The organism is Flavobacterium araucananum (assembly GCF_002222055.1).
GTDB lineage: Bacteria > Bacteroidota > Bacteroidia > Flavobacteriales > Flavobacteriaceae > Flavobacterium > Flavobacterium araucananum.
Genome location: NZ_MUGS01000007.1, coordinates 1 through 171723, shown reverse-complemented (window position 1 = coordinate 171723; position 171723 = coordinate 1). Strand labels below are relative to the sequence as shown.

The 171723-nt window shown below is 34.7% G+C and carries 134 protein-coding genes, 1 tRNA gene and 1 pseudogene; 77 read left to right on the top strand and 59 right to left on the bottom strand.

The window, feature by feature from the left end; genetic code table 11:
• The 3 genes from B0A64_RS07540 to B0A64_RS07530 all read left to right on the top strand — a co-directional run.
• Window positions 1-709 (top strand): hypothetical protein (locus B0A64_RS07540; protein WP_208863519.1); only part of this gene is annotated, 709 nt, incomplete at its 5' end.
• Between the two features lie 104 nt (window positions 710-813).
• Window positions 814-1527 carry a DUF6882 domain-containing protein gene (locus tag B0A64_RS07535; protein WP_394338337.1) on the top strand — a complete coding sequence of 238 codons (714 nt, stop codon included), beginning with the start codon at window positions 814-816 and terminating at the stop codon, window positions 1525-1527.
• Window positions 1528-1813: 286 nt separating this feature from the next.
• The gene (locus B0A64_RS07530; protein WP_089478901.1) at window positions 1814-2296 is read left to right on the top strand and encodes a hypothetical protein; all 483 of its coding nucleotides are present in this window, start codon (window positions 1814-1816) and stop codon (window positions 2294-2296) included.
• A gap of 701 nt (window positions 2297-2997) precedes the next feature.
• Here B0A64_RS07530 and bioB read toward each other — a convergent pair.
• The 3 genes from bioB to B0A64_RS07510 all read right to left on the bottom strand — a co-directional run bounded on the left by bioB (window position 2998) and on the right by B0A64_RS07510 (window position 6613).
• The gene (gene bioB, locus B0A64_RS07520; RefSeq protein WP_089478899.1) at window positions 2998-4086 is read right to left on the bottom strand and encodes a biotin synthase BioB; all 1089 of its coding nucleotides are present in this window, start codon (window positions 4084-4086) and stop codon (window positions 2998-3000) included.
• 171 nt (window positions 4087-4257) lie between these two features.
• The gene (locus B0A64_RS07515; RefSeq protein WP_089478898.1) at window positions 4258-4695 is read right to left on the bottom strand and encodes a hypothetical protein; all 438 of its coding nucleotides are present in this window, start codon (window positions 4693-4695) and stop codon (window positions 4258-4260) included.
• Window positions 4696-5683: 988 nt separating this feature from the next.
• Window positions 5684-6613 (bottom strand): bifunctional riboflavin kinase/FAD synthetase, encoded by a 930-nt coding sequence (locus B0A64_RS07510; RefSeq protein WP_089478897.1) that lies wholly within the window; start codon window positions 6611-6613, stop codon window positions 5684-5686.
• 195 nt (window positions 6614-6808) lie between these two features.
• Between B0A64_RS07510 and B0A64_RS07505 the strand changes: the two genes are divergently transcribed.
• Complete coding sequence (locus B0A64_RS07505) at window positions 6809-9496, top strand: zinc-dependent metalloprotease (RefSeq protein WP_089478896.1); 2688 nt, start codon at window positions 6809-6811, stop codon at window positions 9494-9496.
• Window positions 9497-9514: 18 nt separating this feature from the next.
• Here B0A64_RS07505 and B0A64_RS07500 read toward each other — a convergent pair whose 3' ends face one another.
• On the bottom strand, window positions 9515-10198 hold the full coding sequence (locus B0A64_RS07500) for a ComF family protein (RefSeq protein WP_244285372.1): 684 nt from the start codon (window positions 10196-10198) through the stop codon (window positions 9515-9517).
• 98 nt (window positions 10199-10296) lie between these two features.
• Here B0A64_RS07500 and B0A64_RS07495 point away from each other — a divergent pair, with 98 nt between their 5' ends.
• The 5 genes from B0A64_RS07495 (at window position 10297) to B0A64_RS07475 (ending at window position 16196) form a co-directional block, all read left to right on the top strand.
• Complete coding sequence (locus B0A64_RS07495; protein WP_089478894.1) at window positions 10297-11835, top strand: glycine--tRNA ligase; 1539 nt, start codon at window positions 10297-10299, stop codon at window positions 11833-11835.
• Window positions 11836-12106: 271 nt separating this feature from the next.
• Window positions 12107-12916 (top strand): LytR/AlgR family response regulator transcription factor, encoded by an 810-nt coding sequence (locus tag B0A64_RS07490; RefSeq protein ID WP_089478893.1) that lies wholly within the window; start codon window positions 12107-12109, stop codon window positions 12914-12916.
• 174 nt (window positions 12917-13090) lie between these two features.
• A complete protein-coding gene (locus B0A64_RS07485; RefSeq protein WP_089478892.1) occupies window positions 13091-13351 on the top strand; it encodes a hypothetical protein in 261 nt (86 codons plus the stop codon).
• A 98-nt stretch (window positions 13352-13449) separates the two neighbouring features.
• Window positions 13450-15501, top strand: coding sequence for a tetratricopeptide repeat-containing sensor histidine kinase (locus tag B0A64_RS07480; protein WP_089478891.1), 2052 nt, complete (start codon window positions 13450-13452; stop codon window positions 15499-15501).
• Window positions 15498-16196, top strand: coding sequence for a response regulator (locus B0A64_RS07475; protein ID WP_089478890.1), 699 nt, complete (start codon window positions 15498-15500; stop codon window positions 16194-16196). Before B0A64_RS07480 ends, B0A64_RS07475 begins: the two co-directional genes overlap by 4 nt.
• 111 nt (window positions 16197-16307) lie before the next feature.
• Here B0A64_RS07475 and thiL read toward each other — a convergent pair whose 3' ends face one another.
• The gene (thiL, locus tag B0A64_RS07470) at window positions 16308-17354 is read right to left on the bottom strand and encodes a thiamine-phosphate kinase (RefSeq protein WP_089478889.1); all 1047 of its coding nucleotides are present in this window, start codon (window positions 17352-17354) and stop codon (window positions 16308-16310) included.
• Between the two features lie 161 nt (window positions 17355-17515).
• Here thiL and B0A64_RS07465 point away from each other — a divergent pair, with 161 nt between their 5' ends.
• The gene (locus B0A64_RS07465) at window positions 17516-17995 is read left to right on the top strand and encodes a DinB family protein (protein ID WP_089478888.1); all 480 of its coding nucleotides are present in this window, start codon (window positions 17516-17518) and stop codon (window positions 17993-17995) included.
• Between the two features lie 62 nt (window positions 17996-18057).
• On the opposite strand, the gene B0A64_RS07460 is transcribed toward B0A64_RS07465, so the two are convergent.
• The 5 genes from B0A64_RS07460 to B0A64_RS07440 all read right to left on the bottom strand — a co-directional run bounded on the left by B0A64_RS07460 (window position 18058) and on the right by B0A64_RS07440 (window position 24088).
• Window positions 18058-19014, bottom strand: coding sequence for a helix-turn-helix transcriptional regulator (locus tag B0A64_RS07460; RefSeq protein ID WP_089478887.1), 957 nt, complete (start codon window positions 19012-19014; stop codon window positions 18058-18060).
• 846 nt (window positions 19015-19860) lie between these two features.
• Window positions 19861-20487 carry an outer membrane beta-barrel protein gene (locus tag B0A64_RS07455; protein WP_089478886.1) on the bottom strand — a complete coding sequence of 209 codons (627 nt, stop codon included), beginning with the start codon at window positions 20485-20487 and terminating at the stop codon, window positions 19861-19863.
• 190 nt (window positions 20488-20677) lie between these two features.
• On the bottom strand, window positions 20678-22474 hold the full coding sequence (lepA, locus tag B0A64_RS07450; RefSeq protein ID WP_089478885.1) for a translation elongation factor 4: 1797 nt from the start codon (window positions 22472-22474) through the stop codon (window positions 20678-20680).
• 163 nt (window positions 22475-22637) lie between these two features.
• A complete protein-coding gene (locus B0A64_RS07445) occupies window positions 22638-23372 on the bottom strand; it encodes an NUDIX hydrolase (protein WP_089478884.1) in 735 nt (244 codons plus the stop codon).
• Entirely contained in the window at window positions 23372-24088 is a 717-nt protein-coding gene (locus B0A64_RS07440; RefSeq protein WP_089478883.1) for an NUDIX hydrolase, read from the bottom strand. Before B0A64_RS07440 ends, B0A64_RS07445 begins: the two co-directional genes overlap by 1 nt.
• Window positions 24089-24477: 389 nt before the next feature.
• On the opposite strand from B0A64_RS07440, the gene B0A64_RS07435 reads away from it, so the two are divergent.
• From B0A64_RS07435 to B0A64_RS07375, 13 genes are all read left to right on the top strand, one after another.
• Entirely contained in the window at window positions 24478-25971 is a 1494-nt protein-coding gene (locus B0A64_RS07435; protein WP_089478882.1) for a xylulokinase, read from the top strand.
• Window positions 25972-25973: 2 nt separating this feature from the next.
• Window positions 25974-27293, top strand: coding sequence for a xylose isomerase (gene xylA, locus B0A64_RS07430; protein ID WP_089478881.1), 1320 nt, complete (start codon window positions 25974-25976; stop codon window positions 27291-27293).
• Between the two features lie 49 nt (window positions 27294-27342).
• On the top strand, window positions 27343-30429 hold the full coding sequence (locus B0A64_RS07425) for a SusC/RagA family TonB-linked outer membrane protein (protein WP_089478909.1): 3087 nt from the start codon (window positions 27343-27345) through the stop codon (window positions 30427-30429).
• 12 nt (window positions 30430-30441) lie between these two features.
• A complete protein-coding gene (locus B0A64_RS07420; protein ID WP_089478908.1) occupies window positions 30442-32019 on the top strand; it encodes a RagB/SusD family nutrient uptake outer membrane protein in 1578 nt (525 codons plus the stop codon).
• Between the two features lie 20 nt (window positions 32020-32039).
• On the top strand, window positions 32040-32900 hold the full coding sequence (locus B0A64_RS07415; RefSeq protein WP_089478880.1) for a hypothetical protein: 861 nt from the start codon (window positions 32040-32042) through the stop codon (window positions 32898-32900).
• A 93-nt stretch (window positions 32901-32993) separates the two neighbouring features.
• A complete protein-coding gene (locus tag B0A64_RS07410; protein WP_089478879.1) occupies window positions 32994-35483 on the top strand; it encodes a glycoside hydrolase family 2 TIM barrel-domain containing protein in 2490 nt (829 codons plus the stop codon).
• 231 nt (window positions 35484-35714) lie between these two features.
• Window positions 35715-38114 carry a glycoside hydrolase family 31 protein gene (locus B0A64_RS07405; protein ID WP_089478878.1) on the top strand — a complete coding sequence of 800 codons (2400 nt, stop codon included), beginning with the start codon at window positions 35715-35717 and terminating at the stop codon, window positions 38112-38114.
• A 589-nt stretch (window positions 38115-38703) separates the two neighbouring features.
• Window positions 38704-40707, top strand: a complete 2004-nt coding sequence (locus B0A64_RS07400) for a glycoside hydrolase family 97 protein (RefSeq protein WP_089478877.1) — start codon at window positions 38704-38706, stop codon at window positions 40705-40707.
• A 258-nt stretch (window positions 40708-40965) separates the two neighbouring features.
• Window positions 40966-42546 carry a GH39 family glycosyl hydrolase gene (locus tag B0A64_RS07395; RefSeq protein WP_089478876.1) on the top strand — a complete coding sequence of 527 codons (1581 nt, stop codon included), beginning with the start codon at window positions 40966-40968 and terminating at the stop codon, window positions 42544-42546.
• A gap of 47 nt (window positions 42547-42593) precedes the next feature.
• Window positions 42594-44831, top strand: a complete 2238-nt coding sequence (locus B0A64_RS07390) for a glycoside hydrolase family 3 C-terminal domain-containing protein (RefSeq protein ID WP_089478875.1) — start codon at window positions 42594-42596, stop codon at window positions 44829-44831.
• A 145-nt stretch (window positions 44832-44976) separates the two neighbouring features.
• A complete protein-coding gene (locus B0A64_RS07385) occupies window positions 44977-46236 on the top strand; it encodes a glycoside hydrolase family 5 protein (RefSeq protein ID WP_208863518.1) in 1260 nt (419 codons plus the stop codon).
• 104 nt (window positions 46237-46340) lie between these two features.
• Entirely contained in the window at window positions 46341-48290 is a 1950-nt protein-coding gene (locus B0A64_RS07380; RefSeq protein WP_089478874.1) for a sialate O-acetylesterase, read from the top strand.
• 465 nt (window positions 48291-48755) lie between these two features.
• Entirely contained in the window at window positions 48756-51101 is a 2346-nt protein-coding gene (locus B0A64_RS07375; protein WP_244285371.1) for a glycoside hydrolase family 95 protein, read from the top strand.
• 288 nt (window positions 51102-51389) lie between these two features.
• Here the strand turns inward: B0A64_RS07375 and B0A64_RS07370 are convergent, their stop codons facing one another.
• The gene (locus B0A64_RS07370) at window positions 51390-51947 is read right to left on the bottom strand and encodes a CvpA family protein (RefSeq protein WP_089478872.1); all 558 of its coding nucleotides are present in this window, start codon (window positions 51945-51947) and stop codon (window positions 51390-51392) included.
• A 388-nt stretch (window positions 51948-52335) separates the two neighbouring features.
• Here B0A64_RS07370 and B0A64_RS07360 point away from each other — a divergent pair, with 388 nt between their 5' ends.
• The 3 genes from B0A64_RS07360 (at window position 52336) to B0A64_RS07350 (ending at window position 54559) form a co-directional block, all read left to right on the top strand.
• Entirely contained in the window at window positions 52336-52692 is a 357-nt protein-coding gene (locus B0A64_RS07360) for a hypothetical protein (protein ID WP_089478870.1), read from the top strand.
• Between the two features lie 276 nt (window positions 52693-52968).
• A complete protein-coding gene (gene pheS, locus B0A64_RS07355) occupies window positions 52969-53988 on the top strand; it encodes a phenylalanine--tRNA ligase subunit alpha (RefSeq protein ID WP_089478869.1) in 1020 nt (339 codons plus the stop codon).
• 163 nt (window positions 53989-54151) lie between these two features.
• Window positions 54152-54559: a hypothetical protein gene (locus B0A64_RS07350; protein ID WP_089478868.1), complete on the top strand. Its 408-nt coding sequence runs from the start codon at window positions 54152-54154 to the stop codon at window positions 54557-54559.
• Window positions 54560-54726: 167 nt separating this feature from the next.
• On the opposite strand, the gene B0A64_RS07345 is transcribed toward B0A64_RS07350, so the two are convergent.
• From B0A64_RS07345 to B0A64_RS07335, 3 genes are all read right to left on the bottom strand, one after another.
• Window positions 54727-55722 (bottom strand): NAD(P)H-dependent glycerol-3-phosphate dehydrogenase, encoded by a 996-nt coding sequence (locus B0A64_RS07345; RefSeq protein WP_089478867.1) that lies wholly within the window; start codon window positions 55720-55722, stop codon window positions 54727-54729.
• Window positions 55723-56060: 338 nt separating this feature from the next.
• Window positions 56061-57218 (bottom strand): iron-containing alcohol dehydrogenase, encoded by a 1158-nt coding sequence (locus tag B0A64_RS07340; protein ID WP_089478866.1) that lies wholly within the window; start codon window positions 57216-57218, stop codon window positions 56061-56063.
• Window positions 57219-57319: 101 nt separating this feature from the next.
• Window positions 57320-58084: a type 1 glutamine amidotransferase domain-containing protein gene (locus tag B0A64_RS07335; RefSeq protein ID WP_165769773.1), complete on the bottom strand. Its 765-nt coding sequence runs from the start codon at window positions 58082-58084 to the stop codon at window positions 57320-57322.
• 85 nt (window positions 58085-58169) lie between these two features.
• On the opposite strand from B0A64_RS07335, the gene B0A64_RS07330 reads away from it, so the two are divergent.
• The 10 genes and pseudogenes from B0A64_RS07330 to B0A64_RS07285 all read left to right on the top strand — a co-directional run bounded on the left by B0A64_RS07330 (window position 58170) and on the right by B0A64_RS07285 (window position 66862).
• Window positions 58170-59075, top strand: a complete 906-nt coding sequence (locus B0A64_RS07330) for a LysR family transcriptional regulator (protein ID WP_089478906.1) — start codon at window positions 58170-58172, stop codon at window positions 59073-59075.
• A 125-nt stretch (window positions 59076-59200) separates the two neighbouring features.
• Complete coding sequence (locus tag B0A64_RS07325) at window positions 59201-59893, top strand: NUDIX hydrolase (RefSeq protein WP_089478865.1); 693 nt, start codon at window positions 59201-59203, stop codon at window positions 59891-59893.
• A gap of 74 nt (window positions 59894-59967) precedes the next feature.
• Entirely contained in the window at window positions 59968-60801 is an 834-nt protein-coding gene (gene prs, locus B0A64_RS07320) for a ribose-phosphate diphosphokinase (RefSeq protein ID WP_089478864.1), read from the top strand.
• A gap of 102 nt (window positions 60802-60903) precedes the next feature.
• Window positions 60904-61239: a hypothetical protein gene (locus tag B0A64_RS07315; RefSeq protein ID WP_089478863.1), complete on the top strand. Its 336-nt coding sequence runs from the start codon at window positions 60904-60906 to the stop codon at window positions 61237-61239.
• 2 nt (window positions 61240-61241) lie between these two features.
• Window positions 61242-62117: a hypothetical protein gene (locus tag B0A64_RS07310; protein ID WP_089478862.1), complete on the top strand. Its 876-nt coding sequence runs from the start codon at window positions 61242-61244 to the stop codon at window positions 62115-62117.
• 132 nt (window positions 62118-62249) lie between these two features.
• On the top strand, window positions 62250-63332 hold the full coding sequence (locus B0A64_RS07305; RefSeq protein WP_089478861.1) for an adenylosuccinate synthetase: 1083 nt from the start codon (window positions 62250-62252) through the stop codon (window positions 63330-63332).
• 8 nt (window positions 63333-63340) lie between these two features.
• Window positions 63341-63868: an NADAR family protein gene (locus tag B0A64_RS07300; RefSeq protein WP_089478860.1), complete on the top strand. Its 528-nt coding sequence runs from the start codon at window positions 63341-63343 to the stop codon at window positions 63866-63868.
• A gap of 223 nt (window positions 63869-64091) precedes the next feature.
• Window positions 64092-64640: pseudogene (locus tag B0A64_RS07295) on the top strand (RNA 2'-phosphotransferase).
• Window positions 64637-65368: a metallophosphoesterase family protein gene (locus B0A64_RS07290; RefSeq protein WP_089478859.1), complete on the top strand. Its 732-nt coding sequence runs from the start codon at window positions 64637-64639 to the stop codon at window positions 65366-65368. Before B0A64_RS07295 ends, B0A64_RS07290 begins: the two are co-directional and overlap by 4 nt.
• A 24-nt stretch (window positions 65369-65392) precedes the next feature.
• Window positions 65393-66862 (top strand): nicotinate phosphoribosyltransferase, encoded by a 1470-nt coding sequence (locus tag B0A64_RS07285; RefSeq protein WP_089478858.1) that lies wholly within the window; start codon window positions 65393-65395, stop codon window positions 66860-66862.
• Window positions 66863-66954: 92 nt separating this feature from the next.
• Here B0A64_RS07285 and nadD read toward each other — a convergent pair whose 3' ends face one another.
• The 4 genes from nadD to B0A64_RS07265 form a co-directional block, all read right to left on the bottom strand.
• Window positions 66955-67560 (bottom strand): nicotinate (nicotinamide) nucleotide adenylyltransferase, encoded by a 606-nt coding sequence (nadD, locus tag B0A64_RS07280; protein WP_089478857.1) that lies wholly within the window; start codon window positions 67558-67560, stop codon window positions 66955-66957.
• A gap of 89 nt (window positions 67561-67649) precedes the next feature.
• Window positions 67650-68222, bottom strand: a complete 573-nt coding sequence (gene gmk / locus B0A64_RS07275; protein ID WP_089478856.1) for a guanylate kinase — start codon at window positions 68220-68222, stop codon at window positions 67650-67652.
• A 76-nt stretch (window positions 68223-68298) separates the two neighbouring features.
• On the bottom strand, window positions 68299-69159 hold the full coding sequence (locus B0A64_RS07270) for a YicC/YloC family endoribonuclease (RefSeq protein ID WP_089478855.1): 861 nt from the start codon (window positions 69157-69159) through the stop codon (window positions 68299-68301).
• 286 nt (window positions 69160-69445) lie between these two features.
• Window positions 69446-69799, bottom strand: coding sequence for an arsenate reductase family protein (locus B0A64_RS07265; protein ID WP_089478854.1), 354 nt, complete (start codon window positions 69797-69799; stop codon window positions 69446-69448).
• Window positions 69800-69876: 77 nt separating this feature from the next.
• On the opposite strand from B0A64_RS07265, the gene B0A64_RS07260 reads away from it, so the two are divergent.
• A complete protein-coding gene (locus B0A64_RS07260; protein WP_089478853.1) occupies window positions 69877-70332 on the top strand; it encodes a DinB family protein in 456 nt (151 codons plus the stop codon).
• A 42-nt stretch (window positions 70333-70374) separates the two neighbouring features.
• Here the strand turns inward: B0A64_RS07260 and B0A64_RS07255 are convergent, their stop codons facing one another.
• The 12 genes from B0A64_RS07255 to uvrC form a co-directional block, all read right to left on the bottom strand.
• Window positions 70375-70866 carry a septal ring lytic transglycosylase RlpA family protein gene (locus tag B0A64_RS07255; protein WP_089478852.1) on the bottom strand — a complete coding sequence of 164 codons (492 nt, stop codon included), beginning with the start codon at window positions 70864-70866 and terminating at the stop codon, window positions 70375-70377.
• 88 nt (window positions 70867-70954) lie between these two features.
• Window positions 70955-71377 carry a hypothetical protein gene (locus tag B0A64_RS07250; RefSeq protein WP_089478851.1) on the bottom strand — a complete coding sequence of 141 codons (423 nt, stop codon included), beginning with the start codon at window positions 71375-71377 and terminating at the stop codon, window positions 70955-70957.
• Window positions 71378-71481: 104 nt separating this feature from the next.
• Window positions 71482-74298 (bottom strand): TonB-dependent receptor, encoded by a 2817-nt coding sequence (locus tag B0A64_RS07245; protein ID WP_089478850.1) that lies wholly within the window; start codon window positions 74296-74298, stop codon window positions 71482-71484.
• A 320-nt stretch (window positions 74299-74618) separates the two neighbouring features.
• Window positions 74619-76262 (bottom strand): glucose-6-phosphate isomerase, encoded by a 1644-nt coding sequence (gene pgi, locus B0A64_RS07240; RefSeq protein WP_089478849.1) that lies wholly within the window; start codon window positions 76260-76262, stop codon window positions 74619-74621.
• Window positions 76263-76411: 149 nt separating this feature from the next.
• Window positions 76412-77008: a hypothetical protein gene (locus B0A64_RS07235; RefSeq protein WP_244285370.1), complete on the bottom strand. Its 597-nt coding sequence runs from the start codon at window positions 77006-77008 to the stop codon at window positions 76412-76414.
• Window positions 77009-77029: 21 nt separating this feature from the next.
• Window positions 77030-78250: a M23 family metallopeptidase gene (locus B0A64_RS07230; protein WP_089478848.1), complete on the bottom strand. Its 1221-nt coding sequence runs from the start codon at window positions 78248-78250 to the stop codon at window positions 77030-77032.
• A gap of 23 nt (window positions 78251-78273) precedes the next feature.
• Window positions 78274-79215 carry a tryptophan 2,3-dioxygenase family protein gene (locus B0A64_RS07225; protein WP_089478847.1) on the bottom strand — a complete coding sequence of 314 codons (942 nt, stop codon included), beginning with the start codon at window positions 79213-79215 and terminating at the stop codon, window positions 78274-78276.
• Window positions 79215-79985, bottom strand: coding sequence for a DUF3108 domain-containing protein (locus B0A64_RS07220; protein ID WP_089478846.1), 771 nt, complete (start codon window positions 79983-79985; stop codon window positions 79215-79217). Before B0A64_RS07220 ends, B0A64_RS07225 begins: the two co-directional genes overlap by 1 nt.
• 299 nt (window positions 79986-80284) lie before the next feature.
• Window positions 80285-81445, bottom strand: coding sequence for a 4-hydroxyphenylpyruvate dioxygenase (gene hppD / locus B0A64_RS07215; protein WP_089478845.1), 1161 nt, complete (start codon window positions 81443-81445; stop codon window positions 80285-80287).
• A gap of 167 nt (window positions 81446-81612) precedes the next feature.
• Complete coding sequence (locus tag B0A64_RS07210) at window positions 81613-82770, bottom strand: homogentisate 1,2-dioxygenase (RefSeq protein ID WP_089478844.1); 1158 nt, start codon at window positions 82768-82770, stop codon at window positions 81613-81615.
• 258 nt (window positions 82771-83028) lie between these two features.
• Window positions 83029-85401 (bottom strand): patatin-like phospholipase family protein, encoded by a 2373-nt coding sequence (locus B0A64_RS07205; protein ID WP_244285369.1) that lies wholly within the window; start codon window positions 85399-85401, stop codon window positions 83029-83031.
• A 9-nt stretch (window positions 85402-85410) separates the two neighbouring features.
• The gene (gene uvrC, locus B0A64_RS07200; RefSeq protein ID WP_089478843.1) at window positions 85411-87204 is read right to left on the bottom strand and encodes an excinuclease ABC subunit UvrC; all 1794 of its coding nucleotides are present in this window, start codon (window positions 87202-87204) and stop codon (window positions 85411-85413) included.
• A gap of 138 nt (window positions 87205-87342) precedes the next feature.
• Between uvrC and B0A64_RS07195 the strand changes: the two genes are divergently transcribed.
• From B0A64_RS07195 to B0A64_RS07185, 3 genes are read left to right on the top strand one after another with little or no spacing between them, the layout of a single operon-like run.
• A complete protein-coding gene (locus B0A64_RS07195) occupies window positions 87343-88323 on the top strand; it encodes a succinylglutamate desuccinylase/aspartoacylase family protein (protein ID WP_089478842.1) in 981 nt (326 codons plus the stop codon).
• Window positions 88310-88879, top strand: coding sequence for a 5-formyltetrahydrofolate cyclo-ligase (locus tag B0A64_RS07190; RefSeq protein WP_089478841.1), 570 nt, complete (start codon window positions 88310-88312; stop codon window positions 88877-88879). The genes B0A64_RS07195 and B0A64_RS07190 overlap by 14 nt, the downstream gene beginning before the upstream one ends.
• A gap of 31 nt (window positions 88880-88910) precedes the next feature.
• On the top strand, window positions 88911-89243 hold the full coding sequence (locus B0A64_RS07185) for a hypothetical protein (protein WP_089478840.1): 333 nt from the start codon (window positions 88911-88913) through the stop codon (window positions 89241-89243).
• 111 nt (window positions 89244-89354) lie between these two features.
• On the opposite strand, the gene B0A64_RS07180 is transcribed toward B0A64_RS07185, so the two are convergent.
• The 8 genes from B0A64_RS07180 to B0A64_RS07145 form a co-directional block, all read right to left on the bottom strand.
• The gene (locus B0A64_RS07180; protein WP_089478839.1) at window positions 89355-90104 is read right to left on the bottom strand and encodes a tetratricopeptide repeat protein; all 750 of its coding nucleotides are present in this window, start codon (window positions 90102-90104) and stop codon (window positions 89355-89357) included.
• 37 nt (window positions 90105-90141) lie between these two features.
• Window positions 90142-91896, bottom strand: a complete 1755-nt coding sequence (locus B0A64_RS07175; RefSeq protein ID WP_089478838.1) for a BatD family protein — start codon at window positions 91894-91896, stop codon at window positions 90142-90144.
• 131 nt (window positions 91897-92027) lie between these two features.
• Window positions 92028-92804, bottom strand: a complete 777-nt coding sequence (locus B0A64_RS07170; protein ID WP_089478837.1) for a tetratricopeptide repeat protein — start codon at window positions 92802-92804, stop codon at window positions 92028-92030.
• 130 nt (window positions 92805-92934) lie between these two features.
• Window positions 92935-93969, bottom strand: a complete 1035-nt coding sequence (locus B0A64_RS07165) for a VWA domain-containing protein (protein ID WP_089478836.1) — start codon at window positions 93967-93969, stop codon at window positions 92935-92937.
• A gap of 79 nt (window positions 93970-94048) precedes the next feature.
• Complete coding sequence (locus B0A64_RS07160) at window positions 94049-95050, bottom strand: vWA domain-containing protein (RefSeq protein WP_089478835.1); 1002 nt, start codon at window positions 95048-95050, stop codon at window positions 94049-94051.
• Window positions 95050-96684: a hypothetical protein gene (locus B0A64_RS07155; protein WP_089478834.1), complete on the bottom strand. Its 1635-nt coding sequence runs from the start codon at window positions 96682-96684 to the stop codon at window positions 95050-95052. The genes B0A64_RS07160 and B0A64_RS07155 overlap by 1 nt, the downstream gene beginning before the upstream one ends.
• Window positions 96685-96853: 169 nt before the next feature.
• Window positions 96854-97717, bottom strand: coding sequence for a DUF58 domain-containing protein (locus B0A64_RS07150; protein WP_089478833.1), 864 nt, complete (start codon window positions 97715-97717; stop codon window positions 96854-96856).
• A gap of 80 nt (window positions 97718-97797) precedes the next feature.
• Window positions 97798-98802 (bottom strand): AAA family ATPase, encoded by a 1005-nt coding sequence (locus B0A64_RS07145; protein ID WP_072964260.1) that lies wholly within the window; start codon window positions 98800-98802, stop codon window positions 97798-97800.
• A gap of 223 nt (window positions 98803-99025) precedes the next feature.
• On the opposite strand from B0A64_RS07145, the gene B0A64_RS07140 reads away from it, so the two are divergent.
• The 3 genes from B0A64_RS07140 (at window position 99026) to B0A64_RS07130 (ending at window position 102365) form a co-directional block, all read left to right on the top strand.
• On the top strand, window positions 99026-99898 hold the full coding sequence (locus tag B0A64_RS07140; RefSeq protein WP_089478832.1) for an aldo/keto reductase: 873 nt from the start codon (window positions 99026-99028) through the stop codon (window positions 99896-99898).
• Window positions 99899-100174: 276 nt separating this feature from the next.
• Window positions 100175-100927, top strand: coding sequence for an SDR family NAD(P)-dependent oxidoreductase (locus tag B0A64_RS07135; RefSeq protein WP_089478831.1), 753 nt, complete (start codon window positions 100175-100177; stop codon window positions 100925-100927).
• Window positions 100928-101213: 286 nt separating this feature from the next.
• Complete coding sequence (locus tag B0A64_RS07130; RefSeq protein ID WP_089478830.1) at window positions 101214-102365, top strand: ATP-binding protein; 1152 nt, start codon at window positions 101214-101216, stop codon at window positions 102363-102365.
• Between the two features lie 142 nt (window positions 102366-102507).
• Here the strand turns inward: B0A64_RS07130 and B0A64_RS07125 are convergent, their stop codons facing one another.
• Window positions 102508-103251: a DUF3298 and DUF4163 domain-containing protein gene (locus tag B0A64_RS07125; RefSeq protein ID WP_089478829.1), complete on the bottom strand. Its 744-nt coding sequence runs from the start codon at window positions 103249-103251 to the stop codon at window positions 102508-102510.
• A 105-nt stretch (window positions 103252-103356) separates the two neighbouring features.
• Here B0A64_RS07125 and B0A64_RS07120 point away from each other — a divergent pair, with 105 nt between their 5' ends.
• Window positions 103357-104499 (top strand): cystathionine gamma-synthase, encoded by a 1143-nt coding sequence (locus B0A64_RS07120; RefSeq protein ID WP_089478828.1) that lies wholly within the window; start codon window positions 103357-103359, stop codon window positions 104497-104499.
• Window positions 104500-104555: 56 nt separating this feature from the next.
• Here the strand turns inward: B0A64_RS07120 and B0A64_RS07115 are convergent, their stop codons facing one another.
• A complete protein-coding gene (locus B0A64_RS07115) occupies window positions 104556-105350 on the bottom strand; it encodes a THC0290_0291 family protein (RefSeq protein WP_089478827.1) in 795 nt (264 codons plus the stop codon).
• Window positions 105351-105676: 326 nt separating this feature from the next.
• On the opposite strand from B0A64_RS07115, the gene gdhA reads away from it, so the two are divergent.
• From gdhA to B0A64_RS07070, 8 genes are all read left to right on the top strand, one after another.
• A complete protein-coding gene (gene gdhA, locus B0A64_RS07110) occupies window positions 105677-107020 on the top strand; it encodes an NADP-specific glutamate dehydrogenase (protein ID WP_089478826.1) in 1344 nt (447 codons plus the stop codon).
• Window positions 107021-107153: 133 nt separating this feature from the next.
• The gene (gene porZ / locus B0A64_RS07105) at window positions 107154-109424 is read left to right on the top strand and encodes a type IX secretion system anionic LPS delivery protein PorZ (protein ID WP_089478825.1); all 2271 of its coding nucleotides are present in this window, start codon (window positions 107154-107156) and stop codon (window positions 109422-109424) included.
• A 13-nt stretch (window positions 109425-109437) separates the two neighbouring features.
• A complete protein-coding gene (locus B0A64_RS07100) occupies window positions 109438-110472 on the top strand; it encodes an acyltransferase family protein (protein ID WP_089478824.1) in 1035 nt (344 codons plus the stop codon).
• Window positions 110466-111179, top strand: coding sequence for a DNA repair protein RecO (gene recO, locus B0A64_RS07095; RefSeq protein WP_089478823.1), 714 nt, complete (start codon window positions 110466-110468; stop codon window positions 111177-111179). The genes B0A64_RS07100 and recO overlap by 7 nt, the downstream gene beginning before the upstream one ends.
• Before the next feature lie 131 nt (window positions 111180-111310).
• Window positions 111311-113203, top strand: a complete 1893-nt coding sequence (locus tag B0A64_RS07090) for an outer membrane protein assembly factor BamB family protein (RefSeq protein WP_089478822.1) — start codon at window positions 111311-111313, stop codon at window positions 113201-113203.
• Window positions 113204-113259: 56 nt separating this feature from the next.
• Window positions 113260-115179, top strand: a complete 1920-nt coding sequence (locus B0A64_RS07085) for a hypothetical protein (RefSeq protein WP_089478821.1) — start codon at window positions 113260-113262, stop codon at window positions 115177-115179.
• A 204-nt stretch (window positions 115180-115383) separates the two neighbouring features.
• Window positions 115384-118974, top strand: coding sequence for an isoleucine--tRNA ligase (ileS, locus tag B0A64_RS07075; RefSeq protein WP_244285368.1), 3591 nt, complete (start codon window positions 115384-115386; stop codon window positions 118972-118974).
• 7 nt (window positions 118975-118981) lie between these two features.
• Window positions 118982-119362 carry a TraR/DksA family transcriptional regulator gene (locus tag B0A64_RS07070; protein ID WP_007807070.1) on the top strand — a complete coding sequence of 127 codons (381 nt, stop codon included), beginning with the start codon at window positions 118982-118984 and terminating at the stop codon, window positions 119360-119362.
• Between the two features lie 248 nt (window positions 119363-119610).
• Here the strand turns inward: B0A64_RS07070 and B0A64_RS07065 are convergent, their stop codons facing one another.
• Together B0A64_RS07065 and B0A64_RS07060 are read right to left on the bottom strand one after the other, a co-directional pair.
• The gene (locus tag B0A64_RS07065) at window positions 119611-119991 is read right to left on the bottom strand and encodes a hypothetical protein (protein ID WP_089478820.1); all 381 of its coding nucleotides are present in this window, start codon (window positions 119989-119991) and stop codon (window positions 119611-119613) included.
• A 34-nt stretch (window positions 119992-120025) separates the two neighbouring features.
• Window positions 120026-120382, bottom strand: coding sequence for a roadblock/LC7 domain-containing protein (locus B0A64_RS07060; protein ID WP_089478819.1), 357 nt, complete (start codon window positions 120380-120382; stop codon window positions 120026-120028).
• Window positions 120383-120560: 178 nt separating this feature from the next.
• Here B0A64_RS07060 and B0A64_RS07055 point away from each other — a divergent pair, with 178 nt between their 5' ends.
• The 7 genes from B0A64_RS07055 (at window position 120561) to B0A64_RS07025 (ending at window position 131389) form a co-directional block, all read left to right on the top strand.
• Window positions 120561-120776, top strand: coding sequence for a hypothetical protein (locus B0A64_RS07055; protein ID WP_089478818.1), 216 nt, complete (start codon window positions 120561-120563; stop codon window positions 120774-120776).
• A gap of 124 nt (window positions 120777-120900) precedes the next feature.
• The gene (locus tag B0A64_RS07050; protein WP_089478817.1) at window positions 120901-121497 is read left to right on the top strand and encodes a lipoprotein signal peptidase; all 597 of its coding nucleotides are present in this window, start codon (window positions 120901-120903) and stop codon (window positions 121495-121497) included.
• Between the two features lie 84 nt (window positions 121498-121581).
• A complete protein-coding gene (locus tag B0A64_RS07045; protein ID WP_089478816.1) occupies window positions 121582-124740 on the top strand; it encodes a UvrD-helicase domain-containing protein in 3159 nt (1052 codons plus the stop codon).
• An 81-nt stretch (window positions 124741-124821) separates the two neighbouring features.
• The gene (gene kbl / locus B0A64_RS07040; RefSeq protein ID WP_089478815.1) at window positions 124822-126015 is read left to right on the top strand and encodes a glycine C-acetyltransferase; all 1194 of its coding nucleotides are present in this window, start codon (window positions 124822-124824) and stop codon (window positions 126013-126015) included.
• Between the two features lie 113 nt (window positions 126016-126128).
• Window positions 126129-127592, top strand: coding sequence for an OmpA family protein (locus B0A64_RS07035; protein ID WP_089478814.1), 1464 nt, complete (start codon window positions 126129-126131; stop codon window positions 127590-127592).
• Window positions 127593-127655: 63 nt separating this feature from the next.
• Complete coding sequence (locus B0A64_RS07030; RefSeq protein ID WP_089478813.1) at window positions 127656-130421, top strand: PD-(D/E)XK nuclease family protein; 2766 nt, start codon at window positions 127656-127658, stop codon at window positions 130419-130421.
• 293 nt (window positions 130422-130714) lie between these two features.
• Window positions 130715-131389: an ATP-binding cassette domain-containing protein gene (locus tag B0A64_RS07025; RefSeq protein WP_089478812.1), complete on the top strand. Its 675-nt coding sequence runs from the start codon at window positions 130715-130717 to the stop codon at window positions 131387-131389.
• 8 nt (window positions 131390-131397) lie between these two features.
• Here B0A64_RS07025 and B0A64_RS25095 read toward each other — a convergent pair whose 3' ends face one another.
• Window positions 131398-131550: a hypothetical protein gene (locus B0A64_RS25095; RefSeq protein WP_165769772.1), complete on the bottom strand. Its 153-nt coding sequence runs from the start codon at window positions 131548-131550 to the stop codon at window positions 131398-131400.
• Window positions 131551-131832: 282 nt separating this feature from the next.
• Here B0A64_RS25095 and B0A64_RS07020 point away from each other — a divergent pair, with 282 nt between their 5' ends.
• Both B0A64_RS07020 and B0A64_RS07015 read left to right on the top strand, forming a co-directional pair.
• Window positions 131833-132153, top strand: coding sequence for a roadblock/LC7 domain-containing protein (locus tag B0A64_RS07020; protein ID WP_089478811.1), 321 nt, complete (start codon window positions 131833-131835; stop codon window positions 132151-132153).
• Between the two features lie 18 nt (window positions 132154-132171).
• Window positions 132172-132546 (top strand): hypothetical protein, encoded by a 375-nt coding sequence (locus B0A64_RS07015; protein WP_089478810.1) that lies wholly within the window; start codon window positions 132172-132174, stop codon window positions 132544-132546.
• Window positions 132547-132621: 75 nt separating this feature from the next.
• On the opposite strand, the gene B0A64_RS07010 is transcribed toward B0A64_RS07015, so the two are convergent.
• The 4 genes from B0A64_RS07010 to B0A64_RS06995 all read right to left on the bottom strand — a co-directional run bounded on the left by B0A64_RS07010 (window position 132622) and on the right by B0A64_RS06995 (window position 137244).
• Window positions 132622-133398 carry an alpha/beta fold hydrolase gene (locus tag B0A64_RS07010; RefSeq protein WP_089478809.1) on the bottom strand — a complete coding sequence of 259 codons (777 nt, stop codon included), beginning with the start codon at window positions 133396-133398 and terminating at the stop codon, window positions 132622-132624.
• A gap of 259 nt (window positions 133399-133657) precedes the next feature.
• The gene (locus tag B0A64_RS07005; RefSeq protein WP_089478808.1) at window positions 133658-134950 is read right to left on the bottom strand and encodes an aminopeptidase P family protein; all 1293 of its coding nucleotides are present in this window, start codon (window positions 134948-134950) and stop codon (window positions 133658-133660) included.
• A gap of 594 nt (window positions 134951-135544) precedes the next feature.
• Window positions 135545-135952 (bottom strand): helix-turn-helix domain-containing protein, encoded by a 408-nt coding sequence (locus tag B0A64_RS07000; RefSeq protein WP_089478807.1) that lies wholly within the window; start codon window positions 135950-135952, stop codon window positions 135545-135547.
• 875 nt (window positions 135953-136827) lie between these two features.
• Window positions 136828-137244, bottom strand: coding sequence for a helix-turn-helix domain-containing protein (locus B0A64_RS06995; protein WP_089478806.1), 417 nt, complete (start codon window positions 137242-137244; stop codon window positions 136828-136830).
• A 192-nt stretch (window positions 137245-137436) separates the two neighbouring features.
• On the opposite strand from B0A64_RS06995, the gene B0A64_RS06990 reads away from it, so the two are divergent.
• The 4 genes from B0A64_RS06990 (at window position 137437) to B0A64_RS06975 (ending at window position 140807) form a co-directional block, all read left to right on the top strand.
• Window positions 137437-137886: a GNAT family N-acetyltransferase gene (locus B0A64_RS06990; protein WP_089478805.1), complete on the top strand. Its 450-nt coding sequence runs from the start codon at window positions 137437-137439 to the stop codon at window positions 137884-137886.
• A gap of 73 nt (window positions 137887-137959) precedes the next feature.
• On the top strand, window positions 137960-139306 hold the full coding sequence (locus B0A64_RS06985; protein WP_089478804.1) for a hypothetical protein: 1347 nt from the start codon (window positions 137960-137962) through the stop codon (window positions 139304-139306).
• A 111-nt stretch (window positions 139307-139417) separates the two neighbouring features.
• On the top strand, window positions 139418-140158 hold the full coding sequence (locus B0A64_RS06980) for a LytTR family transcriptional regulator DNA-binding domain-containing protein (RefSeq protein WP_089478803.1): 741 nt from the start codon (window positions 139418-139420) through the stop codon (window positions 140156-140158).
• Window positions 140159-140258: 100 nt separating this feature from the next.
• Window positions 140259-140807, top strand: coding sequence for a hypothetical protein (locus B0A64_RS06975; protein ID WP_089478802.1), 549 nt, complete (start codon window positions 140259-140261; stop codon window positions 140805-140807).
• Between the two features lie 270 nt (window positions 140808-141077).
• Here the strand turns inward: B0A64_RS06975 and B0A64_RS06970 are convergent, their stop codons facing one another.
• A complete protein-coding gene (locus tag B0A64_RS06970; RefSeq protein ID WP_089478903.1) occupies window positions 141078-142439 on the bottom strand; it encodes a hydroxymethylglutaryl-CoA synthase family protein in 1362 nt (453 codons plus the stop codon).
• 320 nt (window positions 142440-142759) lie between these two features.
• On the opposite strand from B0A64_RS06970, the gene B0A64_RS06965 reads away from it, so the two are divergent.
• From B0A64_RS06965 to B0A64_RS06950, 4 genes are all read left to right on the top strand, one after another.
• Complete coding sequence (locus tag B0A64_RS06965; protein WP_089478801.1) at window positions 142760-143431, top strand: succinate dehydrogenase cytochrome b subunit; 672 nt, start codon at window positions 142760-142762, stop codon at window positions 143429-143431.
• Between the two features lie 11 nt (window positions 143432-143442).
• Window positions 143443-145443 carry a fumarate reductase/succinate dehydrogenase flavoprotein subunit gene (locus tag B0A64_RS06960; protein ID WP_089478800.1) on the top strand — a complete coding sequence of 667 codons (2001 nt, stop codon included), beginning with the start codon at window positions 143443-143445 and terminating at the stop codon, window positions 145441-145443.
• 46 nt (window positions 145444-145489) lie between these two features.
• Window positions 145490-146236 carry a succinate dehydrogenase/fumarate reductase iron-sulfur subunit gene (locus tag B0A64_RS06955; protein ID WP_089478799.1) on the top strand — a complete coding sequence of 249 codons (747 nt, stop codon included), beginning with the start codon at window positions 145490-145492 and terminating at the stop codon, window positions 146234-146236.
• Between the two features lie 114 nt (window positions 146237-146350).
• Window positions 146351-147367 (top strand): hypothetical protein, encoded by a 1017-nt coding sequence (locus B0A64_RS06950; RefSeq protein ID WP_123875881.1) that lies wholly within the window; start codon window positions 146351-146353, stop codon window positions 147365-147367.
• Between the two features lie 53 nt (window positions 147368-147420).
• Here the strand turns inward: B0A64_RS06950 and B0A64_RS06945 are convergent, their stop codons facing one another.
• Window positions 147421-149724 (bottom strand): family 20 glycosylhydrolase, encoded by a 2304-nt coding sequence (locus B0A64_RS06945; protein WP_089478797.1) that lies wholly within the window; start codon window positions 149722-149724, stop codon window positions 147421-147423.
• A 204-nt stretch (window positions 149725-149928) separates the two neighbouring features.
• On the opposite strand from B0A64_RS06945, the gene B0A64_RS06940 reads away from it, so the two are divergent.
• Window positions 149929-150708 (top strand): DeoR/GlpR family DNA-binding transcription regulator, encoded by a 780-nt coding sequence (locus tag B0A64_RS06940; protein ID WP_089478796.1) that lies wholly within the window; start codon window positions 149929-149931, stop codon window positions 150706-150708.
• A 342-nt stretch (window positions 150709-151050) separates the two neighbouring features.
• On the opposite strand, the gene B0A64_RS06935 is transcribed toward B0A64_RS06940, so the two are convergent.
• From B0A64_RS06935 to B0A64_RS06900, 8 genes are all read right to left on the bottom strand, one after another.
• Window positions 151051-152121, bottom strand: a complete 1071-nt coding sequence (locus B0A64_RS06935) for a dipeptidase (protein WP_089478795.1) — start codon at window positions 152119-152121, stop codon at window positions 151051-151053.
• Between the two features lie 106 nt (window positions 152122-152227).
• The gene (locus B0A64_RS06930) at window positions 152228-153343 is read right to left on the bottom strand and encodes a D-TA family PLP-dependent enzyme (protein WP_089478794.1); all 1116 of its coding nucleotides are present in this window, start codon (window positions 153341-153343) and stop codon (window positions 152228-152230) included.
• A 4-nt stretch (window positions 153344-153347) separates the two neighbouring features.
• On the bottom strand, window positions 153348-153995 hold the full coding sequence (locus tag B0A64_RS06925) for a bifunctional 4-hydroxy-2-oxoglutarate aldolase/2-dehydro-3-deoxy-phosphogluconate aldolase (RefSeq protein WP_089478793.1): 648 nt from the start codon (window positions 153993-153995) through the stop codon (window positions 153348-153350).
• A 9-nt stretch (window positions 153996-154004) separates the two neighbouring features.
• Window positions 154005-155036 carry a sugar kinase gene (locus B0A64_RS06920; protein WP_089478792.1) on the bottom strand — a complete coding sequence of 344 codons (1032 nt, stop codon included), beginning with the start codon at window positions 155034-155036 and terminating at the stop codon, window positions 154005-154007.
• A 352-nt stretch (window positions 155037-155388) separates the two neighbouring features.
• A complete protein-coding gene (locus tag B0A64_RS06915) occupies window positions 155389-155856 on the bottom strand; it encodes a RidA family protein (protein ID WP_089478791.1) in 468 nt (155 codons plus the stop codon).
• Window positions 155857-155860: 4 nt separating this feature from the next.
• Complete coding sequence (locus B0A64_RS06910; RefSeq protein ID WP_089478790.1) at window positions 155861-157180, bottom strand: GntP family permease; 1320 nt, start codon at window positions 157178-157180, stop codon at window positions 155861-155863.
• A gap of 336 nt (window positions 157181-157516) precedes the next feature.
• Window positions 157517-159046 (bottom strand): SusD/RagB family nutrient-binding outer membrane lipoprotein, encoded by a 1530-nt coding sequence (locus tag B0A64_RS06905; RefSeq protein WP_089478789.1) that lies wholly within the window; start codon window positions 159044-159046, stop codon window positions 157517-157519.
• A 34-nt stretch (window positions 159047-159080) separates the two neighbouring features.
• Complete coding sequence (locus B0A64_RS06900) at window positions 159081-162236, bottom strand: SusC/RagA family TonB-linked outer membrane protein (protein WP_089478788.1); 3156 nt, start codon at window positions 162234-162236, stop codon at window positions 159081-159083.
• A gap of 231 nt (window positions 162237-162467) precedes the next feature.
• On the opposite strand from B0A64_RS06900, the gene B0A64_RS06895 reads away from it, so the two are divergent.
• The gene (locus B0A64_RS06895; protein WP_089478787.1) at window positions 162468-163235 is read left to right on the top strand and encodes a nitrilase family protein; all 768 of its coding nucleotides are present in this window, start codon (window positions 162468-162470) and stop codon (window positions 163233-163235) included.
• On the opposite strand, the gene B0A64_RS06890 is transcribed toward B0A64_RS06895, so the two are convergent.
• Window positions 163232-164920 (bottom strand): Ig-like domain-containing protein, encoded by a 1689-nt coding sequence (locus B0A64_RS06890; RefSeq protein WP_089478786.1) that lies wholly within the window; start codon window positions 164918-164920, stop codon window positions 163232-163234. The two genes, B0A64_RS06895 and B0A64_RS06890, sit on opposite strands and share 4 nt — an antisense overlap.
• Window positions 164921-165091: 171 nt before the next feature.
• Between B0A64_RS06890 and B0A64_RS06885 the strand changes: the two genes are divergently transcribed.
• From B0A64_RS06885 to B0A64_RS06860, 6 genes are all read left to right on the top strand, one after another.
• The gene (locus tag B0A64_RS06885) at window positions 165092-166096 is read left to right on the top strand and encodes a hypothetical protein (protein WP_089478785.1); all 1005 of its coding nucleotides are present in this window, start codon (window positions 165092-165094) and stop codon (window positions 166094-166096) included.
• A complete protein-coding gene (locus B0A64_RS06880) occupies window positions 166056-168428 on the top strand; it encodes a hypothetical protein (protein ID WP_089478784.1) in 2373 nt (790 codons plus the stop codon). The genes B0A64_RS06885 and B0A64_RS06880 overlap by 41 nt, the downstream gene beginning before the upstream one ends.
• Before the next feature lie 34 nt (window positions 168429-168462).
• The gene (gene mce / locus B0A64_RS06875; protein ID WP_089478783.1) at window positions 168463-168867 is read left to right on the top strand and encodes a methylmalonyl-CoA epimerase; all 405 of its coding nucleotides are present in this window, start codon (window positions 168463-168465) and stop codon (window positions 168865-168867) included.
• Between the two features lie 146 nt (window positions 168868-169013).
• Window positions 169014-169087 (top strand) — tRNA-Ile (locus B0A64_RS06870).
• Between the two features lie 356 nt (window positions 169088-169443).
• On the top strand, window positions 169444-169728 hold the full coding sequence (locus tag B0A64_RS06865) for a hypothetical protein (RefSeq protein ID WP_089478782.1): 285 nt from the start codon (window positions 169444-169446) through the stop codon (window positions 169726-169728).
• Between the two features lies 1 nt (window position 169729).
• Complete coding sequence (locus B0A64_RS06860; RefSeq protein WP_089478781.1) at window positions 169730-170740, top strand: type II toxin-antitoxin system antitoxin SocA domain-containing protein; 1011 nt, start codon at window positions 169730-169732, stop codon at window positions 170738-170740.
• A gap of 353 nt (window positions 170741-171093) precedes the next feature.
• Here B0A64_RS06860 and B0A64_RS25090 read toward each other — a convergent pair.
• Window positions 171094-171723 (bottom strand): hypothetical protein (locus B0A64_RS25090; protein ID WP_165769771.1); only part of this gene is annotated, 630 nt, incomplete at its 5' end.

Sequence of the window (171723 nt, the reverse complement as noted above, 5' to 3'; positions counted from 1 at the left end):
TAAACCTAAAAATTATAAAGTGATAATTAAGGATCACTTTAATTCACTGATTGAAGCAAATAAATTTGAAATAGAATTTGAAAAAAAAGTAGACAACTTTGATGAAGTTAAAAAATATATTGGTGTAAGATTATATAACGAAGAATACGTTGATTATACTGGAAAAGAATTTACAATTGGAAAAGAATTTGAAGGAGATATTTATTCTATGATTATATTTGATTTTCCTCATAGTATTTCAAGTATAAAGCCAGAGCAAATAAAAAAATGGGGAAAATCTATAGACGAACTTTTCGAAATTGGAATACAAAATATTAGAAAAAAATATCCACTTACAATAACAAAAGAAGATTTTAATACATTCGACATTTGGTTTGTAAATTCTGATCATTTTTTTACACCAAACATACTATTTGATATAGAAAACCTCAAAAAACTTAGTGGCAGTAATGGTTTATTGATAGGAATTCCTCATAGACATTCAGCAATAATATATCCGATTGAGAATTTAGAAATCGTAAAAGCTATGAATGGAATTTTTCCAGCAATTCATAATATGAACATTGAAGGGCCTGGTTCTCTTAGTAATAAAGTTTTTTGGTATAAGGATGAAATTTTTACTGAAATTCCGTATAAAATTCAAGATGGGAAATTGCAATTTTTTCCTCCAGAAAACTTTCTAAAAATGCTAAACGAACTAAATACTTAAATAAAATTGATGACTTAGGCACGTCTGTAGTCTTACTTTACGGCAGACTTAAGAACAAAGCTACACAAAACTTATATTATGGACTACACAGATTTTTTAACAAATTGTTTTGCGAATTAGAAAAATTGCAAGATAATTTAAATATGTCTTATGATATTAATTCTTATACGAGATGGGATTATGACCAGCCAAGTGGTATTATAACTCTTTCTAAAGCTGATAAAATTATTAATTTTAGATATTATGAAGTTGGAACTTTTTCAACAGAATTAAAAACTTGGAAATGGTCTTGGGACAATGAAAGCACATCAAAAAATGTAGTCGTTGATATTGAAAAAATTAAAGGTTTTGGAATTGCAAATGAGTATGAGAATTTAATTAATGGAGAATTTACTTCGTACGAAGAAATAGGATGGGAATTATCGTCTATTTGCTGTAATTTAATTGGAGGCATTGGTGTATATAGACCTGTTATTGATCATTTAAAAATTCACCTTGTACTAACCGAAGTAATTGATAATGATATAGCAGAAAGGGAAAAGACTAAATATGTTGATTGTGAAAATCATAACAGAAGAAGATGGGCATTTATCTGTCAGCATCTAAAAGAAGGAAGTAAAAATGGATTTGAAGAATCTTTTGAAACGTATGAAGACATGGAATTTGAGTATGAAGATGATGATTTTGTAGCTTGGTGTAACGACTGTGAAAAAGTAAGAGATGAAGAAGATAGTTTATCAGGAAAATGTAGGGAAGAAGGCAAATTTAAAATTGTTTGTGAAAAATGTTATTTCAAAATTAAAGAAAGTAACATCTAAAAAGAAATACATCTATCAATTAGTTTTAAAACTGGTGTAGAATATGGAGGAATTACATTACTGCCAGACTTTTTAGGATACGATAGTAAGACAAGATATACATTAACATAGTCATCCAAATGGTTATTCGTTAACACCTTCAGGTTTAGATGGAAAAGATAATCCTTGGAAAGGAAATGACATTAAGATGAAAACTTGGCTTAATAAGGAGTATCCTGGTCGTGTTTCAACATATATTTTTAATATGGGCAAACTGCAAAATTTTAATATTTAATAAATTCAAAAAATGGTAAAAATAATGAAGGTTCTTATATTGCTAATTATAATATTAGCAGGTAGTTGTCAATCTTATGATAAGGATGTTTCTTATAATGAGTTGTTAAAATTACAAAGCACACATAAAATTACAAATTCTAATTTAGAGAAATCTCTTCATGAAGTTTTGAATGATACTATAAACTACAGTAAATATGATTTTACAATTTTGATACTAATTAGTAACAAGACACATGCTAAAAATGAAGTATGTATTTCAAAAACTGATTATAATATTTTTAAAGGGAATAGACCTGATGGATTTAACAAATTGATTGGGTATTTTAATTATGAAGGTATTCCAGTACTTTTATTTGGGGATAATAATAAAGCTATTATTAGATTAGAAAAAATTGATTTCTATAATATATTAGGTAAAATGCCAGAATATGGTCCCGATAATCCTCCAATAATTTTTGAACCAAGGATGAAATGTCATGAAGAGCAACAATAATCCACAAAGAACCCAAAACATAAAACCTCGCCTCACAATGAGGCTTTTTGCGTTTATAAAGCTTGAGTTATCGAGCTTTTTTTTCTGCATAAATGCCAACCTTAAAGTTGAATTAAAAATAAAAAAATCCCTGGCATTTATGCAGGCAAAACAAGCATACCCGCCGCGGATTGAACAAATAAAAAAAGGTTCGTATTGCGATGGCAAATGAAAAGGTGTTGAAGAAACGAGATATTGTACATAATGACTCGTTATGTAATATAACTCTGGTGTCAAAATTGTCTTATTTTAGTATAACAATGGCTTTAAGCAAACATTGTATTCTGTTAAACTTAATAAGTTTGAAAAAAATACAAGCATGAAAGCATATCCTATTAATTTTAGCGTCATCGAAAGATTAGTTGAGCAAGATGTACAACGAAAAAAAATACTCAAACAAAAAAACAAAAATAGTGTCGTATTGTGGGTTTTAATAACTCTTGTGATAATTAGTTTTATATAATCTACAAAGTGAAAACCCTCGCGAGTTGCGAGGGTTTTTATTGTTTTTAAGTATTGAATGTTTACTTTCGGATTTTAGTTTTTATTCGAAAACATTCCTTAAAAGATCGTCTTTCAAAAAGTTTTATGCCAATTTTGATGCGTGTTTTAGATTTGTGATAAAACCGTTGACATTTTAAATCAAAAATCACTTTATTTCATTAATTTTTTGATTTGATCGAAGCTTCAAGGTTTCTCTCAATAGTATGTCCGGGTCTTGACCACTTGGGTTTTTCGCCTAGAGGAGCAAACTGCGAATCTGCAGCTTCTACCGTTTGAGGTTGCGAAACTTTAACAAATGGTTTTTGCGGAATTAATCCTAATAAGTCAAACATTTTCATGTCTTCCTGTACATCAGGGTTTGGCGTTGTAAGCAATTTGTCTCCTGCAAAAATAGAATTTGCACCGGCAAAAAAGCACATTGCCTGCCCTTCGCGGCTCATATTTGTTCTTCCGGCAGATAGACGTACCTGAGTATCCGGCATTATGATTCTGGTAGTAGCAACCATACGGATCATTTCCCAAATTTCTACCGGTTTTTCTTCTTCCATCGGAGTTCCTTCAACAGCTACCAAAGCATTAATAGGCACTGATTCCGGCTGAGGGTTTAATGTCGAAAGTGCTACAAGCATTCCTGCTCTGTCTTCGATGCTTTCACCCATTCCTATAATTCCTCCGCTACAAACCGTAACATTGGTTTTGCGAACATTTTCGATAGTCTGTAAACGATCTTCGAAACCACGAGTAGAAATTACATCTTTATAATACTCCTCAGAAGTGTCTAAGTTATGATTGTAAGCATATAAACCAGCTTCTGCCAAACGTTGTGCCTGATTTTCTGTAATCATACCCAACGTACAGCATACCTCCATGTCAAGTTTATTAATAGTACGAACCATTTCTAAAACCTGATCAAATTCTTCACCATCTTTTACATTTCTCCAGGCAGCACCCATACAAACGCGCGATGATCCGCTGGATTTTGCACGCAAAGCCTGTGCTTTTACCTGACTTACACTCATTAAATCATTTCCTTCGACTCCTGTGTTATAACGTGCAGCTTGCGGACAATACCCACAATCTTCAGGGCAACCTCCCGTTTTTATAGAAAGTAAAGTAGATACCTGAACTACGTTAGGATCGTGCTTTTGTCTATGTATTGTTGCTGCTTCATACAGCAAGTCCATCATAGGTTTATTGTATATGGCGATTATTTCGTCTTTGGTCCAATTGTGTTTTGTAATGCTCATTGATACATTGTTTTTGATGCTTCAAAAGTAGTTAAATAGTTCTAATCACCAAATGTTGAATTATCTAAATGAATGTGTATCGAATTTTTCTAAAAAAAGAAAACTCTAAAAGCATAGAATTGTGTTTCGTATGATTTTAGAGTTTTAAAAGGTTTTGGTCTATTTTAGAAATTAATCGGCGACATATTTGTTGTTCCAGTATAACATCATCATTAAAGTAACAATGACAGAGGAGGCAACTCCTTCAAATAACAAGCAAATGCAATAAGTAGGTACCGAAGGATTTCCTCCAAACATAAAAGTTTCGGATAATGTTTTTACATAAGCATCACCACCTCTTGCATAACTATACACCAATAATCCAAAAACGCTCAGCGCTACACCAACCACAGAAGTTGCCATAGCCGAAACGGCATTGGATACAAAATTGGTTTCTCCTTCGTGCAGGTTCATTTTCATTGTTTTATTTACCCCATAAAATATAAAAAATACATTCAGAGTACGCAAATAGAATAAATGAGCTAAACCTAAAACGTTCATCAATAAAAAATAAATTCCTATCCCGAGGAATATCAAAAAACCGTTGGTAATTTCTTTAGGTAATTTCATAGTGGTTATTTTTAAAGAAGTTAATAGTAAATATTTGATAAACAGAGTTCTATATCAAATTTACTAAAAAAACAACTACGATGATTTAAAAATGTTAAAAACTATTGGGAGCATTATTTTAAAAAACGTATTCAATCTAAAAAGAGTAATCTCTACGGGCAATGTCATTAAGTTAAGAGATTTTAGATTGAAGATTAACGATTTCTGATTGGTGTTGTTAAATACTAATATCACCTATTTTTCTGGGCTCTAAAGATCTGAAATCAAAGATCGTTACTCAAAAATCAGCAATCATTTTATCTGTTTTTTTCTTAACTTAATGACATTTGCTTCTATCCCTCACGCGAAACCGTTAAACGAGATATTTTGGATGTTTGGATATTTGGATCATTTTGAACGGATTAAAATCCGTCCCTACAAAATAATCCGAGCCGAATGCTCTCAAAAAATTCCGTAGTAATGAACTATCTTGTAGCAACGGATTTTAATCCGTTGATTGAAAAAGAAAATCAAGATAAAGTTCCATAGGAACGCCATATAGTAAGCGTTACAAAATGAATAAAAACTTCACAAAAATATTTTTAATTTTTCTTTTCGCTTCTTTCTATAGCAATCCTCACGCGAAACCTTAAAACGAGATATTTGGATGTTTGGATCATTTTCAACAGATTAAAATCCGTCCCTACAAAATAATCCTAGCCGAATGCTCTCAAAAAATTCCGTAGTAATGAACTATCTTGTAGCAACGGATTTTAATCCGTTGATTGGAAATGAAAATCAACATAAAGTTCCATAGGAACGCCATATAGTAAGCGTTACAAAATGAATGAAAACTTGACAAAAGTATTTTTAATTTTTCTTTTCGCTTCTTTCTATAACAATATGACCGCACAAGCTCGTCCTGTTTTAGGAAACGAAAAAATGGGCTCAACCGCTTTGTCTAAAATCTCTTAATTTAATGACATAGCCCATAGGGACTAGACATTCTTTAAAGTTGTTTTAAAAAAGCCAAAGCATTTGTTTTATCCTGATGCAATTGCTCTTTTAATAAATCAACCGAGCCAAATTTTTGCTCTTCGCGAAGATATTGCAATAGCGAAACCTCCATTTTCTGACCGTAAATATCAGCATCAAAATCAAATAAATTGACCTCGATTGTTTGGCTTTGCCCATTCACAGTAGGATTAAAACCAATATTCATCATGCCAAAAACTTCTTCTTTGCCTATTAAAACTTTTACCACATAAACACCAATTTTTGGAATGAGCTTGTAGTCTTCTTCAATTTTAATGTTGGCGGTCGGGAAGCCAATTGTTCGTCCTAATTGTTTGCCTTTTACAACTTCGCCCGATAAAAAATAAGCGTAACCCAAATATTCATTGGCCAGGGTCATATTTCCTTCATTTAGGGCTTTTCTAATTTTGGTTGAGCTTACAGATACATCCTGAATTTCCTGAGCCGAAATTTGTTCAACTTCAAAACCATATTCAGCACCAAAAGAAATCAGATCATCGATATTAGCCGTTCTGTTTCTTCCAAATCGGTGATCGTGACCAATAATTATTTTTTGAATATGAAACTGATCTACCAGGATAGAATGCACAAACTCTTCGGCAGTTAATCTGGAGAAACTTTCGTTGAACGGATGAATAACAAGATTCTCAATTCCTGTTGCTTCCAGTAGTTTTGTTTTTTCAGAAATAGTATTCAAAAGTTTTATTTCTGACTTTTCTTGTAAAACCATTCTTGGATGTGGAAAAAAAGTAAGTACTAAACTTTCATATTTTCCGTTTTCTGTATTTTGAGTTATTCGTTCAAGAATTTTTTTGTGACCAATATGTACGCCGTCAAAGGTACCAAGAGTTAAAATTGTTTTCTTGGTTGACTGAAAATCGTTTATAGAATGAAAGAGCTTCAAAACAAATAATTTAGGATGGTGCAAATTTATGCTTCTATTTTAAATTTAATACTAAGCCCAATTGATTTTTTGTGGTCAATTTGTTTCTTTTTGTGAAAATGAACCAACTCGTCGGCAAAAAAGCATTAATTGTCGTATATATGTAAGAATTTAATTTAATTCACTTAATTTTGATTATTCAAACCCAATTCGAGTATGAAAAAAAAGCTACTTTTCCTGTTTTTTATCTTTTGTTGTGCAACAGTTCAGGCTCAAAGCGATGATTTGTGGCAAAAAGTGAACACTGTTTCCGTAGGCAAAAGAGCAAATGTATCGGACTCTAAAAGATTTTATTACAAGCTAAATACAGATTTTTTAAAGTCAAAATTATCAGCAACTACAAGCAAATTTTCAAAGAGTAGTGCTACAGTAATTACGTTTCCAAATTCTAATGGAGTTTTAGAGCGGTTTACAGTTTGGGAATCTTCTAATTTTGATCCCGAATTGCAGGCAAAATACCCAGAAATCAGAGCGTATGAAGGAAGTGGTGTAGACGACAAAACAGCAAAAATTCATTTTAGCTTAGCGCCAATTGGTGTTCAGACAATGGTACTTCGTGGAGATAAACCATCAGAATACATAGAACAAAATCCGGAGGATAAATCAGAATATGTCTTGTTTACTAAAAATGATGATGTGGCCAAAAGTTTATCATGCAAAACTATAGCATTAGATTTTGATAAAAACACCTCCTCAAAAACAGCAAAAACAACAGCCAATAATAAGGTTTTCAAAACTTTGCGACTGGCATTGTCTTGTACAGGCGAATATGCGGCCTATTTTGGCGGTACAAAAGTGGGCGCACTGGCAGGAATGAATGCTACTTTGACAAGGGTAAACGGACTTTTTAACAGAGATCTTGCAGTACGATTAATTTTGATTGCCAATACAGATGCTGTAATTTATACCAATGCAGCAACCGATCCGTACTCTAATGCAACTGACGGCACAAAAAATTATCCCGGAACCAGTGATTATCAGGTGTGGAATGTAGAAGCGCAAAATAATATAACAAGTGTAATTGGCGAAGCAAATTATGACATTGGGCATTTGTTTGGTGGTTCTGGCGGAGGAGGTAATGCGGGTTGTATAGGTTGTATTTGCGACAGTCCTACGGGACCCAATCAACCGGCCAAAGGAAGTGCTTATACATCGCCTTCAGACGGGAAACCGGAAGGAGACACTTTTGATATTGATTTTGTAGCGCATGAAATTGGGCATCAATTAGGAGCAACCCATACTTTTTCGTATGCGATAGAAGGAACCGGAACAAATGTAGAGCCCGGAAGTGGTTCTACCGTTATGGGTTATGCCGGAATTACAGATTATGATGTTCAGGATAACTCAGATGACTATTTTGCTTACGCCAGTATATGGCAAATTCAAAATAATTTTACTTCAAAAACCTGTCCCGTTAGCACAGCTATAACCAATAATCCGCCAGTGATTAATGCCGGAGCAGATTATACGATTCCAATCAGTACCCCATTTATTTTGACCGGTACAGGTTCAGATACTGAGGGAAACACCATTACCTATACCTGGGAGCAATACGATAGTGCAACAACAACTTCTACATCCAATAGTATTGCTTATCCAACAAAACCGGACGGACCTTTGTTTAGGTCCATACGTCCTGCAAATTCACCCGTTCGTTATATGCCAAGCCTGAGCAGCGTATTAGATAATAAACTGACAACAACATGGGAGTCTGTTTCGTCTATTGCAAGAACATTGCATTTTACTTTAACCGGCAGGGACAATGCAGCGCAGGAAACGGCACAAACCAATACAGATGCTATGGTGGTAAATGTAGTTTCGAATGCAGGACCCTTTAGCATTACTTCTCAAAATACCAACGATGTAGGCTGGATACAGGGATCGTTTCAAACCGTAACCTGGAATATTAATAATACCAACACTTTGCAAGGATCTTCGAATGTCAATATTAAATTATCTACAGACGGAGGTTTAACCTATCCTATCATTTTAGCAGCAAATACTCTTAATGATGGTACCGAAGTTGTACAGATTCCGATTAGTGTAGTAGCCTCAAAAAATTGCAGAGTTATGGTACAACCTGCGGCCAATATTTTTTATGCCATAAACAGTAAACCATTTGCAGTAGGATATACATCGACTACAACTTGTGATTCGTATAGTTTTGGAAATTCTTTTGCAATTCCTTACGGACCCGCTTTTACAACCAGAACAGTAAATGTTCCGGCATCTACAGGAACCGTTTCTGATGTAAATGTTATGGTAAATGTAACCCACGACAGACTATCAGATCTCGAAATTCAAATGATTAGCCCAAAAGGAACAATCGTTAACTTATATGATAAAAGCTGTTTGGGCGTAAAATCGACACTGATACTTCAGTTTGATGATGCCGGAGTTAATTTAGATTGTTCCAAAACAACCAGCCAGATTGTTCTTCCGGTCGATTTATTGGCTGCTTTCAACGGTGAGGATCCGCAAGGAACCTGGACTTTTAGAGTTCGCGATAATGTAAGTGGTAATTTTGGAACCATAAATTCAGCATCACTAAATGTTTGCAATCAAACTTTTACACTAGGAACACCAGATCTCAAAACATTAGACTTTGCTTTGTATCCAAATCCAAATAAAGGAAGTTTTACCATACAATTCGAAAGCGATTCCTTAAACCGTGTTGAGGTATTTGTACATGATATATTAGGCAAAAAAATATATTCGAATTCGTATGATAACACAAAGTTTTTTAATCAAAACATACAATTATCAAATGTATCTTCAGGAATGTACATCGTTACCGTTATTGATGGCGACCGAAGAACGATTAAGAAAATAATCGTCAATTAAAATTGGTAGCTCCTGTCTCTAAGAGTTCGCAATCGCCATACAGGCAATACTGATTTTTGCTCCCGGATTTTTTAATAAAGCCCGGGAACAGGCTTCAAGAGTTGCTCCTGTTGTTAGAACATCGTCGACAATCAAAAAATGTTTGTTCTCATTTTCTGTGGTAACAAAAGCATCAAATATGTTTTCGATATTGTCAGATCTTCCCGAGAGATTTTTTTTAGATTGCGTTTTAGAATATTTCGTACGATATAAAATAGTCGCATCGTACTTAATGTTTAAACCTTTGGCTAGAGCCTCGCCAAAAGTAGTTACCTGATTATAGCCGCGTTCCTTAAATTTTTTAGGATGCAAGGGTACAGGAATTACAACATCAAAAGGAACATTTAAAATCAGTTCTTTTAAATCCTCTACATACCAATTGCCTAAAACAGTACCAATTTCGGTATGCCCCTTATATTTTAGGTTGTGAATAAGTTCCTGAACAATTCCTTTTTTGTTAAAATACAAAAGTGCCGATGCGTGTTCGATAGCAATCTTGCCGTAAAATTTCTTGACCGCTTCGTTTTTTGAATCCAAATGATATTGAGTCAGAGGCATTTCGTGACGACAATTGGTGCATAGAACAGTTTCGTTCGTGATCAAAATAGTATGGCAACCTGCGCAAACCTTAGGAAAAAAGAGGCTAATAAGATAATTAAACACAAATAGAGAGAATTTAGTTACAAAAATAACGAAATCAATCCTGCAATCTTTGTTATTTTTCTTTTTTTTAAACGTACTTTTTATATTTTTGCATCACTATGGCAAAACAAGAAGATATATTTAAGAATGTGGTTTCGCACGCAAAAGAGTACGGATTTATTTTTCCGTCAAGCGAAGTATACGATGGATTGAGTGCAGTGTATGACTATGCACAAAATGGTGTCGAGTTAAAAAAGAATATCCGTGAATATTGGTGGAAATCAATGGTTCAGATGAATGAGAATATTGTGGGCCTTGATGCTGCAATATTAATGCATCCAACGACTTGGAAAGCTTCAGGCCACGTAGATGCTTTTAATGATCCGTTGATTGACAATAAAGATTCGAAAAAAAGATATAGAGCAGACGTTCTGGTTGAAGATTATGCCGAAAAGCTCAATCAAAAAGCAGTAAAAGAAATTGAAAAAGCGAGAACTCGTTTTGGAGATGCTTTTAATGAACAGGAATTTGTTACCACAAATGCTCGTGTTATGGAATATAAAGCCAAAGAAAGAGAAATTCTTGAAAGGCTTGCAAAAGGTATGACTGATGATCTTCAGGATGTAAAAGCGCTTATCGACGAATTGGAAATTGCAGATCCGGAAACCGGTTCAAGAAACTGGACAGACGTAAAGCAATTTAACCTGATGTTTGGTACTAAGCTTGGAGCATCTGCAGACTCTGCAATGGATTTGTACTTACGTCCGGAAACAGCACAGGGTATTTTTGTGAATTTCCTGAATGTTCAAAAATCAGGACGTATGAAGATTCCGTTTGGAATCGCTCAAACCGGTAAAGCGTTTAGAAACGAAATTGTTGCAAGACAATTTATTTTCCGTATGCGTGAATTTGAACAAATGGAAATGCAGTTTTTTGTACGTCCGGGTGAAGAAATGAAATGGTACCACCACTGGAAAGAAGCCCGTTTAAACTGGCATTTATCTTTAGGGTTAGGAAAAGAAAATTACCGTTTTCACGATCACGAAAAATTAGCACATTATGCAAATGCAGCGGCTGATATCGAGTTTAATTTTCCTTTTGGATTCAAAGAATTAGAAGGAATTCACTCCCGTACTGATTTTGACTTAAAAGCACACGAAGAACATTCCGGTAGAAAATTACAATATTTTGATGCCGAACTGAATCAAAACTATGTGCCTTATGTCGTAGAAACATCAGTAGGTTTAGACCGTATGTTCCTGGCTGTTTTTGCAACATCATTGCAGGAAGAAGTTCTGGAAGACGGTTCGACAAGAACAGTTTTAAAATTACCATCAGTTTTGGCGCCAACAAAAGCAGCCGTTCTGCCATTGGTTAAAAAAGACGGATTGCCGGAAATTTCTAAAAAAATCATCGAAGATTTAAAATGGGATTTCAATGTTGCTTATGATGAAAAAGATGCAGTAGGACGTCGTTACAGAAGACAAGATGCTCTTGGAACCCCGTTTTGTATTACAGTAGATCATCAAACAATCGAAGATCAGACCGTAACCATTCGTCATAGAGACACCATGAAACAGGATCGTGTAAAAATAGCTGAATTAAAAGATATTATTGAAAACGAAGTTTCGATGAAAAACTGGTTAATGAAAATGTAATATCTTCAAAATAAGATCATATAAAAATCCCAAATTCCGTATAGGAGTTTGGGATTTTTTTAATTCTAAATTTTGTATTTTGTCGATGAAAATTGCACTTTATCCTTATATATCAACATTTGTTTGTAATGTATTAACAATGAAACCGTAAGCGAATAGAAAGTCGTAATTTAATTGCGCATAAAATAGTAAAAATAATTTTTTTCAAAAGTATTGATGAAACTAAAAGGATAGTTGTCGGGGATTCATTAAAAATCAACAAAGGCTAATATTGAAAAAGTATTCGTATATTATAATTGATGATCACGCTGAAAGTATTTTGAGAACCAGAACTATTGCAGAAGGGTTTTCAGGATTAACTTTTGTGGCATCGGCTGCGAACTATTACGAGGGATTAAATTTGGTTTTAGAACACAGACCTTCGATCGTTTTTTTAGAAATTGATCCCAACGATTTGTCCAGTAATTTATCACTTGCTTTTATAAATGAACTCTACAGGTATTTAACCCTTATTCCTAAAATAATAGTTACGACCACAAAAAAAGAACTGGCTTTTGAGTCTATTCAGTATGGAGTTTTTGATTACCTCTTAAAACCGGTTTTGTCTTCAGATTTGCTTAAGTCTGTTTTAAAGCTTGAAAAAAGCAACCTAAGTACAGATTTTCTCGAAATAAGAGACGAAATCACTTCGTCGGTACTTCCGTTCGTTCACTCTTCAAAAGAAGCAAATAAGCCGCTTATTATTTGTATCAAATCCTATGGTGATTATCGCTACATAAATGCTGCTGATATTTGCTACCTTCAGGCAGATAATAATTCGACCGATATTTACTTAAATTCAGGCGAAATGATAACTGCTTTCAAAACATTAAAGCATTTTGAGAGTATTTTGCCCCATCCATTTATCCGAATTCATAACAGCTATATTGTCAATCAAAATTATATTTCAAGAATTCATAGCGGGAACTCAGTTTGTTATATAAAAAACTCTTCAAAAAAGATTCCTTTTTCTAAAACCTACAAATCAAATGTAGATTTTATTATTGCTGATTTTTCGATAGGAAACTACTTAGAGCTCTAATAATAAAGGATTTACATTAATTTGGTGCGCATTGACTATCAATTGGGTACGTTCTACCACAAACCTGTTTTTTTTTACAATATTTTTAGTTTGTAATGTTAGTTTTACACCCTGATTCGCACAAAAGCGGTCAGCTCCCTAAACAATAAATCAAACAATTAATACCCCCAAATCATGAAAAAAGCAGCCTTAACAATCGCATTATTCTCTACAGTAATAGTAGCAACTTCATTTTCTACACCAGAAACCACATCATATTTAGCAGTTTCAGATTCTATCAAAATTTGGCCTGCAGGCGGTACTGATGGCGGCGCTACCGGAAAACAAAAGAAAGGTGATTATCACCAGGGAAATGAGGAGTCATTAAATAGTGGTAAACATTTAAATTTTGCCAGTGTGAATCAATCTGTCAGAACAGATAAAAAAGTAGATTAAGCTACAATTTTAATAAATAATATTTAGGCTGCTAATTTTTTAGCAGCTTTTTTTGTATCTATAGTTTTACTATTTTTGGTAAAATTCAAAGACACAAATTGAAAAAAAAATGTAAAATACTATCACTTTTATTCTTTGTTTTATTGGCATGTACCAAGAAAGCAGAAGTAAATAAAAGTACAATTTCCTCAATAGATAGTCTTCCTGCGTATCTTTCATTAGCAAACGAAAATAATCTGCCTTTAGCGATTAAACAAAACTACAGTCGAAAAGCGCTGGCTATAATCCTGAGCCAAAAAGATGACTCTCTTAATAAAGTAAATCTTTTTAAAGTTGCGAATCGTTACTACAACATGAGCGATTGGAAATCATACCTTCAAACCACTAAATTGGTTTTGCAAAGGGCAAAAAAATCCAAAGATTCTGTTCATATCGCCAAAGCTTATATGTATTTGGGGGATTATTATGAATCTCAATCTATTTCTGACAGCGCTTTTAGGAATTACTTCAAAGCCGAAAAGCTTTATTTGAAAATAAATGATCAGTATAATTTAGCAAAAACGTTCTTAAACAAAGCAAGTCTGCAATATAATGAAGGTGATTTTTTTGAAAGCGAAATTGCCGTTTTTAAAGCTTTAAGCAGTTTAAAGAAACAAAAAAAAGTTAATGATCTCTATTACGAAAGCTATAATCTTCTGGGAATATTATACAACGAAAGAGATGAATATACAAAAGCATTAGAATTTCAAAACAAGGCTTTGTCTATTCTAGAAGACAAATCGATACAATTGTTTTATCAGTATAAAGCGGCTTCGCTCAATAATATTGGCTTTATCTATATGAATATGGGTAATTATAAAAAGGCCAAATTGTTTTTTGAAAAGGGATTAGCACAAAAAAATCTATTTGAAGATCGGGCCAGTTTATATGCAATACTACTGGATAACTTAGGATATGCAAAATTCAAATTGAAAGAATCAGATCAACTGCCGGATTTGTTTTATAAATCATTAAAAATAAGGGACAGTCTTGATCTTAATTCAGGAGTTGTTTCCAGTAAAATACACCTCTCAGAATATTTTGCTTTTAAGAAAGATACTTTCAAAGCCTTTCAGCTTTCAAAACAAGCTTTGGCTTTATCGCGTACGTCAAATAAATTCGTTAACACATTAGAAGCGCTCAAGCAAATTGCACTTGTTGATCCTGAAAATGCTTCAGTATATTCTAAAGAGTATATCCGGTTAAATGATAAGATGGTAAAAGCAGAAAGAAAGATGGGAGAAAAATTCTCCAGAATCGAATATGAAACCAGCGAAATAAAAGATCAAAATTCAAGTTTGCAGGAAAAGAATAAAACCCTGATATACGTTTTTAGTATTTGTACCCTGATAGGATTGTTTTTCTATGTTTATAAAACCCAACAGGCAAAACACAGGGAATTAATTTTTAAACAACAACAACAAATTGCAAACGAAGACATCTATAATTTGATGATTTCGCAGCAAAACGATATTGAGCTTACGCGTATTAGAGAAAAGAAAAAAGTAGCGCAGGATTTGCATGATGGTGTTTTAGGCCGAATGTTTGGTATAAGGATCAGTTTAGACAGCTTAGATAAAGTAGATGAGGCGGAAGCCGGACCTAAAAGAAAAAAATATCTAAGAGAGTTAAAGAATATTGAAGAAGATATTCGCGAAATCTCACACGACTTAAACAGAGAAAAATCAGAATTAATTAATAATTTCATTGCAATCTTAAACAAACTATTTGAAGATCAGCAAAACACCTACAAATCAAAATTGATCACTTCTTTTGACTCCAATATCAAATGGGAATTGGTTAGTAATGCCGTTAAAATTAATTTGTACCGAATTGTGCAGGAAGCACTTCAAAATTGTAATAAATATGCAAAGGCAAGTACAATAACAGTTGAGTTTAAAAGTGAAATAGATCATCTGGTTGTCTCCATTTCTGACGATGGAGTAGGTTTTAATACTCAAAAAACAAAAAACGGAATAGGTTTGCATAATATTAAATACAGAGCTGCAGAATGCAAAGGCACCGTTGCTTTACATTCGGCCAAAGACCAAGGAACCCATCTTATAATTAAAATCCCCATAGATCAAAAAATTAACCTGCAAAATACATGACAGTTGACCCAAATACCCCAGATCCCCAATTAATAACAAAAAATATATTAATTGTCGACGATCATCCTTTTATTATCGAAGGCTATAAAAATGCGATAACACGTTACAATCCCAAACAATATAAATTTTTAATTTCGCAGGCACACGATTGCAAATCAGGATATGATTTAATTCAGGACCCGGAAACCCCGGATTTTGATGTCGCTTTTTTAGATATTAGTATGCCCGCTTATGAAGAAAAAGATATTTTTTCAGGAGAAGACCTTGCCAAGCTCATTTTGAAAAAAATGCCAAACTGCAAAGTTATTTTATTAACGATGTACACCGAATTACTAAAAATTAAAACCATTATAAGAACCATAAGTCCAAATGGTTTAATTATTAAAAATGATCTGACTTTTGATGAATTGCTTTTTGCATTCGATAAGGTGATGAAAAATGATAAATACTACAGTCAGTCCGTTCAGAAAATACTCAATCGATCTCCGCATAATTCAATCGAAATTGATGAGTTCGACAAGCAAATTCTGTTTCATTTATCAAAAGGAACACGAGTAGAAGATATGCCGCAATACATTCCGATATCCTTAAATGCAATCGAAAAACGTAAAGTAAGCCTGAAAGAATTACTTAAAGTAAAATCAGGTTTAGACGAAGACTTGCTAAAAGAAGCCAAAAGCAAAGGACTTTTTTAGACTACTTGTTTAAAAAAAGTTTGCCACGAATTTCACAAATTTACACGAATTTTTATCTATTAGGATGCTAAAAATAATTGATGCTAATTTGTGAAATTCGTGGCAAAAAAACTATTCGCTTAAAGCATCCCAACCACGGGCTTTTAAAGCAATTTGAGTATTAGCGCGGGTTACCAGATGTATGCCTTCGCTTTCGTCTGCCATGTGACCAATAACAGAGAAATTAGGGTTTCCTTTTATCTTGTCAAAATCATTGATGTCAATTGTAAAAAGCAGTTCATAATCTTCGCCTCCATTTATGGCAACCGTTGTGCTGTCGATATTAAACTCTTCGCAAGTCGAAATAAATTGCGGATCCAACGGAAGTTTATCTTCGTATAAATTGCAACCCACTTTTGACTGTTTACACAAATGAATAATCTCAGACGATAACCCGTCTGAAATATCGATCATCGAAGTTGGTTTAATTTCAAGAGCGTGCAATAAAGTACGTACATCTTTTCTGGCTTCAGGTTTTAACTGGCGTTCGATTAAGTAGCTGTACATATCCAGATCCGGTTGGCTATTTGGGTTAACCTGAAAAACCTGTTTCTCACGTTCTAAAACCTGTAATCCCATATAAGCAGCGCCAATATCACCTGTTACAACCAACAAGTCTGTTTTTTTGGCACCATTTCTATAAACAAGCTCGTCCTCATTTGCCTCGCCAATCGCGGTAATGCTAATAATTAATCCCTTTTGCGATGAGGTAGTGTCGCCACCAATGACATCAACCTTATATTCTTTTGCAGCATGCGTAATTCCTTCAAACAACTCTTCCAGAGCTTCTAGAGGAAAACGATTAGAAACGGCTACAGAAACGGTAATTTGCGTTGGTCTTGCATTCATGGCACAAATATCAGACACGTTTACAACGACTGCTTTATACCCTAAATGTTTTAGTGGCATGTAAGCCAAATCAAAATGTACACCTTCAATCAGTAAATCAGTAGAAACAACTACTTTTTTATCCTTAAAATCAAGTACAGCCGCATCATCGCCTATACTTTTTAAAGTAGATTCCTGAGTAACATCAAAATTCTTTGTTAAGTGTTCAATTAAGCCAAACTCGCCTAATTGGGCTATACTGGTACGTTGCGGATTTTTATCTTCGATCATTTTTTCTGAGTTCCAAAGTTTTTAAGGTGCAAAGGTACAAAGGCTTTGTCTCTAATTTACAGTAACAAAAAAAATATTTAAAAAACATAAATCCTGTTGACAAACTGTTGTCACCACCCCTCGATACTTTTGAAGTATTAAAAACAAAAACACTTTAAAAGATGAAAACATTAGCTGCACAAGTAATTACTCCGGAAGATTTGTTGAAACACTGGCAAGGACATCGCGCCCTGACACGTCGCATAATCGAAGTATTTCCTGAAAAAGATTTCTTCGAATTCTCAATAGGAGGAATGAGAACTTTCTCTAAATTAGTCGATGAGCTTTTAGCAATTGCCGCTCCGGGCTTAAAAGGAATTGTCAATAAAGAGGCAAAACCATTCGCAGAAGAATCTGAGAAACTGATTTTTAAAGCCCAATACCTTGAAAAATGGGACGAAGCAACATTAGAAATTAATCAATATTGGGAAAAACTGACGATTGAGGATTTTAATGAAACCTTTAATCTTTTTGGGCAGTACGAATTTCCGGTTATTCAGAATATTTTATATTTTGTAGATAACGAAGTACATCACCGCGGACAGGGATATGTTTATCTAAGAGCATTAGGGGTAGAACCTCCTTTTTTCTGGGAAAGATAGATTGCTGTAAATGCTAAAAAAAACTCCTGATGATGAAATTAAATTTCAGCTTAGGAGTTTTTTTATGATAGTCTTTTGATATAAGTTTCAAGTAATTCCAGCGTTCTGTTTTTGAGTTTTTCGGGTTCTACAATCGTAGCATAATCGCCAAACATTAGAAACCAACGCGGAAAACTTTCCTGGATATCCCGTGACATAAACGTCATTTCGATTTGGTCTTCAACTTCTTTTTCAGAAACATAACCGTGATATTTTTGTTCGTATCGAAGATAATTGATGATTTTTTTAGAAACTAAAATCCGGACTTTTGTTGTTGGGATTGTTTCATTTTTTTTTAAATACGTTTCGAGTGAATCGTGTTCGATAGTAAAATTGCATTCTGTTTTTTGAATAGCCTGAATTCTGTCTGTTCTAAATTGTCTGTAATCTTGTCGCAAATGGCAATAACCCAAAAAATACCAACTGTTATTGTCATGAAAAACACCAACAGGTTCAATGTTTCTGCTGCTTGCTTCAGGAGCTTCGAGTGTTTTGTAAGATAAAACGATTTGTTTTTTCTCGGCAATACTATCAAATAACACAGCCAGTGTATTGGGTATTTTATCATGAAACAACGGTTCTGCCGTTTGCATTATAACTCTTGATTCGATGTTTGAAAGCCAGTCTTTATCACTACTTCTTAAAACCGACTTTAATTTATACATCGCAGATGTATAATGAGTTCCTAAAGTAGGATCAGTAAATTTTTGCATTAGTTTTTCGGCAGCAATAAAACTGCTTACCTCTTCGCGCGTAAACATAACAGGAGGCAATCTATAACCGTCCATTAAAGCATAACCCACTCCGGCTTCGCTATAAATAGGAACACCCGAAGCTTCAAGAGTTCGGATATCACGATAAATAGTTCTTAAACTAACTTCAAAACGATTGGCTAATTCCTGTGCTTTTACAATTTTTTTAGATTGCAATTGGATAAGAATAGCGACAATACGGTCAAATCGTTTTGGGGTTTCGTCCATTTTTTTCTTTAATAAGTACAGAGGTTCTGAGTTGCTGGGGTTCTAAGGATCAAAGGATCAAAGATACAAAGGTTCAGAGTTTAAAGAACCAATAAAGCTGTCCCAAATTAGGACAGATTCAAAGTAAAAAAATATCGAAATCTGTATCTGTAAGGCGTATTACACAGTAGAGTTACGCTCTGAAAGAGCATTTGCAATAGGATGGTGCTGAGGCTCAAAGGATCAAAGATACAAAGGTTCAGAGTTTAAAGAACCAATAAAGCTATCCCAAATTAGGACAGATTCACGGTAAAAAAAATCATCAAAATCTGTATATGTAAGGCGCATTACACAGTAGAGATACGCTCTGAAAGAGCATTGGCTATAGCATGGTGCTGAGGCTCAAAGGTTCAAAGATACAAAGGTTCAGAGTTTAAAGAACGAATAAATCTGTCTCAAATTAGGATAGATTCACGGTAAAAAAAATCATCAAAATCTGTATCTGTAAGGCGCATTACACAGTATAGATACGCTCTGAAAGAGCATTGGCAATAGCATGGTGCTGAGGCTCAAAGGATCAAATATACAAAGGTTCAGAGTTTAAAGAACCAATAAAGCTATCCCAAATTAGGACAGATTCAGGGTGAAAAAATTATCAAAATCTGTATCTGTAAGGCGCATTACACAGTAGAGATACGCTCTGAAAGAGCATTGGCAATAGCATGGTGCGGAGCACCATGAAATAAGCCCAGTAAGGGCGAAAGAATATCCCCGAAGCAAACGTTTATTATATTATTTATTTAAGAAAAACAAAAAACCCGATAGCGAAAGTTATCGGGTTTTTCTCTATTCTATTTTAAGCAATTTTTAGAATTTGTATAATAAACCAAATTTAGGTTGCGCAAAAATATTATTAAACAAATTGATATTTAGTTCAAAAGTATCAGAAGAGGAACCATTTTCAGGTTTTGAATTGTTGTATGTTAAAATATCAGCAAGAGCAAATGTAGCAGCCCATTTCTTGGTAAAGAAATAGTTTAATCCGACAGTAACATTTGCTTTAATTCCGTTTGAAGTATTCTCTACATGTGATATTTCCGTTTTAGTATGATTGTATCCTAAACCTGCTTCTCCAAATACTTTAAGGCGTTTGGCATCGAGTTCTAAGAAATAGTATCTCGCAAATGCACCAATACCAAATGCATTGTTCTTTGTTTCTAAGAGAGTTCCTTTGAATGCTGTAGATCCGGATATATTAGCGTCTAATCCTATAGCCAGTTTATCAGATAGTAGATATCCAAATTTAGGATTGATCCCAAATGAGTTAGAATCATCTTTTACGGTAGTTACGGATATACCTCCCTCAACAAACATATCTCCTTTTTGAAAAGTGATACCTTTTGCTGAATGTAATTCTTGTTCAACTTCTTTTTGTTGTGCGTTGGCAAACGAAAAAGTAAATAATGCTATAATAGCAGCGATTTTTGATTTCATAATAAATAAAGTTTAAATAGTTAATGTATGTTTGTGTGTTTTTCACGATGTAAAAATAAATCAAAAAACTTACAAAATATTATATTTTTGTAAGTTTTTATTTAATATAAATTATTTTAACACAAAATAAAACCCGATACCATAAGTTATCGGGTTCAATCTATATCTATTCTCTTTATTCTAAGAAAGTCTAATCATTCAATTTTAAAACCGCCATAAATGCTTCTTGCGGAATCTCTACGTTTCCTACCTGACGCATACGTTTTTTACCTTTTTTCTGTTTTTCCAGCAATTTACGTTTACGGGAGATATCTCCACCATAACATTTTGCGGTAACGTCTTTACGAAGTGCTTTAATCGTTTCACGAGCAATAATCTTAGCCCCAATTGCAGCCTGGATCGGAATGTCAAATTGTTGTCTTGGGATTAATTCACGTAATTTCTCGGTCATTTTTTTACCAATATTGTATGCATTGTCTTCGTGAATCAAAGCCGAAAGGGCATCAACTGTTTGGGCATTCAAAAGAACATCCAGTTTTACTAATTTTGAAGTCCTCATTCCAATCGGAGAGTAGTCAAATGAAGCATAACCTTTAGAAACTGTTTTTAGACGATCATAAAAATCGAATACAATTTCTGCCAATGGCATATCAAAATTCAGTTCAACACGTTCTGTAGTCAAATAGGTTTGGTTGGTAATCACACCACGTTTTTCGATACACAAACTCATTACGTTTCCAACAAAGTCAGATTTTGTAATGATTGTTGCTTTAATATAAGGTTCTTCGACTCTGTCTAAACGAGAAGGTTCAGGTAAGTCAGAAGGATTGTTTACAACGAAAGGAACGTCGGGTTCTTTTTTGGTATAAGCCAAATACGAAACGTTAGGTACAGTAGTAATTACTGTCATGTCGAACTCACGCTCTAAACGTTCCTGGATGATTTCCATGTGAAGCATTCCTAAGAATCCGCAACGGAAACCAAATCCTAAAGCAGCAGAACTTTCAGGAGTAAAAACTAACGAAGCATCATTTAGTTGCAGTTTTTCCATCGAAGAACGCAAATCTTCATAATCCTCTGTATCGACAGGATAAATTCCGGCAAATACCATAGGTTTTACATCCTCAAAACCAGTAATCATATTAGTGGTAGGCGTTTTGGCATCTGTTAGCGTATCTCCAACTTTTACATCTTTGGCTTCTTTAATTCCTGAAATTAAATAACCAACATCACCTGCAGAAATTACATTTTTAGGAACCTGATTTAATTTTAAAGTTCCAATTTCGTCAGCAAAATATTCATTTCCGGTGGCCATGAATTTAATTTTTTGCCCTTTTTTAATTTGTCCGTTTTTCACACGAAAAATTACCTCGATTCCACGAAACGGATTGTAATGCGAATCAAAGATCAAAGCCTGTAATGGCTCATCTACGTTTCCTGACGGAGGTGGGATTTTTTCGATAATGGCAGCCAAAATATTTTCGACACCAAAACCTGTTTTTCCTGAGGCATGAATAATATCTTCCAGTTTACATCCTAATAAATCGATAATATCATCGCTAACTTCTTCAGGATTAGCACTTGGTAAATCTACTTTGTTCAAAACCGGAATAATTTCCAGGTCATTCTCTAAAGCCAGATATAAGTTTGAAATCGTTTGTGCCTGAATACTTTGAGCAGCATCAACAATCAAAAGCGCACCCTCGCAGGCAGCAATAGATCGGGAAACTTCGTATGAAAAGTCAACGTGACCGGGAGTATCAATTAAATTTAAAATATATTCTTCTCCTTTATAAGTATATTCCATCTGAATGGCGTGACTCTTAATGGTAATTCCACGCTCGCGTTCCAGATCCATGTTGTCAAGCAATTGAGCTTTTTCTTCACGAGCTGTAACGGTTTGTGTAGCGCCCAATAAGCGGTCTGCCAGTGTACTTTTACCGTGGTCAATGTGTGCAATAATGCAAAAGTTACGTATCTTCTTCATTTTAATAGATCAATTCTCGTAGCGAGTTTTAAGTATTTCAGGATATAAATTTGCGCTATAGCAATTGCTTTAGAGCTTGTTATTAAGGCGCAAAGATAGCGCAAAGTTTTGGATTCTGGAATGTAGTTGTTCGATAGTTGAATTCTAAGATTTAAAACAATGCTTAAAATTCAAAATTAAATCCTTTTTCTGTAAGTTTTTTGTAAATATCAGCATCAAATTTGTATAATTTGGCGGCACGATGCGACACCTCTTGCTGTTTCTCATCAAGAGGTACTAATAATTTCATGTGCAAAATCTTTCTTCGAAAATTTGATTTGTCTAATTCGATCCCTAATATTTCTTCATACAAATGCATGAGTTGTAATAAGGTGAATTTATCCGGCAAAAGATTAAAACCTATTGGTGCCTGACGCACGCGATTGCGCAATTGCATCAGGCTAAATTCGAGGATTTCGTTATGGTCAAAAATTAAATTTGGAATATCCTGAATCTTATGCCATTTTGCTTCAATTACAGAAACGCTGGCTTTAATATTATAGTCTTCGCGATTTAGCAAAGTATAATAGCCAACTGTGATTACTCTGGTACTTTTTACACGATCAGGATCCGTAAAAGCTTTTAGCTGTTCCAGATAAATGTTGTCAAGACCGGTAAGCTCATATAAAATTCGAAGTGCAGCATTATCAACACTTTCTTCCAGATATAAGTTTCCACCCAGGAGCCCCCATTTTCCTATACTTGCTCCTTCGGCGTGTTGCACCAGGAGAACTTCAAGATTTTTTTTGTCAAAAGAAAAAATAACGCAGTCAATCGAAATGCCGTCTATAACCAATTGTGCCTTTGCATTTAAAACAGTATTAGTTTCCGGAATGTTTTTAGAAGATAAAAATGTCATTAAAATTCAAAATTAAATCCTTTTTCTGTAAGTTTCTTATAAATCGCAGGATCAAATTGATACAATTTTGCGGCTCTGTGCGAAACGTCTTGTTGTTTTTCATCTAAAGCAACTAATAATTTCATGTGTAGAATTTTTCTGCGAAAATTAGATTTATCCATTTCAACCCCTAAAACCTCCTCATATAAATGCATTAATTGCAATAAAGTAAATTTTTCCGGTAACAAATTAAACCCAATCGGGGCCTGACGAACCCTGTTTTGAAGGTGTTTTAGACTATAGGCTAAAATTTCGTTATGGTCATAAATCAAATCCGGAATGTTATTGATCTTATACCATTTTGCATCAGCAGCAGTAAAACCGGCCTTAATATTATAATCTTCTCTTTTTACCAAAGCATAATAACCAATCGTAATAACACGTCGAAGCGGGAAACGGTCCGGATCTCCAAAGGCTTTCAATTGCTCTAAGTAGATGTTGTCAAGACCCGTAAGTTCGTTCAATAATCGATGTGCGGCATCGTCAGTACTTTCTTTTTTATAGATCCAGCCTCCCGGAAGTCCCCATTTTCCTTTACTAATCCCTTCTCCATGTTGAACCAAAAGTACTTCTAAACTTCCTTTATCAAACCCAAATATCACACAGTCAATCGTGATCGCGTTCATTGCGGTTTGCTCGCCTTTTAGAGCAGAATCGTCGGATACATTCTTAACCATAGACTATCTAAATTTTGACAAATTAAATAAATAAATGAATACTTGCCTTCATTAAAGCTTTATATTTTTTTTAACGAAATAATTTTCTGACAATCAGTTGTTTGTAATTATCATAAAAATGCCATTTTAAACTATTTATTCTTAAATGGCTGATTGTCAAAATGCTAATTCGTTATTTTTTTTATATTTTTTTCTTCCTTTTAAACCTATAATTTATTGTATTCATAAAAATCAAGTTATAATAATCAGAAATGAAAAAAATTAACCCTAATATTTTGTTAATATAGAAAAAATGTTTTACACTTGTAGTCAAAATAACCATAAGATAAGTTCGATTTGACTATAAGTTTAAAAAGGACAAATCTATAACTAACTTAAAATACCACCAAATGTTTTTTTTAGGAATTGATTTAGGAAGCTCTTCGATAAAATTATCAGTTTTCGATCCTGAAAAGGGTTCGACTATTGGCGCAGTTAGCGTTCCTGATTTTGAAATGCCAATTGTAGCCCCAAAATTTGGTTGGGCAGAACAAGATCCGGAATCCTGGTGGCAATTTGTACAAGACGGAATCAAACAATTAGGTTCAAAAGGGGATATTGATTTAAAAAAAATTGTCGGAATCGGAATTGCCTATCAAATGCATGGTTTGGTTTTGACAGATGAGAATTTAAATCCCGTTCGTTCTTCGATTATCTGGTGCGACAGTCGTGCTGCGAGTATTGGAGACGAAATTTATGATAAAATGGGTGCCACAAATTGTCAGCAACAAATTTTAGGAAGTCCCGGAAATTTTACCGCTTCAAAACTAAAATGGGTAAAAGACAATGAGCCGGAAGTTTTTGCAAAAGCAAAATATATGATGCTTCCGGGAGATTTTATCGCAGCCAAATTATCAAAAACAGCACAAATAAGCACTTCAGGATTGTCTGAAGCGGCTTTATGGAATTTCTCGGAAGGAAAACTTGCAACCGAAATCCTTTCTCAAATGGGATTATCAGCAGATATTGTTCCTGAAATTGTTTCAAATTTTGGCATTCAGGCAACTATTCACTCCCGGATTGCACAAGAACTAGGATTAAATCCTGATGTAAAAATCACGTACAGAGCCGGAGACCAACCTAACAATGCTTTGTCATTGAATGTTCTAAAACCCGGAGAAATTGCTACAACAGCCGGAACATCGGCAGTAGTTTATGCCGTAAGCGATCAGGATGCTTACGACAAACAAAACAGAATCAATACTTTTTTACACGTCAATAATACGGAAGTCGAAAAACGAAATGGCGTAATGCTGTGCATTAATGGTTCTGGGATTTTATACCAATGGTTGCGAAAAATCATGTCGGTTGACAGAGCTCAATTAATTGCGTACGAAAAACTAAACGCCGAAGCTGCAAAAGTAGAAGCAGGAAGCAACGGACTTCGTTTTTATCCTTTCGGAAATGGTGTAGAAAGAATTTTTAACAATAAAAATGCAACTTCAGGCATTCAGAATTTAAACTTCAATATTCATCAATCCTCACATTTGGTACGTGCAGCCTGCGAGGGAATCGTGTTTGCCATGAACTACGGTTTTGATGTTATGAAAGAAGTTGGGGTTTCAGGAACCGTTGTCAGAGCCGGAAATTCGAACCTGTTTTTAAGTCCGGTTTTTAGAGAAATCTTTACCAACACCACACAAACAACTTTAGAATTATACAATACATCCGGAGCCGATGGTGCTGCAAGAGGTGCTGCTTATGGTTATGGATTTTACAATTCACTGGACGAAGCATTCCGTGGATTACAGTGTTTAGATCGAATAGAACCTACTAAAATCCTGACCGGTCAATATCAGGATTTATATCAAGAATGGAAAAATCAAATTAAAATAGAACTATAATAATGAGCACAACTAATCAATATTTTAAAAACATCGATACAATTAAGTTCGAAGGCAGAGAGAGTGATAATCCGTTAGCGTTTAAATGGTACGATGAAAATCGTGTTGTTGCGGGAAAAACATTAAAAGAGCATTTGCGCTTTTCGATGGCATACTGGCACACGCTATGCAACACCGGAGGAGATCCGTTTGGAGCTTCGACTGAAACTTTTTCGTGGAATAAAAATGAAAATGCAATTTTAAGAGCCAAAGACAAAATGGATGCGGCTTTTGAATTCATGACCAAATTAGGTTTGCCATATTATTGTTTTCATGATGTTGATGTGGTCGATGATGCGCCAACATTAGCTGAGTTTGAAACTCGTATTCAGACTATGGTCGAATATGCGAAACAAAAACAACAAGAATCAGGAATTAAATTGTTGTGGGGAACCTCAAATTTATTCAGTAATCCCCGTTACATGAATGGTGCTGCAACAAACCCAAACTTTGATGTTTTGGCATACGCAGGAGCTCAGGCAAAAATTGCAATCGATGCAACAATTGCATTGGGTGGTGAGAATTATGTTTTCTGGGGAGGACGTGAAGGATATATGAGTTTGTTGAATACGGACATGAAAAGAGAATTAGACCATTTAGGCAGATTCCTGAACACTTGTAAAGATTATGCCCGTAAAGAAGGTTTTAAAGGAAACTTCCTGATCGAACCAAAACCTATGGAACCTACCAAACATCAATATGATTATGATGCAGCGACTTCATTAGGATTTATTAATAAATACGGACTTCAAAACGATTTCAAATTAAACCTTGAAGTAAACCACGCAACTCTTGCCGGACATTCTTTTGAGCACGAATTGCAAGTTGCTGTCGATGCCGGAATGTTAGGAAGCATTGATGCCAATCGTGGAGATTACCAAAATGGTTGGGATACAGACCAGTTTCCTATCAATTTGCAAGAAGTAACACAAGCCATGTTGGTAATCCTTGAAGGTGGAGGAATTCAGGGTGGAGGAGTAAACTTTGATGCAAAAGTGAGAAGAAATTCAATCGATTTAGAAGACAAATTTATCGCACATATTTCAGGAATGGATGTTTTTGCCAGAGGATTAATCTGTGCAGATCAAATACTACAAAATACAGATTACAAAAAATTACGCACACAACGTTACAGTTCATTTGACAGTGGTAACGGAGCAAAGTTCGAAAACGGAGAATTATCTCTTGAAGATCTAAGCAAAATTGCCCGTGCAAGTGGAGAACCACAACCATTAAGTGGAAGACAAGAATTATTCGAACAAATTATTTCGAATGCATACTAAATTAAATTATAAGGTAACTAACTATAAATTTAACCAATTCTTAATTATTATGAAAAGCAAATATTGTATAAAAACAACAATGCTTCCGTTTTGTATAGCGCTGTTGCTAAGCGTTTTTACGATACAATCTGGTTTTGCTCAGGAATCCAAATTTGTTAGCGGAACAGTAAAATCGGCTACAGATGGTATGGGAGTTCCGGGTGCAAGTATTGCAGTCGAAGGAACCAAATCGGCTACAGTTACTGATTTTGATGGAAATTACAAATTAGAAGCAAAAACGGGAGACGTATTATTAATTAGTTTTATTGGATACAAAACTCAAAAAGTAACGGTTGGAACTCAAAAAACAATCAATATTTCATTGAAAGAAGAAACATCTGAACTTAAAGAAATTGTTGTTATCGGTTACGGTACACAAAAGAAAAAAGTAAATACAGCAGCAACGTCATTAGTATCCGGAAAAGACATCCAGAATGTAGCAAGTCTTGATGTTGTAAATGCTTTGCAAGGTCAGGCTTCAGGAGTAAATGTTACATCATCTTCAGGACAACCTGGTGCAGGAATGGTCGTAAACATTCGTGGAGTAGGTACAGCAGGAAACAGTACACCGCTTTATGTAGTAGATGGTGTTGTTGTAGATAACGGTATTGGGTATCTTGACCCTTCGGCTATAGAAAGAATCGATGTACTTAAAGATGCTTCGGCTGGATCTATTTATGGTGCAAGAGCAGCAAACGGTGTTATTTTGGTAACAACCAAAAAAGGTAAAGAAGGTAAAATAAATGTAGCGTTCAATACCTACACCGGTTTTCAGCAAGTAGCAAAAAAACTGGATTTATTAAACACGCAGGAATATACGACTATCATGAACGAAGCTCGTGTAAATTCTGGTTTAACACCTTTGTACTCACAAGCACAAATTGCAGCTTTCCCAAATCACGATTGGCAGAAAGACTTATTTAATAATGGCGCAATGAAACAAAATCACTCCCTTACAATTAGCGGAGGAGATAAAAAATCAACCATTTCTACCGGATTATCCTATTACGGACAAGAAGGTTTAATTGGCGGAGTAACCAACCAATCTGATTATAATCGTGTTACATTCAATGTAAACTCAACCTCAGAAGTGATTGAAAATCATTTAAAAATTGGAGAAAATTTCTCATTTGCCAATATCAAAAGTTCAGGAGTTGCAGATCAGGGAATTTACAGCAACGGAATCAGAAGCTTCCTGAATGCTGCGCCAATTGATGCTGCTTACGATGCAAATGGTGGTTTTGCCCATTCGGCTATTTCGGCTGATATCAGCAATCCGTTAGGATCATTGTATTACAATAACTTCAACGAAACGAAATCGAACCGTTATGTTGGAAATATTTTTGCGGAATTAAAATTCTTAAAAAACTTTACCTACAGAACCAGTTTTGGTGTGGATATGACAGATGGTAACTACCGTTCGTTCAGACCGGTTTATTCACTGTCTTCAAACGATAATAATACCGTTTCGAGTGTTACTCAAAACGCAACTAAATCATTAGGCTGGATTTTCGAAAACACAATACAATACAAAGCTACAGTTGCCGGAGCACATAATTTTGATGTATTAGTAGGTACTTCTGCCAAGAAGAATACATCAGATTATATGGAAGCAACAGGTAAAAACTTAACTTTTGATGATTTTGCACATGCTTACTTAAGCAATGCTACAGATCAAACCTCAAATACAGTAAAAGGAAACCGTGCAGATTATGCGATTCAATCTTATTTTGGACGTTTGTTGTACGATTACAATAATAAATACCTGTTTACAGCAACCATAAGAAGAGACGGTTCATCGAACTTTGCAGACTCAAACAGATACGGAAATTTCCCATCGGTTTCTGCAGGTTGGAACGTTGATAAAGAAAGTTTCTTCCCGGAAAACAAAGTAGTAAGCAACCTTAAACTTAGAGCAAGTTGGGGACAAAATGGTAACGACCAGATTCCTGCCTTCTCTTATATGTCAACCATTAGTTCTTACAATAAAAACTACCATTTTGGTACAACAGACGAAACATTGCAAACAGGAGCAAGCCCGGATCAACTTTCTAACCGTAACCTAAAATGGGAAACATCAGAACAATTAGATTTTGGTTTGGATGCTACCTTGTTTACCAATTTTACCTTAACGTTTGATTATTACGATAAAAAAACAAAAGACTGGTTGGTTTTGGCCTCTATCCCAACTTATGCAGGAGCAACTGCACCCTATATTAACGGTGGAGATATTCAAAATAAAGGGATCGAGTTAGCACTTGCTTATCATACTAAAATTGGTAAAGACTGGAACTTCTCTGTAAACGGAAATATTTCGCATAACGAAAACAAAGTCATTAGAGTTGCCAACAGCGAAGGAATTATTCACGGAGACACAAATTTATTGTTTCAGGGATCAGATGAGATCAACCGTGTCGAGGTAGGACAGCCAATAGGATATTTCTACGGATTAAAAACAGCCGGAGTTTTCCAGAATGCTGCCGAAGTTGCTGCAGGTGTACAACCAGGAGCACAACCGGGAGATGTTCGTTTTGTAGATTTAAATGGCGACGGAAAAATTGATGCCAATGATAAAACAAAAATCGGAAATCCAAATCCTGATTTTACGTATGGTTTAAATTTTGACCTTTCCTACAAAGCATTTGATCTTTCTGTTTATACCTATGGAGTTGCAGGTAGTCAGAACGTATTTGCGGTTCATGATCCTACACGTGCTTACACCAATAACACCACTGATATTTTGAACAGATGGACTACAGAAGGAAGTTCTGACAGAATACCTAGAGTTACCTACGGAGCAGATACAAACGGAAACTATACTAAATTTTCTGATTTGTATGTTCAAAATGCAGATTTCTACAGAATTAAAAGTGCTACTGTTGGATGTGATCTGACAAAATTGACGGAGAAATTAAAATTCTTTAGCAAGTTCAGATTGTATGTTGCAGCAAACAACCTATTCACTTTTACAAAATATCAGGGAATGGATCCGGAAATTGGTTTCGGAAACACCAATCAAACCTGGGCAAAAGGAATCGACGTTGGTTTTTATCCACAGCCAAGAACCTACATGATGGGTCTTAATGTTAACTTTTAAATTATGAAAACGATGAAAACATATATAAAATTATTTGCTGTATCAAGCTTGTTGGTTTTAGGAGCTTGTTCGACTGATTTTTTAGACACAGAGCCGTCTACAACCAAGGTTGAAGAAAATTTTTATAAAACCCCAAACGATGCTTACCAAGGATTAATTGCCATTTATGATGTCTTGCAAAGGGAGGCTTACGGAGGACCTTTGTTGATTAGTGAGCAGGCATCTGATGATTGTTTTGGAGGATATGGTGTCGCAGATGCACAGGCAGATATCGAATGGGACCGTTTTTTATACGTGACCAATAAAGATATGAATGCTGATGTCTGGAAAAATTCTTACTTAGGAATTTACAGAGCCAATATTCTATTAGAAAATCTAAGCAAAGTAAACTGGGGAGCAGATATTGCGCTAAAAACAAGATACGAAGCCGAAGCTCGTTTTTTAAGAGCACACTTTCATTTTCAGGCAGCAAAAATGTTTGGAGACATAGTGCCATTAGATCATACGATCACGGCTAGCGAGTTTCAATTGCCAAGACAAGCGGCAGAAGTTACGTATGCTTTGATTGCGAATGACCTGAAATTTGCTGCTGATAATTTAAGCAATGACAATTATTCTCAAAAAGGAAATGCCAATTACGGACGTATTACAAAATGGGCTGCCGAAGCTTATTTGGCAAGAACCTTTTTATTCTACACAGATTATTATAAAAAAGCAGATATGGCTGGTGTCGTAACAAAAGCACAAGCGACAACTTATATCAATGATGTGGTTAGCAATAGCGGACATGGCTTGGTTACTGACTTTGCGAATCTTTGGCTGGCAGCTTCTTTCGAAAATTTTGCCGGAGAAGACAATACAGAGATGGTTTGGGCAGTACGTTTTAATGGTTCAGGAAAAGGAGATTGGAACCTAAACGAAGGAAACCGTTTTCAGGTAAATATTGCGCCTCGTGGCGGATCAATAGGCAGATATGCAACAGGTTGGGGTGGAGCAACAGTAAACCCAAAACTATACAATGCGTATGAAACCGGAGATACCCGTAGAGATGCAACTATTATAAATTATGCAGGCGAAGGTTTAAATTTTAATGCCGAAGCCAGAGAGCAACGTCAGTACACCGGATATTCATGGAAAAAATATTGCCCGATTACAAATGCAGCAGGAACAGCAATTGTAGAAGCAAACGGAGGAAATTTTCAAATCGATAACTATCAGGATTATGCTATTATTCGTTATGCCGATGTATTATTAATGGCAGCCGAATTGAATTTAGGTACCAACGATGCACTCGCACAAACAGATTTAGATCAGGTTCGCGATCGTGCCTTCAAAAGTGCAACACATAGAGTAACAGTTTCAAAAACAGTTATTATGAATGAGCGTCGTTTAGAATTAGCACTTGAAGGACAACGTTATTTTGACTTAATCAGACAAGGTGTTGATGTTGCAAAAGCAGCTATCGATAACACTGCAACTGATTCTCAGTTTAATATAACTTTTAGAACAGAAACTTTGGGTTGGTTGCCATTACCACAATCTCAAATTGTGCTTTCTAATGGTACGATCAAACAAAATCCAGGTTGGTAATTAACTAAAAACAATTGATTATGAAACGAATATTATACATAATACTAGCTGCAATAACCATAGGTTCAGGATTATTTTCATGCGAGCCTGCAGAAGATCGTGATAGCTTGCCAGCTGTAAGTTTGACACCGGAAACCCTTAAGTTCTCAGTAACACAAAGCACAACCAATACAAACGAAGTAATTTTAAAAAACGAAGACCCAAGCGTAATTGCGTATTGGAGATATGTTGACGCCGGTGGCAATGAATTAGGACATTCGAATAAAAGTGATGATCAGGTTACCTTTCCGTTTGCGGGAAAATATACGGTTTACTTTACCGCTTATGCAAGAGGAGGTTCTGTAGCAGCTGCTCCCGTAGTAGTTAACGTAACCAAAAATGATGAAACCTATTTTAGAGATCCAAAATGGTCTATGCTTTCTAATGGTGTAGCTGGAAAAACCTGGGTATTAGACTTTGTTGACCCTATTGGCTGGGCTGGTTTAGATTATCCAAACAATCCAAAAGGTACTGATTATTGGAACTGGTTTCCGGATTATGCAAGTAATTCATGGGTAATGCCAAGCAAAAACTGGGGCGAAATGACGTTTGATTTAAACGGAGGTTACAATACAAAAGTAACCCAAACCGCTATTGCTACTGATACTCAAACGGCAAAAACAGGAACCTACACTCTTGACATAGCAAACAATAAACTAGCTTTTAATGGTGGAGTAGAATTGCTTTACGGAGGAGATTATCATGGTGATGTCAGTAACTGGAATAGTGTAAAAGTTGTAGAACTTACAGAAACATCTTTGCGATTGGCAGTTATTAGAGATCAAAGCAGAAAAGGAGAAGGTGTAGCTTTGATCGTATTTCATTACAAACCAAAACCATAAATACTTAAAAGTATAAAACAACCGGTAGGGGATTTACAAAGTCACCTATCGGTATGTTTATATTTGTTTTTTAAATCATAAAATCCTTTCCAAATGAACAATAAAAGAGAAAAATTAAACAAAGCATTAGCACTATTTATGCTAATGGGAATTATCTTATTGGGCTCTTGCAGCAAAAAAGAAGATGCTTTCGAGAATAGAAAAGTTTCTTTTAATTCAGATTGGAGTTTTCATTTAAATGATAGTATAACAGACAAAGATACTATTGGAGTTTCGACCAAATGGAGAACCTTAAATGTTCCGCATGATTGGAGTATCGAAGGAAAGTTTGACGAAAAAAGTCCTGCCGGATATGGAGGTGGAGCCCTGAATGGAGGTTTAGGATGGTATAAGAAAACTTTTAAAATAAATACTGCTGATAGTAGTAAAGTAATATCAGTAATCTTTGATGGCGTTTACAAAAACAGCGAAGTTTGGGTAAACGGTCATTATCTGGGTATACGTCCCAACGGATATATAGGTTTTCAATATGAAATTTCCTCCTACTTAAATTACGGAGATAAAAACAACGAAATTATTGTAAAGGTTGACAATTCAAAACAACCCAATTCACGTTGGTATTCAGGATCAGGAATTTTTAGAAATGTCTGGATCGAAACCACCAATAAATTGCATGTTGCACAATGGGGAACTTATGTGACAACGCCAAAAGTTACTACTGAAAAAGCTTCTGTTAATTTTGAAACTACTATTCAAAATCAAAATACAGCTTCAAAAAAAGCAACCGTAACAACTACTATTTTTAAAGAAGATACCAAAGTAACATCGGTTACCCAAAATATAACCATTGGTGCAAACGCAAATCAAATCATCAAACAAGAAACTCAGGTCGAAACGCCAATTTTATGGTCAGTTGAAAAACCGGAATTGTATACAGCAGTTACAGAAATTTCGCTTGACGATAAAATTGTAGATCAATACAAAACCAATTTCGGAATCAGAGATTTTAAATTTGATGTTGATAAAGGTTTTATCCTTAACGGAAAACAAGTCAAAATAAAAGGAGTTTGCATGCATCATGATTTAGGACCATTAGGCTCAGCAATCAATACCCGTGCTATCGAACGTCAGCTTGAAATCCTGAAAGAAATGGGCGTAAACGGAATCAGAACTTCACATAATCCTCCCGCTCCGGAACTTTTAGATTTATGTGATAAAATGGGTTTCATTGTCATGGATGAAGCATTTGATATGTGGAAACAAAACAAAACCAAATATGATTATGCTAACGACTGGGACAAATGGCACAAAAAAGATCTAACAGATCAATTGCTTCGCGACCGTAATCACCCAAGTATTTTTATATGGAGTATTGGAAACGAAATTCCGGAACAATGGAACGAAACTGGTGTTGAAATTGCGAAAGAATTGGCAGCAATTGTACGTCTGAACGATAAAACACGACCGATAACAGCAGCCATGAACCCACCGGTGAACATGAATATTGATGCGGTAACTTTGCAATTTGAGAAAAAGAATGTACAGTTTAATGCCATTGCAAAATCTGGCATATTAGATATAATTGGGTATAATTATGCACATCAGACTTATGCACATCATAAAGAAAATTTCCCTGGAATTCCTTTCATCGCAACCGAAACTACTTCGGGATTACAAACCCGCGGTTATTATGATCAAGTTTCAGATACTATAAAAAAATGGCCGGTAAGTTGGGATAAAAAATTTGATGGAGGTAATCCTGGGAATACTGTTTCGGCTTACGATCAGGTACAAACGCCTTGGGGTTCTACACACGAAGCAACCTGGAAAGTAATTAAAAAGTACGATTTCCTTTCCGGAATGTATATCTGGACAGGTTTCGATTATATTGGAGAACCAACACCTTATGAATGGCCATCAATCAGTTCGTATTTTGGAATTGTAGATCTGGCCGGTTTTCCAAAAGACGTTTATTATATGTACCAAAGCGAATGGACCGATAAAACCGTTTTGCACATTTTCCCGCATTGGAACTGGAAAGCAGGACAAACTGTCGATGTTTGGGCGTACTATAATAATGCTGATGAGGTTGAACTTTTCCTTAACGGAAAATCAGTAGGAGTTCGCAGCAAAAAAGGAGATGATTTGCATGTAATGTGGAGAATTCCTTTTCAATCTGGAACACTAAAAGCAATCTCCCGTAAAAACGGAAAAACAGTTCTGGAAACCGAAATTAAAACAGCCGGAAATCCGAATAACTTAAAGCTTACAGCAGACAGAAGCAACATAAAAGCCGATGGAAATGATTTGTCATTTGTAACTGTAGATATTATGGATGCAAAAGGAACTTTGGCTCCAAATGCCAATAACGAAATCAATTTCTCCCTAAAAGGAAACGGAAAAATTGTAGGCGTTTGCAGCGGAGATCCCGTAAGTCACGAATCCTACAAAGGTTCTAAACATACGGCTCTTACCGGAAAATGTTTAGTGATAGTCCAATCGGATAATAAAACAGGAAGATTAGAATTGACCGCTAAAGCGAATGGATTAAAACCAGCCACAATTGTAATAACAGCAGAATAAATGACCATTGAGGCGAATGTTTTAACACATAGGAACATAGATTTAGTTCGTTCGTAAATAGGCGTTTCACTAATTTAAACACACATAGCTATGTGAAAGAAATGTGTTTCTTTTTGTATTCTTTTAAAGTTAACAAAATCCTATGTTTCTATGTGTTAAATGTTTTTCGCTAATCAGGGGCAACGTATTAAAAATATTATTTTGAATAAAAGTCAACAATAAATTAAACCAATGAAAAACTCACAACTAACATCATTGCTTTCGATCTTTATGTTTGGATTTCTTCTGATGCCAAAAGCATCAGCACAAATTCAGAATGCAGATGTGCTAAATGCCCCAATAGACATTAGCAAGGATTTTCAGAATTATCTGAACACCTTTTATTTTGCCGATGAATTAACAAATTTTGATCCTGCAACAGGAAAAGGAACCATAAAATATCTGAGATACAATTACAAAACACGTCAGGCTTTCAACAACATGATGATGAAACCGGATACCGTTGCAGCAAACGAATTCCCTACAACAGAATATCAGGCTTCACCAGAATTACCGTTTCAAATTCAGTTTGTTTCAGATCGTACGATTAGAATCAAAACCACTTCAGGACCACAATTTCATCCTGAAAAAGAATCCCTAATGTTGATAAATGGCGTTGCACCAAATCATCCTGAATTATGGAAATATTCTAAAATCGAAGGCGGTCACAGTTATACCAGCAAACACGGAAGAGTAGAAATTTTGACCAAACCGTGGCACGTAAAAATCTACGATGAAACCGGAAAATTACTGACAAGTACACTTCACGATTCCGATTTTAAAAATACTTATACACCAACACTTCCGTTTTCGTATGTGCGCAGAAACAGCGATTATTCAAGAAGTATGGGAGCCGCTTTTAGCTTAGAACCGGACGAAAAAATATTTGGTTGCGGAGAATCCTTCACACAATTCAACAAACGCGGACAAAAAGTAGTGTTATGGACCGATGATGCCAACGGAATTCAGAATGAAACAATGTACAAACCAGTTCCGTTTTATATGAGCAGCCGTGGTTACGGAGTTTTTATGCACCATTCGACACCCATAACAGTCGATTTTGGAAGATATTATTCAAGTGCCAACGAAATGTATATTGGCGATGACGAAGCCGATTTGTTTTTCTTTATCGGAGAACCAAAAGACGTTTTAGACCAATACACAGATTTGACCGGAAAAGCTGCAATGCCACCACTTTGGTCATTTGGTTTCTGGATGAGCAGGATCACTTATTTCTCTGAAAAAGAAGGACGACAAGTAGCCAAAGATTTACGTAAATATAAAATCCCAACAGATGTTATTCACTTTGATACCGGTTGGTTTGATGTAGACTGGAGAAACAATTATGAGTTTTCTAAAGATCGTTTTCCAGATGCTCAAAAAATGATGTCAGATCTTAAAGACGATGGATTTCATGTGTGTTTATGGCAATTGCCGTATTTCTCGCCAAAGAATACTTTGTTTAACGAAATCATGGACAAAAATTTAGCCGTAAGAGACCGCAAAGGAAATCTTCCGTACGAAGATGCTGTTCTGGATTTCTCAAATCCGGAAACTGTAAGCTGGTATCAGGCAAAACTAAAACATTTATTCGATCAGGGCGTTTCGGTCTTCAAAGTAGATTTTGGAGAAGCAGCACCACCAGACGGAATTTACCATTCAGGAAGAACAGGATTTTATGAACACAATTTATATCCGTTACGATACAATAAGGCTGTTGCGGAAATTACCCAAAAAGAAAAAGGATACACCTTAATCTGGGCAAGAAGTACCTGGGCAGGATCGCAACGTTACCCATTGCATTGGGGCGGAGACGCAGAAACTACAAACGGAGCAATGTCAGCAGAATTACGTGGCGGACTTTCATTAGGATTAAGCGGATTCAGTTTCTGGAGTCATGACGTAGGAGGATTTGCCACAAAATCGCCAGAGAATTTATACAGAAGATGGGCGCCTTTCGGGATGTTTACCTCACACGTAAGAAGCCACGGAGAACCTCCGCGTGAACCTTGGTTGTACAGCAAAGATTTCCTTGAAGGCTTTAGAAAAGCCGATAATATGCGTTACGAACTAATGCCATACATCTATGCTCAGGCAAAAGAAAGCTCACAAAAAGGATTGCCAATGATGCGTGCATTATTTGTAGAATATCCAAATGATCCCGGAGCCTGGTTAGTAGACAATGAATATTTATTTGGATCAAGTATGTTGGTTGCACCACTTTTTGAAGAAGTGACAGAAAGAGACGTTTACCTTCCCGAAGGAACCTGGATCGATTATCAAACAAAAAAAGTATACCAATCCGGTTGGCATAAAATCAAAGCAGGCGAAGTACCAATTGTAGTTTTAGTAAAAGACGGAACAGCATTGCCACATATCGCTCTGGCACAATCTACAAAAGATATGGATTGGAGCAAATTGACGCTAAAAGTATATGCAAGTGATAAAACTACTACGGCTACAGCCAAAGTATTTTTACCGGACGGTGATGCAGTACAAGAAATAAAAGTTACAAAATCCGGAAACAATTTTGAAGTAACTTCAAATCCGTTGCAAGGAAAAACTACTTTAAAAACCGAGTGGGTAAAATAAAAAAGATAGCCACAAATTGCACTAATTTGCAAAAATTAAATTCGAGATAATTTGTGCAATTCGTGGCAAAAAAACAGCCATAGATTGGAGCGTTTTTGGTCTCGCAGATTTGGCAGATTGAGCAGATTTTTTTAACTTTTAAGATTAGTAAAAAATATAGCTATAGATTAAAATCTGCTAAATCTGCGAGAAAACATACACACAGAAAACAAAGAAATCATTTTAATCTGTGTAATCTGTGGCAAAAAACAGACCTATATTGCACAAATTAAATTCGAGTTAATTCGTGCAATTCGTGGCAAAAAAACAGCCATAGATTGGAGCGTTTTTGGTCTCGCAGATTTGGCAGATTGAGCAGATTTTTTTAATTTTTAAGATTAGTAAAAAATATAGCTATAGATTAAAATCTGCTCAATCTGCGAGAAAACATACACACAGAAAATAAAGAAATCATTTAGAATCCTTTTAATCTGTGGCAAAAAAAATAAATCCAATTTAGGATAAAAATAAGTTTTTGTTGAGTTTTTAAATCGGGTGAAGACATCATAAGCAACACCCGATTTATTAAAAATGAATTAAGAAAAATATCATGAAAAATTACCTCATTCTTCCCGCTTTAGTTCTTTCAATTTCGATTGGATACAGTCAGAAAAATAAAAATGCTTACGAATTGGCTTCGCCGGACGGGCAAAACAAAATCAAATTCGAGTTAGTCAAAAACGCTCCCAAATATGCAGTATCACATGGTAAAACCGAAGTGATTACACCATCAGACATGGGCTTTTTACTAAAAGGAAATGAAAACCTAAGCACCGATTTTGAAATCAAAAGTGTAAAAAACTCCACTTTTGATGAAACCTGGGAACAAGTTTGGGGAGAAAAGAAAAATATTAGAAATCACTACAATCAGTTATCGGTTCAATTACAACAAAAAACGGGAAACAAACGTAAACTTGAAATTCAGTTTCGTGCGTTTGATGACGGAATCGCTTTTAGATATGTTTATCCAAAACAAAGTGTAAAAGACAGTATTTTTATTATGGATGAAAAAACGACTTTTAACCTAAAAGAAGATGGAAAAGCATGGTGGATTCCGGCAAACAGAGAAAACCGTGACGAATATCTATTTAAAGAAGCAGCAGTAAGTACCCTTGATACCGTTTTGACACCGCTTACAATAGAAAGTAAAAGCGGATTGGCCTTGAGTTTTCACGAAGCAAACTTAGTTGATTTTGCCAGTATGACTTTGGTAAACACAACCGGAACACAACTAAAATCTGATTTGGTGCCGTGGGCAGATGGCGTAAAAGTTCGAGTAAAAGACACTTTTACCTCTTCTTGGCGAACACTTCAAATAGGCGAAAAACCAGCAGATTTAATTACGTCTTATCTGATCCTGAATCTAAACGAACCAAACAAAATAAAAAACATCAGCTACTTTAAACCCTACAAATACTTTGGGATTTGGTGGGGAATGCACATTGGGAAATATACCTTTTGGGAAAGCGAAAAACAAGGAGCAACAACCAAACATGCCGAAGAATATATTGATTTTACCGCAAAAGAAGGATTTCATCACCTATTGATCGAAGGCTGGAACAAAGGCTGGACACCACAATGGTACGAAAATCACATGCACATGTTTAGCTTTACCAAAAGTGCAGACAATTTTGACCTGGAAAAAGTAGTCGAATACGGAAACAAAAAAGGCGTAGAACTTATTGGATATCACGAAACAGGATCTAACTTAATTAATTATTTAAAAGAAGTTGATGCAGGTTTTGCCCTATACAAAAAACTTGGAATTCACTCCGTAAAAATTGGTCATGTAGGTTCTAAACTGAACATGAAAGAAAATCACTTTGGACAATTTGGAGTAAATTATTTCAGATATATTTTAGAAAAAGCAGCACAATATGATTTAGCCGTTTTATACCACGAATCCATAAAAGATACCGGAGAACGTCGTACATTTCCAAATATGGTTTCGAGAGAAGCAGCACGCGGACAAGAATACAACGCCTGGAGCGAAGGAAATCCGCCAAACCACTTAACCATTATTCCGTTTACCAGATTACTATCAGGGCCAATGGATTTTACACCGGGGATTTTTGATGTTGAGGTAAAACAAGGATATCCGGGCAAAAGAGTACACGGAACAACAGCACAACAATTAGCATTGTACGTTACAATTTATGCACCAATCCAGATGATGGCAGATCTTCCTGAAAATTATGAAGGAAAACCGGCATTGCAATTCTTAAAAGATGTTCCAACAGATTGGGAAGACACAAAAGTATTAGACGGAAAAATTGGAGAATACATTACAACAGTTCGTAAAGACAGAAACAGCGCCGATTGGTATTTAGGAACCATTACAAACGAAAACGCAAGAGATGTAAATGTTTCTCTTTCATTCTTAGATCCAAGCGCCACTTACGAAGCACAAATTTATGCGGATGCAGAAGGAACAGATGAAACACATAACCCATCAGCAGTAGCGATTTCTAAGAAAACTGTAAAAGCTTCAGATGCATTAAAATTGCATTTAGGAGGAGCAGGCGGAACAGCAATTAGATTTAAAAAATTGTAATAAAACCCGTTAGTTGTAATTCTAAATATTTTATTTAAACACATAGAAACATAGATTTTATAGTAAAAAAGAATGCAAAAAGAAACACATTTCCTTCACATAGCGATACTCTGTGTATTTTAATTAGTGAAACGTCCTTTGTTAAAAGGCCACAGTCTATGTTTCTATGTGCTAAAATTAAGTAAACCCAACGAGTTATAATAAATATTGTTAATACGAAACAGGATTTTAAAACCTGTCAGAATATAAAAAAATCAAATGAAAAAATATTCAGCAATACTATTTCTTTCATTACTTCTAATCAATGTCAAATTGATTGGACAAAATACTACTGCTGATAACAGAATCATAAAAGTTGATTATACCAAAACCGCAGGAAAGCTGAACACTATGTTCAAAGAATGTATTGGAGCCGGAAGAGCAAACGAAGGCTTGCGTGCCGATTGGCAACAACAATTGGCAATGACCAAAAAAGAATGTGACTTTAAATACATCAGAATGCATGGTTTATTATCTGATGATATGGCAGTTTACCATGAAGACTCAAAAGGAAATCCCGAATATAATTATCAATATATCGATGTTTTATATGATTTTCTAATAAGCATTAAAATGAAACCTTTTGTAGAATTGGGTTTTATGCCATCAGCTTTAGCAAGTGGAAGTCAGACTATTTTCTGGTGGAAAGGAAATGTTACACCACCAAAAGATTATAAAAAATGGGAAGATTTAATTCGAAATTTAACCCAACACTTTACAGAACGTTACGGAGCCGAAGAAGTAAAAACCTGGTATTTTGAAGTTTGGAACGAGCCCAATTTATCTCCGGGTTTCTGGACAGGGACTCAGGCAGAATATTTCAAATTATATGAATATGCAGCACGCGGAATAAAAAGCGTAAATCCGGCTTACAAAGTGGGTGGTCCCGCAACAGCAGGAGCAGCGTGGGTTCCGGAAACAATCGATTTTTGTACGAAGAACAATGTTCCGTTAGATTTTATTTCGACACATACTTATGGCGTAAAACAAGGATTTCTGGACGAATTTGGAACCACAGGAACGGTTCTTAATAAAGACGAATCAAGTGTGAGCGGTGATGTCATAAATTCCCGCAAACAAATTTCGAATTCGGCTAAGCCAAATCTCGAATTACATTACACAGAATGGAGTTCCTCCTATACTCCCGCAGATCCTGTTCATGACAGTTACCATTCTGCAGCCTATATTCTTCAAAAGTTAAAACAAGTTGGGAATGCGGCAAACTCGATGTCATATTGGGTTTTTACAGATATATTTGAAGAAGCAGGCCCAAGATTTACCCCTTTTCACGGCGGTTTCGGATTATTGAATACACAGGGAATCAAAAAACCGGCTTATTTCTCGTATTTTTTCCTGAACAAATTAGGACAAACAGAACTTCAAAACAAAGACACCTCTTCTTGGGCAACTAAAAATACAAAAGGAGATGTTCAATTGTTATTTTGGGATTTTACCAATACACATCCCGGCGATTCCATGAACAATCAGACCTATTATATCAAAGATTTACCATCAAAACCCAAAGGAAGTGTAAAAATTGAAGTCGACGGTTTGCAACAAGGCAATTATACGTTAGAAATCTATAAAACAGGGTATAATATAAACGACGCTTACGCCGATTATCTGGCCATGGGAAAACCAGGTCAATTGACACGAGAACAAGTAAAAAGTATAAAAGAAAAAAATAACGGTGCTTTGATTGCAACAGAAAAAGTGACCATTAATGCAAAAGGAACTTATAGTACAGCTTATAAAATGAATGAAAACGATGTCGTTTTATTCAATTTTGTAAAACGATAGTTTCTTAAAATAACGAATTCCAAAAAACTAAACTAAATTTATTAAGCATGAAAAATAAAATAATCTGCCTCTCAGCCGCATTTGCATTTCTGGCATTTGTTTCTTGCAAAAACGATGCAAAAAGTACAGATTCTGATACCGCACAAAAAGAAGAATATAAAGGAAAAGAAATAGGATCAGAATTCGACGCAGAAATCGATAAGCTGGTTTCTCAAATGACATTGGAAGAAAAAATTGGAATGTTGCACGGTAACAGTATGTTTACTTCCGGAGGTGTAAAACGTTTAGGCATTCCGGAACTAAAAATGGCAGATGGACCGCTAGGTGTTCGTGAAGAAATCTCACGTGACAATTGGGCTCCGGCAGGATTAAAAGATGATTTTGCAACCTATTATCCCGCAGGTGGCGGATTGGCTGCAACCTGGAATACAGAGATGGCCTATACATTTGGTAATAGTGTAGGACAGGAATTGCGCGCCAGAGATAAAGATATGTTGCTTTCGCCAGCCATAAATATTGTGAGAACGCCACTTGGAGGAAGAACGTATGAATATATGTCTGAAGATCCGTTTTTGAACAAAAAAATTGCAGTGCCGTTAATTGTTGGTTTACAAGACAACGATGTTATGGCTTGTGTAAAGCATTTTGCAGCCAACAATCAGGAAACAAATCGTGATTTTGTCGATGTACAAATTGACGAACGTACACTGCGCGAAATTTATCTTCCCGCATTCGAAGCTTCTATAAAAGAAGGTCATGCATATAGCGTGATGGGCGCTTACAATAAATTTAGAGGCGAATATTTATGTGAAAACGATTATATGCTGAACAAAATCCTTCGTGACGAATGGGGATTCAAAGGCGTTGTCGTGTCAGATTGGGCAGCCGTACATTCTACAGTAAAATCGTTAAACAGCGGATTAGATATCGAAATGGGAACACCAAAACCATTCAACGAATTTTTTCTTGCCGATAAACTAATTGCTGCTGCAAAAAACAAAGAAATATCAGAAGCAGAATTAGACAAACATGTAAAAAGAATTTTGCGAGTATTATTTCAGGTAAAAGCAATGGGCGGAAAAGACCGTGTAAAAGGAAGCATTGCAACCGAAGCACATTATCAGGACGCTTATAAAATTGCAGCAGAAGACATCGTTTTATTAAAAAACGACAACAATGCCTTACCGCTTAAACTCGACGGAGTAAAATCTATCGCCGTAATTGGAAACAATGCAACCAAGAAAAATGCGCTTGGCGGATTTGGGGCAGGAGTAAAAACCAAAAGAGAAATTACACCGCTTGAAGGTTTAAAAAACAGATTGCCATCATCGATTAAAATTAATTATGCCGAAGGATATTTAGAACGTTACGACGAGAAAAACAAAGGGAATTTAGGAAATATTACATCAAATGGTCCCGTAACAATCGATCAGTTAGATCCGGCAAAAGTGCTGGAAGCAGTAGAAGCGGCTAAAAAATCTGATGTTGCGATTATTTTTGCAGGTTCAAACCGTGATTACGAAACAGAAGCCTCTGACCGTAGAAACTTAAAATTACCATTTGGGCAAGAAGAATTAATTCAGAAAGTATTGGCTGTAAACCCAAAAACAATTGTAGTTATGGTTGCCGGAGCACCGTTTGATATTGATGCCGTAAGCAAAAAAACATCCGCATTAGTATGGAGTTGGTTTAATGGTTCTGAAGGAGGAAATGCTTTGGCAGATGTGATTTTAGGAAAAGTAAATCCGTCTGGAAAATTGCCATGGACAATGCCAAAACAAATTATGGATTCTCCGGCACACGCCACAAACAGTTTCCCCGGAGGAAAAACCGTAAACTATGCCGAAGGAATTTTGGTAGGATACCGCTGGTTTGATACCAAAAATATTGCACCATTGTATCCTTTCGGATACGGATTATCGTATACCACTTTTGCTTTCGATAATGCAAAAACAGATAAGACATCGTACACACAAGACGAAACAATCTCCGTTTCTGTAGACGTAAAAAATACAGGGAAAGTAGAGGGTAAAGAAGTAGTTCAATTGTACACCTCTAAATCCGATTCGAAAATAAGCCGTGCAGCACAAGAGTTAAAAGGTTTCCAGAAAACACTGGTAAAATCAGGAAGCTCAAATACGGTAACCATAAAAGTTCCTGTAAAAGAATTGGCTTACTATGACGTAACCGCTAAAAAATGGACTGTTGAGCCCGGAAAATATACTTTAAAATTAGGAAACTCTTCAAGAGATATCAAGAAAGAAGTTGTCATAACCATAAAGTAATAAGGCGTTTTACATTAATTGTGTGAGTCTTTAATAGTTTTATACAAAACAAGAAAAGCTTGATAAAACTATTTTTTTCAAATGCATTTAATGTTATTTAAGTTAGAAAGAGAATCACACAATTAATAGTAAAAATCAAAATAAAATGAAAAAAAATGTAAAAAGTTATTTGTTTAGTGCCATTTTATCTTTGTCTTTTTTAAGCATTTTGGCATGCAGTTCTGATAAAGAAAATGCAGAAGTTGTAGCACAAGCACAAGTACAAACCGAAAAGGTTGCTGCTGCAGGATTATATCCAAGTTACAATACCAACCCAATTGCCGCTGATGCAAACGGTATGTCGAGCAATGCTGTACAGCTGGCGGCCAAAATAAAATTAGGCTGGAATATAGGGAACACGCTCGAAGCAACCGGAGGAGAAACCGCCTGGGGAAATCCAAAAGTGACAAAAGCCTTAATAGATGCCGTAAAAGCAAATGGTTTTAATGCCATTAGAATTCCATGTTCATGGAATCAGTACTTAGAAAATTCGGCAACAGCCAAATTAAAAACAGATTGGCTAAACCGCGTAAAAGAAGTCGTGCAATATTGTGTCGACAATAATATGTATGTTGTAGTCAACATTCACTGGGATGGTGGTTGGCTGGAAAACAACATTACCGAAGCCAAAAAAGTAGAAACCAACGCAAAACAAAAAGCTTTTTGGGAACAGATTGCAACAAGTTTAAGAGGTTTCGATGAGCATTTGCTTTTTGCAAGTGCCAATGAACCAGCAGTTGAAGATGCCACACAAATGGCAGTTTTAACTTCGTATCATCAAACATTTATCGATGCCGTTCGTTCTACCGGAGGTAAAAATACCTATCGTACCTTAGTCATTCAGGGACCAACAACAGATATTGAAAAAACAAATAAATTAATGACCACTTTGCCAACAGATAAAACGGCAAGTCGATTGATGGTCGAAGTGCATTATTATGCTCCATGGAATTTTGGCGGATTAACCAAAGACGAATCCTGGGGTAAAATGTTCTACTATTGGGGAGCAGGATTTCATTCAGCAACAGATACAGAACGAAATGCAAGTTTTGGAGAAGAAGCAGATTTACAGAAAAACTTTAAACTCATGAAAACCCAATTTGTAGACAAAGGAATTCCGGTTTTGTTAGGAGAGTTTGGCGCCATTCGCCGCACAACCCTAACCGGAAGTGCTTTGACTTTGCATTTAAATTCAAGAGCCTATTATTTAAAAACAGTTGTAAAAACCGCCAAAGCCAACGGTTTATTACCTTTTTATTGGGATGAAGGAAGTTTAGGAAATAACGGTTTCGGACTCATCAATCGATCGAATAATACTGTTTTTGATACTCAGGCGTTAACTGCTTTAAAAGAAGGATTACAATAAAAACATAAATTCATCCTGTAAGTGATATAAGTTAATTTAAGCCTCATATATAGTTTGTGCTTATGTTTCCTTATATCACTTAATTGATTTAAATAACAAATAAAATGAAGAAAAAAATAATCTTTCTTTTTTTACTATTCGGTACCATTGCAAACGCAAATGTTAGAATGCCATTATTGTTTTCTGACGGAATGGTTTTGCAGCGCAACAAAGAAATTCCGGTTTGGGGTTGGGCAGAAGCCAATGAAAAAGTAGAAGTTCATTTTAACAAACAAACCAAAACAATCCAAGCCGATAAAAACGGTAAATGGATGATCAAACTATCAGCCGAAAAAGCTGGTGGACCTTTTGAATTAACCATTACAGGAAAAAATAAAATCGTTATTAAAGATGTTTTGGTTGGCGAAGTCTGGATTTGCAGCGGTCAGTCGAATATGGAATTTCAGATGTATAAAACGCTGAATGCCGAAAAAGAAATGGCAGATTCTAATTATCCTTTGATTCGTCATTTTGGCGTAGCGCAGGATTTAAGCGGAAATCCAAAAGAAGATTTAAAACAAGGAAAATGGCTGGTAGCCAACAAAGAAAATATTCGTGATTTTACAGCAGCAGGTTTCTTTTTTGCTAAGAAATTATATGCCGAATTAAAAATCCCAATCGGTATCATAAATACTTCTTGGGGCGGTACCAATGTAGAAACCTGGACAAGCCGTGAAGCTTTTGAAAAAAGTGATGATTTCAAAGCCATGATTGCCAATGTTCCGCAAGTTGATATGGATGCCGTTTTTGAAGTCTATAAAAAGTCTATTTTAGACCACATAAAGAAAATTCAGGGTTTTGATGTTTCTATAGAAAATGAAAACCAGTTTGCAGCATTTGGTTTTGAAGATAAAAACTGGCCGGAAATAAAAGTACCCTCATTGTGGGAAAACCAGCAAATAGGCAATATTGATGGCGTAGTCTGGATGCGAAAAACAATTGTTTTAACAGCAGAACAAGCCAAAAGCGAAGCCATTTTGCATTTGTCTAAAGTAGACGATGAAGATATAACCTATGTAAACGGCGTTCAGGTAGGGACCAATAAAATTTGGGAAGCACTACGGGTTTACAAAATTCCTGCGGGAGTTTTAAAAGAAGGCAAAAATGTAATTGCAGTCCGTATTGCAGATTATTCTGGCGGTGGCGGAATCTATGGTGATCCTGCTGATTTGCACCTTCAGTTCAAAGACACCAATCTACCACTCGAAGGACTTTGGAAATTTAATGTAGTACAAGTAAAAGTTGCACTTGCACCCAATAGTTACCCTTCGTTATTGTACAATGCCATGATAAATCCTTTAGTTCCGTATGCAATTCAAGGCGTTTTATGGTATCAGGGCGAAGCCAATGTATGGAGAGCAAACCAATACAAAAAAGCATTTCCGCTTATGATCTCAGACTGGAGAACAAAATGGGAACAAGGTGATTTTCCTTTTTATTTCGTACAATTGTCCACCTTCAATGAGTTTAACGGAAACAGCAAAGTGGGCAGTCGTTGGGCAGAACTTCGTGAAGCACAACTCGAAACCTTAAAATTACCCAATACCGGAATGGTCGTGACTACAGATATTGGTAATGCAAAAGATATTCATCCCACAAACAAACAAGATGTAGGTTTGCGTTTGGCGGCAATTGCATTAAACAACGTTTACGGCAAAAAGCAAGTGTATAGCGGACCAACTTTTAAGTCGCAGGAAATAAAAGGAAACGAAATTATCCTTACTTTCGGCAATACAGGAAGCGGATTATCAACGGCAGATAATTCAGAAAACCTAAAAGGATTTGAAATTGCAGGAACAGACAAAGTTTTTCATTCTGCACAAGCAATTATAAAAAATAATAAAGTCGTAGTTTCGAGCGAAAACGTAAAAAATCCCGTTGCCATTCGTTACGGTTGGGCAGATGATGATACCGAAATTAATCTTTACAACAAAGAAAAATTCCCTGCGTCGCCTTTCAGAACGGATAATTGGGAAATGATTACGGAAAACGAAATTTATAAAGTTAGTAAGTAATATTTGGGCGTGACCACATTTACAAAAGGCGCTATTTAACAAACCGCTTATGTGCGCCTTTCGCAAATACGGTCGGGCTATCCGCATTACTTCGGTAATTTGCTACTATCCCTCACGCGCAAACTAGGTTTCGATATCCTAACAGGTTTCCAAAACCTGTTAGGTATAAAAATTCCGGATGTCAAAGTGAAAATAATAATACCTAACAGGTTTTGGAAACCTGTTAGGATAAAAAAACATATATTAGAACGGATTAAAATCCATTTCTATAAAATAATTCGAGCCGAAGGCTCTTAAAAGTTCCGGAGGAACGAACCATATTGTAGCAACGGATTTTAATCCGTTGATTGAAAATGAAAATCAACATAAAGTTCCGTAGGAACGACACCTATTAAACGTTGCAAAATGAATCAAAACCTCATAAAAACAGCTGCCATTTTTCTTTTCACCTCTTTCTGTCTAAACATGACAGCACAATCCAATCATGTTTTAGGATACAATAAGGCAGCAGAATTTTTTGAAGAAAGCTTAGTTTTAGGAAACGGAAAAATGGGTGCAACCGTTTTTGGTGGTGCAAATTCAGATAAAATTTATTTGAACGATGCAACACTTTGGTCGGGTGAACCCGTAAATGCGAATATGAATCCGGAAGCCTACAAAAATATTCCTGCAATTCGCGAAGCCCTAAAAAACGAAAACTATAAACTAGCCGAAGAACTAAACAAAAAGATCGAAGGCAAAAACTCTGAATCGTATGCACCACTTGGAACATTAGAAATCAATAATTCTGATAAGGGAAAAGCAGTCAATTACCATCGGGAACTTGATATTTCGAATGCAGTATCAAAGGTGAGTTATGAAATGAACGGAATAAAATTTACCCGTGAATATTTTGTTTCGGCGCCGGACCAAATCATGGTAATTAAATTGACGAGCAGCGAAAAAGGAGGTTTGAATTTTGATATTGATTTAAGGAGTTTATTAAAATCAACTGTTGAAGTAAAAGGTAATATTCTGGTGATGACCGGATCTGCTCCAATTCATGAAAATCCGGGATATTCAGTTTTACCAAAATACGAACAGGAAAAAGAAAGAGGAACAACATTTACAACTTTAGTTCAAATCAAAAAAGCAGACGGAAAAATCACAAGTTCCAGGTCTACATTAACCTTAAAAGAGGCAACTGAAGCTTATATTTATGTCTCGGTTGCTACAAGTTTTAATGGTTTTAACAAAAATCCGGTAACAGAAGGACTGGATGATATATCAATTGCATTGCAAAACCTGAATAAAGCTTTTGCAAAATCTTTCGATGAAGTAAAACAAGCACACATTGCCGATTATCAAAAATTCTATAATCGTGTTACGTTAGATTTAGGCAAAACAACTGCACCGGATTTACCAACAGACGAACGTTTACTGAGATATGCAGACGGTAAAGAAGATAAAAACCTGGAAATTCTCTATTTCAATTTCGGGCGTTATTTATTAATTAGCTCCTCAAGAACTTTAGGAGTGCCAGCCAATTTACAAGGTATTTGGAATCCGCATTTAAACCCGCCCTGGAGTAGTAATTATACCATGAATATCAATCTCGAAGAAAATTATTGGCTTGCCGAAAATACCAATCTTTCAGAGATGCATTTGCCTCTTTTAAGCTTTATCAAAAATCTTTCGGTAACCGGAAAAGTTACCGCAAAGACTTTTTATGGTGTAAACGAAGGTTGGGCAGCAGCACATAATTCTGATATATGGGCAATGACTAATCCGGTTGGGAATTTTGGAAAAGAAGACCCTAGTTGGGCGTGTTGGCCATTGTCTGGCGCTTGGCTAAGTACCCATATTTGGGAACATTATACTTTTACAAAAGATAAAAATTACCTCAAAAACGAAGGTTATCCCATTATGAAAGGGGCAGCACAATTTTTTTTAGGATGGATGGTTACCGATAAAAACGGAAATCTAATTACATCGCCGTCAACATCTCCGGAAAACAAATACATTGCACCCGATGGTTTTATTGGCGCCACAATGTACGGCGGAACGGCTGATTTGGCCATGATAAGAGAATGTTTTGACAAAACCATAAAAGCCTCAAAAGTATTAAATAACGATGCTGATTTCAGAGCAAAACTAGAATTGGCACTTTCTAAATTTCATCCGTATCAAATAGGTAAAAAAGGAAATTTGCAGGAATGGTATTTTGATTGGAATGACGAAGATCCCAAACACCGCCACCAATCGCAATTGTTCGGACTTTTTCCCGGCGATCATATCACACCCGAGAAAACACCGGATTTAGCCGAAGCTTCAAAAAAGACTTTAGAAATTAAAGGCGACGAAACAACCGGTTGGTCAAAAGGTTGGCGTATTAACCTTTGGGCTAGACTTTGGGACGGAAATCGTGCGTATAAAATGTTCCGCGAATTATTAAAATATGTAGACCCTGACGGAAAGAAAACTGATAAACCAAGAAGAGGAGGAGGGACGTACCCGAATTTATTCGACGCACATCCGCCATTTCAAATTGATGGAAATTTTGGAGGAGCCGCAGCCGTTGCAGAAATGCTGATTCAATCTGACGAAAACGAAATTAGATTATTACCTGCTCTGCCAGACGCATGGGAAACCGGATCCGTAAAAGGAATTTGTGCCCGTGGCGGATTCGAAATCGAAATGAATTGGGAGAATAAAATTCTAAAAAAAGTCACGATTTCTTCGAAAACAGGAGGGAAAACAACTTTAATAAACGGAGACAAAAAACAAACTATTACCTTGAAAAAAGGAGAAAGTTTAGAAATAAACTGGTAATTCTTTTGAAAACTAATGTCATCCTGAGCGATCCCGAAGCTTCGGGAGAAGGCTCGATTTGTATAAAGGGCTCGACTTTGCTCAGCCTGACAAATCAAATCCGTTTTTACCCGCGTTTTTACGAAGTAAATCTGTTTTATCCGCGTCAAAATTATCCGCTGATTTTACTGATTCGCTAAAGCGAAAACGCTGATAAAAACGGATTTTTCTAATTACTTTCTGAATTAAACTGTTAAGTAATTTTATAGTTTTCCCCTTAACTTATTGATATTGCCCGCTAGGACTTAATTATTCACTTTCTGTAGTTTCTTCCTTTTTAGTTTCCTCTTTAGGTTTATCTGCTTGGCTTTCTTTAAATTCCTCGTACCACTTTTCGATAGAAGGATAAATAAAAGCAGCTACTTTTTTTACAGGATTATAAAAAATAGATTTATCTAAAGTTTCTTTTTTTGCAAAAGTTTCATTGAAGTTTATTTTTTCGAAGAGAGCGATAAAAACACTTAAAATCAAAATTGTTTTTAAGATTCTGAAAAAACCTCCGCCTAGTTTATTTGCCCAGCCTAAGAAAGCAAAATCAGCAATTCCGGTAAGTATTTTTGCTAAAAAGTAGACCCCAATCACCACTAAAATAAAAGTAAGGATAAAAGCCGTGACCTGTATGGTATTTGGATTCCATGAAACATGTTTCATGATTAGTTCCTTCATTAAAAATGAAAATTTAATCGCAAGATAAATTCCCAACAATAAAGAAACAAAAGAAGCGATTTCTACAAAAAGTCCATTTTTAATGCCTTTGTATAAACTAAAAGCCAAAAGTGCTCCAAAAAGCATGTCTAAAAAACTCATATTTCCGGTGGTTTTACTGAGGCGCAAATATATATCTTTTTTAGGTTCAGAGTTGCAAAGGTTCAAAGGTTCAAAGGTTTTTTTAGCCCGCGGATTATACGGATTTAGCGGATTCACGCAGATTTTATTTTTTTGTTATGTAATCATTGACTGTAAATCACAGAAAACTTTAAATCTTAAATCAGCCAAATAATTTTAATCGGCGTTAATGGGTTAGATCCGCGTCATCTGCGTGCCATTTCAATACTACAAAACGGAAGTTTTCGTTTTTTAAGGTCTTTGGGTTTGAAGTCCGTATCTTTGCAAATCTAATTTTAGAATTCAGATTGCAGATTTTAGATTTTTAAGTCAGCAATCTAAAATCTAGAATCTAAAATCACAAATATATATGTCCAGAGATACACAACTAAAAGAGCGTTGGGAAAAGCTCGTCGATATACTATCTAATCAGTTTTCGCAAGGAGAAGACTTAGATTTAGATGCCATAATTTACCTCATTGGAGTTCAGGAACTCGGAAAAGTACACCGTGAATTCAAAAAAGATGAAAAATTAAACCTGATGCACATCGCCATTTGTCGATTATTGGAGCCTTATGGGTTTTATGAATTCGATTTTTTTGACGCTGATGGATGGCCACATTACAAAGTAAAAGAAGAATTGCCGGCATTAAAAGCCGGAGAACAATCGGTTTTAATGAAGGAAGCTATCGTCAATTATTTCCTGGAAAGACAGGTTATTGAATAGGTTTGTTAGTATTCAGTCTCAGTCTCAGTTTACACGCTACAGTTACTGAAAACTGAAAACTGCGACTGAATACTGAAAACCGCGACTGTAAACTGGCACTGTGACTGTAAACTGAAAAAAAAATGTGTAGATATGAAATGGTTTCTTATAAACCACATTATGCTTGTTTTAGTTGTCGAAAGACATTTAAGAGAAGATTGATGAATAACATAATTTAAATTTTAGACACTATACTTAGAACAAAATCCTTAAATTTGCACCTTCAAAGTAAGATCGATGATAGACAAGATAAAACAACATATAGAGGAAGCGAAAGCTTTTAATGATAAAAATAAAGAATCGTTAGAGCAATTCCGTGTAAAATATTTAGGTAGTAAAGGATTGTTAAAAGAGCTTTTTACAGAGTTCAAAAATATTCCAAACGACCAGAAAAAAGACTTCGGACAAGTTATAAATACTTTAAAAGCTGTTGCTGAAGAAAAAGTAAGAGTTATTCAGGAAGAACTTGAAAGTAAAGAAGAGGTAAAAGGAATGTTTGGCGATTTAACGCGTGCTGCAGAACCGGTAATTATTGGATCTCGTCACCCGATTTCGATTGTTAAAAATCAAATTATAGATATTTTTGCGAATATCGGTTTCAACGTTTCCGAAGGTCCGGAAATCGAAGACGATTGGCATAATTTTACCGCATTAAACTTGCCAGAATACCATCCGGCACGTGATATGCAGGATACATTTTTTATTCAGACCAATCCTGACGTGTTGTTGCGTACTCATACATCATCAGTTCAGGTGCGTTATATGGAAAATCACAAACCACCAATTCGTACGATCTCTCCCGGACGTGTGTTTCGTAACGAAGCCGTTTCGTCACGCTCACACTGTATTTTTCATCAGGTAGAAGGATTGTATATTGACAAAGAGGTATCGTTTGCCGATTTAAAACAAACGTTACTTTATTTTACGAAAGAAATGTTCGGAAAATCGAAGATTCGTTTACGTCCTTCCTACTTTCCGTTTACAGAACCAAGTGCCGAAATTGATATCTATTGGGGTTTAAAAACCGAAACAGATTACCGTATTACTAAAGGAACAGGTTGGTTAGAAATTGGAGGTTGCGGAATGGTTGATCCAAACGTTCTTAAAAATTGTGACATTAATCCGGACGAATTCAATGGATTTGCTTTCGGAATGGGAGTAGAACGTATTGCAATGTTGTTATACCAAATTGGTGATATTCGTATGTTTTACGAAAACGACGTTCGTTTCTTAGAGCAATTCAAAGCAAATATTTAGGAGCTATTTCCTGCTGTGCGCTGTATCTTTTATTTTTTAAAGAAAAAACAAAAGGATGCCGCTTCCATCAGGGCTAGGGCTTTACGTTATAAATTACCTTTACAATAAACAAACCTTTGTTGAAGCTTCAGGCTTTGATAAAGGTTTTTAAAATTTAATAAAAATGAAAGCAGATATAACAATCCCCGAAGTAGAAAACGTATTTCTGGCCGCTGTTCAGGAATGGAGCGACGATTTTATGGAAAAAGTCTGGTACGCTTATCTTGTAAACGACAGCGATTTTAATTTAGACGGCGTTATGGTCGTTTCAAAAGCATTTGGAACTATAGACGGCGAAATGAAAAAAACATCTGTTTTACGTCACGCCTTTGTAGAAGTTCCAGCCGTTTCAGTAGTAAAAATCGAAATGGTCGAAAAGAGTTTGTTAGTTTTAAACAACGAATTTATGGTTACTTTTTTCATCGACAATAAACTATACGACAAGAAATTTATCTTTAAATCAAACCTAATCAACGAAAACAATACAGAAGAAGTGCCTATTTTGTTTGTTGAAGGAGTGATGGTGAAGTAGTTTTTTCGAGAATAGAATAAAGAGAATAGAATAAAGAGAATAGAATAAAGAGAATAGAATAAAGAAGAAAGAGTCAAGACCAATTAAATTTCGTCCTGACTCTTTTTTTATTCTCAAAGTATAGAAATCTATTTTCTTTACTCTATACTCTATTTTCTAAAAAAAAACTAATCCAAAGACTCAGTCAGTTTCTTAAATACAGATTTAGCGTCTTTTCCTTCGTATAAAATGGCATAAACTGCATCAATAATTGGCGTTTTTGCCCCGTAACCCTGATTTAGTTTATAAGCACTTTTGGTAGCATAATAACCTTCGGCAACCATACTCATTTCCATCATCGCACTTTTTACCGTGTAACCTTTTCCAATCATGTTCCCGAACATTCGGTTTCTCGAGAATACAGAATATCCTGTAACTAATAAATCGCCCAGATAAGCCGAATCATTGATGTTACGTTTCATTTTATGTACTTTTCTGATGAATTTTTTCATCTCACGGATTCCGTTACTCATCATAACCGATTGAAAGTTATCACCATAACCTAAGCCATGTGCGATTCCGGCTGCGATTGCATAAATGTTTTTTAGCATTGCGGCGTATTCTGTACCAATAATGTCATCAGAAATTTTTGCTTTGATATAGTTTCCGGACAATGTTTTGGCAACAATGCTCGCTTTGTCAGGATCACCACAAGCAATCGTTAAGTACGAAAGTCTTTCTAATGCCACTTCTTCGGCATGACAAGGACCTGTAATAACACCAATATTGTAATATGGAATATCGTATTGAATATGAAAATGTTCTCCAACGATTAAACTCGTCTCCGGAACAATCCCCTTAATGGCCGAAAATATGATTTTATCTGCCAAAGAAACCGTCAGGTGCTTTAGTTCAGCATCCAGGAAAGCAGACGGAATAGCAAAGATTACATAATCTGCATATTCAATTGCTTCGTTGATATTGTTTGTTAATTTAAGTTTTTGGGTATCAAATTCTACCGAACTTAAATAATTAGGATTGTGTTTGTATTTCTGAATGTGCTCGATCGCAGCATCATTACGCATGTACCAAGCAATTTCTGAAAGATTTACGCATAACATCTTTGCAATTGCTGTAGCCCAGCTTCCTCCTCCAATTACTGCAAATTTTAAATTTTCGCTCATTATTTTAATAATTTAAAACAAAAGTACTTAATAATGTAGTAATAATACAAAATCTGATTTAAGAAATTTAAAAGCCAGTCTTAAATACAATGGTTTTCAGGTATTTTCAAAAATTTCAAAATATTTTTTCTAACCTATAATAAAACGAGAACATTTTCGTTGTAACTAATTATAAATTAGAATTTTAATGAGTTTAGCAAAAATTGAGTTAGTTAGTTTTGTTTTTAGTATTGTAAAAAGGCGTTCCTAAATAACTTTAAGAACGCCTTTTTTTTTAGTTTTCAGTTTACGGTGTCAATTTACAGTTTTTAACTGCGACTGAGTACTGCGACTGTGTACTAGTAACTCATCTCAACAATCGACTTCACTTTATCAAGCGTAATCAATTGTTTCTCTCCTAAACCTTTCCAGCCTCTTTCGTCAAAACGGTTTACAATGAATTCTGCCGTTTTGCTGTAATCATCCGTATATTGAGAAAGTTTAGTATCCATTCCCATCGTGTGAAAGAACGCAACTGTTTTGTTGATCGCTTCTTTAGCCACAACATCATCAGAGCCTGTTAAACCAAAGATTCTTCTTCCGTATTGCGCTAATTTTTCTTTTTTGGTATCAAACATCACCTCATACAAACTTGGGCCAATAATCGCCAAAGTTCTGGCGTGATCAATTCCGTAAAGCGCTGTTAATTCGTGACCAATCATGTGTGTAGTCCAATCAGAAGGAACACCTTTCTGGATCAGTCCGTTTAAGGCCATCGTACAGCTCCACATAAAGTTAGAAGCCAATGCATAATCCGTTGGATTTTCTACAACATTTGGTCCAACTTCGATAAGTGTTTGCAGGATTCCCTCCGCAATTCTGTCCTGCAAATAACCTTCATGCGGATATGTTAAATATTGTTCCATTACATGCGTATAGGCATCAACAACACCATTTTGCAATTGTCTTTTTGGCAAAGATGCAATTACGGTAGGATCGCAAATAGAGAATTTCGGGAACATAGCACTTCCGCCAAAAGCAAGTTTTTCCTGTGTTGCTTTAATTGTAACTACAGCGCCGGAATTCATTTCACTTCCTGTTGCCGGCAAAGTCAAAACAGTTCCAAAAGGCACGGCATTTTCTTTAATCAACAAACGTTTTTGCAAAATATCAATCGGGTTTCCGTCAAAATTTACGGCAGCCGAGATGAATTTTACACCATCAATAACAGATCCTCCGCCAACAGCCAGAATAAAATCTATTTTCTCTGCTTTAATAACTTCAACAGCCTTCATTAAAGTTTCGAAATGAGGATTTGGTTCAATTCCGCCAAATTCTACAATCTCAAAACCTTTTAGATTATTGATCACTTGTTCGTGTATACCGTTTTTAAAGATACTTCCGCCTCCATAAGCCAAAAGAATTTTAGCCTCTTTAGGTACTAATGTCGAAAGTTTTTCTATTTGTCCTTTTCCGAAGATTAAATTCGTCGGATTATATAATTCAAAGTTTAGCATTTTTTTTAAGTTTCTAAGTTCCTAAGATACTAAGGTGCTGAGTTTTTTTTAAGATATGTATAATCTTAGAAAATCAGAGCCTTAGCAACTTAGTACCTTTGTTATTTAATCAATTTTTCTAATAATTTTCCAGCCACCAATTTAGACGAAGCAGGATTTTGCCCTGTAATCAATAGACCGTCTTCTACAGCATAAGGCTGCCAGTTGGCACCTTTAGAGAATTTAGCACCATTTTTTATTAAAGCATCTTCTAATAAAAACGGAACAACTTTGGTCAAGCCTACAGCTTCTTCCTCTTCATTTGTAAAACCGGTTACTTTTTTACCTTTTACCAAAAATTCGCCATTTACTTTTACATTTTTCAAAACAGCCGGAGCATGACAAACAAAAGCTACCGGTTTTTTATGAGTATAAAAAGATTCGATTAAAGCGATAGAGTTTTTATCTTCGACTAAATCCCAAAGTGGCCCGTGACCTCCCGGATAAAAAACGGCGTCGTAATCTTTTTGATTAATAGTCGAAAGTTTATGCGTGTGTTTTAATTTTTCCTGCAATGTTTTATCTGCATCAAAACGTTTTGTGTCTTCAGTGGCAGATGCCGGATCAGCACTTTTAGGATCAACAGGCGGTTGACCACCAAGCGGTGTAGCGATCGTGATTTCGACACCCTGATCCAGTAATTCATAATAAGGTGCAGCAAATTCTTCTGACCAAAATCCTGTTTTTTCTCCTGTATTGCCCAGTTTATCGTTACTGGTCACAACAAATAATACTTTTTTCATACTTTTTTTATTTGTTTTTTGAGCTATAGCCGTTGTGCTAAAAGCTGTTAATGTTATAATCGCGAGTAAAGCTATTCTTTTCATAAGTTTAAATTTTGATCAAATTTACGGCTTAAGTGATATCAGTAAAAATAAAATAAACTATGTTTGTTATAAAAATAGTTATACCATGGTAAATCTTGAATGGTACAGAACTTTTAAATCTGTATATAAAAATGGAAATTTTTCGATTGCAGCAAAAGAGTTATTCATAAGTCAACCAGCTGTAAGCCAACAGATATCAATGTTGGAAGCACATGTGGGATATAAATTATTCAACAGAAAGTCTAAAGGTGTCGAACCAACCGAATACGCTAAGTTACTTAATAATTTAATTATTGATGCACTGGATCGTCTTGAAAACGTCGAAAGCGGATTTAGGGCAAAAGCGCACGATTCAGTCCGATTGATTTCTGTAGGAGTTTCAAAAGATTTATTCAACAGTTGTGGAAGTATTTTAATTTCCAAATTCGATTTTATTGATTTTACTTTTGCAGACGATGATGCTCTTTTTGCCCTTGTCGATGCTAAAAAGCTCGATTTTGCAATCACAACCAAAAGATTTGATACGTTTGATACCATTTATGAAATCGTAGGAAAGATTAAGCTAATTATGGTTGCGCCAATACAGCTGGACGCGACAGACTTTCGTCAGAAATTAAAATCAGATAATTTTGTAGCAATCGAGCAATGGCTGAACGAGCAAAAATGGTATTCTCATGATGCCAGAATTTCGCATATAAAGATATTTTGGCTCCATGCATTTAGCAAAAAGAGACCCTCGATGGTTCCTAACTATATTATTCCGTCAGAATCTGAAATGCTCGAACTGCTTTCAAGAAATTCAGGAGTAGCCATAACCTGGAATTGTAATGCGAGAAAGTATATTAAGGAAAACAAATTGCAATTGCTCTGGAATAGTTTTCATGTGCCGGAGGAATATGTATATTTATTGACCAGTAAAAACAATATTTCAAGTTCTTTTTTTGAAAGTATTGCTAAAGAATTAAAGTTGTTTTTAGGGAATAGATTGTAGTTTATCGCAAAGGATTTATTTTTTTCGCCACAAATTGCACGAATTTCCGCGAATTATTATTTCAATCGTTTTGTACATAAAAAATTAGTGAAAATTAGTGAAATTCGTGGCAGACCTTTTTAAGTATGGAAAATTTTCAAAATATTAGAATTGCTGTTGATGCCATAGTATTTGGATATAAAAACAACAACTTATATGTACTCTTAATTGAGCAAAAGTTTGGTTCTGCCGATAAATATTGGGCATTACCCGGCGGATTGGTAAAACAGGATGAATCTTTGAGCGATGCAGTCATTAGAGAATTGCATGAAGAGACCAACGTCAAGTTGACTTTTATGGAGCAACTTTACACCTTTGGTGATGATATTTACAGAGATTCCAGAAACCGTGTAATTTCGGTTGCCTATTATGCTTTGGTCGATGCTTCGAATCTTGAAATAAAAGCGGATACAGATGCCGAGAAAGTGCAATGGTTTAAAATAGATCAAATACCGTCTTTGGCATTTGATCATAACTTAATACTGGAAACCGCAATTTCGAGGTTAAAATCTAAACTTACCTATGAACCCATTGGTTTTGATTTACTTCCCGAAGAATTTTTATTCTCGGATCTTGAAAACCTTTATTGTACCATTCTTGAAAAAGAAATTGATAGGCGAAACTTTAGAAAAAAGATTCTCAGTTATGGCTTTTTAGATCAAACAGAACATTTTTCGCCTATAAAAAGCGGAAGGCCGGCCAAACTTTTCAAGTTTAATAAGTTAAATTACAGTGATTTAATTAAGAATGGCTTTCACTTTGAAATAAAGTTTGCGTAATTTTTACACAAAATAAATTGTTTAATAAAAATATTAATCTATATTTGCGTATAATTAACGCAAACTTAAAAACTATGATACTTAACCTAGACCCAAAATTCGCTCCGTTTCTTAATCAGGAAGAAATCAAATTTCAAAGTTTTACATTTTCAGGAGGAGAACCACACATTAAAATCAATCCTGATTTTGATCACAATCAGAAAGTAACAATCACACACCGATTAAATTCATTCAATGATTTAGGATTATTGTGTATTACTGTTGATGCTTTACGCAGAATGGATGTTAAAATTATCGATTTGTTTATTCCGTATTTCCCGGCAGCAAGACAAGATCGTGTCATGATAAAAGGAGAATCTTTGTCTGTCAAAGTATATGCAGATATTATTAATACGCTTCAATTAAATAAGGTTTCTGTATTTGATGCACATTCTGAAGTAACTCCGGCATTGGTAAACAATTGCGAAGTGATCCCCAATCATACTTTTATTCAGGAAGTTCTAAAAGTAATTGGTGAAAACGTAAAATTAATTTCTCCTGATGGTGGTGCTTTGAAGAAAATCTACAAAGTTTCTGAATTTTTAGGTGGTGTTGATGTGGTGGAATGCAGCAAAAGCCGTGACGTAAAAACCGGAAAATTGTCTGGTTTTAAAGTCTATGAAGACGACCTAAACGGAATAGATTGTTTAATCGTGGACGATATTTGCGATGGTGGCGGAACTTTTGTGGGACTGGCAGAAGAATTGAAAAAGAAAAATTCAGGAAAATTATACCTGGCAGTAAGCCACGGAATCTTCAACAAAGGTTTTGAAGTTTTAAATTGTTTCGACAAAATATTCACAACCAATTCAGTAAAAGATTTCGAAGGACAAAGTGTCGAAGTAATCAAATTAGATCAATTGGTCTAAAACAGGATTCAGGTTATTGCTAAGAACTTTAAACCTGACTGGAGGCTGAGCAGCGCAGACGAAGTAAACAAAAGCAGACTATTAACAATAAACCAAAAAACAATGAGTGATGATTTAAAGCCAAGATTTATTGAGTCTTTAAAAAGAAACAATGATCAGATTAGAGAAGACAGAGCCAAAACAATTGGCGAAGATTCGGAGTTAATTTACAGACGCCGTGTTGAAGATATTGAGTTAAAAATAAAAAGATTAGAAAGAGAGCAGGAAGGGCTTATTGATATTAGCCCGCTGGATAAAAACAGTTTGACTTTTGTTGATTTTCAACCGGAATCATTTGTGCAAAGAGATATGGAGTTGTCGCTAACGATAAGAAATTTAAACATTCAGTTTGAAGTGACAAAAAAGAGATTTGAATATTTATTTGGTAAAACATTTTAGTTATGGGAGGTACAAGATATGACTTAGGCGCTCGCGATGACAGAGCAAAAAAAGCAGGATACGCATCGAAATCTGCAAGTGACATTTTTATTCAAAATAGAATAGGAGCGGCACATGAATCTATGAACCCAAACGGCATTACGTTTAGAGAAGCAAGAGATTCAGCGGTTCACCCAAATACAGTTCCAATTATTCTGGGATTGGATGTTACCGGAAGTATGGGACACATACCGCATGAATTAATCAAAGAAGGATTGCCTAAATTAATGGGAGGAATTATTCAGGGTGGAGTTCCTGATCCTGCTCTTTTATTTTTAGGGATTGGTGATCATGAATGTGACAGATTTCCGTTGCAGGTAGGTCAATTTGAATCCGGAGATCAGGAGCTTGATATGTGGCTCACCAGAACTTATATAGAATCTGGCGGAGGAGGAAATGCAGGCGAGAGTTATCTTCTGGCGTGGTATTTTGCCGCTTTTCATACCAAAACAGATGCTTTCGAAAAAAGAAATCAGAAAGGATTATTGTTTACCGTAGGCGATGAGCCTAATCTGGAAACACTTCCGGCATCTGCCATAAAAGAAATTATGGGTTCAGGACAGCAAACCTATACCCATCTTGAATTATTAAAAGAAGCACAAAAACGTTATGAAGTATATCATATTAGCGTATTGCATTCTGATCAGGCAGTACGGGCAAATGTTGCCTGGAAAGAATTGCTTGGAGAAAATTGTTTGTCTATAGAAGATCACAGAGAAATCCCCAATGTAATCAAGAAAATAATTTGTAATAAACATAAAAATTCTGGTACAGGATTAGGAACAATACCAGTTTCTAATACAAATGATACAGGTTTAGATAATATACAAATGCTTTAGGTTAAACACATAGAAACATAGTTTTTGTTTGTGAATAAAAGAAAATAAAAAGAAACTAGTGAAACGCCTTTTTTAAGTTTTTGAAAGTCTATGATTCTATGTGTTTAAAATAATTGCACAACATTTTATAAAATGAAAACAGCTCAAATAGTTATAGGTTTAGGATTTGGTGATGAAGGAAAAGGAATTACGACAGATTTTCTGGCAAAGCAAAATCCTGAATCTATAGTTATTCGGTTTTCAGGAGGACAACAAGCCGCACACACGGTCATGATTGGCGATAAAAAGCACGTTCATTCGAGTTTTGCCAGTGGTGCACTTCGAGGTTTGCCTTCTTACTATAGTGAGCATTGCACGATTCATCCTGTTTTTTTATACAATGAAAAAAAAGAACTCGAAGAAATAGGCGGAAATACAGACCTTCATATTCATCCTTTGGCAAAGGTTACAACACCTTTTGATGTTTGGCAAAACAGAAACAATGTTAGAAACCTGGATCACGGAACTTGCGGTAAAGGAGTGGGTGCCACAATGAAACGAAATGAAGGCCCGTACAAATTATTTGCCATAGATTTGATTGCACCTCGCCAAATGCTTCTCGAGAAACTAGAAAAGATAGCCTATTATTATGGTTTTCTAAATGAAAGTGAAATCGACGATCAGGTTAATCATTTCCTTGAAGTTGTAGAGGAGATGAAGTGGAACATTAGCGATTACAGCTTTTTAAAAAAGTATTCGAACCTTATTTTCGAAGGTAGTCAGGGTATCTTACTCGACATGGATCACGGCGTTTTCCCAAATGTTACGTATGCGAATACAACATCAAAAAATGCATACGAAATTTGCGAAAAATTGCAAATAGAAAATATCGAAATGTATTATGTTACCAGAAGTTATGCAACAAGACACGGCAGCGGATGGATGAGTAACGAAAGAGAACTACAATTAAAAAATAACGAAGAAGAGACTTGTGTCTATAATGATTTTCAAAGAGAATTTAGAACAGGAGATCTCGATTATGATCTTTTAAATTATAGTCTAAAACTAGATGCAGCTTACAGTTTGAACGCCAAAAGAAATCTGGTCGTAACCTGTATGGATCAGATCGATAAGGATTATGAATTGGAGAATCTAACAACGGAGTTTGCTGAAATCTACGGATCATTTTCACCCGATTCTAAAGATTTTAAACAGATAACTTCTTTGTTTCAATAACACAAAAAATGAAATATAATATAGAAAATATAACTCCCGAAAGTAAATTTTTATTTTTCTGGGGACACCAACCCAATAAAGACGGCAGCATCTCTAAAACCTGTTTTAGCCAGTGGTGGTTAAGTTCTTTTGAAGTCGATAAAGTGACTTACAAAACCGCTGAACACTGGATGATGGCGAAGAAGGCTGAATTGTTTAACGATGATGTTGTTTGGGCAAAAATCATTAAAGCAAATTCTCCTGCCGATGTCAAAAAGTTAGGACGTGAAGTCAAAAATTATGATGATAAACTTTGGTCAGCCGCCAGATACGAAATTGTAAAACAAGGCAATTATCATAAATTCAGTCAAAACGCAGATTTAAAAACATTTTTGCTCAATACCAGCGACAGAGTTATAGTCGAAGCAAGCCCCGTTGACCCAATTTGGGGAATAGGAATGGCTGGTGATCACAAAGATGTTTTGAATCCGACCAAATGGAAAGGCTTGAATTTGTTAGGTTTTGCTTTAATGGAGGTTAGGGACGAATTGAAATAAATGAAATTTTCTATAAATTGTTATCCCTTTGGGATTAGCAAAATAAAATCTAACTCAGATACAATTAAAATTAAATAACACAATGAAGATATTGTGTACAAAATACAATGAAAATAGAATTAAAAAAATACGATGAGCAAATAGCAGTATGGCCAAAATCAGGTTATCACTTTATGGCTCAATATGAAGAACGGAATAAGAAATTGAAAATCTCAGAGAAATCATGAATGAGAAAATAGCAAAAGACGTAAGCAAATTTTTGAGTTTGATCCTCAGACATTCGCCGGAAAAAATAGGATTAAAATTAGACGAAAACGGTTGGGCAGATGTAGAAGAACTGATGCAAAAATGCTCCAAAAGAGGGAATACATTAAATGCAGAACTTCTGGATTATGTGGTAGAAAACAACGATAAAAAACGTTTTGCCTTTAATGAAGATAAAACTAAAATCAGGGCGAGCCAGGGGCATTCAATTTCGGTAGAGTTAAACCTGAATGAAACAGAGCCTTTGGAGTTTTTATATCACGGTACTGTTGCAAAATTTTTAGAAAATATTAAAAAATAAGGACTTCAAAAAATGAGTCGTCAGCATGTGCATCTTTCCAAAGATCTTGAAACGGCTACAAAAGTAGGAGGCAGAAGAGGAGTTCCTCAAATCCTGACCGTTAGGAGCGGACAAATGTTTAAAGACGGATTCAAGTTTTATTTGTCAGAAAACAATGTTTGGTTAACAGATGAGGTTCCGTCAAAATACATCGAATTTAAATCATGAAACGAACATTAGTCATTGGAGATATCCACGGAGGTTTAAAAGCTTTAGTTCAGTTGTTGGAGAAAGTACAAGCAACAGAAAAGGACAGGCTTATTTTTCTTGGAGATTATGTCGATGGCTGGGGAGAATCAGCTCAGGTTATTGATTTTTTGATCGGATTATCACAAAGTCAAGAATGCGTTTTTATAAGAGGAAATCATGATGTTTGGTGTCACGAATGGCTGACGAATGGTGTCATTAATGATGTTTGGTTTTTGCATGGAGGAAAATCAACGATAGAAAGTTATCAGAATCTGGATGAATTGCACAAAGAGAAACATCTTGATTTTTTTGCCAATATGAAAGATTATTTTGTAGATGAACATAATAATTTGTTTATTCACGCTGGTTTTTCGTCAATGCATGGTCCGGCAAAGGAGCATTATGTAAGTAATTTTTCCTGGGACAGGACTTTGTGGGAAATGGCTTTGACAATGGACAACAGGATTAAAAAAGATTCGCTTTTATATCCTAAAAGATTATTGCTCTTTAATGAAATTTATATTGGTCATACACCAACGCTTCATTATGATAGCGATAGCCCAATGCAGGGTTGCAATGTCTGGAATATAGATACCGGAGCAGGTTTTTACGGCAAGCTAACTTGTCTGGATATAACAACAAAAGCATTTTGGCAAAGTGATGTAGTACAGTCCTTGTATCCAACTGAAAAAGGAAGAAATAAATAATTTATAAATTAACTAATAAAAAATATGAACCCACTATTATTAACAGACGGTTACAAAGTTGACCACAGAAGACAATACCCAGACAAAACTACCTTAGTATATTCTAACTGGACACCTAGAAAATCAAGAATTGAAGGACTTGATGAAATCGTATTTTTTGGACTGCAATATTTTATCAAGAAATATATCATTCATGATTTTGATGCTGATTTCTTCAAGCAGCCAAAAGCAGAAGTGGTTAAAAAATACGCACGCAGAATCAATAATTACTTAGGCGAAAATCAGGTTGGAACAAAACATATCGAAGATTTACATGATTTAGGCTATATTCCGATGGTTTTTAAAGCCTTGCCGGAAGGGGCAAGTGTACCTTTGAGAGTACCTATGTTTACGATGTACAATACGATTCCGGAATTTTTCTGGTTGACCAATTATTTCGAAACATTGCTTTCTGCCGTAGTTTGGTTGCCTTGTAACTCTGCAACTCTTGCAAAAGAATATAGAAAAGTATTAGACAAATATGCTGATCAGACTTCGTCTGTACCTGAATTTGTTGATTGGCAGGCGCATGATTTCTCGATGAGAGGAATGGGCGGAATCGAAGCTGCGATAACATCTGCTGCGGGTCATCTATTAAGTTTTACAGGTTCTGATACGATTCCGGTTATTGATTTTTTCGAAGATTATTACAAGGCAAATTCTGATACAGAATTAATTGCGGGTTCTGTGGCTGCAACAGAGCATTCTGTAATGTGTATGGGAACTACCGAAGGCGAATGCGAAACTTTTAAAAGATTGGTTACAGAAGTTTATCCTAAAGGAATTGTATCGATCGTTTCTGATACCTGGGATTTATGGAAAGTTCTAACAGATTATTTACCACGATTAAAAGAGGATATTGTTGCCAGAGAAGGCAAAGTCGTAATTCGTCCGGATAGTGGTGATCCGGTTGATATTATCTGCGGAAATCCAAACGGAAAAACCAATGAAGAAAAGAAAGGTGTAATAGAACTTCTTTGGGATGTTTTTGGAGGATCAACGAATGCAAAAGGATATAAAGAGCTAATACCTCAAATTGGGGCTATTTACGGTGATAGTATTACAGTGGCCAGAGCAACGCAAATTTGCGAAAGATTAAAAGAAAAAGGATTTGCGTCTACAAATGTTGTTCTGGGAATTGGTTCTTTTACCTATCAATACAATACCAGAGATACTTTTGGTTTTGCGATGAAAGCGACTTACGGAGAAGTTGATGGCGAAGGAAGAGCTATTTTTAAAGATCCGATTACAGATGACGGAACTAAAAAATCAGCCAAAGGATTAATGAAAATTGACTTGGTTGATGGTTTGTATCATTTGACCGATAATGTTTCGTGGGAAGAGGAAAAACAAGGCGAATTGAAAGAGGTTTTCAGAGACGGAAAACTTTTAGTTGATCAGTCTTTAAGTGAGATAAGATCTCGGGTAAAAAGTGATATTAAGGTTGAAGCATAATTATCTATACATATTGCGCTCCGCCGTAGTTGTTTATAAAACGTAATTAGCATTAAAAACGAAAGCCTGAATTTTTTAAATTCAGGCTTTTTTTATTTCTTATAAAAATTATTGTGATCAATATAGTCCCATACTTTTGGCGGTAACAACGGTTGAATGTTTTTTCCCTGTTTGATGCTGTTTCGAATAAAAGTAGCCGAAATCTCTACAATTGGAGCATCAATGATATGAACTTTTGGATAAGATTTTAAGGTGTTAGGTGCTTCTTCTAAAAGGTCTGTAGTTTGTGTTTTATCCTCTAATCTTGGATATACATAAATGTCATAGTGATCTAAAATAACCTCATAGTTTTTCCATTTATGAAGCGTTTTCAAGTTGTCTTCGCCCATAATCAGGGAGAAATCATGAGTAGGATATTTTTCCTGCAAATGCACCAGCGTATTTACGGTATAATTAGGCTGAGGTAACTTGAACTCAATATCCGAAGGTTTGATTTTTGGATAATCTTCAGTAGCCAAATGCACCATTTGCAAACGGTGATGATCGTCTAATAATGTCGATTTTTTCTTTAACGGATTATGAGGCGTTACAACCATCCAAATTTGATCTAAGTCTGCAAACTCAGCCATGTGATTGGCAATGATTAAATGGCCAACATGAATGGGATTATACGTTCCGAAATAAAGGCCTATTTTCATTTATTTTTATTGAATGATTTAAAAATTAAATGATTTAAAGATGCCTAAATGATATTTTTTAATCTTTAAATCATGCAATCTTTCAATTCTTATTTATTCACAAAATCCTTCACCAATTGATAGGCCTCTTCTTTGGCAGTATCTAAATCGTAATTTTTTATAATCGTATCAAATTGTGGAGCAGTAGCCAATTCAACAGATGCTTTTGCAATTCGCATATTGATTTTGTCATCAGTTTCTGTAGAACGCTCTTTTAATCGACGTTTAAGTTCGTCTACACTTGGAGGTTTTACAAAAACAGCCAGTGTTTGATCCGGAAATTTATGTTTAATACGCAATCCGCCGGCAACATCAATATCAAAAATCACGTTTTTGCCCAGAGCCCAGATGCGCTCAATTTCGGCTTTCAGAGTACCGTAAAAGTTATCTCGATATACTTCTTCCCATTCCAGGAAATTTTCGGCTTTAATGTGTTTTTTAAATTCTTCTAACGAAATAAAATAATAATCTTTTCCGTGTTCTTCCTCTCCGCGTGGGTCGCGAGAAGCCGCCGAGATCGAAAATTCTAAATTTAAATCCTCTTTCCCAAGTAAATGTCTTACTATAGTTGTTTTTCCTGATCCTGAAGGTGCAGAGAAAACAATTAACTTTCCTTTATTCATTCTTTATGCTTTAGGCTTTAAGCACTATGCTTTGAGCTCTCTTACTTTATGTTTTTTTGCTTAAAACCTATGGTTTTTAAAGTACATTCAAAACCTGTTCTTTAATCTTTTCCAATTCATCTTTCATCATTACCACCAATTTCTGCATTTGGGCATGATTCGATTTAGACCCCATTGTATTGATCTCGCGACCCATTTCCTGAGTAATAAAACCTAATTTACGACCATTAGCTTCGGTACCTTTTATGGTTTCTAAGAAATAATCTAAATGATTTGTTAAACGAACTTTTTCCTCAGTAATATCCAGTTTTTCCAGATAATAAATCAATTCCTGTTCGAAACGATTTTCATCAACATTTACTTTCAATTCAGAAATAGCAGTTTGCAAACGATCTTTGATGGCCTGAACACGTTCCGGATCAAGAGCCAAAGCATCGTTCATATATTGACGAATATTCCCGATTCTAAGATTAAATTCTTTTTCAAGAGATTCGCCTTCGTCTTTTCTAAAAGTTAAGATATTTTGTAGCGCCTCTTCAATGATAACCTGAATTTGTTCCCAGTCGTTTTCGTCGATTTCCTCACGTTCCGTTTTTAGCGTATCAGGCATACGAACCGCCATTTTCATTAATTCAGTAACATCAGCATCAGGATAAACCTCTTTAAGTTGAGCGATGTAGTTTTTTACAACAGGAACATTTACTTTAGTCGAAGTTTGTTCAGAAGTACTTTCGATGTAAATTCCAAAATCAATTTTACCTCTCTCCAGTTTTGTTGAGATCTGAGTCCTTAAACCTAATTCCATTTCGCGATAAAGCGACGGCATTCTTACGTTTAAATCTAAACCTTTACTATTTAAGGATTTTACTTCAACGGTAATTTTTTTTGTAGGCAATTGCAAAGAAGCTTTGCCAAACCCTGTCATAGATTGTATCATATAATTGAGTATAAAGGCGCAAAGATAAATAAAAGTTTGCAGTGTTGCGCCGTAATTCACTAATCTGTTTTATGCTGAAGAACTTAAAGTTTTTTTGCCATGAATTTTACGAATTTGCACTAATTTAACCGGTGCGAATTCCTTGTTTTTCTTTTGCCACTCCCGAAGCTATCGGGATAAAATGATTTTATAGATTTTACCAATCTGTGAGAATCTTTTTAATCTGTGGCAACTTTTAAGCTCAGCAAATAATTGGTGAAAATTCGTGAAATTTGTGGCTAACTTTTTATTTCTCTAAAGCTTTCTGAACCTGTAAGGTTACCGGCTGTGTATTACCAATATAAATTTTTTCATCAATAATAAAAACCGGACGGCTTATGAATGTATAATGCTCCAGAATGTATTTTTTATAATCCTCCTCAGTCAAAGATTTGTTTTTTAAATCCATCGATTTGTATAGCTGTGCTTTTTTGCTAAACAATGCTTCGTAGCTACCTGCAAGCTGATACATTTCTTCCAGTTCAGCCTCGGTAATTGAATTTTGTTTGATGTCGTGAAAAACCAAATTATTGTCTTTCGGTAAGCTTTTGATAATTTTTCGACATGTATCGCAAGAAGCCAAGTAGTATATTTTGTTCATGTTTTTTTAATTTAAGAGACTACAAAGAAAATTCATTTAAAACTGAAAAATGCCTAATTTTAGAAAAAAAAATAATTATGAATTCAGTTTTTGAAGTACAGAAAACCATAAGAGAAATTCTTTTAAAGGTTTTAGACCATCATTCCTTGGAACAATTGAATAAAATTCCGCACGGATTTAATAATAACCTAATCTGGAATATTGCGCATTGTGTATCATCACAGCAAGTTTTGGTTTATAAATTATCAGGCTTGCCAACCATGGTTTCAGAAGAGTTTATTGCCAAATACAAAAAAGGAACCAAGCCGGAAGGTGATGTTTCGCAAGCCGAGGTTGACGAAATAAGAACGTTGCTTTCTACAACGTTGCAACAAACAGAAAAAGATTTTGAAAACAATATTTTTGTTCATTATACGGAATATACCACAAGCCTGGGCTATACCTTAAAAAATGTTGGGGATGCGTTAAGCTTTAACAACTATCATGAAGGAATTCATACGGGGATTATTATGAGTCTTAGAAAGTTTGTTTAAAAAACAATCCCGTCCTGCAACCAATTGCGAGACGGGATTTTTTTATTCTATTATAGTTTCTATTGTCACTTTCATAGCTCCGGCACCTTTGTTTTTGGTGATTTCCATAAAAGCTCTTTTAGAGAGGTCTAGTTCTCTTGTTTTTACAAACGGACCACGATCTGTAACTTTTACAATGACAAATTTTCCATTTGCTTCATTTGTTACTTTTATTCGGGTTCCAAAGGGTAGTTTTTTGTGTGCTGCTGTATATTTGCTGTTGTTGAATCTGGCTCCGCTAGCTGTTTTTTTTCCGTTAAACCGGTCAGCATAATAAGAGGCGTGAGCATTTTTTTTGTAAGGTTTTAACTTTAAACCTTTGTCTGTAAAAACAGAATCAGTTGGTAAGGCAAGTATATCCGGTCTTACAACTTTTACAGTGTCCTGAGTGATTTTAGGTTCTGTTACTGGTTTTGTTTGACTTATTATATAAGTAAAACAGCTTAAAAAAGTTATTGTAAGTGTAGTAAGTATAATATGTTTTTTACTTCTCATGGGTTATTTTTTTTCAGACTTGGGGAGTTTGTACAAATAATATGCCGAGATAAAAAAAGCCCTATTGTTTTAGGGCTTTAGTTGGTTTTTAGAACCAAAGGTTCCATGGAATTCTACTTAAAATAAGCAATAATCCGATTCCGTAATAAATAGCAAAAGTTTTAAATTTAGCTTCGCTATTGATTAATTTTTTATGTTTTGACCATCCAATCGTTATCAAAGCGATAGCAATAAGGTTGATTAGCGGGTGTTCTAACGAAGTTAGTCTAAGTGCTGCATTCGACATTTGTCCAAACGCTGCTTTCCCAAGAGGAGAAACAAAATAAAGTAGTATTCCGATCAATAATTGAGTGTGGGTTCCTATTAAGGCAAATAAGGCAATTTTGCGGTCTTTAGCGGTAAACTCTTTTTTAGAAGTAAGTCCAATGATAGCATTCACGACTGCAATTAGTAAAACTAACAGTGCTAAATAAGCCCAGCCAGAATGGAATTTTTGTAGAAAATTGTACATAAATTAATTTTTTTGTTAAAACAAATATAGCAAAAAAGGGTATAAAAAAAACGGCATTAGACTAAAAGTCAATGCCGTTTTATTATTTATTTAGATTCTAAATTTTAGAAATCGTAACGTAGAGCAAAGTTCCAAGTTCTTCCAAAACCAAAGAATACCTGGTTAGCATCTGCTACCCCTTTGTAAAGTCTGTTATTAGTTGTATAAGTTCCTAATGCAGCATTTGTTGAGCTTACGTTGTCATCAGCAAAAATGTTTGTTCTGGACTCAGCAATGTAGATTCTGTCGAATACGTTATTAACGTTTAATCTAAAGTTTACAGATTTGTCTTTGTCTTTACCTACTAACATTTTGTATGAGAAACCAGCATCCATTAAACCATAAGAAGGTAATTCTAATGCTCCTTTGTTGGTTGGAGAAGAGAAGTTAATAGGGCTTAATCCAGCATATAATTTATCGTTAAAGTTGTAGTTAGCATCAACAGTTACTCTTGTTAAAACTTCGTAAGAAGCTCCTAAAGAAGCCGTCATTTGAGCAGCATCACCTACTTTTACTTTGTCCATGTATACAGGAGTTGCGATATATCCTGCAACCGGAGTGTTGTCTGCCTGGTAATAAGCATTAACAGTTGCGTTTCCTTTATATTCCCAAATTCCGTAAGAGAACATACCTGTTACTTTAAATTTTTCTGTAATGTTTGAACTTCCTTCAAATTCAATTCCAGAGTGAACTTCGTTAAGACCTACATATTCTGTATAAGTACTTGCATCACTTGGTAATGCGTTCCCTTTTAAGTATCTGTCGTTCCAGGTTGTATTGTAAACGTTTACAGTAGCGTTGAAAAATTTTGAACGGAAACCATATCCAGCTTCAAATCCAATGATTTTTTCATTAGTAAGGTTAGGGTTTACAGTTGATCTGTTGTTTGGATAAACTGAATTGAAGAATGGTTGTCTTGAATAATAACCAGCATTTACGTAAACATTGTTTTTCTCGTTAAGGTTGTAGTTAGCACCACCTTTTACGTTTCCACCTAAGATGTTTTTGTAATCTGTAGAGGATAATGGGTCAGTTGTAGCGTAAACAAAGTTATCTTCTCTTTTAAATCCTTGTTGAGAGATTGCTCCCTGAACAAATGCAGTTAAGTCATTTTTAGAATATTCTAATTGAGTAAAAGCACCGTACCATCTTACTTTTCCAGTACTGTTAAAAGATATTTTGTCGTAAGTTTTTTTGTCGAAAACATTCCATTGAACATCTGTAGCATAAGTTGATGTCACGTGTCTTCCGGCTGGTTTTAAATCTGCAACAGTGTTATCGTAGAATTCACCACCACCTAATAAATCATTTACTACTGTAAAGTGATATCCTGTGTAAGTTCTGGCATCGATACCAAAATCTAAAGTCAATGTGTTTGTTAATTTTTTGTTTAAATTAACTACTGCTCCAAACCAGTCATGAGAGTTGATAGAAGAAGTTTGTGAGATACCTGATGTAGTATTGTAAACATAAGGAGATGCAGTAGTTCCTGCTCCGGTTCTACCTGTTGAAGAACTATTTTGGTAAACACCACCAATTTGTGTTCTTGTTCTGTTAGCTCCGTTAAAGTTTACTTGACCCTGACCAGAGTTCCAAGCCTGAATTTTGTTGTAATCAACAGAACCGTCTCCTGTTAAGAAGTTAGGGCTGTTGTATACTAGTCCACCGATACCACCTGTAGCACTTGCACCAGCTCCACGGCCCATAGACGCGTAAAGAACAGAAGAAAGTTTTGTAGTTTCGTTTATTTTATAATCCCAGTTGAAAGAGGCAATTGGTTTATGGTAATAGTTTTTTCTGATGTTGTATGCTTCACCATTTAAGTATCCTGCATCAGCATTATATCTAATGTTTGGATCGCTAAGTGAACCATATTTTTGGTAAGTAGCAATTGTAGATACAGTAGATCTTTGGTTGTGCCATTGTGGAGCACCTGTTACTGTAAATTGAAAATCATGTGTACCACTTTTGTTTCCATATCCTAAGGCAACATAATAGTTAGAACCTTCAAAACTAGTTCCGTTTACATAACCATCTCCCATTGTTTGAGATAATAAGATAGAAGCCGAAAGACCATTATCTAATTTACCGGTATTGTAAGAACCTTGAATTTTAAAGTTTCTTCCGTTTCCAAAACCTGAAGAGAAAGATCCACCTTCTTTTTTATCTGAAGATTTAGTTACAATGTTAATTGTTCCTCCTACAGAAGGAGTAGCAAGTTTAGACGAACCTAAACCTCTTTGAACCTGCATTGCAGATGTAACATCTGATAATCCAGCCCAGTTACTCCAAAAAACAGAACCATTTTCCATGTCGTTTATTGGCATACCGTTAATCATAACAGCAATATTATTTTGGTTAAAACCACGAATGTTAATTCTGGAATCTCCAAATCCACCACCAGATTTAGTAACATATACTGAAGGAGTGTTTCTTAAGATCTCCGGAAATTCCTGAGTTCCTAATTTTTCCTGAATTTCAGCAGCTTTGATTGTAGAAACAGCAACCGGAGTTTTTCTGTCTTTAGCAATGTCAACGATTGTGCTTTTTACAACAATCTCGCTTAATTCGTTTGAATTAGAAGTCAAAACGATTGTTCCAAGATTTGTAGTAGCACCATTTGCTACTGAAAATCTTACAGTTTGATTTTGGTAACCTAAAAAAGAAATAACGATTTCTCCTGTACTAGTTGTTGCATTAAGAGTAAATTTACCATCAAAATCTGTAGAAGTAGCAGTTGTAGATCCTTTGATAACTACGTTTGCCCCTGGTAATGAGCCCACGCCGTCAGTAATCATACCTGAAATCTTTCCTTGAGAAAATGCGGTTGAAACTATCATGAACAATAGTCCAGTGAGTAACCAATTTTTCATTGTCTTCATTTGTTATTAGTTTATTGTTTTTGGCAAAATTATAACATTTAAATCAGATAGTGTTATCAAAATGTTAAGAAAGATCAGTTTTATTTAATCTGTTAAGAATTAAAGTGATTTTTCCTTTTTTTATTAAATAAAATAACGTTTTTTTGATTTTAAGACCCTGTATTTTGTTAAAATGATAATAATTTTGATGGTCTTGTAGCGTAAAACCTTCAATAATAGACGTTTTTTGGCATTTTGCGCGTTCATTTATACGAAAAAGCGCCTTAATTTTTGCTAAATTAAGGCGCTTCAGTTTGTTGCGAATCTGGAGTGTAGAGACGCTATTTATTCTTTAAAAAATAATTTAATAAAAACGAAGTAGAGCTGTCATGAGTTTTTACGGTTTTGGTATTAATTTCGTCCAAAATAGAATTTGCCAGCTGTTTGCCTAGTTCTACTCCCCATTGATCAAAGCTAAAAATGTTCCAGATCACACCCTGAACAAAAATTTTGTGTTCGTACAAAGCAATTAGAGAACCCAGACTTTTTGGCGTTAATTTTTGAATTAAGATCGTATTAGTTGGTTTGTTTCCGGTAAAAACTTTAAAAGGTAATAAATAAGAAGCTTTTTCTGCCGATAGCCCTTGCTTGTCAAATTCAGCCTGAACTTGTTTTGCCGTTTTTCCGTGTAGCAAAGCTTCTGTTTGTGCAAAAAAGTTAGACATTAATTTATCATGATGATCTTCATTACCATATAATGGTTTTACAAATCCAATAAAATCCGTTGGAATTAATTTGGTTCCCTGATGAATTAATTGAAAAAAGGCATGTTGCGAATTGGTTCCCGGTTCTCCCCAAATAATAGTTCCGGTTTGATAGTTGACAGGTTTTGCGTCACGACCAACACTTTTTCCGTTACTTTCCATAGTTGCTTGTTGCAAATACGGAGCAAGTTTTTGTAAATACTGTGTGTACGGAATCAAAGCTTCACTCTCTGCTCCAAAGAAATTGTTGTACCAAACACCTATCAAAGCCAAAATTACCGGAATGTTTTCGTCGAATTCTGCCGCTTTAAAGTGATCGTCCATTTCCTTCGCTCCTGATAATAAATCATTATAATGATCAAAACCAATTGCTAAACTAATGCTTAAACCAACGGCGCTCCACAAAGAGAATCTTCCTCCAACCCAATCCCACATCGGGAAAACGTTGTCAGGGTTAATTCCAAATTCAGTTACTTTCTGTATATTAGTAGAAACTGCCACAAAATGTTTTGCAATATCTTCCTGCGATGCCGATTTTAAAAACCACTCTTTAATGGTTTCAGAATTAGATAATGTTTCTTGTGTGGTAAAAGTTTTAGAAACAATCAAAAACAATGTTGTTTCCGGATTTAATTTTTTGATGATTTCATTTACATGATCACCATCAACATTGGAAACAAAGTGCAGATTTAAATGATTTTTGTAAAACTGCAAAGCTTCAACCGCCATAACCGGACCAAGGTCAGAACCTCCAATACCAATATTTACAACATCAGTAAATGCTTTTCCTGTAAAACCTTTTCTTTCTCCGGAAATAACTTCGTGACTAAATTTTTTGATTTTATTTTTTACTTCGTAAACTTCCGGAATCACATTTTCTCCATCAACTTTTATAACTGCTGATTCCGGAGCACGCAAAGCAGTGTGTAAAACAGCTCTGTTTTCGGTCTGGTTGATGATTTCGCCACCAAAATATTGTGAGATGGCATCTTTTAATCCAATAGAATTTGCTAATTCTAATAAAAGAGAAAGCGTTTCCTGACTAATATTGTTTTTAGAATAATCGACCAAAAAGTCATTCCATTGCAAATTAAATTTTTCAACACGGGTACTGTCTTGTTGAAACAATTCTTGTAGTGTAGTTTCGTGAATTGCGTTATAGTGATTTTGCAGATTTTTCCACGCTTCAGTCCCGGTTGGGTTTGTTGTGTTTAAAGCCATTTGTATTTTATATTGAAGATTTTTATTTATTTTTTTAGAAAAACAAAAATACTGAAATAACTTTTAATAGCTTAAAGCTTTGCAATTATATAACAATTAGTTGCGAAAACGTTTTATGAGGTTACTACCAAATTCTCCACCACGGCTTTTTATTGACTTCGATAGTTTTTTTTGGCAGCATCAATTTCGATTCTTTTCGGGGATTCAATTTTGATTTTAGAATCGTCAAAAAACAGTTCTCCATTATCATTTATTCCAAGAGGAGATTTTGTTCTTTCTTTCCAGGTTTCAGTTTGTAATTCCGGAACTAAAGTGGAATTGATTTTATCGCTAAATTTTTTCCGTGCTTTTTCTATAATCTCTTCTTCGAGATTTGAAGATGAGTTTTTGAAAAGTGTAATCGAATTATCGGGAATATTCAAAAGAAAAACCTGAGTTTTATTGTCAATTTTCTGAATGTCCAATACTTTAAAATAGGCGATAGTGTCTAATAAAAAGTGACCAATTTTTGCTGAGTCAGGATTAAATTTCGATAAATCTTTTGGGTGGGCACTGGCAATTAAATATCTTAAATTACCGGAAAGTCCGCCTCCCATAGAACTCATATCAGTAAAGCCTTTTTCCTGAATTATTTGCCCAACTTTATAATTTGAAATTAAATTTTCCGGAAGATTGGTGTCTCTGTAATATAGTTTTAAGCCTGAAAAAGTTTCATTATAAATTGCTTTAAGACGTTCGTTTTTCATTTTTCTTTCTATATAATAGATTTACAAATTCCCAATACTGTCCAGTTCTCTTTTTAGAGGTTCCATTTGTTTCATGAAACGTGTTTTGTCATTTCCTGTCAGAGATTCTCCTGTTGGTAAATTAAGTAGCAGCGCATCTACCTGAACCCCGTTTTTCCAGAAACGGTAACAAACGTGTGGTCCGGTCGCCAATCCTGTGCTCCCTACTAAGCCAATGGTTTGTCCTTGGGTAACACGTTGTCCGCGGCGAACCAAAATTCTGGACATGTGCAAATATTGAGTAGAGTAGGTCCCGTTATGTTTTACTTTTACAAAGTTTCCGTTTCCTGCTGTATATCCCGTTGCTTCTACAATTCCGGATGCAGTTGTTGAAATTGGCGTTCCGGTTGGAGCCGCATAATCGGTTCCTTTATGTGCTTTCCAGGTATGTTGTACCGGGTGAAATCTGTTTGCAGTAAATCGCGAAGTGATTCGGCTAAATTTGATTGGTGTTTTTAAGAAAAAGTTTTTCAATGTTTTTCCCTGATCATCATAATACTCAATTTTCCCTGAAGTGGTATCCCTTTCAAACGGAAATGCATAGACGATTTTACCTTTATATTCAAAAAACGCAGCCTCAAGGTCTTCAACACCGTCATAGGTTTTGCCATTTATAAAACGTTCTGTAAAAATTAATCCGTAACGATCTCCTTTTTTAAGTTTAAAAAAGTCAATAGACCACGAGAATATTTTTGTAATTCTGCCGGCAAGAGCTGTTTCTACACTTTCGTTTCCTAAGGTTTCGGATAAAGAACTTTTTAAAACACCACCAATAATTTTACGTTTTAAGGTAACCGGTTTTACTTTTTTATAAGCTTTGGCAATACTATCGCGAAAATCGACTACATAATAAGTCAATGCATCCGGCTGATATATAAAAACCTGTAGTTTGTTGGTTTTATTTTTTGATCGAAGAATTGTGTATGGTTTGTTGTAGCGAATAGTGCGCACATCAAAAGAATCTTTTACCTGCTCAACAATGTCGAATACTTTTTTGTCACCAATATTTTGCTTTTGAAAAATAGATCCAAAAGAATCTCCCTTTTTTATGGTATCCTGAAGAACATTAAAATCAGCATAATTAAAACCAAATTCTACTTTTTTAGTTTTGGGTTTAGTAATTTTATTTTCAACTTTTTCAGCGGTTTTATTACAAGAAAATATCGAAAATGCTAAGATTATAAGTACAAATGCTTTTTTCAAACTTTTAAATTTTTTTTAGGAAATTAAGTGGTTGTTTCATTTCCCCAATTGGACAATTCTTCTTCGGTCCACAATTTAGGAAAAAAGATGCGTCTTTGGTATTTTGGATGCATATATTTTTGCCAGTCACTTCCTCCTGTAGCTTCCCCATTACCTTTTCCGCTTTCCAAAATGTATTTTCTGGCGGTGTTCAAATGTTGCATTACCCAAGTGATATTCACGGTTTTATCGTAGTGACGCATCGCTTGAATTAATTCTTGGTTTTGCTGATCTTCTATCGGTAATTGTGTGAATTTTTGCCAAATATTTTTTGTTTTAAACGTCGTTATTTGTCTTAAAAATTGTTCTTTGTACTTATTTTCGAATTCTTTAAGCAAATATGATTTTTCGCCGGTGTGATAATCTTTTCCTGCGGCTTGCCAATACAAGTGTTCAAAGCTGGTTTCTAAGTCCGTGTTTTCGTCAAAGTTTTCTTTGTACCTGCGATCTGTTAGATTGATAACATCTGTCGATGCAAATTCTATCAATCTGTATTGTGCACTCTGAAAACCGCTTGCAGGAGTTAGAGTATTTCTAAATTTCATATACTGGTCGATCTCCATTCCGTTTTCCATAATACTGAATGAGTTCGTAAGCATGTCAAAATAACGGGTAACACGGGATAATCGCTCACTAAAAAAAGCTGCCTGAATGTTTTGTGTATCAGCAATTTGATCAATTTCCCACAAAATCATTTTAAAAATTAATTCGTTTACCTGATGATACATGATAAAAACCATTTCGTCAGGAAGTGTTGTACGTTGTGTTTGTAAACTTAAAAGAGCGTCAGTCTGAATGTAATCCCAATAAGTAATTGGTTTGGACCAAAGTAATCCTTCTAACTGAACCTCAGTTTTTTGATTTATGGCTTGAAATTTAAGGTCAATTTCTTTTAGAATTGATTCAGAATTATCTGTGGTATTCATTATTTTTTTACTTTAAATGGATTTTTTAATCCTTTATATTCGTCGAGATCTGCTTTAAGTGATCCAACGGCAAGGTCTGCTTTTATTCTAATTGGGAGTTTGTTGTCGTCGTCTGTGATCCAGAGCGTTACGCTTTCTTTTTCTTTAAAAACTCGTCCTGTTTGTACCAATGGTTTAAACATCATGGTAGAAACGGTTCCAAATTTAGTTGTAATATCTTGACGGCCTACATATTTTAACTTAAATTTTGTGATTTCTTCATCAAAAAACATGTCGATTGTTATAGCCTCGCCAGCTTTCAGTTTGTCGATATTAGGATGATTTCTTAAGTAGTAAAAAGAGGAAATAATATCCTGAACATTATCTGTTATGATAATTGTTTTTTCGGTTTTGCGTTTGTAGTCTTTTACTAAAACTCTGTTTTCGTTTTGGTTAAAAAGCCCTTCCTGATCTTTTGTATAACCGCCTTCGTCAATTTTTCGAACATAACGATAAGGGTTTCCTGTTTGTTTGTCAAAGTAACTTTCGTATAAATCTTCGACCTTAAAGAAAAGTTTCGACATTCCGGTTGTGTAACCTTTACCCACAGCATGAAACACTTTTTTGTTGTTGATGGTGGCGTCTTTTATTTCGAGAGTGGCATAACCTGCGTTTATGATTCCGTAGTGAATTCGGAATTTGAAATATTCTCCAGTATCGAATGCATCTTCTTTTGCAGAGTCGAAACTTAGTGTGGTGAGAACTAACAGGAGTAGGATTATCTTTTTCATAGTACAATTTTTACATTTCATTATAAAGATAAAGAAATGCAAATTCTATTCCAAATGTACCAAAACAAAAAAACTCAGTCAAGAAATGACTGAGTTTTTATGCTATTAACTAACCAAAAAACTATAAATTATGAAATTTATATCAATTCAGAAGGAAACCACCCCTTCTTGATTTGCGAGTGCAAAGATATGCAGAAAGTTCAAAAAAGAAATAGCAAAAGGCAAGTTTAACATAACATTTGCATAAAAAGCATCACTTTACAGAGAATTATTCTGTTTTATGCAAAAATATTCTGTTTTTACAAAGTTCCTCTCAATTCTTGCTCTCTCTCAATTGACTCAAAAAGGGCTTTAAAGTTCCCTGCGCCAAATCCTTTTGCCCCCATTCTTTGAATAATTTCGAAAAAAAGCGTTGGTCTGTCCTGAACCGGCTTTGTAAATATTTGTAATAAGTAGCCATCTTCATCGGCATCGACCATGATCGCTAGTTTTTCAATTTCGTTAATGTCTTCTTTCATCATATCCATATGAACACCCAGTCTTTCAGGAATTGCCTGGTAGTACGTGTGCGGAGGAGCAGATAAAAATTCAACTCCGCGTGCTTTCAATTGCGATACTGTTTTTATAATATCATCAGTTGCAATAGCAATATGCTGAATTCCGGGTCCGCCATAAAAATCTAAATATTCTTCGATCTGAGATTTTTTCTTTCCTTCAGCCGGTTCGTTGATTGGAAATTTAATTCTTCCGTTTCCGTTAGACATTACTTTACTCATTAATGCCGAATATTCTGTGGTAATTTGTTTGTCATCAAAAGACAGGAAATTCACAAATCCCATAACGTCTTCATAGAATTTTACCCAGGTATTCATTTCGTTCCAGCCTACGTTGCCCACCATGTGGTCAATATATTTTAGACCTGTTGGTTCCGGATTGTAATCTGATTTCCATTCTTTGTATCCTGGCAAGAAAACACCAGTATAGTTTTTTCTTTCTACAAAGATGTGTACCGTTTCTCCGTAGGTATAAATTCCGGAACGCACCACCTCTCCAAATTCATCTTTTTCGACTGTTGGTTCCATAAACGAACGAGCGCCGCGTTTTATGGTTTCTTCATAAGCACTTCTGGCATCTTCGACCCAAAGAGCAGCAACTTTTACACCATCGCCGTGTTTTTGAAGGTGTGCATGAATGGGTGAATCTTGTGTTAATGGCGTTGTCAGAACAATTCTGATTTTATCTTGTTTTAAAACATAAGAGGCTTTGTCTCTTACTCCGGTTTCTAATCCTGCATATGCTAATGACTGATATCCAAAAGCTGTTTTATAATAATGTGCAGATTGTTTTGCATTTCCTACATAGAATTCTACATAATCTGTTCCTAATAACGGAAGGAAATCTTGTGCTCCTTCGAAGATTTTTTCTAATCCGTATTCTACTGATTTTACTTCTTTTGACATAATGTTTATTTGTTTAATCGGTTAACCGTTTATTTGGAAAAACCGAAGTGTTGTTTTTAAGATTTGTTTTTTAGCCCTGATAGAAGGGAAAATCCTTTTTTATTGCTTTTTCTGCAATAAAAAAGATTGGAATGATAGCAGGAAATAGCTCCTAAATTATCTAATTATTACTCCGTCCAGGATTTATAATACTGACCATCATCAAGTCCCATCGCTTCTTCCGTTACCATAAGTGGGCGGAAAGTATCGACCATAACGGCTAACTCATGGGTTTCTTTATGACCAATGCTACGCTCCATTGCTCCTGGTGCAGGACCATGCGGAATTCCTTTTGGGTGCAGAGTAATATGACCTTGCTCGATATTATTACGGCTCATAAAATCACCATCGACATAATACAGCACTTCGTCTGAATCTATATTGCTATGATTGTACGGCGCAGGAACTGCTTTTGGGTGATAATCATAAAGTCTTGGGCAGAAGGAACAAACAACAAAAGTTGCTGTTTCGAAAGTTTGATGTACTGGTGGTGGTTGGTGTACACGTCCGGTGATGGGTTCGAAATTATGAATCGAAAATCCGTATGGAAAATTGTAACCGTCCCAGCCCACCACATCAAAAGGATGAGTAGCATAAACCACTTCATGAAGTATTCCTTCTTTTTTGATCTTGATCAGGAAGTCGCCTTTTTCGTCGTGTGTTTCCAGCTCATTTGGCAAAATAAAATCACGTTCGCAAAATGGTGAATGTTCCAGATGTTGCCCGGATTGGTTTTTATAACGTTTTGGGGTATAAAAAGGAGCAAAAGATTCGACATAAAAAAGTCGGTTTTCTGTGGTCTCGAATTCTATCTGGTAAATAATACCACGCGGAATTATGAGGTAATCACCATATTCAAAAGGAATATTACCCAACATGGTTCTTAATTTTCCTTTTCCTTTATGGATGAAAAGCATTTCATCGGCATCGGCATTTTTATAGAAATAATTGCGAAGTGATTCTTTGGGAGCAGCCAGACCTATAATACAGTCTTTGTTGACTAACATTGCTTTGCGGCTGTCCAGAAAATCATTTTCAGGTTTTAATTCAAAACCTTTAAAAAGTAATGATTTTATGTTTTTTCCAATTGCAATTTTTGGCTCAACAGAGTAGGAGTTTAAAATTTCTTTTACCTGAGTTGGTCTGTGAACATGGTAAGATAAAGAAGAATGTCCGTGAAAACCTTCGGTGCCAAATAATTGTTCGTAATAAAAACCTCCGTTAGGTTTTTCGAATTGGGTGTGTCTTTTTTGAGGGAAATTTCCAAGTTTATGATATAATGGCATGGCTTTTCTATTAGATAATTTGTAGATTAGATAATTCGAAAAAATAAGAATTGCGAACAGTTACCAGTCTAATTTTTCAATTGACTATTATGATCTTAATTCGATTAGCCTTTTATTCCGGATTTCTCTTAATAAGGAATTGAAGATACTCTAATAAACCTGTCCATTTTGTTTTCATTATAACAAATGTCGTAATTTTTATTGATCAAAATTACATATTATATTATTTATAACATAAAATATTTATAAAAAATCAGCTTAAAACGTAAATCCTATACTGAACCATGTAAAGCTTTTTGATGTTTCCGGAGACCATGATTGTTTGATCTCGATGGGACCAATAATAGTTTCTAATCCGTAACCAACGGCATATCCCGAATATTTGGGCATTGAAACCCAGTCTACAGTAGTAAAAATGTCATCGCCTAAATTGGCAAAATTTGCCGAAACGTTGACGTGGTTCTTTTTAAAAAGTTCATAATCTAAAGTTATGTCTGTTTTTATAAAGCTATTTCCGGCAATACTTAAGAAATCGTATCCATAAAAATAATTGAAATTATTGATTTTGTTGTAACCATAGCCTCCAAATATAAAGTCAAAATAGGGAACGCTGTCACTGCCAATATTAAATCCGGCATCTGCCCCAATTTTAATAGTAGCTTTTCTAAATAAAGTTCGGGCAAAGGCAATTTCTGCTTTTGCTATCGAGAATGGTTTAAACAGTTTGGTGTAATCTGATGAAGCTAAATAAGTCTGTAAATCTCCGGAAAAATAAACCCCTCTGTGTGGGAAACTTTTATTATCGAACGAGTCATATTTTAAATAACCAAAAAGACTAAAATAGCTGCTCTTGTCAATAATGTTTTCTGTATTAGAAAGGGTTGGGGAGTTTATTTTCAGGTACTTATATTCAATACCTCCGCCCATTAAAAATTTTTGAACAAATATGGTTTGAAAATACGCCTGATTGGTAACATCCATAAAGTCAACATTGATCAGGTTTACATTTGGATTATTCGTATAGATGTTGCTAATACTGGTGGTTACATTTCGATTAAACTGATTGAGCCTGGAACGAAATCCAAAACTAATATTAAAACCATTTTCGACATAATAATTAAGGTCATATCTAAAATTATCGCCTAAAATTATATCCAGTGATGTAATATCATTTTTCAGGAATGTTTTTTTATGAGTAAGATTCAATAAAATAGCACTCTTGTACAATCCGTCGTAGTGCAATCCAAGTTTTAGATAAGTTTGCGTTGGGTTTTCTTTCAGTACAAGATCCAGATCATCTTCTTTGCCATCCGGTTGCAGGCAATAAGAGATCGTACTAAAGTTTTGAGTAGCGTTTAGATTATTGATTCCTGTTTTAAGATCATCATACGTAATAGTGCTTCCGGGTTTGAAACGGAGTTTTCCGCGAATGTATTCTTTTGTGTAATTGTCTAATCTATCGTTGTTTATTTTGTTTATCTCGATAGTATCAGTTGCAATTTTTAATTTTGGTTTTTTATAAAAAGTCTCTTCATTCGTCAATGTTTTAATTTTTTCATAAACGGCAAAAGCAGCTTCTTCTCCTTTTCTAATAATCTCTTCTCCTTTGTCGAACGAAATAACACCATAATCGCGAATGTCCGGTTTAATGTAGACATCTGTATCTTTTATTTTGCTTTTCATCTTATCAATGGATTGCAAATTGGTAATCTGAACTAATATTCGGGTTGCATTTTTTAAGTTTTTTCGGTTCATTAGATCATCCTGTACATCCACACCAATAATAATGTCGGCGCCAAGATTACGAACTTCTTTTATGGGATAATTGTTTACAACACCGCCATCGACCAACAAATTGCCGTCGATTTCTACAGGCGTAAACAACGAAGGAAATGCCGCACTTGCCATCATTGCCTGAACCAGATTTCCTTTGTTCAGTAAAACTTCTTCGCCGGTTTCGATATTGGTACCAATACACAAAAATGGGGTTGGGAGTTTATTAAAGTCTCTTATATGACGCACATTTCTGGTAAGACTGCTCAATAAGTTGTAATTGTACATTCCTTTTGAGAGTGCTTCGGGAATGCCGACTTTAAAATTGCTAAAGGGTAAAACGATGGCGTATAATTCGTCATTTTTTTTACCGTAAAAGTTTTTGGATGAACGCGGAATATAATCATTGATCAGTTCATCAAAATTGGTTCTTTTAAAAATAGAGTCAATTTGAGAGGCGTTGTAGCCGGAAGCATAAAGACCCCCAATTATAGACCCCATACTGGTCCCGCCAATATAATCGATTTTGATTCCTGCTTCTTCCAGCACTTTTAGAACACCAATATGTGCAAATCCTTTTGCGCCTCCGCCACTTAATACCAATCCTATCTTAGGTCTTTTTATACTATCCTGTTTTTTTTCCTGCGAAAAGGTCTTTTGCAAACTGAATATCAAAAATGCAAATAGCAAAACTGTCCCGCTCGAGATCGTCCCGATAGGTACCGGAATCGAAAACAAGGAGTGACAAATCGATATTTTTTCTTTAAAAAAAGGAGTAATTTTAGAAGTCTCTTTTTTTAGGGTAGAAAAAAAACGTTTGGACCGTGTATTTAAAATGGACAGCAGATTTAAGTGCATAAAAAATAACTAGTTGGTTCTGTAAAAGTCGACAATTTTTTTGGCTTTTGATACTCCTATGACATCAGATATTTCTTTTTCGGTCGCCAATTTTAATCTTTTAACACTTTTGAAATGTTGTATTAACGTAAGCATCGTTTTTTCGCCAATACCCGGAATACTTTCTACGGAGGAATTAAGCGCTGCTTTGCTTCGTTTGTCCCGATGAAAGGTGATCCCGAATCGATGCGCTTCATTTCGCAATTGCTGAATTACCTTTAGCGTTTCTGATTTTTTATCGAGATATAACGGAATTGAATCTCCGGGATAAAATAATTCTTCGAGACGTTTTGCAATCCCTATAATGGCAATTTTACCGCGCAATTCCAGTGCGTCTATACTCTTTAGGGCAGCAGATAATTGTCCTTTTCCACCATCGATAATAATAAGCTGAGGCAAAGGTTCATTCTCGTCTAATAATCTTTTGTAGCGGCGATAGACAATTTCTGTCATCGAAGCAAAATCGTCAGGACCTTCGACCGTTTTTACATTAAAATGGCGGTAATCTTTTTTGCTGGCTTTTCCGTCTTTAAAAACGACGCAGGCAGCAACGGGATTTGTTCCCTGAATATTCGAGTTATCAAAACATTCGATATGACGCGGTTCAACAGGCAATCGCAAATCTTTTTGCATTTGCGCCATGATACGGTTCGTGTGTCGGTCCGGATCTACAATTTGCAATTGTTTTAATTGTTCGATTCGGTAAAACTTAGCATTACGAATCGATAAATCTAAAATTTGTTTTTTGTCGCCAAGTTGCGGTACGGTTGTTTTTATATTTTCGCCCAAATCAATTTCAAACGGAACAATGATTTCTTTTGATAATAACTGAAAACGTTCCCGAAGTTCAATTATAGCTAGTTCCAGTAATTCTTCGTCTGTTTCGTCCAGCTTTTTTTTCATTTCTAAAGTATGCGAACGAATAATCGATCCATGCGAAATCTGTAAAAAGTTTACAAAAGCCGCACTTTCATCAGATACAATCGAAAAGACATCGATATTGGTGATTTTTGGGTTTACAATCGTAGATCTTGACTGATAGTTTTCGAGAACTTCGATTTTTTCTTTAATTTTCTGCGCTTCCTCAAAATGCAGATCTTGTGCATATTGGTTCATCAATCGCTTAAAATCTTTCATACTCTCTTTAAAATTCCCTTTCAGGATTTCGCGGATCGCATCAACCTGTCTTTGGTATTCTTCCAGCGGTTCGTAGCCTTCGCAAGGACCTTTGCAATTACCAATATGATATTCGAGGCAAACTTTGAACTTGCCGGAATCAATATTCGATTTGCTTAAATCATAATTGCAGGTACGTAACGGATATAATTCTTTGATTAAATCAAGAATAGTGTGTACGGTTTTGAAACTTGTATAAGGACCAAAATATTCAGAACCATCTTTGACCATACGTCGGGTCGAAAATATTCTCGAAAATGGTTCTTTCTTAATACAAATCCACGGATAACTTTTGTCATCGCGAAGCAGTACATTATAGCGTGGCTGTAAGGTTTTGATCAAATTGTTTTCTAACAAAAGCGCATCAGTTTCAGTAGGAACTACGATGTGTTTTATGGTTACAATTTTTCGAACCAATACATTTGTTTTGGCAGTATCGTGAATTTTATTGAAGTAAGAGGAAACCCTTTTTTTTAAATTTTTGGCTTTCCCTACATACAAGATCTTCCCATCTTTATCATAATACTGATAAACACCGGGATTATCCGGTAAAGTTTGAATTTGAAGATCTAAGGATGGTTTTTGCATTCTGTTTTATTTCTGAAGATAATCGATCAGTGTTTTCAAAAATCATTCTGATTTGAGAAAAAAAAGCTTAACACTGATTTAGTTTCAAATTTACGAAATCAAAAGAATAATTTCTATATTTAGATTTTATAATTCTACATGAAAAATAGTAAACCCTTGGTTATTTTTGGCGAATCGATTTTGCCGGGAGAAAACAAAACAATAAACGTTGAAATTGCCAGGCTGCACACGACCACAAAGCTTAATATTCCGGTAATTGTACGTCGATCAAAAATTGAAGGTCCGGTAGTTTTATTCTCAGCCGGCATTCATGGTGACGAAATAAACGGTGTTGAAATTGTTCGACAGCTTATTAGCAAAAAAATTAATCGTCCCTCAAAAGGTACCATTATTTGCATCCCGATTATCAATATGTATGGTTTTGTAAATAAATCGCGTGAATTTCCGGACGGCAGAGATTTAAACCGTGTTTTTCCGGGAAGTAAAAAAGGTTCTCTGGCGAGTCGTTTTGCCTATCATATAGTTGCCGAAGTTTTGCCGATTATTGATTATGCGGTCGATTTTCATGCCGGCGGAGCAAGTCGCTTTAATGCACCACAAATTAGGGTTACAGAAAATAATACCGAACTGAAAGTTTTGGCAGATGTTTTTAATGCGCCTTTTACTTTATATTCTAAAAATATAAATGGCTCCTTTAGGAATACTTGCGAAAAAGCCAATATAAAAATGTTGCTTTTTGAAGGCGGAAAATCATTAGATATCAATAATGTTATTGCAAACGAAGGTGTAATGGGAGTAAAGCGCTTGTTGCATTATCTGGATATGCTTGATCCCAAACAAGTGGTTGAACATGCAAAAGAACCTTCGATTTACATCAAATATTCGGTTTGGCTGCGTGCAAAATGTTCCGGTTTGTTGCACGATTATAATTTAATAGGCAAATTTGTGACCAAAGGAACTATTTTGGCAATCATTACAGATCCGTTTGGTAAATTTGAACAGAAAGTAAAAGCACCACATGACGGATTTGTCATCAATGCCAATCATTCGCCAATTGTTTATGAAGGCGATGCCATCTACCACATGTCTAAAAATAGCCCTGAAAATGCCGACGAATAAAAAAGAATTACGCTTACATTATAAAAATCTCCGCAAAGAACTTACTCTCGATGATCTCGAAGAAAAAAGTTTGGCTATAGCCAATAATTTAATTCAATTGCCTATTTGGAGTAAAACTTATTATCATGTTTTTTTGCCTATCGAAGAGCAAAAAGAGGTCAATACAGAATATATTTTGCATTTGCTTTCCGGAAAAGATAAAGAAATTGTGGTTTCGAAAAGTGATTTTGATACTCGCGGAATGAGTCATTTTTTATTGACGGATAATACTAAAATCAAAAAAAACGAATATAATATTCCGGAACCTGTAAACGGTTTGCCCGTTCCTTCAGCAACTATTGAGGTTGTTTTTGTACCGCTTTTGGCTTTTGATGTTTCAGGAAACAGAGTAGGTTACGGAAAAGGTTTCTATGATAAATTCCTGGCAGAATGCAAACTGGAAACTATTAAAATAGGACTTTCTTTCTTTGAGGCCGAGAACCAAATTGAAGATGTTTTTGAATCAGATGTAAAATTAGATTATTGCGTTACGCCTGAGAAAGTTTATGGGTTTTAGAAATTATATCTCTAATTTAAACTAAAATTATATGGTAAATAAACTTCTTTTTAAGTTAATATTGCTTTTTTTATTATTTATAAGCTGTAAATCAGATCATAAAGAGGACTCTGTGAAAGATAAAGATTTAGAGAATATACTATTGAAATCTGCTTTGAAAACAGGTGATAATAATATTAAGGAAGTGTTTGTTGTTTTTTATGAAGGGAAAAATGGGGCAAAGTTTCAAACAAAAGATAATTTCATGTTCAGTCTTGAAAAAGACAACTCATACATTAGATATACAAATTTTTCTGAGGAGAATATTTCAAAAGAGGAGATGAAGGATAGTATTTCATTTTATAAGCAGGCAGATAACTTATAATTATTTATTATCGCTTATATGATTATAAACTCAAGTTGATATGAAAAATCCCAAATTTCAATTGTTGTTAAGTTGGAATTTGGGATTTTTTTATTTTCTATTTTAGAAATTTCATTTTACTTCTTTAATTGTCGAACCATCAATCCAGCCTTCGTTTCCGTCTGTTAGTTCAATTTTCTTCCATTTGCCTACACTTTCTATTACGTAAACTTTTGCTCCTTCGTGCAGTAATATAATAGCAGCACCTGCTTTTTGAGGTTCGCTGCGAACTTCACTTAATTCAGCAAAAACAATTGCAGGGCGATCATTATTAAAATGATTTTTTTCGGTTATTGCGGCAGAAATACTTAAAATTAAAGCTACTAAAAGTACAAACATTCCAATAAAATAGATTCTTTTCGTAAGCGTAAGTTGCGAGAAATAATACCCAATAAAGCTTAGTAAAAAAGCAAATGCAATACCTATTGAAATTTTTGCCCAGATATTATAGTCAAAAATTCCGGTGAAACTCTGAATCAGTTTTGCAAAACCAACTTTCGGGATTTCTTTAATCTCATCAATAGTTAGTTTTTTTGCAAATTTTAAATTGTTTAAAGTCTCAGGATCGTGAGGTTTTAAAACGAGGGCTTTCTCATAATTATAGATCGAAGGCGCTACTTTGTTAAGTTTATAATAAGAGTTTCCTAAGTTAAAGTATAACTCTGCAGATTGTTGTTTGTCTTCTTTAATAATGCTTTCATAAATATCAACAGCTTGCTGGTATTGTCCCTTTTGGTACAAAGCATTTCCTTTTTCGAAGCTGCTCTGAGCAAAGAAAACCTGAGTGATTAATAAAAAAAGATATACTACTATGTTTTTCATTTTATTTTCTTTAAACCTGTCAGGTTTGATTCTGTATTTAAACGATCTGTTTTTCTAGTTCTGAAATAATCAAAACAGCTTTGTCATAATCCTGCTGAATCGATGCGCTTGATGCCGGCGCATAACGGGCAAATTCACAGTTTTCTGTCAGGTTAATAAAACTTTGAACAGATTCCGGATTTGCATTTCTCGATAACAATAGTTCCTGTATGTTGTCTTTGCTCATTTCTGAGGTTTCGATGTGCAGTTTTGCTTTCAGGAAATTATGCATCGCTTTTTCTAAGGCAATATAAAATGCTTCTTTATTATTCAGTTGTTTTTTAGCTTCAGATAAATATTTCTTTGCTAACTTATTGTTCATTCTAATTCGGTTTCCGGTCACATCGCCGTCAAGAGCTTCTTTTCTTTTCTTCCCTAAAACAATAATTGGTACTATTAAGAATGGCATGAACAACAGAATATAATACAAATTCGAACCGTAAAAATCGTTTTTAGCTATTGCGACTAATATTGTTTTTGATTTTATATACTTAAACTGATCTGTTTTCGAAATTACATTTTTAGACGCATTTGCCGTTGCATTGGCTTCTGCCTGCATTGGCCCGTCTAAAACATCGACCATAATTTCTGGTGAAGTTATCGTTTTATAAGAACCGGTATTCAAATCAAAATAAGAAAATTGCATTGGTTTTATCGCATACTTTCCTTTGTATTGCGGAATTATAGAATATTTGTCTGTGATTTTTCCTGACATTCCGGAAAGTGACGTTGTCACTTGTTCGTCATGAACCGGATCGTACATTTCTAATGCATTAGGTACAACAGGTTTTGGTAAAGTAAACAATTTCATGTTCCCATTTCCTGAAGCGCTCACAATCAAGTCGAGACTTTCTCCGCTTTTCAGCTTGGTTTTTGAAGGCGTTACAGTAAAATTAAATCTACCTACAGCACCACCAAAACCTTCCGGTTTTGTTGCTTCCGGAAGCGCCCGCACGTTGATAGCTTTGGCTCCGGCAGAAACAACCCTGTTGTCGTCTGTCAAGAGCATTTGTCCATACATATCGCGACGATTTGTAGGCAGTTGTACACCAATGTCTAATGAAAGAGGTTCAATAGTAAGTCTTCCTGATTTTTGAGGATATAAAATGGTCTTTTTCAGAATTACAAAATAGCATCTTTGTCCTTGAAAAGTCCCTTCTTCGATCGACAATTGTTTGATGTCTATATTCTGATTCCAGAAATCATTGTATTTAGGTTTAGCCAGTTCTTTAAAACCGGTAACGTTAATGTTGTTAAAGTATAATTTGTAAACTACCGTTATAGGCTCATTTAGATACGGATTTGTTTTCGAAATTTCAGCAACAAGATTCAACGTTTCATTTCCTGCGCCTTGTGGTCTGCTGTTGTCGTTAGGATCTCTTTCCTGAGCAACGGCATTGGTTACAACAACTTTTATAGGTTGTGTTTTATAAACCTGACCGTTGTATTCTATGGCAGCTTGCTTGATATAAACAGTCCCTTTTTGGTTGGGTTGCAATATATAGGAGTATATTTTCTGGAAAGAACTTCTACCGTTGACCCAGGACTGACTTACTTGCTGGCTTGGTCCGCCTACAATTTTAAAACCATCAAATGTGGGTTGGTCAAAGTTGTCGCCATCAACATTCATGATGAAGTCAATACGTAATCTTTCGTTTACTCCAAGGGTGTTTTTGCTTACTCTGGCTTCAAATTGAACCTGAGCCATAAGCCCCTGAAAAGTGAATAGTAATAGAATTAAATATCTTTTCATTAATTGTTTATCAGTTTTTGTTTAACTGTTTAATTGTTAACTTGTTTAATCGGTTTTTTTGCAGTTTTATTGTTTATTCGTTTTTTTGAGCTCAAATTAACGGTCAAACGAATAAACGGTTAACCCATAACCTACCAGTCTTTTTCTGTTTTTCTAGGATTTCCTTTTACTTTTTGCGCATTTACTTTATCCTGAACTTTCTTTTCTTCGTTGTTTACAGCATCTAATAAATTCTGAACACGATCTTTAGAAATTCCTCCTGGTTGCGGTTTTGGCTCTCCTTTATTGTCAGACTTGTCCTCTTTCTTAGGATCGTTTTTGCCGTCTTTTTTATCCTTGTCTTTGTCGCCTTTATCGTCTTTTTTGTCTTTGTCCTTATCCTTGTCTTTATTCTTGTCCTTGTCTTTGTTTTTATCTTTATTTTTATCCTTGTCCTTATCTTTATCCTTGTTCTTGTCTTTGTTTTTATCGTTTTTAGGAGGGTTCTCTTTTAGTTTTTGTTTTGCGTATGCATAATTATAACGCGTTTCATCATCCGTAGGATCATTGCGTAACGCTTCTTTATAAGCTTCGACAGCTTGCGTATAATCTTTCTCCTTCATTAAAACGTTTCCTAAATTGTGAAAAGCTTTATGTTTTTCAGGTCTTGTTCTGGCATTTTTTATGGCTTTTGCATAGGCAAATTTGGCTTCAGAAACCTGATTTTGTCTGTATATTGTATTTCCTAAGTTATAAGGAGCCGTAGCACGTTTTGCAAATTTTGATTCCGAAATTCTGTAATTAGCTTCAGCATCAATAAATTTATTCTGCTTATATTCTTCATTGGCATCCGGCAATGTCTTGTCTTTCTCCTGAGCAGAAACCGCCAAAGAAAACGTTAGTAAAATATAAAGAAGTAAATTTTTCATTCTAATTTTTTATGTTTTTAGTTTGCCACCAATTGCACCAATTTTTACGAAGTAAATTGTTTTTTATTTTTGAATTTCAAAAGGACATTTTTTCTTTTGTGTAAATTCGGGTAATTAGGGGCTAACTTTATTATTTCTTTTCGTTAAATAAATTCAACTCTTTTATCCAATTTGTTTTTCTTTCTAAAAGAAAAATATCAACAAACAATAATAAGAAAGCAAAGCCAATGAACCATTGAAATTGCGATTGAAAATCGGCCATTTGCGTAGCTTCAAATTCGGTTTTCTGTATATTGTTTAAGGCATTTTTGATATATTCTAAAACTTCCTTCGTATTGCCTCCATATACATAACCGCCTTTTGTAGCTTTTGCAATGGTTTTTAATCCTTCCTGGTTTAGTTTTGTAATAACAGTTTCGCCATTTTGATCTTTCTGATAGCTTTTGACTACGCCATTTTCTTTTAATGGTATTGTGCCTCCTTTTTCTGTACCAACACCAATGGTGATAATTTTCATTCCCATTTTGTTCGCTTCTTCAGCAGCAGCAGATGCTCCTTCAGAATGGTCTTCTCCATCAGAAATTAAAATCAACAACTTGCTTGTTTTACTTTTCTCATCAAAATAAGTCGATGATAATTTGATGGCTTCATCAAGCGAAGTTCCTTGCGACGAAACCATATCCGGCGTCATACTTTGCAGGAACATCTTGGCAACACTATAATCTGATGTAATAGGCAAAACCGGGAAAGCACTTCCGGCATAGGCTACGATTCCAATCCTGTCGCTTCCTAAATTATTGATGATTTGCGAAACCAGTTGTTTACTTTTTTCTAAACGACTTGGAGCCACATCTTCGGCAAGCATACTTTTAGACACATCGACAGCAAAAACAATGTCTATACCTTCGCGTTTTACCGTTTCCATTTTGGTTCCAATTTTCGGGTTTACCAGCCCAATAATCAAACAGGCAAGTGCCAAAAGTAATACGGATAATTTTAATACCGGTTTAAAAACAGATCTTTCCGGGCTCAGTCTTTTTACCATTTCGAGATCACCAAATTCGCGTTGTTTTTTTCTTTTCCAATACATATTAAAAAGAAAAATACACACCACAATTGGGAGTAATAATAAAAGGTATAAATATTTTTTTTCGTCTAATTCCATTTTTAGTTCTAGTTTTCAGTCGCAGTTTTCAGTCGTAGTTTTCAGCTGTAAACTGTAAACCGTGACTGCGACTAAAATATTATATAAAGCTTCTGTAAACTGTATTTCTTAAACCTACTTCTAACAATAACAAAAATGCTGCGAGTAAAACAAAGGCTCTGTATTTCTCGTCGTAATCGTAGAACTTTAATTCTTGAATTTCAGTAGTTTCTAATTTATTAATCGAATTGTATATTTCGGCTAATTTATCATTACTGGTTGCTCTAAAATAAGTTCCATCGGTTTTACGGGCAATATTTTTCATTAATTGTTCGTCGATTTCTACTTTTTGCATTTTATACAAAAATCCTCCGTTTGGTGCATAAGCGTATGGCGATGCTGCCATTCCGTTGGTACCAATTCCAATCGTATATACTTTTATTCCGTATTGTTTTGCAATGTCAGATGCTGTTTCCGGTTCGATAAAACCGGCATTGTTTACACCATCAGTCATCAAAATAATAATTCGGCTTTTGGCTTTACTGTCTTTCAGACGGTTTACGGCAGTTGCCAATCCCATCCCAATTCCGGTTCCGTCTTGTAAAACAGTATCGTATTTAATACCTTTTATAGCTTCAAGAATAATGGCCTTATCGCTTGTAACGGGTGTTTTAGTATAGGCTTCAGAAGCGTATAAAACCAATCCCACTCTGTCATTTGGTCTTTCGACAACAAAATCAGAAGCAACTCTTTTTAAAGCTTCCATTCGGTTTGGCTTTAAATCTTTTGCCAGCATACTCCCGGAAACGTCTATTGCAAGAACAATATCGATTCCTTTTGTTGTTTTAGTCTGGCTGCTAATGTCAACAGTTCTGGGTCTTGCCAATGCAATAATTAAAGAACTTAAAGCAATAATTCTAAAAACGTACAAACAAGGTTTTAATTTTGTTAAAAGCGATTCGCTGTTTTTGAAACCCTGAGTCGAACTCATTTTTAAGGTAGCCGATTGCTGATTGCGTTTCCAGAAAAACCAGCCAATTGCAATAGGAATTAGTAGAAACAACCAAAAAAATTCCGGATTTAAAAAAGTTATATTTCCCATTAGTTGCTCGCTTTTCTAAGTTCAACAGAATTTAAAATTCTAGTTGTAATATCATTGGCGTATGTATCACCTTCTTCGTGTAAAATCATAATTTGTTGTAATCCCTGATCTTGTTTAAAAAGCAAAAGTTCATAATAAGCTTTTGTGCTTGATTTATCGATAGGGTTTAAAACGGTCATTGTTCCGTATCCTTTTACGCCCTGAATGCCCGAGTTGGTTTGAAAATCTTCTTGTTTTACAATAATATTCTGACCACCCTGAGCTTCAATTATTTTTAAAGAACCTTCAAGTGCTTTTGCTAAATCTATATCAGTTGGGGTTTTAAACTTACTGGTAGAAACTGTGATGAAAAAATTATCTGTCATACTTCCATACGCAAAAAGTTGCATTTCCTTAATCAGGGCCATTGCTTCTTTAGGCAATACTTTTTGAGTATCCATTCGTTTTAAAACCTTTGGAGTTTCGATTAATACACCTGGATTTCCGTATTCACTTTTTACCCATTCTCCTTCTAATAATTCTTTTGATGCATTGCCCAAAACATTATCTTTTACATATGTAAAACCTTTTGTAGCGATAAAGAATGTTGTGGTAGCGATCAATAAAAACACAACTGTTCCTGCTGCTATAGCGATACGTTTGTTCCGTTTTTTAAGCAGTTGAAGTTTGATTTGCTTTTGCTTTTGCGCTTCATTCAATAACTGGTCTTCTTCTTCAGCCGGAACTTCGGTTGGGATTGCATTGTCAAGCGTCAAAATTACCCTTTGTATTTTATTTCTGTCTTCGGTAATTTCAAAATCAAGCGGTTTAGATTTGGCAAATTTCACCAAATCTGCCTGACGTAAAACACGTTCTAAATTCTCGACCGTTTCCGGTGTTAACGTCATTTTCTTTTTGGTAGAAGCCGTTCTTATTGCCTGAATCAATTCAGAAGTTGTGCTTTCCATCGCCGGGATATGAATGGCTTCTTCAATATAGTTACGGGCAATATCCGTTAGTTCGCTATAATATTCTTTGATTTCACCTTTTTGAACCAGTTCTTTTTGCTCCAGATTATTCAGTAAACTTGTCGCTTTTTCGATCGGAGTTTTATAAACTTCTTCTTCGATTTTTTTCTTTTGGTGTTTTTTAACGTACCAATAAACAAAAGCTCCAATACCAAGAATTACAACCAAAATTAAAAGGTAAAGCCACCATTCGCTAAAACCGTTGTCTGCAGCAGTAATATCCTTGATATCGTACATTTTTTGTTGCAAAGTATCGACTTTTATACTTGCCACTTCAACACGAATCGAATCTGTTGAAAAAGGCTTTTTGTCGATCAGGATTTTAATACTCGGAATGGTATATTTTCCGGAATCAAATTGCGTTAAGCCATATTTTTTGATTAACTCGTACGTGTCATTTTTCTTAACGGTGTCAACAGGATACGATTGAATTACTTCAAGAGCACCAATGTTTTTTAGTTTAGGAAAAACAACTTTTGATTTTGAGCTGACCACTGTTTTAAGGGTTAGCTTAAATTCAGCACCAATTTTATTTTTTGTAGTATCAATGCTCGTCTCTACTTGTTTTTGCTGGGCAAAAATAGCTGAGGAAAGTAAAAATAAAAATATGTAAAACTTTAATTTCATTTGATTTTTGATTTCAGATTTTATTCTAAAATGAATGCTTAATTATGGCACGCGGATGACGCGGATGGCACAGATTTAAACGGATTTTTTTATGTATAATTTTTGATAAGAAATATAATTTATGAATTTTCAAAAAATCTAAAATCTAATATCTGCACTCTAAAATTATTTACCTTGATTTGAAATAACCTAATAGTTTCGTTACGTAATTTTCGTCGACTCTGGTGTTTACAACTCCTGCGCCTGATTTACTAAAAATATCCTTGAAATAATTTACTCTTTCCTGATAGTGTTTTTCGTAATTCATTCGCACTGTTTTGGAGCCCGTATCGACTAGTTGAATTTTTCCCGTTTCGGCATCAAGCATACTTACCATTCCTAAATTCGGGATTTTTTCTTCACGGATATCATAAACCCTAACGCCTGTAATATCGTGTTTTTTAGAAGCAATTTTTAAAGTCTGCTCATAATTTTCAGACATAAAATCTGAAATAACAAAAACAATCGCTTTCTTTTTCTGAGTTCCTGATAAAAATTTTAAGGCAGCTCCAACATCGGTTTTTTGACTTTTAGGTTCAAATTCGATCAATTCACGGATAATTCTCAAAACGTGCGAACGCCCTTTTTTTGGCGGAATATACAATTCGACATTGTCAGAAAATAATATTAAGCCAATTTTATCATTGTTTTGTGTAGCCGAAAAAGCCATCGTTGCTGCAATTTCAGTGACGATGTCTTTTTTAAACTGACTTTTTGAACCAAAACCCTCAGATCCCGAAATATCAACCATTAAAACCATGGTCAATTCGCGTTCTTCTTCAAAAACTTTTACGTGGGCTTCGTTATAGCGCGCAGTTACATTCCAATCGATGTTACGAATGTCATCGCCATATTGGTATTGACGTACTTCACTAAAAGTCATCCCTCGTCCTTTAAAAGAAGAGTGATATTCTCCCGAAAAGATATGATTGCTCAGTCTTTTGGTTTTGATTTCTATTTTCCGTACTTTTTTTAAAAGCTCTTTTGTATCCATTTCTTTAGTTTTCAGTCGCAGTTTTCAGTCGCAGTTTACTTAATATGAGGTTCACTGTGACTGAAAACTGAAAACTATTTTTAAGGTACTTCAATCTCGTTTACGATTTTGTTGATAATGTCTACAGAAGTAATGTTTTCGGCTTCGGCCTCATACGTTATTCCAACTCTGTGACGTAAAACATCATGTACAACTGCACGAACATCTTCTGGAATTACATATCCACGACGTTTGATAAAAGCATAACATTTTGCTGCAACGGCTAAATTGATACTTCCACGTGGCGATGCTCCAAAACTAATAAGAGGTTTTAAGTCTGCAAGTTTGTACTTCTCTGGATAACGAGTAGCAAATATGATATCTAAAATATATTTTTCGATTTTTTCGTCCATGTACACTTCACGAACTGCTTCCTGAGCACGTAAAATTTGCTCTACAGAAACTACGGCGTTTACTTTTTCGTAAGAACCTTTTAAGTTTTGACGAATTACAAAACGCTCTTCATCAATTTTTGGGTAATCAATTACAGTTTTTAGCATAAAACGATCGACTTGTGCTTCCGGAAGCTGATATGTTCCTTCCTGCTCTACCGGGTTTTGTGTGGCAAGTACTAAAAACGGACGATCAAGTTTGAAAGTCGTGTCGCCAATAGTAACTTGTTTTTCCTGCATCGCCTCCAAAAGTGCTGACTGAACCTTTGCCGGAGCACGGTTAATCTCATCGGCAAGAACGAAATTAGCGAAGATTGGCCCTTTTTTAATAGAAAATTCGTTTGCTTTGATGTTATAAATCATCGTACCAACGACATCGGCAGGTAATAAGTCAGGAGTAAACTGTATACGACTGAACGAACCTTGTACTGCTTGCGACAAAGTATTTATCGCCAAAGTCTTGGCCAATCCCGGAACACCTTCAAGCAAAATATGCCCCTGTCCCAGAAGTCCAATTAATAAACGCTCGACCATATGTTTCTGGCCCACAATGACTTTGTTCATTTCCATTGTAAGAAGGTCTATAAAAGCACTTTCTCTTTCAATTTTTTCATTTATCGCTCTAATGTCTAAAGTCGTTGTATTTTCTTCCATATAAATATTTTTAAAACCTTTTTAAAACGTTGATTTTTATGCCTAACTTTTGAGAGTGCAAATTGAATATTTTTTGAGAAGTAAGATGTTAAAGAATGGTTAAAACTTCGACCAATGACCTAATTTTAAGGACTAATTGTGAATCTATTTTTATATTTTTAAGAACTTTGATGATTATGCTTCAGAAAAGCATATTTATTACCAAAAATAACGCAATAAAACCATGAGTAAAACAGCATTATCGCCCATAATTTCGGGCACTATGAATTGGGGAGTTTGGGATAAAAACCTTACAACTAAAGAAATGGAAAACCTGATACAACTTTGTATCGAAAACAAAATTACAACTTTTGATCACGCAGACATTTACGGATCTTATACCACAGAAGCTGATTTTGGAAAAGCATTTCACGACAGCAAAATTTCAAGAGAGAAATTACAATTGATTACCAAATGCGGAATTCAGATGATCGCCGAAAACCGCCCGAACAAAATTAAACATTATGATTACTCCAGGGATTATATTGTTTGGTCTCTTGAAGAATCACTAAAAAAATTGAAAACAGATTATGTGGATGTTTTTTTATTACACAGACCAAGTCCGCTAATGCAAGCCGATGAAATTGCAGAAGCGGTAGAGAAATTAAAAGCAGAAGGGAAAATTATTGATTTTGGACTTTCGAATTTTACGAGTTCTCAAACCGAATTAATCCGTCAGAAAACAGAAGTAAGTTATAATCAGGTGCAATTTTCGGCAACGAATTTTGAACCAATGATTGATGGAAGTTTTGATTATATGCAAACACACCGTATTCGTCCGTTGTCATGGAATCCGCTTGGAACCGTTTTTAGAGAAGACACTAAAAAAACACGTCGTTTGAAAAAATTACTGGCAGATTTAGTTCAAAAATATGGTTTTGGTTCTGATACACTTTTATTATCCTGGATTTTAAAACATCCCGCTGGAGTGATTCCAATTGCCGGAACGGTAAATATTGCCAGAATTCAGTCCCTGATGAAAGCAGTTGAACTGGAAATGGATAAAGAAGACTGGTTTGCCATCTGGACAGAAAGCAGAGGCGAAGAAGTTGCCTGAAAAAAGTGTTCAGTTTACAGTTTTTAGTATTCAGCTAAATGCTATTTAAAAAAATATTTGCCACAGATTAAAGTGATTAAAATGATTTTTCAATCTGTGAGAATCTTTTTAATCTGTGGATAAAAAATAAACACATAGATACATAGATTTTTATTGTTTTAAATGAGGTAAAAATAAATGACAAATCATTTTCACATAGCTATGTGAATTCATGTGAAGTGAAACGTCTTTTTTAAGCTTTAAATCTATGTCTCTATGTGTTAAAAAAAAAATTACATGAAAAAAACAGTCTTAATAACTGGAGCGACAAGCGGAATTGGTAAAGCAACCGCAAAAATATTGGCTAGAAATAACTATAAGGTGATCCTTTGCGGAAGACGCATTGAGAGACTAACAGAACTTGAAAAAGAACTTTCGGTTTTTACCGAAGTACATTCCCTGTCTTTTGATGTCAGGGATAAAAATGCTGCTTTTGATAGTATTAATAATTTGCCGAAAGAATTTGCAGATATTGATATTTTAATTAATAATGCCGGAAATGCACATGGTTTAGATCCAATACAAACGGGAGATGTAGACGATTGGGATGCGATGATCGATATAAATGTAAAAGGACTTTTGTATGTTTCGAAAGCCGTAATCCCGAAAATGACGGCTAAAAATTCCGGACATATTATTAATATTGGTTCAACGGCAGCAAAAGAAGTTTACCCAAACGGAAATGTGTATTGCGGAACAAAACACGCCGTAGATGCCATTACAGCCGGAATGCGAATTGATTTAAATCCATTTGGGATCAGAGTAGGAGGAATTCATCCGGGAATGGTGGCAACGGAGTTTAGCGAAGTACGTTTTAAAGGGGATCTCGAACGAGCTTCAAACGTATACAAAGGTTTCGATCCGTTGCAGGCAGAAGATATTGCAGATATCATTCATTTTGTGGTTTCAAGACCATATCATGTAAATATTGCTGATCTGGTGGTTATGAGTACAGCGCAAGCGTCGTCGACAATTGTGAAGAAAAATTAAGTTGTTTTTTTATAATCATCATAGTCCCAGCGGGACGGTATATTTATAGAGATTTTTAAATATATTAAAAATCAACCCCATCGGGGGTGAAATATTCTATAAATAAGTTCAGATATCGCTCCGCTGGAGCTTTGCTTCTTGTTAGATGCGTAATTAGCTATAAATATAATGCTCCGCTGGAGCTTTTTTTGAGGTTTAAAATTTGGAGTAACACAAATTTTAAAGTGTTTCAGATAAATAAAATTAGTGTAAATTAGTGCAATTCGTGGCAGAAAAAAACTAAACTATGATCAATAAACGCCTTTTAATAAAAAATCTCCTTGCACATAATGACGAGAGCAGTTTTTATGACAAAAAAAGGCAATTGAATTTGCATTCGCGGGAAGGAAAAGGAAAGTTTCTAAAACACATTTGCGCCTTGTCTAATTCTAATCCGACCAATAATTCTTATATCGTCGTTGGTGTCGAAGATCATGACAATGAAATCGTAGGCGATGACTTTTTTGACGATAGCCGAATTCAGAATCTTGTAAATGCTTTTCTGGAAAATCCTCCTAAAATTCAGTATGAAAATGTACCTTTTCCTAATCTTCCCAAAGACAAAGTTGTGGGATTAGTTACGATTAAACCCAAAAGTAAAATTTCATATTTTAAAAAAGGAATTCATACAACTCCAGCCAATAGTGTTTTTATAAGACGCGGCAGCAATTCCGTCCCGGTTGAAGGGGAAATCGAAAAGAATTATCAGAATACTGAAACCGTTATTGGTATCGAAAATAGTTCCCGTAACAGTATTCAGTATACACTTGACGGCGTTATCGATTTTATGAATTTCAGGCATAAAGACATGTCGCCTAAATATCATGTTTTTAAAGAATTGTTTGTGATTTGCTGGGCAGGAGTTCCTAAACAATCCCGTGATAAAACCTTTTTGTCCCGCGTTGATATTGAACTGATCAACGAACAGATCAAGCTTTTTTATTCGGCTCAGGATGTGGTTACGATTGTTTTTGATGATGATAGTTTTACGATAACAGAGTATGTTCCGCTAGGCTTAAATGACAAAACAAGTTATTATCCTTTAGAGCAACAAACGATTCATTTTTTTGACAACGGTTATTACAAAATAGACCGAAAAATGCTTTTTCAGCCTCCGGAGTTTAACAGAAAGATGTTGTATCATATCTACAATGCAAATACGGCATTGCTTCAAAAATTGCAAAAAGGAATTGCATTATCAGAGCGTGAATTAAAAGATCTCGAAAATCTGCCATCGACTTTTATGATTTGTTACCTGAATAGTTTCGATGATGCCAAGCAAAAACTAATTGATGCAAAATTGCTTTTAAAGCCTTTTGTCCATATCTATTTATCGTTTAAGGAAGCTTTAAGGATTTTAAGGAAGATGAAATATGATTTTCAGGAAGGTTCAAAATAGGGTTGCAGAGGTTCAGAGGTGCAAAGCGACAAAGGTTTTTTGTAGGGGCACACAGTAGTACATCTAAAATAAGGTTCAGAGGTGCAAAGCGACAAAGGTTTTCGTAGAGACGCACTGCCGTGCGTCTAACATAAGATTGCAGTTATCGATATTTCAAATACTGACGAACTTTTTCATAAGGAAACAAAATCTCTTTTGGTCCATCTGCATAAGAAGCGGCTTCATAAGAGTTGTAATATAAAAGCAAACCTTCATTGGTATAAAAAATATTTTGTGGTAATTGAAATTTGTCATTTTCGAACATTAACCCTGTAGCATTAATATTTGATTTTGCCGGAATTTTATATTTTGACCTGAATTCTTTTTCGGCGAAAGCCATAAACTCTTTTTCGTTTTTGAAAATACTATTGGTAAAAATAGTTTTTCCGGTTTTGGGATTAAACAATAAAGATCGGAAACCCTGATAACCATGTGCGCCACCGGTAAAAGTATAATGGTCAATTTTTATATTAATGATCTGTTCCGATTCAAACTCAATGTTTCCTTTTATTTTTGCTTCCCACCCAAAAGTTTCTGAGGGAAATTTTTTATGCATTCCTTCATAAGAAGCAATAAATGAGGCTGCGAGTGTTTTGTAGTCATTTGCTTTTGATGCATCTTCTTCAAAATACACGATGTCTTTTATGACCAAAAAAACTTTTTTATTAATGCTGTCTGCGACAATGGGAATATTTTTAGCAATAGGAATATTAATTGTAATTTTAGGACAATCTTTTTTGCAGGCAATAGTAGATTCTTTTTCAAATGTCTCATTGTCAAATGAAAGCTCTTTATTGCAACTGGTAAGTATTACGAACAAAAAGACTAGAAAAGTATACTGTTTCATGTCAAAAAGTGTTAATTATATACAAAGGTAATAAGTTGTTTCAGGATTAAAATAAATTAAACGGTAAATTTGTAGCACATTTAAGCATTTAAAATTTGTAACTATATGAAATTCAATACTAAAGTAATACATGGGGGTCAACATCATGATCCAAGTACAGGAGCAGTTATGCCTCCGGTGTATCAAACTTCAACTTTTATACAAACAAGTCCGGGAAAACCTTTGGCGGATTATGAGTATAGCAGAGCGTCGAACCCAACTCGTACGGCTTTAGAAAATGCTTTGGCAAGTATAGAAAATGGTACTCGCGGTTTGGCATTTTCGTCCGGTTTAGCAGCTACAGATTGTGTTTTAAGATCTTTTAAAGCAGGAGATGAAATTATTGCAATGGATGATTTATACGGAGGAACTTATAGAATGTTTTCTCGTATTTATAAAGATTCGGGAATTAAATTTCATTTTGTAGATATGACTGATATCGAGAAGCTGAAAGCCTTAATCAATGAAAATACAAAACTGATTTGGGTAGAAACACCAACAAATCCGTTAATGAAATTAGCCGACATCGAAGAAGTGGCAAAAATTACAAAAGCACATAAAATTTTATTTGCAGTAGACAATACTTTTGCAACACCATATTTGCAAAAACCTCTTGATTTAGGGGCTGATATCGTCATGCACTCTGCTACAAAATATTTAGGCGGACACTCTGATGTTATTGCCGGAGCTTTGATTGTAAAAGATGAGGCTTTAGGAGAGCAATTGCATTTTCAGCAATTTGCTACGGGAGCAACACTTGGGCCAATGGATAGTTTTTTAGTTCTAAGAGGAATTAAAACACTTTCGTTAAGAGTACAAAGACATTGCGAAAATGGAGAAAAAGTGGTTGAATATCTAAGCAATCATCCTAAAATTGATACGGTTTATTATCCGGGTTTAAAAAGCCATCCGTTTCATGAAATTGCTAAAAAACAAATGAAAGCTTTTGGCGGAATGGTTTCTTTTACATTTAAATCAGGTAAAAAAGAAGATTCGATTTCGTTTTTAGAGAAGCTAAAAGTATTTACTCTGGCAGAATCTCTTGGAGGTGTTGAGTCATTGGCCAATCATCCGGCTTTGATGACGCATGCTTCTATTCCGGCAGATAAAAGAGCAGAAGTTGGTATTACTGACGACTTGGTTCGATTGAGTGTTGGTATTGAAGATGCCGAAGATTTAATCGCAGATATTGAACAAGCATTAGCATAAAAATAAAAACCCCCAACTCGAAAGAATTGGGGGTTTTGTTTCTGTTTTTTATATCCTTAAAATTCCAGATAATAAATATATCCTGCATTAAACCAAACCTGAGAATCATTTGATTTGTTTTCTTTATAAAGGTCTTTATTTGGATTTAAACCATCTACCCAGTCAGAACTATATCCCTGATAACGAACTTCGAACATCAAATCGCTCATTGTTGTTAACTTATAATGTACACCTACTCCGGCAGTAGCAGATAGTACAACGCCGTTTTCATTAGAGAAACCAAATTGTCGACCATCAGAAGGGGTTAAGTATTTGGGGTAAGTTGTAGAAGCCAGTCCTAATTGTCCTAATCTGGATCCTGTTTTTGCAGAGTAATAACTCACCTGAAATCCTAAACTTAAATAGGGACTAAAACTACCTATTGTATTTTCGAAGTCATGGATTTTCATAAACGGAGAATACTCTAATTGAGCTCCAAGGTTTACTAAGGTTGAGCTACCGTGCATAGCTCTAAGGTGTTGCACCAATCCTTTGCTTTTTTCTATATCTACCCATTTACCAAAATGTTCCAGATTGGTTTTGTTGAAAGATAATTCGGATCTGACTTTAAAATGTTCTGTAAAAAAACTTTCTCTGTTGTTGTTGGCAGAGAAGTTTATAAAGTGAACAATTCCAATACCAAATCCAGTATTTCCAATGTTAGTGTCAAAATTATTTCTTTGACCATAATCAGATTGAAAAGATAAAGGACCGAATATTATTCCTACTTCTTGGGCAAGATCAGATTGTGCAGTCGCTATCGTGGTTATGCCAAAAAAGGCAAATAACGTCATTATTATAGGTTTGAGCATGTTTTTGGGCTTTCAAATCTTGGCAAATATATAAAAAACATGCATTAATCAAAATATAAAATACGTGTATTAAAAAATTAGTAACAAAAGACTTAATTTCTTGACTTTAAGTACAGTGATTCGATGCAAACTTCGAAGTCTAAAATCGTATTTTTAGGATTGTTTAGAAATTACACAATTCTGTTTCAAAAACGAAAAAAAATAACAAACCATGATAGATTTGTTCTACCTTTGCGTGTTGTTACGAAAACGTTTTCTTAAAACGTATTTTCTTGTTTAAATGATTTTAAAGTTTACAAACTATTTATTGAATAATTTATTTAAAAATGGAACAAAAAATAAATGAATTTATGGCTCTTGTGGAGTCAAAAAATCCAAACGAGCCAGAATTTCTTCAAGCCGTTAGAGAATTTGCAGAAACGGTAATTCCATTTATCGCCGATCGAAAAAAATATGATGGAAAAAATTTACTGCTAAGAATTGCTGAGCCGGAAAGGTCGATTATTTTTAGAGTTCCCTGGGTTGATGACAAAGGGGAGATAATTGTAAACAGAGGTTTCAGAATTCAGATGAACTCTGCAATTGGACCATACAAAGGTGGAATCAGATTTCACCATACCGTTAATTTATCGGTGTTAAAATTCCTGGCTTTCGAGCAGGTATTCAAAAACAGCCTTACAACTCTTCCAATGGGTGGAGGAAAAGGAGGATCTGATTTTGATCCGGAAGGAAAATCTGATGGAGAAATCATGCGTTTCTGTCAATCGTTTATGACTGAATTATGTCGTCATATTGGTCCAGATCTTGATGTTCCTGCTGGAGACATTGGTGTAGGTGCCAGAGAAATTGGTTACTTGTTTGGGCAATATAAAAGAATTAGAAATGAATTTACAGGAGTGCTAACCGGAAAAGGATTGGCTTACGGTGGTTCATTAATCAGACCGGAAGCTACTGGTTATGGTGTTGTTTATTTTACAGATCAAATGCTTCGTACTATCGGGCATGAAATAAAAGGAAAAAGAGTTGCAATTTCAGGATTTGGAAATGTAGCTTGGGGAGTGGCGCTAAAAATAAATGAATTAGGAGGGAAAGTAGTTACTATTTCCGGACCTGATGGTTATATTTATGATGAAGAAGGAATCTCTGGAGAAAAAATCGAACACATGGTCGAAATGAGAGCGACCGGAGATAACAGAGCAGAACTTTATACACACAAATATCCAAATGCTGTTTTTCATAAAGGAAAAAGCCCTTGGGAAGTAAAAGTAGATATTGCTATACCATGTGCTACTCAAAACGAATTAACAGGAGAAGATGCTAAAAAACTAATTGATAATGGTGTTTTATGTGTTACTGAAGCTGCAAATATGCCTTCGACACTGGACGCAATTAAATTATTTTTGGATAATAAAGTACTTTTTGCTCCAGGAAAAGCTGCAAATGCAGGTGGAGTAGCTGCATCTGGATTAGAAATGACACAAAACTCAATTCGTCTAAACTGGACAAGTGAAGAAGTAGATTTGAGATTAAAAGATATTATGATTGGAATTCATAACCAATGTAAAAAATATGGTACAGGCGAAGACGGTTATGTAAACTACGTAAAAGGAGCTAACATTGCCGGATTTGTTAAAGTTGCCGATGCTATGCTTGCTCAGGGTGTAGTATAAGTTTTATTTACAATTTTAAGATGCCTTCATTTTTCTTTTTTTAAAGAGAATTGAAGGCATTTTTTTATTTCTAAAGAACAAAAAACTAATACTTTCGTTTGTAGTATATTTGTCTATTCGAATATATCAAATAATGAAGAAAAGCTTTCTGTATATTTTGTTTTTAATGCTGTTTCAATTTAGTTTCGCTCAGAATAAATTGTCCTGGCAGGGTTATTTTTCGTTTAACGAAATAAAAGATATTTCACAGACTTCAACAACTGTTTTTGCTGCGTCAGAGAATGCCTTGTTTTCTAAAAATGCAGCAACAAACACCATCAAAACTACTACAACGGTCGAAGGGCTTTCCGGTCAGACAATTTCTGCCTTATATCATAGCGAAGGATTCAAAAAAACTATAATTGGTTACGAAAACGGACTTATGATTGTGGTCAATGATACAGATGGCAGTATTTTGAAAGTGGTAGATATTCTAAACAAACAATTACCGGCAAACCTAAAAAAAGTCAATCACTTTATGGAACATAACGGTTTGGTTTATGTTTCTTGTGATTTTGGAATTGTACAGTTTAATTTGACAACCTTACAATTTGGAGACACCTATTTTATTGGAGATAATGGTGCGCAAATCAATGTGAGGCAAACGGCTTATTTTAACGGATTTATTTTTGCAGCCACGGCAAGCGGAGTTAGAAGAGCAAATAGTACCAATGCAAATCTGATCGATTTTAATCAATGGGTCGTAGTCAATTCAGGAGATTGGTCCAGTGTAGAAACATTAGACACAGAACTTATTGCAATAAATTCGAGCGGATATATCAACAGGTATAATTCGAATACATTTGTTGGTTTTTTGCAACTACCGCAAGCAGCAAAAGATATGCGTGCCGTCAATCATAACTTATTTATTACAACATCAAATACGGTTTTTGTTTATAATAATCAAATGATTTTAAACCGTCAGATTACCAATACTCAGGTCAAGGATAATTCTGTAAACTTTAGCTGTGCAACAGCTATTGGTGATTTGCTTTATATTGGTACAAAAGATAACGGTTTGTTTTCTTCGACGTTATCAAGTTCTTCGACTTTTGAAAATAATACCCCAAGCGGCCCTTCCAGAAATAATGTTTTTGCGCTTCAGGCTACGGCAACTTCATTATGGACCGTTTATGGAGATTATTCAGGGGTTTATAATCCATATCCTAAAAAGAGTTACGGGATAAGTAAGTTTAGCAACAATAAATGGCTCAATGTTCCTTACGAGAAAGTTTTGGGTGCAAAATCTTTAATACGAATTGCTGTTGATCCTGCAAATGAGAAAAAAGTTTATATAGGTTCGTTTGATACCGGTTTGTTAAAAGTAGAAAACGATGTACCCACTTATCTTTACGGAACAGCAAATAGTTCATTGCAGGCAGTGCCTAAAACGCAGGATGTATGGGTCAATGGGATGGTGTTTGATAAATCAGGTAATTTATGGATGAACAATAGTCTGGTCGATAACGGGATAAAAATGCTGAAGCCTAATGGAGACTGGCAGGTTTTTTCGACAGAGTCAATCATAGTCGATATTCCGAGTTGTCCTTTTGGAAGAATGTCGATCGATAAAAATGGAACAAAATGGATTGCTACATTTAATAATGGTATTGTAGGGTTTAATGAAAAAGGAAATGTTTTTAAAAAAATTACAATAGGAGCAGATGCAGGAAATCTTCCTGTAGTTGATGCACGTGTGGCTACTCCGGATAATAATAATCAGCTCTGGATAGGAACTACAAAAGGATTAAGAGTTTTGTCTAATGTAAATAGTTTTCAAACAGACAATCAATTAGCTACAAAACCAATTATTATTGTCGAAGACGGTTTGGCTCAGGAACTATTGTACGAACAATTTATTACAGATATCGTGGTCGATGGTTCAAACAATAAATGGATTGCAACAGCAGATTCCGGAGTATTTCTGGTTTCGCCTAACGGGCAGGAAACAAAATATCATTTTACCATAAACAATTCGCCGCTGCCTAGCAATACGATAAATGATATTGATATTGACAGCACAACAGGAGAAGTTTTTATTGCTACAGACAAAGGATTAATTTCTTTTAAAGGAACCTCTACAAGTGCAAATGAAGATTTGAATAATGTATATGTTTACCCAAATCCGGTTCGTCCTGGATTTACCGGAACCGTAAAAGTTGCCGGTTTATTAAACAAAGCAAATATTAAAATTACGGATATAGAAGGGAATCTTGTTTATGAAACTACTTCAGAAGGAGGGACAATAGAATGGGATACAACTGCATTTGGAAGATATAAAGTGGCATCAGGAGTATACATGATTTTTATTTCGGCACAGGATGGTGGCGAAACCAAAGTAAAAAAAGTAATGATTATACGGTAAGTTTAACGCAAGTATGAATAATAAAAATTGTTTCGATTTTTTACGGTTTTTCTTTGCTGCAAATATTCTGTTGGCACATCTTTGCGAACTTTCTCAAAACAAAAACCTGGCATTCTTATCTTATTTTTCTAATGCAATTATAGGCATAAAAGGTTTCTTTGTTATAAGTGGTTTTTTGGTGGCTAAAAGTTATGTAAATACACCTTCTTTAAAAGAGTATTTTATAAAAAGAGCCAAAAGAATTTTGCCTGCTTATGTTGTGGTCATTTTGTTATCGACCCTTATTTTTGCTTTTTTTAGCAGTTATAGTTTTTTGGCATATTTTTCGGATAGTAGCGTTTATCAATATTTAGGATGGAATTTAATCTTTATGAATTTTATGCATCCTTGTTTGCCCGGACTTTTTGATAATAATCTTCATTGTGCTGTAAATGGTGCATTGTGGACTCTAAAAGTCGAAGAAGGTTTTTATATGGTCTTGCCTTTGATTTTTTATGTAATTAGAAAATCCCGAAAACCCTTGTTGATACTTGCAAGTCTCTATGTTTTATCATTATTATATTGGTTTGTTATGGAGTCGCATTTTAATCAACCCTTATTAGCGAAGCAATTACCCGGTTACTTGTCTTATTTTGCAACAGGGATCTTTTTATTCCTGAATTTTGATTTTATAATGAAAAACAAAACAAGACTTTTGTTCTTGTCCGTTTTAGTATTGCTGATGTGTTATTTTTCAAGTTTTGAGATAGATTTTCTATATCCCGCAGCATTTGGACTTATAGTTATAATTGCAGCCTACAATCTTTCCTTTTTAAATAATTTTGGCAAGTATGGTGACTTTACCTATGGATTGTACATTTACCATTTTCCTATAATTCAGCTTTTCAGACACTATAATTTATTCGAAAAATACAACCCCTTTCTAATGGCAATTGCCGTAATTTTGATTACACTATTCTTCGCCCTGCTTTCTTGGTTTTTTATTGAGAAAAGATTTTTAGACAGGTTTAAAAAAAATAATCAAAAGCAAATTCCGACGCTATGTTAGTCAAAACAAAAGCAATCGTAATCTCGACATTAAAATTTCAGGAAAAAAGTCTGATCGTAAAATGTTTTACACTTTCAAACGGCTTGAAATCTTATTTTGTACGAGATGCTTTTTCAAGCCGCAAAGCCAGTCAAAAGATTGCTTACTTTCAACCCTTATCGATTCTCGAAATCGAAGCGGTACATAAAAACAAAGGGACTTTAGAAAACTTTAAAGAAATAAAAACTGCCGTACCGTTTCAAAGTATCCATACAGATATTATAAAAAGTACAATGGTAATGTTCTTGTCTGAAATGTTGCATCATTCTATACAAGAAGAAGAAAAAAACGAATCGCTGTTTGTTTTTTTAGAAACTGCTTTGACCTGGCTCGATCATCACGACGAAATTTCTAATTTTCATCTGATTTTGCTTTTAGAAATTACAAAGTATTTGGGCTTTTATCCGGATGTATCAGAAATTGACCTGCCTTACTTCGAAATGAATGATGGTGTTTTTACGCTTTTTCATGGTATGAGCGCATTAACAGAACATGAAACGAATTTGTTTAAAAAGCTTATAGATTTAAAATTTGATAATGCCCAAAAAGTATTCCATGTTATTGAAAGACAGATTTTATTGAAGATTTTAATTGATTATTATAGTTTTCATTTAGATGGATTTAAAAAGCCAAAATCACTAGATGTATTGAAAGAAATATTTTCTTAAACTGAATGCTATTTTTATATATTTGCGCAGTGAATTTTTATTAAAATTTTGATAATTAAATTTTTAATAAGTTAATTCACTAACAAACCCCCCAGCCCAATTATTAATATTTTTTAAAGAAAAAAATGACTATGAAGAAAATTACTTTTTTGATTGTTTTGCTTTTCGTAGTTGCCTTTTCGGTAACTGCTCAAAGAAAATACGACGAAATAATCACTACCGAGAACAGTGTAAAAGACATGGTTCAGAACGAAATAACAGGAATTGTTGTTTTTAAAGAAGGCGGAACTGTAAAAGGTTTAGATCCGGAGACAAAAAAAATTGTTTGGACCCTGACAAAAGATGATTTTGGATCAACATCAGCAGGTGATATTTTGACAGATCCTGATTTTGGAAAACTTTTTAAAGAAAAAAGTGATTTATCAAGTGTTGCCGGAAGTCCTTATGTAGAGGCTTATATCAATAGTAAATATATTATCATTAATACGGATACAGGTAAAGTTGTATATAATTCGTCTAAAGAATCTTTCTTTGTAATGCAATCAGACTTTATTCCTGAAACAGATGAGTATTTGCTTACCTTAAAAAAGGACGGAGATATGGCAATTGCTTTATTAGATATGAAAACGGGAGAATTAAAATGGAATACTATTGTAGATAAAGCAAAGTCACTGTTTAGTTTCTCATTAAAAGAATCTGCAAATACCAATAAAGCTACAGTACACGGGGCAGTGATTTATTACTTATTGTATGGAAAATTATATTCTTTTGACAGAAATTCAGGAAAATTAAACTGGAAAGCCGAAGAAGATTATTCAAGGTTCTTTTTGACTCAAAATGATAAAAATATTGTAGTAGTAAACAGTAAAGGTTTGTTTGCTGCCAAAGAATATTTAAATGTTTTGAATACAGAAAATGGAAAAAGTATCTGGAAAGAATCTATTAAAACAAAACGTGTTGTTTATTTAGAAGATTGGGGTACAAAATTATTAATTGCGCATTATAGTGGTTTTAACTTTTTTGACTTAAATACTGGAGAAAAAGTTTGGAAAAAAGATGCGCGTGGAGATGGTTTAAAAAGAGTTATTCCAATCGATGAAGATTTCTTGTATGTTGCAGAGAATGAAATGATGTTGATCAATAAAGACGGAGAGAAACTTTGGAAAAAATTCATCGAAATTTCAGATGACAAAGAAGATCCAATTTACTACTTAGGAAAAGTAGGCGAAAAAGTAATGTACCTTACCGGAACTTACGGAAATATGGTTGATTATAAAACCGGAGTTAAGCTTTGGAAACGTAATATTTCGTTTGATAAAAACCGTCCTGTTTTACCAACTTACGACGAAGCTACAAATTCTTACTTAGTTTATAATGATGAGAAATTATACAAATTCGATCCAAGTATTAAGGACAAACCAGAGCCTTTTGCTAAAGTAAACATCAAAAAAGAAAAAGAATTAAACAGTATCGAATTGTTTCCTTGGGGTGTAGTGCTTTCAGGACCAGTTGAGGTAATGGGGGTTAATATGGATGGAACTGTAAAATATCATCTTACTTATACACAACCTGGTGAAGGAACAAGACGTTTGATCAAAAGTGCTGCAATTGCAGGAAGTATTGGTTTAAGTGTTGGTTCATCAGTAAGTGCAGCACAAGGTTCTGAGTTAACAATGACCTATCGTGATTCTAGCGGAAACATGAGATCTACCGTTATTAGAGAAGAAGATAAATCAAAATTGAATCAGGCTAAAAATATGGCAGGGGCTTCAGCTGCTCTTGGTATTGTAGCGGCTAAATTTAATTCTCGTTTTAATGCAATGAAACAAAACAGAGATTTTTCTTATATTTTTGCAAAAGCAGATAGTGGAGAAAAAATTTTAGTAAAAGTTAGTAAAGTCGATGGAGTTGAAGTTGATAAAATCATTTTCAACAACAACAAACCAGTTTACGAAGTAGATCCTGCGACACAAAATATTTTTTATGTTTCGGATAAATCTATTCAAATCTTTAATAAAAAATAAGAAAATTAAAACCCCAAGGCCATCAGAATTTATTTCTGGTGGCTTTTTTTTTGCCTATGAAAAAAACATTACTCTTAATTGCTTTGCTTGTAATTGGTTCAATTCAGGCACAAGAAAAAATAAGCTCGAAAACAAAGAAATTTAAAATTCCGGTAATTAGATATTCAGAATTTGCAGTTCTTGACAACGCATTAACGCAAACCGCTTTTTACCAAATGGATAAATCGCTGCAAGAAGAAGAATCTAATTTAAAGAAAGATTTTTTTAACATTGATGGATTTATAAAAGATCCGGTAAACGGGAAGCTTAAAATTTATTTAACTTTTGCGATGCCCAGATATACCGATACGCAAATAGATAGTGTGTATGATAAGAAAGAAAATCATTGGACTTATAATGCGCATTCTAACTATATAAATAATGTGAAACTGGATGTTAAATACGGAGATAAAATTTTATTGACTAAGGATTTTGGAGGTTCAGATTCCTATTCGGTAAGTGTAGGGAATAGTCTGGGCGCTATGAAAATTGCAGCCTCAGAAAATGATAAAAAAATAAGAGCCGCTGTCAAGGATTCCGATTATAGTAGTGTAGGGCTCGGGTTTGATAATGTTGTTTACAAAGCAGTAATCAGGATCCAGGATTTTTTAAATTATAAATTTGGATATACAACCAGTATATCTAAAGAAAAATTTGAATTTGTAACCACAAAAGGACATTCAGAATACAAACAAATGTTGGCATTCGAGACTGAAATTACGTCTCAGATGGAGAAAGTGACGCTTGAGAAAGGGCTGGACGAGAAATTATTAACGCCGCATTTGCAGTATTTAGAAAGTTTATTAGTCAAATACCCGCTTTCTCCGGCAAATGAAGACATTCGTTTTATTGTAACCAACAACTTGGCACAAACGTATCTTTTACTTGAAAATAAAGAAAAAGCCTTGCAATATGCTAATTTATTAATCGAAAATGACAAACAAGATTCCAGAGGATCTACAATTGTCGAAAGAGTGAATAAAGGCTATTTTGCTGATAAAAAGATGCGTAACCATACCAATCGTTTTGCAGAGCTTAAAAAATTAGGCGCTAAAATTGCCGAAGAAAAAGAAGAAATGAGATTGGCTTTTTTTGAGAAAATCGATCGTCAGGAAGCCGATTGGAATATTGAAAAAGAAAATAGAGCAGCAGCCTTAGAAAAAAGCAAAATACAGCGAGACAACATGCTTGACTCTATTGCATATCAGTCTAATCCCGATTTGTTAGCGAAGATCATTGCTAATTTGGGAGGAAGTGATGTTTTGAAAAAAGTAGAGAAAACGCATTTATTATCCAAGCTTACCCTGGAAGACAGCAAGGTGCCGCAAACAGAAGAGAGATGGGCGACAACCACAAATTATCTTCTAAAAAAGAAAATGCCTGAAACGTATTATGAAATTGTAAACGGACCGGAAGCATGGAGTCATAGTGATCGCGAAAGTGGAGTGGAAGCGAAATGGGCAAAATTACCTGTCTATACTTACAACAGTCTGTCTGCAAATCTTGATCCTGTAAATTTCCTGACCGCTTTTAGACTTGATCTCTGGAATAAATTAGACCTTTTAGGTGATGAAGTGGTTGACGGAAGATTGTGTTATCATTTTAACTATCTTGAAAAAACATTAAATTCAGGTAACAGGACAATTCCTAAAACAGATTACCATCTTTTTGTAGACAAAGAAAATTTCTCGATTGTTGCAACAGAAAGAACAGAATTTGATGATGGAAATAAAAGTTTCTTTGAACGAAAGCTTTTTAAAGATTATCGTCCGGTAGCAGCTTTAAATTCAGGAAAGATTCCGCATAAGATTAATTATGAAATCGAAGATTTTTACGGTGATACGTTCTATCAGGAAAGCCGTGAAAAAGTCGAGGTAAATGCAGTTTTTGGAAATCGAATTTTCATGAAAGAAGTTTATTTCGGAGCTTTTAAATAGTCTTTTAAACGTTGTACAAACGAATAGTAAGAATTGATTGGTTTTTGGTTTATTAACTCATTTTTCTGAGATTAGTACCGGAAACTAATCAATTTTTTTGTTTTTGTAACTATTGTCTCAACAAATGTTTGTGAAATTTCAAGAAAGTGGTGGTCAATAATCCAAAATTCCTTACTTTCGCACCTCGATTAAGAAAAGGATAAAATGAGCACAAAATTTACTGAATACAAAGGACTTGACTTGCCAACAGTAGCGTCAGAAGTACTTGATTTTTGGAAGAAAGAAAATATATTTGAAAAGAGTGTAACTACTCGCGAAGGTGCAGAGCCTTACGTGTTTTTTGAAGGTCCGCCTTCAGCAAATGGTTTACCGGGAATTCACCACGTGATGGCACGTGCGATTAAAGATATTTTTTGTCGTTATAAAACTCAAAAAGGTTTTCAGGTAAAAAGAAAAGCCGGTTGGGATACGCACGGATTACCTGTAGAATTAGGTACCGAAAAAGAACTAGGAATTACAAAAGAAGATATTGGTAAAACAATTTCTATCGAAGAATATAACGAAGCGTGTAAAAAAACCGTAATGCGTTATACGGACGTATGGAATGACCTGACCGAAAAAATGGGATATTGGGTAGATATGGAAGATCCGTATGTGACTTACAAACCCAAATATATGGAGTCTGTTTGGTGGCTTTTGAAACAAATCTATGATAAAGGTTTGTTGTACAAAGGATACACGATTCAGCCCTATTCTCCAAAAGCAGGAACAGGATTGTCTTCTCACGAAGTAAACCAGCCCGGAGCTTACAGAGATGTTACAGATACTACAATTGTAGCGCAATTCAAAACATTGCCGGAAACACTGCCAGCCTTTTTACAAGGTTTTGGAGATATTCATATCCTGGCATGGACAACTACCCCTTGGACATTGCCATCGAACACCGCTTTGACAGTGGGTCCAAAAATTGACTACGTTTTAGTAAAAACTTTCAATGAGTATACAGGAGAACAAGTTAATGTCATTCTGGCTAAAAATTTGGTTGGAAAACATTTTAAAGGTAAATTTTTCGAAGTACCTGTATCTGTTGATTTTTCTAATTTAAAGAATGAATATGACGGACTAGGAAGAGTTGAAGCAATAACAGGACAAAAGCTTACTGATATTGATTTTCGTAATTTATTTGATATTAAGGTCGGTAAAAAAACACAAGGTTACGATAATTCAAAATATAAAGAGATTGGATATGGTTATGATGAAGAAATAATAAATTTTATTGAAGCTTCTGATATTCAAGTTGTAAATAAAAAAGTGCCTTTTCAGGTTGTTGCAGAAGCAAAAGGAGCTGATTTAGTTGAGATTCGTTACGAACAATTATTGCCTTACGTATTACCCTATCAAAATGCCGAAAATGCTTTTAGAGTAATCGCAGGAGATTTTGTAACGACAGAGGATGGAACAGGAGTTGTGCATACCGCTCCAACTTTTGGTGCAGATGATGCTAAAGTAGCAAAAGAAGCAAAACCTGAAGTTCCGCCAATGTTGGTTCTTGACGAAACCGGAACCGCAGTTCCTTTGGTAGATTTACAAGGGAAGTTTACTTCGCATTTAGGAGATCTTGCCGGTAAATATGTTAAAAACGAATATTATGATGCAGGACAAGCGCCAGAGCGTTCTGTTGATGTAGAAATTGCTATTCGATTAAAAGAAGAAAATAAAGCCTTTAAGGTTGAAAAATACGTACATAGTTATCCACACAGTTGGAGAACAGATGAGCCGTTATTATATTATCCACTAGACTCTTGGTTCATAAAAGTAACCGATGTAAAAGATAGAATGTTCGACCTGAACGAAACTATCAATTGGAAGCCTAAGTCTACTGGTGAAGGACGTTTTGGGAATTGGTTGAAAAATGCCAACGACTGGAATTTATCTCGTTCTAGATATTGGGGTATTCCGTTGCCAATTTGGAGAACTGAAGACAAAAAAGAAGAAGTTCTTATTGGTTCTGTAGAAGAATTGTACAATGCGATCGAAAAATCTATCGAAGCAGGTTTTCAAAAAGAAAATCCGTTTAAAGGTTTTGAAATCGGAAACATGGCTGAATCAAATTATGATTTAATCGATTTGCATAAAAATGTAGTCGATCAAATTACTTTGGTTTCGGCTTCAGGCCAGCCAATGAAACGCGAAAGTGATCTTATTGATGTTTGGTTCGATTCTGGAGCAATGCCTTATGCACAATGGCATTATCCTTTTGAGAATAAAGATAAAATTGACGAGAATAAAGATTTTCCTGCAAACTTTATCGCCGAAGGTGTCGATCAGACTCGTGGATGGTTTTATACCTTACACGCTATTGGAACTTTGGTTTTTGATAAAGTAGCGTATAAAAATGTAGTTTCGAATGGTTTGGTTCTCGATAAAGACGGAATAAAAATGTCTAAGAGTAAAGGGAACACGATAGATCCTTTTAAAACCATTGCAGAATATGGTCCTGATGCCACACGTTGGTATATGATCATGAACGCGAATCCGTGGGATAACCTAAAATTTGACCTTGAAGGAATTGCTGAGGTTCGTCGTAAATTCTTCGGGACATTATACAACACCTATTCCTTCTTTTCATTATATGCGAATATCGATGGATTTAAATATGAAGAAGTGGAAATTCCGTTAAACGAAAGACCGGAAATCGATCAATGGATTATATCTGAATTACATACTTTAATAAAATTTGTTGATGAATGTTATGATGATTATGAGCCAACAAAAGCAGCAAGGGCTATTTCTGACTTCGTGCAGGAAAACCTGAGCAACTGGTACGTTCGTTTATGTCGTCGTCGTTTCTGGAAAGGTGAATATGCTCACGATAAAATTGCAGCTTACCAAACGCTTTATACTTGTTTGTTAACGATCAGTAAACTAAGCGCTCCGATCGCTCCTTTTTTCATGGATAAATTGTACCGAGATTTGACAAGTTCAACAGGAACCGAGCAATATAGCAGTGTTCACTTGGCTGAGTTTCCAAAATTTGTCGAAAACTTTGTTAATAAAACGTTAGAAAGCAAAATGCAGAAGGCGCAAACTATTTCCTCTTTGGTTTTATCGCTTCGTAAAAAAGAAATGATCAAGGTGCGTCAACCTTTGCAAAAGGTAATGATTCCGGTACTTGACGAGAATCAGAGAGCCGAAATTCAGGCTATTTCTGAGCTGGTAAAAGCCGAAGTAAACGTTAAGGAAATCTTGCTTTTAGAGGATGATTCAGATATATTGGTAAAACAAATTAAGCCTAATTTTAAAGCGTTAGGACCCCGTTTCGGTAAGGATATGGGTCTGATTTCTAAGGAAATACAGTCTTTTTCGGCAGATCAGATCAATCAATTAGATAAGCAAGGCACGCTGGATATTGTTATTGCTGGAAATAATGTAACTTTATCATTAGAAGATGTCGAAATAACATCTCAGGATATCGAAGGATGGTTGGTTGCAAACTCAAACGGAATAACAGTTGCGCTTGATATTACAATCTCGGAAGAATTGAAAAACGAAGGAATCGCCAGAGAACTGGTAAACAGGATTCAGAATATCCGTAAAGATTCCGGATTTGAAGTTACCGATAAAATTAAAGTTCAAATAAAACGTAGCGGTATTTTAGAAGAAGCTATCCTAAAAAATGAAGACTATATAAAGTCTGAGACACTAACAGATAGTTTGGTTTTTGTAGATGTTTTAGAAAACGGCACAGAAATTGAATTTGATGATATTAAAACAATGATATTAATTTCAAAATAATATAAAGATGATAGATGAAATTACAAGATACTCTGATGCTGATTTAGCAGAGTTTAAAGAGATTATCCAAAATAAAATACAAAAAGCACAAGCCGATCTGGATTTAATAAAAAGTGCTTATATGAATGATTTGAATAACGGAACAGATGATACTTCTCCAACTTTTAAAGCATTTGAAGAAGGAAGCGAAACAATGTCTAAAGAAGCAAACTCACAGTTGGCTATCAGACAGGAAAAGTTTATACGCGATCTAAAAAACGCATTATTCCGTGTTGAAAACAAAACATATGGTATTTGTAAAGTAACAGGTAAATTAATTGGCAAAGAAAGGCTAAAAATCGTTCCTCATGCTACAATGAGTATCGAAGCTAAGAACTTGCAACGATAATAAATACTGAATGATATAAGCGCTCCTTTTAGGGGCGTTTTTTTTTGTTTAATGTTTTGTAGAAAGGGCGGTAAAGTACAGGTTGTTGTTTTTGAAAGAAATTAATTATAATACAAAAAGAGACAACCAAAATAGGACTTTGCTTTTTGTAAGAAGAAAAAAGCACTGGGTTTTGGGTGAGATAAAAGTATTTTTTAATTAGAACCATCTTGATTGAGGATAGTTCTAATTAAAAAATAAATTAAAAGTTAAGCTAAGTTTTTTTCAAGCTCTAATTTGTGTTTTCTTAAAACGGCTCTTGTCATTCCTAAATTTGCCTTACTGGCATCTGCTGCAAGATAAATCATGAATTTTTTGTTTGGAGAAATATCGATAATGTGAATTTGATTCGAAAGAGTAATCAAAATATCTTCAATATCCTGGTTTAAATTTAAAGCTTTTACGGCGCTTAATTTTGCTTTCACAACTTCAAGATTGTAAGCGGCTGCAAGTTCAGGGTCAAAATTTGGATCGATTGTTAAATTCCCAAAGCTTAGTCCTGTTTCAATTTCGGTTACAGCCACAGCTATAAAACCATTTACGTTGGTTTTCATTTCATTTAAAAACACATTTAAAAAATCGTTGCTCATAATTTAGTGGGTTTGTTGGGTTAATAGATTTATGTTATTTTAATAAGGAATTTTTACTTAATTCTGAAGCTACTTCATCTGTTGATCGCATTAATAAACCGAGATTACTCCCGTCTTTTGAAAATGCTATTATAAAGTTAGTGCCACTTATTTTATTGCCAATGACAACGCCTTCTGAGGTTTTTAGGAACAGTTGTTTCAGGGCACCTTTGTCCAGGTCGATTAAGAATTTTTCGCTCATTGATAAGATAGCCGCGCTCATTGCTGCAACGCTATCTCCATAATCTAAGTGTAGTGATGTGATTAATTTTCCTTTTCCATTTAAAATTAATGCAGCAGAAGATTTAGTATTAACCAGGAAGTCATTTAGGGTAGAAGTAATTTCATTCATATTTGTAGGATTTGGGGGAATTGTTAAAATTAATTCATTTTGATTCTAATTCAGGAAAAAAGTTGCTGTTCAATCTAAACAAGTGTTAATTTTTACTAACAAATATAAATTAAATTATGTATCATTGTAATACCAAATCATTAATAATTTTATTTATTTAACATAAAAAACTTACACAATGGCTAAAGTACTGAAATTTAAGGAAATAAACTCTGATGTTGAGAGTAGAATGAAAGATTTTGAAAGACTTCGTATTAAATTTAAAGCTGATGTAAAAAAGGCAGAAGCTAAAAAGGCAGCTGCCGGAAAAGAAGGGAAAGGTTTGCTTAAATCTATTTCTGAGTTTTTTGCAGATTCGCCAAAGAAGCCGGTTCCGTCAAGTGTTAAAAAATAGTTCTCGTAATAACCCATAAAAATAATCTGGTATAGCTTTGTTTATACCAGAAAAGAATTAACGCTCCATTAGGAGCGTTTTTTTTGATTAAATTGTTACTTTTGCCCCATCAAAATTTAATAAAATGTCATTACCAAAAGCATATATCCTTATATTTTTAGTTTTAATTGTTGATCAGCTTTCAAAAATCTATGTAAAAACAAACTTTGCTTTAGGAGATGAAGTGGTTATTTTTGACTGGTTTAGAATTCATTTTATAGAAAATGAAGGAATGGCGTGGGGGACAAAAATTCCCGGACAATATGGAAAATTAATTTTGACCGTTTTCAGGATTTTTGCAGTATTTGGTATTGCTTATTGGTTATCTGACGCAATCAAAAAACGTCATTCTACTTATCTTGTAGTTGCCATTGCATTAATTTTTGCAGGAGCGGCCGGAAATATATTAGACTCTGTTTTTTACGGAGTTATTTTCGATGATAGCCATGGTAACCTGGCAACAATTTTTTCTCCACAACCTTATGGTACTTGGTTTCATGGTTTAGTAGTTGATATGTTTTATTTTCCTATCTGGAAAGGTACGTTACCAAGCTGGTTTCCAATTTGGGGAGGTGAACAAGTTTCCTTTTTTAATGCCATCTTTAATGTTGCAGATATGGCAATTTCTACAGGTGTTGGAATCTTACTTGTTTTTAACAGAAGAGCATTTCCTAAACATTAGACCCCGTTTTAGATTATTGAATTTTTAGGTTTTGTAATTATTAGTGCTTAAGAAACACTATTTTTACAGGATAAAATGAAACCTATGCCAAGTCCGTCTTTTTCTATTTATGATGCATCTGCCGGTTCAGGAAAGACTTATACTTTGGTGAAAGAATATCTTAAAATTATTCTTTCTTCCCCTAAAAACGATGCTTATCGCAATATTCTCGCAATAACTTTTACCAATAAAGCAGTTCATGAAATGAAAAGCCGTATTGTGGGAAGTCTTTCTGAGTTTGCCAAAGACGAGCCTTCTGCAAAAGCACTTGATTTAATCGACGATTTGTCTCGCGATACAGGGCTTTCTGCTATTAAAATTAAAACAAAATCTCAAAGCATAATTAAGCATCTTATTCATAATTATGCTGCTTTTGATATTTCGACAATCGATAAATTTACGCATAAAGTGATTCGTGCCTTTGCACATGACCTAAATTTGCCAATGACTTTTGAGGTAACTTTAGATACTGAAAATTTATTGATAGAAGCTGTCGATGCAATTATTGCTCAAGCCGGTCAGGATGAAACCCTGACGAAACTGTTGATTGATTTTACGATGGAAAAAACCGACGATGATAAAAGTTGGGATGTTTCTCGTGAAATACTGGAAACCGGCAGATTGGTTCTGAATGAAAATAACCGAAACGAAATTTCTCACTTTCAGGATAAATCTATTGAGGAATTTGTTGCGATAAAAAAGAAAATGCTCACGCTTTGCAAAGAGCTGGAATCCGAAAATGAAAATTTTGCTGTTGAAGCTCTTTCTCTTATAGATAAAAATGGAATAGATTTAAAGTCATTTTCGAGAGGAACGTTTCCAAATCATTTAGAAAGTATTCGGGATGGGAAATTCAATCCCCGAAATAAAACCTTTCATGAATTCGATGACATTGCGATTAATAAAACAGCAAAAGACAAAGCGTTAATCGAAAATATAATTCCGGAACTACTTCAGGTCCTGGAAAAGATTTATAAGAATTTCGAAAAAAGAGATTTTTATAAAGCGTTTTTAAAAAATATAACACCACTTTCTCTTTTAAATACGGTGAGTAACGAACTGGCTAAAATTCAATCTGAGCAGAATGTTTTGTCAATTTCTGAATTTAATGCGATTATTCATCGTGAAATCCAAAATCAACCCGCGCCTTTTATTTATGAGCGTTTGGGAGAGCGATATCGCCATTTTTTTATCGATGAATTTCAGGATACTTCAGAGATGCAATGGCAGAATTTGATTCCGCTTATACATAACTCGCTTTCTGGCGAAGATGATTTTGGAAACAAAGGTACTTTAATGATTGTTGGGGATCCCAAGCAATCTATTTACCGATGGAGAGGTGGTAAGGCTGAGCAGTTTATTGAGTTAGGAAAAGAGGAAGCATCTTTTTTTAATCACGAAAAAGTAGTCAGGCATCTGGATACAAATTATAGAAGTTATAGCGAAGTTATTGATTTTAATAATGCTTTTTTTAAATTAATTGCAGCCGAATTCTCAAACGAAGATTATAAGGATTTATATGAAAATCATAGTTTTCAGAATTCAAATTCAAAAAAAGGGGGCTATGTTAATATTTCTTTCCTTCCGATAATCGAAAAATCAGATTTTGCAGACGACGAAGAAGTGGTCGAAAAATCAGATTTATATGTTTTAGCGACTTTAAATACCATTCAGAAAGTAGTTAGGGAGGGATTTTTGTATAAAGATATCGTAATTCTGACTCGAAAAAGAGATCAGGGAATTGCAATTGCCAATTATCTGACAGAACAGAATATTCCGCTTTTGTCTTCAGAAACTCTGATGATTCAAAATGCGACCGAAGTTAGATTGATTGTTCATTTGTTGAAATATTTAAATAATAGTGCCGATTTAGAATCAAAAGCTAATTTCTTGCATTTTTTGGCTTCCAATAAAGAAATTGAAATGCCAATACATGATTTCATTGCTCAGGGAATGTCGCAAAAGCTTGAAGTTGATTTTGAAAAATGGCTGTTAACCTTTGATGTTTCTTTATCTTTTGAAAATATTCGGAAAAAATCATTGTATGAGGCGGTAGAAATCATTATTTCTAAGTTTGTTTCTCTTTCAGGAGGAAATGCCTATGTGCAATTTTTTCTGGACATTGTTTTAGAACGGGATATTAGAAACCAAGCCGGTATTGCTGATTTTTTGGGTTATTGGGATAAAAATGCAGAGAAATTTAGTATTCCGTCTCCCGAAGGAAATAATGCAGTACGAATTATGACCATTCATAAATCAAAAGGATTAGAGTTTCCTGTTGTAATTATGCCTTTTGCAGAAGAGGATTACAATCGAAAGCCAAAAGATAAATTATGGCTCGATACAGAAAACGTAGATTTAGACGTGCCAAAAGCTTTGATTGATAATAGTAGTGCTGTTGAAGGTTTTGGCGAAAGTGCTTCGGCAGTTTTTAATTTAAAAAAACAAGAAGAATTGCTCGACAATATAAATGTTTTGTATGTAGCCTTAACACGTGCAGAAGAACAATTGTATGTTATTTCGCAATGCTTGAAAGAGAGGAAAGATGGAGAATTCCCAAATAATATGGCAGCTTTTTTTATTAAATATTTAATGCACAAAGGCGTTTATGATTCTGAAAAATTGGAATATGAATTTGGCAATAAAATTAAGCTTTCGGCGCCAACAAAATCAATAGATTTAGTTAAGACAATACCTGTTGTCCCAGAGGTTTTAAATCCAAAAAATATCAGAATTGCCCAGCGAGAATCTTTAATGTGGGGAACGCATCAGCAAGAAGCAATCGCTTACGGAAATATAATTCATGAAATATTAGCTTTTGTTAAAGACAAATCAGATGTTGATTTGGCAATTACCAAAGCAATCGAAAACGGATTGATTACAGTTGATCAGGTAGATATGGTTTTAAAATCGCTTCAGGAAATTGTCAATCATCCTGAATTAAGTATTTGTTTCGATGGAAATTATAATATCTTGAATGAGCAAACTATTGTTCAAAAAGAAGGACGTATTTTAAAACCAGATCGAATTGTTCTGACTCCAAATAAAGAAGCTTATCTTTTAGATTATAAAACTGGTGCAATAAATTCAAAATATATACAACAAATTCAAGAATATCAAGATGCTATTGAGGATTTAGGATACAAAGTGTTAAAAAAGGCATTGGTGTATATAGGAACAGAAATCGATGTAGTAAATTTGTGAAAAAATTAATCAGATGTTAAAAGCCTGACTGGGATTTGAGGAGTCTAAGTTGTTAATTTTTAACGTTTAAAATAAATAGAAATGTACGGTAAAATTAAAGAGCATTTGCAAAGTGAGTTGCAAACTATTGAAGAAAACGGAATTTTTAAAAAGGAGAGAATTATAACTTCGGCACAAGATGCAGAAATTACAATTTCGACAGGAGAGAAGGTTTTGAACTTTTGTGCAAACAATTATTTAGGTCTTTCTTCTCATCCTGAAGTGGTTCAGGCAGCCAAAGATGCTATGGATACGCATGGTTTTGGGATGTCTTCGGTACGTTTTATTTGTGGAACTCAGGATATTCATAAAACTTTAGAAAAAAAGATTGCTGATTTTTATGGTACAGAAGATACGATTCTTTATGCAGCAGCTTTTGATGCAAATGGAGGTGTTTTTGAGCCTTTGTTAGGAGAAAACGATGCAATTATTTCAGATAGTTTAAACCATGCTTCTATTATTGATGGAGTTCGTTTGTGTAAAGCAGCACGTTATCGCTATGAAAATAGCAACATGGAAGATTTAGAGCAGCAGTTAATCAAAGCCAATGAAGCTGGTGCCCGCTTTAAACTAATTGTTACTGATGGTGTTTTTTCTATGGATGGAGTAGTAGCCCCTTTAGATAAAATTTGCGATCTGGCTGATAAGTACGATGCAATGGTTATGGTTGATGAATGTCATGCTGCAGGATTTATTGGTGCTACTGGTAAAGGTACACTTGAAGCAAAAGGCGTTATGGGCAGGGTAGATATTATAACAGGAACTCTTGGTAAAGCTCTTGGTGGAGCAATGGGAGGTTATACAACTGCCAAAAAAGAAATAATCGAATTGTTGCGTCAGCGCTCAAGACCATATTTGTTTTCGAATTCATTAGCGCCTGCCATTGTGGGAGCTTCTATCAAAGTTTTTGAATTATTGGAAAAAGATACCTCTTTGAGAGATAAATTAGAGTGGAATACTAATTATTTTAAAGATGGAATGAAAAAAGCAGGTTTCGATATCATTGATGGAGATTCTGCAATTGTTCCTGTTATGTTGTATGATGCTAAATTATCGCAAACAATGGCCAATGAGCTTTTAAAACAAGGGATTTATGTAATCGGATTCTTCTTTCCGGTTGTGCCTAAGGAGAAAGCGAGAATCAGGGTTCAATTATCGGCTGCGCATACCAAAGAGCACTTAGATAGAGCGATAGCAGCATTCATAGTTGTCGGACAAATGTTAAAAGTTATATAATTCCCACTTTGGTCAAATTTTTGTAGGTTTTTTTTAACATTTCATTTTGTATTTAAAAAATTTGGTGTTACTTTTGCTTGTAATTAACTAAATTGTAATTAAAAAAATTAAGTATGAAACATCTTAACAAACTTTTAGTTGCTGTGATGATGGTGATGGGTTTAAGTTCTCACGCACAAGACAGTAACAATCCATGGGCTATCTCTTTTGGAGTTAATGCCGTTGACACTAGAACCAGTTCTAATGCAGGAAGTGGATTCTTTAATCAACACTTTTCTCAGCCATTCGCTGTAAAAGACAACTGGAATATTCTTCCTTCTTTATCATACATTGGTGTGACTAGATATGTAGGTAGTGGTTTCTCTGTTGGTTTACAAGGATCTGTAAATAAAATTGATAAATACGTTACTTTTGCTCCAACTGCTGTTGGACATGATTCAAGAGGTAATGTTGTAACTAATCCTGGTGATTTGATGTATTATGGAATTGATGCTACTATTAAATATAGCTTCCAGGAATTAATCAAATCTAAAGTAGTTGATCCTTCGTTATCTGTTGGTGGAGGTTACACTTTCTTTGGTGATAGCAGCTTTGGTACAGTTAATCCAGGTGCTGGAGTAACTTTCTGGTTTACAGATGCTATTGGTCTTGAACTTGCTACAAAATACAAATGGTCAGTTAGTGGAGACAGACAAGATGTATCTGGAACTCCAGATGCTGTATCTCATTTCCAACATACTGCTGGTCTAATCTTCAAATTTGGAGGTAAAGATACTGACGGAGACGGAATCTACGATAAAGATGACGCTTGTCCAGATGTTGCTGGTTTAAAACAATTCAATGGATGTCCTGATACTGACGGAGACGGAATCGTTGACGCTAGTGATGCTTGTCCTACTGAATTTGGTTTAGCTGCTTTAAACGGTTGTCCTGATAAAGACGGAGACGGAATCGCTGATAAAGATGATGCTTGTCCAGATGTTGCAGGTCCAAAACAATTTAACGGTTGTCCTGATACTGACGGAGATGGTGTTCCAGACAAAGATGACAAATGTCCTACTGTTGCTGGTCCTAAAGAAAATGGTGGTTGTCCTGTATTAGACGCTGACAAAGATGGTGTTGCTGATAAAGATGATGATTGTCCTACAGTTTACGGTCCTGCTAGTAATAGAGGTTGTCCTGAAGTAACTAACGAAGCTTTAGAAGATCTTAAAGTTCAAGCAAGAGCAGTTTACTTTAACTCAGGTAAAGCTACTTTCAAAACAGGAGACAAAGAAACTCCAGCTAGATTAGATGCAATTAAAGAAATCCTTAAAAACTATCCAAACGCTAAATTTAGTGTAGAAGGACATACAGATAGTACAGGTTCTGCTAAAATCAACCAGAAACTTTCTGAAGATAGAGCTGCTGCTGTAATGAATGCTTTAATTGAAAGAGGTGTTAATCCAGAAAACTTAGTTTCTAAAGGATTTGGATCTACTCAACCAGTTGCAAGTAACAAAACTGCTGCAGGTAAAGCACAAAACAGAAGAACAGAAATTAGACACATTGGTTCTAAATACCAAGGTAAAATCTAATTTACTTTCTAAATAAATACTAAAAGCCATTCTTAATTGAATGGCTTTTTTTATTTTTATCAAATGATAAATACTTCTTTTCTTAGAAAAATAGCAACCGTTGTAATTCAGGATTATTCAGCTAAACTTGCTGAGACTACTATTATTTTGCCTAATAAAAGAGCCAAGGTTTTTTTAATCGAAGCTTTAAAAAATGAAACAACAAGTACTATTCTTTCACCTGAAATTATTAGTATTGAGGATTTTGTACAAGATGTAGCGTCAATACGATCAGTAGATTCAATTGAGCTTTTGTTTGAGTTTTATGAAGTTTATTTGTCTGTAACCGAAAAGCAGAACCAGCAATCATTTGAGTTGTTTGCCAATTGGGCAAAAACGCTTTTGCAGGATTTTAATGAGATTGATCGCTATTTATTAGACCCCAATCATGTATTGTCTTATCTGAAAGATATTGAAGACATAAAAAAATGGGGAATCGAAGTAGAAAATAAAACCAAACTGCTGGAAAACTATATTGATTTCTGGAAACTTCTACCGCTGTATTATGATTCGTTATATACGCATTTATTGAATAAATCTATTGGATATCAAGGTTTAATTTATAGAGAAGCAGTAAATAATCTAAATCATTTTTCGAATACGATTTCAAACAGAACTTTTATTTTTGCAGGTTTTAATGCTCTAAATGCTGCTGAAGAAAAAATTGTACAACATCTTTTAGCACTGGATCGAGCTAAAATTTATTGGGACGTTGATCAAACCTTTCTCAATGATCCTTATCATGACGCAGGACTTTTTGTACGTCGTTTTAAAGAAAACTGGAAACATTATAAAACAAATATTTTTGAGTGGATTGTAGATGATTTTTCGCAATCTAAAAATATTCAGGTAATAGGAACTCCTAAAACTATTGGTCAGGCTAAATTAGCCGGAAGTATTATCGAAAATATAATCACTGAAAACCCAGAGACATCTCTCGATAAAGTTGCTATTGTGCTTGGTGAGGAAAACTTATTAATGCCCATTTTATACTCTTTGCCCTCTACAGTTGGAAGTTTAAATATTACGATGGGATATTCCGGAAAGAATAATCCGTCGCAAATTTTGATCGCAAAATTGTTTAAAATGCATACTAACGCACTCTCCCGTAAAGGAGAAAGTTATGTTTTTTATTATAAAGATATTCTGGATATTCTAACGCACCCATTAGTAGAGCCTTATGCAAATGCCGGTAATCTGGTCAGGATTATCAAAGAGAATAATTATACTTTTATTACCCATAACCGTATTATTGAGCTCAATTCCAATCCATCGCAATTGTTTAGCCTGTTGTTCCGGAAATGGGACAACGGATCAATTGCTGTACTTGAAAATGTGTCTGAACTTTTGCTCTTAATAAAAGAGAATTTTAATAATGATAATGAAGAAGAAAAAATTGCAAAGGCCTTTGTATATGCTGTTTTTAAAGTAATAAATAAGTTAATTAATTATTATTCGCAGCACAATCATATTGATAATATTGACACTTTGCATGCTATCTACAAGCAAATTATCGATGTTGCCGAAGTTTCGTTTGAAGGAGAGCCATTGCATGGTTTGCAAATTATGGGAGTTCTGGAAAGCCGTGTTCTGGATTTTGATACCGTAATTGTAACTTCTATGAACGAAGGGAAATTTCCTGCCGGAAAATCGCAAAATTCATTTATTCCTTATGATGTCAAAAGAGAGCTGGGTTTGCCAACTTTTAAAGAAAAAGACGCTATTTATACCTATCACTTTTATCATCTATTGCAACGGGCCAAAAATATTTATCTAATCTACAATACAGAAAATGACGGATTGGACGCAGGTGAACGCAGTCGTTTTATCACGCAATTAGAAGTTGAGAAACAAGCAAAGCACAACCTTACATTTGATATTTATAACCCTGTATTGCCAACATCAGCATATCAGCCAATGATCGTTTCAAAATCTGAAGCTGTAATCGAACGCCTGAAAGAAATTGCAATTGCAGGCTTTTCGCCATCGGCGCTAACCAGTTATATTCGAAATCCTATTGAGTTTTATTTTCAAAAAATTCTTCGTATTCGTGAGGTCGAAGAAGTCGAAGAGAATATCGCCCTAAATACTTTGGGAACCATAATTCATGAAACTCTAAAAGCGTTGTATGATCCTTTTGTTGGTAGATTTATTTCGGAGACTGATATTGAAAATTGTTTTAAATTGCTGGATGATGAAGTTTTGAGGCAATTTAAAGTAGTTTATAAAGAAGGTGAAATTAAAAAAGGGCGCAATCTACTGGCTTTTGAAGTTGCAAAGCGTAATGTTTCCAATTTTTTGAAAATGGAATTAGAATCTATTAAAAATGGTGATGCAGTCAAGATCATAGCCTTAGAGAAAACGTATGAGCGCGAGTTGAAACATCCTGATTTGCCATTTCCGGTTCTTATTAAAGGAAATGTCGACAGAATTGAGTTGCGCAACGGCAAGATCAGAATTATTGATTACAAGACCGGTAAAGTCGAAAAAACAAACGTTATCCTTAAGTCCTGGAACGGATTGACACAAGAGCTTAAAAACGATAAAATCATTCAGGTTTTGGCGTATGCATTTATGTTTGAAAATGAAGCTGCTGGTTTACCTGTTGAAGTAGGGATTATTTCGTTTAAAAATTTGAAGTCCGGGTTTCTCCCTTTTGGATTTAAAGAAGATAAAGAGTTGGATTCTGCGGTGACAAATGAAATATTGAAAAATTATTTAGAGGAAATAGTAGTTTTGCTAAGTGAAATTTTTAATGCCAACATTCCTTTTGAGGAAAAAATAAATTAAGATATCAGAAAGCTAAATAATATTTACGAATTTTTTAAAACAACTTTAGTTGTAAACTTATCGGTATGTGCTGTTGCCGTTTTATTAGGTGGTTTTGATTATTTTTTTATAATGTTTTTAAGTTTTGGTTTCCTGATGAGTATTGGTTTTAAAGAATTATATCGTAAAAATGAGTACTTGTTTTATTCGAATAACGGAATTTCAAAATTACAACTTTTAGTCTCCAGCTACCTTTTGACTTTCTGTGCGACACTTTTAATGGGTAGTATCACTTTTTTAATAAAGTACATATTTTGAAAAACGATATATTAGAGATTGACGGCATACAGAAGAAGTTTAATGAGAGAGTGATTCTTTCAGATGTGTACTTAAAGTGTGAAACCGCTCAAATTGTAGGTTTATTAGGCAGAAATGGCTCTGGAAAATCGACATTGCTAAAAATTATTTTCGGCACAGTATCAGCTCCAAATAAATGTATACGCATAAATGGTGTTTCAAAAAACAATGAAAATAACTTGCTGAAAGAAATTAGTTATTTGTCGCAAGAGCAATTCATCCCGAATCATTTATCAGTAAAAAAAGCAATAGAATTATCGGTCGATAAACAAAAGATAAAATTTTTCTATGAAGATGAATTTATTCAGTCGATTTTAAATAAAAGAATAAATCATTTGTCTGGAGGAGAATTGCGCTATCTCGAAATTAAAATAGTTCTCTTTAATCCTTCAAAATTTGTTTTACTCGACGAACCTTACAACGGATTGTCTCCAATTATGGCAGATGTGGTGAATGAATTGATAAAAGTAAATTCCGACAAAAAAGGAATTATCATTACCGATCATAATTATCAAAACGTAATCAGGATTTCGACACAATTAATTTTGATAAAAGAGGGTAGAACCCACCATATCAAAGATAAAGCTGAACTTGTTGATAAAGGTTACCTCACTAGTTCAGCTTTTTTATAGGTACTTTTCTAGCTAAAGATCTTTTTGAAAAAACCTTTTTTTGCACGCTCCTCTAAATTTGGATTATTTATGCTTCCGTTTTCAAAACGAAATCTTCTAAATTTCATCAATTTTACATTTAAGTCAAAGCGTACTTCGTCAACAGTTTTCATTTCGTTCATTTTTTTTTGCAAAGCTATGAAAAACTTCTTGTAAATGAACTTTGTACAAGATGTTAAGATAATAATTGACGTATCTGAATTAGAATCTGGTTTTTTTAGAAAAATCCGCTTTTTTTATTAATTTTTTTTTAGAAAGTTTACTTTAAAAATAAAGAAACATTATAGTATAAATAAAAGTGTTTCAAATGGTTACGCGTGTGTTTTTTTTAACAAGTGTTTACCAAAAAAATCTGTTTATTAAAAATATCTTTGACCCCTTGTTATAAATGATAGAAGAATATTATGGTCGATTTAAATACACTTGTGGAAGAAACCGGAGCTGAATCCGGATTGAGTTTTAATATAGATGGCATCTTGCTGGAATCGGTAAATTTAGAGTATGATGGTAATGTAGCGGCAATGATTGGGATGATATTAAAAATGTGTTTAGAAATGTCTGAAGATGTTAATAATGGAGATCTTAAGCAAGTCATGATTAAGAATAAAGACGGTATTGTGGTTGCCAATAAAGATGAATTCGATAACTGCGTTGCACTGCTTTCTAAAGATATAAGTAAAATGGGACTTTTGCTGCGCAAAATGGATACCGTTTTCAATAATTAATTTAAATACAATTAAAACATGTCAGATTTTTTACAAAATTTTCAAAACGATCTAAAAGAGAATGTTAATGGATTTATTGCTGTCTCAGTAACTGAAGTTGAAACAGGAATGTCTTACTGCTCACTTTCTTTAAATCCAAATTTTGACCCTGAATTAGCATCTGCTTACAACTTAGAAGTTGTAAAAGCAAAATTAAACGCTATTAAGGCTCTGGGATTAGATCAAAAAATCAATGATATCTTAATTACATTAACAGATCAGATACATATTATAGACGTTTCTGAAGATGGTAAATATTTTATTTATTTAGCAGTTGATGCTACAAAAGCAAATCTTGGAATGACAAGAGCGACTTTGGCTAAATTCAAGAGAGACATTATATCAAAACTATAATTTGTTTCAAATAATCAGAAAAAGGCTGTTCAAAGATTTTGAGCAGCCTTTTTTTGTGTTTTAAGGATATTGAACTTATTCAAAAAACGCTGACAAAATAGTCTGGAGCTCTTCTTTGTTTTCTATCTGGCTCATGTGTCCATCTTCAAAAGAGACAAGTTTTGCAGTTGTATTTTCGATTTGAGAAATACTTTCTTCATAATTCAATACAGGATCTTTTTTGCCCAATATTAATAAAACAGGAAAATGATTTTTTTGCAATATCGATTCCCTGTCTTTTCTAATTTTCATTCCTTCAAGCGATGCTACAATTCCTTGCAGGGGCGTTTTTAGAGCTTGATCTTTTACTTTTTCAATTTCATCGGCCAATCTCGTTCGGTTGTTTTCGCTGAACAAATTACCAATAGCCAGACTTACAAAGTTTACATAATTTTGTTTTACTGCTTTTATAGCCCGATTTCGGTTTATTTTTTTCTCGTGACTATCTGCTTTTGAGGTAGAGTTCAAGAGAACCAATTTATCGATGTTGTTTGGAAATAATTCGGCAAAAGCCAAACCTACATAACCACCCATAGAATGACCTAGAATAGTCGCTTTTTCGATGTTTAAATGTTTTAAAACTTCGTGAACAACATTTGCATTATCCTCCATAGAATGTACATATCCTAAAGAATCTGATTTGCCGTGACCTAATAAATCAATCGTAATAACGCGGTGTTTTTCTGAAAACAAATCAACGTAAGAAGTCCACATTTTTTTGTTTTCCAGAAAGCCATGAAGCAGCACAATTGCGGTTCCGTTACCCGAATCAGTATAAGAGATTGTGGAGTTTTTATATAAAAGAGTTTTCAAAATGTTGTTTTAAGTAGTTTGTTAGCAAAGATTTTTTTTGCCACGAATTGCACAAATTTACACGAATCAAAGGAACTTCGAAAATTGAACTGCACGAATTTTAATTGTATTTTTTATAAATGAAATAAAAATGAATATTAATTAGTGAAAATTTGAGAAATCCGTGGCGAATTTTTTAAATCTTAATTCAAAAAAAACGGCCAACATTTCTGTCAGCCGTAGTCTTTTCTCTATACTCTTTCTTCTATATTCTTCCTTTTTAAGAATTCATCAAACTTTCGATTTCATCTACTTCAACCGGAATATTGCGCATTAGGTTAAAAGGTTCTCCTTTTTCCTGAACCACAACGTTGTCTTCCAGACGAATCCCGAAACCTTCTGCCGGAATATAAATTCCAGGTTCAACCGTAAAGACCATATTTGCTTTCATAGGTTCGTGAAGCAATCCGTAATCGTGCGTGTCAAGTCCCATGTGGTGAGATGTTCCGTGCATGAAATATTTTTTGTAAGCAGGCCATTCCGGGTTTTCGTTCTGAACATCGGCTTTATCGATTAATCCTAAACCAAGTAATTCCGAAGTCATGATTTTACCCACCTCGATATGATATTGTTTCCAAAGAGTTCCTGGAGCCAACATTTTTGTAGCTTCATTTTTTACTCTCAAAACAGCATTGTAAACCGCTTTCTGGCGGTCTGAGAATTTTCCCGAAACCGGAATCGTTCTCGTCATATCGCTGGAATAATTAGCATATTCAGCCGCAACATCCAGCAAAATTAAATCTCCGGCTTTACATTGCTGATTGTTTTCGATATAATGCAAAACATTTGCGTTGTTTCCCGAAGCAATAATTGGGGTATAAGCAAAACCTTTAGAGCGGTTACGGATAAATTCGTGAACCAATTCGGCTTCGATTTCATATTCGGTAACATTTGGCTTTACAAACGGCAATAATCTACGGAAACCTTTCTCGGTAATATCACAAGCTTGCTGAATCAAATCAATCTCTTCGCTTTCCTTAATCGAGCGAATGCGCTGCAAGATTGGGTTGCTTTTTGCAACTTGGTGAGCAGGATAACGTTCTTTCCACCATTTTACAAAACGAGCTTCGCGGGTTTCAGTTTCGACTGTTGCACGGTAATGTTCGTTGGTGTTTATGTACATCGTATCTGCATACGTCATCATTTCGTTCAAAACTTTATGAAAATCCTGTAACCAGTAAACCGTTCTAATTCCCGAAACCTGATAAGCACGGTCTTTGCTTAGTTTTTCACCTTCCCAAACGGCAATATGATCGTTGGTTTCTTTCAGGAAAAGCATTTCTTTTTGGTTTTCATAAGGTGCATCCGGAAACAAAAGCAAAATACTTTCTTCCTGATCAACACCGCTTAGATAAAAAATATCTCTGTGTTGCGCAAATGGCAAAGTACTATCTGCACTAACAGGGTAAATGTCATTTGAGTTGAAAACGGCAACAGAGTTAGGTTTCATTTCTGCCGTAAATTTTCTGCGATTTTTTACAAAAAGAGCGCTGTTTATTTGATGATATTTCATAATAATGTGAGTTTTGAACTTCGAATTTCAAAATTACTAATTTTTAGAGAACATGATATAATTGCTTTATTAAAGTTTTCTTATTTGTTTGAGATTTTTTCTCTCGCAGATTTGGCAGATTAAGCAGATTTTTTAGTTGTATAATCTTGTCATTCTGAGGAACGAAGAATCTCCGTAAAGTAAACCTAACAGGTTTTTAAAACCTGTTAGGTTTGTCGAATCCATTTTTTGCTCAATCTTGTCATTTCGAGGGACGAGAAATCTTCGTAAGTAGCTCGACAAAGATTAACGATTCTGATAATGGAGCTTCTCGTGAAGATTTCTCCTTCGTCGAAATGACAGATTATGTCGGAAATTTGGACTGTAAAATAAAACGAAACATTTTCTTGGGGAGTAGGCTTTTGCCCTTGCAGGGCTTAAATGACAATCGTTATTCAGCATAGTGCTTCGCACCATGCTATTGCTTAGGCTCTTTCAGAGAATGTTTAGAACTTTTATAGTTTGTAATCTGCGCTTGGGACAACAAATAAGGCCATAAAAAAAACCGAAGTCTCTAAAACTTCGGTTTTTCTATAAAAATATCTTTCTAAAAAATTATTTCTCGTTCAACAACTTCTCTAAAAGTGCCACTTTCTCTTTTTCAGCCTGAACTAATCTTTCATAAAGTTTTTCATTCTTATCAAAAGCTTCGAGAAGTTTATCAAGGGGATTAAATGTGCAATTATTATGATTTATTGTAGAAGAACCGTTATCATAAGTGTTCCCCATAATATTAAAAACGGCTTCTTCAGAAAAGTTTCTTATTACATCAGCAGGAACACCCAGAGCTTCGGCAATTGCTTTTAGTTTTTCGTCGTCAACACTTTCGCTTCCTTCAATATTAGAGATGGTTTGCTGACTTACGCCAATTGCAAAAGCAAGCGCTTCTTGTTTCATGTTTTTAAGCTCTCTAATTCGGCTTATGTTGCGCCCAATATGTTTTGGTTTTATTTCTGTGCTCATAGATCAAAGATATTTAAAATTCTGTTACCATTTTGGTTTTGGTAGAAAACAAGTCTTGGTTTGTGAGATACATTTTGTAAATTGTTTTCCAGATTACAAAAATACAATTTTTCTGACTATTCTTGATTTTGAATCCGGAATTGTCAGAGTACAAAATAATCGATGAGCGAATATAATATTTAGATAATATTTCCTCTTTACCAGCATTTGTTTCACCTACTCTATATTATTTAACAGAGCATATACAAGGAGAAGAAAATGACTTTGGCGACTTTATTGATGTGAATACTATTTATGAGCTTTTTGAGCTATAGCATTAATAGAAATAAATAGATTATTTGAAAGAGTAAATGAGGAAAATTTATTTGAAAAACTAAACTTGAAAAGACCATTTTATTTAACTGTTGCAGAACATGATGCCGGTACGCCAAAATTAATTTACGTAATTAAGTAAAACATGATCATGTAGATTTAAGATCTGGAATGGTTGAGATCTTAAGAAATGGGCTGTAAGCCCAAAAGCATTAACATGGTGCGAAGCACTATGAACTAAATTAACCACAAATATTGCCCCGAAGGGGCAAAAGTAAACATAATATAAGGTATATAAAAGACAGTGTGTTTTTTAAGAAAATTGGAATTGAAAAAAAAGGACAAAACATTTTCTTGAGGAGTAGGTTTTTGCCCTTGCAGGGCTTAAATGACAATCGTTATTCAAGCATAGTGCTTCGCACCATGCTATTGCTTAGGCTCTTTCAGAGCATGTTTAGAACTCTTATAGTTTGTAATCTGCGCTTGGGACAACAAATAAGGCCATAAAAAAAACCGAAGTCTCTAAAACTTCGGTTTTTCTATAAATATATCTTTCTAAAAAATTATTTCTCGTTCAACAACTTCTCTAAAAGCGCCACTTTCTCTTTTTCAGCTTCAACTAATCTTTCATAAAGCTTTTCATTTTTATCAAGAACTTCCAAAAGTTTGTCAAATGGATTAAATGTACATCCATAACTAATCACAGAAGAACCATTGTTGTTTTCAATGTCGAAAGTATTTCCAATAATATTAAAAACCGCGTCTTCAGAAAAGTTTTTTATTGCTTCAGGCGTAGCTCCTAAAGCTTGTGCAATTGCGTTTAGTTTTTCCTCATCAACGCTTTCGCTTCCTTCAATATTAGAAATAGTTTGCTGACTTACGCCAATTGCAAAAGCAAGTGCTTCTTGTTTCATATTTCTAAGCTCCCTAATTCGGCTTATGTTGCGCCCAATATGTTTTGGTTTTATTTCTGTGCTCATAGATCAAAGATATTTAAAATTCTGTTACCATTTTGGTTTTGGTAGAAAACAAGTCTTGGTTTGTGAGATACATTTTGTAAATTGTTTCCTAGATTATAAAAATACAATTTTTCTGACTATTCTTGATTTCGAAAAGAATTGTTATTTGTCTCATTTTTGTAATATTGTTGTATCAATAAGTAACCAAAAGTTATGATTATAGAAAAAGCCACTATAAAGGACCACGAAATCCTGACCCAAATAACCAAAAAGTCAAAAGCATATTGGGGATATTCGAACGAGCAAATCGAAAATTGGTCTGAATTTTTGACGGTTACCAAAGAATATATCGAAACTAAATGTGTCTATAATTTATTTGTTGAAGATAAAATTGTTGGCTATTATTCGTTTTTTTACAAAAGTGAAAAGACTATAATATTGGATAACTTATTTGTTTTGCCTGATTTTATTGGTAAAGGCTTTGGGAAAGTATTAATGGATGATTTTCTGGTTCGGATAAAAAGCAGTGACATTCAAAAAGTGATTCTGGATTCGGAACCAAATGCAGAAGAATTTTATTCTAAATTTGGATTTATAAAAACAGGTCAGATACAAACTGCGATTAAAGATCGATATATGCCAATAATGGAGTTGCAAATTTAGTTTGTAATTGATAAATCCTTTATAATCCATATAATCTGTGGCATAAAAAATAACAGCCCAATAAAAAAATATAATGCACCATTCAAGTTTTAAATTAATCACAATAAAAGAAGTCAAATCGCAATATTCATTTCTATTAGATCACGAAGGATTTGATTATTTTGACGAATGGAACGACGAAGATTTCTTTCTTTTAGTAAACGAAAATATAAGTTTTGAAGGCAATTTTTATTTGGATCTTTATGAGGATAAAGAAAAAAAATGGCTTTCGAATATCTTAAATCTACCCTTAAAAGAAATTGAAAAAATACGCATCGAAGGAATTTTAATAAACGGAAGTTTCTCGACAAGCGGAGCAATTATAAATGCCGAAGGAGATTACGGACCTTACGTTTATATTGGCGGAAATGTTACTTGTCAAAGTTTGTTATTAGGAGGTTCGTATGTCGAAATAAACGGAAATGTAAAAGCCCAGGAAGTGGTAATGACTTCGTATAATCACGGAAATTTTAAATGTTCCGGCGTTATCGAAGCCCCGGTTTTTATAGTAGACGATCATTATGCCACTTTTGCAGAGCGAAAAAATGATTTGTTTTATTACAATGACAGAGCAAATGATTTTGATGCCAAAAATGATTGTGAATACGACGAAGATTCTGATCAGGATATTATCTCAATCGAATTGCGTAAACATCTTGATAATCCTTTAATAGAAACTCTGGAAGAATTAAAAAGGGAACTAGAATTTGGAGAATTAGTTTTAAAACAAAGTAATCCCGCTGGAAAAACTTATGAATATTGGCAAAATAGAGTTGCATCAAATTATAGAGATTTAAAGTTAGTACCTTATCAATATAGAACTAAAGAATTGTGCGAGTTGGCTTTGAATATTACTTTTCATGCTTTGCCGTTTATCAATCAGGAATTTATTACGCCGGAACTTTGCGAAAGATTGGTAAAAAAAGACGGTTTTGCGATTCAGAAAATACCGGATGAATTTTTGACACAGCAACTTTGCTTAATCGCAGCTCAGAGCGGTACGTTGATTTCGCTTCTTCCAAAGGAATTTTATTCGGAAGAATTGATTTTGACAACATTCAAAAACGGAAAGCATGAGCCAAATATAAATGATGTTCCTTCAGAATTTATTACAGAAACCTTGCTCGAAGAATATGTAAAAATGAGCAAAGGATTATGGCTCGATAAAGTTTGCAAAGAAAATGGAGTTGATAAACTAATGATCTTAAAGTATGTTATTGATTCTGGAATAGAAAATCTCGACGCCGTTTTTGGAAATCATTTTAGTAAAGAAGTTGTTGAATACGCTTCTCTTCTTTACAATAAGGAACAATATAAAGAGGAGTTTAAGAAGTATGTTCAAAAGTATAAAGTTAAATTTGAACGTCTTGGTTTGCAATAGTTATTCTCGATAATGATAGAATTCAATCCTGAAAGGAACTATAGCCAAACCTAACAGGTTTTTAAAACCTGTTAGGTCTCTTAAAAGAAAATAAATAAGGTTTTCGTAAAAATGAAAGAACTAAACATATCCATAAAACACAATCTGATAATAGGTTTACTTATCGCATTATGGATATTTATTTTTGCTTTTATCATAAGACCTTTTGATGACGGGACTTTAGATTTTCAAGCCTGGCTCTTTATGAGTATTGGGTTTAGTTCGATGGCATTTTTGTGTTATGGAATTCTTGCTTTTGCTCAAAAACGAGTTTATGAAAAAACTTCAAAATGGAATGTAAAGTTTGAAGTAGTTAGTATGTTGTTTTTTTATGCAATCTATTTATTTGGTATTTATGGGTATTATAAAAGCCCCATTTTAAAAGGAGGATATGGTTTTGCAGAGTTCTTTATTATAATATTTATTAAAGTGGCGTTGATTTTAACTCCTGTAATTATTCTGGCGAGAAGATATTTAATTAAACTGATCCCGATAAAAGAAGATGTTTTAATCATTAGAGGAGAAAATAAATTAGATGTTTTAAAAATTAAAAAAGCTAGTTTGGTTTGTATTTCGAACGCGCAAAACTATATTGAGATTTTTTATATAGAAAATGATAAACTTAACTCAAAACTCATTCGTTCTTCGCTTAAAAAAGTTCAGGGAGATTTTACTTTTTTAGTTCAAATACACCGATCTCATTTAATAAATCCTATGCATTTTAAGTCGTGGAGAAATCAAAACACGATTATTCTAACTCAAATAGAACTTCCTGTTGCTAAAAGTTATAAAGAAAGTTTGTTGTCTTTATAATTTCGTCCCTAAAACCGATAGTTTTATACCAAATCCAATAAAATAGGTGTTCAGACTGGTTTATCATTTTAGTTTTGTATCATCAATTTTAAAAATAATTATGAAAACAAAACATCTTTGTCTCCTTGGATTGCTATTTTTCGTTACCAGTTATTTATTATTTTCTAAACTTTTGCCAGACTTTCAAAAGCCAATCGATTTTGCGCATTGGTTTAACTTAATAGGAGCTTGTTTATTATTATCGTTTAATAATGTGTTTCCTAAAAACAGATTAAATGCTATAGCTTCAGTTCTCACAACTTTTGGAGTTATTGCTCATATTGGTCTTTGTACAATCGATTTTATAATGTCGGGTTTTGGTAATGATGATGTTGGTAAAGAGGCATTAAGTATGCAAATTAGTAATACGCCCTCTGTTCTTTATCCTTTTGTTATTGTAGGTCCTTCTTTATTGTTTGTAGGCTTGGCTGCTCATGCTTTAAATTTTATTAAAAGTCATTTTGCAATTACTTCTATGGTTGTCCTTAGCGCGCCTGCAATAGGTTTCTCCTTTTTTGTTTTAAAAAATGGAACTTTTATGTTTTTAAGTTGCGTGATTTTTACTCTGGGATTAGGTTTGTTGCTTTACAGAAAAGAAATCGAAAAGTAACCAATAAACAAAGTCAGTTCTGAAATTGTAGGTTTTATATTAATTCGTGTTTTCGCTTAACCTTTGTCAAAGTTTAAAACTTTGACAAAGGTAATCAGTTGCTAAGTCTTGGCGAGGAACGAAGCAATCTCATTTTGGATATTACTTTGCTTCTTTTTGTTAGTGTAGTTGCTTCGTTCCTCGCAATGACAGGATTGCGCTTAATAAAAAAACCGAAGCAATTTGCTTCGGTTTCTATTTGGAATTTGAAATTTTTTTATTGGAATTTACTTAATCAATCCATTTATAATATCTCGCTCCAATTAAATTAGGAATTTCTTTTTCGATTCGATCCAGAATCCACTCATTTTTAGGAGTTCTGATACTTTGTTTTTGTTCTTTTTTATGAAGGTTTTCATAAGTTTCAAAACCAATTTCTACACTTTCTTCTAAGTTTTCAAAAAGTTTGGTTTTGGCTAAAGCCAATTGCCAGTTAGGTTGAATAGTTCCTTCGAAAACCTTAGATTTAGATCCGCTTCCATACGCTAAGAATCCAAATTTAGTTCCCGCAACTTCTTGCTTCGTGTCATAATAATGGGCCAAAGTCGACAATAATCCCATAAAAACAGATCCTGTATAAAGATTTCCAATTAGCGATGAAGCCAATTCTGCCGGTTGCAATTTCCCGGTTACAAACTTTTTATATTCGTCAGATTTCCCCACTTCTTTAATCTTATTTTGATAATCTGTTGGTTCAATATTATCTGCAATGATTTTATCAGCATGATCTAAAGCATAAATTTCAGACAACATTCGGCGTCCCTGAAAAGAGTAGGGAAGATGCATGATTATGCTATTCCAGGAATTGTATAAAGTTTCGGTTGTGTTTTTTAATTTCTTAAACGAAAAATAAGCATTTCGGGTACGATCCATATAACATTGATTCGAATATTGACCATCAAAAACCGGTTGATCTTTATGGATTTCGATTTCGGCTTCCAGATTGTCAAACCACGGATCGTTGTTTTCGTTTTGAGTAATCGCTTCTTTAGAGATAGTTCTGTAGGGTTTAAAAAAATCAAAAACACCTTTTGTACTTGTTGCCCAATTTTCATCAAAAGAAATAATTCTAGGGTTCGAAGTTACCAGCATTGCCAGCGCTCCGGCACCTTGTGTATATTCTCCGGTTGAGTTTAAGTCATATTTGGCAAAATCTGTCGTAACAACAATTGCTTTTTTGGCTGGATTTAGTTTTACAAAATCAATACAGTTTTGCAAAGCATCAACACCGCCAATACAGGCAAAAGTAAAATCGACTACATCACATTCAGCCAAAACATCTTCGCCAAATTTTTGTTCCATTAAACTAATTAAGAAAGAACTGATAGGTTTCGAGCTGTCGATTCCGCTTTCTGTACCCACATAAATCCGGCTAATTTCGCTTAAGTTTATATTGTTTTCAAGGATAAGTTTGGTTAAGGCATTCGCTCCAAAAACAACTACATCCTGATGAACGTCAGGCAGAGTCATTTTTATTAATCCAAGTCCTTTTTCTAATTTTTCGGGTTCAATATTTCTGGCAATTGCCAAAGTTTTTATGGGTAAATGTATGTTGGCTACGTCAAAAGAGATAGCGTCAATTCCTGTTTTCATTCTCATTTTTTTTGAAGCCGATAAAGGTAAAATTATGCTATTAAAATTCACTTGTTTTCGATCAATAAAATTCAGGAAGCCTTTATTTTTGTGGAAAAGAAGTAAAATTGGTGTAAAAAATAGCAATTTGGTAATTATATAAAAGTCAGGAAATAGTTAAAACCCTGTCTTAATTTGGTTTATTTTGTTGTTTTCTAATAATTTGTATAATTGTTTGCAAAGCTCTTTAAAACCATTATAAATAACAACGAAATGGTTGTAGTTAATAGGTATTTGGTTTAAATTTGTGTAATTTTTTAATACAAACTACTTAAACACTTATGGCACAATCTGCACTATTGAATGCTTCCATCTTAAAGAAAGTGGCTATGGCCCTTTCGGGAATATTCTTAATCACGTTTTTAGCGCTGCATGTTTCCTTAAATTTTATTTCTATTATTAGTGAAAACGTTTTTAACGAAGCTTCTCACTTTATGGGGTACAATCCGCTGATTCAATATGTAATGCAACCAGTTTTGGCAATCGGAGTTATCTTCCATTTCGTTATGGGATTCGTATTGACAGCTCAAAATACTGCTGCAAGACCAATTGCTTATGCAAAATACAACGGAGCAGCTAATGCTTCCTGGAGTTCTAGAAATATGATTATTTCTGGATTGGTTATTTTGGCTTTCTTAGGATTGCACTTTTATGATTTTTGGTTTCCTGAAGTTACCTATAAATACATTGCAGGTACGGCGCCAGATGCTACAAGGTATTATGGCGAATTAGTTCATAAGTTTCATGATCCTATTCGTACAGGTATTTATTGTGTTTCTTTTATGTTATTAGGATTTCACCTATGGCACGGATTCGGTTCTTCTCTGCAATCAGTTGGGATGAACAATAAATATTCTCGTTTTTTAAACAAAATCGGTTATGCTTTTGCGGTTGTAGTACCAGCACTTTTCATCATAATCGCATTATTTCATCATTTCAATCAACATAATTAATATAAATTATAATGGCATTAGATTCAAAAATTCCACATGGCCCAATATCGGACAAATGGACAGATTATAAAGATCATATTAATTTAGTAAACCCTGCTAACAAGCGTAATTTAGATATTATCATTGTTGGTACAGGTTTGGCTGGAGGTTCAGCTGCGGCTACTTTGGCTGAGCAGGGATATAACGTAAAAGCATTTTGTTTTCAGGATTCACCTCGTCGTGCGCACTCTATTGCAGCACAAGGTGGTATCAATGCAGCAAAAAATTATAAAGGTGACGGTGACTCTGTTTACAGATTATTTTATGATACTGTAAAAGGGGGTGATTATCGTGCACGTGAGGCAAACGTTCACCGTTTAGCCGAAGTTTCTGCTAATATTATTGACCAGTGTGTGGCCCAAGGGGTGCCATTGGCTCGTGAATATGGCGGATTATTGGATAACCGTTCTTTTGGAGGAACTTTGGTTTCCCGTACTTTTTATGCACAAGGACAAACCGGACAACAATTATTGCTTGGAGCTTACTCTGCAATGAACCGTCAGATTGGTCGTGGAAAAGTAAAAATGTACAACCGTCACGAAATGCTTGACATTGTAATCGTAAACGGAAAAGCGAGAGGTATTATCGCTCGTAACCTTGTTACCGGAGAAATAGAAAGACATTCTGCTCACGCAGTAGTAGTAGGTTCCGGAGGATACGGAAACGTATTTTTCCTGTCAACAAATGCTATGGGAAGTAACGCAACAGCAGCTTGGAAAATTCATAAAAAAGGAGCGTTTTTTGCAAATCCTTGTTACACACAAATTCACCCAACTTGTATCCCGGTTTCCGGAGATCATCAGTCAAAACTGACTTTGATGTCAGAATCGTTACGTAATGACGGTCGTATTTGGGTTCCTGCAAAACAAGAAGATGCAAAAGCAATTCGCGAAGGAAAGAAAAAAGCAACAGATTTATCTGAAGCCGAAAGAGATTATTTCTTAGAAAGAAGATATCCTGCTTTTGGTAACTTGGTACCACGTGACGTAGCGTCTCGTGCTGCAAAAGAAAGATGTGATGCTGGTTTTGGAGTTAACAAAACCGGAGAAGCTGTTTACTTAGATTTCGCAGCAGCAATTAGCCGTTACGGAACTGAAGAAGCTTTTGTAAAAGGTTTAGATGCTAATGATAAAGCATTGGTAACTAAATTAGGAGCTGAAATCGTGAAAAGTAAATACGGAAACTTATTCCAGATGTATTACAAAATCGTTGACGAAGATCCTTATACAACACCAATGATGATTTACCCGGCGGTTCACTACACAATGGGTGGAACTTGGGTTGATTATAACTTAATGACTACAATTCCGGGATGTTTCTCTATTGGAGAATCTAACTTCTCTGATCACGGAGCAAACAGACTTGGAGCTTCTGCTTTGATGCAAGGTTTAGCCGATGGATATTTTGTATTGCCTTATACTATTGGAGATTATCTTGCTCCGGATATTAAAATGGGAGAAATTTCTACAGATTTACCAGAATTCGTAGCAGCAGAAAAAGAAGTAAAAGATCAAATCGACAGATTTATCAATAATAAAGGAACTCATTCTGTAGATTATTTCCATAAGAAATTAGGAAAAATCATGTGGGATAAAGTAGGTATGGCTCGTAATGCTAAAGGTTTGACTGAAGCTATCGAAGAAATTGCTGCTTTACGTGAGGAGTTTTATAAAGATGTAAAAGTGCCGGGAAGCGCTAACGAATTTAATCAGGAATTAGAGAAAGCGACACGTGTTGCCGATTTCTTAGAGTTAGGAGAATTGTTCGCAAAAGATGCATTGCACCGTAATGAATCTTGTGGAGGTCACTTCCGTGAAGAATACCAGACTGAAGAAGGAGAAGCACTTCGTGACGATGAAAACTTTGCATACGTTGCAGCTTGGGAATATAAAGGAAAACCAAGTGATGCAGTATTGCACAAGGAACCTCTGGTTTACGAAAACATTAAATTAGTTCAAAGAAGCTACAAATAGTATCTAAAAAGGTTATATACTTTTTACTACTTAAAACTTATACAAAATGAAACTTACATTAAAAATATGGCGTCAGAAAAACGCCCAAGATAAAGGAGGAATCGTTGATTACCCAATTGACGGAATCGAACCAGATATGTCTTTCCTTGAAATGCTTGACGTTCTTAACGAACAATTGATCAATAAAGGTGAAGAGCCTGTAGCATTTGACCACGATTGTCGTGAAGGAATTTGCGGAATGTGTTCTTTATTTATCAATGGAGAAGCGCACGGACCAGACAGAGGAGTAACAACTTGCCAGTTGCACATGCGTATGTTTAAAGATGGTGATACCATTTTTATCGAACCATTTAGAGCAAAAGCTTTCCCGGTAATTAAGGATTTAGTGGTAGACAGAAGTTCTTTTGACAGAATTCAACATGCAGGAGGATTTATCTCTGTAAATACTTCAGGAAATACAATTGATGCAAATACAATTCCGGTAAACAAACACGATGCAGATAAATCATTTGATGCTGCTGCTTGTATTGGTTGTGGAGCTTGTGTTGCAACTTGTAAAAACTCATCGGCAATGTTGTTCGTTGCTGCAAAAGTATCTCAATATGCATTATTACCTCAAGGTAAAATTGAAGCAGTTGATCGTGTTTTAAACATGGTACACCAAATGGATCACGAAGGTTTTGGTAACTGTACCAACACCGGAGCTTGCGAAGTAGAATGCCCTAAAGGAATTTCTCTTGAAAATATTGCACGTATGAATCGTGAGTATTTATCTGCAAGTTTAAAAGGATAATTTAAACATACATTTAGTTTATATAAAAACGCATTCATTAAGTTGGATGCGTTTTTTTTTGTACTATTTTTACCGCACCTAAAAATAATATACACCAAAAACAAATCCTATTAAATGAAAAGAATTTTACTTATTGTAATGCTTGCCTTGAGCATTCAGAATTATGCTCAAGTAGCGGTAACTGCTTCTGATCGTGGCGCAAATGACCCATTTGAAAAAGGGGAGTTAGAGAAATTTAAGGCTACAACTACTGTTTTTGTATTACCTCAGTTAAATAAAAAAGAAGATTATGAAAAAATCCTGAAAGAAGTCTGGACTGTAACCCCTTATAAAGTGGTTGAGCCTAAGGATTTTAAAATGTTGGATTTTGCTGATGGAAACTATTCAATTGCAAATCTTGACGGAGATATAAAGGTAACTTCAAAAGGAACTACGTTTGTTCATACCAATCTTGTGATACGAATTTTGGATAAGGAAAAGTTTGACAAGGGCTTTAAAAAATTAAAAGTAGACGATAAGAGGTACGAAGGGAAATTGAAAGATCTTTTCAGAGAGAATTTAATTAATATCGCAAGAGCTCCTCTTTGTGTGAATAATGCGTTCCTGGTGGATGCCATGAAAACAAGATCAGATGAAAAAGCCGATATTCTTTTTGCCCGAATGTATACCGAAAATAGTTTTACAAATACCAATTTAGGAATGTTGAAAAATTACTTTCAACAAATGAATCAAATCATTAGCAAGGGAGAACACTGCGGACTTTATGATGATTTTGCTAAACCGGAAATTAAAAATTTAAAAGATGCTACACTTTATATTCCAGAAGCTTACATGATGGAATATAATCCTTGGAGAATATCTGAAAAACTTAGAGACGAGAAGGATCTTAAAGATCTTTTAGAAGATTATAAATATAAGTTTCAGTTTATAAAAGATGAGGATTTGCAAAAGAAGATTCTAAATAATGAGGAGATCTATTATTTAAGATATGTAAGTATGAATGCAAATAAATACCTGCAAGTTGTAAATGCAAAAACAGGAGATCCTGCTTATTATTTTTATGGCGCAGGATCCTACAATCTAAAGGATAATGATTTTGAAAAAATTAGTAAAGCTGTTATAGCGAAGTAATTTTTAAAGAAAAAAAACCGCATTCAATCTTAGGTAGAATGCGGTTTTTATTTTTATTCATAATACAATTGCGAAGCGCTTATTTCTTGTTTTTCTTTGCCTTCTTGCTGAATGAAGCACGTTAAAGTCGTTCCACCAATCTGATCAAAATAACCAATGTTTATTTTATGGAAACCTTTTTCAAGTTTTACTGCTCCATACGCTTCATTGAGCCAATGAATACCATCGTTATTAACCACTAATTCATTATCGATAAAAAGGTTCGATCCGTCGTCTGAAAGGGTCGAAATCGTGTAATTTGCCGTTTCCGGAATAAAGATGTATCCGTCAAATTTTAAGCCGATATAACGCTCTGTTTTCGATTTCCATTTTTCGCTGCTTATAGTGCCTTCAAAAATACCTGAATTAACAGGTTTTGCTAATTCCAGATCCTGAACTTGCTGGAATAGGGTTCCGGTATAATAATCAAATTTTAAACCTTTCTTAGTTGGTTTTATAGCTAAAGCCGATTTTAATTCCGGATTTCTAACTAATATTTTACTAATAGAACTTCTTCTTCCGCCTGGACTAATTTGAACGGTTTTTATAATTCTAAATTCTCCTTTTGGGATATTTATGGTTACTGGTTTGGTATATAGTTCAGCCGTTTCATCTGGATTATATCCATCAATGGTATAAAAGATTTGTCCGTTTTTGATGGTTGGTTTTAAATCCAGAACATATTTTGAGGCAATTAATGCCGTTTCATTAGAACCAAAAGGACTCGGAACTTTATACAATCTTTTCTGTGCTTCCAATTTTTCTAGATGATGCGGAATCTGATTTAGAATAAAATTGGTGTAGTTTTTATTTTTAGGTTCTGTCCAGGCAATTTCGGCTAAAGCAAATACACGCGGATAAATCATGTAGTTTAACTTCGCCGGACTTGTCAGGTATTCAGACCAAAGATTAGATTGCACACCCATAATATATTTTTGTTCGGCAACGGTTAAACTATCAACAGGAGTGGGATTGTAGTTGTATATTTTTTCAACTGTTGTTAATCTCCCAATTGTCAATGGTTCTTGCGGCGAATATCCTTGGTTATAATCCAGATAGAGAACTTGTTCCGGATTCATGATTACATTATGCTTCTGTCTTGCAGCGCTAATTCCGCCAGCTTCGCCTCGCCATGACATTACAGCCGCATTTGGTGCCAATCCGCCTTCCAGCATTTCGTCCCAACCCAGAATTTGTCTTCCGTTTGCATTCAGGAATTTTTCGATTCGGGTGGTGAGGTAACTTTGTAATTCATGTTCGTTTTTCAAACCTAATTCTTTGATCCTCTTTTGGCAATTTGGGCATTCTTTCCATTTTGTTTTAGGGCATTCGTCTCCACCAATATGAATGTACTTGCTTGGGAATAATGCCATAACTTCGGTCAAAACATCTTCCAGGAAAGTAAAAGTTTCCTCTTTTCCGGCGCAGAAAATATCATCAAAAACGCCCCAATATTCGATCACTTTATATTGACGATCCGGAAAACAAGACAAATTAGGATAAGCCGTAACGGCTGCCGTTGCATGACCGGGCATTTCGATTTCCGGAATAATATTGACGTAATGGTCTTCGGCAAATTTTACTACATCTTTGATTTCTTCCTGTGTGTAAAATCCTCCGTAAGGATTTCCGTCAAAAAAATACGGTGCTCTTTCGAACTTATTTCCAACCAAAGTCTGTGCTCTTTTGGAACCGACTTCTGTTAATTTTGGATATTTTTTTATCTCAATTCTCCAGCCCTGATCGTCCGTTAAGTGCCAGTGAAAGTTATTTAGCTTATAACTGGACATTTGTGCAATAAAATCTTTTATAACATCTACGGAGAAAAAATGACGGCAAACATCGAGGTGAAGCCCGCGGTAGTGGTATCTGGGCTCATCTTCTATAGTAACACAGGGTAATTTTACTTCTTGACTCTGTGGTTTGTTCGGAAGCATTTGCAATAAACTCTGAACAGCATAAAACAATCCTTCTTCGCTTCCGGTAACGGTAATTTTTTTAGGGGTAATATTAATTTTATATCCTTCTTTTTTTAGTGTAGAAGATGGATTTGTAGTAATAAATAAAACTTCGATAGTGCTCTTTTTATCTGTTGTATTTAAGTTTACAGCAGCTTCAAAAATTTGTGCTGTTTTAAGTTCTCGGGTACTAAATTTATTTTTTTCGAACGAAACTTTTATCTTTCCGTTTAAGCGTATGCTGTCTCCGGTTGCATGGTAGGAATTTGGTGCAGGAATGATCGAATTATTAATTGGGGTGGTTTGCGCCGTTACGATCGAACAACAAAATATCAAAAAGAGAGAGAGGATATTTTTCATAATGAGATAGCGTTTATTTTTTGGGTCGTATAAAACAAATTTATGATTTCTGGAATAGGGTTTGCAAAAAAAATGCAAAAGGTTTTTAGGTATAAATGTCTTTAAAATAGCCGAATTAACTTTTTTATTACTTTGTGTTGTGATTTGTTTCGCAATAATATTGCATTTATTGTTTACATTTGTCGATATCAAAAATGAATTTGCATGAGTAATGATAATGAAGTGGTTAATTACACTAAGGAAGAACGTAAAAATCTTATTCTAAAAGAGATAAATTTGCATACTCGTGTAAGTTTTGAAACGCTTTCGGCTAAATTATTTGTTTCAGAAGATACAGTGAGACGTGATATTAACGAACTTGAGTCAGAATCTTTATTGATTAAGGTAAAAGGTGGTGCGATGACAAAAGCCTATCACCATTCTTCGACTAAGAATCAGACTTATGCAGGTGAATCTAAGCAAATCATTGCGCAAAAAACATTAGGTTTACTACATGACGGAATGGTTTTGTTAATTGGTGGCGGAACTACAATTCGTGAATTCATTCGTTTAATTCCTAATGATTTAAATCTGACCATTTTTACCGTTACCGTTTTATCTGCGGTTGAACTTCTGGATAAACCCAATGTTAAAATTATCATGATTGGCGGCAGTATTTCATCCTACAGCCAAATGTGTGTGAGCGGCGATGTCTATAATCAATTGGCGAATATTAAAGTCGATCTATTAATATTAGGAACCAATGCTTTGGATATCGAAGGAGGTTTCTCAGATTCTGATTGGGAAACTGTTCAGGTAAAAAAGGCAATGATTCAGGCTTCTGAAAAAACAGCAATTCTTACTATTTCTGAAAAACTCGACACGGTTCTAAAAATGAAAATTGCCAACTTATCTGAGGTTGATTATGTGGTTACAGAAGTTGATCCAAACGACGAAAAATTACAGTCGTATAAGAAGGCAGTTCCAAGTTTAGTTTTTATTTAGTTTGCCACGAATTCACGAATTATTTTTTCACGCTCCCGATATAATTATCGGGATAAAAAGATTTAAGCTGATAAGTACAGATTAATTTAATAGAAATTTAAAATTAAATCTGCTCAATCTGCCAAATCTGCGAGAAAACTTTATTACACAGTTTTAATATATTTTTAATCCTATCTAATTCTTTTTAAAGTAGTTTTTTTTTGAGTTAGTAACTCTTTGTCAAAGCCCTAAAACACTTTCTTTAAATTTTTGGCTGTTTTTTAAACAGTTTCAAAATAACAATTCGGGTAAATTCGAGAAATTCGTGGCAAAAAGCAAGTTTGTATTCTTTGCTGACTTTATTTAATCCCAATTTTTCAGTAAGAAATTGATCCAGTTTTGATGAAAGATTTTATCTAAATCTCCATCAGAATATCCGTTGTTTTTAAAGATCAAAACCAATTTTTGCAAATCGGCAATCGTATCTAGATCATACGGACCTTGTTCTGTACCAAAAGCACCATCCAAATCTGAACCTATGCCAATATGATTGGCATTTCCTGCCAATTGACAAATGTGATCCATGTGTTTAAAAACAGTTTCGAGATTGCAATTGCTACCTTTTGGTGTCGAAACGCCTCTTTCCCAATCCGGAACCAACATCCAGGCATCTAAAGCACCGCCAATAACGGCTCCACGAGAAATTAAAGCCTGAATCATTTCATCACTATATTGACGATTGTGATCTACCAGACTTCTGCAATTGTTATGACTTGCCCAAACGGGTCCGTGATAATGATCTAAAGCTTGCCAAAAAGCATCATCGCATAAATGGGTCGCATCGAGAATAATATTCAAACGTTCCATTTCTTTTAATAAATCAAGACCATTTTGATTCATTTTTCCGGTTGCATCCGTTCCGTTTGCATAACGTCCGGGCCCGTAATGTGCAGGACCAATGGCACGCAATCCGTAATTGTATGCTTTTTCTAAATATGAAACATCAATAATAGAATCAGCACCTTCCAGACTCAAAATATAACCAATAGGTTTTTTATCGTTTGGCGTTCCGTCATTCCATAAATCAATTTGTTTTAGTAATGATTTTTTATCGGTAATTGCTGTAATTTCTCCCGCTTCTTCCATGGCTTTGTACCAGACAAATTGTCCCTGAGTTTGTGCCCAGGCTTGTTCAGGAGAATTCCAACCCGGGATAATGCTGTCCGGTTTTACAAATCGTGCAATTTGAGTAGCGACCACAATACCAATATTGCCGCGTCGCAAATCCGGAAACGAAACCGTCGCGCGTTCGCGATCCGGTTTGTCTGTCATTCCTTTTTCGAGATGGCGTAACGTTGGTACGTCATTTCTTAAATCTCGATTCCATTCCATCGCATTCATGCTCAGGTCTAAATGGGCGTCTATTATAAACATAGTATTTTTTTTAAGGCACAAAGATCCAAAGGCTCAGAGATTCTCAAGTATTATTACAAGGTCTATTCTCTTTCTTCTTTGCTCTATTTTCTATTTTTTTCTGCTGCTAGATATTAATTTTTCTGCTGCGGGCAACGACCAGCCATTGATCACAAATTTCGTGCGCGGCATTCACGACCTGAACTGAATCGTAAAGCGCGCAAGTTGGGCAAACATGGTACGGTTGGGCATAAATGGTATCCCCAATAGCATATTCGTTTTTCCCTTGGTTTTCTATGATTAAATGCTCTTCTGAATGTGCTGTCGGGATTAGGTTGTCATCATTTAAAATGACTAATCTTTTATCAATCGGGTTTTCAGAAGCTACGGCTTTGTATCCAATATCAATACAAAGAGTAGAACTTGTTGGTTTTGAAATTATGGTTCCAATAATAACCAAAGCCGGTTCAAAATGCTGTTCCGGCAAATGAATCTGATAATTCGAATCCCAAAAAACAAAAGTTCCGGGACTGCATTCTACGTTTTTTTGAGTGGCATAAAACGGAAATGTATTTGATCCGCCAGCGACAATTTTTAATTCGTAACCCAATTTTTTATTAATTGCTTCAACAGCTTCGTTTATACTAAAAAATAAATTGGAAGCAGTAGAAACGCGATGTTCTAAATCGCCTTTTAGATGACCGTCGTAAATATGAATTCCTGCAAAATGAATGTTTTTCAAGAGAACAATTTCGTCAATTAAACCTTTCCAGTTTTTAGAAACCGAAATTCCGGTTCTGTTCATTCCGGTATTTAGATCCAGATAAACGGTAAGTTTCAGATTATTTTTCTTGGCACTTTCATTTAAGGCTTTCGCCGAATCTAAATTGTCGACAATAGTCGAAAAAGCAACATTTGGATATTTCTGAATCAATGAAATCCATCTGTCTTTTTTAGCGCCAACGGGTTGATAGGCGAGAAGTACGTCTGGGATTTCATGTATCGCTGCCAATTCAGCCTCAGCAATTGTGGCGCATTTTATTTTATTGATGTTGTAGGTTTTAAACAAATCCAGAATTTCACCTATTTTATGCGTCTTGATGTGAGGCCTTAATTTTTGAGTTTCGCCTTTTACTGCTTCAATCAAACGCTCAATATTTGCCTGAATACGATCTTCGTAAACAGCCAGAAATGGCGTATCAATGCGGAGTTCGGAATTAATTTTCCACCAATTGTCTTGCATAACTTTAGTTTCTGGTTTTTTCTACAACTTCAATTAAATTTTGAAATGCCTGAAGAGATTGCTCGTAATTTAAGTTCAAAAGCATTTCTTTCGAAAATAAATTAGAACCAATTCCCACGCAAACCACTCCGGATTTGAACCAGGATTTCAAATTACTTTCTTCGAGTGTTACGCCTCCGGTTGGCATTATTTTTAAATTTGGGAAAGGTGCTCTAATCGCTTTTACATATCCCGGACCACCAATTTTATCGGCGGGGAATAGCTTAACGATCTCAGCTCCTAATTTATTGGCTTGCAATATTTCGTTTAATGTCGCAGCTCCGGGAATCCAATAGATATTGTTTTTAAAGCAATAATTGCCAATTTCCAGATCTGTATGCGGACAAACGATACAATCTGCTCCAAGAAGATGAAACGTCTCAGCATCATCGACACTCAAGATAGAGCCAACGGCAATTTTTACATCCAGATTATTGGCTTTTTTAAAGGCGATCATTTGGCTAAAAACTTCTTTAGCATTATCTGCACGAGCAGCAAACTCGATAATTTTTATGCCAGCATCAGCCGCTGATTGCAATACGATTTGGGCTGTTTCAATGTTGATTTGGGTTACTAATGGTAGTACGCCTTGCTTTTTTAAAATGCTGTACATATTCTTTGTTTATCTATTAATTCTATTACTTGAGCCATTTTTGATGAAATGACTTATTTCGTTTAGATTTGTTATGGCAAAATCTCCGTGAATACTTTGTTTGATTACGCCACAGGCCGTTGCCCATTCGATCGATTCCTGTCCGGAAAACTTATTGGATAATCCGTATAATAACCCTGCATTAAAAGCGTCTCCGGAACCAATTTGATCCGTTACAACATGTATTTTGTGTTCTTGTGTTTGGTAAAAATTACCTTCGTGAATCAGTAATCCTTTGTATAAATGCGCCGGTCCATCTGATTTTCTAAAACTCATTGCTAATGTTTTTAGAAAAGGCATTTTTACTTTTAATAATTCGAATGTTTTCTGAAAACGATCAGAATCTGATTCGGTATTATCTGTTTTGATTCCGAAATAAATTTCAATTGCATCAAGATCGGCAACGGTAATGGTACTGTATTGAAGCAAATCCGGCATAATTTCAGACGGGTGTTTTCCGTATTGCCACAATTTGGATCTATAATTAAAGTCGGAAGAAATGGGCAAACCTTTTTTGTGTGCTGCCAAAATCGCTTCTTTACAAGCTAAACCTGCTTCGTTTGAAACTCCCGGACTAATTCCTGACCAATGAAAATGTGTAACATCGGCTAAAGCCAAATCCCAGTTTATCTGATCTTTTTCGATAGTTGCAAACGACGAATTGCTTCTGTCGTAAATAACCTGTGATTGCCTGATTTGATTTCCGGCTTCAACAAAATACAATCCCAAACGTTCTCCGCCATAAACACATTTTGAAGTGTTTACTTTGTATTTCTGAAGTTCGTTTACCGCAAGTTGTGCCAAATCATTTTCGGGTAATCGGGTAATATAATCGGTTTGAATCCCGAGTTGAGAAAGTAAAACACAAACATTTGCTTCGGCACCGCCTACATGAATTTTTATTTCATTGGCTTGCGTAAATCGGTTTCCATCAGCAACATTCATCCGGAGTAATAATTCTCCAAAAGTTGCAATTCTAGTTTGTGGTGAGTTTGTGTTCATTGTTGTTATTTTTTTTGCCACGGATTACACGGATTAAAATGATTTATAAACGTAGCGGTTAATTCTTTTAACACATAAAAACATAGTTTTCGAAAGTGTTGAAAAAAGGCGTTTCACTTGCATTAACAAACATAGCTATGTGTAAAAGCTAGCTTTTTTTACTCCCTTCTAGTATACAAGTAAAAAATCTATGTTTCTATATGTTTAAAAATTTTGTCATAGTTTATTGTCGCCACGAATTTCACGAATTTTCACTAATTCGCTGCGTAAAAATAATTCGGGCTAATTAGTGAAATTCGTGGCAAACAAAAAAATCCTTTTTAATCCAATTAATCTGTGGCATAACTTTTCTTTAATATAATTCGAAAACAGCTTCAACTTCAACAGGAATATTGTCCGGTAGTGAGCCCATTCCTACGGCGCTTCTTACGCCAATTCCGTTTTCTTGTCCCCAAACTTCGGCAAACAATTCGCTACAACCGTTTATTACATACGGATGTCTCAGGAATTCGCCGTTGCAATTGACCATTCCTAAAACTTTTATAACACGTTTTACTTTGTTCAGGCTCCCAAAATTGGTTACAATCGTAGAAAGCATGGTTAAGCCTACTTGTCTTGCTGCCAGTTTTCCTTCTTCGATATCCATATCATCACCAATGCGGCCAATGATTAAAGATTTGTCGTCGTTAACAGGCCCGTGACCTGAAAGGTATAAATATTTACCATCAACCAAATAAGGTTTATAAATACCAAGTGGCTGCGGTGCCGGCGGTAATGATAAGCCTAATGTTTCAAATTTTTCTTGTGGTAATAAATTCATGATATTAATGTATTATAGAGTTTAAAATAAAAACGAAAATGATTCCTAAAACAGATACCAGAGATTCCATGACGGTCCATGATTTGAAGGTATCTTTCAGGCTGATATTAAAATATTCTTTGAACATCCAGAAGCTTGGATCGTTTACATGCGAGCACATTAAACTTCCGGCTCCTACGGACAAAACCAATAAGTTAGGGTCGAGTCCAGTGGTTTGTAGTAAAGGCAATAAAACGCTGGCAGTCATTAATCCGGCAGCTGTAGCAGAACCCACACAAACGCGTATGATTGCCGCCATCATCCAGGCCAATAAATAAGGATGAATGTTTATTTGTGTTAAAGCAGTTACTATAGTTTCGTTTACACCGCTTACGATCATTACTTCTTTTAAACCTCCGGCTCCACCAACAATTAAAACAATCAAAGCAACATCTTTTATCGCAATGGCATAATCATCCATTACTGAGGTAATGCTTCGATTCATTCTGATTCCTAAAGTATAGGTACAAATCAATAAAGAAATCAACATAATCATACTGGGTTCACCAACAGTTTTACAGATGTTATCTAAAGTTTCATTTTTGGATATCATAGGTAAAATAGAAGTCAGCGTTAACCCGAAAACAGGAAATAAGGCAGAGAATAAACTAATAGAAAAACTAGGTTGTTTTCCTCCGTTTATGATTTCTTCGACATTCAGGATCTCATGATCCGATTCGGTTTTGATGTTTTTAAGCAAATTTGAAAACAACAAACCCGCAATAAAAATAGTGGGGATTGCAATGATAATTCCGTAGACTAAAACAAGTCCGATATCAGCTTTCAAAATACTGCTCAAAGCCATTGGAGACGGATGCGGGGGCAAAAAACCATGTGCTACTGACAGCGACGCCAGCATCGGGATTCCCAGATATACTTTTGATAATTTAAATTGATGGGCTACTGAGAAGATTAAGGGTACTAACAAAACAAATCCAACACTATAAAACAGTGGTATCCCAACAATAAATCCGGTAATCATTAAGCCAAGGCGTACGTATTTTTTGCCCGTCCATCCCATAACTGTTTTGGCAATGACATTGGCAGCACCAGATGAAACGGTAAGTTTACCAATACAGGTCCCAAAAACAATAATCAACGTAATAGATCCTAACATTTCGCCTAAACCTTTTTGAACCGTTTGTGACAAAGTGTTTATTGGCAGACCTAAAAACAGACCTGCTAATAAAGCTGTTATGATAAAGGCAATAAACGGATTGATTTTAAACCAGGCTATCTGGACGATTAAAAACGCAATGCATGCCGTAAGAATTAATATGCTCATTTATCTTTTGTATTATTAAACTCGATGAGAGTAATTGGTGAAAATTTTATTGGCACCCATAGATTCTGTGTTGATTGCCAAATTAAATCTATGTGTTAACTATTTTTTCACGCAGATTTTGCAGATCGCGCAGATTTTATAATTTCTTTAATCTTTTAATCTGTGACTTTGATTTAAACACATAGAAACATAGATTTTTTACTTGAATTAAGGGGTTAAAAAAAGCTAGCTTTTAGCGCATAGTAACTATGTGTTTTAATGCAAGTGAAACGCCTTTTTTTAGCGCAAATAAAAGCTATGTTTCTATGTGTTTAAATTATTTACACAGAAAGATTACTATTTATCCCACCACATTCTGGTTGTAAAACTATCTTCTCCCTGGCGTTTAATTGCTTCAGCTAAGTTACTCGAATTCACTGAATATTCGCTGGTTGGGTATTTGAAACGTCTTGGTATGGTGCCGTTTGTAACGTTGCCCGGAAAATTTACCGGTACTAAAACAGGATATCCTGTTCTTCTCCAGTTGGCATAAACTTCTTGCTCGTCTACAAACAATGCTATATAAAGCTGTGTGTGAATTTGGTTCATTTTAGCCTCAAAAGATCCTGCCGTATTGTACGGATTAAGGGTTAAATAAGGTGTTGCATCGGTTATGGTGTAACTAACTCCGTAAATTCCCATGTTTAAGAAAGAAGCTTTTACCCCTTTTTCATATAAATCTTTATCGGTTTCATTGGTGTACCAGCCTCTTGCAGCAGCTTCGGCAAGGTACAAGTTGGTTTCGGCATTGCTTATTAGCATCAGCGGGGCATCGTATTTAAAAACAGTACTTTGGTTAGGCTCAGAATAAGTAGCTTGTTCAGCTGCTGTTGGCGCTATTTTGGTTCCGTTGGGGAACCCTTTTTGGGCCGCAAGCGTTGTATTTTGAGTTGTTCCTTGCCAAACTCCTGCATAAACACTAATTCGGGGATCGGCAGTTGTTTTCAGTAAATCGATGAATGTTTTGGCTAATTTTCCGCCTTCAACATTTTTTTGACCAAAAGAACCTGCTGTAAAATCTTGTTTTCTCGAATCGAAACCAACCGGATTTCTGTTAATATCATTAGGTCCGTCTGTATATTTCATGATTGCATTGTCGGCAGTATTCAAAATTACTCCGCCTGCGATCGCTTTGGTTACCCATGTTTTTGATAGCGCCGGATCGATTTTGCTTAGTCGCAATCCTAAACGAAGCATCAAAGAATACGAGAACTTTTTCCATTTTGCAACATCTCCGTCATAGATAAAATCGGCTTTGCCAAAACTTGGTTTAGCAGGATCTAATGCTGTAGCTGCTTCGTCTAATTCTTTTAATAAATCCTTGTAGATAAATTCCTGTGTATCATATTTAGGAAGAAAGACAGATTGACTTAGTGCTTTTGCAGCATCAGAATATGGGATGTCGCCGTACAAATCTGTGATTCTGTGGTACAAATACGCTTTCCAGATTCTGGCAATATTAAGTTTGTTGCTGTCTGTTGGCGTACTTTTTACGGCATTGATTACGATTTCTGTTTCGTTTAATGCGGTTGGGTAAACCTGATTAAAATAAGCCGAATAATAAACTTCATTACTTAAATATTTATCTCCGGCACCAGAGGCTTCTTTATACGTTGCATAATGTTGCAGCATTCCGCCACATTCGAGAATATTGGTAGCAAAATAATTATTGTTTAAACCGTCTAGTTGTGCTTTGCTGAAAATAAAATTCGGATTTGGTTTGTCTACAACATTTGGGTTCGTATTGATTTCGTCAAAATCCTTGGTACAGGATGTCATACTTGTCAGAAGTACCCCTGTGATATATAAAATGGTTAACTTTTTCATGTCTTTTAATTTAAAAATTAGCAATTAAGTGAGTTTAAAATTTAACATTTAAACTTAAACCGAAACTTCTCGTTTTTGGCACTCCAAATTGTTCTACACCCTGAGCATTTCCTGCACTAAATACAGATTCAGGATCTACGTTTGGTGTTTTCTTATAAAGAATGAATAGGTTTCTTGCTACAAATGAAACGGATGCTCCCTGAAGTTTTGATAATCCTTTTATTTTTTGAATTGGTAAGTCGTACCCTAAAATTACCTGACGTAGTTTTATAAAACTGGCATCGTAAACAAATGTTGACGAGATGTTTCTTAAACCATCATAGTATGTTCTTAAGTTTTCCGGAGCAATAACCATATCAACCGGATTTCCGTTTGTGTCAACTCCTTTTATTGGCAAACCGTTTTCACGACCCTCAAGGGTTAATTTTGTTAATCCCATACGGGTCCCGTACAAATCTGTTCCGGAATATAAGCTTCCTCCAAATTTACCATCGATCAAAAAGCTAAACGAGATGTTTTTGTATTTGAATTCGTTGCTAATTCCTGCTGCCCAGGGATGCACTCCCTGACCTAATTCCTGAAGTGGCCCTTGTGCTATAGTGGCAGAACCGCCACTTACATTATAAACTGTATTTCCGTTGGCATCAACACGAGGTTTGTATCCTTTTATGATACTGTACGGGCGACCAACATCACTTGTTATGGTAACATATCCGTTTACAGATGTTGCCATCGTGATGGAGTTTAACTGATCTGTAAGTGCTTCGACTGTGTTTTGATTATAGGATCCGTTGAAACTGGCTTCCCACGAGAAATTTTCTGAATTGATGATTTTTCCACTCAATAAAACTTCAACTCCTTTGTTTCTCATTTTTCCAAGATTCAATAAAGCTGTACTTGATCCTGAAGCGTTAGAGATTGTAGTTTCGACAATATCATTGGTTGTTGCACGGTTGTACCACGCAAAATCAAGGTTTAAACGGTTGTGGAAAAACCCTAAATCAGTTCCAATCTCAAATGTTGTAGAGGTCAACGGACTTAAAGTTGGGTTGGGAACTCTGGAACTTGTTGGTCCTTGCAACTGCTGCCCGTTATGCCCACCCTGAATCATAGAGTAAGATTGGTTTAGTGCATAAGGATCCGGCGTTGCACCACCCACTTGTGCCCATGAACTTCTTAGTTTGGCAAATGATACAAATTCCGGCATTGTTACAATATCAGATACAATAACACTTGTTCCTACAGAAGGATAAAATACTGTATTGTTTTCTTTAGAAAGTGTAGAGAACCAATCCTGACGTCCTGTAATGTTCAGGAAAACGATGTTTTTATAATCGAAATCTGCAGCACCATAAACCGAGTTTGTTTTGGTTTTTCCGTAAGGATAACTATAGGCAAGTGTAGATAAATTGCTCAAGGCATAAAAATCGTCTAATACGTAGTTGGAACCTTCGACTCTGGTTTCGTCTCTTAAGTTGGTACGGGAGTTTACCCCAACTAAGGCATTTAAAGAGAAATCATTGTAGATGTTTTTCTTGGTATAGTTAAGAATTGCCTCAGAATTTATGTTTGATATTTTCATTCTTGATCCCTGTGCATATCCAACCGGATTGTTTAAAGTTGTTTTTGGGATATAGCCAAAGAATTCATAATCTGTAAAATCCTGACCAATTCTACCCTGAAGAAACAATTCTGGAGTAAAGTTTAATTTTACATTCAACATCCCGATAAAACGATTTTTGGTGTCGTTATTTTTAATTTTATTGACAACAAAATAGGGATTTGTTGCCACAGCAACCGGATTCCAGGCTTGTTCTACACCATTTGCATCATATCCCGGAGCAAGATTTCTAATGTCGACTGTATTGGCGATCATGTAGGTACCCCAGTTTGGGTTTGCTTCGGCATCAGAAACTGTTACTCTGTTGTTGGATTTTTCTAAGTTATATTGCGCGACTACATCAAATTTTAACCAATTTGTCAGGTTGACATTACTGGCGATATTAAGGCTTTTTCGATTAAAATCAGAATTGGGTACAATACCTTTATTTTCCATGTTTGAGAAAGAAAGACGTCCCGTTGCTTTTTCGTTTCCTCCTGACAAAGCAAGAGAGTTAATAAAAGTTGTTCCTGTGTTGTAGAAGTTTTTAATGTTGTTTTTTTGAGCCACATAAGGTCTTGCCACTCCATCAAATTGTACTACATCTGTTCCGTCAATTTTGGCACCCCACGACCAGCGACCATCTGCAACGGCTTCGGCTTGCGTGGTTGGTTTTTTGCCGTTTGCTCCGGAACCGTATTCGTACTGCCAGTCTGGTATAATCGATGGCGTTTCGAATGTAAATGACGTATTATAATCCACCCCGATCCCTTTTTGAGCAGTACCTCTTTTGGTCTGGATCAGGATAACACCATTTGCAGCATTTGCACCGTATAGTGCCGCTGCTGTCCCGCCTTTTAGAACGGTTATGGTTTTAATATCATCTGCATTTATTACAGAAGTTCCGTCGCCACGATCGACATTGATTCTGGTAGATCCGGGACCGTTTCCAATTCCGGGCAAGTTTAGTTGTGTATTGTCAATAGGTAAATCATTTACGACATACATAGGCTGGTTATTCCCGTTTAGCGATCCGTTTCCTCGTATTACAACACGGCTGGAACCGTTAGGGCCTGTTGCGGTGCTGCTCACGTTTACACCTGCAATTTTACCTACTAATGCATTGGCAATATTGGTTTCTTTTGCCTTTGTAAATTCAGTTCCTTTAAGCTCTGTTACGGCATAAGCAATAGCTTTGCTGCTTTTTTTAACTCCTAATGCGGTTACTAATACCTGATCCAGAACATTTTCGGCCGGTTTTAATCTTATGATTAAATTTGCAGATTGAATGAGCGGAAAATGGAGTGGTTGGTAGCCCATGTAGGATATAACAATGTGGCTTTCGTTTTCCGGAACATTTAGTTTGAATTTTCCGTTTTCATCAGATATTGTAGCGTTTTTGCTGTTGCTTTCGGCATAAATAGTAGCTCCGGCAATTGGCATCCCGTCATCCTGACCTAAAATCTGACCGGTAATTTCAATCTGATTGCTTTTTTGTTCAAAAAGGTGCTTTTTAATTGCAACCTCTTTCGCATTTGCTGAGAAGATCATCCCCCCAATAAATACTAATGAAATTAGCTTTGTTTTCATAATTCTGTGGTTTTCATGTTTTTTGGTTTTTATTGGCGATCAAATATAAATATTTATTTTTCACATTTGCATATTTTTTGCATAAAGCGCATATTTTTTGCAATATTTTTTCGTGAAGTATTTTTAATATCCAAAAGAAGTGCGATTTATAAAGGTGTTTTGAGAAAATTTTGCAAATAATGCTTTTTTTAGAAAAAACAATTTTAATCTTAAAATTCGTATTTTTGAAATATGAAAATCGCACTTATACAATCAGACCTTTATTGGGAAGACGCTGTTAAAAACAGAAATAGCTTCGAATCGAAAATAAATCAGATCGGTTCAACCGTTAATTTAGTGGTGCTTCCGGAAATGTTTTCTACAGGATTTACCATGAATGCGCAGGCAGTTGCAGAAACAATGCAGGGCGAGACAGTGTTATGGTTAAAGACGTTGGCAAAACAAAAAAACTTCGCTATTACAGGAAGTTTGATTATTGTCGAAAATGAAAAGTATTATAACCGTATGGTATTTGTATTTCCGTCAGGAGAAATTAAATATTATAACAAGCGTCATTTGTTTTCGCTGGCCGGAGAGGATAAATTTTATACCAACGGAAACGAAAAGGTGATCGTAGAATACCTGGATTGGAAAATTTGCCTGCAGGTTTGTTACGATTTAAGATTTCCGGTTTTTGCACGAAATATCGAAAATTATGACTTGCTATTGTATGTTGCCAACTGGCCCAAAGTACGCACCAATGCCTGGGATGCTTTGCTAAAAGCCAGGGCAATCGAGAATTTAAGTTATGCAGTTGGTGTAAACAGGGTAGGGCTGGATGCTAACAATTATGAGCACACAGGACATTCGCAGGTGGTCGATTTTTTGGGAAATTATATTCTGGAACCACAGGAAACAGAGGCTGTTTTTATTGTTGAACTGGATAAAAATGAAATGTTGGAAACTCGAAAAAAACTCGATTTCCTGAGTGATAAAGACGTCTTTGAGATTAAAATCTAGAACGCTTTTCGCTTTTTGGCATCTTCTTTTTTCTTTTTGTCAACTTGTTTTTTCTCTACTTCAGGATTAAAAGGTACACTTAAATCAATAGACTGATCAACGTCCCAATTGGTTCGCACATCAACATCAGATTGGTAGTAGAAGACTTCTTCGGCATACGTTTTTTTCAAAAAGTTTCCGGAATCGTAAAGCTTGTTTTTATTATCATCATAAATTACCCTGATCGTAAACAAATCCGGTAACATTAAGTTGAACTCCATTTTGGTTTTGCCTTCAGAGTAGTCTGTTGCATACACAACATCCCCTTTTTTATTGGTTACCTCGACTATAATAGGAAAACGTTTTACGTTCTTTAAATTCAGTACCAGATTTCCGTAATCAGCATATTCCTTTGTCGTTAACTTATAAATCAAGGTGTCGTTTGCTTTTTCATAAAAATCAGTCAAAGCACCCGGGAAAAAGGTCATTTTGTATTTTTCGAGTGGTTCTTTCTTGAAATCTACATATAATTTTTGTTCAAATTCGTTGTATTCTGTACTAAAATCTACAGCAACAGAATCTTTGTTGATTAATCTCATTTTCGATTTATCAAATTTAACCAACGGAGTTGTCGATTCTAATGTAAATCGTTCTCTAAAATTAAGAACACCGCTTTGTAGTGCCGTAATATTTAGGGTGTCTTTCTTTTGATCTTTGATCTTAAAGGTAAACTTTTTGTCGTAGTTATCCCTGCTGACTTCTATCGATAATGAATCTGCTTTTACAGGTTTGTACCAAACTTGCAAAGAGTCTTTTTTAGGAAAAGCAGTCACGATGGTTTCCAGAATGGCATTATTGTTTTTAAGGACAATTTTAGGTTTAGAAAGTTTAAAGTTTTGTTTGCCTTCGTACGGCAGATATACTCTGTTGCCGGAAGCCTGAATAGGTTTGAATGCTTTTAGCGGAAGCGTTTCCTTGAATAATTCTAACTCAAATACCGTATCGTTAGGGACTGTGATATAATGTTTAAGAAATCCAATTTTGTCGTCTTTTGGATTGTATCTGTTATTGGAACCTTTGTCTTTTAATGCTACTAATAAATATTTTCCAGCCTTTAAGTTTTCTAATTTAAAAGTTCTTAAACTGTCCAGGGTGTTCGTGATATATCTTGGGCTTTCTTTGTAAATTAAAGAATCCTTAAAAGTATCATTTACTTCATAAAGCATTACGGATACAAAATTGTCAACGTTTTTTTCGTAGGCATCCTTAATTTGTCCGCTTATAGAAAGGGAATCAATATAAGATCCTGTCGAGAAAATATACTTGAACTGATTGATGGCGTTACCTTCATTGTTATCTGCGATACTTTGCCCAAAGTTAAAACTATAGGTGGTATTAGGTTGCAAAGTGTCTTTGATTTTTATCGTAATAACCTTGTTTGCGGTAGTAGGCAAAATCAACGGCTCGTGTTTCATGGGTGGCGAAATAATAAGCTGTTTGTTGAGGTTTTTAAGTTTTACATATTCGTCGAATCCCAGGATAATTTCATTTCCCTGAAAATTAGTACTCATGTTTTTTGGAGAACTGTATCTTAAAACAGGAGCAAGCGTATCTTTTAGTCCACCGGTAATGCTGCCTCGTTTGGCGCAACTCAACATTAAAAATACCAGTAAAAAGGAAATATATCTGAAGTTGTTTTTCAACATAACGGTTTCTGAATTTGATTGCACAAAATAACGATTATATTTGCTTTAATTGAAATTTTTTATCCATTTATTAGGATTTATAGCTTTTGTGGCTTGCTATTTTTTCGAATTAGAAATCATCGACACGATATAATTTCTTACTTTTGATTTCAAATATAATTTTTCCAGGTTTTGACAAGAAGATTTTTCGTTGGTGTACTGTTTTTTTTACTGATTAGTTGTGGTAAAAATGAAAAGCCAGTCGTTGCTTTTTATTATTGGAAAACCATCTTTAAATTGTCTCCGCTAGAAAAAGAAGTGTTGGCAGACAATGAAGTCCGTAAACTCTATATTAGGTACTTTGATATCGCTTTGCATCCTCAGACCAAAGAACCAATCCCGGTAAGTCCTGTTCGTTTTCAGGCAAATGTTGCTGCTTTTAATGTTGTTCCCGTTGTTTATATTCAAAACAAAGTTATGTTGTTGCCCAATCTGGATGTCGATGATCTGGCTCAAAAAACAGTTCGCTTGGTCGAAGAAATAAATGCAAAGAACAAAATTACAGGTCAGGAAATTCAAATTGATTGTGACTGGACTTTAAACAGTAAAGATAATTATCTTAAATTTATTGAACGTTTTAGAAAGATTTCACACAAAAAGCTTTCGGCTACCATTCGTTTGCATCAGGTAAAATATTTCAGGAAAACGAAAATTCCAAATGTCGATTCCGGTGTTTTAATGTATTATAATATGGGGAGTATTGCGCCGGATTCTCTGAACTCGATTTACAGCCGGAAAATTTCTGAGAAATACCTCCAAAGCTTAAAAAAATATCCAATGCACCTTGATTATGCACTTCCTGTTTATTCGTGGGCTATTCATATCCGGAAGGAGAAAATTTTGGGACTTCGTTCGAAATTAAATTTTAGCGATCTCAAAAAAGATGCAAATTTTGAGCAGATCAGCCCGATTTTTTTCAGGGTAAAACAATCTAATTATAAAAACGGTGTTTATTACCAAGAAAAAGATTTGCTTAAAACAGAGCGTATTTCGGCAGAAGATCTCAAAGAAATGGCTACAGATTTAAGCGAAAATGAAGCTCAGGCCCCAAAAGAAATTATATTTTACGATTTAGACGAATTCAATATTAAAAACTATGAAAAGAATATTTTTAAACAAGTTATTTCTTGTTTCTAGTACGGTTTTACTTTTTGCTTATGGCGTTATTTACGCTTGCTCAGATAATGGTGACTGGGACTTTTTAAATTATAATTCTAATTTCACACCCGAAACATTTGCTGATAAATCGTATTCTCCGCTTTTTTTGTCGGGTTCTATTTTTTACGGAATTGGTTTTGATACGCAACACAATTCAAGATTCAATGACAATATAAAATCAGATTGGTCAAATTATCTTAAAGGAAAAGCAGATACTGCAACAGTAAATTATTTTTTAATTGGCGATGAAACGTCAATGTATTCTTCTGAGAAAAAAACGGCTCAAAATAAAACGGATATTACGCAGCTTCATGTTTTTTTTAAAAGTAAAAAAGAAAATCAAACTTCATTAAAATGGGGTAAAAAGATTGACCTGAAAGAGGCTAAAGTCAAAAGCTTTATCGAGTTTTTGTATTTGGCTCAAAAAATAGAAACGGTATCTATTAATACGGATTATTGGAGTTATGATCCTGTTGTGGCAAAGACTTTTGGAGACTTAAAAATGATTCAGTCGATCGAAAATGTTTACAATACGAGTTCAGACCCATTCTTGAAAAACAGGTATTGGTTTCTTACCGTAAAAGCCTATTTTTATAGTAGTAACAAGAAAAAAGCGATTGATTTTTTTAATAAAACCGAAGCTTCGGTTGCTAAAAATACCCTGTATTACCGCGCACTTTCGTATGTGGCGGGAATTAATTATCAGCAGAAAAAATATTCGACTTCCAATTATTTATATGCGCAGGTATTTGATAAATGTCCTGAATTAAGAATCGTTACAGCTTATAGTTTTCGCCCGCAAAACGAAACAGATTGGAATAAATCTCTGATGATGGCAAAAACCAATAAAGAAAAAGCAGCACTTTGGGCAGTTCATGGTTTTTATAAAGACGAAGCTCAGGCGATTGGTAAAATTTATGAATTAGACCCTAAAAGCGAACATCTGAATTATTTGCTAACCAGATTGGTCAATAAACAAGAGCAGGATATCAATGATTCGTTTGATGTAAAAACAAATTCTGACGATTACAATTCGCCTGTTGTGAAACAAACCGTGACTGAAAACAGAGATTTTAATAAGGCTAAAATTAATACCAAAGGCTTTGATTTAGTAGCTAAGATTGCTGCTGCCGGAAATACAGAGAAACCATATTTATGGGATATCTCATTAGGGTATTTGCAAACCCTAAAAGGCGATTATGCCGCTGCAGATATCAATTTGAACAAAGCAGAGAAAACATTGCCAAAGACAGAGTTGGCGGGGTATCAATTGCGATTGCTTCGTTTTGTAAATAATATGAGCAAAATTGATAAGCTTACGGATAAAAATGAAAAAACAATCCTTGCCGATTTGAATTGGTTGTATACGGAGCTTCCAAAAACATATAAAGGAAGTGAGTTTCGTTATCAAAATGCAGCGGGATGGAGTAAAAATTATCTGGCTACGTTGTATCGCGCAAAGGCAAATCCTGTTATGGTAGAATTGTTTGGCGGTGACTCTTATTCTAATGCTTATTATTGGAGCGGAGGAAATTCTTTTTATGATAACGAAAAGAATTTGTCAGACATGAAAGCCTTTTTGTCTAAGGCTAATAAAACCGAGATAGAGAAAATAGGAGCGGGGATTTATAGTTTGAAATTAAAGGATATTAATAATTTCCAGGCAGTTCAGGCGACTTTCAACAACAAAATTCCGGAGGCAATTGTGTTTATGCAGCAAACAGATTCTGTGCAATATGCTACTTTTTCCGGAAATCCGTTTAACGGAAATATTAAAGATTGTCACGATTGCGACCATGCGGCATATCAAAAAAAGAAATACACACAAATTGATTTTTTGAATACAATAAAAGCAATGCAGGATAAACTGGCTCAGAAAGAAGATGTTTATACCAATAGTCTGTTATTAGCGAATGCATTCTATAATATTACCCATTTTGGGAACGCCAGAAGTTTTTATGAAATCAGTATTATAGGTTACGGATCGAGCCCTTATAACTTTAGGGATACTATGAAAAAGAGGATTACCAACTGCGATATCCCTAAAATGTATTATCAAAAAGCATTTGAGGCGGCAACGACCAGGGAGCAAAAAGCAAAATGTATTTATATGCTGGCAAAATGCGAGCGTAACGAATATTACAATAATAAGTATAATAACCTGAAAAATTGGTGGGAAGCTGATGAGGATAAAATTAATTTTCTTGCCTGGAATGGTTTTAAAACCTTGAAAAAAGAATACTCGGATACAAAATACTATCAGGACGTTATTGCTGAATGTGGTTATTTTAATACCTATGTCAATCAGTAAAGTGTAGTTAGTTCTTGTTTTAAATTTAAATAAAATGGTAAATAAAATTGAGCATATTGGTATTGCAGTCAAAAATATGGACGATGCAAATGTCTTGTTTGAAAAATTATTAGGAGTTGCGTCCTACAAAATGGAATCTGTGGAAAGCGAAGGGGTTCTGACCTCTTTTTTTCAAACGGGAACAAATAAGATTGAACTTTTGGTGGCAACAAACCCCGAAAGTCCAATTGCTAAGTTTCTGGAGAAAAAAGGCGAAGGCATTCATCACATCGCTTTTGATGTCGAAGATATCCAAGCGGAAATAACACGCCTAAAAAACGAAGGTTTCGTACTGATAAATGAGGTCCCGAAGAAAGGGGCTGATAATAAACTGGTGGTTTTTTTGCATCCAAAAAACACAAATGGCGTTTTGGTAGAGCTTTGTCAGGAAATAAGATAAAAAAATGTCTTTTTGGGAATTGAAATAAGGTGTTGAAAATCAATTATGTTCTGAAAAAGCTTACCATTATTTGAAATTAAATAGAAATCATATCCCAAAATATTTGGAGTGAACGGAAAATAGTAGTAATATTGCATCCTCCAACCGGTCCTATAGCTCAGCTGGTTAGAGCACCTGACTCATAATCAGGTGGTCCCTGGTTCGAGCCCAGGTGGGACCACACTTAAAAACCCTTACAGACATTATGTTTGTAAGGGTTTTTTTATTTCACTAGGTTAAACATTTCTCTTTTCTTTGTGCTTATGCGTTATTAAAAAAGTTTTATAAATTCAACAAGTATCGTTTTGTTAGGAGAAAATGGTATATAAGCATATTATTCCTGTTATTTAATTATTTTGAAATGCAACTATATAGTTATTTTATTGTATATTTAATCAGTATTAAAAAACTATATAGTTGTTTTTGTGGATTTGTTTTGTACTTTTGCCAAATCTTCAGGAATAGATTTTTAGCTAATTATGGATAAAAATGATGTCAAGGTTTTCTTAGCAGAATTCAAAGCAAATATGAGTGCTTTTGGGATCATTTATGCCAATAGAGATAAAAATACACAAACGGTTAGCCGATTTAGAAATAACTGCAAAATATAGAGATAATGTCTTGTCGAAACTAACAATTGAGGACTATTGTCAAGGACCCTTAACAAATGATCAATATGGTACTAACCCCATGTGGATTTTTGGAGTTATTGTAAAAAGAAATGAAGTTTACATTAAAATTACAATATTGCCATCAAAATCATTTTGTATTTCTTTCCATATCTCAGAGAATCCTCTAGATTATCCTTTTAAAAACATTTAATATGAGAAGTCCATTTACAGGTAATGAAATGACTCTGGTAAAAGAGAAAAGAAATTTAATTTTCAGAAAAGAAGAATTTACATATACTCATCATTCTTATTTATGTGAGGAAAGTAAAGAGAGCTTTACAGATACAGAATTAGATACATTAAATTTAACTCAAGTATATAATCAGTATTTAGATAAATATAATTTACCATTTCCTGAGGAAATAATAAGTATTCGAAAAAAATATAGTTTACCGGCAAACAAAATGGGACTCTCTTTGGGTTTTGGAGTAAATACTTATAGAAATTATGAAAATGGTGAAGTTCCAAGTTTAGCAAATGCTAAACTAATCCAATTAGCCAGGAATCCTAAATCTTTTAAATTACTTGTAGAAGAAAGTCAAGGCATTTTTGGTGATGCAGAGAAAAAAGATCTATTGGAATACATCGATGATTTAATTCAAAAAGAAAGAAAGAATCATTTTAGTATCGATTTTCAAAACTATATTCTAGGGGATAGTAATCCGGATATTTATACAGGCTATAAATCGCCTAGTCTTGAAAAATTGGCAGAGATGATCGTTTACTTCACTCAGCAATTAAATCCTCTAAAAACAGTGATGAATAAATTGCTTTTTTATGCTGATTTTTTAAACTTTAAAAAAACTTCATTCTCAATAAGCGGAACAAGATATGTTGCAATTGACTATGGTCCTGTTCCAAATAATTTTCAAACTATTTTTGAAACATTACAAAGAGATAATAATTTTAAAATAAAAACCATTGACTATGGTAATGGGTATTATGGAGAAGAGTTTAAACCAATTGAAAATAGAATATTTAATCCAGATTATTTTACTGAAATTGAGATAAATACTTTGGAAGACATTGTAAGAAGATTTAATGGAATGTCAAGAAATGAAATAGTGAAATTAAGTCATGATGAAGAAGGCTGGATTAAAAATTATGAAGATGGTAAAAAATTAATTGAATACCATTACGGTTTTGAACTGAAACATGTTTAATAAAAGAATGTATAAAATTAACTAATAAATTTAAAAAAATATGCAATTAAGAAATTCAGAAAGAAGGCCAAAATAAAAATTGCTTTGCAATCCCCCTCAGGAGGTGGGAAGAGTATGGGGCTTTTTTAACCAATTTTATTGACGAAGAGCATTCCTCTTATGTTATTCTTCTATTTGAATGATTGATTTTAAAGCATTAGAAATCGAATTAATTTCATCTTCTTTATAATTTGAGTTTAATATAAAAATCCATTTTTTAATTATTTTGTTGCAAAGCTCCTGCCGTTTTTATCCACGCATTATCGAGTACTAATTCTATTTCTATTTTTTGGGAATAATCTACCTGAGCGTTATTATATGTTTAAATACCTCTTTTCAACTAAATAACTATTTGCTATAAAAGCTACATTAAAAAACATTGCATATGCAATTTTTGCTTTATCTGTAAATATGTCATTATTTATATCGTTTCCTGAAAAATAAAAAATCATATTAAATAAAATAAAAAATGCACATAAACAAAATGCTATAATTCCAGAGTTGACATAAACTTTGAATTTTAATAAATATGATTCTACAGATTTTTGTGGATTGTAAAGAATATAACCTATGTTTAAAAATAAAAAACTATAAACACCATAATACAATTCAGATTGATTTACATTCCGCGCAAATCTAAATGGAAATTTTAGTACTTCGAAAATTGGGATTCCCCAATGGTTAATGATTAATATAAATCCAATGAGAATTAAGGAGAAGAAAAAAACAAATAAAATAGTAATTAAATATGGCGTTAACGCATTGTCTAATGGTAGAATGTTATATCCCATAATATCAAAATATTTTTTATTTTGTTTTTTTCTATTATCTATTCCTCTTTTTGCACTAATAAATATTTTTAAAGGATTCAATATTGAAAAAATAATAAGTAAAATAATAGATGATACTTGAAAAAATAATAAATTTATAATATCAGCCCCTTC

What these genes read in the sequence shown, in the direction of transcription:
- B0A64_RS07530 (WP_089478901.1), top strand. Translation starts at nt 1,814, where the DNA reads ATGGTAAAAATAATGAAGGTTCTTATATTGCTAATTATAATATTAGCA.
- bioB (WP_089478899.1), bottom strand. Translation starts at nt 4,086, where the DNA reads ATGAGCATTACAAAACACAATTGGACCAAAGACGAAATAATCGCCATA.
- B0A64_RS07515 (WP_089478898.1), bottom strand. Translation starts at nt 4,695, where the DNA reads ATGAAATTACCTAAAGAAATTACCAACGGTTTTTTGATATTCCTCGGG.
- B0A64_RS07505 (WP_089478896.1), top strand. Translation starts at nt 6,809, where the DNA reads ATGAAAAAAAAGCTACTTTTCCTGTTTTTTATCTTTTGTTGTGCAACA.
- B0A64_RS07495 (WP_089478894.1), top strand. Translation starts at nt 10,297, where the DNA reads ATGGCAAAACAAGAAGATATATTTAAGAATGTGGTTTCGCACGCAAAA.
- B0A64_RS07485 (WP_089478892.1), top strand. Translation starts at nt 13,091, where the DNA reads ATGAAAAAAGCAGCCTTAACAATCGCATTATTCTCTACAGTAATAGTA.
- B0A64_RS07475 (WP_089478890.1), top strand. Translation starts at nt 15,498, where the DNA reads ATGACAGTTGACCCAAATACCCCAGATCCCCAATTAATAACAAAAAAT.
- thiL (WP_089478889.1), bottom strand. Translation starts at nt 17,354, where the DNA reads ATGATCGAAGATAAAAATCCGCAACGTACCAGTATAGCCCAATTAGGC.
- B0A64_RS07465 (WP_089478888.1), top strand. Translation starts at nt 17,516, where the DNA reads ATGAAAACATTAGCTGCACAAGTAATTACTCCGGAAGATTTGTTGAAA.
- B0A64_RS07460 (WP_089478887.1), bottom strand. Translation starts at nt 19,014, where the DNA reads ATGGACGAAACCCCAAAACGATTTGACCGTATTGTCGCTATTCTTATC.
- B0A64_RS07455 (WP_089478886.1), bottom strand. Translation starts at nt 20,487, where the DNA reads ATGAAATCAAAAATCGCTGCTATTATAGCATTATTTACTTTTTCGTTT.
- lepA (WP_089478885.1), bottom strand. Translation starts at nt 22,474, where the DNA reads ATGAAGAAGATACGTAACTTTTGCATTATTGCACACATTGACCACGGT.
- B0A64_RS07445 (WP_089478884.1), bottom strand. Translation starts at nt 23,372, where the DNA reads ATGACATTTTTATCTTCTAAAAACATTCCGGAAACTAATACTGTTTTA.
- B0A64_RS07440 (WP_089478883.1), bottom strand. Translation starts at nt 24,088, where the DNA reads ATGGTTAAGAATGTATCCGACGATTCTGCTCTAAAAGGCGAGCAAACC.
- B0A64_RS07435 (WP_089478882.1), top strand. Translation starts at nt 24,478, where the DNA reads ATGTTTTTTTTAGGAATTGATTTAGGAAGCTCTTCGATAAAATTATCA.
- xylA (WP_089478881.1), top strand. Translation starts at nt 25,974, where the DNA reads ATGAGCACAACTAATCAATATTTTAAAAACATCGATACAATTAAGTTC.
- B0A64_RS07425 (WP_089478909.1), top strand. Translation starts at nt 27,343, where the DNA reads ATGAAAAGCAAATATTGTATAAAAACAACAATGCTTCCGTTTTGTATA.
- B0A64_RS07420 (WP_089478908.1), top strand. Translation starts at nt 30,442, where the DNA reads ATGAAAACATATATAAAATTATTTGCTGTATCAAGCTTGTTGGTTTTA.
- B0A64_RS07415 (WP_089478880.1), top strand. Translation starts at nt 32,040, where the DNA reads ATGAAACGAATATTATACATAATACTAGCTGCAATAACCATAGGTTCA.
- B0A64_RS07410 (WP_089478879.1), top strand. Translation starts at nt 32,994, where the DNA reads ATGAACAATAAAAGAGAAAAATTAAACAAAGCATTAGCACTATTTATG.
- B0A64_RS07405 (WP_089478878.1), top strand. Translation starts at nt 35,715, where the DNA reads ATGAAAAACTCACAACTAACATCATTGCTTTCGATCTTTATGTTTGGA.
- B0A64_RS07400 (WP_089478877.1), top strand. Translation starts at nt 38,704, where the DNA reads ATGAAAAATTACCTCATTCTTCCCGCTTTAGTTCTTTCAATTTCGATT.
- B0A64_RS07395 (WP_089478876.1), top strand. Translation starts at nt 40,966, where the DNA reads ATGAAAAAATATTCAGCAATACTATTTCTTTCATTACTTCTAATCAAT.
- B0A64_RS07390 (WP_089478875.1), top strand. Translation starts at nt 42,594, where the DNA reads ATGAAAAATAAAATAATCTGCCTCTCAGCCGCATTTGCATTTCTGGCA.
- B0A64_RS07385 (WP_208863518.1), top strand. Translation starts at nt 44,977, where the DNA reads ATGAAAAAAAATGTAAAAAGTTATTTGTTTAGTGCCATTTTATCTTTG.
- B0A64_RS07380 (WP_089478874.1), top strand. Translation starts at nt 46,341, where the DNA reads ATGAAGAAAAAAATAATCTTTCTTTTTTTACTATTCGGTACCATTGCA.
- B0A64_RS07375 (WP_244285371.1), top strand. Translation starts at nt 48,756, where the DNA reads ATGACAGCACAATCCAATCATGTTTTAGGATACAATAAGGCAGCAGAA.
- B0A64_RS07370 (WP_089478872.1), bottom strand. Translation starts at nt 51,947, where the DNA reads ATGAGTTTTTTAGACATGCTTTTTGGAGCACTTTTGGCTTTTAGTTTA.
- B0A64_RS07360 (WP_089478870.1), top strand. Translation starts at nt 52,336, where the DNA reads ATGTCCAGAGATACACAACTAAAAGAGCGTTGGGAAAAGCTCGTCGAT.
- pheS (WP_089478869.1), top strand. Translation starts at nt 52,969, where the DNA reads ATGATAGACAAGATAAAACAACATATAGAGGAAGCGAAAGCTTTTAAT.
- B0A64_RS07350 (WP_089478868.1), top strand. Translation starts at nt 54,152, where the DNA reads ATGAAAGCAGATATAACAATCCCCGAAGTAGAAAACGTATTTCTGGCC.
- B0A64_RS07345 (WP_089478867.1), bottom strand. Translation starts at nt 55,722, where the DNA reads ATGAGCGAAAATTTAAAATTTGCAGTAATTGGAGGAGGAAGCTGGGCT.
- B0A64_RS07340 (WP_089478866.1), bottom strand. Translation starts at nt 57,218, where the DNA reads ATGCTAAACTTTGAATTATATAATCCGACGAATTTAATCTTCGGAAAA.
- B0A64_RS07335 (WP_165769773.1), bottom strand. Translation starts at nt 58,084, where the DNA reads ATGAAAAGAATAGCTTTACTCGCGATTATAACATTAACAGCTTTTAGC.
- B0A64_RS07330 (WP_089478906.1), top strand. Translation starts at nt 58,170, where the DNA reads ATGGTAAATCTTGAATGGTACAGAACTTTTAAATCTGTATATAAAAAT.
- B0A64_RS07325 (WP_089478865.1), top strand. Translation starts at nt 59,201, where the DNA reads ATGGAAAATTTTCAAAATATTAGAATTGCTGTTGATGCCATAGTATTT.
- prs (WP_089478864.1), top strand. Translation starts at nt 59,968, where the DNA reads ATGATACTTAACCTAGACCCAAAATTCGCTCCGTTTCTTAATCAGGAA.
- B0A64_RS07315 (WP_089478863.1), top strand. Translation starts at nt 60,904, where the DNA reads ATGAGTGATGATTTAAAGCCAAGATTTATTGAGTCTTTAAAAAGAAAC.
- B0A64_RS07310 (WP_089478862.1), top strand. Translation starts at nt 61,242, where the DNA reads ATGGGAGGTACAAGATATGACTTAGGCGCTCGCGATGACAGAGCAAAA.
- B0A64_RS07305 (WP_089478861.1), top strand. Translation starts at nt 62,250, where the DNA reads ATGAAAACAGCTCAAATAGTTATAGGTTTAGGATTTGGTGATGAAGGA.
- B0A64_RS07300 (WP_089478860.1), top strand. Translation starts at nt 63,341, where the DNA reads ATGAAATATAATATAGAAAATATAACTCCCGAAAGTAAATTTTTATTT.
- B0A64_RS07290 (WP_089478859.1), top strand. Translation starts at nt 64,637, where the DNA reads ATGAAACGAACATTAGTCATTGGAGATATCCACGGAGGTTTAAAAGCT.
- B0A64_RS07285 (WP_089478858.1), top strand. Translation starts at nt 65,393, where the DNA reads ATGAACCCACTATTATTAACAGACGGTTACAAAGTTGACCACAGAAGA.
- nadD (WP_089478857.1), bottom strand. Translation starts at nt 67,560, where the DNA reads ATGAAAATAGGCCTTTATTTCGGAACGTATAATCCCATTCATGTTGGC.
- gmk (WP_089478856.1), bottom strand. Translation starts at nt 68,222, where the DNA reads ATGAATAAAGGAAAGTTAATTGTTTTCTCTGCACCTTCAGGATCAGGA.
- B0A64_RS07270 (WP_089478855.1), bottom strand. Translation starts at nt 69,159, where the DNA reads ATGATACAATCTATGACAGGGTTTGGCAAAGCTTCTTTGCAATTGCCT.
- B0A64_RS07265 (WP_089478854.1), bottom strand. Translation starts at nt 69,799, where the DNA reads ATGAACAAAATATACTACTTGGCTTCTTGCGATACATGTCGAAAAATT.
- B0A64_RS07260 (WP_089478853.1), top strand. Translation starts at nt 69,877, where the DNA reads ATGAATTCAGTTTTTGAAGTACAGAAAACCATAAGAGAAATTCTTTTA.
- B0A64_RS07255 (WP_089478852.1), bottom strand. Translation starts at nt 70,866, where the DNA reads ATGAGAAGTAAAAAACATATTATACTTACTACACTTACAATAACTTTT.
- B0A64_RS07250 (WP_089478851.1), bottom strand. Translation starts at nt 71,377, where the DNA reads ATGTACAATTTTCTACAAAAATTCCATTCTGGCTGGGCTTATTTAGCA.
- B0A64_RS07245 (WP_089478850.1), bottom strand. Translation starts at nt 74,298, where the DNA reads ATGAAGACAATGAAAAATTGGTTACTCACTGGACTATTGTTCATGATA.
- pgi (WP_089478849.1), bottom strand. Translation starts at nt 76,262, where the DNA reads ATGGCTTTAAACACAACAAACCCAACCGGGACTGAAGCGTGGAAAAAT.
- B0A64_RS07235 (WP_244285370.1), bottom strand. Translation starts at nt 77,008, where the DNA reads ATGAAAAACGAACGTCTTAAAGCAATTTATAATGAAACTTTTTCAGGC.
- B0A64_RS07225 (WP_089478847.1), bottom strand. Translation starts at nt 79,215, where the DNA reads ATGAATACCACAGATAATTCTGAATCAATTCTAAAAGAAATTGACCTT.
- B0A64_RS07220 (WP_089478846.1), bottom strand. Translation starts at nt 79,985, where the DNA reads ATGAAAAAGATAATCCTACTCCTGTTAGTTCTCACCACACTAAGTTTC.
- hppD (WP_089478845.1), bottom strand. Translation starts at nt 81,445, where the DNA reads ATGTCAAAAGAAGTAAAATCAGTAGAATACGGATTAGAAAAAATCTTC.
- B0A64_RS07210 (WP_089478844.1), bottom strand. Translation starts at nt 82,770, where the DNA reads ATGCCATTATATCATAAACTTGGAAATTTCCCTCAAAAAAGACACACC.
- B0A64_RS07205 (WP_244285369.1), bottom strand. Translation starts at nt 85,401, where the DNA reads ATGCACTTAAATCTGCTGTCCATTTTAAATACACGGTCCAAACGTTTT.
- uvrC (WP_089478843.1), bottom strand. Translation starts at nt 87,204, where the DNA reads ATGCAAAAACCATCCTTAGATCTTCAAATTCAAACTTTACCGGATAAT.
- B0A64_RS07195 (WP_089478842.1), top strand. Translation starts at nt 87,343, where the DNA reads ATGAAAAATAGTAAACCCTTGGTTATTTTTGGCGAATCGATTTTGCCG.
- B0A64_RS07190 (WP_089478841.1), top strand. Translation starts at nt 88,310, where the DNA reads ATGCCGACGAATAAAAAAGAATTACGCTTACATTATAAAAATCTCCGC.
- B0A64_RS07185 (WP_089478840.1), top strand. Translation starts at nt 88,911, where the DNA reads ATGGTAAATAAACTTCTTTTTAAGTTAATATTGCTTTTTTTATTATTT.
- B0A64_RS07180 (WP_089478839.1), bottom strand. Translation starts at nt 90,104, where the DNA reads ATGAAAAACATAGTAGTATATCTTTTTTTATTAATCACTCAGGTTTTC.
- B0A64_RS07175 (WP_089478838.1), bottom strand. Translation starts at nt 91,896, where the DNA reads ATGAAAAGATATTTAATTCTATTACTATTCACTTTTCAGGGGCTTATG.
- B0A64_RS07170 (WP_089478837.1), bottom strand. Translation starts at nt 92,804, where the DNA reads ATGAAAAATTTACTTCTTTATATTTTACTAACGTTTTCTTTGGCGGTT.
- B0A64_RS07165 (WP_089478836.1), bottom strand. Translation starts at nt 93,969, where the DNA reads ATGGAATTAGACGAAAAAAAATATTTATACCTTTTATTATTACTCCCA.
- B0A64_RS07160 (WP_089478835.1), bottom strand. Translation starts at nt 95,050, where the DNA reads ATGGGAAATATAACTTTTTTAAATCCGGAATTTTTTTGGTTGTTTCTA.
- B0A64_RS07155 (WP_089478834.1), bottom strand. Translation starts at nt 96,684, where the DNA reads ATGAAATTAAAGTTTTACATATTTTTATTTTTACTTTCCTCAGCTATT.
- B0A64_RS07150 (WP_089478833.1), bottom strand. Translation starts at nt 97,717, where the DNA reads ATGGATACAAAAGAGCTTTTAAAAAAAGTACGGAAAATAGAAATCAAA.
- B0A64_RS07145 (WP_072964260.1), bottom strand. Translation starts at nt 98,802, where the DNA reads ATGGAAGAAAATACAACGACTTTAGACATTAGAGCGATAAATGAAAAA.
- B0A64_RS07140 (WP_089478832.1), top strand. Translation starts at nt 99,026, where the DNA reads ATGAGTAAAACAGCATTATCGCCCATAATTTCGGGCACTATGAATTGG.
- B0A64_RS07135 (WP_089478831.1), top strand. Translation starts at nt 100,175, where the DNA reads ATGAAAAAAACAGTCTTAATAACTGGAGCGACAAGCGGAATTGGTAAA.
- B0A64_RS07130 (WP_089478830.1), top strand. Translation starts at nt 101,214, where the DNA reads ATGATCAATAAACGCCTTTTAATAAAAAATCTCCTTGCACATAATGAC.
- B0A64_RS07125 (WP_089478829.1), bottom strand. Translation starts at nt 103,251, where the DNA reads ATGAAACAGTATACTTTTCTAGTCTTTTTGTTCGTAATACTTACCAGT.
- B0A64_RS07120 (WP_089478828.1), top strand. Translation starts at nt 103,357, where the DNA reads ATGAAATTCAATACTAAAGTAATACATGGGGGTCAACATCATGATCCA.
- B0A64_RS07115 (WP_089478827.1), bottom strand. Translation starts at nt 105,350, where the DNA reads ATGCTCAAACCTATAATAATGACGTTATTTGCCTTTTTTGGCATAACC.
- gdhA (WP_089478826.1), top strand. Translation starts at nt 105,677, where the DNA reads ATGGAACAAAAAATAAATGAATTTATGGCTCTTGTGGAGTCAAAAAAT.
- porZ (WP_089478825.1), top strand. Translation starts at nt 107,154, where the DNA reads ATGAAGAAAAGCTTTCTGTATATTTTGTTTTTAATGCTGTTTCAATTT.
- B0A64_RS07100 (WP_089478824.1), top strand. Translation starts at nt 109,438, where the DNA reads ATGAATAATAAAAATTGTTTCGATTTTTTACGGTTTTTCTTTGCTGCA.
- recO (WP_089478823.1), top strand. Translation starts at nt 110,466, where the DNA reads ATGTTAGTCAAAACAAAAGCAATCGTAATCTCGACATTAAAATTTCAG.
- B0A64_RS07090 (WP_089478822.1), top strand. Translation starts at nt 111,311, where the DNA reads ATGAAGAAAATTACTTTTTTGATTGTTTTGCTTTTCGTAGTTGCCTTT.
- B0A64_RS07085 (WP_089478821.1), top strand. Translation starts at nt 113,260, where the DNA reads ATGAAAAAAACATTACTCTTAATTGCTTTGCTTGTAATTGGTTCAATT.
- ileS (WP_244285368.1), top strand. Translation starts at nt 115,384, where the DNA reads ATGAGCACAAAATTTACTGAATACAAAGGACTTGACTTGCCAACAGTA.
- B0A64_RS07070 (WP_007807070.1), top strand. Translation starts at nt 118,982, where the DNA reads ATGATAGATGAAATTACAAGATACTCTGATGCTGATTTAGCAGAGTTT.
- B0A64_RS07065 (WP_089478820.1), bottom strand. Translation starts at nt 119,991, where the DNA reads ATGAGCAACGATTTTTTAAATGTGTTTTTAAATGAAATGAAAACCAAC.
- B0A64_RS07060 (WP_089478819.1), bottom strand. Translation starts at nt 120,382, where the DNA reads ATGAATGAAATTACTTCTACCCTAAATGACTTCCTGGTTAATACTAAA.
- B0A64_RS07055 (WP_089478818.1), top strand. Translation starts at nt 120,561, where the DNA reads ATGGCTAAAGTACTGAAATTTAAGGAAATAAACTCTGATGTTGAGAGT.
- B0A64_RS07050 (WP_089478817.1), top strand. Translation starts at nt 120,901, where the DNA reads ATGTCATTACCAAAAGCATATATCCTTATATTTTTAGTTTTAATTGTT.
- B0A64_RS07045 (WP_089478816.1), top strand. Translation starts at nt 121,582, where the DNA reads ATGCCAAGTCCGTCTTTTTCTATTTATGATGCATCTGCCGGTTCAGGA.
- kbl (WP_089478815.1), top strand. Translation starts at nt 124,822, where the DNA reads ATGTACGGTAAAATTAAAGAGCATTTGCAAAGTGAGTTGCAAACTATT.
- B0A64_RS07035 (WP_089478814.1), top strand. Translation starts at nt 126,129, where the DNA reads ATGAAACATCTTAACAAACTTTTAGTTGCTGTGATGATGGTGATGGGT.
- B0A64_RS07030 (WP_089478813.1), top strand. Translation starts at nt 127,656, where the DNA reads ATGATAAATACTTCTTTTCTTAGAAAAATAGCAACCGTTGTAATTCAG.
- B0A64_RS25095 (WP_165769772.1), bottom strand. Translation starts at nt 131,550, where the DNA reads ATGAACGAAATGAAAACTGTTGACGAAGTACGCTTTGACTTAAATGTA.
- B0A64_RS07020 (WP_089478811.1), top strand. Translation starts at nt 131,833, where the DNA reads ATGGTCGATTTAAATACACTTGTGGAAGAAACCGGAGCTGAATCCGGA.
- B0A64_RS07015 (WP_089478810.1), top strand. Translation starts at nt 132,172, where the DNA reads ATGTCAGATTTTTTACAAAATTTTCAAAACGATCTAAAAGAGAATGTT.
- B0A64_RS07005 (WP_089478808.1), bottom strand. Translation starts at nt 134,950, where the DNA reads ATGAAATATCATCAAATAAACAGCGCTCTTTTTGTAAAAAATCGCAGA.
- B0A64_RS07000 (WP_089478807.1), bottom strand. Translation starts at nt 135,952, where the DNA reads ATGAGCACAGAAATAAAACCAAAACATATTGGGCGCAACATAAGCCGA.
- B0A64_RS06995 (WP_089478806.1), bottom strand. Translation starts at nt 137,244, where the DNA reads ATGAGCACAGAAATAAAACCAAAACATATTGGGCGCAACATAAGCCGA.
- B0A64_RS06990 (WP_089478805.1), top strand. Translation starts at nt 137,437, where the DNA reads ATGATTATAGAAAAAGCCACTATAAAGGACCACGAAATCCTGACCCAA.
- B0A64_RS06985 (WP_089478804.1), top strand. Translation starts at nt 137,960, where the DNA reads ATGCACCATTCAAGTTTTAAATTAATCACAATAAAAGAAGTCAAATCG.
- B0A64_RS06980 (WP_089478803.1), top strand. Translation starts at nt 139,418, where the DNA reads ATGAAAGAACTAAACATATCCATAAAACACAATCTGATAATAGGTTTA.
- B0A64_RS06975 (WP_089478802.1), top strand. Translation starts at nt 140,259, where the DNA reads ATGAAAACAAAACATCTTTGTCTCCTTGGATTGCTATTTTTCGTTACC.
- B0A64_RS06970 (WP_089478903.1), bottom strand. Translation starts at nt 142,439, where the DNA reads ATGAAAACAGGAATTGACGCTATCTCTTTTGACGTAGCCAACATACAT.
- B0A64_RS06965 (WP_089478801.1), top strand. Translation starts at nt 142,760, where the DNA reads ATGGCACAATCTGCACTATTGAATGCTTCCATCTTAAAGAAAGTGGCT.
- B0A64_RS06960 (WP_089478800.1), top strand. Translation starts at nt 143,443, where the DNA reads ATGGCATTAGATTCAAAAATTCCACATGGCCCAATATCGGACAAATGG.
- B0A64_RS06955 (WP_089478799.1), top strand. Translation starts at nt 145,490, where the DNA reads ATGAAACTTACATTAAAAATATGGCGTCAGAAAAACGCCCAAGATAAA.
- B0A64_RS06950 (WP_123875881.1), top strand. Translation starts at nt 146,351, where the DNA reads ATGAAAAGAATTTTACTTATTGTAATGCTTGCCTTGAGCATTCAGAAT.
- B0A64_RS06945 (WP_089478797.1), bottom strand. Translation starts at nt 149,724, where the DNA reads ATGAAAAATATCCTCTCTCTCTTTTTGATATTTTGTTGTTCGATCGTA.
- B0A64_RS06940 (WP_089478796.1), top strand. Translation starts at nt 149,929, where the DNA reads ATGAGTAATGATAATGAAGTGGTTAATTACACTAAGGAAGAACGTAAA.
- B0A64_RS06935 (WP_089478795.1), bottom strand. Translation starts at nt 152,121, where the DNA reads ATGTTTATAATAGACGCCCATTTAGACCTGAGCATGAATGCGATGGAA.
- B0A64_RS06930 (WP_089478794.1), bottom strand. Translation starts at nt 153,343, where the DNA reads ATGCAAGACAATTGGTGGAAAATTAATTCCGAACTCCGCATTGATACG.
- B0A64_RS06925 (WP_089478793.1), bottom strand. Translation starts at nt 153,995, where the DNA reads ATGTACAGCATTTTAAAAAAGCAAGGCGTACTACCATTAGTAACCCAA.
- B0A64_RS06920 (WP_089478792.1), bottom strand. Translation starts at nt 155,036, where the DNA reads ATGAACACAAACTCACCACAAACTAGAATTGCAACTTTTGGAGAATTA.
- B0A64_RS06915 (WP_089478791.1), bottom strand. Translation starts at nt 155,856, where the DNA reads ATGAATTTATTACCACAAGAAAAATTTGAAACATTAGGCTTATCATTA.
- B0A64_RS06910 (WP_089478790.1), bottom strand. Translation starts at nt 157,180, where the DNA reads ATGAGCATATTAATTCTTACGGCATGCATTGCGTTTTTAATCGTCCAG.
- B0A64_RS06905 (WP_089478789.1), bottom strand. Translation starts at nt 159,046, where the DNA reads ATGAAAAAGTTAACCATTTTATATATCACAGGGGTACTTCTGACAAGT.
- B0A64_RS06900 (WP_089478788.1), bottom strand. Translation starts at nt 162,236, where the DNA reads ATGAAAACAAAGCTAATTTCATTAGTATTTATTGGGGGGATGATCTTC.
- B0A64_RS06895 (WP_089478787.1), top strand. Translation starts at nt 162,468, where the DNA reads ATGAAAATCGCACTTATACAATCAGACCTTTATTGGGAAGACGCTGTT.
- B0A64_RS06890 (WP_089478786.1), bottom strand. Translation starts at nt 164,920, where the DNA reads ATGTTGAAAAACAACTTCAGATATATTTCCTTTTTACTGGTATTTTTA.
- B0A64_RS06880 (WP_089478784.1), top strand. Translation starts at nt 166,056, where the DNA reads ATGAAAAGAATATTTTTAAACAAGTTATTTCTTGTTTCTAGTACGGTT.
- mce (WP_089478783.1), top strand. Translation starts at nt 168,463, where the DNA reads ATGGTAAATAAAATTGAGCATATTGGTATTGCAGTCAAAAATATGGAC.
- B0A64_RS06860 (WP_089478781.1), top strand. Translation starts at nt 169,730, where the DNA reads ATGAGAAGTCCATTTACAGGTAATGAAATGACTCTGGTAAAAGAGAAA.